Origin of the sequence: Mesorhizobium japonicum MAFF 303099 (genome assembly GCF_000009625.1) — a bacterium.
GTDB lineage: Bacteria > Pseudomonadota > Alphaproteobacteria > Rhizobiales > Rhizobiaceae > Mesorhizobium > Mesorhizobium japonicum.
In genome coordinates, this window is record NC_002678.2 from 6607191 (window position 1) to 6829557 (window position 222367).

Here is a 222367-nt window from a genome sequence, read left to right on the forward strand (position 1 = left end):
GGATGGGGCCTTTCCCGGTCGATGCGAGGAATATCCCTCAGCCTGTCATATCAGGCATCCCGCATTCCGATGGAGCGCTGTTTTCCGATGGCGCCGGATACAGCCAGCCAACCGTGATAAGCACGGTTGCGGCCGCTGGCCTCAATGCCGGACAGATCTATATCAGGATCTACGGTGCTTCCCGCAAATTGCGGTGGTCCGACTGGTTCTCGATCTATCACCCGACCAAGGGCTGGCGCGCCTATCGCTACTTTGACCCGAGCGATCCCACGGACGCCTTCGAAATCATCGACGGGGTATTCCGCTCCGGCAAGCAGTATCTGGTGTCGCTCGATCGGCCGCTGCGTGAAGCGGTGGTTAACGGCACCAGGGTTAAGTTCGATCGACCGCTTTGCGTGATGAAGTTCCCAGCCAGTTTCTCGCTGGCATGGGAAGCTGAAGGCTGGTGGCAGTCGTCGCCGACATTGCAATTCGTCGAGGGTTTCTGAGCCATGGGATGGCAGGACCTTGTCGGCTCCTACAGCCGGCAATATGTGCCGCAATCTGTTCTCGACCGCATGGCGTCGAGCCATATGCTCGGCATCTTCTTTCGGCTCGATACGGATCCCGGCCTGCACATCTGGGCCGGCGTCAACGACATACCGGCTGGCTTCGACAGTCTTGACGAGGATGGCACGGTCTATCTCGGCGGCGGCCGGCTGCTCAACATCCCGACGCTCGAGGTGCTGGTCAACGGGCAGAGTTCCAGTGTCGAATTCGGCATCTCCGGCATAGATCCGAATACTGCGGCCAATCTGCTCGACACCATGCCGGATGTGCGCGGCAAGGACCTGAAGATCGGCATTACCACGCTCGACGATTACTACCAGCCGACGAGCCCGATCATCGCGCTCTGGACGGGAACGGCGTCGCATCCGACGGAATCGAGCCCGGCTGTGTCCGGCACTGAAAATCCCACGACGACGATCACCCTGGCCACGGTATCGGGCAACAACACCAGGTCGCGAGCCTCGCTCTCTATCTGGTCGGGCCCGCACCAGAAGGCGATGTATCCGACCGACAAATTCTGCGACGGCACGGCGCGTCTGGCGCGCGGCGTCGCACCGGCCTGGCCGAATTACTGAGGTATTAGATGACGCTGGAAGAATATATCCGGCTGCCGCATCGCTGGCAGTGGGGCTACACCGACTGCACGCTGTTCGCGGCCGACTGGGTTGTCGCCGCGACGGGCAAGGATCCTGGCGCCGATTTGCGCGGCACCTATTTCGATGCGGATGCCGCTGTGGCCATCCTGCGCGCCTGTGGCGGCGCCGAGCGGCTGGTCGGCGCGAAACTCTCCGCTCTGGGCTTCCAGCGCGTCCAGACGCCGCGCGACGGCGATATCGGGATGGTTCGCGCGCTGACCGGCTTCGACGCCGGTGTTGAGGTCAAGGAAATCCCCGGCATCCGCTTCGGCCCGCTCTGGGCTGTCATGTCGGCGCGCGGCGCCATCGTCAAGCATCTCGAATGGACTGGCGTGGCATGGCGCATAGCGTGAACCCGTTCGACGATGCCCTGCGCCAGGCGCTGGTGACAGCGTCGCGCAAGGGCACTTACAATCCCGGCATCGGCGCGTTCGAGACGGCGACGACACAGGAGATCGTCGCCCAAGGCTGGAGCGGCGAATATCGCTGGCCGGTCCATCGCGACCCGATCTTCACGCCGATCTTCACCGCCATTCTCGGCAGCGGCGGTTTCTCGCTCTTCGGTGCGACCATCTCCTACGCGGCGATCGCGTCGGCGATCGTCACCACGGCGATTGTCGCCGGCGTGCAATATCTCCTGACGCCGAAGCCGCCGAAACCGGAGGACGGCCGTGCGCCGCTCACGCAACCGATCCCCTATCGCTTCTGGGGTGTCGGCGAGGCCAGGCTGGCCGGCGCGATGATGCTATGGGAGGCGCTCGACAACCGCATGTTCTCGGTACAGGCCATCGTCGGCCACCGCATCAATGCCTACACCGGCTACTACATGAACGACGACAAGGTCGCAGTCGTCGGCGGCCACGTTCAATCCCCCGGCGCAGGTCGCTACGTCGATGATGACAGAGATCTTGTCTTTATCTTCCCTCGCCTTGGCGTGGTGCCTGAAACGCCGATCGCCGATTTCGTTACCCTCCTAAGCGGCCAAGGCATCTGGACGAACGATCATCGCGGCGATGGACAGGCCTCCGTCGGAATGATCTGCATCGGCCCCGGGGCCGACAATTTCCTGAAGAGCTTCCCCTATGGCAAGCCGGCGCTGTCGGTTGTTGCCGAGCTTGCCCTGGTCTGGGATTTCCGCAACCCGTCGCAAAGTCCTGAAGACCCCTCGACCTGGGCGTTCACCCGCAATCCTATCCTTCACCTCGCCTGGCACGAATGTTTCAACCCGTTCGGCACCAAGCGAGATTTCCGCAAGGCGCTGCTGCCTGTTCTCGACATGTGGCAGGAGGAAGCCGATGTCTGCGACGAGGATGTGCCAAGGGCTTCCGGCGGCACGGAAAAGCGCTACGAATGCGGCGGCTTCGACACGACCGAGCACGATCCGAAAAGCGGCACCAATGCCATCCTAGCGACGTGCGACGGCTGGATGTGCGAACGCGGCGATGGCGCCTTGCTTGTCGTCGCCGGCAAGTTCCGCGAAAAATATGTCGCCACGCTGACCGATGCCGACATCGTCGGCCACACCGTGCAGCATGACGTGTTGCCGGAGGAAGAAGTCAATCAGTTCATCCCGAAATTCACCTATCCGGCGACGGACTATACGACGACGGATACCGACTACTTCGAGGATACTGCAGCGCAAATCGCGGCTGGTCGCGTGTTGCCGCAGGACGGCAACTATATCTGGTGCCAGCAATGGCGCCAGGCTCGCCGGCTGGGCAAACGCGAATTTGCCCGTGCGCGCGCCAAGAAGCGCGGCACGCTCGACGTCAGGTTCACGGGCATCAATGCCATCTACGCGCCGTGGGTTCGGCTGAACACCCCGCGTCGGTTGCCGTCGCTCAACGGCAAGTTGATCAACAACCGCCGGTCTGTCCTGACGGTGTCGCGCGGCGGTTTCCAGATGACCTTTGTGATGATGCCCAACGATATCGATGCCTGGGACCCGGCGGTCGATGAAGGATCGGCGCCGCCAGTGCCGCCAAAGCCGGTATCGGACGGCATTCCGATCCCGATCATCGATACAGCGGTGGCAGTCTCCGGCGGCGGCACCGTGTACATCCGCGTCGTGCTGATCGATCCGAACCGGATCGATGTCACGCCGGTTGTTCACTACCGGATATCGGATGTCGGCGGCGGCGTTCCCGGCGCCTGGGTGGAGCAGAAGTTCCCGGGCGCGACACCGTCAGGCGGCCTTATCCCCCTCAACACAAATCCAGTGCCTGCCAACAACTCGATCGACATTCAGGCCGCCTATATCGGCTCCAACAACAGCTATGGCACGTGGACAAGCACGGTGACCCTGGTCTCGACGGTTGACACGACGCCGCCGGCCGCCGTCTCCAGCGTTGTCGCGACGGGCAGTGTCGGCCAGGTCGCGCTCACCTGGAACACGCCGAATTCCGGCAACTATGTCGCCACCAACATCAGACGCAACACCGTGAACAATGAGGGCACCGCGACCCTCGTTCGCACGGAATACGGCGCGCCGTCGTCGGCCGATGCCTGGACGGACGCCGGGCGCGCGGCCGGCACCTATTACTATTGGCTGCGCTCGGCGAACGGATCCGGTGTCGAAAGCACCACAAGCGTCGCCACCGGGCCGAAAGTCGTCACCTAAAGCCCACTCGATCATTCTCATTCGCTCGTCTGTTCGCGAAAAGGAAAACCATCCATGGCAGTCGTACCCTTCAACACGCTTTTCGCTGACGGCCCTGCCGGCAACCCGTATCAGCCGCCGAAGCAAGACCTTCGCGACACGCTCAATGATCTGAAAGATCAGGTTAGCGCAGCGGGCGATGCCGCAAGCGCCTATACCGATGCGCAGATACTTGGCGACCGGGCGATGCTACGCAAACTTGCTGTGGACATGTACAACGGTATCGCTGTTGGCATCGAGTGCTTCGGCGACAGTACCGAGAACGGCCACAATGGGGAGCCGCCTTACGGGCAAGTGGCGGAAATCCCGTCCGCGCGCATGCAGCTCCTCCTGCGCGACTATACGAATAACAATCTGATCACGGTGACAAACCGGGCTATCGACGGAACGCGCTTGACGCAGATGATCGACGGCACGGACGGCTCGGGTTCGACCTTCGCCGCGAAGATGGCGGTCAGCCCGTCGCTGATCATTACCATCAATCACGGGCTCAATGACACGCAGAACGCAATCCCTACGCCGCCCAAGACCTATCGTGATTACCTCATTCAGGCGGTGAAGATTTGCCGTTCCGCGCCCATCCCGAAGGTGCCGATCTTCAAGACGCCAAACCCGATCTACGCGGTGCCTGTCCTTGGTACCACCGACAAAGCAAGCCGCCTAAACGATTACGTCCAGATCATGCGGGACGTTGCCGAAGCAATGGGCGTTGTTCTTGTCGATGTGAACGAAATGGTGGACGCCCTTGTCGCCTCTGGCAACTACCGGGTGCAGGACATCGTTCCTGACGGCGTGCATCCTTCGCAGTACGCCTACCAGATGATCGGTCAGCTAACCGCTCGTCCGATTTTGCATCCCCAGCGCGGCTACGCCGCTCATCAGACTATTACGGCTGGTGGCGGGGTGGCCAACCAAGCTCCCGCGAACTCGGCAAGCACTGCAGAAGGCACGCGCGGCGGTATGCAAATGGTCAGCGTCGCAACGGCGGTGGCGAAGAGTATCAAGCAATTGGTCATGGTGGAGGACAAAGGCGGCGTTGACGTTTACCTGTCCTATCCGCTGTGGACCAATGGCATAGCCTCGGCGGGTTGCACGTTCGACAACGCGAGTGTTGGCCCGATCAACCAGAACTTCGTCAACCTCGGGTCCGAAATCATTCAGGACCATGAGGTCTGCGTGGCCCGAAATGTTCCATATGGCCTGCACTGGATCAACGTCAACGCGAACGTCATCAACTCCATCGCGGTCAATGGCGTGCGGTTGAGGCCGTCACGTACCAAGAGGCAGTATACGCTTAGTACTGGCTCCATGGACGTTTACCGGGACGCGCCTTGCCGAAACTTCACGTTCTTCTCAACCAATGCCGACGACACAATCCTCTTGGATGAGTTGGTGGTGTCGAAGCTGTTGGCAACGGACAAGAACGACATCAACTTTGATGCGGTCATGAACAAGGGCACGAGGTTCGTGATCCTTGGGGTGAGGAGTGGGCTTCTGACAGGCGTGTCTACCCTGAAAGGTCGAATGGGCCTCGGGGTCGGAACCGACAACACAACTGGGTTTGTGACCGTGTACCAGCTAACCGGGGGCGGTACCTATGGTGCGACTGCGGTAAACGCAGCAGATTTCAGCGCGCCCAAACGGGCGTGGCGGTTCATTATTCCTGCCGGGACCAACAATCTGCAAGTGTGGGCGGATGGGTCACTGCTTGGAACAGTTGCCATCACCGTCCCATTCGTCGGCGGCAATATGGGGGCCAGCGCAGTCGCTGGCTCCAAATCGCTCACGATCGAAAACCTGCGCACGATCAATACTAACTAAGGCGACGGCTACCAAACCTGAAGCTCACCGTCTTCCTTTTCTTCGGATTCGGTCAAAGCCCGGTATTGCCAGCTGCCCTTGACCCATCGCCTCATTAGATCGCCGCTGGCGATTGAACCGTCGACCAACTTTCTCGACCGCCAGGAATGAAATGACTGCCAGTTGCCATCCTTGCGGACCATGTATCCATGGGCAAGAAACACGACGGTCAGGCCGAGCACGAGGGCGATAAAGACAGCTTCTAGGGGTTCCATGAACTGTCCTGTATCATGCGTTGACAATCGAACTCAATTGCACGGCAATTCCAATCCATGTAGGGCATGCCTTTGGCGGAGGGACCGAGCCAAGGTGGATACATTGACGACGCAGATCAAACGTCCGGATCGCTTCCCCTATCTCAGCGCGCTACGCGGGCTGGCGGCCCTCTGGGTCGTGATGGTCCATGTTGCCCATATGCCTAATCCGCATTTGATGCTTCCATGGTGGGCAGAGGCGTTGGTCGGAAACGGCGTGATGGGCGTCAATCTGTTTTTCCTCGTCAGCGCGTTCTCGCTTTGCCTGACAATGCCGAAGCATGACAAGGAAGAAAGGCCCTATCTAGGGTTCATGCTGCGGCGGTTCTTCCGGATCGCCCCGCTCTTCTATCTTTTGATCATCGTGACATGCCTTTTGCGCATCTTCCCCTTCAGCTGGAGTGCGATAGCCGCGAACATATCGTTCGTCTTCAACTTCATTCCGGGCATGGGATATCAAACAGGGATGGTCCTGGCGGGCTGGACGATTGGTGTGGAAATGGCGTTCTACTTGGTGTTTCCCTTCATCTATGCCAGAACCAAAAGTGTGACGTTGGCCATTCGGGCGCTCATCGTTGCTTTCTTCGTTGCTGCGGCCTTTCGAGCGGTCATCGGGAACTTGGTGGCGGACCCCGCCTCCTACATAAACCAGTCCATATTTGGTTTGGTGCCGATGTTCGTGTTCGGGATCGTTGCGTTTTACGTGGTGCAGACTGCAGGCGAATGGAAATATAAACGAGAGATCGGCGCTGTCCTGCTGGCGTCGGTGCCGCTGCAGTTCTACGTGATTATCTATGGCTTGGCGCCATTCGGCCCAGCCATCTATTGGCAGGGGCCGATGTTTGGGTGTCTGTTGGTCGGCCTATATCTTCTCCCGATCAGGCTGTTGGTCAACGCGGCAACCGTGTGGCTCGGCAATATCAGCTATTCCATCTATCTCGTGCACAGCCCGGTAATCGTTGCGCTAGCCTACAAATCTTCGGTGTTCCAGCGCCTTCAAGGGTTGGGACTAGGCCCGGTTGAAACCTATGCACTGGCGCTGGGACTGACGCTGGCTTGCGTGATCCCGACTGCTGCCTTGACCTTCTACGGCTGGGAAAACTGGCTCAACGAATGGGGCAAGGGCTTTGCCTCGCGGATGGCGGGGAGGAAAGGACAACACCGTATAGTCGTTCAGGAAGCGGCCTAAGAGGGAAAGGCGCGCGCGATGGTAGTTGGCGCCAATGCTCTATAAAAACATCCAGGGTCTACGCGCCGTCGCGGCATTGATGGTGATGTTCGCCCATATCTACCCAGCATTGCCGATGCAGGCTCATTGGACGCTTCCTTATGTGAGCACCATGGGACCTGGCGGCGTTGATCTGTTCTTTGTGATTTCAGGGTTCGTCGTCTATTTGTCCGCCGACAGATTGGGCAAAAAGGCCGAGATCGTTGGCCGGTGGCTCTCCTTTCGAGAATTCACCGTCAAGCGAGTGTTTCGAATCTATCCCGTCTATTGGGTCGCGTTTTTCGTCGCTTCGGTTCTGCTTCTGACAACCACCTTAGTCGTGGCCCCACCGGAGATATCAGAGAGACCCCTGTGGGGGTTGCTTCTTCTGATTGACCAGCCGAACAACAGAATTGGGGCGGCATGGACGCTGCAGTATGAGGTCACCTTTTACGCAATCTGCGCGCTGGCAATCCTGCTGTTTCCGCGCCGCATCCTGCTCATGCTGGGTCCTGTAGCGGTGGCCGTTTTCTTGGGGTGGGTCGCCGGCATCGTCAAGCCAACGGCATATCTTTTCTTGGAGTTCGTCTTTGGCATCGTCGTTGCCTTGTTGGTGCAGCGGAAGATCTCCGGGCACGCAGCGTCATCGCTGGCCGTAGGGGTCGGCGGCATACTTATTGGCGCGGTCTATTTCTATTCTCAAGGCGGCTGGTGGGTTCTTGGTCACATGTGGCGTGTCTTGTGTTTTGGCCTCCCCAGCGCCTTCATCGTTTACGGCCTGGTGGCCATGGAGATTAGGGCTGGATGGGTATTCTCGAGGCTGTGGGTTGGTGTTGGGGATTCCTCCTACTCTCTGTATCTCTGGCATTATCCCCTGTTTGCGGTGCTGGCCGCCTGCTACGCGGACCTGGGGATCATGAGCAGGGTGCCGGTGGAGGTTTTGGCGCTGACTTCCTGTTCGATCGCCGTTCTCTTTGGGTTTGTCAGCTATTATGGAATCGAGCGACCCATCAACAAGTCTGGATGGGTGGCCCGGCTGGCTGGTACTACGGGAAACAAGCCTGCGCCAATGGCCGCTGATCTCAAGGCCGAGATGGCCTAGCTGTCGGAGGGCGCTCCGTTAAGATCGTAGAGGTGGTCCGTCTCGGGTCGGCTCATCTTTCGGTACCTTCGTATGCACCACGGCTGATCCAGCCGAAGGGACCAATATTGCCAAGTCGCCATCAATCCCCGCAGGTATTCACCCTGCCTTGTGTAGCTTGAACAAGGTCTTCGTCATTGTGAGCTATCCGGGCGGCGCTTCAAAATTGCGCAGAATTCAAACGTGTTGTGCGGCGTGGAGTAGACGCGTTCTACCTCCAATCCAATGAGGCCAAGATTGGAAAGCGTCTCAATTCCCGAGCGGAAACTTTGGGGCGTGAATTGCCATGCGTGGACATCGATATAGGCCCCGCCAGAATTTTCGTATTGGCTCATGGCCGCGGAAACACTAGACAGATTGTGACGAAATCTTGGTACCCCGTGATCTCCGGTCCAATGGCGAACCGGGTCATTGTGCGTAGCAAGCGCCAAGTGCTCGATGACGCTTTTTTCGCTATGCACTTTGCGGCCTCGGGCGCCAATGAAATCGGCAATTGAACTCTCCGCAATGAAATGGTCGAAGCAATAGCGCTTGTCCGGGATAATCAGCAGGTATCTGCCTGTCGCGGTGAGAATCCTCGCGACCTGGTTCAAGTGGTAAATCAGGTCTGGTTGATGCTCGACGCAGTGACTGCTGAGGCAAAAATCAAACTTTTTGTCCACGATGCTCAAGTCGCCGGTGCTGGAGACATAGTCGATATCCACAGGGATGGTGTAGACATAGCCGATGGCATCCGCCCTGTTGATCAAACCTTGTTTGTCCAAGACGTCGAAATATTTCACGTTTCGGCCGCGCAAAGTTGGATTCGTGAAAGGCCCCACCTCAAGCGTTGATTTGTCGCCAACAAGAGAAGCAAGAGTATTTCGGTTGAACTCTGGCGGTGCCGCGTCCATCTCAAATTCCTTGGGTAGGTGTTTCTCATTCGCGGCAGGCGTGATGCTCAAACGATCAATCGGCCCGCTTGAGACTGTCTATAGCTGAAGCCTTTTGGTGATGAAACTTGGCACTTGGGCCACCCAGCCGAACCGTCACGTTAATTCGGCTTCTGCAGCGCCTCGCGCACCACCTCAGCATCGTTCTGATCCCCGCTCTTCAGCACAACCCAGGCGCCATTGATCCGCGCAAGCCGACCTTCATCGAAGGTGTTGATCTCGGATGTCTGCAAGGCCTTGGCCTGCATGCTGGCGCTGGCTTTTGCCCATGGCATGCTGAGATAGGTTAAGTCCCCCGTTGGCCCATCGTTGTCGGCGGCCGGGCCGCTGAGGTCCATCGGGATTTCATCCGGCAGATTGTCATTGTCCGGCTTCCTCGCCATCGCATCGGCCTCCTCCGGGGCCGGCAACCATACCATCATCACCCGAAAGGAAAACTCATGGCTGTTTCCCGTGAAAAGGAATCGCTTGCCCGCGTGCTTGCGCATGAGGGCGGCTATTCGAACCATCCCAATGATCCCGGTGGCCCGACGATGAAGGGCGTCACTCAGCGCGTTTATGACGGCTACAGGAAAGGCAAGGGCCTCGCCACCCGTTCGGTGAAGGGCATCACCACCGACGAGCTCAACGCCATTTATGACCGGCAGTATTGGGACGCGGTTCGCGGTGACGACCTGCCGGCAGGCGTCGACTATGTCGTGTTCGACGGCGCCGTCAATTCTGGCCCTAGCCGCTCGATCATGTGGCTTCAGCAGGCGTTGCGGCCTGCCTATACCGGCCGCATTGACGGCGTCCTCGGCATGGGCACGCTTGCAGCGCTGAAGGCGGACAAGAACAACGACGCGCTGATCGACCGCATCTGCAACGCCCGCATGGCCTTCCTGAAGCACCTCAGCACGTTCGGAAACTTCGGCCGGGGCTGGACGGCTCGCGTTGCTGAAGTCCGAGCAATCGGCCAGGCATGGGCAACCGGTCAGGTGCCACAGGCGGCTAACTTCGTCGACGGCGGCCAAGCGAAAGCCTTTGTCGATGATGCCAACGCCGCGCCGTCGACCGCGCCCGCGGACTTGGCAACTGGCGCCGGCACCGGTGGCCTCGGTCTGTCCGGTTACCTCTATGATCTGCAGAACCAGCTATCGCCGCTGTCCTACACCAGCGAGTGGATCGGCAAGGTGGTCGTGGTCGTGGCACTCGCAAGCGCGGTGCTGGCGATCGGCGGGCTCGGCTATCGCTGGTACGCCAACCGCAAGGCGAAGCATCTCGCGGCCGCCTTGGGAACGGCTCCGGCATGAGCTTCCTCATCGCCCTTCTTGTCGGGCGGCTCGGCGTCCCGCGCCTAGCCGCCGGCGTCATCGTGTGGGCGGCCATCGCCTTGGTAGCCTCGGGCGCGGCGCTCGGGGTCTACGAGTTCATCAAGCACAAGGGCGCCGACGAGGTCCGCGCCAAAATTGAGAAGGGAAACCAGGATGCTATACGCAAGGGTATCGACGCTCGTATGTCTCTCGATGAGTGTATTGACGCTGGCGGCGTGTACGACTTCGGACGTCAGCGCTGTACCGCCGCTACGCTCGGCCCTCGGTAGCAGCCTTCCCGGCGCACAGGGCAAGACGGTTGCCGATCAGAACAAGATCGACCGCACCGTAGCGCCAGGCTGCGCGGTCGAGCTCTACACCCGGGCGGAATGCGATTTGCACACGAAGGCCAGCGCAGCGCGCCGGGCTGAACTGAAATCATAGCAGGGCAGGGACGATGCCGACGTCAGGAACGAAGAGTCTGGAAATGATGATCGGCGGCCTGCTGCAAGCCACGCAGGATATGCAGCGGGACATCACCGAGATCCGCCGCGACATCAAGGAAAGTGATGCGCGAGCGGCGCTGAGCTACGAGCAATCGGAACAGCGGGCCGCCGCCAGTCGTGCGAAAATGTATCAGAAGACCGACGAACTGGTAGAGCGTGTGACCGCCACCGAAAGTGCTGTCAGCAAGCTGAATGCGGACATGACCAGCGTCAAGGAAGTGACCGCCGAGGTGACACGCTGGAAGCTCATGGGTCTGGGTGCCCTGGGAGTGACCGGAATGGCGGCGGCTGCTTTGGCATCGCTCGTAACCGCCTATTGGGGCGATATCTGGCGGGTGCTGCGAGGTGGATGAACGAAGTTGGAGCATTTCTTGTTGGCTGCACTTGCCGCCACTGGCAGGGAGGGCGTAACTGTACAAGATATCTAGGGGTTTTAGGGGCGGTGGGGATGCATAAGCCTACTTTGGCGAGGGTGATAGCTGCGCCTTTTTTGTTTTTCATAGTGCTCTTAATTGCCGCCTGGACCTCGGGGTATCAGGAAATAATATGTGAGGAGACAAAGAGGGGCGAGGAACTGTGCTCTGCCTATAACCTTGCTTTTTTCTTCCTCATTAAGCTCAGAGAATTTGTCGATAAATACGACGGACTTATCACCGCGCTGGCCACATTGGCGATCGGGGCTTTCACCTACACTCTCTGGAAATCCACTGACAAGCTGTGGAGGGCCGGACGCGATGAATTTATCGCAGGCAGGCGACCCTGGACGGGAATAGTCAGCGTAAAAATGGGCAGTTCGCTCAGCATCAGTGAGACGAGCGTTACTGGGACCCTTTCCTTCGAGTTGAGAAACTTCGGAAATTCTCCGGCAGAGTATGTTTTGGGCCAAGCAAAGTTCTTTGCGTTTGAGCAAGTCGGCGATGCTGTGCAGTTTTCCGGTCGAGCGGAGCGCACACTCGGGAGCGTAGGCACGACAATTTTTCCTGGCCAGATCCTGCCAGATCAGAATATTGGTTTCTTCACACTGCCCGAGGAAGGGTTCATCTCGCCTACACAATCTGGGTTCCTTGCCGGAAATATCCGCTACTTTTTCTCCGTTGACGATAGTTTCCACACGACGCCATTCGTCTATCTTTTGAGCAGAAATGATGGCAGCGCGTTGTTCGATGGTAATCCCACAATCATCAAGGCGGATGATCTGACAATTCTACCAACTCCCATGGGCAAAAGCCCGACTTAACTGCGTGGCCATCAATATGACCCCGAAGAAAACCGCGCCAATCATGCCAGCCATCCGACGGCGTCGCACTCACTGGTCGCTTTTGGCGGTGGTCGTATGCCTTTCTCTTGGGGCCAGCGTTGCTTGGTCACAGCATGCCCAGCCAGGCCAGCAGAGCGATCTCCCTCAGCAAGTAACTCCAAAAGATCAACAGCCATCCAATGAGAATATTGGCCCCCAATTCGGTCCGCCCGCGCCGCGACAGGTTGTTGTCAATCAACAAGCCGGCCGTAGCGATGAGAGCGGCGCCCAAAAAAGTTCGAGCGAAAGCCTTATTGAACGCGCGCCTGACTGGTCCGTCGCTCTCTTCACCCTTGCTCTTGTTTTCGTCACTCGTGGGCTGTGGAAATCCACTGAAAAACTCTGGAAGGCCAGCGACGATCAGATGAAGTTGAACGAAGCGAACGCCAAGCGTGAACTTCGCGCCTATCTCACCGTCATTCCGGATGGCATCAACCAGTTGATCGGTCGGCCAGACGTCATTGGTCATGTCTTGCTTAGAAATGTCGGCAAGTTGCCGGCCCGCAATGTGAGTCTGCTGGTCACAATGGAGCGGTCGAAGCACCCTGAACCTGAACCAAGTTTCCGCACGCAGAAGTTTGATTTACCCAGAGTCGTGACGAATGCTGATCGGGTCATTCAGCCTGGGGGCGAGATGCGTCAGGGAAGCGAGAAACCCTACATACCGATTTCGGCCCTCACTTTTCCGGACTACAATGTCTACGTCTACGGAATCGTCAGATATGACGACGGGTATGGGCGACAATGTTTTACGAAGTTCTGCCACAGATATGCCACGGCCAGCCGCAACCGCTCCGTTAAGGGGGACAGCAGGCCGACCAAAAGCCGCACCTTCATCAGTGCCGACAAGGCTCGCTATCACAACTATGGCAATAGCGCCGAGCCTCCATTTGAGCAGCTCGATCATTCCGGTTAACCGGCATGAAGCGGCTTTTGTCTTTTCAGCCGATGCCTTGACGTCGGGTGAGGGAGGTCTTGCCGGCTTTCCGCTATTTTGGGACGCCCGGGAACATAATGATTGTCGCGCCGTCTTCGGGATCCAGCGGTTTATGCCCAGGTTCTTCATGGTAGAGGACCTGGCGTAGATCGCGCTGATCGACCAACTGTCCGCAGTTCGGGCAGGGGTAGAAATGGTCCTCCTCTCGTGCCGGCTCGGTGCCGTGACGCTTGCCCGGGATGGGCGGACCAAGATCGGATAACTTCGTCACTGGGCTACGCCTTAATGCTGGGTGCTGGCGGCTTCTTAGGGGTCATCGTCCGGGCAGACCTCGATGTGGCGCGCCATCGCTGCCATGCTGTTATCGGTGTTTCAGGTATGCCGCAAAGATCGACAGCTTCTTTTCATAGCCTATGCGCACCACAGCTCTGCAGCTGTCGCATCTGAAGCTTCCGATCGTGCGGACCCACGAACCAAATTTCACTATAGGATGAGAACATGCCGGACAGTGAAACTCCATCGGCACGTCGCTCAGTTCGTCGCACAAGGCCATTTTCCGTCGTTCTCCCAACCAGCGTCCCATTGAGAAAAACAAGAAGGGCGGAAAATGTTCCAGGCTGGGCCTTTTGGCTGATCGGGAAGGGACTTCAGTCCTATCCTAAGGGAGCTAACTGGTGCTCGCCGGTTCGGCCTAACCAAACTCGTGCACCGCGGCTTCACGCTCATCGACGACCCGGAATCAGTGTTTTGCAAGGCCCTTGGCGAAACCGCAGCGCTCACAACCCGTTCTGCAGCCATCATCGGGTCGTCAGCTTCCACGGTTTCAGATGCGACAAGCTCCTCACCATAGTACTCTTCGACCTGGTACGTTGGCATCTCCTTACCGACCTTTGAGGGCTTTGGCCTCGCGTTCCAACGTGTCGCGGTCATTGCCGTGCTTTGCAATCAGCTCTCGGACCTGCGGGATAGACAGGCCGAATTTGCTCGCAAAATAGCCGACTTCGTATTCCTCATCGCCGCTCACGCGGCCGCGATCCTGATAGCCAAGCTTGTTTTTGTCGTCGGTCATCGTGCTCATCCCAAGCTACTACGTTCGACCGCAACGTGCGTCGCGCCGAATTGTTTCGCTTTGCACCGTGAGACAAACAGGATCTTACCGCCTTGCCTTTCGCCAACCGGCCGCACGCGCCTCGTCTTCGGTGCAAAACCACCGCTCGCCATATTGAGGGCTGATCTTCGTCTCCCAGTAATGTTCTTGGCCGGGCACATGGTAAATGCGCTCCCCGGTATTGATCGAGATGTTGCCCTTGATGTTGCAACCAATGGAAAGGAGCGAGGCGCTAGGAGCCGTGTCGACAATGCCTTCGGGTTGCATGACGCTTGGTGCTGCGCCGATGATATTGGGGTTATGCGAGAGGATAACGGCGAGGGGCACCAGGATCAGAGCGAACAAATACTCAAGCCGCCAAAAACCGCGTCTCCGCCGCTTCTTGGCATTCTTGCGCCACCGACCAGCCTGATCGGCGCCGATATTGTGCTGTTGCTGGACTTTGCCCACAGTCCCACTCTCCCCACCGGAAGAATGCTTCCATTGGCGAAGAAAGTCCAGAGAGCTTTAGTCTGGGCTAATGTGAGATCAGGCGACGATCGCATCCTAATTCCAACGCCAAGCCGAAAGCGAGGCCTAGGGGAGCTTGGCGGCAAGGTCGAGGGCGATGGCGCGGAATGGCCTCCATGCGTCCGTGCGGGGCGCTCTGAGGGCCAGGGAGATTTTGTCAGAGATAGTGTCCATGGCCCGATTCTGGATCGCAACCCGGAATCTGAATCCCCTCGTTCCGACAAAGTCTCACGACTGGAAATACGCAATGGAAAGCACGTTGGGTAACGGTTGATTCAACCATTGCTGGTATTATCTTGAAGTAGGGTGGCGGCCCCGACAGTGTGGCAGGGGTGCTGGCTTGTCGGAGCCGCCCGCGCAGTCAGGCATGGGTTTGACCGCGCTGTTCCAAAGTAGGACAGCGCGGTCAATTAACCGTTAAAATCTTCCGGAACTAATTAAGCGTATGCTAATTGACTCGCGGTTTGCGAGTCCTGTGCATGCGTTTGAAGTTCGTCCCGCCGATGGAGCCCGAATTGTTCGATCGCCCTCCCGAGGGTGGCGACTGGATCCATGAGATTAAGTTCGACGGCTACCGCACTCAGGTCATCAAGGACGAAGACGGCATCCGATTTTACACCAAGAACGGATTCGACTGGACGGGCCGATATCGTTATCTCGCGGAAGAGGCCACCGCGATCGAGGCGGAGAACTTCATCTTCGAAGGTGAGGCGATCATGGTCAATGAGGCCGCAGACTTCCACGCAATGCAGGCCGTGGTCGGGTTGCGCCGGCCGTCACCTGATATCTACCTGGTAGCGTTCGATCTGCTGCACCTGAACGGACACGATCTTCGTAATATGCCTTTGGAAGATCGCCGCGAAATCCTGCAGCGGATAATTCCTCCTGGCGGGCGTATCCAATTCAGCGAGGCGCTGCCGGGCACGGGCGACGCTGTCTACCATCTCGTCGACCAGTCGGGACTGGAAGGCATGGTCTCGAAGCGCAAGGGCAGTGCCTATCGCAGCGGACCGACTAACATCTGGCGCAAGATCAAATGCTTTGAAGAGAAGCGGATGGAGATCATCGGCGCGCAGCGCGAGCGCGGTAAGGCGGCCAAGGTGCTGATGGCGGAGAACGGCCGCTACATGGGCACCGCCGACGTTGTCTTCAAACGCGACAAGCGCCAGGCGCTGTGGGATCGTGTCCAGGGGAAGATCGGAGCTCCGCCCCCAAAAGGCCTGAAGAAGGACAAGGCCGAATGGTTGAAGCCCGGGCTTGGCGGGTTAGTCAAAACCCTCAAAGGTGAACAGCATCTGCGCCACGCGACGCTAAGGGATTTCTGGGAGGAAGATCGTGCCAATCCGACGAAAGGCGACTGACGCTGGCATATTCGACGCGACAGAATTGGCGCTCCTCGGCAGGGTTTTCGACAAGCTGAAACATGAGCACCCGCCCCCGAGCACTCTAGATATGATCGCATCGCGGGTTATCGCAAACTACATGGCCGGCATCAAAGACGAGGCGGAACTCGTCTCGCTTTCGCGATGGCCGCTCGGTCGCTAGGGCTGGATCGCGCCATCGCTCATAGCGGATTGATCGGCCCGACAAGGGCAGGGTCCTCATTAGGCTCGCGTGGCGCAGCTGCTGCGCCACGCGACGCTGAGGGACTTCTGGGAAGATTAGATATGGCCAGGCGCGCAAGAACGCGCCGGGCCGGCGCCTAAGGGGATGAAGCGGCTGGCGACGCAATAGATGAAGCCCGACATCATCGGCCGTGTGAAGCACTTGCGCGGCGAAGAGGATTTGCGGCACGCTTCGCTGCAGGATTTTCGGGAGGAATGAGAGATATGGGCAGCGATGATCCACCTATTGAGCGACGTGCTCATCCTCGAACGGCTGTTCTGAAGGATGGGGTCATCATTGCCGAGGGTGTAACCATCAATTGCTCCGTCAGGAACCAGCACACACATGGTGCGGAGTTACGGGTCGATCCCGGCGTTGATATTCCTGACAGGTTCGTCCTGCATATCCATGCCGACGACACTAGATATCGGGCCGTGGTGCGGTGGCGAAAGAACGAGCGCCTTGGCGTTCAGATCTATTGAAAGAGAAGGCTGACGATGGCCGTGGCTAAGAAGGACCAGGAGCGTGTGAACTACGCCTGGATGTATGGCGCACAGGCGCGCAAGGACGGCAAGGAACGCGCCGTGCCGGATTACTGGCAGGAGTTGGCCGACGCCTGGCTGCAGGGTTTTGATGGAGTCTCTGCACCGGGCGGAGCCAAAAACAGGCCCGTCGGCGATCAGCTGGAAGCCGAACTCGACGAGTCTGCGGTGATCGAACCGACCGGGCCTAGCGGGCGATAATCCATTCCAGAAAGGCGGAACATTTTCAGCGGGTCGGCATTCATCGGTCAGTTAGCCTAGGGAGGCTTTCTTTGACCCAACGACGGATCGATAGGGAACGAATCGAGCGTGCAGATCGCGAGGCGAAGCTGGCGATCGAGGCCGAGCGAGCAGCCAGAATTGCCAAGACGGAGCGGCTGCGAGCACAGCGCCTTCTGGCGGAACAACCCGTCGACAACCCGGCTCCGGCCAAGCGTCGTCGAGCAGCCTGGAAGAAGCCAGCCCGAAAGATTATCGAGGTTGAGTAAGGCGGAACTTAACCTTGCGGGCGAGCTTATCGCGACATGAGCACGCGCGGAATCAATTTTCTCGAGCAGTGGCTGGCCAACAACGTCCCTGAGACGACGAAGGCGGACGTCATCTCGGTCGACGAACTCACGAACAAGCTGATCGCAGACGCGAAGGCGATTGGCGTCAAGCGGAGCGAGATCGACGAAGAGGTCGACAGCCTCTATCGAACGATCCTGGACGCGATTGTGCATTACGACCCCGGCCTGCCCGAATAGGCCGAGTGCTCTCAGAGATGATTGGTCTGCCAACCATTAGATGCGACGGACACGTGAAGGCGGCTGTCTGCGGCGACCAACCGGCCAGCGTTGGCGCGATTAATAAACGCCAATTCGTAAGGGCGAAGCCGGGAACCGGTCCGGGCAAATGGACGTTTCTTTTGTAGGTCACGTTTTGTTGAATGGCCTGACAGGAGGATACTCAGATGAACTTCAAGATGCTCACAATGGGCGCGATGGCGCTTGCGATGATGACCGGTTCGGCTCTTGCCGCTGGCAACACATCTGCACTCGACGATCCGGCAAAGATGTCGCCGTTCTTCACCGATGCCGGCATGAAAACTTTGAAGACGGAAAAGGATTTCAAGGCCGCATGGACGGCTATGAAACCTGATGAACAGAAAGCGGTGTTGAAAGATTGCGGCGATACCACGCTCAACAAGTCGCACGCAGATTTCTGCGCCATGGCAAAGAAGATGGGCGGCTGAACCTAGGCCGGACGTCGAAGGCGGGCCCCAGGTCCGCCTTCGAGTAACTGCGGCTGGTGCCGTGCCCACAATCCCTCAGCTATAAAGGCTTCCCGGCGCGCATCATGGCGCGCGCAATGGCAAGCTGTGCTTCCGTCCTGGCGTTCTCTGTCTGGGTCATGTTGTCGGCCGCGATCAGCCGCTTCAGTGACCGCAGCGTTTCGCCGCGCGACCAGCCAGCCTCCAGCATGCAATCAAAGATGGCCTGGAAGCCGGGCTCCATTGCCTCCTGGCAGTCGATTACTCGGTCTGGATAATCGTTCGCTTCTCTTGGTCGACTGATCATCTCACCCCCGCCAAATAGCTGTCGCCGTGTTCGCGATGCTCGAAACAGAACCAGTGCGATGGCTGTCTCGGCTTGGCAAATCCGAACTGCGCGCGTTTTCCGCATCCTTCGAACTCGCAAACATGATTTTCGATCCGTGGACGATCGCTAAAAGATTCCATAGGCCAGAGAAACAATGCGCGGCTCTCGCTCGCGCTGCGCGAGGACAGACCTGGTTTTGTTGCATGCGTCCTCGTGTCCTTGGATTTGGGGTGAGAACGACTGCTTACTCTTGATGCCGACCGAAAGGGATGTTCTGCTCCCGGCCCCAAATGAGATGTTGGGCATTGAGGGGACGAGCGCAGTTCGTGGCGCGTCATTGCAAGTTTCTGGTTGCGACAGCGAGCTCGCTACGAGTCGAAGCTGATGGTCGCAGGGCAATCTTCAGGTGGCCACACCATTGCCTAAACAGCCCGCCAGATATTAGCGGAGGCTAAATGATAGCAAAAGGGGAGCGGACCTTCGGGGGAGCCAATACCCATAACTCGTCCGTGCCCTAGAAAGGGCCAGCGATCGGCGCGGCCTCGATGATCGAAACCGGTGATGCCGTGGGAATGACCTGACGCAACGAGAAACCGGATTGATCGAACAGACCGCGAAATTCGGCCTCGCTGCGTGCGCGGGCGTCCCCGAACATGGTCATCATCTGAACGTCGATGAGATAGCCGGTCGCCCGGCCGCGTGCGGGGTCCGGTTCCAGGATCTGTTCGCCTAGGAGCAACCGCGCCTGCGGGCCCATCGCCGCGCGGCAGGCCCGAAGGATGCGCAGGCAATCCTCGTCGGGCCAGTCATGCAGAACCCGAATCAGCATGTAGATGTCGGCCCCGCACGGTACCTGGTCGAAGAAGCTGCCGCCCTGGACGGTGATGCGGCCTTGCATCAGATCGTTGGAAGTGACGGCTGTGATGACGTCCTCGCGGTCGAAGACAAGGCCGCGGGGCGTGGAGAAGCGCGCGAGGATCTGGCGAAGCGCCGCGCCATTGCCGCCGCCAATATCGGCGATGAGACTTGCGCCCGAGAAATCATAGGCAGCGGCCACGGCGGCGTGCCGATTGTCCGGGAAATTCGCCATCATGGCGTCGAACAGGCGGGCTTCGTCCGGATGCTGTTTGAGATAGGCGAAGCGGCCCGTGCTCCAGGCTGCCTCATGCGGCGTGCCGCCAGTCATCGCAACGTCCAGCTTGTTCCAGGCGCCCCATGAACCAGGCCCTGTCCAGAAACGGGCCGCGTGGTGCAGGCTGTTCAGCGTGTCCGTCCGCAGCAGGCGCGAGCGCGGCGTGTGCGCGACAGATCCGTCGGCTGTAACCTCGAAGATCCGGAAGGCGGCTAACGCGCGCAGAACGCGCAGCATGGGCTCGGGCAGAACGGCGCAAGCGGCGGCAATATCCTTCACCGTGACCTGCCCATCCGTAGGGATCTTGTCCGCTACCCCGAGATCGGCGATCAGCCTGAGCATGCGCGACACCTGAAATCCGCGCAGAAGCAGATCCAGTTCCTCGCGGTCGTCGTCAGTTGCGAGCGTCTCGGTCATCGCTCCCTCACTCGTGGCGGCACGACAATATCACTGCAGAGCTGTGCGCACCACGACGGGTCTTAAGTGCCCCACTGCTCGGCTCGATGGAGGTCTGGTTTGGGTCGTCTCCAGTCATCCAGGCCGAAATCATTCCGTCTGCGGTGGAATTCTTCGATTGCCGGGCAAGTTCGCCATCGCTACCCATAGGTAGGCGGCCGCACCGATCCCGTGGTGTTCCAATGGATGAACTCGAGTTTCCTTCCCGGTGACAGCTTTCGACGAAGGCGCGAAGCCGGTGCGGCGGTGCCCTCGGCACTTTGGACTTAAGTCTGATCGCAAAACGCATTGGTCTTATCCAAGCCGTGGTGCGGAACAGCCTACAGGTACGGTTGTTGTTATCTCAGGAAAGTTCGGAGAAATCAGATGGATAGAAGCGCCGCTCGTCAGCGCGTTGGAACGACAGAACGGCGGATGGTAATAAAGGAGGGCTATGCAAACAACGATAGCCCGAAAGTTATAGCCTCACTACTTAACTGTAGTGTGGGTTCCGTTAAGGCTACGGCCAGCCAGTTGGGCATCACCCGCACACAGAAAGACGCGGCAGACTTTAGGCGTGGCTTCGCCATCCCCGCAGACATGCTGGTGCATTACAAGAAATTGTTGGCCAAGCAATTCAGCGCGAAGGAAAGTGGAAAGCTACTGGGGTTGGTTTTGGCACAGGGCGAAATGTGCGAACGCACATTGCAAGAAGAGAGTGAGTTCTTGGATTACCGCCACGAAGCCGATCTCTGTCTGCTAGCTGTTTCGTGGATGCGATGAACGTGCCCCTGCAATTTGCTCGCTATGGACGCGCCAGAAAGACGCCCTTCCATCAGTGCTTTGGGCAACTGGCAAAAAGCACCCTGCGTCAGCAGCGTTTTTGCCCACTCCCGCGCAATCGCCGTCGCTGAGTTGCACATCTAAAACGGCTACGTCTGGGAGATAGTCCGCAAGCAGCTTCTCAGCTTCTAAGATGCGAGGGCGACCCCCAAAGCCGCATCCCTCAAAGCAAGCTCCAGACTGAGACACTACCTGCGGTCGCGCCGCCCGGCGAATATATACGCTTTTGCTAATATAGAAGCATTTTATCAATATGTACGTGAGCCCAAAAAGAACCAACGCTAAAGCAATGGGGGTTCAGCGACAGAGGAGGAGCGCAAGTGGCCGCCTATCTTATCGCGGATGTAGACTCCCGCGTTTGAGGAATACCGGCGGGATGTTCCAGCCACAGAGGAGCGCTATGGTGGGCGATATCTGGGTCGTGGCGGTGCGACCAAGGTTCTCGAAGGTGATTGGGAGCCACACCGCTTGGTTATCGTCGAATTCCCCGACATGGTTTCATTGATGGGTTGGTTCAATTCGCCGGAGTACGCCCGCCTGATCGAAATTCGAAAACATTGCGCCTTGCGCTGGAAGGGATCACACCACCCACTGCGTTGACGATTCTGCGAAGCGGGCCCCCGGGCCGGCAAAACAAGGATTTCAGTCTCAAAATTCTGGCCGGAGATATGCCTATGGAATCCAATCATGGCAATAGGGATGGAGATATGGTCTCTTATGGCGCTTTCGTCGCCAAGGCAGGCTACGATGACGTTCGATCAATGACGCTGTGCCGGGCGGATTGACCTTTCGATCTGACTCTATCCTGTAAAGTGTCGATACCGGGGACCTAGTCATGAGCGACAATAAGCCGACCGTTGACGTTACCAAGGACTGGCAAGCATCGCAGGGCCAGAAGTCCGGCGCCACGCGCCTTCGCCTTTTCGCAGTGCTGTCGTGGGTCGTTGCCATTGGCGGCGAGATCGCCGGCGTTGTTTTGCTCTACCGGCGCAAATTCGACCATGGAAACCTGCCGCTGCTGATCGGCATCTTAGTCGGGATCGCGATTTTCGCCATCGCCGGAAACTTGTTTTGGAAGGCGGCCAACAGGCAGGACCCGGCCCGCACATCCGAGACATTCCGGTTCTTCGTCCAGAATCAGCTCGGCGCGATTATCACGCTGATTGCCTTCCTGCCGCTGGTTATCCTGATCTTCACCGACAAGAACTTGGATCCGCAGAGCAAGAAGGTTGCCGGCGCCGTCGGCGCTGTGCTAGCGGTGCTGGCGACAGTGATCGGGATCAGCTTCCAACCCCCATCGGTCGAGCAGTACACGCAGGACATGAACCAGTGTGCGGCACAGATCAAGGCGGGCGAGCCGACCACAGCCTGTTCGCCCGAGGTCGCTGCCCAGGCTCAGGCGATCGCCACCGACTCCACCACGGTGGCTGCTGCGACGAAGGACTCGGCACACCCCAATGGCCAGGATATCGTCTATTGGATCGCGCCGGAAAACGGCGCCGCTAAGTCCGAGACAGAGCATGTCTTCCACCTCTGCGCAGCCGTCAGTCCGCTGAAGGACAAGACCGTGAACAGCGGTACCGTGACGGAGGCCTACGCACAGAACGCCATCCGCATCACCAAGCAGATCGGGATGGAACAGAAGCAGTGCGGGTTCACGACCACGACGCCATAAATCGACGATGAACTGGCCGTGCGAGGCGAGACGCTGCTCGAAGCCCTCAACCGCCATCGCGGCAAGGGCCAGCAGAAAGTCACGGTCGAGCATGTCCACGTCCATGCTGGCGGGCCAGGCCGTAGTTGGGACTGTCAATGCTGCCTCGCAGGTGGGGGGAGGGGCTACCAACCAAATTGAGGATCAACCCCATGCAAAGATTGCAAATGCACTCCAGCCCGCAGTGCGGGGCCAAGACGAGGTCGGGTTTTGTATATTCCCGGCAATCCAGCCCAAAGCGCCCCAAGCTAAGCTTGTAGCTCTCGGCGGCCGCAACATCCTGAGGCCGTAGAGCTTAGGAAAGGGCATGCGCCGTGGTTCTTAGCCGACGCGAATTGATGCTCTGTGGTGCCGGAGGGCTAGTCTCCGCGGCTTTCTCGGCCAGCGCCGAGGCCAAGGTCCAGGTGCCTCTGACCGATGGCCCTCCGTTGACGAGCAAGGTTGACTACATTCAATGGATGCAGAAGAACCGAGGTGAGACGGCCACTTTCCTGGGTCAGCGCTGGGACCGTTTCGAACAGCTGATTGCCCACAAAGACGTGTGGGACGATCGTAACAAGCGCGCCTATTTGCTGACCCCGCGCGAACGATTCGTCACCAAGGCAAACGTCGCACGCGCCTATGCCAACATATCTCGACCCATACGGGTGACGGCTATTACGGCCTGAAGGAAGAGGCGCCGTTCGACAGGATCATCGTCACCTGTGGCATCGATCACATCCCGCCACCCCTTCTACAGCAGCTGCGACCCAACGGCCTCATGGTCATTCCTGTGGGACCGCCCGGCGCCCAGCACATGCTGAAGGTCACCAAGAAACAGGCAGCGGACGGCAGCTTCACTGTCGCGCGTTCGGATATCTATCAAGGCGGGACTTTGTCCTTCGTGCCACTGACCAAGCTCGGCGAGTCAGGCATCGTCGGCACCCACAATGGCGGCTAACCAACGTGCCCTGCCGGCACTTGCCTAAGGGGATAGGGCGAGCAGTTTGCACATAGCGCCGTCGATCATCCCTGCGGACGATCCCTGTCCAGTTCTTCCGCCAAGGCAGCCAATTTGTGAAGTCTAACAAGGCGGTATTCGTGCCAGATCAACACCATAACGAACAGGTCGAAGACGGTGAGAATGATCAACCCCATAGACCCCGTATAGCTGAGCCGATACATCTGATAGGCAATAAACAACCCCAGGACGATCAAGGAGGCCGGGTATGCCCATAGCTGGTTTTTCAGCAAAGCGACGACGAGGGCGAGTTTTACGATCCCGTGACTGAGAAGATAGAATGCATAAAAATGCTGAGTGGTGACGGAGAAGTTGCTGGCCAGCATCATCAGATGGCTGGCGATGAAGTCATGGGGATCCTCAACCAGCTCGTCCTGTGTCAGGCTGTTGGCCAGGGAAACGATCGTGTCGGTGCTGACGAACGCCAGAACGATACCGCCTACGCATTCAATGAGCGCGTGTGCACCCTTGAGCAGCAGGCTAACCTCGAAAATCTGATGGACGCGATGCTCGTTCATGGGTCTCCTGATTGATAGCAGACAACGATAAGGCAATTTCATGGACGTGGCGATTACGCAATGGATCAACGCGGCAGCGGGAACCAACACTGCGCTGGACAAGATGATGGTCGGAGTGACGACGTTTGGTGTTCCGCTTCTCATCGCCTGCGTAGCCCTTCAATGGTGGAGCAAGACGGATCGGGTGCATGTTCGCCATGCGACGATCGTAGCGGGACTGTCATTCTTGATCGGGCTTGGCGCCAACCAGATCATCCTGCTTTTTGTACACCGCATGCGCCCGTATGAGGCGGGCATCACCCATCTCATCATCCCTACAAGTGCCGACTGGTCGTTTCCTTCGGATCACGCGACGGCCGCCTTCGCGATCGTTGCCGCTTTCGCGTTACAAGCCTTGCCCGGACGTGCCCTCGTCTTCGGCTCGATTGCGGTGTTGGTGGCATGGTCACGGGTTTACGTCGGAACCCATTATATGACGGACGTCCTTGGCGGAGCGCTCATGGGCATCTGCGCCGCTGGGCTGGTGTCCATACTCTACCGGGAGGGCAGCCGGCTTGACCGGATTGCAACAGGGATACTGTAAGCGCTTACGGTCGAATTGACGTCGCGCCCGACGCGGTTGAACTGCAACTGGCCGCTTTCCCCTTTTATGCAGAGGTTAGCCCGCGCCCACGCCAACTGCATAGAAGGGCTTCCAATTTTCGGAGGTCTGCTCGGAGTCGCGATCATTATTTCAAAGACAGATGTCACGGATCCGCTGGCCTCCGCGGGAGCCGAAAAAAGGGGCGCCCGAAGTAGGGGCGGATTGGCGGAATGCCGATAACCAGACGCTCTACCCATTCAACTCGGTACAAAACTATGCCGGGTTCTCAGCCTGGGTTTTTCCAACTGTTGCCCGACTATCCGCACTTGCGCTTTCGGACAACCGGTTGATCAGCATATTCGGAACAAAGCAGCACAGGCTGCGTTTTTTCAGAGACGAGGTCCATCCGTTCAACCGACCGCGTTTGAAGTGGGCAAGAGAGTGCTCTTTAGACGCCGAAATCCTGATGGTCTCTTCGAGCGATTGCGCATTTATATGTGGCCGCGCCGCTCCTTCTCGCGATCGTTTCAGTATGTTTCAAAGCGTATCCTCCGGCTGAACGCCACTCCAACGGCCGTCGCGGCGGGGGTGGCGGCTGGGGTTTTCGCGTCTTTCTTTCCACTAGGGTCCCATTTCGCCATTGCCGCCATCGTGTGCTGGCTGATTTCAGGAAACATGGTGGCGGCAGGGCTAGGAACATTTGTCTTTGGCAATCCGCTGACCCTCCCGTTTGTTGTGGGAGCGACTTGGGAGACCGGCAAGATTATGTTGCATGGCCACATGCAAAGTGACGAACGGCCGGCCCATCTGAGTGAGATGTTGCAGACCCTTTCAATTTCGCAACTGTGGGCACCGGTCTTAAAGCCCATGCTGTGCGGTGCGGTGCCACTCGGGCTGGTTTTTGGCCTGTTGTTCTATGGCATCACCCGCTGTGGCATGACAGCCTTCCGCGAACAGAGGCGCAAGCGACTGGCCGAAAAGGGGAGCCTGCTCCAGCAGCAGGAAGACATCGTGTTATCACCCCCTCTGCCCACTCGACATCGCCGTGCTGGAGGGTGAATCGCGGCAGGGCCGCTGTAGAAATGCGTCCGCTCGTCGGAAATATCGCCGCTATAAGCGCTTCCCTACAATTGGCGGCCCGGATATCTGGAGCCTCCGTCATGGGTTCCTCGCCGCACTTTATTGATGAACGCCCCGTCTGCCGAATGGCAGCTATACGCCGTGCTCGCCCCGATAGCGGACTGGCCGTTTCCCCCCATTCGGACAAAGCAGCAAAGAAAAACCCGCCGACCGAAGCCGACGGGCTTTTTTCCTCGTACTACGCGGCTTCCCGGGATGGCCCCCGCCAACAATCCAGAAAACTCAAGCGCTGCAGTCACTCGTATCTCAGACCCTCGATCGGCGCTGTAACCCGGTGGCAACAGGCGGCCTGATTTCGCAACGTGAGGCGTGTGGCACCTCCGCCATGCGGCAGGTGCTGCCGATCGCTGCTCTGCTGCTCGCGACCAACGTCGCCTCTTCGGCCGAGGGGTCACCCGGCATTACCGTTCCGACGGTTCTACAGCCATTCGTTCCAACGGCGCCGCGCTGCTCCAAGCCGGCCGACCTCAAGCCGATCCTGGCCTTCGCCAAGGACAACAAGCGTGAGTTCATCGAGGGTGTCGATCATGGCCTGGCTCAGGCGGCCAAGGACAACCATCTGGAATATCGTGTCGCCCCTCGCCGCCAATGACAGCGCCAAGATGATCTCGGACGTCGAGGCGCTGCGCGCCGAGCGGGTGGGCGGGATCGTTGTGTCTCCGGTCGACCCGGCGGCGCTGGCCCCCAGCCTGCAAAAGGCCATGTGGTCGGGAACCTATGTCAGCACCGTCGTCGCTCCGCCGGCAACGTCGCTGCTCAATGCGCCGCAATATCTCACTGGGAAGGAACTGGGCGACGCGGCGGTTGCGCGAGGTAGCTGAACGCAAGAAGTGCGCGTGAAGGCTCGTGCGTTCGCCTAACACGTGATCGCGGTCTCGACCGCCAGGGAACGAGCTGGCTTGGCTCGATCTTTCACTTGGAGTCGGTATTGGCTTGTGGGACCGACGGGGTTCCAGAGCGAACCGGGTCCGGGATCAACTTCTGGAAGATCGCATCGTTCTTCGCTCGCCACGCTTCATCCGCAAGCCACAGATATTTCTGGTCGGGCATCAACGGCACGGCTTTGACATCGGCGCTGGAGATGCGGAGGTAGAAGCTTGTCCGCTCCTCGTTCACTTGAAGATAACGTAGCGGGACGACGATGCTGTCCTTCCCGGCGATAAAGAACCCACCGGAGGCAACGACTGCGTAGTCCCATCGGTCCTTCGTGCCAATCACGACATTTCGAACTTCGCCAACGATCTTGTCATCCGAGCTGCGGACCTCGGAGCCGACGATCTCGTCGACGCGAAGGCCAGGTCCAAGGTCGTCGAGATTGATGAGCGGGCGGGCGTCTGGGGCGTCACGATTGCCCTGGATATCCCCACCTTCATGCTGCTTAGGTTCGCCTGCTGCCAATTGCTCATCGGCAAGATCCTCATCATTACCCGCGAGCTTGGCCATTGACGGCGCGGCGATCAGTTGGCGGATATTGGCGAGCACGCGCTCGCAATCGTCGTGCAAACCGTATGTCCATAGAACGAACGCCGCATCCCTCAAGGTGCGCAGGTCATGGACCAGGTATCGGTTTTCTGGCTTGCGCAACTCAGGGCTCTTGAGCACGGCCTCCTCGAGTTTCGCATCGGAGATATTGCATACAGCGAACGCCGGGCTGACACCAAGCGCGCAAAACAATGCCAACGGCGCTGCAACCTTAACGAATTTCATATTGTTTCCCACAGGCGGCTTCTCGCTTTGACTTCGTGTGTCGAGCACGCCAATCGGGTGGAAATGTACCGCGGAACATTTGTACCAGCACAGCTCAACAGCCCGTGTGGATATTGGTTCCAGGGGTGGGGGTCGTATTTTTCCGAGTCGGCTTGAACACAACAAGCTCGCGTGGCGGTTTCGATCGCACTTGCCTAGCAGGCGATAGCGGTCTCGACCTCCAATACGGGCAACGACCCGTAGGAACAGAACACCCGGGCGTCCTCATATTCGCCACTGGCCGGATCGCCGCAGCGGCTGAAGGCGATCACCCCAGCGGCGGTCTTAGAGCAGGACGGCTATGAAACTTGATGAACACAGAAAGCGGTGTTGAAAGATTGCGGCGATACCACGCTCAACAAGTCGTACGCAGATTTCTGCGCCATGGCAAAGAAGATGGGCGGCTGAACCTAGGCCGGACGTCGAAGGCGGGCCCCAGGTCCGCCTTCGAGTGACTGCGGCTGGTGCCGTACCTACAATCCCCAGCTATAAAGGCTTCCCGGCGCGCATCATGGCGCGCGCAATGACAAGCTGTGTTTCCGTCCTGGCGTTCTCTCTCTGGGTCATGTTGTCCGCCGCGATCAGCCGCTTCAGTGACACCATCATGCCTTCGGCAAGCTTGATTGGTTCGTCGCTCATAGCGGATTTATCGGTCGGACCAGGGCAGGGTGGTCATTCGGTTGCTTGTTGACGACGGTCGAATTGACGTCGCGGCCAACTCGGTTGAACTGCAACTGGCCGTCGCGTGGCTGAGGATGTCTTTCAGGTATTCCTTCGGCGTCGCCCGGTCGAGCCAGGCGTCGTAATAGGCCTGGGCGAGAATGACCTCGTGCAGGTTTTTCATCGGCTCGCAGGCCGGCTCGGTGATGATGGTGCAACTCGTGATGTCGAGATTTGAGTTGTGGGCCCAAAGCCCGGCAAACGAAAAAGGAGCGTGGCCGGGGAGGTAGATGTGCCAGGGATCTTTCTTGCCGTCGGCCGGCGAGATCGTCCACTCAAAGAAGCCGTCAGCCGGGATCAAGCATCGTTTCGACTTGAAGGCATCCCGGAAGGCCGGCGCGGTGTCGATGCCTTCAATCCTGGCGTTGAACATGGCCGCCTTGGGCATTTCCTTTGCCCAGAACGGAACGAGCCACCAGCGGCCCTCGCGCAAGCGATGGCTGCCGTTTTCGACGGCGGTGACCTCGACTCAAACGATTGGAACATTAGCGATCCTTAAGGGTTGTCTCGGAGAACCCTTTTGGTGGAACCCATGGCCGAGCTGACATTCGCTTTCGTTTATTATTTAGGGCTGACGGGCAGCGATATGGTCGGCGCTGCCGTGTCATTAGCGGCGGGCCTTCTTCTCTATAACGCCATGCGCGAAGATCAGCCAAATCGATAGTGCACCCGGCGCACGAGTAGGCTTCGACTATTCTATCTGCCCAAACGTACATTGGCGTGGCTCCTTGTCCGGGCGCCAGCGCAAGAGCTTCGTTCCATGCCGGAAGCGGTTGCCGGTGACCTGGTCGAAGCGAACCTCCACGACCAGCTCCGGTCTGACCGGCTCCCATTCGCCACTACGCTCGCTGCTCCAGCGGCTCGGGCCGCCCGGCGCCTTGCCGGTAAAGCCGGATCCGCCAAGCAGATGTCCCAGCCTTTGCGTCAGCACCGCACGCTCGTCATTGGCGATGGTTGATGTGAAGCCGACATGGTCGAGCAGACCATCGCCATTGTATAGCCCGAGCAGCAGCGATCCAACCTGTCGTTTGCCCTTTTGATAGCGGAACCCACCCACTACGCAGTCGGCCGTGCGCAGGGGCTTTACCTTCACCATCGCGCGTTCGCCCGGCTTGTAGGGATCGTTGAGCAACTTGGCCACGACGCCGTCCGTGGCACCGCCGGTACCAGCACCCTTCAACCACTTGTCCGCCGTCGCCAGGCTCGTGGTGGCCGGCGAAAGCCGCAAGGTCTTGGTCTTTGCCTTGGCAACCAAGTCTTCAGCTTCTGCGCGCCGATCGTGCAATGGCAGTTCGACCAGCAGCCGACCTCCCGGGGCCACAAGCATGTCGAAGACGACCAGCTGGGCGGGAGTTTCTCGACTGAGCTTGCGGATGCGGCTCTCTGCGGGATGAAGCCGCATCTGCAGCGCGTCGAAAGAGGCACGGTCCTCGATCTCCACTATGATTTCACCGTCGATGACGAATTCGGTTGCCGCAAGCGCGCTCAAGGCCGCCATCAGTTCGGGAAAATAGCGACCAAGCGGTTTGCCGGATTTTGCCCTGAGGTCGACAGCCTTGCCGCTCTTGAAGCCGAGGCAGCGGAAGCCATCCCATTTCGGTTCGTACTGCCAGAGACCGTCTTCTCGCGGCAACGCCTCCGCCGTGCGCGCCTCCATAGGCTGCGTGTTCAAGGGTAAGGGAAACTCGACGTCAGATGCCGTTACCATTGCTCTTCCGTATTGCGATGGGGCAGGTTGCCGACGCCCGCTTTTCGTTCCATTGACTGGCTGTCGAGCGATTTCGGCGGGCCTCTCCTCGATCGAGGTGGAGTGACAAGCGCAAAAGACTAGCAGCTATTTCGTTGTGGTGTTGAATGCACGATTTGCAGCGTAGTCGATCATGAAGGTGCCTGGAGGGGCACGAACGCCTTCCCTCACATTCGAGAGAGTGACTGTCGTACTCTGTCCTCTTTCGTCAGTGATGCTCCATCTGCGCAGATCGAGTGATTTCCTATCGAAGACCATAGTGATGTTCGAGTTTCCGAAGGCCGACTTGTCGGCCAGCTTGATGGTAACCTGGGCGCCATCGTCTTTGATGCCTTTGAGGCGATTGCCAGAGAATTCGACCTTGTCGTCCAGTAGAAGCTTGAGCGGCGTCTTCGAAAGAGCATAGAGGCGCGATGTCTTCAGCTTTTTGTTATAGATTACGACGGATTGTCCATCTGCGATTAAGCTGATCCCTGATTGGCCCGTATAATTGAACCGAATTTTTCCCGGGCGTTGGAGAAAAAATCTACCGCTGGTCTTTTCTCCTCTTGGGTCAGACTGGACGAAGTTCCCGGACATGGACTTTACGGATGAGAAGTGGTCGGCAATCGCAACCGCATCTACAGGCGCGGCCGAGACCGCAGGGGTAAGTTCGAAATTTATCGCGCTAGCGCTGAAGACCACAAAGCAGAAAGCCAGCAATCTCCTGATCTTTTCCATTCACGTATCCAACTTCAAGCGGCTGCTTGATCGAAACAGATGGGGCCTTCTAGTCAGAAGCGGTCTTGGCAACTCCAGCGCAAATCTGGTCTTGCCGATTGCGATACAATGCCCGGCTTCGCTGGCGTGCCGAAGACAGCTGGATGGCTCTCGGACCGTTCCGCGAGCAACCGCCGCCTATATGAACCGCCACCCTGTTGCGCACCCAAGCTCCCGGCGAAGAACATGGTGACCAGCGCCATGGAGTCGGATTCGTGCTGCTTTCGCGGCCGCTCCACTCACTAAATCGTAGTGCGTGATGCCCGGCTCTAATTTGAGAGCCGGGCCAAAAGGCTTCGGTCAATATCCGTTGTTGTCGTCCTGCTGAATGACAACGTGGCGGTGACGATGGTGCGATCTATCCATCGGCCCTCGGATAATGACGGCGTCGGAGCGGTGATGACGGCGGCCGTGGTCGTAGAATGCAATATCCCCATGGCGGCGGTGATGGAGACGATGTCCTTCACGGTAGACAACCACGCGGTCATTGTTCCAGTGATGGTGTCGGTGATGTCGATGAGTCTGGACTACGATCGCGTCGGCCGAGGCCACGGACGGTACGAGAAGGCACAGTGCCAAAGTACCAAGCATGACGGCTTTCATTTAAGATCCTCAAGTAATTAAGACGGCCCTTCGCCAGCTTAACATTGTGCGATCGCTTTGGTTCCGACATGAAAAGCGTGCGCAGGCTGTTCTTGCCGAACTTTGGATGCTCATGATGGAGAGCCAAAACGCGGAGGCCTCTGAAGGAGGCCTCTGAACAAGCTGACTTATGAACAGCAGCGTCGAAAGTCCGTCTGCGGTAACTGTGCCGAGACAAAGTCTCCTGTCGATTCCCTCACCGAAGTGCGGGCAATCAGTTTGGATCACCGTTTCAGCAGAAACCGTTGGAGAGCCGCCACGTACCCTTTTATATCCGAGTCACACACGCAATTCCCGCCACTCAAATATTGCAACATTAGGCAGGAACGCCTTCGCGGCACCCCCGACGCCGAGTGCCAGATCACTGGTTGATGGAAACGAGGACCGCCTGGCAGAGATCTTGAAGGGCCCGTGGCAAGACATCAAAGCTGTTGTGCAAACATTCCAGAAGCTGGCTCAGCTTCCAGGTTTCCTCGGTCACGATCCGACACTGTTCGGGCAATGGGAGATCGCCGGCGGCGATGGAAGCGCCGAGCGCGTCAAGCTTCGAGATCTGCTCGGCTGGTGAGCACTATGAAGGATCGTCGAGAATCGTCCTCACCTTTTCGGCAAGGTCTTCAAGGCTGAAAGGCTTAGGCAAAAGCTGCGTTACAGGATCGAGGATTCCGTTGTGAACGATGGCGTTGCGCGTGTAGCCCGTGGTGTAGAGAACCTTGAGCTTGGGGTTGCCCCTGCGCAAGATATCCACCAACTGACGTCCGGACATCTCCGGCATAACAACGTCGGTGAAGAGCAGGGACAATTGCTGTCCAGCTTCAATCATCTTGATCGCTTCGTTAGGACCACTGGCTTCGACGACCGAATAGCCAAGTTCGCGCAATGCTTCGGCCGATACTGCGCGGACGCGATCCTCGTCTTCAACCACCATGACGATTTCGCTTGGCACGCCGCCATCTATCGACCTTGATTTGAGCTCGGGAGAATTCTGCTCGGTGCCGCCATAATGCCGTGGCAGATAGATCTTGATCGTCGTGCCAACGCCTGGCTCGGAGTATATTCTCACGTTGCCGCCCGATTGCCGGACAAAACCGTAAACCTGGCTCAGGCCAAGCCCGGTGCCCTTGCCAACGCCCTTGGTCGTGTAGAAGGGATCGAAGGCCTTGGCGAGGACGTCCGGGGTCATACCCGTGCCGGTATCGGTTACTGCAACCAGCACGAATTGTCCGGCCGCAATGGCGGACTCACGAGCGTATCGCTCATCGACATAGGCGTTCGACGTCTCGATGGTCAGCTTACCGCCGTTGGGCATGGCGTCGCGTGCGTTGACCGACAGGTTGAGCAGGGCACTTTCAAGCTGACTGGGATCGGCCTTGACCTGCCAGAGGCCGGCTCCGAACGCCGTCTCGACCTTGATCGTTTCCCCAAGTGTGCGCATCAACAGCTCGGTCATTCCGCCGACCAGGCGGTTGGCGTTGATAGGCTCCGGCTTGAGCGGTTGTTGTCGTGAGAAGGCCAGCAGCCGCTGGGTGAGGGCGGCGGCGCGGTGGGCCCCATCCATGGCGCCTTCGACAAACCGACCGACGTCTGTCTCACCTTTGGACAATTTGCGCTGAAGCAGATTGAGCCCACCGATGATGACGGCAAGCATGTTGTTGAAGTCGTGCGCGATGCCACCTGTTAACTGACCGACCGCATCCATCTTTTGAACCTGCCGCAGCTGTTCCTCTGCCTTCGAGCGTTCCGCCACTTCGTCGATGACGCGTTGTTCCAGCGTGGAGTTAAGCGTCTGCAGTGCGGCCTCGGCACGCCGCCTTTCAGACAGCTCGCGTTCGGCTGACTGGAAGAGGCGGGCATTGTCGATCGCGGTTGCGGCATGGCCGGCGATGCCCAGAAGGGCACTTTCGTGTTCAGGACCAAACTTGCCGGTCTCCGCGTGTCCGAAGAACAAACCGCCTAGAACTTCGCCGGAGTTCGACACGACTGGCACGGCCAGATAGGAGCGAACCGGGACATGGCCTTCCGGCATGCCCTTGTGCGGCGCATTCTTGCCGTACCGCCGATCCTTGAGGATATCGTCCGACCGAACGACGCCTTTCCCAAGGAAAGTCGGTTCGAACACCGCGGTCGCACGTGGCATGGGGTAATTCTGGAAGGCCGAGCGCGGAGCGCCTGCCAGGGCATAGAGCATGTAGCTGCCGCCCTGAGCGTCGAGCACGTTGTAGAAGAAAGCCCCAAACTGGGCTCCGGAAAGCTGGACGCCGGCATCGGTGGTGATTTGCACGATCTTGTCGAGATCGAGTTCCGCCGCGACCGCCGCGCCGGTATCGTTCATGATCTTGAGATGGCGCTCTGCTTTTTTGCGATCCGAAATGTCGATAACCGTGCCGATAAATCGAACGGCCTTGCTGGCTTCGAAAATGGCATGGCCGCTCGCCGCCACCCAACGCTCTATCCTGTCCTCCAGGCCAATTGTTCGGTACTCGATGTTAAATCCTTCAAGACTGTCTGGAGCGATTGCTCGCCGGACCGCCTCATCTGCCCGGATACGGTCATCTGGATGGAGGCCGGCGATGAAGGAGCCCTCATAGGTAACCTCATCGTCCGACGTAATGCCGAACAACGCCCGGCATTGTGCGTCCCACCGCAAATGGTCAGCGACCGGGTCGTAATCCCAGATGCCGATTGCGGCCGCCTGGGTAGCCAGGCTCAAGCGTTCCGCGGTCTCGGCAGCGCTCTGATCCGACCTCACCCTTTCTATATGCGCCCACGACCGCTCCGTTACCTCTGTGAGAAGTGCAAGCTCATTCTGAGTCCAGACCCGCGGAGCGCTGTCGTGGATCGCCATCAGCGCGGTCAGGCGTCCCTCCTTGACAAGGGGCATGCAGATGGTTGCAGCGATGCCGATGTCCTGGAATGTCGCGGCTTCTTCGAGCGGCAACTCGACGTGATTGTCGTTGATGATCAGAGGCAGGCCCTCATGGAGCTTGCCCACGGCGAGCTGGCCAAAATCCCGAAGACTGTAGTAGCCGACGATGCTCGAAGACCCTTGCCGGTGCCAGTCTCCCCGGATCGTGAAGTGGTCCTGGTCAGGCTCCATATCGGCATAGGCACAGATTGCGACGCCGAGATACTCGCCAAGCATCCTAGTCGTAATCTCGAGCACCGCGTCCGCGTCCGAACTTTTCGAAGTTTCTTTCCCCAGTGCGTCGAGAAAGCGCAAGCGAGCTTCATTCTGTCGCAACTCCGCCTGCGCGCGCCGTCGTTCGACTGCGGTACGCGTTCGCTCCGCCATCTCGCGAACGAATTCGATCTCTTCTGTCGACCAGGATCTGGGCCTGTTGTGATTGAGGTAGAGCAGGGCCACAAAGCCAGCCCGTTCGGTGACCGGCATGTTGATCAGGGATTGAGCGCTGATCGCTTTCAGTGCCTCTGGGTTCTGGCTTGTCCGCGGATCTGTGTCAGCGTCCTCAAGGACAACAGTGATGCCGCGCTTCAGGTCATCGATATACGTGCCGTAGTCGCGGAAATGCAGCACCCCGGCCAAACTCTTGATTCCGGGGGCGTTCCAGTCGCGTTCGATGGAGATGGTCTCGTTCGCGAGATCGATCGTTCCATATCCGGCCCGGCTTACATCCAGTTCCCGCCCAATGATTTCGGCTGCGGCGTAGGCCAGGTCGTCAGGGTCTTCGACCAGCCGCACGAGGTCCCCAAGCTCAGCGAGCGCAGCACTCCGCTTTCTCGCACGAAATGTCTCGGTGACGTCAAACCCTTCGCAGAATATCCCTGTGATGAGGTTCCCGCCGTCGTAGAGGGGAGCGTAGATAAACGTCAGGTGGCGCGTCTCCTCGGGACTATCCGCCGAGCGGCGAAATCGGACCGGAAGGCCCTGCGCTTCAAACGTCGTACCACTTCTGAAGACCTCATCGAGGCGTTCAAAAAAACCTTGTCCCTCCAGGCTGGGAACGGCATCCCGAATACGCTTAGACAGCCAATCACCGCTGTTGAAAACCTGGCGATGGGCGTCATTCACGAATTCAACGACATGGTCGCGACCGCGCATGATAATGATGAACCCTGGCGCCTGTTCGAATAGGTGGATCTGACGTTCAGCGGCGAGGCGTTCGCGCTTTTCGGCCAGAAATCGATCCGTGGTTTCCGTGCAGACGCCAAACAGACCGCCGGTCGTCCCAGTCTCCGGCTGCGTGATGGGGTTGTAGGAGAAGGCGAAATGGGTCTCTTCCGGCGCACCGTGCTTGTCGATTCGGATCTCAATGTCGTCCATATGTACAGATTGGCCCTGGTAAACCAGATCAAACATCGGGCCGATCGTCTCCCATGCCTCTGCCCAGACCTGTTGGCTGGGCAGGCCGAGAGCGGTCGGGTGCTTGCGGCCAAGGATAGGGATGAAGGCATCGTTGTAGAGCCAGATGCGGTCCTGGCCCCAGACGACGAACATAGGTTGTGCAGAGCCTAGAATGAGATCGACGAGTGTCTTCAGCTCTGTGGGCCATGAAGAGACCGGCCCGATAGATGTAGCGCTCCAACCAAACGAGCCGATACGCTCAGCCATTTCTCCGGCGCTGCGAAACGCGGCGCTCGCCCTGTCCTTGCTGGATGGTCCCAAGATATCCCCCGAAATATCGAACCGGACAAAACGGCGCAACTCGGTTTTGGTTGCACGGCAAGGGGTAGGGCAGCGGGCGCCGCATGAAAGCAGACGCGGTATCGACATCGCTGTTCAATTTTTCCTTGAACGCACGTTGTCTCAGGTGACCCCAGCAGACCAGGCGCGCTGACAGGACCCGAACACGCATTCTCGCTGACAGTGCGTGTTCGTTAGATAGTCAGTCTGCGGTTTTGCCCAAAGTGTCCGCTACCACGGCACCCCGCTTGCCCATGGGCAGTGGAGGGCCGGTGGTCGAGTCCACCGCTGTCTGGTGCTCCATCTCGGCATTGATGGCTGCGCCAGCAATGAGGATGATGACGGAAATCCACGTCCACATCATCAAACCGACAACAGCGCCGAGCGACCCGTAGGTGGCGTTGTAGTTGGCAAAATGCTGCAGATAGAACGAGAACAGCCACGACGCTGCGATCCATGCTGCGGTCGCTATCAAGGCGCCCGAACTCAGCCAACGCCACTTGGCGCGCTCGCGGCTCGGTCCGAAGCGATAAAGCAGGGATATTCCGGTAAGCATCGCGGCGACCAGGATCGGCCACCGGGATACTGCGACAAGCGTCTCCGTCCACGCATCAAGATAGAAATAGCGCAAAAGTGCGGGAACGACGCCCACGGTCAGGAGCAGCACGATGCCGATAAGCAACGCTCCGACGGTGAACAGGATCGACATCAGGTTGAGCGTGATGAAGCTGCGTTTCTCCCGTTCCTCATAGGCGATGTTCATCGCATCAAAGAGGGCCTTCATGCCGCTGTTGGAACTCCACAGTGCGATACCAAGGCCGATGAAGAAGCCTATGCCAAGAGCACCGGGCTTCTGCATGGCCAAGGCTTGCAGCTGACCTCGAATGAGGTCCAGCCCCCCTGACGGAAGCAATCCGCCGAGATATGCGACATGGTCCGCAACCGTAACCGGGTCCGCGACAAAGCCATAAATTGAAATAAACGCAGCCAAAGCCGGGAAGAGCGCCAGCAGCAAGTAGAACGTGGCACCGGCCGCGACGAGCAGAACCCGGTCCTTGTTGAATTCCTCCAATAGGCGCCAGAAAATATCTTTCCAGCCAAGCGCGGGTATCTGGGACGGCCATGCCGCGTCGCGGCCGCGATCGCCATCTTCCGATCTCAGAGCTGCCTTGCTGTCTTCCGTTGTTGATGCAGCGCGACTTGCGGCTTCTCCGTCGATCAACGACGCATTCACGCCGGGTGCTGTCCTCACTTTGCGCCACATTCGGCCAGAACTCTATTGCGAGCGACCAGTGCGCTGCCACGACCCGGGCCTGGGTTGCGTTCCACCAATTCGCCTCCTCATGCCCTGACTCACGTCCTCAACGTGGTGAGCGGCAAAGCTGTTCCCGCTACGCCTCAAAGAGCGACCACGTCGTCGGGCTGCAGAATGATTTTCGGCAGGCGCGCATCAATCGACGTTCGAACAAGAGCCCATCAGAGGATAAAAAGTTGAAAGCGTTGAGTGAAGCCGATCTCACATCGAGGCGGTGCTCAAGGAAGCTACCGATCAGATCGTCAACCGAACGGCTCACTTTTTCGGCGCGTGAAACATCTGCGGTCAGTTGGCTGACTTCTTCTTTGCCGCCGCTGGATTTTGACCGGTCGCCGCCGACGTCTTGGCGTCCTTGGAATGAGCCGCGATAGCTGGGCCGGCGCCGGTTGCCTTGCGCATGTCTCCACTCGATTTGTCGGCTGGCGCCTTGCGACCCAGGCCGGAGAAGAATCTGCTGAAAAAGCCCATGTCATACTCCTGTTCGCGCCCTGAGACGCCGATGCGTTGATTGTTCGGATGAGCCTGGCGAACAATTGACAGAGGCTTCTACAACGCGATGAACCCGTTAAGCCGCATCTGCTGAACGTTGACCGCCGACTCCGCGAGCTTGGTAAGCGCGACGTGCGTCCTCTTCTCCTGGTTTGTTGCCTTCTCAATCAAGGCACAGGAGGAACTTCACGCTTGCCGACTGGTTCCGGCATGAAAGCCAAAAAGCGACGTCAGGATGTTGAAGCGGCCCATCCAACCGACGCGCCTTTCGGACAGCTAGGTTGACGGGAAGTCAAAGGCAGGCAGGAATGACTGTGAGTTATGAACATACGAGCGGTGCGTGAGTTGCTCTACAGGGGAGCGGTCCATAGGAGGGAGGAGCTATGAGGCAACCGGACCTGGTTTCGGCATCCTGAAGCGCAAATTTGTTTGGTGAACTGCGAGGGTCATGTCGGCTCATGCTGCGACTGGGCGCAATCCCAATTTGCCCGTGCGTCGACCGAGCTTCGCCATCGTCGCGTGGGACCCACAATGCAACACTGGCGGACCAGCGGGCGAATGTTCTGGTGAAACACTTGCGTGGCGAAAAGGTTTTGCGGCACGCTTCCTTGCAGGGTTATTGGGAGGAGAATGATGCCAATTCGGAGAAAGGCGACTGAGGCTGGAATTTTTGATCCGGCCGAAATGGCTCTGCTGGGCCGGGTGTTCGAGCAGCTGAAGCTCGAAAATCAATCACCCGACGAGCGTGACGCAATCGCCTCCAGAATTATAGGCAACTACATGGCAGGCGTCGTCGATGAGGATGAGCTGGTTTCGCCATCCAGGCGACCGTTGGGCCGTTAGAGGAAACGCGGAACTTAAACCTTGCGGTCGAGCTTATCGCTCCATGAGTGCACGCGGAATCGACTTTCTAGATCAATGGATCGCTAACAATGTCCCCAGGACGATGAAGGCAGATGTCCTCCTGGTCGATGAACTCACGCACAAGCTAATAGCGGACGCCAAGGCGCTCGGGATCAAGCGGCCGAAATCGATGAAGAGGTCGACAGTCTTTACCGCACGATCCTCAATGCTATCGAGCATCCCTTGCCTGATTTTCCCAAGTGACCCGGCACGGTTCGCAGCGGTCGATGCGTGCGACTTTCGATCCGCTGGTCTGGAACATATGTGACTTCCGAGGGTTGGTGACTGCGGCAGGCAACGCTCCCTCGCGCCACTGCTGAAGATCGGGCCAGAAACCTTGATCGGCCCGCATTCTTCGCTAAGGCGCGGGCTTCCTTTTTTTGGAAGAGATCGCGCATGTCCCAGACCATTCAACCACCGATATTGCCGGAAGGAAGTCCGGATCGGGCGGTCAACTGTGAGGTGGCCCTGGAAGCGGCGTTCGCGGCCTTGGTGGCTGAATCAGAGGCCCAGGGATGGACAGCGCAAGAGACTGCGGAAACCCTGCTGAAAATTGCGACCGAACATATCAATCTGCTCGGAGCGGCCGTCGATCCTAAGGCCTAAGGAGAGGTCGCGCCAAGGAGGTGTTTGCTATGCCCGGCCTTGACCGCCTTGCGCTATTCAGATCCATTGTTTGTGAATGGTGAAGCGCTGGGGACGCACTGCAGGGTCCAGCCCGTCGACGTTGGCTGCTTCTGGTATTCGGCAATGGCGGCCGTGCATTGTTCCCGCTTGTCGAAAGTGCTCGGCAACACCGCCATGCCGCCCTGCGGGCCGGCAATTACCAGATACCAGATCAGCGCTGCTGTCGAAGTCATGGCGTTTCCTTGTTCCAACCCGACGCCATGGGCGCTGGCGGCCGGATCACCTTAAGCCAATGGCCAGGAATGGGCTAATCGTCATTAAGAAAAAGGCGGCGATCAGGTCGGCGCCGTCAATCAGACCTTGATGGTCCGCCATCACCGATGCGACCTTTCGAAACACCTTCATGTCGCCGCCAGTAATGTTCACGTCCGTGAACTTTGTTCTCAGCTTTGCAGCAGGCGTTTCCAAAGATGAGATCTTGCATCTTATGACCGTCAGTTGAAACCCGTCGCCGGGAGAGGCGACGGGCTTCGGCCGGCAAGGCCGGTCAGTCGTAGATTTTGATGATCTTGTGGGTGCTCGGATCGACCAGAACGGTACGATTGTCGATCACGACGTAGCGGTATTTGACGTTGGGAACTTCGCGAAGTTCGACCGTGTCAGGCAGCGCCGTGCCGATGTTGAGTTCCACTCCGGGAACCTTCACCGAAGCAAGCGGCTGCTTCTTCACATATTCACGGATAACCGTTTCCTGCTCCGGCTGAATGATGATGTCCTCGGCCGCCGCGACGCCGACGCCTGCGAGCAGAAGAAATGCCGGGGCTGCGGCAGACAGATGCAATTTCATAATCTTACTCCTCGTGAGATTGGCTCCGATCGGTGGTGTCGAAGCTCAGCTGCCAACTTGGCGTGGATGCAATCGTTCCCCTGGGAGGACTTCAGTCGGAGGAGGCGGTTGGACCAAAGTCCGGCCGAATTCCGCAATGGTCTTGCCGTCTGTGCAGCTTGGAACGGTCATCTGTCGCGGAAGTTGTCAGCCACGGAACTGAAGGAAAGAATTCATGGACGGAAGTGTTGGTCAAGCGCGTTGGTTGCTGGCGCCAGTTTTCGTCTTGGCCATATCCCTGCTCGTCATCGGAATATCCCTTGGCTGAACCTGGACAGTCCACATTTCAAAATCCGCGCAGCTATGTCCCTTCCTGCGCTGATAACGGTTTGCTCGCTGCTTTAGCGGCGAGCGAACCCGTCAACTTCAATTTAGCCAGCGACGGGTGGTTGGATGTTCAATGACAAAAAGACTCGCTTCATAGAGGCCGGTTTCCTCCTGGCTGTTCCCATTTGCGTGGCTCTGACCGCGCTGATAGCCGTATTCGCTCTGGCCAAGATATGATGGTGTGGTTGTATCCACATCGGCGTTTGGCGCAGGAACGAGCCACGGCTTCACAATCATGGAGCCGCTAGGATGAACCGGATCCTGTTTATGACGGCCGACTTCCTTTCCCGACCGCCAGGCTTCTACGTCATGATGGTCGCAATGGTATTGTGCACCGCGCTGGTGCCATTCGGACTAACCAACGCGGTCACTTATGTCCTTTCGGTGGCCGCCATCGTGATCACTGGTGTTGTCCTGATACAGGGCTATCGCGATACCGCGGCCATTCACGCCAAGCTCGATGAGATCGTCGTTTCGCTTAGGGAGACCAGAAACGACGTGGTCGGCCTGGAGCATGCCGAGCCGGAGGAGATCCGCGAAAAGCTTGCCATGCTCGAACAAGAAGCAGCGCAACGAAATGGGCGAGCCACCTGAATATTAAACGCAAGCTTTCGTCGACTATCAGCAGGCTCAAGGCCCTCGTGCAACCAGATCGGCGCTCGCGGGTTCTTGACCTAATGAAACGGCGCCTCGATCTCCTCCGAAACCGGTCAATTCATGGACGTCTCGATTACGCAAACATCGGCCGATAAAATCAAAGCAGGTAAGAGCGGCCTGCTGCTGATTTCTGACAATTACGATGCGTTCGCCGCGCGTGTTTTAGCGGCAAGGGGCGCGGCTCGCACTCTCGATCTCATGTACTATCTCTGGCATGACGACCACACGGGGCGCTTGCTTTTGCAGGAAGTTGTCCGGGCGGCCCAGCGAGGCGTACGGGTCAGAATGCTGCTCGACGACGTCAATCCGCGCAAGAGCGATGCCGCCTATTTGGCGCTGAGCAACCATCCAAACATCGAACTCAAATTGTTCAACCCGAGCGGCATCAGAGCGCGCGGCCTCATGCGCGGCGCGGAAGTCCTCTTGCGGCTTTTTGCATTGACAAGGCGGATGCACAACAAGGCGTGGATTGCCGACGACAACATCGCAATTGTCGGTGGGCGCAATGTCGGCGATGCATATTTTGACGCGGCGGAGACGAATTTCCGTGACCTCGACATGCTGCTTCTCGGTCCCGCCGTCCAGCAAACCGCACAGATCTTCCAAACTTTCTGGGTATGCCAGGACGCGAAGCCAATAGCCGAACTCGGTGCAGCCGCTCCAGGCTCGCATGCCCCTTATTTCGAGGGAAGAGAGGAGAAAACCGAGTCGACGCTTCTGAGCGGGATCAGGGACAAGGGCTCCATCGCCGAGTTCATATCGGCGAGCAGCAACGTACATTGGGTCGAGCGCGTGCGCGTGATCTCCGACCCTCCGGAAAAGGTCCGAGGCTGGAGACCGCGCAGTTGGCTGATGAAGGAGTTGCTCCCAATCATTCAATCGGCGCGCAAGCGTGTTGAAATCGTGTCCCCGTATTTTATCCCCGGCAAGAAGGGATCAAAAATCCTCGGCGACCTCGTCGACGACGGGGTGCAGGTCGCTGTGTTGACCAACTCCTTGGCCGCGACCGATGTCGCCGCGGTCCACGGGGCATACGCCAACTATCGCAAGCGCTTGCTGAGAATGGGCGTGCAGCTTTTCGAGCTCCAACCCTTTAGCCGGCAGCCCAAGATTTCCGTATTTGGATCCAAGGGTGCCAGCCTGCACACCAAAGCGTTCAGCGTCGACAACAGGATCGGTTTCGTCGGATCTTTTAACTTCGATCCGCGGTCCGTATCCCTGAATTCGGAAATGGGAGTGCTTTTTGAAGACGAGAATCTGGTCGCGGAACTGCGGCATAGGTTCAAATCGGAGATAGCGCCGGAAGCGAGCTACCGGCTCGAATTGAAGAACGAGGTTCTTCGCTGGCATGGCAGCGATGAAGGCAGGCTGCAAACCTATACTCGCGAACCCGAGGCAGCATGGTTCCGCCGCATCCTGGCCGCCCTGGTCAGGCACCTCCCCATCGAATCTCAGCTTTAGCCGTACGTCGGCAGATTCTGGAAATGTAGACGCTCTCTCCCAACGCAATTCAAGCGGGTTCCCATCCGCCTGAACCTTGCCGAAAGGAATAACTGGCTGAGGTTTCGAACCCGGACTGCAACGACTGCCATGCCCGACATTCGATAGAGATCCTCGGGTGCTCGATGCGAATGATGTTAAACGAATTTGCAGCTTGTCGTACCCGCGAAGAAACCGCCGTCCCTGCTTGAACAAGCAGCGCCGCATAGCCGTCGATAAGGTAGCGCCTTGCGCTCGAACCGGCGCGATGAAGATGCTGGTGGCCAGACAATATGATGTCGACGCCGCTGCGCGAGAAGGCATCCATTGCCAGATCCGCGCGGGCAACGATGCCGTCGTCGCTTTCCAGATCCAGCCCTTCGAAAGGATGATGCGTGACCACTATCCGGGTAATGTCATCGGACATATATGCGAATTTTTCCGTCGCCGCCTTGAGCTGGCGGACGTTGATCCTGCCGTTCTTGATTGTCAGGGATCGTGCCGTGTTGATCCCGACAACAGCGACTTCGCTATCGGCGTAGAACGGGTCCGTGTCCGCCTCGATGTAGCGCCTGTAACGCGACAGAGGCGTCATGGCACGCGCGAAGACATTCCAGAGCGGCACGTCGTGATTGCCGGGCACCACGATACGGGGGCCAGGAAGGGAATCAAGAAAGGCCCGCGCCTGCAGGAATTCGTCTTTCCGGGCGCGCTGCGTCAGATCCCCCGACACGACGAGTAAATCAGAGTCGACGGCACGAACCTCAGCCGCGATCGCGTCCACAAGGTGGCTCTCTGTCTTTCCGAAGTGCAAATCCGAAAGGTGGACGAGGGTCTTCACTGAATTTCTCCGCTTTCAGCTGCGGCCACCTATCTTGGTCGTATTGATAGGTGCGAAGACCTGCAGGGTCGCTGGCCGAATCTGAAAATTCAGGGGCGTGTTTATACTGACGGCTTCGCCGTCCAGAGAGATCAGCATGGCGCGTCGATGCGATGTGATTTGGAGCGAATTGGTGCGATAGATTTCCAGATCTCGTGTGGCGTCGACCATGCCGAACGCGATCTTGAACGGAAGCAATGCCAGTCCAAACCAGGACTGCTGCTTGACGACATAAACGCACAGCTCTTTCGACGGCAGGCTGCGGCGGCGGCCAAGATCGGCGATGTCGTAGAAATTGTTGCCAACAAACACGCAGGGCGTCCGCAGTCTTTCGCGGGCGCCCTGGGCAGAGACGTGGACAGCCTGCCAGGAGGCGAATCTCAATGTTCTCATGAGGGCCGGTCCGATGGCGGCAAGCTTGCCGAACCCGCGGCGCCGCTGCTCGGCTGAACGCTTTGCAACAAAGAAGGGATAGATGCCGATCGATGAGTTGTTGAGAAAGACTCGGCCGTTGACCTCGGCGACATCGACCGCGACAGGCTTGCCCGTCGCGATTGTATCGATCGCCGCCGTCAGGTCGAGCGGCACACCCAAATCCTTGGCAAAGTGGTTTAACGTGCCGAGCGGAAGAACACCGAGCACCACATCCGTCCCCGCCAGCGCGGAGGCGGCGCTGCCGAGAGTGCCGTCGCCGCCGCCCACCACTAAGATCGATCCATGACCGGAACTCGACTTGTTTTCGGAAACAAGGCGCTGAGCGAGCTCTCCCACTTCTCGCCCTTCTACCAATCGCACATCGGCCTCGACGCCACATTCGGCGAACCCATCCCGCACGGCTCTCTCGATGTCGCCCTCGCGCGCCGCAGCGCCGGCCCTTTTGTTGATGAGCGCCATAACCTTCAAGTCTTCGGCCCCCGCTTTGGCCTTTCCTGAAACCATAAAGAGACTATCCAGCACAGGATCGCCCAGCCTGAGCCAACGCACCATCCTGCCAACACGTCCGTGGGATAGTGGACTGCGAGATAGACCCGGCTTATGCCGACGGCCACCGTCAGAAACACGGCGAGCGCCATGAAATACACTTTGAGGCGCAGATCCTGACTTGCATGTGAAAGGAGAGCGCCCACGGTCAGGAACGTGATCGCCGAAAGCATTGCATGTCCACTCGGGAAGCTTGCCGTGAATACTCGCGTGACATGAGGGATCTCCGGCCTGGGCCGGTCGAAGCTCAGCTTGAGGATCGTGCCAAGCAGTTCGCCGCCGGCCACCGCCACCGCCATCCAAATGGCCAGAGCCCGCTTGTGGACCAGAAGCAGGTAAACAACCGCTGCCAGTAGCACGAAGCAAAGAAACACCATGCTGCCGACCGAGGTCACATCCCTGGCCGCTTCTTGAAGCCATGGTGGACCGATCGGGTAGGCCGGATCGGCTGCGCGAAGGGCCGACATAATGGTCAGGTCAAATTTGGTTGTGTCGCCTTCCAGGACTTCCTCGGCGAGCACCCCGAAGCCGAGAACGAGGCATGCTACAAGCATCACCGCGATAAGGCTGTATTTACCTTGTGCGGAAGCACCACTGATCCGGGATGGCAAGGGAGGGCAGTCGCCGCCGAGACGCCTGCGCTCAATATCTGGGAATGGTTCTTTCAAGCGCCGGACCTCACGGTAGAGGCATAACGGGCTCGCGAGAACGAGGTTCCCCCAGCCATCACCGCCCTGAGAACGTTGGATATCTGCAACGACACAGTGCGACAGCCCCGACGACCTGACGCCGTCACTCCCTCTCTTCCGAATGGCCCTCATTGCCTCTCTTGCTGAAGAGGGAACCATTGAAAATGCTAGCCGTTAACGTGGTCACGAAAAGCGAGCGGGCAACGTGGATCAAGACGACGCTTCACCAATATCATCTGGAGTGGAAGGCCTCGACTATGTCCTGCGAGGCGGATACGCAAAATACCGTTCACATCTTGTAGAGGGCAGGCCAGGTTCAGGTAAGACCACACTTGGTCTGCAGTTTCTGATCAAGGGCGCGGCGGCTGGCGAGAAATGCCTTTATATAACGCTGTCCGAAAGCAGGCGTGAGCTGCAATCGGTCGCGGTACGGCATGGATTTTCTCTTGACGGTATCGAAATCCTCGAGCTCGTCCCGCCGGAGCTAAGCCTCGATCCGTCGCAGTTACAAACTCTGGTTCATTCATCCGATCTCGAGCTTGGTGAAACCGTCCAGGCCGCGCTCGCCGAAATCGAGCGCATGAAGCCAGATCGCGTGGTCTTCGATTCCCTGTCGGAAATTCGCCTCTTGTCGCAGGGCTCGTTACGCTATCGGCGGCAGGTTCTGGCTTTGAAAAGCTTTTTCCTGCTCAACAATGCGACGGTGCTTCTGCTTGACGATCTCACCGCTGAACATGACGATCTAAACCTGCATTCCATCAGTCATGGCGTCATCCGGATGGAACAGCTTTCGCCGATCTATGGCGGAGAGCGGAGGCGGCTGCGCATCATCAAAATGCGCGGCGTTCAAATTCGGGGCGGCTTCCACGACTTCGTCATTCGACCGGGCGGCGTGATGGTGTTTCCGCGCTTGGTTGCCTCCGAACACGAGATGGCCGAGCATGGAACGCCGGCAACCGGTAATGGATCTGTCGACACGCTCGTGGGTGGCGGGCTGGACCGCGGCACCAGCACTCTCCTGATGGGACCTTCTGGTGTCGGTAAATCGACCATCGCGTGCAGCTATTGCCATTCGGCTCTCAAGCGCGGCGAACATGTGCTGGTGCTTTTGTTCGATGAAACCAAGCGGATTTTCCTGGCGCGCGCGTCAGGCCTCGGCATGGACCTGGGGCCATTCGCCGACAACGGCAATTTGCTGCTGGAACAGATCGACCCGGCGGAATTGTCGCCTGGTGAATTGTCGTCGCGCATCCAGTCGGCTGTGGAGCGCTCAAGTGCAAGGATCGTCGTCATCGACAGCCTGACCGGGTATCTCAATGCCATGTCGGAGGAGCAGCATCTTGTGCTGCAGATGCACGAGATCCTGACATACCTTAATCAAAAGGGCGTTGTGACGATCCTGCTGTTGGCCAATCATGGGCTGATCGGGCAAATGTCAGCCCCCGTCGACATGACCTATCTCTGCGATTCCGTAATGCTACTGCGTTTCTTCGAAAGCGGCGGCCGTCTGAGACGAGCTATTTCCGTGGTCAAAAAACGCGTCGGGCCGCATGAGGACACCATTCGCGAATTCAAGATAAGCGCGACCGGCCTGGCCGTCGGCGAACCACTAGAGGAGTTCCGAGGGATACTGACTGGCGTGCCCACCTACGAGGGTAAGCAAGGCAACCTGCTGCAAGACAAGGCATCGTGATGCCTTCAGACCGCAGTGTGCTCGTGCTGGCGCCGGTCGGGCGCGACGCGAAGGTCGCGTCTGCAATCCTCGCGGAGAACGACATCAAGTCCCACATCTGCGCCACGCTCGACGAAGCAGTTCCGCTGTTGGACCAAGCTCAGTGCTTTTTGGTTACCGAAGAAGCTTTGATCAGTTCCAATCGAAATCAGTTTGCATCGTGGCTCAATCATCAACCGACGTGGTCGGACTTTCCGATCGTGTTACTGACGATGCGGGAAACGGAGATCGACAAGCGCCTGGCCTTTCTGGATCGCTATCTGATCGTTCTCGAGAGGCCTTTCCTGGCGTCGAGTCTGGCGAATTCGGTGCGCTCGGCTCTGCGAGCCCGCGCCCGTCAACTCGAGGTCAAGTCATATATCGAACAGAAGCAAGAGGTCGCCGACCGGCAAAAGCTGCTGATCAGGGAACTCCATCACCGCGTCAAAAACACGCTCGCAAATGTCCGGGCGATGATGGGGGCAACCGCCAAATCGAGTGGTAGCGTGGATGATTTCGTGCGCGATTTCTCCGCCAGGATCGTCTCTCTCGCCGACACGCACTCGATGCTCACCGATGACTATTGGCAGATGGCCTCCCTGCACAAGCTGCTGGAGTCGGAACTGCGCCACTACGATACGAGCGACAGGCCACGTGTTGTGCTCGAAGGGCCAAACGTAGCACTGGTCGCCGATATCGCGATTCCGATCGGGATGGCCTTTCATGAACTTGCGTCCAACTCATCGAAATATGGCGCGTTGTCCCGCCCTCACGGCCGCCTCGAAGTCAGGTGGTCGGTGACCAATTCGGAAGGAGAGCGAATGCTCAATCTGGATTGGCTTGAAAAGGGCGGGCCGAAGGTCGAGCAACCAAGACGGCGCGGCTTCGGTACGACGTTGCTGGAGAAAGTCGTCGCCGTGCAGTGCCAAGCCAAGGTTGAGTTGAACTATCATCCTGACGGCCTGCGGTTCGCAATGGCCTTGCCGCTACGCGACACGAGGCTTGTCCCCGCCTACTGACCTCAGCAAGGTGGCGCTCCGCTTCGGTGGTGGCCTATATGCTCCATCGCTGATACTGATGACCTTTCCTTACAGCGTAGGCGTAAAATGATATCGGATACAGGGAAGCCCGAGGCGGTCGAGCAACTGCTCGATACGCCCGAACTCGCGACCGCGCTGGAGAGCGAACAGTTCAAGAAATTCCTCGATCAGGTGCCTATTGCGATCGCCGTTTCAGACCTGATCGAAACGGAGCGCGTCGTTTATGCCAATCCGGAATTCGAAAAACTCTCCGGCCTGAAGGCCGCCAGTCTGGCGCGAAAAAACTGGGCAGCGCTGTCCGGGACTGGGATCCGTGAGCAGAAGGACAAGGCGCTGGCCGAGAGCGTTATCAATGAAACGGATTTCGTCGGCACTTTCCGGCTGGAGCGCGGTGTCGACGGACCAGCAGTCGTTGACGCCTACTCAAATTTGATAGTGGACGACGACGGCAAGACTTGTTTCCGGCTGGTTGCCTTGGTGGACGTATCCATTCACGGTGAAGAGGCGCCCTCGGTTGAGGAGCGTGTTCGGGAAAAGGATACATTGCTGCGGGAACTGCAGCATCGGGTAAAAAACAATCTCCAGATGATCACCGCACTCATCCGGCTGGAGACCCGCAATGCGGCGGAGCCCGATCAGAAACGGTTCGAGAGGTTGGCCGGGCGCGTCGACGCTCTTGCGATACTCTACCAGGCGCTGTCGAATGACGAGCAGAACGATGAGGTCGATCTCGGCATCTACCTCAGCCAGATAGCATCTGCGGTAATGGCTTCGCATGCCGTCGAAGGCATACGCCTGGACATGAAAGTGGATACCTATCCCGTCTCGATCAACGTTGCGATGCCGACGGGGCTCGTTGTGAACGAATTGCTGACGAATGCGCTCAAACACGGCTTCAAGGGACGAGAAGGCGGCACGATAACGCTTCACAGCGTGGTCGATGGCGACGGATGCCGCATCACTATCGCCGATGACGGAGTTGGCTTGCCGCAGGGCGAGACTTGGCCGAAGCCCGGCAAGCTTGGCGCACTGATCGCGCGCTCCTTGACCGAGAACGCCAAAGCGCACTTCGAAGTCAAATCCAGCGCCACTGAAGGGACCAGGGTCACCATTGTTTTCAAGCGATCGGCGGCGACGAGCTGACGATGTTCTATGCTGCGGTTTGAGTGGCTCGTCCATGCGACTGTCATGCATGGACCTGACGTCAATATCGTGGCTCCGGCTGCAGGCCGCGGCTGACTAGGTGGCGGCACTACATTTCTATCTCTTGTGCTGAACGCCTCGTAAGATCCTTTGGGATCTCGCCTACCAGCACGGCCGAAAGTTTCTGGTGGTAATGCTTGCGAAGTTCACCAAGCGTGCGTGGGGCAGCGATGACGATCAGATTGGCAATTTGACCGCCGAGGACCTGACGATTGAGCAGATCGGCGGTACCGGCCGCAAAAGCCGCGTCTTCTCGTCCACCGGCTTGAACACGGGCGGAAGGAACTGATGCCGCAGCCCGCTCGTATCCATGACGTCACCAACTACGGCGACGAAGAGTTCGTTCTCGAACAGCCGGTACATTTCGGTGTCGTCGTCATAGAGGCGCTTCGATGCGGTCATGAGGCCTGACTCCAGCCGGTGATGGACTGTGTGTTGTGGTGTCCTACCGTTCATTCCGACGGCAGCCCGATCTTGTTTTGTTCTACAGTCCGTTCCCTGGCAGCGAGGAAAATGCCGCACGATAGATCGACCTTTGCCCTTGCCTCAGTGTCAAATGACATCAGGCTCGGCCTTTCTCCGTAAACGTCCATGCATGGCGACGTGGGTGATGGAGTTGTGGGGTGGGGCAGGGCGCTCCTGAAGCCGAATGCCCTTTGCCCAGAGCCGCAGCGCCTCCCAATGGATGCCGGCGGTCACCTTGAGTGTCAGCAGAGGATACGAGATGAATGCGCGCAGCAGACTGGCATCGCTCAGCGCCCGCCGCTTGCCGGCGAAGCTTGCCACCATCAGCGGCCCTTGGTCGTCGCTGGCAGTGATGTGTATCGCGACGTTTTCGCCGGGGAGGCCGATGCGGAAGCGATAGTTCAATCCCATGGCCATGAAAGGCGAAACGTAGAAGCGCTTGTCGCAATGTTGCCTGACAGTCTCGTCGTGCCGCTCGCCGACAGGGATCAGGTAGCTGTGGCGCTGCCCAAAGGTGTTGTTGACTTCGTAGAGGATCGCGACGAGGTCGCCCTGCCGGCTATGGCAGAAATAGATGCTGATCGGATTGAAAGCGTAGCCGAGCATGCGCGGCATCGAGAGCAGTCGGATTGGCCCCGCATCCGTCTCGATCCCTGCCGTCTTAAGCATATCTTCGACATAGGCTTTCAGCGATCCGCCCGAGCCATCACCGTGATCCGCGTCAGCGAAGCCAAACAGATTAAACCGGTTGTGTGACAACAGGCGAAGCCGCTTGCTCATCGCATCGATCTCGTCGAGGTCGAGCAGAAGGAAGAAAATGCGGTAGGAAAGGCGGTGCCGCCGCGGCTTCAGCCGCTGGTGCATTACTTTGCCAGCGTAGAGGGCTGATTTCAGCTCCGGCATCACGCCGCCTCGAGGTTGCGCCCCGCCACGGCGTCGATGATGTGAATGCGCGCCGACTCATTCGCGACGCTCCACGGCCGGCGTACACCGCCAAGCGCCTCAGCCGCCGCAAGCCCGGCCTGCAGGCCGTCCTCGTGGAAGCCGGCACCGAAATAGGCGCCGCAGAACCAGGTGTTTCGATTGCCCTGGAGCGACCACAGCCTTTGCTGCGCGCGCATCGCTGCGGCGTCGAAAGCCGGATGTTCATAGGTGTCGCGATGCAGAACGGTATTGGCCGCCGGTTCCACGACAGGATTGAGGGTGACGAAGAGCTGCCGGTCATCAGGCAACGATTGAAGCCTGTTCATCCAGTACGAAACAGACAGTTTTCGGGTTTCACCCTGGCCCTGTGTCAAATAGTTCCAACTCGACCAGGCGCGCTTACGCCGCGGCATCAGGCGCGCATCTGCATGCAGCACCGCCTCATTGCGGCTGTAACCAAAACTGCGAAGCAGCCGCGTCTCGTCGTGGCTCGGATCGTCAAGAATGCGCAGCGCCTGGTCGGCATGGGTGGCGATAACGACGTGGTCGAAGCGGTGCTCCACGCCTTCGCAGTCGGTAAGCCAAGCCGCGCCCCGGCGCCTGGAGATTAAGCGTACGCCGCGCCCGGCATATGTACGGCCGGCGACGCTCCTCGCCAGTTGCTCGACATATTTGCGGCTGCCGCCATCGACTGTGCGCCAGGTTGGCCGGCCTGCCAGCTTTAGCAGGCCATGGTTCTGGCAGAACCGGATGAAGGCGGTCGCTGGATAGTTGCCGACATCAAGCGCCGGAGTCGACCATATGGCTGCCGCCATAGGATAGAGATGATCCTCGCGGAATGCGGCACCATAGCCCCTGGCATCGAGATATTCGGCCAAGCTGATCTCGCCGATACGCGCGATGTCGTGGGGGGCCTCTCGATAGAAGCGCAGCAATTCCTTCAGCATTTGCCAAAAACGCAGCCTGCCGACATTGGACGGTTGTGCGAGCAGCCCGCCCAATCCGGTTCCCGAATATTCAAATCGTCCGCCGTCGAGCGAGACGGCAAATGACATGTCCGACGCCTTGGTGCGCACGCCGAGATACGAAAACAGCGCCGTCAGGTTGGGATAGGTTACTTCGTTATAGACGATGAAGCCGGTGTCGACCTGTGTGCCGCCCGCATCGACGGTATTGCTGTGGCCACCGAGCCGCCGGTCCGCCTCGAATAACGAAACCTTGTGGCGCGTTGAAAGCAGCCATGCTGCGGACAGGCCGGAGATGCCGCTGCCGACGATGGCGATGTCCATCGGCTTGTCCGCTTCGAAATAGCCGCCGATCGTCATTCGTGCCCTCCGATTTGCTATGGAAGGGACTAACGTCCTCCCCTAGGTTTAATTTCTACGCAGCGGTGTGGGCTGTGGATCACCGTGTGCAGCAATCGCTGCGCGGCCAGTGATCCGAAAGGGATTGCCGCGCGTAACAGGGCTTATGAATGCAGGACATCATTTCATTGCCGACAAAGCGCTTCTTGCTTTCGATCTCGCGGAGAGCGGATTGGCGGTGACCATACGCAACGACGAGGGGAGCCTGTCGGCGCCGGAAGCGACCCGTTTGATGGCGGCAGTCGCGGCGAACCGCGATCGAGTGGCATTCGCGGCACTGTTCGGCTTCTACGCGCCGCGGCTGAAGGCTTTCCTGAAGCGTTCGGGGATGACGCCGTCCGCCGCGGAGGACGTCGTGCAAGAAACCATGCTGCTTGTCTGGAAAAAGGCGTCGTATTTCGATCCAGGGCGTGCAGGGGTGTCGACCTGGATCTTTACCATCGCCCGCAACGCGCGCATCGACCGGCTGCGCCGCGAAAGCCGACCGGCAGCCATCGCCGAAGCATTTGACCCATCGGACCAGCAGGATGCGCCGGTTTCGGGCGAGCAAGTCATTATCGCCGCGGAGCGGGAGGAGCGGCTGCGGGAGGCGCTCGATCTTCTGCCGCGAGATCAGGCCGATATCCTGAAAATGTCCTTCTATGGCGAGGTAACGCAATCCGAGATCGCCAACGCGGTCGGCATCCCGCTCGGCACCGTTAAATCACGCGTGCGGCTGGCCCTTGGCCGGCTGCGCCAAATCCTGGACGACCTCAAATGATCAAGCATCATCCGAGTGATGAGACGCTCTTCCGTTATGCCAACGGCTCTCTCGAATCTGGGCCGCGCATCGTCGTGGCCGTCCATGTCGGCGCCTGCACGGCTTGCGCCGAGCGCATTGCCGGATTCGAAGCGCTTGGTGGCTCCCTTCTGCACGATATCGAGCCGGAGGACATGGAACCTGGAGCCCTCGATCATGTGATGGCGATGATCGACACCGGTGAGGCCAGTCGCGCCAAGGCCGCGCCCGCCAACAGGCTTCCCCGCGCCGATGTGGGCATCCGCTTGCCTGAGGTGCTTGACGACTGTGGCATCGGGCCATGGCGCTGGATCGGGCCGGGCGTGCGCTGGAGCCGCGTGACGCTGCCTGATGACGACAGCGCCAACGTCATGCTGCTGAAGGTCGTGGCCGGCCGCAAGCTGCCGGAGCACACGCATGCGGGCTATGAATACACCCATATACTGAAAGGGGCCTTCTCGGACGCGCGCGGCCGCTATGGCCCGGGGGATCTCGACGAGGCCGATGACGACGTTCAGCATCAGCCGATCGTGGACAAGGAAGGCGAATGTATCTGCATTGCCGCGCTCGAAGGGCAGATGAAGCTGAGCGGCTTCTTCGGCAGGCTGATCCAGCCTCTGTTCGGCGGCTGAGCTCCGGTAATGAGCGTCGTCTCGGCTATCGTTCTAGCGGCGGCCGCTCTTTGTGCCACCATGGCGGTGGCGTGGCTGGTCGCGATACGGACTGGCAGCTCCGGGTGGGTCGATGCGATCTGGTCTTTTGCCGTCGGCATCATCGGTGCCTTCTTGGCGCTCGTCCCATTTGTTGAAGGCGACAACGATCATAGGCGATGGCTGGTCGCCCTTTTGGCGCTGGTCTGGTCGCTGCGGCTCGGCGTTCACATCGCTGGGAGGACGATCGGCGACAGCCGCGACGATCCGCGCTATCGCCAGCTGAAGCAACAATGGGGCGCAAGTTCCTCAAGCCGGCTGTTCTGGTTCCTTCAGGTACAGGCGGCCGCGGCTTTCCTGCTTGCAATGTCGATCATGGCTGCCGCCCACAAGCCGGCTCCGGAGCTGGGGCCCGGCGACTGGATCGGAGTTGCGATCTGGGTGGTGGCGATTGGCGGCGAGGCGCTGGCGGACAGGCAACTGAATGCTTTTCGAGGCGATCCTCGCAACAAGGGCAAGGTCTGCGATGTCGGCCTGTGGCGCCTATCCAGGCATCCCAATTACTTCTTCGAATGGCTGGGCTGGCTGGCATACATGGCCATCGCGATAGGCTCCCCCTGGGCCTATCCATGGGGCTTCGCCGCACTTGCGGGCCCCATATTGATGTATTGGCTGCTGGTCCATGTCTCCGGCATCCCGCCATTGGAGGCACACATGCTGCGCTCGCGTGGGGTACAGTTCCGCCGTTATCAGGAGCGCGTAAACGCGTTCTGGCCGGGCGTGCCGATCGCGGCAACAACCCGGGAAGGGACATGACAGTGAGCCTGATCTCATCCGCAATCCGTGCCATCGAGAGCACGCCGATTCCCGATACCGCGACACGCTTTGGTATCGGCGTCCTGGTAGGAAAAACGCGCCGGACGCTAGCCAAGGCGGGGTCAGTCGATGAGAAGCAGTTTGCCTGTGCCATGGCGGACTATTCGATCGCCGAGCACGCGCAGGCCGCAAATGAGCAGCATTATGAGCTTCCGCCCGAATTCTTCGGGCTGACGCTCGGTCCCAACCGGAAATATTCCTGCTGTCTCTATCCCAAGGGCAACGAGAGCTTGGCCGAAGCCGAGATCGCGGCGCTGGAGCAGACTGTCGAGCATGCCGGCCTTGGCGACGGCCAATCCATTCTCGAGCTTGGTTGCGGCTGGGGTTCGCTGACGCTGTACATGGCTAAGCGTTTTCCGGCCGCCCGCATCGTGGCGATGTCGAATTCGACGCCGCAGCGCCTGCATATCGAAGCGGAAGCGGCGGCGCGCGGGCTGCGCAATGTCGAGGTCATTACAGCCGACATGAACGGCTTCGAGCCGCGAGAGCGCTTCGACCGCATCGTGTCGGTCGAGATGTTCGAGCATATGTCCAACTGGCGCGACCTGCTTGCCCGCATCCGAAGCTGGCTGGAGCCCGAAGGCAGGCTATTCGTCCATGTCTTCAGCCACCGCCACAGTCCCTACCGTTTCGATCATCGCGACGACGCCGACTGGATCGCACGGCATTTCTTCACCGGCGGCATCATGCCGAGTCACGGGCTGATCGGTCACTTTGCGGACTGTTTCGCCATCGAACGCGACTGGCGTTGGAACGGCATGCACTATGCGCGCACCGCGCAGCAATGGCTTTCGCGCTTCGATGACAATTACAAGCGCATCGGCGAGATCCTTGCCGAAGTCTACGGGCGGGATGCGGCGCTTTGGCGCCGGCGCTGGCGGCTGTTCCATATGGCCACCGAAGGTCTGTTCGGTCACGATCAGGGCAGGGAATGGGGCGTCAGCCACTATCTGCTGCGGCCGGCCTGGTAACATGGAAGGACTTGCACGGCTATGGCGCCGGGTCGCCGGTTACGCGGCGCATCCCGACCCCTTGACCAGCGCGGCCAACTGGATTGCACTGGTCGTTGCCTGGAACCAGCCGTTCTACCCGCTGTACCTTTGGGCGGCGGTTGGCGCCGACAAGATAGCTCCTTCGTTTCTCACGTTCCTGTCAACGCCGATCTTTCTGGCTGTTCCGGCTGTTGCCAAACGGCATGCGCTGGCCGCCCGCGTCCTGCTGCCGCTGACTGGCATCGCCAACGGGATCGTGAGCACCAAGGCGTTCGGCGTTGGATCGGGCGTGGAGATTTTCCTGGTTCCCTGCGCACTGATCGGCGCCGCGCTGTTCAGGCCGTCGGAGCGGGCGATCGGGCTCTTTGTGGTGGGGCTTAGTGCGATGGCCTATTTCATCCCGCATCGCTTTTTCGGCGAACCGCTGGCCGGTTACACCGCCGCCGATAACAGCGCTATGGCCGGCTTGAATGCCTTGAGCGCCGCGACGCTGATCGTCTTCATCGGCTGGCTGTTGTCGGGTGCTGTGCCGGCCCCGCAACAGCCTGGCGATCAGGCGCCGCGCAGATAGTAGCGGGTCACCAGGAAGCCCACAGTGGCCGCAACCGCGCTGAGCAGCGAACCCCAGCAGATATCCGCCACAGTGATGACCGTCGGCCAGCCGCGGATCGTGGCTTGGTTGGTCAGATCGTAGGTCGCGTAGGTGAAAAAACCATAGAGCGCGCCATTCAGCGCGGCCGTTGTCCATTTCCCGCTCGAAAAAGCCGGCGACGTTGCGAAGATTATGAGACCCACAACATAGATCAGGTAGAATGCCGCAGCAGGAACAGGGTTGAATACGTCAACCAGTATGTCCCCGACATAGCGGCGGTAAAGGCGCTGCGACATCGTCGTGAGCCATAGCGCGTCAATGGCCAGGAAAGCGATCAGAGTGGTCGTGTAGGCGACGGCATAGCGCATCATGGAACCTGCCCGTTGTTGTTTGATCCTCCGGCTCAATCCTTTAAGGACTGATAGACGATCAATGCCCTTTCTCGTGCCGCACCGTGGTCTACGATCGGATTGGGGTAGGTCTTGCCGAGCACGATGCCTTTGTCCTTCAGCACGGCAGCGGGAGCTTCCCATGGCCGATGAATATAGCGGTCGGGCAATGCAGAGATTTCCGGGACGTGCTGACGAACGTAGTCGCCGTGAGGGTCGAACTTTTCGCCCTGCAGCACCGGGTTGAAGATGCGAAAATAGGGCGCTGGATCAGCTCCGGATCCGGCCACCCACTGCCAGCTGGCCGGATTGTTTGCGGCGTCCGCGTCGACCAGAGTGTCCCAAAACCACTTTTCGCCGTGGCGCCAGTCGATCATGAGGTCCTTGATGAGGAAGGACGCCACGATCATGCGCACGCGGTTGTGCATCCAGCCCGTTCGCCACAATTCGCGCATCCCGGCATCCACGATTGGATACCCTGTCAGGCCGCGCTGCCATGTCCGAAGCGCCCGTATGTCGTCCCGCCACGACATTGCGTCAAACTCCGGCCGGAAGTTGCGCCCTGAAAGATCGGGATTATGAAACAGCAGATGATATGAAAATTCCCGCCAGCCGATCTCCGCACGAAACTTCGAAGTTCCCGAGCTTTTCGATCTGCGCAACGCGGCGAATATCTGGAATGGCGTGATCTCGCCGAAGGTCAGATGCGGGGAAAGTCGCGATGTTGACGGCTGGCCAGGATAGTCACGTTGGCGTTCATAATTGGCCAGGCCGTGCTCAATGAATTGACCAAGCCTGGCCTGAGCGCCTTTTTCGCCTGGTGTCCAAGTCTCGCGCAAGCCATACGCCCAGTCGGGTTTGCTAGGCAGCAAGTCAAGCTCGTCCAGGCGCAAGCCGCCAAGCTCACCCCTCCAACCATCAATCTGTCCCGGGGTATCGATCGGATCGCGAACATCGACCTTGTCCGCCATCGCCTTCCAAAATGGCGTAAAGACTTTGTAGAAGCCGCCGGAACCGGTCTTGAGGAGCGAAGGTTCGTGCAGGAGCGCGCCATCGAAGCTGAGTGCCGTGAGCCCCTTCTCGCGCAGGGCGGCTTTCAGCCTGGCATCGACCGCCACCTCCGAGGGGTCGTAACGCCTGTTCCAGAAGACGCAATTCGCGCCGCTGGCGTCAATCGCCTTGGCGACGGCGTCTTCGGTGCGTCCATGCGCCAGAAATAGATTCGCTCCAGCCTTCCGAAGCAGATCGCCAAGGGCCGCGAGCGAGTGATGGAGCCACCAGCGGCTGGCCGCTCCCATGGCCCTTAGACCTTTGGTTGTCTCGTCCAGGATATAGAGCGCCACGACGGGAACGCCGCGCTCAGCTGCCGCCGCGAGCGCGGCGTTGTCACCCATGCGCAGGTCGCGCCGGAACAGCACAATTGTGGGCGCTTGGGCTTGTCGGCTCATTCCGTCTCGCAGTTCATTTTGCCGGGGTCCAGCGCACGCTCTTGCAAATCAAGCCTGCGCCTATGCAGCCCCGCGTGGTGAGGCCCCCCTTCTTCACCGTCAACGTCATTGAATAGGTACGGTTTCGCTTGGGGTCGTAAGCCTTTCCGGCCAGCATGCCTTGTGACGCCGGTCTCAGCGTCATGATCAACATGTCGCCGACCTGCTCACCCTTGCTTGTGTCGCCGATCCACAGATTGGTCGCGCATAATTGCTGTCCACAAGGCGCGATCGATACCTTGGCGTTGCCGTCGTCGCGCATCCAGGTGCCGCGGCTGTCCGACAATGCGTCGGCTTGTGCCGCCGACCCGAGAGACACGGCACAAAGGAATGCGATTGTCCCTTGCATCGTCCCAATCTCCACTAACTGGCTAGGTCTGTTGATTCTACGCTGCTCCGGGACGTTTGGATCACCGGTCCCGATTGGCGCGCGGCGTCATCAAGGCAGCTTAGGCGGCGTACGACGACAACCAACCCTGCCGCCGTTCGTCGATCCCGCTGGTTGATCCCAGTGTACTCCAGACCTTGGCCCGCTTTCCCCAAAAAAGGACCGGCGGGCTCTTTTTGCGTATAAGCGGAACCTCATATCTGCCGGCTTGTTCCTGTGATGGCAGCACTCCGCTGCTGACCAAGACCCGCATCCTTGGCCGGGCCCACTTCTTTCTCCATTGAGGCGGGCCCACTTCAGACTACTCCGTGTGAATATTGCCCCTCACTGCTTCGTCAGTGGCGGGCTTTTTCGTTTCAGCGATGCCTTTTGTCTGGCGCTTGCTGCGCGGCTGGGGAAGAGTAATCCTTCGGTTCTAATCTGCGCTATATTCCGAGGGTCAATGCAACAAACAGAGCCGGCGCGAAGGCAAGACCGATTGCCATGATAACGACGACGACGATGCCAAGTCTCTCCGTTCGTCTGACACGGTCCTCAATGTTGTCGTCCTCCGCTGAAAGGATGAGGTCGAGCGCGGACGAGATATCGGGAGCAGGTGTATTGTTATCATTGGCTGCTTGATTTGCGCCGTCGTGGACTGTCGGGCTCTCGACCACGGTCACCGTCTGCCTCGCTCCTAAGAATCTCAAGACGTCACCTCTAACTCTGATCCAGCGCCCTCCACGAGCGAGGTGCTCGGGGTGCGGTCGTAACGTAATTGTCATGCTTCGGTTGCGGGGCGGGGACTTCAGTCGGGTGGCTCGCCGGACTTTAGCCTCACAGCGGAACGCAAATGCGTTCGCGCCACTGCTCGTCGCCTTCATGGTTCTGGTTGTTGGTTGCCGTCGGTTTGGGGCTTGTGGCCGGTCTGTTGATTTCCAGCCCCCACCGGGTCGCTATCTTCGGACGCCCGGGAACATAATGATTGTCGCGCCGTCTTCGGGATCCAGCGGTTTATGCCCAGGTTCTTCATGGTAGAGCACCTGGCGTAGATCGCGCTGATTGACCAACTGTCCGCAGTAGGGACAGGAATAGAAATTGTCTTCTTCTCGTGCTGGCTCGCCGCCGTGGCGCTTTCCAGGGATCGGTGGTTGATGGCTTCGTCATGTCTGGAAGTCCTTGCTCACGTCATCCAGCAAGCGAAGCGCAGCACTCTTGCCTATGGATTTCACCAGGCCTTGGTCGATCCCGGCGGCTTTAAACGCCGCAAACGCAATGGCTGGATTGCATGCGCCGTCCTTTGCCGAAGCGATAAGCCGACACGCATCCTTGTAAGATGCCGCTTCCTTGTTTCGCCATTGACCTTTGAGAGCTATCTCCGCTTCGCAGATCGACGAAGCCGTGATGATCTTGCCGTCCACCAGCTTGATGGAGAGCGGTAAGAAGTTGCCCATTGCACGCCCCTCCTGATCCTTGAGAGCGCGACAACGTATTAAGCGAATTTTGGTTTCCTAAAGCGGTGAATTATTTTAGCATAAGCTTATATGGCTGAACGCAACTTGGGGCGGGCGGTGCGGGAATATCGGATTGAAGTCATGCAAGGCCGGATGCCCAGTCATCCGCGCTGATCACCGCAATCTTGCCATTCAAAGCGGCCGAAGCCCACTTGGGCGGACCGGTGACACTCAAGCGAAATGAAGAGCGATGGATCCGCGTCACTGAGACAGGGGGGTTCAAGCGGACGTTCTCATATGTGCCCAGAGCTACTACTTAGACGGCACTATGCGTTTCGCACGAGCGCGGCTTACCGGGGCCGATTGCCGGTTTCGGAACTATTTTAGCTTAAGCTTATTGAATGGTGGCTTGTGTGAGTTCCGTGCATGCGTTTGAAGTTCGTCGCGCCGTTGATGCCGACCTTGGTGGAGAAGCTTCCGGAAGGAGACGGTTGGATTCACGAAGTCAAGTTCGACGGCTATCGCTCGCAGCTGATCATCGACTGATCAGACTGTGCTGCATTGACAGAAAACTCGCCGGGCGAGGAACCCCAATACCTCAAGCCCGGCGAAAGTTTACTTCCTGATCCCCGATCAGGACCGGTGGGAGGAGCACCGGCAATCTCTGCAATGCAAAACGGGTGCCAACATTTTTCGTCCCGGAACGAGACAGTCTAAAGCTAGCCATTGGTGGGCGGCCAGGCTGCTCTAGGCCGTAGACTCATAAGCACGCAGCCACAGGCGCATTGAGGCGAGCTGGACCATAGCCAGGAAGTTGGCGGCGAGCTTGTCGTAGCGGGTGGCGATGCGGCGGAAGTGCTTCAGCTTGGAGAAGAAGCGCTCAATCAGATTGCGCTCGCGGTAGAGCCGTTTGCTGAAGCAAGGCTTCCAGCGCCGATTGCTTTTAGGCGGGATGTTGGGTGTTGCACCTTGCCCCTCGATCAAGGAGCGGATGCGATCCGCATCGTAGGCCTTGTCGGCCAGCACGATGGTGCGCGGGCTGAGGTGGTTGAGCAGTTGATCTGCGATCTGACTGTCATGCGCCTGTCCGGCGGTCAGGCCGAGCCGGATTGGAAGCCCTTGCGCATCGACAACGACGTGGATTTTCGTCGTGAGCCCGCCGCGCGTGACCGAGACAGTGATCTGGCCCCCCTTTTTTGCCGTCGCGGCCTGTTGGTGGGCGCGAACGGAGGTACTGTCGATCATCTGGATGTCACCGTCGTGCACGGCGGTGATGGCATCCATCAGCCGGTCCCACACACTCGCCTTCCGCCATCGCACGAAGCGGTTGTAGCAGGTGGTTCGTGGGCCGTAGCGCTCGGGCAGGTCGCGCCACGGCGCACCGGAGCGCAGAACCCAGAAGATGCCATTCATTACACGTCGGTCGTCTACACGCGGCACACCACGCGGTTTGTTGGGGAGAAGCGGCTTGATAACGTGCCATTCGAAGTCGCTAAGGTCATATCGGCTCATGGTGATTCTGAATCAGAACTGGCGCGATATGAAAGCGTCAATTGAAAGAATGACCCATTGCCGAGGAAGGCATAGCTATAAGGCCGGTAGATGAATTCCGTTAGAGCCGACGAGTGGGACGCCGTTCACACAGTTCATCACCTCTATGATCGACCCTTGAAGGGGATCGCCGACTATCAAGGGTTCCCGCATGCCTATATGCGCGAATGGGATATAGATCAGGATGACTGGGCGGATACGCTCTTATTAACAGGCACGGCATCAGGGAATCGACTTATGGCCATTGAAAATTCATCCGCGCTGTTTGCGCCGCGCCAGCGCCAGTAGAATGGCGGGATACACAATCCCAAATAAGAACGTGATTGCCAAGACAAGCGCCGCGCGCCAGTACCAAGCATAGGGCGCGTTCCACGCAATGAAGACAGCTATAGCGACAACAATGGTGGTGCGGACTTTACCATCTGAACCTGGGTTGTCGTCCATGACCATTTCCCCTTCTGAGCCGGCCACACATAGCATGGGAGACGACGCTGCCTAGCTAAAAACCTACTACGCGCCCTTGCGTGAGCTAACAGCGCATTCGTGCCGCGAGGCGGGGCCATGGCTTGCGTCTCGGGACCGTATTCCTCGCTGAGCGCTTGGAGGTCCAGCGTCTTCGTGTGATGACAGTAGAGGCAGTCAACTGTCACCCGCATCCCGGCCTTGACTAGAGTGTAAGGTTGAGGGAGAACGACCACCTCTCAGCCATGAATTCAAGCGTCTCGTCGCGAAAATAATAGAGAAAATGTCGAGAGTTAGCGGTGTCGGCCCGGATTGTCTCCCAAGGCACGGCATCGCGGATCGGGTCGGGGCCAGTTAACTCATAGAATTTACCCCAGTCGGGAGCGATGCCACTGTAACGACCGTGGCCATCCGCTTTATACCATTCATGGTCGTTGGTGCCGTCCCAGCGCCATCGGCTGCAACCAACGAAGCTTAGCGTGCCCCATGTCTCCTCGAGCTTTGGAGCGGCCTTCGAAAATGGGGGCCGCCACCCGAGAATGTTCGACGGCTTCTTCTCTTGCATGAGCCTCCAGGTGCGGAAACGGACGTTAACCGCGGAGTCTGCAACCAAGACCTGAGGCTCTGGCGCATTTGGCTCGTCTATCCAGCCTCCACCGAGGTCTTGTTCTACAAATTTGAGCATTCAACAAGAATAGTCGAATTGCATGACAATTCCTACCTAACGCAATCATCAAGTTTTTATGGGTTCACGGCCTAGTTGCCACTACGCCTTTCTCTGCCGGCCGCGCCACATTCTATTGTCGGTGACAAGACCGCTGTCACCTTCAGGGCGGGCTAGCGATGAAGAGCCTTCCGAGGTGAAGACAATTCCGGCGTCCTCAAATGCTTTGCGAATGGCCGTGATGTTGTGGGGACGGGGTTTCCTAATGCCATTCTCAAGAACGGCGATCGTCATCTCGCTAAGATTGGCTTTTGCGGCAAGGCGCACTCGCGACCAGTTCAGTAGGGCTCGCGCTGCCCTTGCTTGATCTGCTGAGAGGAGGTGTCGGCTGTCCATAGGCACGGAACATTCAACACGGCTAAAATGTTCCCCTGACTCGCCCTTATGTCGCCGAGCAATGTCGTGCCGCTGGCAGAACCGGCGCCGGCCGACACTCGAGCAATTCCCCGTGGCCACCTATTCGTTGACCAGAAGCTCGCTGTCGGCCGCTGGCTGCTCAAGGTCAAGGCACGGTTGCCGCATGGCCATTTCGGGCCATGGATTGAGACGCAGAAGGGCTTATGCCGCAGCCTGGCCTTGCAATGCATGCGGCTGGCCACAGGCGGGCGCCAGGACGCGCGGCAAGAGTTGGCGGCGTAGGACAGCGGCCGGCCGGAAAGGCGCGCTGGCGTGGCGCGGCTAGCCGGTCTAAGTTCGGTCTTTTGGGGGAGCCGGGCAATGAAACGGGCCATTGCTTTCTGCCTGTTGATCGTCACCTGCTTCGCGGGAACAGCCAAGGCTACCGTCATTCTCGAGAACTGGACACCTGAGCTTGAAGGGCTTGTCAGGGGCATCACGGGCCAGATCGAGGAAATGCCGTTCATCAGAGCATGGGCTTACGCGGAAGCGATTGACCGATATTGCTTCCCTGCAAAGTCGTACGCCAATGTTGTCGGCGTCACCTTGAAGGAGACCGCTCGCCATCAGGATAGTTTTAGCCCAGGAATCCTAGCAAGCGCTGAACGTGATGCGGCAGATCATCTGCGAGGCGAGTATCTGGCTTGCGCCCCCGCGATGAAGTTCGTTGAGGAAACGGTCGCTCGAATGCCCGAGCTTGTTGAGAAGCTCAACGTACTGCAGATGCAAATCAACGACGTCAAGGCCAAGATCGCTACGGCTTGCGCAATAAGAGCTCGGGAAGGATCCCCACCCCTTAAGTTATGCATCGGCGGCTACTTGCCCGATTGATGCGGCCCGCAGCAAGCCGCGCTTACGCTTAGAGCGGCGGCCAGCCGAAACGCGCGCTGGTGGGCTTCTTGGCCTGCTATTTGATGCTGGGGGCAGGCGGTTTCATCATCACGCGCAACTGCATCTTTTCGATAGTAGCGACGATGGCAGCCGCCAGCGCTTCCGCCTCATGAATTAACTCCGGCCCATAGAGGCCGTTCACCGCTTCCTCGCTCGGCAGCACGCCGGGCGGGCAGTGTTCCTCGATCGTGCGCCGGATAAGCGTCAGGGCTGCCCGGCATTCGTCGGCTTCGATCTTCATCACGTTCAAACATGCAATTCGTCTAAAATGTTCCGGAACTATTTTAGCGCAGGCTAATTGAATAGCGGTTTGTGAGTCCTGTGCATGCGTTTGAAGTTCGTCCCGCCCTTGATGCCGACCCTTGTCGAGCAGCCTCCAGAAGGCGGCGGCTGGATTCACGAAGTCAAGTTCGACGGCTACCGCTCGCAACTGATCATCGACGAAGACGGAACGCGCATCTACACGCGCAACGGTCACGACTGGACAGCCAAATATTCCGACCTGGTGAAAGAGGCTGCTAGCCTAGGTGCCGAGAATGCCATCATCGACGGCGAAATCATCGTTCTGAACGGGGCCGGCCTGTCCGACTTCGGCGAGCTGCGAAAGGCGATCACCAGGCGGCAACACGACCTGTATTTCGTGGCCTTCGACCTTCTGCACCTCAACGGCCACGACCTGCGCGAAATGGCGCTGGAGGAGCGCCGCGAGATCCTGGCCAGCATGATCGAGCCCGGCGGGCGTATTCAGTTCAGCGAGCCATTGCCGGGCGAAGCGAAGGCCATCTTCCATCTGCTCGACCAGGCTGGGCTTGAGGGTATGGTTTCGAAGCGCAAGGATAGCAAATACCGCAGCGGTCCGTCGACGAACTGGTTGAAGGCGAAATGCTACTCGGTCGACGAATATGAACTGCTCGGCGTGGAGCGCGAGGCTGGCAAGCCCGCCTTCGCCCTGATGGCCGAGCGTGGCACCGGGCGGTATGTCGGGAGCGCCTTCATCACCTTGAATCGCGAGATGCGCGAACGCCTTTGGAAACGCGTTCAGCAGCATGAAGGAGCGCCGCCGAAGGGGATGAAGCGGCCGGCGACGCAATGGGTCAAGCCAGGGCTGATCGGCCGTGTGAAGCATCTGCGGGGCGAGGAAGACCTCCGCCACGCTTCGTTGCAGGATTTCCGTGAGGAATGAGCACGCGAGGCAGCGATTTTGTCTACCATTGGATATCGGACCACTTATCCGACGATCCGATCAGTGACCACGTACTGCTGATCATTGAAATGGCTGTGGATGCGAAACGCGCGGCTGAAGCCCAAGGCATTCCCGGTCACGAGATCGACGAGGAAATTAGCACTATCTACGAATTCATCGTGCATGCGCTGCGCTGACCGCCGCTCGCCGGAGCCTAAGCGGCAGGGCGAACCTATCGCCACATGAGCAGCGCGGAATCAACTTCCTGCATCAGTGGATAGCCGACAACGTGCCCGAGCCCAAATAGGATCGGAGCGGCCACCTACGGTTGGTTGGCGTAAGCTCGAGTTTAACTCGTGCCCTTAGGAACGAAGAAACACGTCCATCTGAATCTATAGTAGGCTTGGAACTTCGTATGGGGAATGATCGCTCGATAGAACGTCATCAAACGCTCACAGAGATGGTAGTGGTCATCAAGGGAGGCTTGGGCGCGTCCCCTGGGGATAAACCACTCCGGCTCTTGTGGCTCATTGAGATAGGCAGGGCGGGGCAGGCGGACGTAATAGCCGTCTTTGGTCTCCCTCACGGCGCGAGAGTCTATCGGATGGCAATCTTTGTTGCCGCAGCAATCATACTGCAACACCGGGTCTTTTTTGCCGGTATACCAATCGTGGGCATCTGCGTCGCCGGCCAAGAGAAGCCCTGCCAGCGCGATCCATCCCCGTGGCTGTTTCATGTTACCCCTCGCTTTTAAGGGGTAGAGTATATTAGCTATATCTAATTGTCAGCCTTCAGCTCGGACACCGTCACCGAAGGTTACCCGACACGGTTCACTACGTAGGCAGGCCGCCCAGCACAGCAGGCGATGGGCGTCCCTGGTACGCGAAGCGCGGCTGTTGAAGGAGCTATAGGCCGTATCGATCAATATTATTATTGACTAAAGTAATGGAACGTTCAATGGACAAGACAGGAACCAAAACAGTCGCGCCCGACCTTAGTCTGCCAGGCGCAGGACTTTAGTCCTGCCATTTTATATTTAAGCACGGAAGTTAATGGGCTCGACATAGGGCCGCACCGCGTGGGATCAATAGCAGAATGAATTTGAGCATCTATGGTGTGAACGCGGAAGGATCGCGCTAGGCTTCCTCATCCTCTTCCCCCCAATATCGCCAGTGAGTAGGACCCACATCCACAAAATGGCCGGTTGTCGCGTCTCTCCAGCCGTCAACGGCGCGTCTGCAAGGGAACACGAGCGCGTGCACACCGTCTTCGTCCAGAACGGCCAGTTCCAGGCTATGAATGAAGGGGGCATTGAGTATGGTCTGCCACATTGCAAAACGATGTGTTCTGTCGCCTCCGTCGGCTTTGATTTTACGCAAATCCTTAAAAGCCCAACAGCGGCCGACGCGGACAATGTTACATTATCGCTGCGGGAACATTAGCTGTCTCTAATAGTTGATGCGAGCGGCAGGGTGGTGCCCTCCATCTCCTGCCGAAGATCGGTATCCGATCGGCCCGCGCTCTCTCCGCCAGAGGAGTGCGGGCTTTCGACGCTAAGCGGGCAGCGATGGTCGACAAGCCTGCAACGACATATGCGGTCAGCGCGCTGTTAGTGGGAAGACTAATGAACTCGGGCAATATGCGTGAACCTGTCGTGACGCTTTGATGAACCCTTGAGCCCGCCGCCGGGGTTCGACGGCGGGCAGGCAAACGGCTGTAAATCCCTTGCGAAGATCTCGGCCGCCCACCTACATTACAACTTGCTGATGTATGCGGTTGCGTCAAGGGCATTTCCCTCATGCCATGTGAGGACAGGGGACTTCAGTCTTAGTTGAGCGGACGCTAATATGCCTGTAACTTAGGCATTGCGGGCCCATAACCCCGAGACCATACCCACCCGCAATGGCCAGACGTGCGCTTAGGTCCGCCGACCTTCATGGCGCGCGTCGGGCTGTTTCTATTGGAGCCAAAAATAGCAGATTAAGACAGGTACGGTTCGGCCTCCTGGGTAGGGGGCGAGATTTCCAAACCTTCAAATCCCTGACTTCTGCATCAGGTTGGCAACGCGCATGCCAAGCCTAGCGGTGATTTCGCCATTGTTGGCGGCGAAATCCCAAAAGAAGAAGGCCCCCACGCAAAAAAGCAGAATGGAGAATCGCATTAGCGCAGTCTAATATATATGAATTGAACAAGCGTTAAGGCAGATGCGCCGTCTTGAGGCCCTGGGAAAAGATGACTGAGGAGCCGGCCACGATGCTTCAGGATGGCGTCAAGGCGCGGATCGAGCAGATGAGGCCGAACCCGAAGGAGCGCTAAGGGGCTCGGCGTATTCGGCGACATATCCTGTGATAGGTGGGCGAGCTTTGAAGGTCTCTTGCTGCGTGCGTGAACAGCAACACGACAAAGAGAAGCACTACTGCTGACGCGAACCCGGTAACGAGAGCCATCCCTAAAGACGTCGCTGACGACGGGATGTTCCCTTGAAAATGGCCGGCGCCCGTGGGGGCAGGGGTTGGGTAAAGGGCGCCGCGCGGCCACCAACTTTCAAGGTCGTTCTCGACGCGATGAGCCATGCTCGGCAAGGTTCGCCCCCGCAAGGGCGTGCCTGACGATTTCAGGCAACTTTTTCGACGTAGGATTCGTAGAGCAATTTAGTCGCCCTGTTATGTCCCTCATGCCGGGGCGGCTGGCTCGCTGAGATTTCGTTGGGGTTATTCTCGGCGAGCCTACATCTCGCAATTTTCGATGATGCCTGCTTCACCGTCGGGAAGCTTGTGGCCCGGCTCCTTCCTAGGTCGTGAACCCATAAAGCGCCTCGGTGCGGGAACAGCCTACTTCGTGAAGAACAGCACGGTGACATCGCCGTTCTGGAGATCGACGCTCACGCGATAACAGCTCCACGTATTGGCGGTGAGCGTTTCGCCGTCCCAGTTCATGCCCGTGAAGCAGTCCTGCGTCGCGGGTGGTAAGGCCTTCCAGAGGATGTTGCCGTCTGCATCAACCCGCATGAGGTTGCGGCCATCCTTCATGTCTTCCGCCATATAGTCATAGAGCATGATGCTCCCCGCCTCGTCGGCAAGATCTACACGGTCGATTACCTGCCCTGACATACGCACCTCTGGACTCGGCTTTGTTCCGACAGGATGGCAGGCTTTCGCTACTGCGCCAAATCTCGCCGGCGCCGTCAGGCGGTAGAGACGGTGGATCTCCGACCATGTCAGATATCGGGTGTGGCGGCCGCACGTGGCATTTCCTCGATCGACAGGCTTCCTGATCCTTCGGTGTGGCTATCCTGCCGACGGTGAACGAAATGAGAACAAAAGTGTCAAGCGCCCCTTGACCGGACAGGAATATGTTCCTTATTCCTGATCTATCTGAGCAGGAAAAGGGCCATGGGAAAGCGCCAAAATGCGCCGATCGGCGAAGCTATGTCCGAATTGGAGTTGGCGGCGCAGCAAGCCATTGCTGCAGCCGGTGGCGACGCTGTGGTCGCTTTGCTGACCGCTCTAGCCAGGAACGCCGAACTTGAACGGGAACTCGCTTTGTCACGCGCGGCGGTCTCGAATGGCTTTTCTCGCGGCTGGCACAAGGCGCGCCCCTAGATGGTGGACACTGCCGAAGACAATTTCCGGATCGAGGTTTGGGATCGGGAGGAAAAGACGCATCTCGAAACCATCTGTCGAACGCCGGACGCGGTGGTGAGCCAAGCTGCCTGGCACGCCGCCATCCGGCGCCGGCCAGGCATGCTGCTGATCCACTACAACAGCCGCCACGTTATGGAGAAGATCGTTACCCCGGGCGAGGTGAAGGTTCCGCCGCAGACGATCATCGACGGCAGTATTCACGCCGGACTAGATGTCGCGCTGGGCGACTTGCGCAGCTGGCACACGTTGCGTGCGTGGTGCACGACTTGCTCGCACCATGCCGAGGTGAAGCCCGAAGGTCTGATCCGGCGCTACGGCAAGGAAGCTCTGTTCAGCTCGGTGGAGCGCGCTCTTTTCTGCACGAGTTGCAAAAAGGGAGGACCGGTTCGGATGGAGATACACAGCATGCCGCGAAACTAAGGGTGATGACCGACCGCTCACGACCCGGCCTGCGGCGGGTGTTCCTTGTATCGAGCCTCGCGGAAGTCGAGCAAGTTCTGAAACACCTCCAGTTGCCTCGCGAAATTGCGCGCTAGATATCGAACCAGCTTGGGGTTGTTCAGCAGTCGGTCGAAATAGCTCGTAGCGGCGATCAGGTTTAGCATTTCTGAGCCGTGGGTGCTGGCAGCGCTCAGATAGTCATGGCTGACCTCGGCAATGTCGGCTTCCATGGCGGCCATTTGCGCCGGGGAAATACCCTCGTATCTTTTTCTGCGAGCCAAGGGATTGGTGAGTTGTGATCGTGGGGTGAGCTCGATCAAGAGCCTCGCTACTCGAAATTCCACGCGGTTCATCGCGAGCATCAGCCGGACAATTTCAACCTGCCGGCCCGGCACGACCTCTCGCAACAAGCCGAAAATCTTCAAGGGGGCGCCGAAATCGTTCAGCATATCGAGAGCTTCGAGGCAGATGCCTTCGACAAGCGGCTCGTCGACGCGCGGCAAGGAAATCTGCCGGTCTTCGCCGATACCTGCTTTCACCCGGGCCTCTGGCGAATTTTGCATCAAGATCGAAGGAGGCGTTGCGAAGCCATTCGATTGAAGCAATCCTCGAAATGCAGCGATGCGCAGGACATGACGAAAGGCATCGACGACGCTTTCCATCTGGTGTTTCACCGCGTCGGCTTCCCTGATGAATTCCTGCATATTGTCGACTTGGCGCCTGTAGGTCTTCAACAAACCGGAGACACGCAGCGGGTTCATCGGCGCCCGCGAATCTACCGTCAGCCGAATGGCATGCCGATTGTTTGTGACGAAGTCGCGAAGCCCGGCTTTCGTAGTTCTCATATATTTGCCGGCATTGGTTCTCGTCTCGCCATCTCAACCACAGGATCAAGCGAAGCGAAGAGGAAGGCATCAAGGCGCACGCCATTGTCGGCCTTGAGCATGTGAAGGGCAGACTGCGCTTCATGAGCGGGTGCGATCAGGAAGTCACGAACGGTCTGATTATCGGACTCCATCCTGATCAAAATCGTTACCTCTGGCCCGATGAGACCCCGCTTCCAGAACGGCCAGCGTGGAAAACCGGTGACGTTCATCCGATATTGCGCAGTCCAAATGGCCACGGAGAATTCATCATTGACACGCATAATCTTTGTTTGGGGATCGTACAGCGCTGAGCCACCGACCCCTTCGATGTCCGACATCAAGTTCTCGATTGTTTGCTGCCGAATCTGAATGAGCCGCCTTCTGATGTCGAGTTTCCGATAGTTCGCCGACCCGTCGTATCCGATCAACTGGTAGGCGGCGTTCATGCTTCCAAAGCGATGCGCGTAAATGCTGGCTGAATGACAGCCTGGAGCGGCATCAATGATTGGGCTCGACAGCCTTCCCCGTTCTTTCAAAAGCTTGGTCAGATCGGCCAGCAACTCTTCATCGGGTCTGAGGTAAGTGCGCGCCCGCCTGATAGCTTGCGCACGATCGAACAGCGCCCGGGTTACGAGCGGTTCGATGACGTTGTCGGCGCGAACAAATGCGCTTGGCGGATTTCTCAGCCGGTTTTGCAGAAGCCTGTGGGATATTCGGTTCCATACAATGTTGCCGACATATTTCTCGCTGGCCAGTATCGTGCCTACGCACGCTCCGGTCCAAGGCCGGCCAAACTCGGTGACCAGGCCGCGCGCGTTTAGAGCAGACGCAATTTCGACTGCCGTTTTTCCTTTTTTCACGAACTGGTTGAATATCCATCGGACGGTTGACACCTCATTTTCAGGCCCGGGGACGAGAACGACGCGGTCGCTGGCCAGGCCTTTTCGCTGATCACGATGGAGGATTGCCTTGGGATTTCCAGAGCCGTCGACGAGAAGGCGCCTCAACCCATAGCCTGCAGGGCCGCCTCCGCTGAAACCCAGTTTGACTATTCGGCTTTGACCGGCAAAGACCCTATTCGACAGCATTCGGCTGTACTCCGCAGCCATGCTGCGCTTGATGGCCTTCAGAACATCGGACCCAATGCTCCCATCGTTGACGAATAGCTCAGCGCAGAATTCGATCCGCACTCCGGCTCTTTGGCATCGGTATTCATAAGAGGCGCTTTCATCAGTATTCTGAAAGCGTCCCCATCGGCTGACGTCATAGACCACGACAGTTTCGAAATCGGCCCGCCGGCTTTCGATATCTTCGATCAGCCGCTTCAAGCCCGGGCGCCCCAAGATGCTGAGCCCGCTTCGGCCTGGATCTTCATACGTGGCAACGATGTCGTAACCCATGACCTCTGCATAGTTACGGATCGCGTCCCTTTGATTGTCGATGGAGTAGATCTGCCTCTCCGTCGACATGCGCAGGTATTGAGCAGCGCGAGCCCTTCGCCTTTCAAACTCGGGGGGTGTGGTTGCTTTGTCCATCGCGCGGGCCATGGTACTCAGACCTGATAATAGGGGCCTGTACCGCCTGCGATTTGGTTAGGAAAACAGGTCGAGTTTGCTTCGAATGCGAGCCGTCGGCCGCATCCAGATATATATATATATCCGTGCGCAACTATATCGGCCGTTGAGATCAGCGGGTATGCCCGTTTCCTTTGCGCTTTGGAAACCATGGCTTTCAACTCATGGGAAACCCTGACTCACTTCGTGAGAGTGTGCGCCCCCGTTCCGCCGCAATGCGGCCTCACGGGACGATCGATAGGGATTTCAGACGTTTAAGGGAGACTTCACATGACCTTTCACAAAGCCATAGCCGCATTGGCGCTGACCGCCGCACTTGCCGGCTGCCAGTCGCAGACCGAAGGCCAGCAGCGGGCTACCACCGGCGCGCTCATCGGCGGCGCCGGTGGCGCACTCGTCGGCCAGGCGATCGGTGGCAACACCAAGAGCACGGTCATCGGCGCGGCCAGCGGCGCGCTGCTTGGCGCCGTCGTCGGTTCCGCCACTACTCCGCAGCGCCGCGGCGAAGAAATGTGCCGATACCAGGACCGCTACGGCCGCATCTACACCGCGCCCTGCGACGACCGCTACTACAACGGCAATTATTGAGAGGCCGCTGGCTCCTTCTTTGCGAAGGCCCAGACCATTAGCGGGTATTCCTCGTCGTTGCTGAGGTCTCGCCACAAGCCGTAGGCGCGTACCGGGCCACCGATGTGAGCCCGGGCGCACGCCTTGTTGCCCCAGCCATGGACCTTCACGTTGGCTTCGGGGAAGCCGCCCTCGACCATCAGCTGCTTGAGGCCGGCGGGCGTCCACCTGTTGTAATCGTGCGGCCGGGCATGGACCCGGAACAGGAAGGGTGTCGCCACCATCGCCCAGCCGCCAGGCCGGGTCATGGCATGGATGTTCTGGGCCGCGGCTAGCGGCCGCCGCACGTGTTCCAGCACCTGGTCGGCGATGACGATCGAATATTGTTCCTCGGTGCGGTCCTTGCAGATGTCAAAGGCCGGGAAATCGACCGAGCGATAGTTGGGGCACATCGCCCGCCAATAGCGGTTCCAGCCCGGCGAGATCTCGATGACGTCAGAGGCCTTGCGGTTGCCGGCTTCCAGAAAGACGGTGAACGCCTCGATCTGGCGGATACGCAGCCAGTTTCGGGAATCATAGCCAAGCAGGCGTTTGGCCATCTGTTTGCCGCGGTTTTTCAGGGTGCCGGCAAGGCTTGTCGTCATCAGATCGACCTCCTCCAAAGCCCGCCGTGAAAACAGCCTAGCCTAGGCAAATGGGCAAAAGATGACAGGACAGCCTATCTCTCTACGCGCGCCAGGGGGTGATCGACCGCACGCACAATCGGCGCGAACAGCTTATTGAACCGTCATCTGTTTGCGCCATTCCCATGGCCGGTCGAACGATCCAGCCCATAGGCCGCGCTTGGCTGTTCTGGCGTCAGTCTCAGCCTTGGCATAGAAGCCAGCGCTGTATTTCGGCCAGTCGACCGCATAACCCTTCCGGACCATCCATTCGCCGATATCGATTCCGCCTGCTGTGCAGACGGCCACCATGCGCCTGAACTGGTCACGGTCGACCTCGATGCACGATATCGGGCGATGCGCCTCGAGGAAGTCGGCCAGGGTGAGAGACGCCCTTTGCCCGCAACGATATTTCTTGCCAGCGGCGTCAAGGCAGAGCTGCGCACTTTCAGGTGCGTCGATGCCGTTGAGGCGAATTCGCTGCCCGTGAATTTCGATTGTGTCGCCGTCGATGACGGATGGAATGCCTACCAGGGGAGTGGCGGCCGCTGATGACGAAATCAAAGCTGCAGTGGCGAGGAGGAGGGCGGCGCGAGTGATCATGACCGTTTACAGTAGGCCGGGATTTCTTAATGTTTCGACGGGTCCGGTTTACAGCCGGAGAGGCCAGAAACCGCAGAACTGCGCGGTTGGCTTTGGGCCTTCTAAGCCGATGGTCACAGGTTCGAATCCTGTCGGGATCGCCAATAAATCGATGATTTTACGAGGTTATTTCCTTCCTGTTGAAGGCGTGTCGGTTTGCTTTCTGCCGCGCCGGCACGGTGCAGGCTCGCCGTAAGACATGACCGGCGGGAACTTGACGCTTGCCGGCGCGTTGCATCGCATGCTCAAGAAGATCGCCCTCGCCGCCGTGCTGTTCCAGGTTGCCGTTTTCTCGGCTCTGATAACGCAGACGGTTCTTTTCGCATCCACGGCGACCCAAGCCGCCGATGTGCAGCCCAGCGAACCCGTTGCCGTCACCGACAAGGAATGCGCTGCCGCGACGTGGCCGAACATTCCGGGTCGGTGTCTGGAGCGGGTTGAGGCGCGCAACTCCACTGTGACGATGGTGTTGTCGGTCGGGCAATAGGGCAAAACTGCGTAGGGCGACCCGGAATTACTTCGTGATCCGCCGGGGTTGGAACCTTAGCCCACATCAGGCGTTCGGGCCTTGTATTCGCGGGGCCTCATAAAAAGGCAATGTGCGGGCCGGCGAACGGGCGGGGCAAAACAAGCTCGGGCTGGGGAGGAGAAAACGAGGCCATGTCGAAACGTGAAATTGGAACGTCCCTTGCTTTGGGACGGCGTATCGCTCAACTCAGAGCCAGAATGCAGGATGCCGAAATTTCCGATCATGAGATGAAGACCTTCCACAAGGTCGCCGCCATCATGGGGGCGGGCGACGGGTCCCTACAACTGAATGCCGACGACCTGATCGCGGCATCCTTCCTTGTCGAAGCAAGTGGCCCGGCACCGAATCGTTGACGTTCTGAATTCCCAGCATCGCGCGAAATTTAGTCAGCGGGCTTGCGTTCGCCGCCGGAGCACGGCTGTCCATCGGGCGAGCATGCTCCGGCTCCCTGATCTCGAATTGAAGGGAAAGTCTTATCATTTTGTTTGCGTTGGCACGTCATAGTAGGGGCGGCTAACGGAGTGGAATGGATGAAGCTTGACCTGTCGCCGACCAGCTGGGGCAGGGCGATCGCTGTCACCGCCGCCGGCACGGCATTCTTCATTGCCGTGGCGTTTTTCGTCGATTCCTTCAATTTCCCCTATCTCTCGCCCGAGGCCGTCTGGCGCGCGCAAATGACGGACCTCATGCTTCCCCTGGTGCTGGGCGGGTCGTTTCTGTTTTTCCTGATGTGGAAGATCCGCCAGCTGGCCACAGCCCAACGCGACCTCAGCGTCATCGCCGCGACCGATAGTCTGACGGCGGTGCTGAACCGCGGCGCCTTCTCCATGCTGGTCGAGGCCTATCTCGAGCAGACCCACAAGCAGGCGCAGACCCGTTCCGGCGCGCTGCTGATTATCGACGCCGACCATTTCAAGTCGATCAACGACCGCCTTGGTCATGACTGTGGCGACCAGGCGCTCAAGCTGATCGCGCAGGCGATCAAGGGACAGCTGCGCGGCAGCGATATTGTCGGCCGCATTGGCGGCGAGGAGTTTGGCGTGTTTCTCCCTGGTGTCGACCCCTCGCAATCCTGGCTGGTCGCCGAAGGCATCCGCCGGCGGATTCGCGAAATGGATTTTTCGCCCGGCGGCCGCGCCTGTCCGCTTTCCGTCAGCATCGGAGGCACCAGTTTCAGCGGGCCGACAACTTACGAGGCGATATTCTCCGCCGCCGACAGACGGCTCTATGCCGCCAAGTCGAATGGACGCGATCAGGTCAGTTTCGACCCAGAGGAAGCCGCCCTGGTGTCTCAGCCCAGTGCCACGACGGTGCATTGACCTCAGCCTTGCATGCGCGCGCGAAGGCTGCCGCTTCCTTGACGCCTTCTTGTCGGTGTGCTTCCTCCGGCTAAGGTGATGTATTGGCATCGCCAGAGATATTTCTGCTTTCTTGATCTCCTCGGTCTTCCGGGTCGCCGGCGCAGTCACAACCTGTTTCGGTGCCGGCGAACGAGTGGCGGGACGGCCCGGGCCAGGCAAGCGCGGCGATCATGATCCATTTGTTCAACGGCTTTCAGAACCCGTTTGGCGGCAGCGAGCGCGAAACCCTGGACCTGTACCGGCTGCTGGGCGCCGACCAGCAGGTGCGTCTTTGGGCAACCTCTTCGCGCGTGTCCGGCGAACTGATGCGGCAATTTCCGATTCGCCGCATCTCACCGGCCACACGCGAGGTGCCTGACGGCGGCACCTATGTCTTCCTAGGCGCGCATTGGCGCAACAAGATCTGGCCTTACCTGATCCGGCGGCCACGCCGGCTGATCTATGTCTTCAACACCTTTCACCCGAAGATCATCGCGCTGACGACCGGCATGCCACGCCTGCTGGGCTGGCCCGACGCCGAACTGGTGCTGATCTCAGAATTCCAGAAGCGCATGCTGCAGGTCGAAGGTGTCGTGCATCCGTCGCCGATCGATATCGGGCGTTTCTCACCACGGCCGGCAAGGCCGGATCGACCGTTCACCGTGGGGCGGCTGAGCCGCGACACGGCCGACAAGCATCATGCCGACGATGTGGCGCTCTACGAGGCATTGCTGGCCGATGGCGTTGCGGTGCGGATCCAGGGCGGCATGCCGCTCAAGGACAGGCTCGCGCCGCATCCGCAACTCGAACTCCTGCCGCAGGGCCAGTTTGCCGCCGAGCAGTTTTTGCCGACGCTCGACGTGTTCTACTATCGCACCGGCTCGCATGTGGAGACATTCGGCCGCGTGGTGTTCGAGGCGATGGCCTGCGGTTTGCCCGTGGTCTGCCATTCGCATGGCGGTTATGCCGACCATATCAGCCATGGCGAAAACGGTTTTCTCTTCGAGACGACGCAGCAGGCGGTGCAAATCCTGGCCGAGCTCAAGGCCGATCCGGCGCTGCGCACTGACGTGGGTCACAAAGCGCGGCAGACCGTCGAGCGATTGTTTTCGCCGCAGGCATTGCAACAGCGGCTGGATTTCTATCGGCGTTAGCGATACCGGCCTGCGGAACCACGGTTTGCCCTACCCATTTTGTGATCAACCTCGACATCGCCAAAGCTGACATGCAAAACAACGACCGGGCAGACTGCATCGGCGCCACAAGATCGAGCGAGACTTTCTACCGATGACATTGATGGGCGCCGCGGCACTGCTGATCCTGGTCCTGACGTATGGCGGCGTCGCCATCGGCCGCATCCCTGGTCTGCGTCTCGACCGGGCAGGCATCGCGCTGCTTGGTGGCGCCGCGATGATCGCCATTGGCGCGATCAGCATGGAGGACGCCTACCGCGCCATCAATCTCGACACGATCACGCTTCTGCTCGGCATGATGATCGTGGTGGCGCATCTGAAGGTCTCCGGCGCATTTCGCGGTCTGGGCGCCATCGCCATCGAACACGCGCACGCGCCGTTCATGCTCCTGGTGATGGTGACGCTGCTGACCGGCGTGCTGTCGGCCTTCCTGGTCAACGATGCCATCTGCCTGGTCATGGCGCCGATCGTCGTCCACGTCACCCGCGTCATCAACCGCAACCCGATCCCCTATCTGATCGCCACCGCCACCGCATCGAACTGCGGCAGCGTCGCCACCATCACCGGCAACCCGCAGAACATGGTCATCGGCGCGCTGTCGGGCATTTCCTATCCCGCTTTTTCGGCGGCGCTGGCGCCGGTCGCCTTGTTCGGCCTCGTCGCGGTCATCGTCATCGTGCGCATCGTCTATCGCGCCGAATTCAGCCGCACCGCTGAATTGACGCCGCATGTCTCGCGCGGCCGCATGCATCGCGGCCAGGTGCTGAAGGCCGTGATCGTCTGCATCGGGCTGGCCATCGCCTTCTTTGCCGGCGTCTCCGTTGCCAAGGCTGCATTGATCGGCGGCGCCATCCTCCTGCTCACCCGCGCCATCAAGCCGGACCGCATCTACCGTGAGATCGATGGCCCGCTGCTGTTCATGTTCGCCGGTCTGTTCGTGGTGGTCGCCGGGGCCGAAAGGACACTGCTGACCCCAGACATCATCGCCTCGGCCAAGAATCTCGGCCTGAACGATGTCTGGCGCCTGTCCGGTTTCACCACGGTGCTCTCCAACATCATGAGCAATGTGCCGGCGGTGCTTGCGCTGCGACCGTTCATACCTGGGCTGGAGAACCCCGAACGGGCCTGGCTGGTGGTGGCGATGAGTTCCACGCTTGCCGGCAATTTCACGCTGCTCGGCTCTGTCGCCAACCTGATCGTCGCCGAACAGTCCAAGACTGCCGGCACACCCTTGTCCTTCGGTGCCTTCTTCAAGGTCGGCCTGCCGCTGACGCTGATCACGCTCGTCGCCGGTACGGCATGGCTGGCCTTCGGGTTCTAGCGGGAGTGGCAAAGCGGTGACGAATACGAATCAAGTCGATAGCGGCGATCTGATCCGCCGTGCGGTGGCCGCTTTCAATTCCGGCAATCACGGCCTGGCAATGCAGCTGTGCGAGTTAGGCCTGAAGCAACACCCCGACGATCCGGCGCTTTGCCATCTGCTGGCGGCCGTCCTGTTCGCCAGGGCGGATTTGTCGGGGGCTCGCACGCACATCGAGACGAGTCTGGCTGCTCGTGCGGATAATGTCCCCGCCTTGATTCTCGCATGCAAGATTGCCCGGGCCGACGGCCGGTTCGAAGCAGCGTTGCAACAGCTGGATCGCGCGGCAAAGCTGTCATCACAGGCGGAAATACCGATCGAGCGGGCACGTACCTTTGATCAGGCAGGCAATGCTTTGGCCGCGCGTGAATGGTGGACACTTGTCTTGCAACGGGATCCGAAATCCGAGGAGGCCGCGGCGCGCCTCGGACGCCTTGCCTGGCAACGCGGTGCCTCTGTTGAGGCAGAAGGCTTCCTCGAACGCGCCGTCGCCAGCGGCGGGCATCCTTCTGCCTGGTTTGATCTTGGGTTGGTGCGTCAGGACATGCGCAAGTTCGGCGCCGCCGCCCAGGCCTATCGACGCGTGCTGGAGATGAGCCCGGATGCCCCGGAGGCTGCCGTCAATCTGGGCGTTGTCTTGCAGGAAACTGGTGATCTCGATGGGGCGATGCTGGCGTATTCAACGGCCTATCGTCTGCGCCCATCCACGTTCGGCGTCATCGCCATGGCGCTTACATCGGCACCGAGTGGTCGGCTGTGGCTTGATGAGGAAGCACTGCGTCGCTCACTCGCCAGTGGAGCGCCCCCGCCGGGCGCGAAACCGCTTGCGGTAGACACCGGGCGTTGACAGGACATCGGCGACCGTGCGCGCATAAGACGCCTGCCGTTCTTCGTCGAACACCTCGTATTCCAGCTGCGGCGCTGCTCGCGGAACCGCAAAGCACTGTGCGACCGGGGTTCCTTTCGCGAGCACGCCGGAGAACCCAGCTTCCGTCCAGACCGCCGGGAAATTGATGCCGCCATCGCTGAACCGGTCGGAATCCACCAGGCCGGTCACCAGCCTGAAAGGAAGATCCTCGCGATTGACCGGATGCGTCGCGAACAGCGACCAGCCGTCCTCGACCTCGATGGTCCAGAAGCTGTTGAATTTGAGGGCGGCTTGGCCGGTCGTTGCAAACGGGCTGCCGGCGAGCTGCCCCGGCGTGTGGAAGCTCAACGGCGCTCTGGGGTGGTTCTGCGTAACCGGTTCTGGAATTTGCCAGTCCCACGAAAAGGTGCCCTTGTCGACGACGACGTCGCACGGCAGCAGGACCATGAAGCCATAGGTCATCGCATCGACAACGGGTGGGCATTGCTTGAGCGTGCGAATGTCGCGGCCGTGGATCGCCGAATAGGCGGTGGCGGGCATGGCGCGCAACCATTCCGGCAGAGCGCCGCGCGCAGGGATCGGGCGCGGCAAGTGCTCGATCAACATTGGATCACATCGAAAGATGATACGCATCACCGCCTCCTGGCATTGCGATACCATGCTTGCCGGCCGCGTTCCAAGCCACGGTTGGTCAGCCCTTGTTCTGCGATCTCGCCCGGACAAGCGTCGCCGCTGCTCGTCCTGCCGCCTCGATGTAATCGGGATTGCGGTGGACCAGCATGATCGAAAACGAGCCATCGATCAAAAGCACGATCTCGCGCGCCACCGCCTGCGGTTCCTCGACGCCGTGATCGGACAACGCCCCGGCCAGCCATGCCTCGAAATTCGACTTGTGGCGCGATCCCACCTTCACCGCCGGATGGCCGGGCATCGAGGCAAGTTCCGCGGCCGTGCGCAAGAAGCCGCATCCCTTCCATTTCGGATGGCGCGCAACCCGCGCCAGATTGCTGAAGATCGCCTCGACCTTGCGGTCAGCGCCGCCTTCCGCGGCATCGAACCAGCCGGCCATCTGCCGCAGATTGGGCTGGTCGCGCCCGTCGAGATAGGCGGCGATCAAATCGTCCTTGCTCTTGAAATGGTAGTAGAGCGTCCGCTTGGTGAGGCCCGCCTTTTCGGCGACGGCGTCGACGCTGACGCGACCGATTCCTTCGGCATAGAACAGTTTTGTGGCGGCATCGACGATGCGTTTGCGGGTCGGGATGACAGCTTCAGGCATCGGGCATGTATACCGACTAGTGAATATACACGCAATCGAAAGCATGATCCCTTTCCGTCGTATCTGGAAAGGAAGAACAATGACCGATCTTGTCCTGAACGAGACCCGTGACGGGGTGAGTGTCCTCACCCTCAACCGCCCGGAAAAGCTCAACGCGCTGAACTACGCCCTGATCGATCGCCTGCTCGCGGTTCTCGACGACATAGAAGTCGATGGCAGCGTCCGGGCTGTCATCCTCACCGGAGCAGGGGAGCGGGCGTTTTCGGCGGGTGGCGATATCCATGAATTCTCGGCTAGCGTGGCCCACGGTACGGATGTGGCGCTGCGCGACTTCGTCATGCGCGGCCAACGGCTGACGGCAAGGCTCGAAGCCTTCCGCAAGCCCATCATCGCCGCCGTCAACGGAATTGCCTTCGGCGGCGGCTGCGAGATCACAGAGGCCGTGCCGCTGGCCGTCGCCAGCGACCGTGCCCTGTTCGCCAAGCCGGAGATCAACCTCGCAATGCCGCCGACCTTCGGCGGCACGCAGCGCCTGCCGCGGCTCGCCGGGCGCAAACGCGCGCTGGAACTGCTTTTGACGGGCGCAACCTTTTCGGCTGAACGAGCGGCTGAACTCGGCCTCGTCAACAAGATTGTGCCGCATGCCGAGCTGATGCCGGCTGCACACGATCTTGCCCGCCGCATCGTCACGCATTCGCCGGCAGCGCTCGCTGGCATTCTCACCGCGGTGGCGCGCGGCATCAACCTCGGCATCGCCGAAGGGCTGTTGGTCGAGGCTGAGCAGTTCGCCCGCATGGCCCCGACCGCCGATCTCAGGGAAGGGCTTGGCGCCTGGATCGAGCGGCGCAGGCCCAGCTATGACGGCTCCTGGACGCACATCGCGAGGCCGGACGAGACAAGGCGCGCCTCGCTGCGGCTCGATCAGCCTGTGGGGCAGGCCAAAGCGTCGAGATGAGGCGTCACGTCGGGCGCAGCGTGCTGCCTGGCGGCCGTCACTTCGCCCTGACCTGGCCAGGTCGACAATGCCGAAGATGATAACCATCGGCAGCAGCCTCAACCTGCTGCCGCGAAAAGGCTGCGGCTTGCCAACATCCCGAGCTGCGGCATCGGCCTGCCCTTGGAGTCGGTTGAGGGCGATATGAATGGCCTGCGCCTGGGCACGCCCGTTCCACAAGCCTTATGGCGAAACGTCGAGATGACCCCTCATGTTGGGGTGGAAGCGGCAGAAATAGTCGACGGCTCCCGCCGCCTTCAATGTCAGGCTCGCCGATTTCTTCGGCGGGATCATCACGTCCCAGCCGCCCTTCACGGTGGCCGTATGGGCGACCACGTCGTTGTTCACCCACTCGATCGTGTCGCCGACCTTCGCCTCGACGGTTGCCGGTGAAAAGACGAGCTTGTCGATGGTGACCTCTATGGTTGCGGCCGCCGCCGGCGCCGCCATAAGCGCCAGCGCGGCCAGCCATGACAGACGGATCAAGGCGCCCGCTTTCATTTCAGCATGCCGGCGACATGTTCGGCGTGCTGCTCATGCCCCTGGAAGATCTTGAGGCCGGTCTCGAGCAAGCTCTTCAGCTCGGCATTGCTGGCCGAAGGGATGAGCAGCGTTTCGAGCGCGCCGTTGACCTGCTTGTGATAGGCGACCTCATTCTCGATATAGGCCTTGTCGAAGGCCGCGCCCTTCAGCTTGGCGAGCTTGGCGCGTTCTTCTTCCGCCGCCTTGCTCAGCGCCTGGCTGGTGGCGTTGTCCTCGGGCTTCACCTTGAGCTTCTTGACCAGGTCGAGCGCCTGCTTGTTCACCGCCTCATGGTCGCGCTCCATGTCCTTCGCGAAGGCGACGACCTCCTTGTTCTTCGATGTCTTGATCGCCTGCTTGGCCGCCTCGATGTCGAGGACACCGGCTGTGTAGGCGATATGGGCGATCTGCGGGTCGGTCGGCTTGTCCGCGGCCTGCGCGAACGGAGCAGCGCTGACGAAAAGCACGGCTGCAAGGGCGGCGGTATATCGGGTGAGCATGGCATCCTCCTTCGCCCGGCCGCGAGGAAGCGCCGGGCCTACATTTCCAGTTGACGCCGATTGGATGCGCGGCCGGGAGAAACGTTCCCGGAAAATCGCGACGGGATCATTCCAAGCCCAGTCGTCCCATCACGGCCCTGGTCAACCGCCCGCAGCGGCGGCCGGCGAAGGGGAAGGCGTCGAGCAGGACCGGGCCGATCTCGTCGTCCAGCGCCTTGCGCAGCAAGGCACGCGCCCGGTGCAGCCTCGTCTTGACGGTCTCCGGCCGTACGCCGAGCAGATCGGCGGTTTCCTCCATGCTCAGGCCTTCGATGACGCGGGCCACGAAGACCATGCGGTAGATGTCGGGCAGGCTGTCGGTCGCTCGTTCGACGAGTGCGAGAATCTGCCGCTGCGCCATCGTCCGCTCCGGGTCGTCGCTGGGGTTGAGGGGAAAGCGGATGACCTGCGCTTCCGGGCTTTCGGGCATCGCCACGGTGCGGCGCCTCTTGCGCAGGCGGCCGAGCGCTTCGTTGATGACGATGCGTGACAGCCAGGTGGCGAGCGAGGCATCGCCGCGAAATGCCGCCAGATTGGCGAAAGCGCGGACATAGGCCTCCTGGACGACGTCCTCGGCTTCGGCGTCGTTGCGCAGTATGCCGCGCGCGAGGCGGTAGAGCCGCTGGTTGTGTGTCTTGATGATCGTGCGGAAGGCGCCCGCGTCGCGTGCGAGCGCCCGGCGGACCAGCCGCATGTCGTAATCCGCAGGATCCGCCGGCGAAACCTTGGTCGCTTGCATTGCAGGCTTCCTCATGGCGTCCCGATCTCCCAGACAAAGTGTTTCATCCGCCAATTGGATGTTCGTGCCGACAAAAGGTTCCCGGTCCGTCCGGCTTGGCCGGCATGATACATTTTCAGCAGTGGCTTGCCCGCAATTACCGAAATCCTTGCGGGTGCTTGGAGGGGGATGGGTTGTTGTCCTGCCTTGCCGTCAGAACGCCAGGTTGCTCCCGCCTAGCTCCTATCGGGGGCCGCGGGCACTTCCGATCTGCCGACAAGCGCGTCGGCCGATTTCGCATTAGACGAAGCGAAGGTCGAAGCGGCAAACATGCATAGCGCAAGAAATGTTCTCATGATGACCAGCCGGAGTGTCCTTGTGAATGCACCCATCCCTAATGATGAGTGTTGTTGTCCGGTTCGGACCGCGATGTGGAGATGCAACCTCCTGGCCGTAAGAGGCAAGTCGAGACAAATTTGACCGCTCGAAGCAAGTTCAGCCGATCATTGCCGCTGACGAACTATTTCTTTGATGCCAGAGCTTTAAAGGAGCGTCAATCGCGGCATCGCGGCAAGATACAGGGCGCTTCGGTTCATGGCGGCTTCGGTCCAGTGCAATCCGATCAAGGGATTCTCTAATCGATTTTTAGAAAATTGCCGCTCATCAAGTTAAATATTGTTTTGCACAAGGTCGATCTAGTGACATGCTTGGGTGAGACTGAGGACAGGTGCTGCCGCGCCATCGAGTGCGCGCCAAAGTTGGGGTTAAGGCGCGCGTCATAGACGGAGGCCTTCATGATCTGGAAAATGCGCTTGCTGGCCAACTTTAGCATCGCCACCGTCCTCTCCGCAGGCGTGGTGCTGACCCCCGCCGACGCTTGCACACGGGCCGTCTATCTCGGCGCCAAGGGTGAGGTGATCACGGCGCGGTCGATGGACTGGAAAGTCGATACCGGAACCAATCTCTGGGTGTTTCCACGTGGGATGAAACGGTCCGGCGAAGCCGGCCTGAACTCGATCCGGTGGACCTCGAAATACGGCAGCGTCATCGCATCCGGATATGACATCTCGACCACGGATGGGATGAACGAGGCCGGGCTCGTGGCCAATGTCTTGTGGTTGGTCGAATCGTCCTATCCGAAATACGACGGCAAGACTCCGGGCCTCTCGCTCGCGGCATGGGCGCAGTTCGTCCTCGACAACTACGCCACCGTCAAGGAAGCGGTCGACGCGCTGGCAAAACAGCCTTTCACGGTCGTAACCGCCAACGTGCCCGGGGAAGACCGCCTCGCGACATTGCATCTCTCGCTCTCCGATGCCAGCGGCGACAGTGCGATCATCGAGTACATAGATGGTAAGCAGGTCATTCATCACAGCCGCGACTATCAGGTGATGACCAATTCCCCGATTTTCGAGAAGCAACTTGCGCTCAACGAGTACTGGAAGCAGATCGGCGGCACCATCATGTTGCCCGGCACCAATCGCGCATCCGACCGCTTTGCCCGGGCTTCTTTCTACATCAACGCCATCCCGAAGAGCGAGAAGCCCGACGAGGCTGTCGCAAGCGTCTTCAGCGTGATCCGCAATACGTCGGTGCCATACGGCATCGCCACGCCGGATCAGCCCAACATCTCATCGACGCGCTGGCGCACCGTCTCGGATCACAAGCGCAAGCTCTATTTCTTTGAATCCGCGCTGACGCCCAACACTTTCTGGATGGATCTCAACAAGTTCGATTTTTCGGAAAAGACCGGGAAGGTGTTGATGCTCGATCTCGGCCCGGAACAGACCCACACCTATTCGGGCCTGGCGAACGACAAGTTCAAGGAAACCAAGCCCTTCAAGTTCCTGGGGCTCTGAAGTCCGGGCCGTTCAGGATGGCCAGGTAACTGGCTGAGGTGGTGCCTCGCGAAGCCGATTCGCCGTAGTGGTGGCTGGCCTATTCCGCGGCTTTGGCGAAAGTCGTATCCGTCGCCTGGACGCGCGCGGCCGCCGCCAGCAGGTCGGTCTGGGTGATCAGGCCGAGAATGTGCCGTTCGCCATCGACGATGACCACGGCGTGGCTGCGGCCGTCGGTCAGTACCGGAAGCAGGCTCATCGCCGGGGTCTCGGGCGAAGCGGTGCCGGCCTTCGACATCACGCCCTTCACCGTATCGGGCGCCTTCGTCAGCTCGCGCAGGCCGACGGCGCCAACCAGCCTTGCTTCGGCGTCGACCACCGGCAAGGTGCGGATGTTGTGATCGAGCAGTTGCTGGCGCGCCTCGTCGGCGGTGGCCTGCTCGCGCACCGAAACCACGTCGCGGGACATGATGTCCCGGCAAAGCAGCGTCCGCTGCGAGCGCACCATGGCCTGCAGCTCGACTTGCCTCAGCAGCCGTTCGAGGTCGTTGCGGTCGATGTCGAAGGTTTCGTCGAGCGTGGTCAGCGCCGCGTCGATATCCTCGGGCCGGAAGCCGACGCGCTGCTGCGACGGCGGATCGGCGGTCCCATGGCTGTTGGCTGGGGGTGCGGCGACATGCGGATAGTTGCGCCGCGCCAGCCTGTGGAAAAGGAAGCCGAGCGTGACCAGGATGATCGAATTCAGGGCCACCGGCACGAACGGAAACAGGAAGCCGGCGCTGACCACGGCCGGTCCGCCGAGCACCGCCGTCAGCGCTGCCGCGCCGCCCGGCGGATGCAGGCAGCGCGTGAACGACATGGCCGCGATGGCGAGCGCCACAGCGAGGCCCGAGGCCATGACCGGATCATGGACGAAATGCCCCACCGTCACGCCCACCAGCGCCGATATGGAGTTGCCGCCGATGATCGACCAGGGCTGCGCCAACGGGCTCGCGGGCACAGCGAACAGAAGTACGGCCGAGGCGCCCATCGGCGCTACCAGCAGGGCCACATGCGGACCGCCGCCCATCGCCAGCCCGCTGATCACGCCGGTCAGCGCGATGCCGATCGTGGCGCCGATGCAGGCAAACAGCCGTTCTCGCAGCGTCGCACCGGCGAGGATGGGGACAAAAAGACGAAAGGCCATGGCAAGCTTTGTGACAAATGGATTGGTTGGGATCCGGTACAGCGGGCAATGCAGCCGAACCCGTGGATTTGAAAGTCAAACAAATCCGCAAAGTCGCGGCCTGGCAGAATAATATTGCGCGACGCCCAGCAATGGGATGCCGCGAGCGGCTCGCGCTTTGTCATCAGCGCCAAGGCCTGGCGGACGTTTGCCGATTCTGCCCGGCAGTCAGTTCGTGCGCACTGGTTAGGCCGTCGCCGCCGCCAGACCACCCAAAATGTCGGCTTTCAGGTCGTCGACATCCTCGAGGCCGATCTGCAGGCGGATCAACGGGCCTTCATAGGGGCCTTTTGCAACGACGCGGTCGCCGAGCCAGACCGGCACCGCAAGGCTCTCATAGCCGCCCCAGGAATAGCCGAGGCCGAATATCCTGAGCGCGTCGAGGAAAGCGTGCTGCTCTTTCTGGCCGCCGCCGGCAAGCACGATGGAAAAGATGCCGCTCGAACCGCAAAAGTCGCGCTTCCACAGATCGTGGTCAGGGTGGCTGGGAAGGGCAGGGTGGAGCACCCGCGCCACGCCCTTCTGGCCTTCGAGCCACGACGCGATGGCCAGCGCGCTACGCTGGTGATGCTCCAGGCGCACGCCCATGGTGCGCAGGCCGCGCAGCACCTGGTAGACATCGTCGGGACCCGCGCAGCAGCCGAGCGTGCAGAAGCTCTCATAGAGCTGCTCCCAGTGGCTCTCATTGGCCGAGACCGTGCCAAGCAGCACGTCGGAATGGCCTGCCGGGTATTTCGTCGCCGCGTGGATGGAGATGTCGACGCCGTGGTCGAGCGGCCGGAAATAGAGCGGCGTCGCCCAGGTGTTGTCCATCATCACGATAGCGCCGGCCGTATGCGCCACCTTGGCGATCGCCGGGATGTCTTGCACCTCGAACGTATTGGAGGCCGGCGATTCCGTGAACACGACCTTGGTGTTGGGCTTGATCAAGGCGGCGATGCCAGCGCCGATATGCGGATCATAGTACTCAACCTCGACGCCGAGCCGCTTCAGGATCGTGTCGGCGAAATTACGGGTCGGATGGTAGACACTGTCGACGATCAGCAGGTGATCGCCGGCCGATACGAAGGCGAGCAGCGGAATGGTCACCGCCGCAAGACCCGACGGCACCGCGATCGTGCCGGCGGATCCCTCCAGCGCGTCGATGGCCTGGGCAAGGGCGTCCGTGGTCGGCGTGCCGCGCGTGCCGTAGGTGTATTTCTGGCTGCGGCCCGCCATTGCGGCGGCATTGCGGTACAGCACGGTCGAGGCGTGCACGACAGGTGGATTGACGAAGCCGAAATAGTCGTGCGGGTTGTTGCCCGAATGGGCCAACCGCGTGTTGATACCCATTTTGCCGGAACCCTTCTCGTTGCCGTCCTTAGCCATTCTTCGTCTTTGCCTTGTTTGAGAAGGCGCTAGCCATAGTGCGGCGTCATGGACCGCGCAACAGCCCACCATCCGCCAGGGATAGACTTCGAATATGCCAATTCTCCGGCTGAACAGCATAGCGGCAGGGTCCTGAATCGGGCCGACCAAGGTGTGCGGCGGTGATTGTCGGCGAAGCCGATCGTCCCCCGGCCAACCTATTGTAGGCGGCTGGGAAAGATATATAATCAACTTCTAAAATATTAATCGCCGGATTGCCTCGATCAGATGCTGCCGGACGGTTTTTGACCGGTTACCTCCTGATCCCCCCGGTCCGGGTATCGCGCTCACAGAGCGCGGCAAGGGGAGGAACGCCATGGCCAACGTCAAATGGACAATGAAGGCGCGCGAATTCGTCAACTGCAATTGCGCCTACGGCTGCCCATGCCAGTTCAACGCCATGCCCACACACGGCTTCTGTCAGGCGGTTACCGGCATCGAAATCGAGAGCGGCCATCACGGCGCCACCAAACTCGATGGATTGCGGCTCGTCGGGATTTTCCGCTGGCCCGGCGCCATCCATCAGGGCGGCGGCGAAGCAGCGGTGGTTGTCGACGAGAGGGCGAGCGAGGCCCAGCGTGAAGCGCTGCTTCGCATCCTGGGCGGACAGGACACCAAGCCAGGCGCGACAATATTCGAGGTCTTCTCGACCACGCTGGAGAAATTCCATGACCCGATCTTTGCCCCGATCGAGTTCGAGGTCGACGTCGACGCGCGAACCGGACGGCTGCACGTCGAGGGCGTAGCCGACGGTCATGGCGAGCCGATCAAGAATCCGGTCACCGGCGCGGAGCATCGGGCACGCATCGACCTGCCGCACGGCTTCGAATACGCAATGGCCGAGATCGGGCGCGGCTGGACCAAGGCGACAGGCCCGATCAAGTTCGAGGTGGCCGATACACACAGTCATTTTGCCAATCTGCATCTCACGCAGAGCGGCGTCGTCCATTGAGCTGATCCAATGGGCGACACGGCGCTAGAGGCGGTGCTGCGGCGCGACCGCGCGGTCGTGATGGCCGCGCTCGTCGTGATTGCGGTGCTCGCCTGGGCCTATACGCTGTGGCTCGCCATCGACATGGCCATGCCCGCGTCCCCGATGCCGGCTGGAGCGAGCGGCGATATCGCCGCAATGGACATGTCGAACATGGACATGGGTGGCATGGATATGGCTGGCATGGATGTCGGCGCCGCGGTGGCGCCCGGCTTCCGGGCCTGGGCACCCGCCGATTTCGCTTTCATCTTCACCATGTGGGCGGTGATGATGGTCGGCATGATGACGCCTTCGGTCGCGCCGCTGCTGCTGCTCTACGCCGGCATCGGCCGCAGGGCGCAGGCGGATGGCCGCCCCATCGCTTCGACCGGATGGTTTTTTACCGGCTGTCTCACGGTCTGGATCGTCTTCAGTATCGCCGCGACCGGCGCGCAATGGCTGCTCGGGCGCCTGGCCCTGCTCAACCCCTCGATGGCGACCGACAGCACGATCCTCGGTGGCCTCGTCCTGATCGCCGCCGGCCTCTATCAATGGACGCCGGTCAAGGGCGTCTGCTTGCGCCAATGTCAGGGGCCGATCGGGTTCTTGATGAGCCATGGCGGGTTCCGTTCCGCGCCGCTCGGCGCGATTCGGCTAGGCGTCGATCACGGCCTCTATTGTCTGGGCTGCTGCTGGGCGCTGATGGCTTTGCTGTTCGTCGGCGGCGTCATGAACATCCTGTGGATCGCCGGTATCGCCATCCTCGTTCTCCTGGAAAAGACGGCCACGAGCGGGCCGTTGATCTCGCGCATTTCCGGCGCGCTGATGGTGGCGGCCGGCGCGTGGTTGATGTCTCGTGCGCTTTGACAGGGCAGGTCCGATGACAGTCTTCAGACGTGTCAATTCATCCGGTATCCAGATCAGGGACGCCAAGCTTGTGCCAGGGATGGATTTCGTCGCCGGCCCGCATTTGCCTCGAATGCGCTTTGCCGACTTTATTCGCGCCGTGACTAAATTGCAGGCGCGTTTGTCTGCAATTCGGGCATTTCAGGCAATCGATTTTCAAAGACGTTCGGATTCGGTCATTTCCCTTGACCTCACAGGAATTATCGCCTTCGATGCTGTTCGTGAATGGGAGGCGGCGCGTCGGTTACGATGCGGGATTCCGGGAATGGGCTGGAATGGGAGCTGCGTTCACACGGGAAAAAGATCAGGTTTTGCCTGAAGAACAGAAAAGGGTCTGTGGGTCATGAAACATATTGCTATCGGCATCCTTGGCGCCGCTACGCTCGGGTTTATGGCGTCGGCCGCGTCGGCGACGACGCTCGACACCGTCAAGGCGAAGGGCTTCATCCAGTGCGGTGTCTCGACGGGTCTGGCCGGCTTCTCGGCGCCGGACGACAAGGGCGACTGGCAGGGCATCGACGCGGATTTCTGCCGCGCTGTCGCGGCCGCCGTCTTCGGTGACGGCACCAAGGTCAAGTTCACGCCGCTCAGCGCCAAGGAGCGTTTCACCGCGCTGCAGTCCGGCGAGGTCGACATCCTGTCGCGCAACACCACCTGGACGATCAATCGCGACACGGCACTTGGCCTGAATTTCGTCGGCACGACCTACTATGACGGCCAGGGCTTCATGATCAACGCTAAGAAGCTGCCGGGCGTCAATTCGGCGCTCCAGCTCTCGGGCGCGGCCGTCTGCGTGCAGAGCGGCACCACCACCGAGCTCAACCTCGCCGACTACTTCAAGGCGAACAAGATGGAGTACAATCCGGTCGTCTTCGAGAAGCTCGAAGAGGTCAACGCCGCCTATGACGCCGGCCGCTGCGACGTTTACACCACCGACCAGTCGGGCCTCTACGGCATCCGCCTGACGCTGGGCTCGCCGGCCGATCACGTCGTGCTGCCGGAAATCATCTCCAAGGAGCCGCTCGGACCGGCGGTGCGCCAGGGCGACGACCAGTGGTACCACATCGTCAAGTGGACCTATTTCGCGCTGCTTGACGCCGAGGAACTCGGCATCACCAAGGCCAATGTCGATGAGATGAAGAACTCGGCCAGCCCGGAGATCAAGCGCGTTCTCGGCCAGGAAGCCGACACCAAGATCGGCGCCGATCTCGGCGTCTCCAATGACTGGGTCGTCAATATCGTCAAGGCCGTCGGCAACTACGGTGAAATGTTCGATCGCAACGTCGGCTCGGGCAGCCCGCTCAAGATCGCGCGCGGCATCAACGCGCTGTGGACCAAGGGCGGCCTGCAATACGCTCCGCCGATCCGCTGACCGAAATGTGATCCGGAAGGCAGATATCTGCCTTCCGGTTTCTCTTTTCAGGGGACGGGCACATGGCATCGCAGGAAGTTCTTCGCGAGGAGTCCGGCAGGGCTTCCTTCATCAATGACCCGAAGATACGCAGTCTCTTCTTCCAGACGCTGGTCGTCATCGTCCTGTTCGGCTCCGTCTGGTGGATCGTGCAGAACGTCATCGACAATCTGCAGCGCCTGCACATCGCCTCTGGCTTCGGTTTCCTGAGGGGCAGAGCCGGGTTCGACATTTCCGATACGCCGATCGCCTACACGTCGGACTCGACCTATGGCCGCGCCATCGTCGTCGGCCTGATCAATACCGTCATCGTCGCCGTGGCCGGCATCATCACCGCCACAATCATCGGCTTCGTCATCGGCATCGGCCGCCTGTCGCAGAACTGGCTGATCCAGAAGATCTGCACGGTCTATGTCGAGGTCTTCCGCAACATCCCGCCGCTGCTGGTCATCTTCTTCTGGTATTCTGGCGTGCTTGCCGTGCTGCCGGCGCCGCGTGACAGCTATCATCTGCCGTTCGGCTCCTTCCTCAACCAGCGCGGCTTCTACTTTCCCCGCCCGGTCTGGGGCGAGGGTTCCTGGCTTATCGTCGTAGCCCTGCTTGTCGGCATTGCCATGGCCTGGTTCGTCGCCCGCACAGCGCGTCAGCGGCAGATGGCGACAGGCCAGCAATTTCCGGTGCTCTGGACCTCGGTGGCGCTGATCGTCGGCCTGCCATTGCTCGCTTACGTGCTGAGCGGCTTTCCGCTGAGCTTTGATCTGCCGAAACAATCGACCTTCAACCTGACCGGCGGCTTTCAGGTCAAGCCGGAGTTCCTGTCGCTCTATCTGGCGCTGTCCTGCTACACGGCGGCCTTCATCGCCGAAATCGTGCGCGCCGGCATCAGGGGCGTCAGCAAGGGCCAGACCGAGGCGGCGGCCGCACTTGGGCTGCGGTCCGGGTCGATCTTGCGGCTGGTTGTCGTGCCGCAGGCCATGCGCATCGTCATCCCGCCGCTGACCAGCCAGTATCTCAACCTGACCAAGAACTCCTCGCTGGCGATCGCGATCGGCTACCCGGACCTGACGGCGACCGCCGGCACGGTGCTGAACCAGACCGGACAGGCGGTCGAAGGCGTGCTGATCATGATGATCGCCTATCTCATACTCAGCCTGGTGACCTCCGCCGTCATGAACGTGGTCAACGCCAGAATGGCGCTGGTGGAAAGGTAGAGCCATGCAGGAACACGACATGTCCTGGGTGCGCACCGAAATGGCCCTGGCGCAGTCTGCGCCGACAAGCGTGCGCGGCCCGATGGCCTGGGTGCGCAAGAACCTGGTCGGCACGGTCGGCGACACCATCCTGACGATCCTCGGCATCGTCATCGTCGCCTGGATCCTGCCTCAGGTCATCGGCTGGGCGTTCATCAATGCCGTGTGGACCGGGCCGGATCGCACGGTCTGCGCGACCGTCGCGCAGGGCGGCATCCAGCCGGATGGCTGGACGGGCGCCTGCTGGGCCTTCGTCAATGCCAAGTTCGGCCAGTTCATGTTCGGCACCTATCCGATCGAGGAGCGCTGGCGGCCGATCCTGGTTGCCATCCTGTTCGTGGCGCTGCTGGTGCCGATGCTGATCCCGCGGGTGCCGCGCAAGGGGTTGAACGCCATCCTGCTCTTCCTGGTGCTGCCGATCGTCTCGTTCTTCCTGCTGATCGGCGGCGTGTTCGGCCTGCCGCATGTCGAGACCTCGCGCTGGGGCGGCCTGCTGGTGACGCTCAGCCTGTCCTTCGTCGGCATTGCCGTGTCGCTGCCGCTGGGCACCGTGCTGGCGCTCGGCCGGCGTTCGAAAATGCCAATCGTCAAGACGCTGTGCGTGGTCTTCATCGAGACGGTGCGCGGCATCCCCCTGATCACCGTCCTGTTCTTCGTCAGCGTCATGCTGCCGCTGTTCCTGCCGGCGGGCGTCACTTTCGACAAGTTCCTGCGGGCGCTGATCGGCGTGTCGCTGTTTGCCGCCGCCTATATGGCTGAAGTCGTGCGTGGCGGCCTGCAGGCTATCCCCAAGGGCCAATATGAAGGCGCCGATTCGCTCGGCCTCGGCTATTGGCAGAAAATGGGGCTGATCGTGCTGCCGCAGGCGCTGAGGCTGGTCATTCCCGGCATCGTCAACACCTTCATCGGCATGTTCAAGGACACCAGCCTGGTCCTCATCATCTCGATGTTCGACCTGCTTGGCGTCGTCAAGCAGAACTTCTCGGACGCCAACTGGGCGACGCCGCAGACGGCCAGGTCCGGCCTGGTGTTCGCCGCCTTCGTCTTCTGGCTGTTCTGCTTCGGCATGTCGCGCTATTCAATGTACACTGAACGCCGGCTCGACACCGGCCACAAACGCTAACAAAAGAAATAAGGGGACCCTGTCATGGCCACCGAAAACGCCGTCAGCGCCGAAGAGATCAAGGTCAACGCCGCCAAGATGCACATCTCGACCACCGATGTCGCCATCGACATCATCGCCATGCACAAATGGTACGGCGAGTTCCATGTGCTGAAGGACATCAATCTGAAAGTGATGCGCGGCGAACGCATCGTCATCTGCGGCCCGTCGGGCTCCGGCAAATCGACGATGATCCGCTGCATCAACCGGCTGGAAGAGCACCAGAAGGGCAAGATCATCGTCGACGGCAAAGAGCTCACAAACGATCTGAAGAAGATCGACGAGGTGCGCCGCGAGGTCGGCATGGTGTTCCAGCACTTCAACCTGTTCCCGCATCTGACCATCCTGGAGAACTGCACGCTGGCGCCGATCTGGGTGCGCAAGACACCGAAGAAGCAGGCCGAGGAAATCGCCATGCATTTCCTCAAGCGCGTGAAAATCCCGGAGCAGGCCAACAAATATCCGGGCCAGCTGTCCGGCGGCCAGCAGCAGCGCGTGGCGATCGCCCGCTCGCTGTGCATGAACCCGCGCATCATGCTGTTCGATGAGCCGACCTCGGCGCTCGACCCGGAAATGATCAAGGAAGTGCTGGAGACCATGGTTGGCCTGGCCGAAGAAGGCATGACCATGCTGTGCGTCACACACGAAATGGGCTTTGCCCGCAAAGTCGCCAACCGGGTGATCTTTATGGATCAGGGCCAGATCGTCGAGCAGAACACGCCGGCCGAGTTCTTCGACCACCCGCGTCACGAGCGCACGAAGCTGTTCCTCAGCCAGATCCTGCACTGAGCGGTTCCACACCGAGCGCAAGAGCCCGGCCGCAATGCGGCCGGGCTCTTTGATTATGGATCGGCCGATGCGATTGGCGGCTGGGGCGTCATCGATGAGAAAAGTCCTGCGTTTCCTCTCCATGGTGCTGGCCGTGATCGCGCTTGCGGCGGCCCTCGGCACGCTGGTGCCGCGCCCGCTCTGGCCGGCGGCGTCGGCGGGCGAGGGCACGCGGCACATACTGGTGCTGAAGAATCCGATCCATACCGATATCGCCATTCCGGTGGACGATGCCGTACGCAAGCGCTTCCATTTCCTGGCAGACGCCGGGCTGCCTTCCGATGCGCCCGAAGTGCGCTACATCGTCTTCGGTTGGGGCGGCCGCGCCTTCTACCTGGAAACACCGACCTGGTCTGAGCTCAAGGCCGTTCCGGTGATCAAGGCGCTGACCCTCGACGCGTCGGTCATGCATGTCGACGTCGCCGGCGCTATCGTCGAACCGCATCCCGATGTCGCCGGCTTCGATATTGGGGATAACCAGTTCGCGGCACTGCTCGATTTCATCGAGGCCAGTTTTCAGCAGGGGCCTGGCGGCCCGGAAGTCATCGACAATGCGGCCTACTCCAGCTTCGACCGCTTCTACGAGGCGAACGGCCATTTCAACGCGCTGGTCGGCTGCAACACCTGGACCGCCGCCGCGTTGCGCACCGCCGGCCTGCGCACCGGCTGGTGGAACCCGCTGCCGGTTTTGCTCGGCCTGTCGATGCGGCTGTATAATTGACGGCTGGCCTCCCAGGATTCCCGGACAAGAAATCATGGCCCTGCAAACTATGCTTCATGATGACAACGTCACGGTTGATGTTGTCATATAGGACTTTTCTAAAATAGGAACGTCATTCATCTACACGCGGTGTTAAATATTATCCTGAACTGTGCAGGACTGCCGCTGTCATAAGAGGGTGTATGTCATTTTTGATTGAGCTAATACGATACCTCTTCAGTGGAGTGGTATTCTATATCAGGCCGCGCACCACTGTTCGCGACACAATGAATCGCGATCTTTCGTGGTCTCAAATTTCCGGCGTCATATTGGTGTTGGCGTTGGCACAGATTTACGTCGGCTATTTTAGCGTATCCGGCCCTGTTCGCATATTTCAGATATCGAAATTTTTTATTTCGTATCAATTGGCTACGACAATTCTGGCTATTTTTGTCGCCTCCTATGTCATCGTTGCTCTGTCCGGCATGACGTCAGAAAAGTCTAATTTCAAAGATGTTCTTCAGGGAATTACTTTGAAATTTCCAATAATATTGGCGATATTCGTTTTTATTTTCATATTGAAGTATGCATTTATCGGATTTATCTATATATTGCCGAGTAAAATGGGAGAGGTGGTCGCATGGACGGTCCTTGGAGCAATGTTTCAGGCGAATGAATTGGTAAGGAATTTAGATAGGGCGCTAAGCCCTTACGGAATTTGGAAAATTTCGTCCGTGGCGGTCCTTGTCCAGCTCGTTATCGTGTCAAAATATGCCTTCAAGAGTAACATTTATATGGCAATCGCTACCGCCGTGGCCGCGGCTATCTCCTGCGCTGCGGTCGCGGCTCTGGTTTTCTTTCTGCTGTATCACAGCCTGTATTTGAAGCCGGTCGTGGGCACTTTGTTTTCATAAAGCCTGCGCAAGTCCCTTGCGACTACGGCTGTCACGTGTCTCCAGGGTGCGTCGCGTGGTCGGCTGGGATGCCTGCAAGCCTACCGTCCTGGCGCGGCATGCCAGCCATAAAGCCAGTCGAGATCCGTCGCGAGCTTTTCGGAGGGGCGTATCTTCAGGAACAGGTTGCGGGCGATCGCCACTGGACCCGAGGCATGCCAGGCGAGCCGGTTGACAGCGCCGCGTCGGGCGACCTGCACGACACGTGGTCGCCGCGATTGCTCCCAAACCGCAAGGGCGGCCAGGGGGTTGGTGGGGGAGGCATAAACGGCCTCGGCAAGCGTCGCCGCATCCTCGATCGCCATCGCCGCACCTTGCGCGGCGAACGGCGTCATCGCATGCGCCGCGTCGCCGATCAGCGCGATGCCGGCCGGCGTTGTCCAGGGCTGCTTCTGTTCAACCGTATGGAGTGGCCAGACTAGCCATGGGCCGGCCATTTCCAGCAGCCTTCCAAGGCCTGGCGCCATGTCGCGCATGGCGGCAGCGAGGATGTCGGGATCGGCATGGCCGGACCAGTCTTCGGCAATGCGCTCGCCCCTGGTGAAGGCGACGAGGTTAAAGGCTTCGCCCTTGCTGACGGGATAGGCGACCATATGGAAGCCAGGATGCAGAAAGGTCGTCACACAGTCGGCCGCTCCGATCGCGGCAAAGGCTTGCCCGGCGGCGCTGTCAACCGCGACGGTGGTGCGCCAGGCCAGCTCTCCCGAAAAACGGCTTCTTGGCGATGCCATCCTTTTTGCATCGACAAGCCCGCGTACCGACGACCAGACGCCATCGGCGCCGACCAGCAAGGAGCCCTGTTCCTCTACCGTCTTGCCGCCGATCTCGACGGTCGCCGTGACACCATGGCTGCCGGTCGCAATTTTTTCGACGCGCGCCCCGAGCGTGAGATGGACATCAGGTATCTCTGCCACACACGCCAGCAGCGCGCTCTGCAGGTCGGCCCGGTGCGCGACGAGATAGGGAGCGCCCCAGCGGCTTTCACCCGACTGCCCGAGCGGCACGCGAGCCAGTTGGCGCAGCGTCCTTGCGTCCTTCAGCACCACGGCCTCCGGCCGCATCGCCGCCGGCAACAGCCGATCGAGCACGCCGAGGTCACGCAGGATGCGTGTCGCGTTGGGAGAAAGTTGGATGCCGGCGCCTACGGCTTCCAGGCGCGGCGCTTGCTCGAACAGCTGCACGGGGTAGCCGCGTTCGGCGAAGGCAATGGCTGCGGTCAGCCCGGCGACGCCCGCTCCGACGATGACGATTTGCCGGGAGCGCTGGTCGTCCATCAGCTCTGTCGCGAAGGAATCAGGCGGCCTGGTCGATGTAGAGGCAGCCCGCCGGCACAGTTTCCGTCGCCTTCAGCTTCGGCGAGTAGCGGTAGAGCGTCGAGCAATAGGGGCAGACTTTCTCATTGTCGTCGCCCATGTCGAGGAACACATGCGGGTGGTCGAAAGGCGGATTGGCGCCCGTGCACATGAATTCCTTGACCCCGATGTCGATCGCCGGATGGCCGGCATCGTTCTGGAAATGGGGAATGGAACCGCCTGCCATCGTCGTCTCCTTAACGCAGTCTCGCATGCATCTGGATCATAACAGGTCTCTTTGCAAGATCGATGAAATGAAACTGTCGCAAAAGCCTGTCAGAGGATAAGTTGAGCCGGTTAAGCGTGTGACCGCGGACGCCAAGCGATTCTGCGACCGATCACGCGTCACAAATACATGTTAGAGCACCGCCATCTGGCGGCGCTGCAAAAGGAACGGTTACGGGCAGGGACAATGAATGAACTGAAGCCGGTGCAGAGCGAATTCGTCAATGTCGAGGTGGCCAGTTCAGAGGGCGGCAACCCGGATCGCTTCGTCAACCGCGAGTTTTCCTGGCTACAGTTCAATCGCCGCGTGCTCGAGGAATCGCTGAACACCCATCATCCGCTGCTGGAGCGCGTTCGCTTCCTGTCGATTTCGGCGGCCAATCTCGACGAGTTCTTCATGGTGCGCGTCGCCGGTCTCGCCGGCCAGGTGCGCGAAGGCATCACGCTGAAAAGTCCCGACGGCCGCACCCCCGAACAGCAGCTCGAGCAGTTGCTGCGTGAGGTCGAGCGGCTGCAGGAAGACCAGCAGAAGAGCCTTTCGGCGCTTACCGTGCTGCTCAACAAGGAAGGCATCGAGAGCATTACGCGCGATGCGCTGACCAAGGACGAGAAAGTCTGGCTGGAGGAGCATTTCCAGGACCAGGTGTTTCCGGTGCTGACCCCGCTGTCGATCGACCCGGCGCATCCGTTCCCGTTCATCCCCAATCTCGGCTTCTCGATGGCGCTGCAACTGCGCCACCGCAAGAATGGCGAGGAGATGAGCGCGCTCCTGCGCCTCCCGGTGGCGCTGAAGCGCTTCATTCGTCTGCCGGACCGCAAGAACCATGTCCGCTTCATCCCGCTGGAGGAGGCGGTCGGTCTCTATATCGGCAAGCTGTTTCCGGGCTATGAGGTCAAGGGTTCCGGCACATTCCGCATCATCCGTGACAGCGATATCGAGGTCGAGGAAGAGTCCGAGGACCTTGTGCGCCTGTTCGAGACGGCGCTGAAGCGCCGCCGCCGCGGCTCGGTGATCCGCATCGAATTCGACAGGCTGATGCCGGCGGAGTTGCGCGACTTCGTCGCCGGCGAGCTCGGCGTCTCGTCGAGCCGCATCAGCGTCTTGACCGGTCCGCTGGCGCTCAGCCAGATCTCCGAGATCGTCTCCATCCCGCGCGACGATCTGAAGTTCACGCCCTACAATCCGCGCTTTCCCGAACGTATCCGCGAGCATGGCGGCGACTGCTTTGCCGCCATCCGCGAGAAGGACATCATCGTCCACCACCCCTACGAATCCTTCGACGTCGTGGTGCAGTTCCTGCGCCAGGCCATGGCTGATCCGGAAGTGGTGGCGATCAAACAGACGCTTTACCGCACCTCCAACGACAGCCCAATCGTGCGCGCCCTGGTCGACGCGGCCGAGGCCGGCAAGTCGGTGACCGCCCTGGTCGAACTCAAGGCGCGTTTCGACGAGGAGGCCAACATCCGCTGGGCGCGCGATCTCGAGCGCGCCGGTGTGCAGGTCGTGTTCGGTTTCCTCGAGTTGAAGACTCACGCGAAAATGTCGCTGGTGGTGCGGCGCGAGGACGGCAAGCTGCGCAACTACGTGCATCTGGGCACCGGCAACTATCATCCGGTCACCGCGCGCATCTACACCGACCTGTCCTTCTTCACCACCGATCCGACGATCGCCCGCGACGTCGCCCAACTGTTCAATTTCATCACCGGCTATGCCGAGCCGACCGCCGAAATGCGGCTGGCAATCTCGCCATTCACGCTGCGCAACCGCATCCTGCAGCACATTTCCGACGAAGTCGCCCATGCGCTGGAAGGGAAGCCGGCGCGCATCTGGATGAAGATGAACGCGCTCGTCGACCCGATCATCATCGACGCGCTCTATGATGCCAGCCGCGCCGGGGTCGAGATCGATCTCGTCGTGCGCGGCATATGCTGCCTGCGGCCCCAGGTGCCGGGCCTGTCAGAAAACATCAGGGTCAAGTCGATCGTCGGCCGCTTCCTCGAACACAGCCGCATCTATTGTTTCGGCAATGGCCATGGCCTGCCGTCGGACGAAGCGATCGTCTACATCTCCTCGGCCGACCTGATGCCGCGCAATCTCGACCGTCGCGTCGAGACTATGGTGCCGATCACCAACCCAACTGTGCATGAACAGGTTTTGGGCCAGATCATGCTGGGCAACATCATGGACAATCAGCAAAGTTTCGACGTATTGGCTGATGGAACCTCCCGGCGCGTTGTGCTTGAGGAGGGCGAGGAACCGTTCAACGCGCAGGAATATTTCATGACCAATCCGAGCCTGTCCGGACGGGGTGACGCGCTGAAGTCGCACGCGCCCAGGCGCATTGCGCAGTTCAAGCGCCGCAAGAAGAACGCTGCAGCGTCCACCTGATGCTGTCTGATTCCCAGGGCCGGCTGCAGGACCGCCGACCGCTATCCATCATCGACATCGGGTCGAATTCGATCCGCCTCGTCGTCTATGAAGGGCTGGCGCGGTCGCCGACCATGCTGTTCAACGAAAAGATGCTCGCCGGTCTTGGCCGGGGCATCGTTTCGACCGGAAAGCTCGACCCCGAGGCGGTGACCCGCTCGATGGAAGAGTTCCGTCGCTTTCGCGCGCTGTCCGATCAGGCCGGCGCCGAGCATATGTATGTCCTTGCCACCGCCGCCGCGCGCGAGGCGATCAACGGTCCCGATTTCATCCATCGCGCCGAAGAGGTCCTCAAGACCGAGATCCGCGTGATCAGCGGGCGCCAGGAAGCCTATTATTCGGCGCTGGGCGTCATTTCCGGCTTCCACCCGGCCAATGGCATTGCCGGCGATCTGGGCGGCGGCAGCCTCGAACTGGTCGACGTCAATGGCGAGGCGATCGGCGACGGCATAACGTTGCCGCTCGGTGGCCTGCGCCTGCAGGACATGGCGAAGAACTCGCTTGCCCAGGCGCAGAAGATCGCACGCGATGAGCTGGCGCGGGCCAAGCTGCTGAAAGGCGGGCAGGGCCGGCCCTTCTACGCCGTCGGCGGCACCTGGCGAAACCTCGCCCGGCTGCACATGGAGATGAACAACTACCCGCTCGGCGTCATGCACCATTACGAGATGTCGGCCGACAGCGCGACGAACTTTCTCAAGCAGGTGGCCAAGGCCGAGATCGAGAAGGTCAAGGGCATCGAGGGCGTCTCGAAGAACCGCCGCTCGCTGCTGCCCTATGGCGCCATCGTGCTGCAGGAGATCATGGCGGCGATGCAGCCGTCGAAGATCATCGTCTCGGCGCTCGGCGTGCGCGAAGGTTTTCTCTATTCGCTGCTCGACGAGGCCGAGCAGAAGGCCGATCCGTTGATTTCGGCGTCCGAGGAACTCGCCCGTTTGCGCTCACGCTCGGTCACCCATGCGCATGAACTGGTCGACTGGACGGCCAAATCCTTCGCCGCCTTCGGCATCGACGAGACCGAGGACGAGGCGCGCTACCGCCACGCCGCAGCATTGCTGGCCGACATCGGCTGGCGCGCGCACCCGGAATATCGCGGCAAGCAATCGCTCAACATCATCGCTCACGCCTCTTTCTTCGGCGTCGACCATCCCGGCCGTGCCTTCCTGGCTTTGGCCAACGCCTATCGTCACGACGGCATCTTCAACGAATCCATCGCACCTGAAATCAAGGCGCTTGCTACGCCGCGCTATCTCGAGCGGGCTCGCGTGCTGGCGGCGATGATGCGGGTGGTCTACCTGCTGACGGCCTCGATGCCCGGCATCATGCCCAGGCTGAAATGGGAGCAGCGCGCCAACGGCGTGCTGGCGCTGGTGTTGCCGGCGTCGCTCTCGGATCTCTATGGCGAGCGGCCGGCCGGCCGGCTGGCGCAGCTGGCGCGGATCACCAACCGCAGGCTGGTGCTGGCCGTGGAGGGCGGGCCGAGCGTGTCGGTGAAATAGCTTGGGCTTCTCAGTTGAACACTGATGGCACGATGTGCGGGGTACCTCGTCGTGCCATCGAAGCATACGCCGATTAAGAAAGTTGTCGACCCGAGCTTCGGGCCTTTCGGGGGCGTAATATGAATAAGGGGCTTCCTAATATCTTTTTTCTTTATGAGCAGAAAGTAAATGTGCATGATCTCGCCGGGAGGGACCCATGCACATTTCCAAGATCACTATTCGGAACTTCCGATCTTTCGCACATCTAGACGTTCGCATCGCTGAAAACACGACGTGCATAATCGGCGAGAATAACACTGGCAAAACGAACCTCTTGCAGGCTTTGAGGCTCTGTCTCGATGTCAATCTTGCTTCGAGTTATCGATCTCTACTGCCGTCTGATATCCACTCGGCCGTTGATTTGTCCCATCCCTCCCAGGTGGTCATTGCGATAGAGATCGACCAATGGGCCGGTAAAGTGAATGAGGAGGCGTTGGTCGGGGGGTGGCAAGTTGCGCCCGACCGAGCACGCCTGATCTACCGTTTCAGGCCGAAACTCAAAGTCCGTGACGACCTTGCCGACGAGACAATCGAGCCGGGCGACCTGACAATTGATGACTATCAGTGGGAGATCACAGGCGGTGGTGATCCAAGACACGATGTCGCGACTGTCGATTGGGATCAAGATATCGGCGTTGGGATACGATTTTCTGACCTCCAGTCCTTCCTTGTGGTGCACCTACCCGCGCTTCGTGATGTTGAGAGTGACCTTAGGCAAACCCGAAGCTCACCACTCACTCGGCTTATCGCCGCCTCTGAGATTGATCACGCGGAGAAGGACGCTCTGGTACAGGCGCTCCGAGACGCGAACCAAACAATCGCGGAGTCGCCGACGATCGAGGCCCTGGCCGAAGCCATTGATGCATCGTTCACAAAGGTCAGCGGCCCAGCCTTCGATATGGGTGTCGGCCTAGGGCTAGCCGAACCATCATTTCAGGCGATCGTCAAAGCGCTTCGCATTCTGCTGACCAATGCTGCCGTCACTGATTTTGATCCCGCGCAAAACGGGCTGGGCCTCAATAATATTCTCTATGTCTCAATCTGGATTGAGTACTTCAACAAGCGCCTCGCTCAGGAGAAGTCCGCTGGCCAGATAATTTTGTTCGAAGAACCCGAGGCACATTTGCACCCGCAACTGCAACTGGCGTTGTTCGGAGCACTCAAAGCGCTTCCATTCCAGTCGATATTGACCACGCACAGCACGCACATAACGTCCCAAGCTGACCTCAGCTCTTTTGTTGTGCTGACCAACGTCGGCGTAGCCGGAACTGCGTCTGGAGTGCCGGCAGAGAACAAAGACCTTGAGCAGAATGATATCGCAGACCTTGAGCGGTTCTTGGATGCCACAAAGTCGAACATGCTATTTGCTCGTAAGGTCATCCTGGTTGAGGGACCGGCCGAGCTCTTTCTCATTCCACCCCTCGTCAAGGAGGTGATGGAGATAGACCTTGATCGTGAAGGGATCGCGGTGATCCCAATCTATGGCGTTCACTTCGACGTCTACGCCAAGCTGTTCACAGAGGGCAGCTTGCCGAAGCGATGTGCCATAGTTGCCGACGGTGATTTGAAGCCAAGCGATGCCATTGAGGAGGATGGGGATGACGAACTTCCAGACCCCCCTGACCTCGATGCCCTTGAAAACGACTACGTGAAGGTCTTCAGGTGCCCAACAACGTTCGAGCGTGCGATTACGATATCCGGTACCCTCGAAATGTTCGCAAAGGCGGCGGACGAGATTGGTGCACCGAGAGTAGCCACGCGGCTCCGCCGCGGAGTCCGAGCGCTGGAGCAAGAAGGCCTTACAGCGGATCAGCGCCGCGAATTATTGGACCCGCTGCGTGCCGCCGTGTTGAGTACTGCAAAAAGGTTCGGGAAAGCGCGCTTTGCGCAACTAGCGTCCAGCTATGTGTCAGACGCTACAGCTTTGCCTCCCTACATAAAGAATGCCGTGAAATGGCTACGCGACGATGAAGCTGACGAGTGAGCAGAAACTGGCAGTGGACTGCCCAGATGATTTGATGCTGACCGCGTGTCCCGGCAGCGGAAAAACCCGAGTCATCATCTCGAAGCTGAGCCGAGCTGTGGATGCGATCCGTGGTACACCTCGCGTCGCTGGGTGTATTACCTACACAAACACAGCCGTGCATGAAATTGAGACGCGCCTGCGGCAGCACTCCCAGGTTGGTGATGAAGAAAACTATGACGTTTGCACCATTCATTCTTTCTGCCTAAACCACATTTTTCGGCCGTTTTGTCACCGGATCGAAGGATATGAAAATGGGTTTGAGGTAATCACGCCCGATAGCGAGCAATTCAACGAATACGCTTCCGCAGCTAGCGCGGACTTCAATCGCTATAATCTCACCTTCCGAGAATTTGAGGAGTTTTCGCTGCTTCAAATCAGCGAAGCAGGCGAACCTTTCGGCTCGGTTCTCGACACAGGAACGATCCGAAGGGAGGAAGCGTTGCGCTTTTGGCAGCGGCTTAGGAACGACGGCCGCGCCGACTTCTCACTCATTCTTTATCACTCGCTTTCACTGATGCGCGATCATCCAGAGATTGTCGAATTCGTAGCGTCCCGTTTTTCACACATTCTTATAGATGAATTCCAAGACACCACCGAATTGCAGATCGCGATTCTTGGGTTGATTGCTGAACGGGGAAGAACAAACTTCTTTATGGTCGGCGATCCAAACCAGTCCATCTTCGGGTTTGCGGGTGCGCGGCCTGACCTCGCCGATATTTTCGCAGACGAAGTCGGAGCCCGAACTGATTTGGTGCTGACGGGCAATTTTCGTTCAAGCGAGCCAATTATCGAACACGCCGAGAGGATAATCGCCCGCAATCCACCGATGACTGCCGTCGGGCCAGCGCGATTGTTTACAGAGGTTCCGGAGTACGAGAACGGCGCCACAGCATTCGCTGTCATTACCGAAACCTTCTTGCCACGACTTCAGGGACTCGGAATTCCTATCGGAAACGCAGCCATCCTCGCCCCAAGCTGGTTTACGCTTTTTCCTCTTGGACGTCGGCTCCGAGAATTTGGGGTTAGCATTGTCGGTCCCGGAGCGCGACCGTATCGGCGAAACCGGCTCTTTGCACCTCTCGCCGAGCAAATATGTGGGCATTTGATGAATCCGACTGCCGAGAGCATCATCGGGATCGAACGTAGCCTGTTCAATCTCTTTCTCGATGCCACAGGCAAGCGCCGCTACGACGTCTTCACCTACGAAGGGCGTGTCCTTGTATTCCGCCTCGTGGCGGAAGCGAGCAGGCTGCAGGAAATTCACATGGGGGCGATGGACTGGCTTACACAAGCCGCCACCGTATTTAGTGGAATTCTCATTGAGCTGAGCTTCTTCGGTACGGCTCACCGAGACTTGCTTAGCGATTCCGTCACCGAGATGGAGGCCGATATGCGAAATACTCGGGTAGACGTTGCTAACCTCACTGTTGACGAGTTGGGCGTCTATTCAAACGGTGACGCAGCCCTCAAACTCTCGTCGTTGCATAACTCTAAAGGGCGTGAATACGACGCTGTTGCAATGATTGATCTTCATCAGGGCAAGATTCCCAATTACCGCGCTAACACCCCTGAAGCGATCGCGGAGGCTCGAAGACTTTTCTATGTCGGCATCACGCGTGCGCGCCATTATCTACTTTACTCGACTGACCGTGCCGACCGGCGGAACATCCCCACGCAGTTTCTAAGAGCGGATGGCGTGCGAATGGTCTGATGACCGCCATTTGCGGCTTTGTGTCCGCGAGCGGAGCGCGCGTCGCCGCGCGAGACGCATCAGACGGAGAGCAGAATTTTCCGCTCCAGGCTCGATCAGATCATCACCAGATCGCAAGCCAAGAAAGGCTGGAGGCGATCTTCAAACGGTCGCTTTAGCAAGCATCGACGCTTCTGGAATACAGCCCCCACAGCGTGGACGAAAGATAAAGTAGGCGGCGGCCTCAGGCCGCGCCACGTCCGTCGGCCGACCAGGCTCCCGCGCCAGCCATGGCCAGCGCAAGGAAACCGCCTGATATGGCGATGTCCTTCATCAGCATCTGCTGGTGCAGGAAGGCGAGCATCGCATCGTCGCCGCCCTGGCCGTGATGGCCGATGAAGCCGGCAACGACGCAGAAGGCCGCCAGCTGCAGCGCCACGATCCGGGTCTGAAAGCCGATGAGGATCAGCAAGCCGGCGATCAGCTCGAACAGGCCCGTGCCCCAGGCTGCGAGCGTCGGCAGCGGCAGGCCGAGGCCGGCGAAATAATCTGATGTACCGGCGATGTTGGCGAGCGCCTGGAAGCCGGATGGTACGAACATCAAGGCAAAGAGCAGTCGCGAAACCAGAAGCAATGCGTCGCGGGTCATGGCCACCTCCCTTGCCGGCGCCCTTTGGGCTCGAGCCGGCTGCCCGGAAGTCTACGCCTGCGAGGCCTCGGCCGAAACCGGACCGGCTATCCCAGACAACGAAAAAGCGGCGCGGAAAATTCCGCGCCGCTTCTATCGAGGCTTGGGAGGGAGGTTTCAGCCGCGCTTGGCGTCGATCGAATAGGCGCCGGCGCCCGATGAAGCCAAGAGCAGGAAGCCGCCGGTGATGGCGAGGTTCTTGAGGAACTGGATCATCTGCATCTGGTCGGCCCAGCCGGTATGGGCGACCAGTCCGGTGGCGACGGTGAAGATCGCGAGCACCCAGGCGGCGATACGGGTCTGGAAACCGACGAGGATGGCGAGGCCGCCGAGCAGTTCAATCAGGCCGACGACCACAGCCGTTACGGTCGGAACGGGCAGGCCGAGCCCGCCGAAATAGGCAGCGGTGCCGGAAATGGCGGTGAGCTTGCCGAAACCGGAAAGCAGGAAAATGACCGCGAGCAGGATGCGGCCAAGCAGGATGGTGACAGAGCTGTTGGACGCGGTGCCGGCGCCTGCGGCGGAAGTATTGATGGACATGGTGTCTCTCCGAATAGGTTGAATGACCCTGAGATAGACGATGTCGACTGTTCACCAAAGCCGCCTATCCGGCGACACATTGTTCACAGGATGTACATTGCCGTGATCGGGCAAGAAGCGCGAAATTCGTGTCGGGTGATGCGGAGGCGGGAGTAAATTCTCCCGCCGAAAAGCACCTTACCCCGGATGCGTCATGTCCTCAGGCCGCACCAGCCGGTCATAATCGACCTCGCTGACCAGCCCGGTGGCCAGCGCTTCCTCGCGCAGCGTGGTGCCGTTCTTGTGCGCCGTCTTGGCGATCTTGGCGGCGTTGTCGTAGCCGATGGTGGGCGCCAGCGCCGTCACCAGCATCAGCGAGCGGTCGAGTGCGGCCTTGATGTTGTCTTCGCGGGCCTCGATGCCGACGACGCAATTGTCGGTGAAGGAGACCGAGGCGTCGGAGAGCAGCTGCACCGACTGCAGGAAATTGTAGGCCATCAAAGGGTTGTAGACGTTGAGCTCGAAATGGCCCTGGCTGCCGGCGAAGGTCAGGGCCGCATTGTTGCCGAACACCTGCACGCAGACCTGCGTCATCGCTTCGCACTGCGTCGGGTTGACCTTGCCCGGCATGATCGACGAGCCGGGTTCGTTTTCCGGCAGCGACAATTCGCCGAGGCCCGAGCGCGGGCCCGAACCGAGGAAGCGGATGTCGTTGGCGATCTTGAAGAGTGCTGCCGCCGCGGCGTTGATGGCGCCGTGCGAGAACACCATGGAATCGTGGGCCGCGAGCGCCTCGAACTTGTTCGGCGCGGTGACGAAGGCGATGCCGGTGATGGCGGCGATGCGGTCGGCCACCTTTTCAGCAAAACCAACTGGCGCGTTGAGGCCGGTGCCGACGGCGGTGCCGCCTTGCGCCAGCTCCTGCAGCCCGGGCAGCGTCATTTCGATGCGCTTGATCGAGGAGGCGACCTGCGCCGCATAGCCGGAAAATTCCTGGCCCAGCGTCAGCGGCGTGGCATCCTGCGTGTGGGTGCGGCCGATCTTGATGATGTGGTTGAAGGCCCTGGCCTTGGCGTCCAACGCCTTGTGCAGATGGTGCAGCGCCGGGATGAGATGATGGACAACCTGTTCGGCACAGGCGATATGCATGGCCGTCGGATAGGTGTCGTTCGAAGACTGGCTCATATTGACGTGGTCGTTGGGATGCACCGGCTTCTTCGAGCCCATGACGCCGCCCAGCATCTCGATCGCCCGGTTGGAGATCACTTCATTGGCGTTCATGTTGGACTGCGTGCCCGAGCCGGTCTGCCAGACCACCAGCGGGAAATGGTCGTTGAGCTTGCCGTCGATCACTTCCTGGGCGGCGTCGACGATCGCCTTGCCGACGACCGGATCGAGCCGCTTCATCTCCATGTTCACTTCCGCCGCCGCCCGTTTGACGACCCCCAGCGCCCGCACGATCGACGCCGGCTGTTTTTCCCAGCCGATCTTGAAATTGCCCAGGGAACGCTGCGCCTGCGCGCCCCAATAACGGTCGGCGGCAACCTCGATGGGGCCGAACGTATCGGTTTCGGTTCTGGTCTTTGCAACGGTCACGGCAAGTCTCCGGTCTGTCGATTTGGGCAAGGGCGTATCGCGTTGCACAAATGGCTTCAAGCGGAGATTGCGGACGGCGAGGATGCAAATCGGTTGAAGCAAGGCTGCTCAGCAATGCGCTTCCCATGCAGCTGGCGGGTTTCCTGCCTCGGTGCGCTCAAGTCCCTTTTCCGGAGGTCAGAGGCCGCGGCGGCCAAATCCGGTTGTGCTTGTTGGGCGCGTCGTTTGCTGCGCTGGGGATGCTTTATCCATCCTGACGGATAGCGGTTGCTGCTGGACAGGGCGCTCGGCCTTCATGCGTGCAATATGAGCATCGACGTCGCTCATAAAAGTTGCACGATCACTTGTGCCGGGTGGCGGGCCGTAGTCGTTGTCGCCCGACGTGCCAGCGAAAAACCCGCATTCGACGGTCACCCAGATCGGGCCGATAAAGGGGACAAAGGTCAACAGAAACCAGACCCCCGGTTTGTTAAGATCATGGTAGCGCTTGATAATCGCCGCGACCTTGATCCAGCAGGAAAGTACGATGCCCACAAGTAATGCGATGCCAACACTCAGGCCGCCTTGGGATAGCTCTCCAGGTTTGTGCTCGCCGGACGGCTCAACTACCGCCATGATGGCTACGAAGCCCACAACGACCAACACCCACACCAAGACGATCACGAATGACGCCAGCCACCATTGCGCGCGCCCGATGCGTCCAGAAAATCCAAACAAGAAATTCATTTGACGCCTCGCCGCAAATCAGATCATCTTCAGCAATCAAAGTAAAAAGTCCGTTAAATCGATTTATAGAAGGCGTAGAAGGGCGGGTCTCTTGGGTGGATGGTTAATTGCTATGAAAAATATGGCGCAATACCATCGAGCAACGGACGGCCTATGGGAACGGAACAAGCGTGTACGCCTCTCATCCGGCCGTGTAGCCACCATCCACGGCAAAGATCCCACCGCTCGTCCAGGCCGCCTCGTCGCTGGCTAGATAAACCGCCATGCCGGCGAGGTCGTCCGGACGGCCGATGCGGCCCAGCGGATAGCTGCGTTCGACATAGGCCTTCAGTTCGGCCTTGGCCTCGGCCGGCAGGTTGTCGACGGTCTTGCGCCGCATGGCGGTGTCGACCGTGCCGGGCGCGATGGCGTTGACGCGGATGCCGCGCGGGCCGAGCTCGAAGGCCAGCGATCTGGTCAACGAGTTCAACGCGCCCTTGGACAGGGAGTAGACGCTGGATGGCCGCTTCGGGATCATCTTGCGGGCGAAATAGGAAGAGATGTTGATGATCGATGCACCGGCGCCGAAATGCGGCAGCAGCCCCTGGGTGAGGAAGAACGCCGCCGCCACATTGAGCGCGAAGGAGTGCTGGAACTGCGCCTCGCTGACGCTCTCGAACGGCACGAGGTCGGCGACACCGGCATTGTTGATAGGAATGTCGAGCGGCCGGCCGGTCTCTTTCACCTGCTCGACGACGGTTGCGACACCGAGGCTGGTGGCAAGATCGGCGGACGACGTCTCCACCGCGCCGGCCTGGCCAAGAGCCGCCAGCTTCTGGCGCGCGGCTTCGAGCTTGGCGGCGTCACGGCCGACGATCAGGACATCGGCGCCCTCGCTCAGGAACGCCTCGGCGATTGCCAGGCCGATACCGTCCGAGCCGCCGGTCACCAGCGTGCGCTTGTGCAGAAGTCTCATCGGGCACTCCGAGGTCGCCTTGGCCAATGCCAGAGCACTGCATCGTCGCGGCCCTGGTCAAGCAGCCGGCCTATCCCACGGTATGAACTTCGCCGGTTGCCGATGCTCGGATGGGACAAGTACGGCCAGCTGGCAGGCCAGGGCAGGTCTAAGCGCCGACGGTCGCAGGCTGGTGCATGGCCAGGCGCACGGCGACAAAATCCTTGACCTGCGGTTTCTCGCCGGCCTGGCGAAAGACGCATCGGCCATGCCCGCGGCGCGCTGGCGCGCCATCCTGGACGAGATCCGCCGCGCCGGCCTGACAACTGCGGCACAGGGAGTGCGAACCCAAACACTGATCATCGCCGGCGCGTGCGACCCGCTCTTCGGCGATGAGCACCAGCAGGCGCTGTCGCGTTGCCTGGCGGAGGCAAGCATCGTGCGAGCCGAAGCGTGCGGCCACAACCCGCATTGGGAGGACCCGGCCTTTGTCGCGCGCACCATCACCGGGGCATTCGAAACCTAGCGCCAACCAGGGATCGCGACGTAGGCGACAGCCGCAAGGTCTCGGTTGGTTTGGTCAGATCAAGCTGAACTGCCCGCAAAAAGCTCTGCCATGCCGGCGCGGCGGCGAGGGCGGCTTCCTGGCTTGCATGCGCCTCGGCGCTGTCGAACCGGGCGATGGAAAGGAAGACGTTTTCGCTGGCCCGCACCGGCAGCCGCGGAAAACTGTTTTGGGCATGTTCCGAGGCAAAGGCAGCGAGCAGGCGCACGCCGTGCGCCTTCATGATGAGCGCCGCCTCGGCCGCGAAGCGGCTGGCGAATTCGGTCTCTGCTCCCGATCGCAAATGATGAATCCGGATGACAACAATGCCGCCCAAATGGTTCTCATTGCTGGAGTTTTCCTGCTCGGCAGACACCGGCCGCTGAAGTCCTGACAGGTCGAAGCCGGCGCTCGGCCAGGCCGGCTTCAGCAGCAGCACATCGTCCGAATCGGTCATCGTCGCATTGGCCGCGTCGCGGTGCGCCGCCCAGACCGGGCCGTCGTAGAAGGCGGCCAGCGCCTCCTTGCGTGTGTCCATGCCGTCGAAGCCGCGCAGCCAGACGAACATATCCGGGCGGTCCAGATCGCGGAACTGGCCGATGATGGTCATTCCCGTCGCCTCCTGGCTCTCGATGAACTCCCGGTCAAAGAGGGCAATCAGCGTTTCGCGCTGCCCGGGGTTCAATGTGTACTGCCGCAATTCGACAATAGGCGAGGCGGGCGCAGCAGCTACCGGCGCGACGTTCAGGGGGAGGTTCATCCGCTCGTCTCCAAAACAGGGTAATCGTCCTGTTTATAAACAAACCGGTTGTCCTGTTTTGTCAACATGCTATCTTTTTTGCCTTCTCCCCTTGTGGGAGAAGGTGGATCGGCGCGCAGCGTCGAGACGGTTGAGGGGTGCGTGACGGAGTGCCGTCGTTGCCAAGCTGGAGCACCCCGCCTTCACTTCGTTCAGGCACTTTCTCCCACGAGGGGAGAAGGGGGAGTTCTCGCATGGCACGGCATGCCCAGAAACGCATCAACGACCCCGAAGGCATGCGCCGGAAAGTGCTCGATGTCGCCGAGGCCGCGTTTCAGGCGCGCGGCTATCACGCGACCAGCTTCGGCGATCTCATGACAGCGGCAGGGGTCAGTGGCGGCGCGCTGCATCATCACTTCCCGACCAAGAAGGCGCTGGCCATGGCGGTGATCGAAGAGCGCGTGGCGGCAGCGGTCGAGGCGACATGGATCGCGCCGGTTGTGGCAGCGGCTTCGGCGCGCGAAGGGGTGCGCGCCGTGTTCGAAGCTGTCGCGGCGGAACTGGAACAGCAGGGTTTCGTGCGCGGCTGCCCGCTCAACAATCTGGCGCATGAACTGTCGCTCGCCGATCCCGATTTCCGAACTGCCCTTGCCGGCATCTTTGCGGCTTGGCGCCAGGCGATCGCCGACAAGGTTACGGCCGACCAGCAGGAGGGCAAGGAGCAAGGCGCCGATCCCCGGCATTTCGCGACCCTTGCCGTCGCCACCTATTCCGGCGCCATGTCGATGGCCAAGACGGCGCAGGACGCCCGCCCGTTGCGCGATTGCCTTGCGGCTTTGGAGCGCAGCGCCTCCCAGGCTGCATCGTCGCAGGGCGAGCCGGGGGCGAGGCGTCGCCGTAGCAGGGTGCTGCGGCGGCACGGTACCCTTTGAGGCGGATGGATCGCTACGGCCCGGCTTTGCGGCCGATGTCGCGGTGAAAGCCGGGAGCCCGCCCCGATATTGCCGAACTGGACGGGCGGACGTCGCTCGTGCTGAAATTCCGCCGATGATGAATCACCGGTGGCCAAAATTGCTTTCACGACGCGGCTTTCTTATGCAGGCCGCGGGTCTTGCCGCGGCCGGCGCGTTTTCACGCCCGGCGCTCGGCCAGACCGGGCAGCGCATCCAGCCCATCGACGCCACCTTCCTGTTCATCGCCGATGTCCATGCCTGCCGCATGGCAAGCGGCCTCGGCCCCAACTGCCAGCAGGAGGGCAAGACCGACGCTGCGCTGCTGCGCAACGTCGCGGCGCTGAACGCCATCAATGACAAGCACTGGCCGGCCGAGATCAACGGTGTCGCCACCGGCTTGCGTTCGGCCGGCACCCGGATCGGCATGCCGCTCGGTCTTGTCGTCGGCGGCGACATCACCGACGATGGCGGCGGCCAGATCACCCAGCCGAGCGAGGGCACGCAGCTGCTGCAGTTCAGCCAGCGCTATAGCCAGGGCGTTGGCGCGGATCGCGTCCACATGCCGGTCTATGTCGGACTCGGCAATCATGATCTCGACCAGAACGGTCCGCCACACCATGTCGACTGGTATCGGCGTGAACTGCGCGACTACGTCGAGGTCAACCACCGCCCCGGCGTGTTCTTCAAGCCGCCCGTGCCGGCCACCAGCTACGATGTCGACACCGACTGCTATTCATGGGACTGGGGCGGCCTGCACCTCGTCCAGACGCATCGGTTCACCGGCGACACCGGTCACGGCGCCGACTCGAGCCTGCCTTGGCTCAAGCAGGACCTGGCGACCTACGCGGCGGATGGCCGCCCCGTCATCCTGTTCCAGCACTATGGCTGGGACACGTTTTCGACGGAGCGGTGGGATCCCGCCAAGCGCACCTATGACGATGACGGCGCCGGTGCGCCGCACTGGTGGGGCGAGGCCGACAGACAGGCGCTGCTGGCGGCGCTGAAGGGCTACAATGTCGTCGGCATCTTCCACGGCCATCAACATGACACCCCGCTGATCTACCGCCGTGACGGGCTCGACCTGTTCAAGCCGAAGGCCGCCTATATGGGAGGGTTCGCCGTGGCCAGGGTGACCAGCGATGGCATGGACGTGGCGCTGGGCGAGGCAACCGACGACCAAGGCGAGGTCATCTTCACCAACGCCTTCAGCAAGGGCTGGAGCACATGAAAAAGGCGGCCCTTGGCGGCCACCTTTCCGATAGGCCACGACATGTCTCGATGCGGGATCAGAACGCCTTCTTGACCTTGTCCTTCACGTCGCCATAGGCCTTCTGCACCTTGCCGGCGACCTTGTCGGCCATGCCCTCGGCCTGGGTCCGTCTGTTGCCGGTCGCCTTGCCGGCAGCCTGTTTGACCGAACCCTTGAGCTGCTTGGCCAGACCGGCGACCTGATCCTTGTTCACCATGTTGCGCATCTCCTGAGAGTTTGAATTCGGGGCAATTCCTCGGCCGGGAAAAAACGGGCCAGTGTCGGTTAAGTTCCAGGCGCCGTCGCGGAATAAGATGACTGCGCCGGCCCGCTTCCGGTAGCAAGGCTGGCGGGATAGGTTGCGCGGACGCACCGCGCGCATGGGGAGAAAAATGGCGGAATTCACGCTCTACATCGGCAACAAATGCTTCTCATCGTGGTCGCTGCGGCCATGGGTGGCGATGAGGCATCTGGAAATCCCTTTTGAGGAAGGTTTTGTGCGGCTGCGCACGCCCGAGACCTTTGCCAACCTGGCGAAAGTGTCACCGACCGGTCAGGTGCCCGTCCTGAATCACAAGCCGTTGCAGGGAGGGGGCAGGATTGTCTGGGAAACCCTTGCCATCCTCGAATATCTCGCGGACCTGTTTCCTGAGAAAAAGCTCTGGCCGGCCGATATAGGCGCCCGCGCGCTGGCGCGCGCGGCGGCGACCGAGATGCATTCGGGCTTCCGCGAGGTGCGCTACGGCTGGCCGATGAATTTGCGGCGGCCGAAGGGGCACAAGCCGCTCGACGCCGAAGGGGAAGTGCAGCGAGCGCGCATCGAGGCGCTGTGGCGCGAGTGCCGCGAGAAATACGGCAAGGGCGGACCTTTCCTGTTTGGCCACTTCACCGCGGCCGATGCCATGTACGCGCCGGTCGTCACCCGCTTCGACACCTATGGCGGCGAGCTTGCGCCCGACACCAGGGCCTATGTCGACGCCGTGCTGGCAATGCCGGCGATGCGGCACTGGTATGCGGAGGCGGCGAAAGAGCCCTGGCCGGAGCCGGGGCCGGACGAATGAGCCGAACCTGGCGTGCGGCCTCGGGTCTCGCGATAAGGCCACCGAGACATGGTCCGGCGAATCCAGCCTCGGCGCGTTGAAGGGCCATCTCAAGGCGATCCTGGACCAGTTCGATCGGCAAGGCGGTTTTGGCATGGATTGAGCGTGCCGCGGGAGAATTGACGGGCAGGGCGATTTCGGCATAATATGTAACCAGATGGATACGCTTTATGTCGCAAGCTGATCCCGACCGCTCCGTTTTCCGCGCCATCGCCGACCCGACGCGGCGCGCCATCCTTGACCGCTTGCGGCAGGGGCCTGCGCCGGTCAACGAACTGGCCTCGGCCTTTTCGCAGAGCCGGCCAGCGATCTCCAAGCATCTCAGGGTCCTGCGCGAGCTGCGCGTCGTCTCCGAACAGAAGCATGGCCGCGAGCGGCTCTACCGGCTGGAGCCGGCGGAACTAAAGGACGTAGCCGACTGGATCCTGCCCTACCGCGACTTCTGGCAGGCAAGTCTCGGCAATCTGAAAACCTATCTGGAGAGTGAATGATGGCCAGCAACGACAAACCGCGCGCCATCGCCGATGTCTCGGCCGGTGCCATTCTCGCCACGGTGACAATCGCAGTGCCGCCCGAGCGGGTGTTTCGCGCGTTGACGGCGGATGACCAGATACCGCTCTGGTGGGGAGCGGACGAGCTTTACCGGACGACGAGGCATACCGCCGACGTGCGACCGGGCGGCGCCTGGCGATCGGAAGGCAAGGGCGCCGACGGCCATGATTTTCACGTCCAGGGCGAGTATCTCAAGGTCGAGCCGCCGCACCTTCTGGTGCTGACATGGATAGCGCCGTGGGACGGCCACAACGTCACCACCGTGACCTATATGCTCGAGGCTGTCGATGCCGGAACGCGGCTGATTGTGCGTCACGAGGGGTTCGGCGCTCGCGAAGGCTCCTGCCGCGATCACGGCTCCGGCTGGGAACGCGTGCTCGGCTGGCTGGCCGCCTTCCTCACCGACGAGGCCGGCGGCAAGCCGCGGAGCGTGTTTCATTGCCGGCTGATCCCGCCGCGGCCCGACTTTGCTTTCACCTTGACCGACGCAGAGAGGGGGCTGATGAAACAGCATTCGGACTATCTGCGCGACAGGCTGGGCGATGGGGGTGTCATCCTGTTCGGGCCGGTCGCCGATCCTGCCGGCCCCTGGGGGCTCGGCATCGTGGGGGCCGACGATGAGGCTGGCGTCAGGGCGCTGACCGAGGGCGATCCGACGATCCGTTCAGGGTTGGGCTTTCGCTACGAGATCCTGCCGATGATCAGCACGATCATGTAGGGCTACACCGCAAGCTAACGGCCCGGCTCCGGCCACAGCGCCTCCAGCATGTCAGGCAAAAGCTCGTCGAGCAGATGCTGGGATCTCGCTTATCCGGGAAAGGGTCTGGCCTTTGGCACAAACAAGAACGCCCCTCGCACCTTTTATCGTGCGGGAGGCGTCCTTTCGTCAGCATCCCTGAGATTGCTCTTTGAAATTGCCGACACCAGAAAAATGCGCTGGCGATGGATTGGTTCCGGGGGTTGTGTGGTTTTTTACGGGAGCCTGGTCTTTTCAGCCGGTTCATCAGTTGAGGCCCTATTCGCATGCAGCCTGAAATTGAATTCTGGCTTTTGGAAAACCAGAAATTGACTCGGCGGCAAAAGCAGTCTAAAAGAAACATGTCGATATTTGTTTGACCGACTTTTGTTATCCGCGCACGCATGCGCGCCTTTGACGAACTTCCCCATCAAAAATCGAGACAAAAATCGCTGTGCAGTCGCACCGCGATTAACGAATATTTGCCATGGAAAGGGTTCGTTTATGAGCACCGGCACAGTTAAATGGTTCAACGCCACCAAAGGTTTTGGTTTTATTCAGCCTGACGACGGCTCGGCCGACGTTTTCGTTCACATCTCGGCCGTAGAGCGCGCCGGCATGCGCGACATCGTCGAGGGCCAGAAGCTCGGCTACGAGATGGTCCGCGACAACAAGTCGGGCAAGATGTCCGCCGACCAGTTGAAGGCGGCCTGAAGAACGAATTCCGCCCTCCCGGTGACCACGGATGTACTGGCACTGGTGAAGGGCGAATTCTGGCGCGTGGCCTTGGAAACCTGAGTTTCCAAGGCACATCATGCGCATGATGGGTTTGCCTTGTGCATCCAAAATGGGTGCGCGGCGCTCCAGGGGAGGTCAGTAGGTGCCTGGCCTTTTTCATTTTACGCTTGTTGCCACCGAAAATGCGCTGCGCATCAGGCCGAACGTGCTAAGGGACGCCTTAGCAATTTTAAACCCGATGCCGTGTTGCTTTGTGCGTGGTCCTGACCGAAGACCCGGTCTCGCCCTATCGGCACCAGGCTCCTGACAGGAGAAAGATTTTGGCCGCCCATTCGAAGACCGCCGCCGACCCGGCGGTGTCGCTGTTCAGCAAGACGCAAACCCAGTCGATGTCGCTCAACCGCATCCTATCCGAGCGCGATGCCGTCAGCGAGGCGCGGGAAGCCAAGACCGCCCGCTTGCGCGAGCTGCGTCTGGAAAAGGAAGCAGAAGAGATGGCGGCGGCCGCCGCACTCGCGGCGCAGCCGAAACGAGCCGGAAAACGCTGATGGCCACCAAGCGCGTACCACCAACGCCGATCGCGGCCGATGCGACCATCGCCGACATGGTCGAAACCCTGGACAAGCCGGTCGAATATGTTCGCCGCGTGCTGGAGAAACTCGAACGCTGCAAGCGCGCCCATGGCGATGCCCAGGTGCGCGTCGGCGTGCGCGGCCGTGCCGAAGCCCCGAACTACCTGATCGAATACGTTCGCGAGGACAAAAAAACCCTGGAGCGGGTGACCTACCAGGATGCCGCCTATAGCGGCAGTACGCATCGCGAACTGGCGCCGCATCACATCGCGGAAGCCAGGAACTGGTCGCCAGAGGAAATGAACATCACTGCGGTTTCGGCGCTGATCGGCCGCTTGCGCAATCCGCGCGCCCCATCATCACGTTTCGCCGACGAGGACTAACATGGCCATCAAATTCTCCGCCAAGGACCAGCCGGCAGCGCCGGCTCCCGCAGCGAAACCCGCCAAGCCGGCCGCCGCGAAGGCCAGCGAAGCCGCCGACCCCGCGGCCGATCTGTTCAAGTCACCGGTCGAAGCGCCGGCGCGCAAGACAGGCAAGAAGAAATAGCGCCTTGCCGCGGGACGCCGATCGCAATCCTGCCGCGCCGGGGCTGCTCGCCCTGGCCGCTGCCGCAAGCCTTTCCTCACAACGCGACGCCGCTCCGCTCTTCGACTGCCAGAGCTGCGGCGCGTGCTGCTCCTATTCGGCCGAGTGGCCACGCTTCTCCACCGAGGATGACGCGCAGCTCGACCGCATCCCCGAAAAATATGTCGCCCTCGACCTGTCCGGCATGCGCTGCGAGGGCGTGCGCTGTTCGGCCCTGACCGGCGAAGTCGGCAAGTCGACTGCTTGCGGCGTCTATGAAACGCGCCCGGATGTCTGCCGTGCCTGCATGCCTGGCGACGAGGAGTGCCTGATGGCAAGGGCCGCGCACGGGCTGGCGGTGGGGTAGTTCCATCCCCCCGCTTTGCGGCGCAAGGAAAACGCCAATCACCGCCGCTTGCCTCACCCTGCGCCACCCGATAGCTTCCATGTCGGGCAGGGCATGGAGGAAACCATCGTGAGCATCGAGTTTCTGTTGACGTCGCTGATCGTCGTGGCCTCGCCCGGGACCGGCGTTCTCTACACGCTGAGCGCCGGACTCTCACGCGGTGCGCGGGCTTCGATCATTGCCGCCTTCGGCTGCACGCTCGGCATCATCCCGCACATGGCCGCTGCCATCACCGGCCTTGCGGCGCTGCTGCACACCAGCGCGGTCGCCTTCGAGACGCTTAAATATCTTGGCGTCGCCTATTTGCTCTACATGGCCTGGAACACGCTGAAGGAGAAGGGCGGCCTCAGCGTCGAGGACAATGTCGCGCCGCGCTCGGCCCGCAAGGTGATTGCCACCGGCATCCTCGTCAACGTACTCAACCCGAAACTGTCGATCTTCTTCTTCGCCTTCCTGCCGCAATTCGTCAGCACCACCGAGCCCAATGCGCTGTCGAAGATGCTGGAACTGAGCTCCGTCTTCATGCTTTTGACCTTCGTGGTTTTCGTCGGCTACGGCATTTTCGCCGCTTCGATCCGCAGCCATGTCGCCTCGCGGCCAATGGTGCTGACCTGGATGCGCCGAACCTTCGCCGGTGCGTTTGTCATGCTCGGCGCCAAGCTGGCATTGGCTGATCGGTAGCGGCGACCGGCCAACTACCCCTTCACATAACCCATCGCCTCGACGATGCGTCCGTCCTGGACACGCATCAGATTGACGCCACGGACCGAGTTGCCGTCGGCCATCCAGTAGCGCCAGCGGATGGTCGCCCGGTCGCCGGCGACAAAGGTCTCCTCGAGGTCGAAGCGCGTGCCTGGCTGAGTGGCGATCGCCGACCACAGCTGGACGCATGCTTGCCGCCCCGCATGACGGGCGCCATCAGGCGCCGGCACGGTGTTTTCGATGACGCACTCTTCGGCAATCAGTTCGGGGAGTGCGGCCGGGTCGTGCAGCTGAAACACGTCGTTGAAGCGCCGCATGATCTCGGCCGTCTGTTCGGAGCGGTCGTCTGGATGGAGGGTTATGATGCTGTCCTGTTTCATCTCGTCTTCCTGATGTCACTGTGCCGTGGTCGCGATGAGCTCGGCCTTGAGCGTGATGGAGGCCACGCCGGCCAGGGCGCGCGAAACAAGGCATGTCGTTTTCGCCCTCTCTGCGAGGTTCTGGAATTCATCCGGAGCAAGACCGGGAATCTCGGCTCGCGTCTCAAGTTCGATGCGGGTGATCGTCGGTCCCGCGACGGTTGCGCCGAGATCCACCTTGGCGACGGTGCTGATGCTTGCCGGTATATGGTGGGCTGTGCCCAGTATGGCGCTCAGGGCCATCGAGAAGCAGCCGGCATGCGCCGCGGCGATCAGCTCCTCCGGGTTGGTACCCGGACCGTTTTCGAAACGCGACGGGAAGGAATAGGCGCCTTCGAAGACGCCGCTGCCGAGCTTCATCCTGCCCGAACCCTCTTTCAGCGTCCCTTGCCACTTGGCCGAGGCCTCGCGAATTGTCATTGTCGTCCTCCTTTGGTTTGAGGCATCGATGGGTCAGGCGCCGTCGACGACCACCTTCCCGAAGACGTCGCCCTGCTGGAAGTAGCGATAGGCATCGCGGGCCTGGGTGAAGGCAAAGACCTTGTCGATGACGGGCCGCAGGCGGTGCTGCGAAACAGCGCGCAGCATGGCTTCGAGGTTGCTCCGGCTGCCGACGAAGAGGCGGCTGATGGTGGCGAGGCTGCGCTGGTACAGTGCCGCCGGGATCTGGATCGATCCGCCTTTCGCATCCTGCAGCGTGAGCAGCACGATGTGTCCGTAAAGCGTGCTGGCGATCAGCGACTGCGCGAAGGTCGCCGGGCCGCCGGTCTCCACGACGAGATCGACACCGCCGGTCTGGTCGCGGACGGCCGCACCCCATTCGGGCATATCCGACGTCGAGATCACAAGGTCGGCGCCCAGCGTCCGTAGCCTGTCGGCCTTCTCTCCGCGCGAGGTGACGGCGGCGACGCGGCAGCCGAGCAGCTTGGCGAACTGCAGTGCAAAGAGCGAGACGCCGCCTGAACCGATGACCAGAACCCATTGGCCGGGCTTTGGAATTCCGGCACCCGTCACCGCGTTCCAGGCGGTCACGCCGGCGCAGCTCAGCGTCGCCGCCTCATGCCAGTCGAGATGATCGGGCAGGCGAGCCGCCCATTGTTCGTCGAGAACCGCATATTCCGCCAGCATGCCGTCCAGCGTGCAGCCGAGCTGGTCGATGAGCCCGGCGTTGATGCGGCCGTCGATCCAGCGGGCGAAATAGCTGCCGGTGACACGGTCACCGACGGCGAAGCGGGTGACGGCATCGCCGATGGCGACAACGTCACCAGCTCCGTCGCTCAATGGAACGACGCTCTGGCGCGGCTGCAGCGGATAGGTGCCGTTGAGGATCATCGTGTCGCGGCGGTTGAGCGAGGCGGCGCGGATGCGAACCACGATTTCATGCGGCTTCGGCTGTGGTTCTGGCTCGTCGCGCATCACCAGGCATTCGGTCCCGCTCGACCCGTCAAGACGATAGCTGCGCATGTTCTGCCTCCAATATGTAGACTGATCTACATATTATGTAGACCGATTGTCATATTCGATGCAAGGCCTATAATGCGCGCTGCTGACAGAGGTTGACATGGCGAACGACACCCGCACCCGCATACTCGACACGACCGCGCTGCTGCTCCGGCAGCGCGGCTATCACGGCACCTCGCTCAACGACATATTGCGCGCCAGCGGCGCGCCGCGCGGTTCGCTCTACTTCCATTTTCCGGGCGGCAAGGACCAACTGGTGATCGAGGTGACGCGCGACAGTGTTGCCGGGGTGACGGCGAGGCTGGGCGAAGCGCTGGCCGCCGAAAAGGATCCGGCGGTGGCCGTCCATCATATCTACCAGGCGGTAGGGCGCATGCTGGAAGACAACCAGTTTTCGCTCGGCTGTCCGATTGCGCCCGTCGTGCTGGACTCACCGACCGACGTGCCGGAGCTGGCGGATTTGTGCCGTGCGGCCTTCGAGCAGTGGATAGGCCTGTTGCGTGAGGCCTTCGTCAGGGCCGGAGTGCCCGAACGCCGCGCCCACGCTCTGGCGCTGCTGGTCGAATCATCGCTGGAAGGGCTGATGGTGATCGCCCGCGCCACTCGGGACCGCGCCCCGCTACAGGCGGTGGCGGACGAGGTCGCGGCGCTGATCGAAACCGCGGTGCTTGCCGGCGAGGTTCGGCAACGCGCGGAGGCGGGTGTCTGAAGTCAAGCCCCCTGGTTCGGGAAGCAGGCACTGGCGCTGAGGTTCGGGCCGTTCGCCAGCGACGCCAGGAAGGCCGGCAGCACGGTCGTGAAGGTGTAGGAAACCTGGACGCTCGAAAAGCCGGACAGGCCCGAGCAGGTGGTGTTGTTGCTGACGGTGATGTTGGCATTGCTCAGCACGATGCCGTCGGTTGCCGCCCTGCTGCTGATGTAGCTGATGGCGCTGGCGGCGTTGTAGACGCCGTTCTGCGTGCATCCGCTCTGCAGTACGCCGACGCAGCGCGCCCCTGCAAGCTGCGATTTCATTCAGCACATGCTGAGCCCAGTACATGCGGCCGAACTCGAACGTGCCCATCAGCACGATCAGCAACGGCACTGACAGCAAGGCGAACTCGACGGCGTTGGCACCGGATCTGTCGCGCAGGAAGGATCGGCGACGGCTCATTGCGGTTGTACCACTGCCTTGACGGTGATGTTGCCGTTGCTGACGATGCCGAAGCCGCCGAAAAGCGGCGTATAGGGCTTGCTGGCCGTGATCGTCACGAATTTCCCCGCAATGCCGCCGCCACTGCAGATGCTGCCGCATGCCATCGGGGTGCTCCAGGCCACGGCTCCTGAACTTCCTGGGCAGTAGCAGAGATCGGCATTGGCGGCCGTGCCGCTTTGGGTGGCCGTGGACGTGGTGGCGTTGTGGGCAAGCGCCGCACCGCCGAGCTCAGTTCGAATTTGGCCTTCAACGAGCCACCTATGTCGACGGTTCCGGCCAGGATGACCAGCAGCACGGGGCTGATCAAGGCGAACTCGACCGCCGACACGCCGGCTTTCTGGCGCCGCAGAAAGTCTGTGAAGGTGAAACGCCAGCCGGCCGACAAGCCGTGGCCGGGGCGTGACAGCTTTCTCATTGCACGAGGCTCACCTTGCTGCTGCCACCGGCACTCGAGGCGGCGATGCATTCCGATGCGGCTGTGGTGCCGCCCGATAGCGTGATGCGTGAGCCGATCATCTGCAGGCACTTGCTCGGGTCGGTGTTCGATCCCAGCACGCTCGAGCCGCCATTCATGATGATCGGGCCATAGGGAAAATAGAATGCGCCTGATATCTGGGCGTTGGAGCCGCCTTCGGCGAAGGTCGCGCCGCCGGTGTTGGAACTGCCGGTGGGGCCGATCACCGCCAGCTTCGCCGTCGCTCCCGACCGGGGTGCGGTGAGCACGATGTTGCTGTAGCCGGCGGCCACGCAGAAGACATAGCCATTGCAACTTCCCGAATTGGATTTGGCCTTGCCTGACAGGACAAGCGTCACATTGGCGCCGCTGACGCTGATCGCGCTGCCGTTGCAGTTGGCGCTGCCGCCGCCATTGCCGCCCAGCGCGAAATAGCCGTCCACGGTGTAGACGCCGGCGCCGAGCAGGATGGCCTTGCGTGGGGCCTGGGTTCCAGCCAAAGTCGATGTTGTTGCCGTTGGGAGTGGTCGGCGCTGTTGGCGCGGCTGTCGTCGAAAGCGCGGCAACCGTTGCAATACGGGCCACGGCGGCGGTGACCGCGGCATTGCCGGCCAGCGGGTCGGGGGTGGATTTCTTGGTGATCACCGGTCGCTATCGTTGCAGGAAGCAATGAAAAAGGGCGGCATCGCTGCCGCCCTTTCGTGTGCATAAGCCGGGTAGGCAGGATTAGAAGTCCATGCCACCCATGCCGCCCATGCCGCCGCCGCCCATGCCGCCAGGCATGCCGCCGCCAGCCGACTCCTTCTTCGGAGCCTCCGCGATCATGGCTTCGGTGGTGACGAGCAGGCCGGCGACCGAGGCCGCATCCTGGAGAGCCGTGCGCACAACCTTGACCGGATCGACGATACCCATGGCGATCATGTCGCCATATTCGCCGGTCTGGGCGTTGTAGCCGAAGGTCGCGCCCTTGTTCTCAAGGATCTTGCCGGCAACGATCGATGCTTCCGCACCGGCGTTCGAGGCGATCTGGCGGGCCGGAGCCTGCAGAGCGCGACGCACGATGTTGATGCCAGCGGCCTGGTCGGCATTGGCGCCGGCAGCCTTGATGTTGGCCGAAGCGCGCAGCAGGGCCACGCCACCGCCGGCAACGATGCCTTCTTCCACGGCCGCGCGGGTCGCGTTCAGCGCATCGTCAACGCGATCCTTCTTTTCCTTGACTTCGACTTCCGTCGCACCGCCGACGCGGATCACCGCAACGCCGCCCGCGAGCTTGGCGAGACGTTCCTGCAGCTTCTCCTTGTCGTAGTCCGAAGTGGTCTCTTCGATCTGCTGCTTGATCTGGGCAACGCGCCCCTGGATCTCTGCCTTCTTGCCGGCGCCGTCGACGATGGTGGTGTTCTCCTTGGAGATCGACACCTTCTTGGCGCGGCCAAGCATGTTGAGGCCGACATTCTCGAGCTTGATGCCGAGGTCTTCCGAGATGACCTGGCCACCGGTGAGGATGGCGATGTCTTCCAGCATGGCCTTGCGGCGATCACCGAAGCCCGGAGCCTTGACGGCGGCGATCTTCAGGCCGCCACGCAGCTTGTTGACGACCAGCGTGGCCAGAGCCTCGCCTTCGACGTCTTCCGAGATGATGAGCAGCGGCTTCGAGGTCTGCACGACGGCTTCGAGAACCGGCAGCATGGCCTGCAGGTTGGAGAGCTTCTTCTCGTGGAGCAGGATGTAGGCGTCCTCGAGATCGGCAACCATCTTGTCGGCGTTGGTGACGAAGTAGGGCGAGAGATAGCCGCGGTCGAACTGCATGCCTTCGACAACTTCGAGTTCGGTTTCGGCGGTCTTGGCTTCCTCGACTGTGATGACGCCTTCGTTGCCGACCTTCTGCATCGCTTCCGCGATCATCTTGCCGACCGACTCGTCGCCATTGGCCGAGATCGTGCCGACCTGGGCAACTTCCTCGGAGGTCTTGATCTTCTTGGCAGCCTTGCCAAGCGCCGCGACGACTTCGCTGACGGCGAGGTCGATGCCGCGCTTCAGGTCCATCGGGTTCATGCCGGCGGCAACCGCCTTGTGGCCTTCCTGGACGATCGACTGCGCCAGAACGGTCGCGGTCGTGGTGCCGTCGCCGGCGATGTCGTTGGTCTTCGAAGCAACTTCGCGGACCATCTGCGCGCCCATGTTCTCGAACTTGTCCTCAAGCTCGATTTCCTTGGCGACGGTGACGCCGTCCTTGGTGATGCGCGGGGCGCCGAACGACTTGTCGATGACGACGTTGCGGCCCTTGGGGCCGAGCGTAACCTTCACCGCGTCGGCGAGGATGTTGACGCCGCGCAGCATGCGCTCACGGGCATCACGAGAGAATTTTACGTCTTTAGCAGCCATTTTTAGCTCCTGGCAGGGGCTTGGGATAAAGCCCGGAATTCAGTTGACGGTGAGGCCGATGATCAGCCGATGATGCCCATGATGTCGGATTCCTTCATGATCAGAAGGTCTTCGCCATTGAGCTTGACTTCGGTGCCCGACCACTTGCCGAACAGGATGCGGTCGCCAGCCTTGACGTCCAGGGGGACCAGCTTGCCGCTTTCGTCGCGCGCGCCGGAGCCGACGGCGATGATCTCGCCTTCCTGCGGCTTTTCCTTCGCCGTATCCGGGATGATGATCCCGCCGGCGGTCTTGGATTCGGATTCGACCCGGCGAACGACCACGCGGTCATGAAGCGGGCGGAACTTCGACTTTGCCATTTTTTCTTCCTCGAATGAGAACGGTGAGAAACAGTTCCTCCGTCCGGCGAAGCCGGACATACAGTTAGCACTCACCAAGGGCGAGTGCTAACGTGGCGCTGAAATAGGCCGCCGACCTGTGAGAGTCAAGGCGCGGGGCAGCCCAAAAAGGCGGTAATTTTTTCCACGGATCGGGGCCTACAGAAACAACCGCAGCTGTGTGTGGATGATCGAGCGGTAATCCTCGATCGTCCGGCGGCTTTCCGCTTCGCCCTCCGCGAGCGCCAGGCGCACCACACCGCCGGCGAGCTGGAAGATCAAGAGAACCATGCGTTCGAACTGCTCATGCTTGCCTGGCTCGATCAAGGCGGTGACATGGTCGCAGAACATCCTGGCCTGATGCCGGGTTTCGGCGATGTCGAGATTCTTCAGCGCCTTGTCGGCCTGGATGGCGTTCTGCAGGTCCTGGATGGCCGGATCGCCGGCGACGCGGCCGAGATAGTCGTCAAGCAATCGGTCGGCAGCGGCGATGACGTCCTTGGCTTCGCGGACATCGGCGAGGATATCGGTCAATCGCGCGCGGCTCACCTCCGAAAATCGCTCATAGAGCATCGCCAGGATCGCCGATTTGTTGGGGAAGTAGTGATAGACGGTGGCGATCGGCCCGCCTGCCAACGCGCCGACTTCCTTCATGGTGACGGCGTCGATGCCCTTCTCGCCGATCAGCCGCATCGTCGTCGACAGGATGGCGTCGATGCGCTCGCGGCTACGCTCCTGCTTGGGCTTGCGCCTCGGTTCGGTCGCTGTTCGCCTTGCTTCCATCATGCACCGGTCTTTCGCACGAATTGCCAAATTCTGGTTGACAAAAAATATGATCAAGTATCAGTTTCTGAAATGCTGACAGATTGTCAGCTTTTTTGCCGTGCGGCAAGGACGTTGGGAGGCGCCTTTGACTTCGACAAGTGTCGGCCATGCTGGCGACGGCGACTGGCTCGTCGGCAACCCGACTGGCGGGCAGCTTGCCTCGGCTCTGTGGATCGGGTCGGTCGGCCTGCTCATTCTCGGTTTGCAGCCCGTGCTGCTCGGTGCCCTCTACACAGAGGGCCATGTCAGCGGCGATGAACTGGCGCTGGTCGCCACCGCCGAGATGATCGCCATCGCCATCGGTTCGGCGATCGTCGCGATGTTGCTGTCGGCCCGCAACATGCGCTGGAAAAGTGCGGTGCTGCTGCTCCTGTTGGCGCTGGCGAATGTCTGGACGGCCTATGCCGGCGGCGCCAATACGCTGACGGCGGCACGCGCTTTGGCCGGCCTCGCCGAAGGCGGGCTGGTCGCGGTCGCCACCGAATTGATCGCCCGTTCGCGGCGCGCCGAACGCATCGGCGGCTTTTTCGTCACCATGCAGACGCTGGCGCAATGCGCGCTCGCCCTGCTGCTGGCGCTCTATGCCATCCCGGCTGCCGGATCGGCTGGCGGCTTCCTCATTCTCGCGGTCGTCTGCGTCCTGTCGCTCACCGTCGCCTTCGCCGTCCCCACCGATTACGCCGATCTGCCGAAGGAAGAGAACCTGGCCAATGTGCTGACGGTTCCCGCGATCACCGCGCTGTTGTGCGTCTTCTGCTACTTCATGTTCTTCGGCTCGGTCTGGGCGTTCCTGGAGCCGGTTGGCGCCCAGTTCGGCATTGACGGCCGCACCGTCGGCCTGATCGTCTCGGCCAGCCTCGCGGTGCAGGTCCTGGGCGCGATGACGGCGACCGTGTTCGAAGCGCGCATCGATTACCGCATTGCCATCGCAGTCATTGGCACCGTCGCGCTTGTCGCCTCGCTCGTGCTGGCCAGCGGACCTGGCCTCACCACCTTCTGGGTCGCTGCCCTGGTCATGGGTTTCATCCTCCTGTTCATCGTGCCCTACCAGATCCGGCTGGCGATCACGGCCGATGACACCCGCACCGCCGTGCTCTTGGTGCCGGCCGCGCAGCTCTTCGGTCTGGCGATTGGGCCGGTTGCAGCGTCGCTGCTCATCGACGGCAAGGATTTCCGCCCGGTTCCGGAATTCGCCGCCGGCAGTGCCTTGGCCAGTGTGCTGTTGCTCGGCCTGTTCCTCCTCGTGGCGCGGCGTCGCCAGGTTGTTGCGTGAGCGCCATGTCGAACATCTGGAGCAACTGGTCGGGCTTTGTCACCGCTGAACCCCGGCTGATCGCAAGCCCCGCCGATGCTGGCGAACTCGGCGATCTCGTTCGCACCGCACCCGGCCCGGTCCGTGTCGTCGGCGCCGGCCATTCCTTCACGCCGCTGGTGAAGTCGCAAGGCACCATCCTGTCTCTGGAAAAGCTGGAAGGGCTGGTCTCGCATGATCCGCAAAAGCATCAGGCACGCGTGAAGGCAGGGACGCGGCTTGGTCCGCTCATGCACATCCTGCAAGGCATCGGCCAGGGCCTGCCCAATATGGGCGACATCGACCGCCAGGCGATCGGCGGCGCGCTGGGGACCGCCACCCATGGGTCGGGGCCGACGCTCGGCGCCTATCATACGCAATTGGAGACGGTGCAGATCGTCGACGGGCTTGGCAAGGTCCGCGACTTCACCAGGGCAGGGGATCAGGACATGATCCACGCCATCGGCGTCGCGCTCGGTGCGTTCGGCGTCTTGAGCGAAGTGACGCTGAACAACATCGCGACCTACCGGCTGCGCCGCCGCAAATGGGTGCTGCCGATCGGCGACATGCTGCGCGATTTCGAAAAGATGATGACCGCGCACCGGTCGGCCGAATTCTACTACATTCCATTTTCCGGCTATGCGCAGTTCATCGCCAGCGATTTCAGCACCGAGGCGACCACCACGCGCCCGACCGACGATGACGAAGGCTCTTTGCGCACGCTGCGCCGGCTACGCACCGGGCTCGCCTGGCTGCCGTCTCTGCGCCGCCGGCTGATCCTCGGCGCGGTCGCGAAAGTGCCTTCCGAGGATTATGTGCAGGACTGGCTCAACGTCTATGCCAGTGACCGCCAGACCAAGTTCAACGAGATGGAATATCACCTCCCGTTCGAGGAGGGGCCGAAGGCGCTGGCCGAGATCATCGAGCTGACCGAGAAGCGCTTTCCCGAGGTCTATTTCCCGATGGAGGTGCGCAGCGTCGCGCCCGACAAGTTCTGGCTATCGCCCTTCTACAACAGGCCGACCTGTTCGATCGCCATCCACCATGACGCCGCGAGCGATCCGCTGCCCTTCATGCAGGCGGCCGAGCCGATCTTCCGCAGATATGGTGGCAGGCCGCATTGGGGCAAGATGCACAGCCTGAAAGCGGCGGACTTCAAGAAGCTCTATCCGCGCTGGGACGATGCCATGGCGGTGCGCCGCGACATCGATCCGCAAAACCGCTTCGTCTCGCCCTACATGGCCGGCCTGTTCGGTATTGAACCCAGTCCTTTTGGCATTGACCCATGAGCGCCTATTTTGCCGCGCTCTCTGAAGCACTGAAAACCGCCGGCATCTTCCAGCCTTGTCTGCTGCTCGACCGCGACCGGGTGGACGGCAACATTGCGCTGGTCAAAGCGCGGCTTGATCCCAGCCTTGCCGTGCGGCTGGTCGACAAGTCGCTCGCTTGCCTGCCGCTGCTTTCGCATATCGGCAAGAAGGTCGGAACCGACCGCTTCATGACTTTCCATCCGCCGATCAGCGCGGCAGTGCTGAAAGCGTTTCGGGACGCGGATCTCCTGTATGGCAAGCCGATGCCAGTGGGGGCGGCAAGGGCGGCACTTGTGAAGGGTGACGCCGACTGGTCACGTGTCTGCTGGCTGATCGATACGCAGGAGAGGCTGGCTGAATATGGCGCTTTGGCCGACGAAATCGGCACTGAGCTGCGCATCGCCTTCGAGATCGATGTCGGGCTGCATCGCGGCGGCTTCGCCAGCCCGGAGACCTTGTCGAAAGCGTTAAGCGCGCTGCCGGCCCACAAAAGGCTGCGCTGCGAAGGCGTCATGGCCTATGAGGCGCATGCGCCGCACATTCCTGGCCTGTTCGGCGGCCCGGCCAAGGCGTTGGCGCAGGGCTCCGACCGGGCTGCCGCTTTCGTCGCGTGCTTGGGTGCTGACCAGCGCCGCATCCTGAACATTGGCGGCAGCAAGACCGCGCTGCTTCATCATGGCGGTATTGCCAATGAAGTGTCGATGGGGTCGGCCTTCGTGCTGCCCAGCGATTTCGACACAGCGGGCCTCGTTGGTTTCCAGCCGGCCGCCTTCATCGCGGCGCCGATCCTGAAAGTGGTCGCGCCGATGCTGCCGGGTCCGCCGGCCGTTACCCGCCTGCTGCAGGCGCTCGGCCGGTTTCCACGCAAGGGCTGCTATCTCTATGGCGGCAAATGGATGGCCGAACCGGTCTTTCCCGAGGGCATGAGGACGAACGGCCTGCTCGGTCTCTCATCCAATCAGCAATTCATGGGCCTGCCGGTCGACAGCGTCGCCAGGCCAGGCGACTACGCGTTCCTGCGGCCAACGCAGAGCGAGGCTGTGCTGCAGCAATTCGGGCCGATCGCGGTGTTTTCCGGTGGCAGGATCATCGATCGCTGGCCGGTGTTGCCGATGATGTGATCGGGGCCGGCAAATCCATATAGTTGACTCCGTCAAGTAAATGGTTGATCCTGCGAGACAGGAGATGACCATGACGATTCACCATCAGCCCAACAACGAAGCGCCCAATAAGCAGCTGATCGATGCGGTGCGAGCCTTCAACCGCTTCTACACCCGTCAGATCGGCCTGCTTGACGAAGGGCTGCTCAAAAGCGCCTTCTCGCTGACCGAGGCGCGTGTGCTCTACGAGCTGGCGCATCGCGACGGCCTGACCGCAACTGACCTCGGGCGCGATCTCGGTCTCGATGCCGGCTATGTCAGCCGCCTGCTGAAGAAATTCGAACGCCTTGACCTCATCTCCAGGTCGACGCTGGTTTCGGACGCCAGGCAATCCACGATTGCGCTGACGCCGGCGGGCAGGAATGCCTTCGCGCCGCTGAACAAGGATTCGCATGACCAGGTGGCCGCCTTGCTCGATCGACTGCCTGCTTCGGAGCAGGACCGGCTGGTGAAGTCCATGCGCACGGTCCAGGCACTGCTGGACGAAAGCGCCGAGCCGAAAATCCCCTATCTGCTGCGGCCGCTGCAGATCGGTGACATCGGCTGGGTCACCCGCCGGCAAGGCATGCTCTACGCGCAGGATTATGGCTGGGACGAAACCTATGAGGCGCTGGTCGCCGAAATCCTCGCGGCGTTCGTGAAATCCTTCGACCCGAAATGGGAGCGCAGCTGGATCGCCGAGCGCGACGGCGAGGTCGTCGGCTCGGTCTTTGTCGTGCGCAAATCGCCCGAGGTGGCGAAGCTGCGCCTGCTCTATGTCGAACCCTCGGCGCGTGGTCTCGGCATCGGCAAGCGGCTGGTCGAGGAATGCATCGGCTTTGCCCGCGCCAAGGGTTACAAGACGCTGACCTTGTGGACCAACGACATCCTGACCGCCGCCCGACACATCTACCAGGCCGCCGGCTTCAAACTGATCGATGAAGAGCGCCACCATTCCTTCGGCAAGGATCTGGTCGGTCAGACCTGGGATCTCGACCTCTAGCGAACGCCGTCCGGCACGACGCGCGGTTGTTGGCGCCTTGCGTCGATGATATGAAACGCGGGTCGAAAAGGACCCTTGAGCGGCACATGGTAAGCCCGCTCCCTTCCACAAGCTGGAAGCTCCGTTCCCATCCAATATGGGAACCCACGGCAAGCCCACGGCGTGCTTTACGCCCGGCTTGGCGTTCGGGGTCTTCGCTGATCGGCGTTCCTTCGTTTGCCAAGCGCCAACGAAGGAGAAGCAAAATGCCCATCATTCGCGCCGACACCGGCGTCATCACCCAGATCAATGTCTTCACCGTGCCCGAAGGCGGACAGCAGGCGCTGATCGACTTGCTGCGGGAGGCGGCAATGAGTTGCCGCGGCATTCCCGGCTGGATGTCCGCCAGCCTGCACCGAAGTCTCGACGGCACGCGGGTCGTCAACTACGCCCAGGCGCAGGATCAGGCGGCCATGCAGCGGGTCTTCGAGCATCTGCGCGGCAACGGTTTTCTCGACCGCAACCGGGCCTTGGGTCAGGCTCATCCCGGTCTCTATGAGGTCGCTCTCACCGTGGAGTAGGCGAAGCGGCGGACCGTACCTTGGCCCATGTCAAGGTACGGTCTGCTCGATACCTAGGACTTGACCGGTATCCAGATCTCCAGCCCGCCATTGCCGCTGCGCGGATCGAACTCCGGCCCATAGCGTTCGAATTCCGGCGCGTCCGCTATTTCGTGCCCGGAGGCCGGCAGCCATTTGTTCCAGATCGTGTTGACGGTGCGGCGGATGGTCGAAATGTGCTCGCGATGCGAAAACACCGCATATTTCTGCGCCGGTATGCGCACGCGGCTGAATTCCCTGGAAAGGTCGGAAAAGTCCGAGACCTCGACGCCGGCGATGTAGTCGAAATTGCCGGCATCGTCGCCGTTGACGCAGACGCCATAGGCGACGTCGCCGGTCTCGCCCGGAATGTTGCCGATATAGGGGCCGAAGCGTTGCCATTGCATGGGAATGGCGGCGCTGGTCTCGCAGCTGTAGCGTTCGCCCAGCCCCGCGAGGCTGGTCTCGAAGCGCGGTGGCTCGAGGTTGGCAAGAAAGGACTGGTCCATCAGGATCGGCTCCACGAGGTCGAGGGTCTTGGTCGAGCCTTGCGCGCGCACCAGCTCCGGCGTCGTGCCGAACTGGTCGCGGAAGGCCCGGGTGAAGGCCTCATGCGAGTTGTAGCCGGCATCGAGCGCCACCGAGAGGATGTCGGGCGCCCCGTCGGCCAGCCTGCGCGCCGCCTCGGTCAAGCGCCGTGCGCGCGCATAACCCATGACGGAGCGGCCGGTGGCGGCGCCGAAGGCGCGCGTCACATGAAAGCGCGACACGCCGCTGCTTGCCGCGACATCGTCGAGCGAGATCGCCTCCGGCAGATGGCTCTCGACAAACCACAGCGCTTTCTCGGTCGGGTTCATGGCTTCTCGCATTTGGCCGGACCATCTTGCCGCTTTCTTGCGTGGCAATTTGATCGAAATTGCGCCACGCACGAATTTGGTCGAACAAAGCCATCGAATCGATTGCGCAAACGTTTCGATGACATTATGGTCCATCGAAATCCGCCAAAGCCAATGAGAGCGGACTGGAACGCATCATCAGGGAGGAGCGCTTGCCAGCACTCCATTTGAGTCGCCATGCCGACAATGGCTGAGGTCGCGCGCCGCGCTGGCGTATCGGTTTCGACCGTCTCGCATGTCATCAACCGCACCCGCTTCGTCTCGCCGGAGAAGGCCCGGCTCATCAACGACGCAATCGCCGCGATGGGCTACCAGCCCAACGAGCTGGCGCGGTCGCTGAAAGTGGCCTCGACCAACAGCGTCGGCCTGGCGATCTCGGCGATTTCCAACCCTTATTTCACCGATATCATCTGTGCGGTGGAGGCCGAATGCGCGCGCCTCGGCCTCATGGTCTTCCTCTCCGACACGCAGGAGGACCCCGACCGCGAGCTTTCGGTGGTGCGCGCCTTCCACCAGCGTCGCGTCGACGGCGTAATCCTGGCGCCGTCGGGCGCGCCGCAGCGCGCCATCGATTACCTGGCCGAGAAGAAGCTGCCCTGCGTGCTCATCGACCGTTTCGCCGACGAGCGTTTCGACCAGATCGGCGTCGAGAACCAGTCATCGATGCGCGCGCTGATCGATCATGTCGCCGCCTTCGGCCACAAGCGCATCGGCTACATCGCCGGCCAGCCGGGTTTGGCGACGACCCGCGAACGCGTTGAGGCCTTTCGCGCCTCGCTGGCCGCCAATGGACTTGAATGCGTGCCGCACTATGTCTCGCCGGAGAATGTCGACACGGCGAGCGCGACCGCATCGACCCATGCGATCCTGTCTCTGCCGTCGCCGCCCACCGCATTGGTCACGGGCAACAACATGACGACCATCGGGGCAGTTCGCGCCATCCGCGAGAGGGGGCTCTCTATCCCCGGCGACCTCTCGCTCGCCGGCTTCGACGACTTCGAATGGGCCGATTGCTTCGAGCCGCGGCTGACACTGGTCGCGCAACCCTGCACCGAGATCGGACGGCAGGCGGCGGCCCTGCTGTGCGCTCGCATTGCATCGACCGACCTGGAGCCGCAGGCGGTGCGGCTGCGGGCGGCGCTGCAGGTGCGGGAGTCCTGCGCGAGGCCGGCCCCCCATGAGGTCAGCCCCATGAGGTCAGCCCCATGAGGTCAGCATGAGCGCGCCGCTGCTTTCCGTCATCGGCGCGGTCAAGCGCTTCGGCGGCGTCCAGGCGCTGCGCGGCGTCGACTTCGACCTCAAGGCGGGCGAGATCCATGCCTTGCTTGGCGAAAACGGCGCCGGTAAATCGACGCTGATGAACCTGTTGTCGGGCGTCTACACGCCGGACGAGGGCACCATCCACATCGACGGCAAGCAGGTAGCCTTCAACAACCCGCGCGAGGCGCAGGCGGCCGGCATCGCCACCATCTTTCAGGAACTCGACCTGGTGCCGACACTCGACGTCGCCGCCAACCTTTTCCTTGGCCGCGAGTTGATGCGGCCGGGCGGCTTCCTCGATGTGCCGGCGATGCGCAGCGAGGCCCGCAAACGGCTCGAAGCCATCGAACTGGCCATCGATCCGGCCAGCATGGTGGCGAACCTTTCGATTGGCCAGCGCCAGGTCGTAGCGATCGTCAAGGCACTGTCCTACGCCTCGCGTGTGCTGATCATGGACGAGCCGACGGCGGCACTCACGGTCGGCGAGGTCGACAGGCTGTTCGACATCATGCGCAAGCTTGCCGCCAGCGGCGTCGGCATCGTCTACATCTCGCATCGCCTCGAGGAGGTGCCGCAGATCGCCGACCGGGTGACGGTGATGCGCGACGGTCGCGTCGCGGGCGTCACCGAGCCGCACGCGCCGCAGGCCGAACTGGTCCGGCTTCTGGTCGGCCGGCCGCTGGATGAGCTTTATCCCGAACGGTCGACGAAGGCCGGCAGGACACTGCTCAGTCTGCGCGATGCCAGCTTCAGGCTCGCCCATGAAAGCGCCGGCTGGCAGCCGCCGAGCGGCGTCTCGCTCGACGTCAAGGCGGGCGAGATCGTCGGGCTGGCCGGCATCATGGGGGCAGGGCGCACCGAACTGCTCAGCGCGCTCTATGGCACCGGCCTGTCCGGCCGTTGGGAAGGTGAGGTCGCCATCGATGGCCGGCCGGTAAGCCTGGATTCGATCAGCGCGGCCCGCTCGGCCGGCATCGCCTTCGTCACGGACGACCGGCGCGGCAGCGGGCTGATGCTCAGAATGGCTGTGGGCCTCAATTTGGTCATGTCGGTGATCCGCCGCATCTCGCCCTTCGGCCTGATGTCGCAGCGCCGCCAGGCGGACGCGGTGAAGCAGTCCTTCGGCCAGTTCGATATCAGGCCGAAAAATCCCGACATCGCCGTCGGTGCGCTGTCCGGCGGCAACCAGCAGAAGGTGGTGCTGGCCAAGGAGATTCTCGGCAATCCCCGGCTGCTGCTGCTCGACGAGCCGACCCGCGGCGTCGATGTCGGTGCCAAAGGCGAGATCTACGCGCGCCTGAGGCAGTTGGCGGCGCAGGGGCTCGGCATATTGGTTGCGTCCAGTGAGATGCCGGAGCTCATCGGCCTGTGCGACCGGATCGTGGTGCTGCGCGAAGGGCGCAACGTGGCGGAATTCATCGGCGGCGTCGACGAGCACACGGTGCTTGACGCGGCAAATGGCAGGGAGGCCTGATGTCTGAGCAGAAGATTTCGGTGACAGCGAGCCCGGCGGTGCCGGCGGCAGCGCCAAGGCATCGCGATCCGCTCGCTTTGGTGGTGCGCTTCCAGAGCCTGATCGGCCTGGTCGTGGTGGCGATCGGCGGCATCATCTTCTCGCCGCGCCGGCACGGCCAGATCCTGTTCCTCGATCCCGACAACATCGCCAACATCGTGCGCGCCGTGTCGGAGACCGGCATCATCGCCATCGGCATGACCTTCGTCATCATCACCGCCGGCATCGACCTGTCGGTCGGCGCGGTGCTCGGCCTGTCCAGCGTCGTCACCGCGTCGATGATGATCTCGGGCGGCTTCGGGCTCATTCCCACCATCCTCGCCGTGCTTATCATGGGCGTCGTCTTCGGCGCCATCCAGGGCACCATCTCCACCCGCTTTCGGCTGGAGCCGTTCATCGTCACGCTCGCCGGCTTGCAGGCGGCGCGCGGCCTGGCGCTGGTCGTCTCGGGCAACCAGTACATCAATATTTCCTATGGCGACGGGCCGGGCCTGGCACCGCCGGTGTTTGCGATCCTCGGCGAGCGGCTGTTCAACAACACCGTGCCGGTCGCCACCATCGTCTTCATCGTCTTTGCCGCGATCGCAACCATCGTGCTCAACACCACGCGCTTCGGCCGCTATGTCTTCGCCGTCGGCGGCAATGAGCGCGCCGCGCGCATTTCCGGCGTGCCCGTCTCGATGGTGAAGATCTCGGTCTATGCCATCACCGGTTTTGCTTCGGCTCTGGCCGGCATCGTCCATGCCGGCCAGTTCAATTTCGGCAGCGCCAATGACGGCATGGGCTACGAGCTCACCGCGATCGCCGCCGTGGTCATCGGTGGCACAAGCCTGTTTGGCGGCGCCGGCTCGATGGTTGGCACCGTGGCCGGCACCATCATGCTGGGCGCGCTCGCCAACATCCTGCAGCTCAACAACATCACGCCGGCCATGCAGTTGCTCGCGACCGCCGCGATCATCGTGCTGGCGGCAGTGCTTCAATCCCTCGTTCGCCGCCGCGAGGGTTTGGGTCGTTAGGAGGAAGGCGGCAACAAAGTCGAAGTCAACCAAGGTCTGGCCCCCCGGCCCGACAAGGAGGAGAGTGAGTATGAAGACCACAAGACAAGGAACGAGGCGCACGCTTCATGCCCTGCTTCTGGCAGGCGCGGGCCTGTGCATTGCGGGATCCGCCCAGGCTGCCGACCCGATGGTCAAGGCCTGCGCCAAGGACGGCCAGTTCGTCATCGGCTTTTCGCAGGCCAACAACGCCGAACCCTATCGCCAGCACGTCAATGACGAGCTGACCGCGGCGGCCAAGGCCGTGCCGGGCTTCGCGCTGCAGATCGCCGACGGCGCCGGCAACGTCAACACGCAGACCTCGCAGGTCGACAATTTCATTACCCAGAAGGTCGATCTGCTGCTGATCTCGCCCTTCGAGGCGGCACCGCTGACGCCGGCGGTGAAGCGCGCCATGGATGCCGGCATCCCCGTCATCGAGCTCGACCGCAAGACGGTCGGCGATCCCGGCAAGGACTACACCGCCTTCATCGGCGGCGACAATTACAAGATCGCGCTCGAGGCCGGCAAATACACAGCCAAGACCTTGCTGCCGGACGGCGGCGAGGCGGCGGTGCTGGAAGGCCTGCCGAGCTCGACGCCGGCGGTGGAGCGGCTCAACGGCTTCAAGGACGGCGTCAAGGAGAACGCCAAGATCCAGGTCGTCGCCGAGCAGGCCGCCGACTGGGTGCCGGACAAAGCCCAGACCGCCTTTGCCGCCATGCTGCAGGCTCATCCCGACATCAAGGTGCTCTATGCCTCCAACGACATGATGGCGGCCGGCGCGCTGCTCGCCGCCAAGGGCGCTGGCAAGCAGGTCAAGATCATCGGCACCGACGGCCTGCCCGGGCCGGCCGGCGGCATCGAGGCCGTTGCCAAGGGCGACTGGGCCGCCACCTTCACCTATCCGACAGGTGCGAAGGAAGCGATCGAGATGTCGAAGAAGATCCTGCTCGACTGCGCGACCTCGGTGGAACCGACGGTGACGGTGGAAACGACCGCGATCACGGCGGAGAACGCCAAGCAACTGATGGGGAAGTGAGGGGGCGAAGAGCCCGGCACTGAACTTGATGCGCAAGGCCCCGGGAGGGGCCTTGTTCGTTTTGGAAGGGCCCGCCGAAGAATGACAACTCGTGCCGCATTTCGGTCGTTCGCGAGGCTATCGCCGTCCATCGAAAGCCGACATGGGTCGTCCAAGCGCTAACGGCTCGGCCGTCACTCGCAAGATTTCTACGCCACGCGTGGTTCAGCTGACCTGGGTTTGATCACGGTGGCGAGTATGATGCCGGCAACAATGAAGGCCGCACCGATCAGATCGTAATCGTGCAAATCCTCGCCGAGCAGCAGATAGGCAAGCATGGCGACGAACACCGTCTGCAGGTAGAGCAGCATGCTCGCCCGACTCGCGCCGAGTGTTTCCACGCTTTTGTTGTAGAGATAGTACATCAAGGCGCCGCCGGGACCTGCCAGATAGGCGAGCGCGAGAATGCTGTGGACGTTCATGACGGAGCGTTCGTCGTTGAACAATTCCCACAAATGGAAAGGCAAGGCGACCAGCGCGCCGGCGCCGAGCAGCAGCACGACCATCGGCAGGAGTTCGATGCCGAATTTGGCACGGCGCAAAAGCACGGTGTACAGGCCCCAGCAGAACGCGCTGCCGACGATCCACAACTCGCCGGCGTTGAACTCGAGTTGCAGCAGCGCCGTCAGGTTCCCGTGGGCAACGATGAAAATCATTCCGGCGAGCGCAACCAGCGCGCCAAGCGACTTCCACAGCCCGAGCGGTTCGCCAAGCACGAAACGGGCGAGCACCATCGTCATGACAGGCGACAGCGCCATGATGATGCCGGCCGTGGTGGCGTTGGTGTCGTTGAGGCCATGGTAGATCATGCCCTGGCATAGCGTAAGGCCGATCGCCCCCACGGCGACGACCTCCACGGCGCGAGTTCGCAAAAGCCCGATCATCGCGCCGTGATGACGGTGCACAATCGGCAGCAGGATGGCGCAAGCAAGCGTCAGCCGCCAGAAGCAGAGGCCCCAGGGCGGCATTTCAGGCGCCACCCATTTGGCCGCGATATAGACGCCAGCCGAAAGCAGCCAGCACAGGATGGCGGCCGGATAGCCGGTCAAGGAGGATATGGGCCCGACCACGGGCTGCGCGGCTTGATGCGCTATCGGTATTGCCTGCATGTCATGTCCTCCCCTTCGATGACGTCGGCCCGATGGGGGCAGCATAGCCTGCGTCGTCGGGTCGTGCATCCGTTTTGAAAGGGTCGAAAGGCGTTCGGCCGATGGCGGCTGGCGCACTGCTCACCGCCAGGGGCGCCGGCAAGGACGTCAAGATCATCGGCACCGTTGGCTTGCCCGAACCGGTGGGCGGCATCGAGGCCGTTGCCAAAGGGCGACTGGGCCGCGCGACCTTCACTTACCCGACGGGTGCGCGATCGAGATGTCGAAGAAGATCCTGCTCGACTGCGGGACTTCGGTGGAACCAACGGTGAAGGTGGAGACGACCGCGATCACGGCAGAGAATGCCAGGCAGCTGATGGAAGTGAGGGCCGGAGAGCCCGGCACTGAATTTGATGCGCAAGGCCCCGGAAGGGGCCTTGTTCGTTTTGGTTGGGCCTGCCGAAGAATGGCAGTTTCGCGCCGCATTTCGGTCAGGTAGGCATGTCGCGTGTGTTTGGAGCTGTTGATTCAGCAGCGTTGACAAAGCAATAATAATCTTGGGGAAGAAGAGGCGCTTCAGGTCTAAGATCTTGGTATAGTCGCCACTCAAGTCGACTCAGCCTTAACTACGACTCAGGATATTTGCCGATTGCCCACTCATAACAGTTGCGAACATAGTTACTTTTCGGTGTAATGCCATCAGATCCGTGCGCGTGGATTTGCCGGATCGGGGGCGCAAAATGCAAACAACGATGAGCCAAAAGCTCGCGACCTATGGGCAGTGGACCTATAGGGGGGCATGGGCGCTTGAGCTGGCAGCGGCGACTATCGGTCTTACGACTGGCGTAGCTCTTGGCTATCAAGCTTTCGCGGCCAGCGAGTCCGTCACTGCCATGGATCTGACACTCGCAAGTGCACCATTTTTGATGGTCGCCATCGCCGAACTTACCAAAATCCCAATTGCCACTCTGCTTTTCAGCGTATCTTGGGTGTGGAAGCCCATAGTACTCATCTTCCTGTTGATCCTCGCGGGTATTACGTTCGAGACCGTTTTTATGGGAATGGAGCGGGCAGGCGCCCTTCGTCAGCTTCGCTACGAAGATTTGGTGAACAAGATTGACGCGCTGGAACAGGAGGCGTCGAAGCTTGCCTTGGTAGATGAACTCGGCAGGAAAGCTGATCAGGTTGACCAGGCTCGCGCCGAATTTGAGGAGATGACCGCCCTTGCCGAAAAGTCCCGTGCCGGCTTCCAGAAACAAATTGCGGAGGTTGACGCTGAATTGCAGGGGACAACAGCTCTTACTCCGGAGGCATCCCGTGTTCGAGACCAGATCGAAGAGAAGAACACGGTTCGATCGTCGCTGATTGAGCAGCGCGATGCTGAGATCAAAGACGCCGTCGACCAGTTCGAACGTCAGCGCGACAGCTTCGTCCAGCGCATCAAGATGGCCCGAGACTCAGGCGACAGCGATTCAGCTCGGAAGTTGGAGGATGAGGTCGCCAAGCTAGCAAATCCGAGGTCCAAAATCGGCGCCAAGTTCGACGCTCAAATAGATCCACTGGATCAGGAAATAGCGTCACTTCGATCTGATTTTGATCGGCTACGTGCGAGCAGTCCGCCGATGACGGCCGACCAGCGCCAAAAGCTTACAGGTCGGCGATCGAATCTCGAGCAGACACGAGATGCAGACGCCGCGAGTTGGCAGAGGCGACTTGACGAGGCGGGCAAGAGGCTAGCCGACGCCCAGGGCGCTGAAGCCAACAAAGCGACCGTGGCCGCGCAAAATCAGGTTAGGCAGGATCAAATAGCCAAGGAACTCGCGGCCCTGGAGAAGGAGCGGATTCCAATGGCGCGCACCGACCAGGTCCGACGGATCGCGGCAAGATGGTACGGTGCAAAGCCAGAGCAGGTGACACCGGAACAGGCAGGTGTGATCTCAGTCATTTGGTTCAGTTCGCTAGCCGTGATCGCAGCGCTGGCTGGGCCGATCACAGCGATGGTGGCGCTCGCGCTTCAACGAATAGCCGCTCGCGGCGAAGTTCAGTCCCAAAGCCGACTATCGTCGCTCATTCGCCGCATGCTCTTAAGATGGCGGTGGCGCCGTATTCGGACAATCGAGGTGCCGGTCGAGAAGGTCGTCGAAAAGGAAGTCGAGAAGCGCGTCGAGGTCCCTGTCGAAATTGAAAAGGTCGTCAAGGAGATCCTCTACGTTCCGCTGTTTACCGATGATCCAGAGGTGCTTCGAACGGCTCTGAATCAGGAGCTGCCGCCAGATGTTGCCGATCTGGTGAAGTTGTCGATGAAAGGGCAGGGCAATGCTCGTCCGGCATAACACCGCTCTTCTCGAGCAGGCGGTCGGCCTCATTGTAAAGCGCTCTGCCATACCGACACTACAGGCTGAGGCCGCAGCTCAGGAGAAAATCTCCAAAGCGGCTGCACTACGTCGAATTGCGACCGGAGGTGCAATCGCCGTAGCAGCAATTGGGATCGGCTTGGGCTTGAAGCTTGGACTGTGGCAGAACGGACCTGCAATCTCAGAACTGAATACTCCGCGCGTAGAAGTACCCGCGAAGCCTGCCGAAACTAAAGCAGATAAGCCTTCCATCCCACTGCCTACTCCCCGGCCCACGCAACTGCCGACGCCGCCAATGCCTCCGAAGGAACCGGATGTCGTCACCGTGGACTTCACGAAGTTCGCCACGAAGACGATCGACTTCCAGGGAGACAAATGGGAGTTGATTTCAGGCCATCACTTCAAGGACGAAAAAGACAGCTCGTGGGACACTGCGTGGTGCTATTCGCGTCGGATGGTCCAGGGCGTCGACGTAAACGTTCAACTGGCTAACAGGCTGGGTCCAGAAACACAGCCTGTCTCACCCATATCTGCGCCCGAGACTTTGGCACAGGTCGGCTTAACAGATGCTACGGCAATTCAGCTGGCAACGAATTGTGCGTGGCTCGATGGTCGTACTTTTGCAGCCGCGGATTTTGCCGCCGATCCTCGTCGACAAATGGGTGGCGTATCCCCGCAACCCCCGATAATGACTGCACCGACCGATCCTGACACCGGCTTTGTAGTCGTATCTGGATGGGACGCGATTGGAAACGATCTGCCCAACATGCCTATTCGAGGCGTCACTGCCGAGCAGTGCCAGAACGCTTGCGACCACGATTTTACGTGCTTGGCGGTTACATACAACACCAAATACCAAGCCTGCTTCATGAAAGGCGATGCTTCCGTTCTTGTGAAGAGCGAAGAATCTGTGATGGCGGCCAAGAAGGTTGTCGAAAGCAATCTGCACTACTCGAACCTAGTATTCGCAAAGAACACCGAGGTTTCCGGCGTACCTTATTGGACGGGACAACTCAGGTATCCAGACTGCATCTTACAATGCGCGAATGAAAAATCGTGTATGGGTTTCAATTTCCGCAGCAAAGAAATGTCGTGCACGCTGTTCAACAGCGTCGCTCAATCATCCGACAACGTAGCTGTGGCCTCAGGAATCAAGAGCGTCGGGAACTAGGCCGTATACCCATAAGCGATCGACGTCTGAGAATGGTAAGAGGCGTCCGTCCAACGGCCTCACCACAGGAGGTCATCAAAACGCTTTGCCGCTCCCGCTGCGATGCGATGTGGTGCCATCGATCAAGCATGAGAAGTCCGGCTGCAACTCAACCATGATGTTGGATACGGCAGGGGCGGCGCTGCTGGGTTCCTTCTCCGCATAGGTGGCCATAATATAGACGCCGCGAGGATGCTCAGCGTTTAGCCTTGCGGTGAGATGCCAGTGTGGCCTGAGCGCGTAAAGCTTCCTGAGCAACGAAAGGAGCATGGCATCAGAGTAGGAGCCGGCCAGGATTTCGGTGGCCATCAATCTCAATTCTCCCGGATTGTCGTTCTCTTTCTCGATGACCCAACCTCGTCCACCGTGGGGCTGGCCAATGATCGCTTCGAGTGCAGGGATGTGAACACGGCGGAGCTTCTGCCTGTTGTTGCAGCGTATGTAGATGCTCCATAAGATTTCGTAGTCACCTGTCCAAGGCTCCGTGCGCTCCGGCATGCCTGGGTAGAACAACTGGGGCATATCTTCGCTCATCATCGACCTTTCATGTCCGCCTTCCACGGTGCGGTCAAGCCTGCGCCAGTTTGTGATTCAGACTGCCCACGAACCAATACGACCTAACCGACTTCGAATGGCGCGCGATCCAGCCGCATCTGCCCAACAAGCCGCGAGGCGTGCCGCGCGTGGATGATCGGCGGGTTCTCAATGGCATCTTCTGGGGATTGCGCTCCGGTGCGCGCCGACAAGGGCTGTCATGCCAACGCCTTGCGCAATGCCGCCACCGAGCGAAGGGCTTGGGCCAACATCCCTCCCAAGGCCAACCGCAAGGACCCGATCTGCTTCAGCGCCTTCCTCTACAAGGCACGCAACCTCGTCGAGCGCTTCTTCAACAAGGCCAAGCAGTTCCGCCGGATCGCAACCCGATACGACAAACTGGCGGAAAACTACCTCGCTGCCCTCAAACTCGTCTCAGTCCGCATCTGGCTACGCGATAATGAGTCTACGTCCTAGCCGGGGGCGTGTGCGCAACACCAAGCTTGACATCGTCGCGAAACATCACTTCAAACGTAATGTTATTACATATTGTGTGGAGTGCAGCGACATCGCAAAAACTCGTTGCGATGCGATCGATGGAAATCTACGGTGGGTGCGTGATGGTCCCCGCGCCGAAAGGCAAGGGGTGAAAAGGGAACACGGTGAGACCTCAAAAGGTCGAGACCGTGGCTGCCCCCGCAACTGTAAGCGGAGAGCAAGATCCGACATGCCACTGGCCGGCAAGGCTGGGAAGGCAGGATTGCGCTGAGACCCGCGAGCCAGGAGACCTGCCATCACTGAGTTGACCGGACGGGGTGTGCCGGGAGGAGACGTGGACGTCGGTCTTGTCGGCCGGCTCGCCAGCATCCTTCCGTCGCCAGTTTTGGAAAGTGACGGAAAGTTGGACGGCGCCATCGATCATCGCATCATCGTATGCACGCTTTGCCGCGACGTCCCGACCGGCATCAGGTCGGGTGAGAGCCTGTGTGCGGATTTGCGTTCCCGGCTCTCGGCCTGCCATGAACCCGCCGTGGCGCATGGCTTCACGGTCGAAGGCGTCGAATGCATGGCGGGCTGTGCGCGGCCGCTGACCGTGGCCTTCCAGGCGCCAGGCAAGGCTTCCTATCTCTTCGGTTCCATCGACGCCGAGGCCGACGCCGGCGATCTCGTGCGATTTGCCGGGCTTTACGCCTCGCTCGCCGACGGCTGGTGCAATTCCGGACAGCGTCCGCCGCGACTGGCCGGCAAGACGCTGGCCCGCATTCCCGGGCCGGGCAAGCTTGCGGGCGACAGCCGATGACAACGCCACTCCTCGAAGCTCGCGACCTCCGCGCCATGGCGAATGGCCGGGATCTGGTCCACGCCGTCAGCCTGTCGGTGGCCACAGGCGATCGTCTTGCCATCATCGGCCCCAATGGCGCCGGCAAGACCACGCTGCTGCGCATGCTGTCGGGCATGCTCAGGCCAAGTGCGGGCGAGGTGAAGCTTGGTGGGCGCCGCCTGGACAGGATCTCGACCGCCGAGCGCGCCTTGCACATCGCCGTCGTCGGCCAGACCGACCAGCCGGACCCACGGCTGGCGGTGATCGACTATGTCGAGCTCGGCCGCGTCCCACATGCTGGACTGAGGCGCAGGAGCGAGGAGCGCGACATCGTCGTCGACGCGTTGCGCCGGACCGGCCTGTTGGCGCTGCTTGGCCGCAGCATCGGCTCGCTGTCGGGCGGTGAACGCCAGCGCGCCCAGCTGGCGCGCGCCATCGCGCAGCAACCGAAAGTCCTGTTCCTCGACGAGCCGACCAACCATCTCGATCCGCGCGCCCGTGGCGAGCTGCTCGAACTCGTGGCCGGCTTCGGCATGACGGTGATCGCGGTGCTGCACGATCTGGCTCTGGTGGCGCCCTTCGCCACCAGGGTCGCGGTGATGAGCGAAGCGCGGCTGCATGCGCTGGCCGCGCCGCGCGAAGCGCTGACGCAACAGCTGATCCGCGAGATTTTCGGCGTCGACGTGTTTCGCCTTCGCCATCCGACCGAAGACCGGGAACTCACGGTTTTCGATGTGCCGAACCGCGCCGCGCCGCCATCCTGATCGAACCCATCCCCCGTCCGACACCGTTCAGCCAAGGAGCAAAATCCGTGAAACGTCTCGCCCTGTCGCTCGTCTTCTCGCTGCTGGCCTCGACAGCCTTCGCCTTCCCGGTCACGGTCGACAGCTGCGGCAAGCCGCTGACTTTCGATGCACCGCCCAAGCGCGCCGTCATCCATGATCTCAACATGGCCGAGATGGCCTTCGCGCTGAAGCTGCAGCCGTCGATCGTCGGCCTGACCGGCATCACCGGATGGTACAAGGTCGGCCCCGAATTCAAGGCCGAGCAGGGTTCCATCCCGGAACTGGCGCCCAAATACCCGACGCTCGAGAACCTCGTCGCCGTCGAGCCCGATTTCTTCTTCGCCGGCTGGTACTATGGCATGAAGCCCGGCGGCGACGTGACGCCCGACACGCTCGCCCCGCACGGCATCAAGACACTGGTGCTGACCGAAAGCTGCGTCCATCTCGACAAGAACCGCCCGGCCGCTTCCATGGACCTGCTCTATGGCGACGTCGAAAAGCTGGGCAAGATCTTCGGCAAGGAGGCGGACGCGGAGAAGCTCGTCTCCGGCTGGAAGGCGCAATTGGCAGACATCACGACGAAAGTCGGCGACCGCAAGGGGACGCGGGTGTTCCTTTATGACTCAGGCGAGGACAAGCCGTTCACAGCCGGAAAATTCGCCATTCCGAACGCCATGATCACCGCGGCCGGCGGCGACAACATCATGGCAGACATGGACACCAGCTGGGGCAACACGGACTGGGAAACCGTGGCGTCGCGCAATCCGCAATTCCTCATCCTGCTCGATTACCAGGATGGCGGCGGCTACAAGAAACTGCTCGATTTCTTGAAGGCCCACCCGGCCATGAAGGAGACGGACGCGGTCAAGAATGAGCGCTTCGTGGCCCTACGCTATGCCGAACTGACGCCCGGGCCGGCAAACATCGAGGCGATCGCCAAGATCGCCAGGGCGATGCATCCGGAAGCGTTCTGATGCTCCTTGCCCCCGGGCATAAATCCGGTGCGCTTTCCCGGCACAAGGCATTCGCGCTGGCGATGGTGGCGGGCACGGTGGCGGTCGTCGCCCTCGTGCTGCTGTCGATCGCCTATGGTTCGACGCTGATCCCGCTGACCGAGGTCATCGCCTCGCTTGGCCATGCCGTCGGGTTGAACGAGCACCAGGTGTCGGGTCCGGTCGGCAAGATCGTCGTCGATCTGCGGCTGCCGCGCACGATCCTGGCGGTCTGTGTCGGTGGCGGCCTCGGCATCACCGGCGCCTTGCTGCAGACGGTGACCCGCAACGATCTTGCCGATCCCTTCCTGTTCGGTCTGTCGTCGGGGGCGGCCGCCGGAGCTGTTTCCGTCATCACTGTCTTCGGTGACAGTTTTGGCATCTGGACCTTGCCGGTCGCCGCCTTCACCGGCGGCATTCTGGCCGCCTGCATCGTCCTGCTGCTGGTCGCACGGGTGAGGGGGCAGGGGCCGGAACGGCTGATCCTCGCCGGCCTTGCCGTCTCCTTCCTGTTCACGGCTCTGACCAACTATCTGGTCTTTGCCGGCGACCAGCGCGCCGCCCATTCGGTGCTGTTCTGGACGATGGGCGGGCTCGGGCTGGCGCGCTGGGACAATGTCTGGCTGGGCGCCTTGGGCGCCGGCACGATTGCAGCCTACGGGCTGTGGAACCATCGCAGGCTGGACGCCTTCCTGTCCGGTGAGAGTGCCGCCGAGAGCCTCGGCGTGCCGGTGGCGCGGATGCGCAGGACGACGTTTCTCGTCGCCGCCTTTTCGACGGCAATTCTCGTCTCGGTCGCCGGCGTCATCGGCTTTGTCGGGCTGATGATCCCGCATCTGTCACGGCCGCTGGCCGGTCCCTTGCATATGCGCCTGATCGCCAGCTGTGCGCTGTTCGGGGCGGTGCTGTTGCTGGCAAGCGATGTTCTGGCGCGAACGCTGCTGCCGCCGCAGGAGCTGCCGATAGGCATCATCACCAGCTCGCTTGGCGCCTTCTTCGTCGTCACGCTCGTCGTGAGAAACCGGCTGTGAACATGGCGGCTGTCTTCGAGGAGACGAGGGCGTTCACCAATCACTAACCAAGATCGCGTTGCGCGACCGTCATGCACATTTGCCGGCATTTGTTGCAATGAGGCATCTTGAATAGTAAGCACGCTTATTATATATAGCGCTCATGGTTTCTGATGGCATAGACAGACTGGGATTTCTGATCCACGACGTGCAGCGTCTGATGCGCAAGCGTTTCGAGACGCGCGCCAGCGGGCTCGGCCTGTCGTCTGCGCAATGGCGCCTGATGGTGCGTGTCGCCAAGGAAGAGGGCGTCACCCAGGCCCGGCTCGCGGAACTGCTCGAAATCGAGCCGATCAGTGTCTCGCGCCTCGTCGACCGGATGGAAGAGGGCGGCTGGATCGAACGCCGCGCCGACGCCGCCGACCGCCGCGTGCGCATGATCTTCCCGACCGCCAAGGCGAGTGCCGCCTATGCCGAGGTCAAGAGCCTGGCCGGCGAAGTCTATGAGGAATCGCTCGTCGGCGTTTCGCCGGAGGATCGCCGCGTCCTGATCAGGGCGCTCGATGCGATGGCGCAGAATCTCGCCGACGGCGATACGTCGGAAAAAGTCGAGCCTACGAAAGGCGCAGTAGCATGAACGCGGTAGCCAAAGTCAACGAAAACGCCGCCAAGGTGGAGATGGAAGCGCCGGCCCAGCCGGCTGCCGCTCCAGTCGCGGTTGCTCCCCCTGTGGAGCCGGTCCCGGCGCCGAAGAAGAAGCGCCGCACGGGCCGCTTCTTCTTGATGCTTGCCTTGCCGGCGGCGCTGGTCATCGGTGGCGGCTATATCTGGGTGACCGGCGGACGCTACCAGGAGACGGAGAACGCCAATCTGCAGCAGGCCAAGGTGTCGATCGCCTCGGACACGGCCGGCCGCATCGTCCAGGTCGCCATAACAGATCATCAGATGGTCAAGCAGGGCGACCTTCTGTTCACCATCGATCCCGAGCCTTATCGCATCGCGCTTGCCCAGGCCGACGCCGCGGTTGCCGCCGCGCGCCTCAATGTCGAGCAGCTGCGCGCCGCCTACAGCCAGTCGATGGCGCAGGAGAAGTCCGCCAGCAGCGAAGTCGACTACGCCCAGTCGCAGTACGACCGCGCCGCCGATCTCGCGCAGAAGGGCATCAACGCCAAATCGTCGCTGGATCAGGCCCGCAACGACCTCGACAAGGCAAAGCAGCAGGTCGCCGTCGCCCAGCAGGGCATCATCAGCGCCAAGGCCGCGCTTGGCGGCAACCCCGACATCGAAACCGACAAGCATCCGACTGTGATGGCCGCGCTCGCCGCGCGCGACAAGGCCGCCTACGACCTGGCGCGGACCACGGTGAAGGCGCCCGCCGATGGCGTCATCTCCCAGGCCTCGTCCTTCAAGGTCGGCCAGTTCGTCGGCTCCGGCACGCCGCTGTTTTCGCTGGTCGAGAGCGATGACACCTGGATCGATGCCAATTTCAAGGAAACCCAGCTCACCAACATGAAGCCGGGCCAGAAGGCCGAGATCGTCGTCGACACCTATCCAGGCAAGACGTTCGAGGCGACGGTCAAGGCGATCGGTGCGGGAACGGGTGCTGAATTCTCGCTGCTGCCCGCGCAGAACGCCACCGGCAACTGGGTCAAGGTCACGCAACGCATCCCGGTGCGCCTGGAGCTGACCGATCCCGACGCCAAGATGGCGCTGCGGACCGGCATGAGCGCCTCGGTCACCGTCGATACCGGCACTGCCCGCGGCTTTCCCGCCATATTCGGCCACGCCACGGCTGGCGAGGTCGCGCAGTAAGTCGGCGGAAGTCCGCGGCACCAGGCGGGTGGAAGCGGACAGCCAAGATTGGTCGGAGGGGAGAGGTGAGAAGGATCAGCATTTGGTTCAAGCCGTGTCGCGGCCTGGCTGAAATCTGAAATCTTCGACACGGACCCTTCGGTCCTCATGTTTCCGGGCGGCAGGCATCCGCTCATCAGAGACTTTCGGTCGATGTAAACCCCACATCGATAATCGCGTCCCACCGCGATGAAGGTCTCTCAACGGAAGGCTTTGCCGCCCGGAAACCCCTGTGTACACGTTTTTGTTACCTGCTGGAAGTTCCGCATCATGAGCATGCAAGAACCATTTCGAGAAGTGCCGCATCGCGGCCTGATCACTGTTGCGCTCATGCTGGCGACTGTCATGCAGGCGCTCGACACCACCATCGCCAATGTCGCGCTGCCAACCATGACCGGCGACCTCGGCGCTTCCCCGGACAACATCAACTGGGTGCTGACCTCCTATATCGTCGCCGCCGCCATCATGACGCCGGTCACTGGCTGGCTCGCCGACCGTTTCGGCCGCAAGGAATTGTTCCTGACGGCGGTGGTCGGCTTCACCATCTTCTCCATGCTGTGCGGCCTGGCATGGAGCCTTGAAACCATTGTGCTGTTCCGGCTGATGCAAGGCGTGTTCGGCGCCGCCATCGTGCCGCTGTCGCAGACCTTCCTGCTCGACATCAATCCCAAGGAGCGCCACGGCCAGGCAATGGCCATCTGGGGCGCCGGCATCATGCTGGGACCGATCCTGGGTCCGACGCTGGGCGGCTGGCTGACCGAGAATTTCAACTGGCGCTGGGTGTTCTTCATCAACCTGCCGGTTGGCATCGTCGCCTTTCTTGGCATGGCGGCCTATCTGCCGGCCGTTGCGCGGCGGGTGCGCAGCTTCGATTTCTTCGGCTTTGCCATGATATCGCTCGGCGTCGGGGCGCTGCAGCTGATGCTGGACCGCGGCGGCGAGGTCGACTGGTTTTCCTCGGTCGAGATATGGATCGAACTCGGCTTGGCCATCACCGGCTTCTGGGTGTTCATCATTCACACGATGACCGCGGACCATCCCTTCATTGATCCGAAGATTTTCCTCGACCAGAATTTCGTGACCGGGCTGGCGTTCATCTTCGTCATGGGTGTGCTCATCCTGGCCTCAATGTCGCTGCTGCCGCCAATGCTGTCGACCATCTTCGGCTATCCGACCATCACCATCGGCATGGTCATCGGTCCGCGCGGTATCGGCACGATGATCTCGATGCTCGTCGTCGGGCGCATCATGGGAAAGATCGACGCCAGGATTCTCGTCGTCATCGGTTTTCTGCTGACCGCGCATTCGCTCTACACCATGGCGAGCTTCACCCCGCAGATGGATAACTGGCTGATTATCAGCTCCGGCGTGATCCAGGGCCTGGGCATGGGAATGGTGTTCGTGCCGCTGTCGACGGTTGCCTTCGCCACGCTCGACGCACGCTACCGCACCGACGCAACCGCGCTCTTCAGCCTGGTACGCAATCTTGGCTCATCGATCGGCGTCTCGGTCGTGACGGTGCTTTTGGTGCGCAACACCCAGATCAACCACGCCGAGCTTTCGGCCTTCATCAACCCGTTCAATCCCAATCTCTGGGCGGTCTCGCCGGCGGCAGCGGGCGGCGATCCGATGGCGCTGTCCATGGTCGATCGCATGGTCAATCTTCAGGCCATGATGATCTCCTACGTCAACGACTTCAAAATACTGATGGTAATGACACTGGCCGCCATCCCGTTCGTCTTCCTGCTGCGCAAGCCGAAGGCTGCGCCGGCCGGCGGCGGCGCGCCTGCAGCGCATATGGACTGAGCCGGCGGCGGGCGGTGCGCCGGCCGTATAGGTGGAGTGGGATTGGCGCGCCGGTTGGTACCGGCCCATAGCCGAAACGGCTTTAGGGAGACGCTATCTGCCGAGCACCAGCGACCAGTAGCGCAGGTCGGGGTCACGTCCGTCGCGGACATAGGCGAGCCCGAAGCGGCTGAAATCCGGGTCGAGTATGTTGCGCCGGTGGCCTTGCGAATGCATCCAGATGTCGAACAGTTTTTGCTGGTCGAAGCGCCCTTCGGCGATGTTCTCGGCCGCGGCGCCCCGCACGCCATTGTCCTTCATGCGCGATGCGAAATCCTTGCCCCAGCCCGTGGTGTGGCTCATGCGCTCCCGCGACGCCATGTAGCCGGCCTGCTGCAGCGCCGCCTGTTCGAGCTGGGCGTCCGGCGCCAGCGGGCCAAGCCCGGCTGTGGCGCGCAAGCCCGCCAGAGTGGCCGTGGCGGAAGAAGAGGCGCCTGCGCCTTCGCCCGTCGGCACAGAGACGGTGCTGCAGGCGGAAAGCGCGGCAATGGCTGCAAGGCCGGCGACCTTGAGCAACGTGCGCCTGTTCGGATTCGGGATTGGGGAGTTTGCAGTTTTCGCGATTGTCATGCCACCCGACATAGTGGCGATCATGGCTTTTGCCGGGCAGGGCGGTAAAAATCTGAGATGGAAATGCGGGTTAACCGCTCATTTCACAAGCGTGATGAGGCGGCTGGCATACATCTCGCGATTTCCAAATACGGCCGCGCAGTCAGTTTTGATGGATGAGTTTCCGGTCATCTGCACGGTCAAGCCAACAAGCCTCAGACAGTCGCCCTGACCGCTCATATCTGAGTTGCCGGCAAAGGATATCGCCGCGTCCGGCGCATAGACGAACCCGCTGATCACGGAATTTGCACCGCCATTCAGTGTCAGGGCCGATGTGTTGCCGCGGTTCTCGAAAATGGTGATGCCAGCGTAGGGACCGCTGGTGGGTGGCGATAGGTTCACCTGTTCATTGGCATTTATGGTGATATGTGAGCCCTCCATGAGGAATAAGGTCACGCCCTGACCGGTCAGGCTGCCGTTGCCGCCGGGTTTCAGGGTGACGCCACGGAAGATGTAGACGCCCGGATTGAGCGTGATGTTTCCCGACAACGTCTTGTCGCAATAGGTTCCGGGCGACAGCGTATAGTTTTTGCCGTTCGGGACCGGCAGGCACAATGTGTAAGCGGGAGGGACGACATCCGCCAGAGGATCGAAAGATGCATATTGATGTTCGAGCGGGGCTCCGCAGGCGAGATTGGCGCTGGGCGGCGAAAGCCCGTACGTGCCGCCGACGGTCGAGACGCAGCCCGCCGAAATCTGCGCGGAACCGCCCCTCCTGACAGCATCGGACGCATCCGAGTTTGCCGCGATGACGCAACTGCTCATGGCGACATCGGTCGAGCCCTGCAGGCTTACTGCGGCCGACGCATGTGGATCGAGCGCCAGAACGCAGGCCTGCGCACCGGGATTCATCTTGACCGTGGCCGAGCGGTGAGCTGGCCATGGGGCCGCGCCATTGATGAAGCTCGGACGGTTGATGCTGGATGAAAGCGAGATGTAATAGGCGCTCGGGTCGCCGCTGGCGGTTGCCGAAAAAGCCGAGACGCTGTCTGCGTTTTCCTGCTGGTCGGCGAGGCTCAAATTGGCCGCAAAGAATGTCAACCCAAGTGCCGCGACATCACTCGCGGCCATGCTGGGTAGGTACTTCGTGCCGATGGCAAGTCCAGCCGCGTCCAGCGAGTTCTGCAATTGCGCGGCGTCGTCACTGGTGCCGGTCAGATCGATCGCGCCGGCCACCACAACCATTATTGGCAGCATCGCTATGGCTGTCGCCATGGCAAAGTTGCCGCGCTTCGAAAGCCAGAAGCCTCTCAATGTGAACATCGTCCGCCGCCAAGGTGTCTGGTCGGCGATCATGTTCCGTGAATTGAGCACTGGCTGCCGGCACAAAAGAAGCGGTCGACAGCAGCCAAGGACAAGGATTTTCCAGGACATGCTGCACCACGTCTCCTTCGGCGTCTCCAACATCGAGCGCTCGGCGGCTGTGCTGGCGCCGCTCGGCTATGTCAGGGTCTGGGATGATTTGAGGCCCGGCGAGCCCGACCAGGCGGTGGGCTAGGGGATTCCTGGCGGCGGCGAAAAGCTGGCGACAAAAGCGTCGCCCGAAAGGGCAGCGCATGCCTGGTCCGAGTTTTCATCTGGCCTTCGCCGGATCGTAAAAGCATCGCGCAATTTCATGCGGCGGCACTTGCTCATGGCGGCCGTGACAACGGCGCCCCCGGGGCCTGCGGCCCGACTATGGGTCCGCATTATTATGCCGCCTTCGTCATCGATCCGGACGGCCATCATATCGAGGCGGTCTTCAACGCGCGGCAGTAGATTCCGCACGGCCGGCTTTTGCCGGCAGGCGATGACAATCCCGTGAGGACCCGACCAAGATCATCGATTCGGCGACAACCCCTGGCAAATCGGCTATGCTGCCACATCTACTAGTGGCAGCTGCGGGCGGCCATCACGGCGGTGACTGCCCCCGACACACGGGAGGATGGTTATGGCCGGCTTTCATGTCATGGCGGACGCCTATGGGATGCATGTGCAGCCCGCGGTGCGCCGCATCACCACGGCGGATCTCTGGGACGCGCTCAGACTCGGTGCCGAGGATTTCTGGGCAAAACCGTCCCATTACGTGTTCCTGTGTTTGATCTACCCGATCGTCGGCCTGATCCTTACCCAGTGGAGCTCGGGTTCCAACGCCATTCAGCTCGTCTATCCCTTGATGTCGGGCTTTGCCCTGGTCGGGCCTTTTGCCGCGATCGGGCTCTACGAAATCAGCCGCCGGCGCGAACTCGGCATGAACACGAATTGGCGCCATGCGCTGGATGTGCGCCGTTCCCCGGCATTGCCGTCGATCGCGGTCATCGGCGTCATGCTGTTTGCGCTGTTCCTGTTGTGGCTGTACACCGCGCAATCGATCTACACCGGCCTGTTCGGCGACCAGCCGCCGGCCTCGATCGGCGCCTTTGTCCGCGACGTGCTGACGACGGGCAAGGGCTGGACCCTGATCCTGCTTGGCAATGCGGCCGGTCTTGTCTTTGCCGTGGTGGTGCTGGCCACAACGGTGATCGCCTTTCCTTTGCTGCTCGACCGCGATGTCGGTGCCGTCTCGGCAATCGAAACCTCGGCCCGGGCGGTGATGGCAAACCCGTTGCAGATGGCGCTGTGGGGCCTGCTGGTTGCCGTGCTTCTGGTGATCGGCTCGATCCCGCTGTTTGCCGGGCTGGCCGTGGTCATGCCGATCCTCGGCCATGCCACCTGGCACCTCTACCGCAAGGTGATCGAGCCGGCACAGATCCGGCCGATCCGCCGGCCGATGTAGCTGGGGCATGATCCCCAAAAGTCGGAACCGGTTTTGCAAGGGGCTCAGCGCTGCGCGTCGGTCGCCATCTTCAGCGCCAGCGCCGTCAGCACGCCTCCCATCATCCAGCGCTGGATGACCAGCCACAATGGCCGTCCGGCAAGGAAGGTGGCGATCGAACCGGCCGTCACCGCGATGATGGCATTGACGGTCAGGCTGATTGAGATCTGCGTCGCACCCAGAACCAACAGCTGCGACAGTACATGGCCTTTGCCGATGCTGATGAATTGCGGCAGCAGCGACAGATAGAGAACGGCCACCTTGGGGTTGAGCAGATTGGTCATCAGCCCCATGGCGAACAGCTTGCGCGGCCTGTCCTTCGGCAGGTCTCGCACCTGGAACGGCGAACGTCCGCCCGGCTTGACTGCTTGCCAGGCAAGCCACAGCAGATAAACCACGCCGGCAAAGCGCAGCGCGTCGTAGGCATAGGGCACGGCGAGCAGCAGCGCCGTGATGCCGAACGCCGCCGACAGCACATAGAACAGGAAGCCGACCGCGACCCCACCAAGCGAGATCAGTCCGGCCTTCGGCCCTTGCGACAGCGAGCGCGAGATCAGGTAGATCATGTTCGGGCCTGGCGTCAGCACCATGCCGAGGCAGACCAGCGCGAAGGCGATATGGTTGGCGGTATCGGGCATTGTTCGTCCCCAAGCACGCCCGCGATGCGATCCCGCGAGCCGCCAATATCTGCCTGTCACGGCAGGCGCCCGCAAGGGCTTGCCGGCACCAGGCGTTGCGCCAGAGGAGCGGTTACGGCATGTCGCTCCAAAGTGCCTCCGGTTTCGGCACAACGACATGCATAAAGAAGGAGCCAAAGCGCCGTTTCGACGCGGCGCGCCTTAGCCGACCACCCGCAGGTTCGACAGTTCGTTGCCGATTTCCTTGAAGTCGTTCGACAGGCTGGCGCCGGTCGCATTCCAGAACAGCTTCGCCGGTTTGCTCGGATCCGTCGGGTCCTTGCGGAAGCGCGAGTCCGACGAGCAGGATTTCAGCGCATCGATCGCCAGCTTGTCGCTGGCCTTGGTCGTCGACAGGTCGAGCGCCACCGTCATCACCATGATGTTGGCCGCCTTGGCGTTGTTGCAAAGCGTTGCCATCTGCTCGTTGAGCGCATTGGTGTAGTTGCCGTTCGAATAGTCGAGCTGACCGATGGCGCTCGACGTGCCCATGAACATGCGGCCGACCGAGGTGCCGTTGTAGCCGGGGTTGAGATAGCCGTAGGACGCATAGGTCGACTTCGAGTTGGCGGGGTCCGAATAGCCAAGCGAGGACGGCGTGTAGTAGGTGTTGGCGCCGTCGGTCAGCACGATCACCACCTTGTCATTGCCTTTTTCCGTTTCCCGGCGCCCTTGCGTGAACGGTTCGCCGCTTGAGACCACCCGCCAGCCCCACGCCATGCCCTCGGGAACATTGGTGCCGCCATTCGGCTGCATCAGGTCGATCGCCGCCTTGATCGAGGTGGCCCCATCGGCGACGCTGACATCGGTCAGTGGTGTGATCGGATTGGTGGTGCAGCTGTAGTTCGGGCCGTTGCCGGCGGGCAGCGCCGGCGCATCGATCGGCCGCGGCTGGAAATATTTGGCCATGTTGCGCAGCCGCGATTGGCCCGTGCCGCTCGTAGGATCGTCGTTCCACCAGCTGTTCACCGCGCCGTAGGTCACCGGGGCGGCCTCGTCGGGATCCTGCGTGAGCTTCCAGTGATTGCCGGGTTCGTCCGGAGCGAACATCGGCACGAACATCGTTGCCGGGTCACCGACGCCTATGCCTGTGTTGGCCGAGCCGCCGGACGGCGAAGCGTCGTTGACATTGTAGGGATAGGGTCGGGCCTCCACGCAGCCTTGCCAGCTGGCGAACGGACCGTAGGAATCGATGTAGTCATATTCGTCGTGGCTGCGTTTGCAGGTGTTGTTCGAATTGTACTCGTCGCAAACCACCCGCTTGCTGTTGATGACACGCTCGTGGTTGGTGACGACCTTCATGTCCCGGTAGAGTGAAAACCGGGTCAGCATCTGCCCTTCCTCGCTGCCCCAGCCGGTGCCGCGTTTGTACCAGATGCCGTTGGTCTGCTGGGCGTATTTGTTGGCCGCATTGAGCGTCGACCAGTCGAAATTCTCGTTCGACACAGGCGACAGGCCCTCCGTGTCCATCCACGAGGCGTTGCCATTGGCGGGGCCGACATTGACCGAAGCGGCAAAGGGCACGAGGCCGAACTGCACCGGCTTGTCGACCTGCTTGATCATGACCGCCTGTTGGGCCAGCGTGTCGACCAGCTGTTTGGACGCTGTCTTGAGAAGATCGATGCGCTTTTGGCCCGAGCCCGTGCCGAGCGTGGTCATCGATCCGGAATTGTCGAGCACCAGGGCAACTTCCAGCGTGTTCTTGAGCCTGACCTGAGAGGTGACACTGAAGTTGATCTTCTGGTTCGCATCGGTTGCCGATTTGCCGACGAGCTGGGCGAAGGCAGGATAGAAATAGGGCTTGTAGGCAAGCTGCGCCGTCATCGTGAGCAGGCCGCCGCCGCTGGTGTTGCTGGGCAAGGTGACGTTGAGCGTCGCGCTGGCTGGATCGATATCGTTCAGGTTGGCATTGAAGAAGTCGAGCGCATAGGCTTTCAACTGGTCGTCGGTCGCGCCTTCCGTCAGCCGGCGCGCCGTGGCGAAGTTGGCGGCGTCGAGCGCATTCGTCACCATCTGCTTTTCGCGGTTCATTTCGGTGAAGTCGACCGCGATCGCCAGGCCGCCCATCAGCGGCACCATCGCCACAACAGTCATAAGAGCATAGTTGCCGCGCCTGTCGCGGCGGAACTGACGCCAAAGTTCATGCATGACTTGCAGCGGCCCCCGCCGGCGAATTCTCGATTGACGCCAGCCTTCCACAAAACGCTGAAGGCCGGGTTTGGGAAACCGCTCTATTGCTTGGTCGACGCTTCACCAAGCGCTAACCAATGCAAGCCTGCGGCCCCGATCCGGTCTAAGGCGAACGCCCTGTCGGGGCAGGGCGTTCGCGGTTTGGCGATCAGCTTCCGAATTTCCGGATCATTTTTCCAAAATCGATAATCGGTGAGGGTCGTGTCATAAATCGTTAAATTTCATGTTGCCGTAATATGTCCAAGGTTGAGCCGCCCTTTCAACGCGCGTTACCCAAACGCTGTCCAGTGGTGCTTTGGGCGCCAACGGATAGCGCCGTTTGAGCGCACAGGGGCGCCTTCGCGTCGATCCCCCGGCGAAACCTGGTGACAGCATGGATCGGTTCGGATAATTCGAACCCGCTGTGGCGAACCGTCGGCCGCGGCGCTCGCAACGCTCATATTGAAGGAAACGGCATGGCGGATTCGCCTGACATCGTCGGCTCGCTCGAAGACGTCTCAAAAGCCTATTCGGCAATTCTTTGCGATGTCTGGGGCGTGGTGCACAATGGCGAATGGCATTTTCCGGCGGCTGCAGGGGCGCTGGCCAGGGCAAGGGCAGCCGGTATTCCCGTTGTTCTCATCACCAATTCGCCCCGCCGCAGCGCCGATGTCGTGGCCCAGATGAGTGTGATCGGCGTTCCGCCGTCAGCCTACGACCGAGTGGTGACCTCGGGCGACGTGACCCGCGACCTGATCGCCGAAGGCCCGCGCAAGATCTTCCACATCGGCGCCGACCGCGATCTGACCCTCTATGACGGCCTCGATGTCGACCTCGTCGAGGAATTCGAGGCCGCCGGCGTCGTATGCACCGGGCTGTTCGATGACGAGGTCGAGAAGCCTGAGGATTATGCCGACCTTTTGCACCGGTTGCGTGCCAGGAACCTGCCATTCATCTGCGCCAATCCCGATATCATGGTGGAGCGCGGCGAGCGCATCATCTGGTGCGCCGGCGCCCTGGCGCGCGACTATGCCCAGCTCGGCGGCCGCACGCTGATCGCCGGAAAGCCCTACGCGCCGATCTACGACCTCGCGATGAAGGAGGTGGCGGAGGTGCTTGGCCGGCCGGTCGAGCGTTCCCGGGTATTGGCCATCGGCGATGGGATGATGACCGATGTGAAGGGCGCCGCCGACAATGGTTTCGACGTTCTCTATGTCTCCGGCGGCATCCATGCCCGCGACTATGGCGATGCATCCCGGCCGGATCCGGCCAAGCTCCGGCTCTTCCTGGAGCGGCACGGCTATCGTCCCGTGGCCGTCATGGTCAGACTGCAGTAGGTGGCAATGGTAGGCTTCCAGCATCTTTCGGCGACCGCGCCGCTGCCTGCCGATCTACGTGGCGGCGTTGTCGCGATCGGCAATTTCGATGGCGTCCACCGTGGCCATCAGGCGGTGCTCGAACGGGCGTTGGCCGAGGCAGTGCAGCGTGATGTTCCGGCCCTGGTGCTGAGCTTCGAGCCGCATCCGAGAAAGGTCTTCCGGCCTGACATCCCGCTCTTCGTGCTGACGCCGCCGCCGATGAAGGCGCGGCTCTTGTCCTTGCTGGGCTTTGCCGCGCTCGTCGAGCAGCCGTTCACGCGCGACTTCGCCGCGCTGTCGGCGGAAGCCTTCGTCACCGACGTGCTGGAGAGGACGCTCGGCATCACCCACGCCGTGACCGGCTTCGATTTCCATTTCGGAAAGGACCGCCAAGGCGGACCGGCCTATCTGATGGCAGCCGGCGAACGCCATGGCTTTGGCGTCACGCTCGTCGACGCTTTTCGCGACGAGGGCGCAGAGGTGGTTTCGTCGAGCCGGATCAGGGCCTTGCTCTGCGATGGCGAGGTGGCGGAGGCCGCCGGTCTGCTCGGCTATCGCTTCACGGTGGAAAGCGAGGTCGTCGGTGGCCAGCAGCTCGGACGCACGCTCGGCTTTCCCACAGCGAATATGAGGCTTCCCGCGGAAGCCACCCTCAAGGAAGGGATCTATGCCGTCCGCTTCCGGCGCGCCGACGGTACTTTGCATGACGGCGTCGCCAGCTTCGGCCGCCGCCCGACCGTCGACGACAATGGCGCGCCGCTTCTGGAAACCTTTGTCTTCGATTTTTCCGGCGATCTCTATGGCGAGACCAGCGAGGTCTCGTTCTTCGGTTTCCTGCGCAGCGAGATCAAATTCGACGGCCTCGATGCATTGGTGGTGCAGATGAAGCGCGATGAAGCCGAAGCCCGCGCGCTGCTGGCCGGCGTCAAGCCGCTTTCGCAGCTCGACGCGGCCATTGCCTTCTGATTTACTTTTTCAGCGCCAGTCCGATGGCGATGAAGCTCCAGCCCTGGAAGATCAGGTCGATGGCCAGGAACATGCCGAGCACCCACAGGCTGTTGACCGGCCACCCCATGGCGATGATCAGGCCGGCAAGCACGCTGATAAGGCCGGCCACGACGATCCAGCCCCAGCCCTGTTCCGGACGGTGACTGAAACCGACCCAGGCCCGCAGCGCGCCGGAAGCGACGAGCGCAACGGCCAGCAGGAAGGTCAGCACCGCCGAAGCCAGCAGCGGATTGTCGAAAGCGAAAAATCCGGCGATCGCATAAAGCAGCCCGCTGAGCAGCCAGTAGAAGAAGCGGCCCCAGGTCTTGACCCCGAAAGCATGCATGATCTCGATGATGCCGGCCACCAGCATCAGCCAGCCGACAACATAGACGGAAGCCACCGTGGCGATGAACAGATTGCCGAAAGCAATGCCGCCGAGGATCAGCAGCACCACGCCCAGGCCGACAAACCACCCCCACCTTTCCCGCGTCTGGCCGATCGCGTTCTTCAGGGCATCGCCTTGCAAGGTCATGATCCATCTCCCTCCACATCTGGCCGCGCATCCTGCGGTCGAAGGAGGGTAATCCCAATGGCATTACCCGTCTAGCGCGGTGGCTATTGCAAAGGCGCGGCGAAGCTGGTGTCATCCCGCTTTGCATCAGGGAGGTATGACAATGAAGCGATCCCGTGAGCTCGCCCTGTTTTCCTCAACTCTCGCCCTGTTCGCTGCCACTGCGGCTTCCGCATTCGCAGCGCAGCCCGGCGATCCGCCGAATGGCATCACCAAGATAGAAACGGTGGTCGTCATCTTCGCCGAGAACCGCGCCTTCGACAATCTCTATGGCCATTTTCCCGGTGCCGAAGGCATCGACAAAGCCAGCCAGGAAAGCCTACAGCAGCGCGACCGCGACGGCTCGGTGCTGTCCGAACTGCCGCCGGTGTGGGACGGGCTGACCGCCAAGGGCGTCACGCCGCCGGTGACGCAGGCGATGACCGAGCACCTTCCAAACGCGCCGTTCACCGTGAACGACGCGAAGGGTTTCAACGTGCCGCTCAGCGTCACAACGCACGATCTCTGGCATCGCTACTACCAGAACCAGATGCAGATCAACGGCGGCAAGAACGACATGTTCGTTGCCTGGGCCGATTCAGGCGCCATGCCAATGAGCAACTGGGACGCTTCCAAGACCGACATGTGGGCGGTCGCGCAGAAATACGTGCTGGCCGATCATTTCTTCATGGGTGGGTTCGGCGGCTCGTTTTTCAACCACCAATGGCTGATCTGCGCTTGCGCGCCTTACTACGCCGATGCCGACAAGAGCCCGGCCAAACCGTCGATTTCGGTGACGGATGATAGCGGCACAGCGCTGAAGATCGCCGACAATTCGCCGAAATCGGCGCGCGACGGCATTCCGAAATTTGTCTCCGATGGCAATCTGACGCCGGATTTCCACGCGGTGAACACGATGCAGCCGCCGTACCAACCGAGCGGCACCGATCCGGCGCCTGGCGGCGACCCGCTCCTTGCGGATCCGGCCAAGCCCACCACGCTGCCGCCCCAGACGGAGCCGACCATCGGCGACATGCTTAGCCTCAAGCACATCAGCTGGGCATGGTATTCGGGCGCCTGGCAGTACACGCTCGACCACGGCAACAAGTCGCCGATTCCGAATTTCCAGTACCACCACCAACCGTTCAACTATTATGCCAATTACGCGCCGGGCACCGAAGCCAGGCGCGAACATTTGCGCGACGGTGGGCTGGGCGGCGTTAGCTTCATCCAGGCGATCGACGACGGCGCCCTGCCACAGGTCTCCTTCTACAAGCCGCAGGGCAATGTCAACGAGCATTCCGGCTATGCCGACATCGAGGCCGGAGATCGCCATATCGCCGACGTCGTCGCCCATCTGGAGAAAAGCCCGCAATGGCAGCATATGCTGGTCGTCGTCACCTATGACGAGAATGGCGGCATCTGGGATCACGTCGCTCCGCCCAAGGGCGACCGCTGGGGGCCGGGCACCCGCGTCCCCGCCATCATCGTTTCGCCCTTCGCCAAGCACGGCTATATCGATCAGACGCCCTATGACACGACTTCGATCCTGCGCTTCATCACCGAACGCTTCGAACTGCCGGTGCTGCACGGCATCGTGGTTCGCGACAGGGCCGTCGCCGCGCATGGCGAACCGCCGCTCGGCGATCTTACCGCCGGGCTCGACCTCAATTGAAGGCCGGTGTCCGTAGGAAAACGATGAACGCTGACGGGATCGTCGCCCTTGTGACCGCTGCCGGCATCGAGCTTACCGACCGCCGCCGTAACGCCAAGGGCGACGGCTGGTCGCTAAGCTTTGCCAACGGTGCAACGGTGGAGGTGGGTGACGACGGATCGGCACGCATTGCCGGCAAGGGCAGCAAGACCGTGAGAGGGCTGCTGGACCTGCCGAGTGCGTCGCGCCGCACCTGATCCGGCGCGGCCGGACACAAGGTTGGCAGACGCAACTGTTACGGATGTTAAGTCAAATTTTACCGAACTGGCGCCATGGCTTGAGCGATGCCGGGTGTTTGTTCCGGCGTGTTTCGCGTATGGGGTATCGATGCGTATTGTCCGGGCGATTCCGCTGCTTCTGACCGCCTCCTTGCTGGGCGCTTCCGCGGCCGAGGCCGGCGACGGCCCCTTCGGCTGGCTGTCCGGCGACTGGTACCTGACCGTTGGCGCCACGGGCATGGTCGCGCCCAATTTCGAAGGCGGCAAGAAATACATGCTCAGCGCCCAGCCCATCATCTCCCTGGGCAAGGCCGGTCCCCAGGCTCGCTTCACCTCGCGCAACGACAATATTTCGCTGGCGCTGGTCGATGATGGCGGTGTCCGCGCCGGTCTGACCGGCAAGTTCCTGTTTTCGCGCAGCAGCGACGACGAACTCGAGGGACTCGATCCGGTGCGCTGGGGCGGCGAAGTGGGCGGCTTCTTCGAATTCTATCCGACGGACTGGATGCGCGCGCGTGCCGAATTGCGGCATGGCATCCGTGCCCATAACGGCTTTGTCGCCGATATCGCCGCCGACGCCTTCTACGATGTGACGCCAACCGTCAGGATTTCGGGCGGCCCGCGCGTGTCCTTCGCCTCGGCCAACTATTTCGACGCCTATTATGGCGTCAATGCGCAGGAAGCCGTGGCCTCGGGCCTGAGCCAGTACAATCCCGGTGGCGGCCTGAAATCCGTCGGCCTCGGCGGTGCGGTGACCTGGAAGGTGACCGATCCGATGACCGCCAGCCTGTTCGGCGAATATTCGCGCCTGGAGGGGCCGGCAGCCGATTCCAGCCTGGTCAGGGAGCGCGGCGACCGCAACCAGTTCATGGTCGGTGTGTCGACCACCTATCGCTTCGACTTCAAGATGTAGGCGAATCGAACGAGACGCTTTATTCCTGCGTCCATCTCCGCTAAAAGCCACGCGATGATGAGCTTTTCGCGCCTTTTCGCGATCGCGATACGAATTACTGGCCCGGTGTTCCGGGTGGCCTGAGCGCCGCCGGAACCGCCGGGAGTTTCGCGCGCGCCCTCGCGCTTTTTTTCAGAACATCGACGCATATCGCCCCAAAGTGGGTCCGGTTTTGGGAAACGATATGCGTCAATCAAAGACCTCAACGCCCGGGCTTTGTGCCGACGGGCTACGCAGATGGCAGATCAATGACCGACACTGTTGAAACGATCGACTATTCCAAGACGCTTTATTTGCCGCAGACGGATTTCCCGATGCGCGCCGGCTTGCCTGAGAAGGAGCCGGTGCTGGTCAAGCGCTGGCAGGACATGGACCTCTACGCCAAGCTGCGTGAGAGTGCGGCCGGCCGCACGAAATATGTGCTGCATGACGGCCCGCCCTACGCTAACGGCAACATCCATATCGGCCATGCGCTGAACAAGATCCTCAAGGATGTCATCACCCGCTCGTTCCAGATGCGCGGCTATGATTCGACCTACGTGCCAGGCTGGGACTGCCACGGCCTGCCGATCGAGTGGAAGATCGAGGAGCAGTACCGCGCCAAGGGCAAGAACAAGGACGAGGTGCCGGTCAACGAGTTCCGCAAGGAATGCCGTGAGTTCGCCGCGCACTGGATCACGGTGCAGGGCGGCGAATTCCAGCGGCTTGGTGTCATCGGCGACTTCAAGAACCCCTATACGACGATGGCTTTCCACGCCGAATCGCGCATCGCCGGCGAACTGTTGAAATTCGCCCTGTCGGGCCAGCTCTATCGCGGATCGAAGCCGGTGATGTGGAGCGTCGTCGAGCGCACCGCATTGGCCGAGGCCGAGATCGAGTACCAGGACTATGAGTCCGACACGATCTGGGCGAAGTTCCCGGTGGCCAATCTTGTCGTCGCCAATGTCGTGGACGGGCAGCCGGCGGAGCTCAATCCGGACCTGAGCGACCGGTCGCTGGATCTGCTGGACGCCCATGTCGTCATCTGGACGACGACGCCGTGGACCATCCCGGGCAACCGCGCCGTCAGCTATTCGCCGCGCGTCGCCTATGGGCTCTACGAGGTGACGGCGGCCGAGAATGCCTTTGGCCCGGAGCCGGGTGAGAAGCTGATCTTCGCCGACGCGCTGGCCGCGGAAAGCCAGGCCAAGGCAAAGATCACCTTGAAGCGCCTTCACCACGTCAGCGCCGAACAGCTTGGAAATCTTGTGCTTTCACACCCGTTCAAGGGTCTCGGCGGCGGTTACGAGTTCCCGGTGCCGATGGTTGCGGGCGATCATGTGACCGACGATGCCGGCACCGGCTTCGTCCACACCGCGCCCGGCCACGGCCGCGAGGATTTTGACGCCTGGATGGACGCCGCACCCCAGCTGCGCGCACGTGGCATCGACACGGTGATCCCCTTTACTGTCGACGATGCCGGCTTCTTCACCAGGGATGCGCCAGGCTTCGGCCCGGATCGCGAGGGCGGGGCGGCGCGTGTCATCGACGACAATGGCAAGAAGGGCAACGCCAACCAGGCCGTCATCGACGAGTTGATCAAGCGCAACGCGCTCTTCGCGCGCGGCCGCCTGAAGCACAGCTACCCGCATTCCTGGCGGTCGAAGAAGCCTGTGATCTTCCGCAACACGCCGCAATGGTTCGTCTACATGGACAAGGACCTCGGCGACGGCACGACGCTGCGCAGCCGCGCGCTGAAGGCCATCGACGACACGCGCTTCGTCCCAGCTGCCGGCCAGAACCGCATCCGCGCCATGATCGAGGAGCGCCCCGACTGGGTGCTGTCGCGCCAGCGCGCCTGGGGCGTGCCGATCGCCGTCTTCGCCGACGAGGACGGCAACGTGCTGAAGGACGAGGCGGTCAACCAGCGCATCATGGACGCCTTCGAGGAAGAGGGCGCCGACGCCTGGTTCGCGGCCGGCGCCAAGGAACGTTTCCTCGGCAACCACGATGCGTCCAAATGGAAGCAGGTGATGGACATCCTCGACGTCTGGTTCGATTCGGGCTCGACGCATGTCTTCACGCTGGAGGATCGCCCTGACCTGAAATGGCCGGCCGACGTCTATCTGGAAGGCTCCGACCAGCACCGCGGCTGGTTCCACTCCTCGCTGCTCGAAAGCTGCGGCACCAGGGGCAGGGCGCCTTACGACACCGTCGTCACCCATGGCTTCACCATGGACGAGGACGGACGCAAGATGTCGAAGTCGCTCGGCAACACGGTGGTGCCGCAGGACGTCATCAAGCAATCCGGCGCCGACATACTGCGCCTGTGGGTGGTGACGACGGACTATTGGGAAGACCAGCGGCTCGGCAAGAACGTGCTGCAGACCAATATCGACGCCTACCGCAAACTGCGCAACACCATTCGCTGGATGCTGGGCACGCTCGCCCATGACGATGGCGAGACCGTGCCGCTGGAAGCGATGCCGGAGCTGGAGCGGCTGATGCTGCATCGGTTGGCCGAACTCGACGAGGTGGTGCGCCAGGGTTACGACGCCTTCGAGTTCAAGCGCATCACCCGCGCGCTCGTCGATTTCATGGTGGTCGAGCTGTCGGCCTTCTATTTCGACATCCGCAAGGACGCGCTCTACTGCGACGCGCCGTCGAGCGTGAAGCGCAAGGCGTCGGTGCAGGTGGTGCGCCATCTCTTTGACTGCCTGGTGAAATGGCTGGCGCCGATGCTGCCCTTCACCATGGAAGAGGCCTGGCTCGACCGGCATCCAGACGCCGTATCGGTGCATCTCGACCAGTTCCCGGAAATTCCGGCGGATTGGAAGAATGAGGCGCTGGCGGAAAAATGGCGCAAGGTGCGGCAGGTGCGCCGCGTCGTCACCGGCGCGCTCGAGATCGCGCGTGCCCAGAAGGTGATCGGCTCCTCGCTGGAGGCGGTGCCGGTGGTCACCATCAACGACGCGGCGCTCGAGGCGGCGATAGCGGACGTCGACATGGCTGAGATGGCGATCACCAGCGATCTGGTCATTGCTCATGGCCAGGCGCCGGAAGGCGCCTTCACCCTCGATGATGTCAGGGGCGTCGCCGTGGTGGTCGAGAAGGCCGAGGATCGCGGCCTCGTCAAATGCGCGCGTTCCTGGCGCTACACGGCCGATGTCGGGCAGGATCCTGCGTTTCCCGATGTCTCAGCACGCGATGCCGCCGTGCTACACGAGCTGAAGGCGCTCGGCCGGCTTTAGGTGCATGTCGCCCAAAACTTTGCCGCGCGATCAATAGTGCACAAATGCCACGCCGGACGGTGCAAATCCGCCCGTGCGTTGCCCTTAACGAGCGGTTGAGGTAAACACGCGAAACTCCGGAAGACAAATTGTCGCCGGATTTCCGTCGCAAGTGCTTGGACGATGGGGACCGGTCATAAGACCGGTGGCGATCGAGAGGCTGTCTAGAGTGGGACTTTTTGGCATGACCGAGAGATATAAGGTGCGCCTTGCGCTGCTGGCGCCGCTTGTCGCATCGGGCCTCGCTTTATCCGGCTGCATGGGCTCTCCGACCTATGGCACCGACAAGACCGCCGCCGAACAGCTGGCAGGCGATCTCACCGGCGCCGTTTCCTTCGCGCCCAAGCACAAGGATCCGATCGACTACAAGCCCCGCCCCACCTTGGTGAAGCCCGCTCCCGGACAGAAGGAAGCGCTGCCTGCACCACAGGAAAGCATCCAGACGGCAAGCGCTCAATGGCCCGAATCGCCAGAGCAGCGCCGCGCGCGCCTGCGCGCCGACGCCACCGCCCACCAGAACGATCCGGGCTATCAGGCTGAGATCGTCGACGATGTGCAGACCGATCCGGCGTCGGTCAAGAAGGCGATGGCGGATTCAGGCTCCAGCCACCCGCCGGCCTGGACACCCGCTGACTCCGACAAGGGTCGCGCCGCCGAGATCCAGCGTCGTCTTGCGGCGAGCAAACAGGGCGACCCCAACACCCGCAGATATCTGAGCGAGCCGCCATTGGCCTATCGCGTTGCGGCCGACTCAGCGCCGCAGAACGAACTCGGCGAGGACGAATACAAGAAGGAACGCCGCCTGAAGAGAGAGGCGGAAGGCAAGAAGTCCGGCTGGTTCGACTGGTTGCCGTCCCTCTAGAGCAAAGTGTGAACGGTTTCCCGGGAAAAGCGCGTAGCGCTTTCCCTAGGGAATTGCGTCAAGACAAAGAGCCTAAGAACGGCCGCGCTGCCCTTTCGGGCGGCACGGCGCGGTTCAGTCGCGACGTTCCTTGAAAAAATCCTTCAGCAGCAGAGCGGCCTCGGTCTCGCCCATGCCCGGATAGATGTCGGGCGTATGGTGGCAGGTCGGCGAGGCGAAGAAGCGCACGCCATTGACCACCGCACCGCCCTTTTCGTCGGGGGCGCCGAAGTAGAGACGGCGTAGCCTGGCGAAGGAGATGGCGCCGGCGCACATGGCGCAAGGTTCCAACGTCACATAGAGATCGTGGCCGGTCAGCCGCTCGCTTGAGAGTTTGCCGCAGGCTTCGCGTATGACCAGCATCTCGGCATGCGCCGTCGGGTCGGCAAGCTCGCGGGTGCGGTTGCCGGCTTTTGCAACGACCGTGCTGCCGTTGGCGATGACAGCGCCGACCGGCACTTCGCCGCGCAAGGCCGCCGCTTCGGCCTCCTTAAGGGCCAGCGCCATGAAATCCGGCCGCTTCACGCGGTTTCCATTCCGATTATCTCCTCGCCACTCAGGCGTGATCCTGTTATGGAGCGCATCAACCCGAAAATCGGACTCGATTTTCGGAAAAGATCATGCGCCAAATCAAAGTGCTACAGCGTTCGTTGCGCGCCCGAAAGGATGCGCCACGCTGTAGCAGCGCAAACGGACAAAGGCCACATGGACGACAACGACAAGAAATCTCCGCGCCAAAAAGGCCCGGGCAAGAAACCTGCGGCTCCGCGAGGCGACAGGAAGCCATCCTTCGGCGCCAAGAAACCCTATGCGCCGCGCGGCGATCGGCCGATGGCCGCCGAGGGCGAACGCCCGAAGCGCGACTTCAAGGGCGGCGATAAGCCATTCAGCAAAGGCCCACGCAAGCCCTACGCACCGCGCGGCGACCGGCCGATGGCGGCTGATGGCGAACGCAAGCCTTACGAGAAGCGCGAAGGTCCGCGCAAGCCCTATGCACCGCGTGGCGACCGGCCGATGGCGGCCGAAGGCGAGCGCAAGCCCTATGAGAAGCGCGAAGGTCCGCGCAAGCCCTATGCGCCGCGTGGCGACCGTCCGATCGCGGCCGAAGGCGAGCGCAAGCCCTATGAGAAGCGCGAAGGACCGCGCAAGCCCTATGCGCCGCGCGGCGATCGTCCGATGGCGGCCGGAGGCGAGCGCAAGCCGTATGAAAAGCGCGAAGGGCCACGCAAGCCCTACGCACCGCGCGGCGACCGTCCGGTTGCCGCGTCGGTGGAGGGTGGCGAAAAGCGTTTCGAGCGTCCCAAGCGTGATTTCGGCGATCGCCCGAAGCGCGACTTTGCCGACCGTCCCAAGCGTGACTTTGGCGCTGACCGCCCCAAGCGTGATTTCAGTGATCGGCCCCAAGGGGCATCTGGCGGCGGCTTCAAGGCGCGCCCGCGTCCCGCCGAGGCCACGGAAGAGGCTGGTGAGCGCATCGCCAAGCGGCTGGCGCGCGCCGGGCTTGCCTCGCGCCGCGACGCCGAGGAACTGATCGCCGCCGGCCGCGTCAAGGTCAACGGCCGCGCCCTTACTTCGCCGGCCTTCAATGTGATGCCCGGCGATATCATCCATCTCGACGGCATGGAGATCCCGCCGATCGAACGCACGCGCCTGTTCCTGTTCCACAAGCCGGCCGGCGTCGTCACCACCAACCGTGATCCCGAGGGCCGCAAGACCGTTTTCGACGTGCTGCCGGCCGAGTTGCCGCGGCTGATGACCATCGGCCGGCTCGACATCAACACCGAGGGCTTGCTGCTGCTGACCAATGATGGCGGCCTGTCGCGCGTGCTTGAACTGCCCGCCACCGGCTGGCTACGCCGCTACCGCGTGCGCGTCCACGGCAAGGTCGAGGAAAGCGCGCTTGCCGGCCTGCGCGAAGGTATTGCCGTCGACGGCGTCTTCTACGGCGCCATCGAAGCCAGCCTCGACCGCGAGCAGGGCTCCAATGCCTGGCTGACGATCGGCTTGCGCGAAGGCAAGAACCGCGAAGTGAAGAACATCCTCGGCGCGCTCGGCCTCGACGTGACGCGGCTGATCCGCATCTCCTACGGCCCGTTCCAGCTCGAGGATCTCCCCGAGGGCCATGTGCTGGAGATCAAGGGCCGCGTGCTGCGCGACCAGCTTGGCGAGCGCCTGGTGGAGGAATCCGGCGCCAATTTCGATGCCGAGATAGCAAAACCCTTCTCCAACAAGCCGGTGCGGCGCACCGAAGTTCGTGAGCCGGAACCCGAGCGGCCGAAATTCACCCGCGACGGCGAGCGCCGGCCGATCGGCGAGGGCGGGCTGATCAAGAACCGCAAGCGCCGCGAAGGCAGCCGCGACGAAGCGCTCGGCAAGCTGTCGACCAGTCCCGACAGGGGCGAGCGGCCGGAAAAGAGCTTTGGCGAACGCGGTCCCAGACCCGAACGCGGCGGCTTTGGCGACAAACCACGGGGCAGTTTCGGCGACAAACCGCGTGGTGGCTTCGGCGACAAGCCGCGTGGTGGTTTTGGCGGCAAGAAATCCGAGCGCGAGCAGCGGCCGATCGAGCCGCCCGGCCAGCGCAAGGCCAATGTCTGGATGGCGCCAGGGGCCCGGCCGATCGGCAAGGGCAGGGCGGAAGCCGACGCCGCCAAGGCGGCGGAGGCCAAGGAGCGCAAGGCCTCGTTCAAGCCGTCCTACGGCAAACCCGGTGGCAAACCGGGCGGCGCAAAGCCGTTCGGCAAGCCACGTGGCGAGCGTCCGGCCGGTGGCGGTGAACGGCCGCGCGGCGGCCCCAAGGGTCCCCGCACAAGATGAGGATCGTCGGCGGTGAGTTTCGTGGGCGTCCGCTGGCGACGCCCCGCGGCAGCGCCATCCGTCCGACGACCGACCGCACCCGCGAGGCCGTCTTCAATGTGCTGGCGCATCGCTTTGCCGAACAGCTGGACGGCGCGCGCGTGCTGGATCTGTTCGCCGGCACCGGCGCGCTCGGTCTAGAAGCCCTGTCGCGCGGCGCATCCTATGGCGTCTTCATCGAGGAATCGGCCGAAGGACGCGGCCTGATCCGCGACAATGTCGAGGCCTTCGGCCTGACCGGCCGCACCAAGATCTTTCGCCGTGACGCCACCGGCCTTGGCGAGGCGGGCACGCTGGCGCCGTTCGGCCTGGTCTTCGCCGACCCGCCCTATGGCAAGGGGCTGGGCGAACGCGCTTTGCAATCGGCGAAGGCCGGCGGCTGGCTGCGCCGCGGCGCACTCTGCGTGGTCGAGGAGACGGCGGCGGCTCCCTTTGAGCCAGGCCCCGGCTTTTCGGTGCTGGACGAGCGCAACTATGGCGAAACCATCATCCGCTTCATCGAGGCCGCCTGATACACGGTCGCGAGCAGCGGCCTCTTTGCCGCCGCCTTTTGCCGGCAACAACAATTCACTTTGCTTGTCGCCAGCACCTTGCCTATCGTCTTGAAGAGAAAACCGGAGCCATTGATGATATCCAGGGCTGAATGGCTGCGGACAACACTGCTGGCAACCTCGCTGGCCTTCACGTTCACCGGCCCCGTGCTGGCCGACAGTACCGCGTTGCCCGACAAGACGCCGGCCGAGTTCAAGGTGACGGATTTTCTGCTCGACAACGGCATGGAAGTTGTCGTCATTCCCGACCATCGCGCGCCGATCGTCACCCATATGGTCTGGTACAAGATAGGCAGCGCCGACGAGCCGCCCGGCAAATCCGGCATCGCCCATTTCTTCGAGCATCTGATGTTCAAGGCAACGACCAATCACGCCGCCGGCGAGTTCGACCGCGCCGTCTCCGACATTGGCGGCTCCAACAACGCTTTCACCTCCTACGACTACACCGCTTTCCACGAGACGGTGGCGCCGTCGGCGCTCGAGCAGATGATGGGTTTCGAGGCCGACCGCATGCGTAACCTCATCCTTACCGACGACGTCATCAAGACCGAGCGCGATGTCATCCTGGAAGAGCGCCGCTCGCGCATTGACAACAATCCGCAGGCGGTGCTCGACGAGGAAGTCGATGCCACGCTGTGGCAGAACCAGCCCTACCGCATTCCGGTCATCGGCTGGATGCAGGAAATGGAGCAGCTCAACCGCACCGACGCCGTCGCCTTCTATGACAAATACTACCGGCCCAACAACGCCGTGCTGATCGTGGCCGGTGATGTCGAGCCGGAGACGGTCAAGGCGCTGGCCGAAAAGACCTATGGCAAGGTGGCGCGCGGACCGGACCTGCCGCCGCGCATCCGCCCGGTCGAGCCGGAGCAGAACACCAAGCGCACCGTCACGCTCGCCGACGCCCGCGTCAGCGTGCCGAGCTTCTCGACGCAATGGGTGGTGCCGTCCTATCACACCGCCAAGCCGGGCGAGGCCGAGGCGCTCGACCTCTTGGCCGAGATCCTCGGCGGCGGCAACCGCAGCCGGCTCTACCAGGCGCTGGTGGTCAAGCAAGGCATCGCTTCGAACGCCGGCGCGTATTTCCAGGGCACCATGCTCGACGACACCAATTTCACCGTCTATGGCGCGCCGCGCGGCGACGCCAAGCTCGCCGACGTCGAGGCCGCCGTCGATGCCGAGGTGGCGCGCATCGCCAGCGGCGGCGTCACACCGGATGAGCTCGAAAAGGCCAAGGACCGCTATATCAGGTCGATGGTTTTTGCCCGCGATAAGCAGGATTCCATGGCCGAAATCTATGGCTCGACGCTGGCCACCGGCGGCAACGTGCAGGATGTCCAGCAATGGCCGGACCGCATCCGCAAGGTCACGGCGGACGAGGTCAAGGCCGTCGCCGCGCGCTATCTGGTGCTGGCCCGCTCGACATCAGGCTATCTCTTGCCGCAGCAACAGGCGGGGAATTGATGATGACGAACCAGCACCGCGCCTCTTTCCCTTCTCCCACAAGGGGAGAAGGAAGAACGCGCACCGCCCTCGCAACCCTCTTCCTCTCCATCCTGTTCCTGATCCTGCCGGCACTTGCCGCCCGCGCGATGGACATCCAGCAGGTCACCTCGCCAAAAGGCATCACCGCCTGGCTGGTCGAGGACTATTCCGTACCGATCGTCGCCGTCCGTTTCGTCTTCGGCGGCGGCTCGACGCAGGATCCGGTGGGCAAGGAAGGACTGACCAATCTGATGACCGGCCTGTTCGACGAGGGCGCCGGGCCTCTTGATTCGGAAGCCTTCCAGGTCAGGCTCGACGATGCCGGCGCAGAGATGAGCTTCGAAGAGACCCGCGACGGCGTCTATGGCTCCATGCGCATGCTGGCCGAGCAGCGCGACGAGGCCTTCGACCTGTTGCGGCTGGCGGTCAACGAGCCACGCTTCGACCAGGCGCCGATCGACCGCATCCGCGCCCAGATCCTGTCCGGCATCATCGCCAACGAGAACGATCCCGACACGGTGGCGCAGCACAGATGGGCGCGCGCCGTCTATGGCGACCATCCCTATTCGCGCTCCGACCAGGGCACCAGGCAGAGCATCGCCGCCATCACCAAGGACGATCTGAAGGCCCTGCACAAGGCGGTGTTCGCTCGCGGCGGCCTGCACGTCGCCGTGGTCGGCGCCATCGACGCCGAGACGCTGAAGAAGAAGCTGGACATGGTGTTCGGTGACCTGCCGCAGAACCAGGCGCTCACCCCGGTCGCCGATGTCGAGCCGAAGCTGGCGCAGCGCGTCGAGGTCAATTACGACCTGCCGCAGACCTCGCTGCAGCTCGCCTGGCCGGGCGTGAAGCGCAAGTCGGCGGATTTCTTTCCCGCCGTGCTGATGAACGAGATCCTTGGCGGCGGTACCTTCACCTCGCGCCTGTTCGCGGAGGTGCGCGAAAAGCGCGGGCTGGCCTACAGCGTCAATTCCTCGCTGGTCAACCAGGACCATGCCGACGCGCTGATCGTCACCACGGGCACGCGTTCGGACCGCGCGGCCGAGACGCTCGGCATCGTGCGCGATGTCGCCAGGCAGTTGGCTGAGGAAGGCCCGACCGAGGCTGAACTGGCGGCAACCAAGAAATACCTCATCGGCGCCTATGCCATCACCAATCTGGACTCTTCGAGTTCCATCGCCGCGACGCTGGTCGAATTGCAGCTCGACGATCTCGGCATCGACTACATGCAGCGCCGCGCCGGCTACATCAACGCGGTGACGCTCGACCAGGTCAAGGCGGCTGCGAAAAAGCTGCTGACAGCCGAGCCGACCATCATGGTGGTCGGGCCGCCGCTGGCCGGAGCCGGCAAGGGATGAGCCCGACCTTCGGCATAGCCTTCGGCGGCGGCGGCGCGCGCGGGCTGGCGCATATCCATGTCATCGAGGCGCTGGACGAACTCGGCATCAAGCCGGTGGCGATCGCCGGCTCGTCGATCGGTGCCATCATGGGCGCCGGCATGGCCGCGGGCATGACCGGCAAGGACATCCACGGCTACGCCCGCTCGATCCTCGGCCGCCGCGCCGAAGTGGCCAGCCGCATGTGGCGCGCGCGGCCCGGCACGATCGCCGAGGCCATGCAGAACGGCATCCGGGTCAGCCAGTTCAATGTCGAGCGCATCCTGAAGGCGTTCCTGCCCGAGGCCATTCCCGAAACCTTCGCCGAGCTGAAGATCCCGCTGAAGGTGACGGCGACCGACTATTTCGGCCACAAGCTCGCCGTGTTCGACGAAGGCGACCTGCATTCCGCGCTTGCCGCCTCGGCCGCCATCCCCGCCGTGTTCCGCCCGGTGACGCGCGACGGCCGGCTGCTGATCGACGGCGGCATCTACAACCCCGTGCCCTTCGATCTCATCGAGAACGACGCCGACATCATCATCGGCGTCGACGTCGTCGGCGCGCCGGAAGAGGCCGACCGCAAGCACCCCACCTCCGTCGACCTGATGTTCGGCGCCACACAGCTGATGATGCAGTCGATCATCGCCAACAAGCTGAAGCAATGCCGCCCCGACATACTGGTCCGCCCCGCCGTATCGAAATACCGCGTGCTCGATTTCCTGAAGATCGACGCGCTGATGAACGAGACGGCGGACATCAAGGATCAGCTGAAGCGCGAGGTGGAGCGAGTGGTAGAGGCGCGCAATGGCGCCGCCATCAAGGGGAGGCGAGGGAAGAAGGCCGGGTGACGACGGAACGCCGCACTTGGTCGTCCTGTGTCGAGCTCTGTTGTCATCCAGCCTGGGAAGCCTGCTACGACTTCGCCGCCACCGGCGCATACTCCAACGCAACAACGCCGTTGCTGAACGGCGTGGCCGAAATCAGCTCGAGCGCCACCTGTTCGCCCTGTGGGAACAGCGGCTTGCCCTGGCCGACGGCGCCGGGATAGCTGAGCAGCCTGACGCGGTCGACCAGCCCGTGGCGCAACAATTCCTGCGCGAGGCTGAGGCTGCCATGTACATAGATGTTGCCGCCGCTGCCTTGCTTCAGCGTCCTCACCGCTTCCGGCAGCGAGCCTGTGAGCAATTCGGCCGGTTTCCAGTCGAGCGCCTTTAAACTCGTCGAGGCGACGTATTTCGGCAGCGCGTTGAACCGGTCGGCAAAATCCCCGGTTTCCTCAGGCCATGAGCCGGCAAAGATTTCATAGGTCGTTCGGCCCAAAAGCATGGCGCCGCTGTCGGCGAGCTCATCCTCCTTGAACCTGTTCATTTCGTCGTTCCAGGTCACGCCAGGCAATTTCTCGACCTCGGCAATGCCGTCGACGCTGATGAATTCGGTGACGATGAGTTTTCTCATGGTGTTCTCCTCTTCGCTCTAAGGACGAACCACATGGGGCTTTTGCTACAGGCTCCGGCGAGAAATAACGCTGTGCTTTGCTGTTTAGCCAAGGTCAGAGGCATGCGCCGACCTCAGCTGACCTGATGCTCGGCGCCGATCGATGATGCAGCCGGTCGTCGTCAACAGGTCGAAACAGGGGCTGCCGAGAGTTCGTGGCGCCAAAGGGCCTCCTCAGTCCTTCGCCCGCTCCACATAGGACCCGTCCGCCGTCATCACCACCACGCGGGTGCCGGGCGCGATGTGCGGGGGCACTGCGGTGCGCACGCCATTCGAGAGCACGGCGGGCTTGTAGGAGGACGACGCCGTCTGGCCCTTGGTCGTCGGCTCGGTCTCGACCACTTCGAAAGTGGCGCGCTGTGGCAGCACCAGGGAAATCGCGATGCCGTTGAACTGCGAGACCTGCACCGGCATGCCTTCCTGCAGATAGGGTGCTGCGTCGCCGACCACGGCTTCGCTCACCGCCACCTGGTCGTAGGTTTCCGGGTTCATGAAGTGGAAGCCTTCGCCGTCGGCGTAGAGGAAGGTGTGCTCGCGCTCCTCGACATAGGCGCGCTCCACCTGCTCGGTGGTGCGGTAGCGCTCCGAAACCTTCACCCCGTCGCCGATGCGGCGCATGTCGAGCTGCGTCACGGGCGTGCCCTTGCCTGGGTGGATGTTTTCGGCAAAGAGGATCACATAAAGCTTGCCGTCCTTGTCGACGACATTGCCTTTGCGGAGCGAACTGGCGATGACTTTCACCACGGTTTTAAATCCTGCGAGAGTTAGTGGGCGTTTGCCGGCTTGTGCGGCGCTGGTAGCGCATCTTGGCGCGAACCGCCAGCCCCCAAGGCGCGCCAGCATGCCTTCAAATCGCTCATGACCGCCGCTTCGCCTTGGTGGACGCCACATGTCCACGCCGACCGCCGCCCACGGCTGATGCTGCGCAACGGGCTGACCGCGGCCTTTCGCGAATGGTTCGCCGCTCAGGATTTCATCGAGGTGGAAACGGCGGCGCTGCAGGTCTCGCCCGGCAATGAGGCGCATCTGGCGGCTTTCGCCACCGAAGCGGTCGGGCCGGATGGCGCGCGCGCGCCGCTCTATCTCCACACCTCGCCGGAATTCGCCTGCAAGAAGCTGCTCGCCGCCGGCGAAGTCAGGATTTTCAGCTTGGGCGCCGTCTGGCGCAACCGCGAGCGCGGCCCCTTGCACCATCCCGAATTCACCATGCTCGAATGGTACCGGGTGGGCGAGACCTATGGGAGCCTGATGCGCGATTGCGCCGATCTGCTGGCGCTGGTCGCGAGGAGGGCAGGGGCGACGCGCTTTTCCTTCCGGGGCCGCGAGTGCGATCCGTTTGTCGAGCCGGAACGTCTGACGGTGGCGGACGCATTCACCCGCCATGCCGGCATCGATCTCCTGGCCACGGTCGCCGCCGATGGCGGCACCGACCGGGACACGCTCTACGCCGCGCTGGTTCGGGCCGGCCTGCGCACGGCGCCCGACGACAGCTGGGCCGACCTGTTCAGCCGGGTGATGGTGGAAAAGATCGAGCCCAATCTGGGCATCGGCCGCGCCACCATCCTGTGCGAATACCCGGTCGCCGAGGCGGCGCTTGCCCGGCCAAGTCCGCACGATGCGCGCGTCGCCGAGCGCTTCGAGCTCTATTGCTGCGGCGTCGAACTCGCCAACGGTTTTGGCGAACTGACCGATGCCGAGGAGCAGCGCCGGCGCTTCATCCTCGAAATGGACGAGAAAGAGCGCATCTATGGCGAGCGTTATCCGCTGGATGAGGATTTTCTCGCCGCCCTTGCCATCATGCCGCAGGCCAGCGGCATCGCGCTCGGCTTCGACCGCCTGGTGATGCTGGCGACCGGTGCGCAGAAAATAGAGGATGTGATCTGGACGCCGGTCGCTGGCTCTTGAACCACCGGCCGAGTGGTGCCGGTCTCAATGCGCGAAAACCTGCTCCAGCGAGCGAAAACCCTTGAATTCCAGGGCGTTGCCGGAGGGATCGCGGATGAACAGCGTCGCCTGTTCGCCGGGCTCGCCCTTGAAGCGAACCATTGGCCGTTCCAGCCAGTCTATGTCGTCGCGCGCTTCCAGCCGGGTCGCCAGGCGCTGCCAGTCATCCATCAGCAGCACGGCGCCGAAATGCGGGATCGGCACCAGAATGCCGTCGACCTTGCCGTCGCTGGCGGCTTGCGCGGCCTGCGGCCGCAAATGCGCCGACATCTGGTGGCCGTAAAGATCGAAGTCCACCCAGGTCGTCGACGAGCGGCCGATCGCGCAGCCCAGCACTTCGCCATAGAAAGTTCGGGTTTCATCGAGATCACGGACCGGAAAGGCGAGATGGAAAGGCGTCATGAAGGATGCTCCGTGCGGGCTGCGGGCCGATTTTGCGTCACTGGGTTCGCGATGGGAACCATGCAGCGACGCATTTTGATTGAAGCCTGTGCCATTGCACAAGCCGGATCGGAACAATAGATGGGTGGGCGCGGCCGCAAGCTGGCCGCGACAAGCAGGATCACAGGCATGGCCGACACATCAGACGCTAAAAAACTGACCGACCGCGTTGCCGCGCTGGTCGAGGCCGCCAAGAAGGCCGGCGCCGATGCTGCCGACGCGGTTGCCGTGCGCGGCCGCTCCACCGGCGTGTCGGTGCGGCTTGGCAAGGTCGAGGCCACCGAATCGTCGGAGGCCGAGGATGTTTCGCTGCGCGTCTTCGTCGGCCGGAAAGTGGCGAGCGTCTCGGCCACGGCCGCGTCCGACCCGCGCTCACTCGCCGAGCGCGCCGTCGCCATGGCGAAAGTCTCGCCCGAGGATCCCTATCAGGGTCTGGCCGATCCGGCGCTGCTGGCCAAACAGACGCGCGATCTCGACCTGTTCGACGCCACCGAAGTGTCGGCCGACCAGCTGAAGGAAGCAGCCCTTGCGGCCGAAGCAGCAGCGCTTGCCGTCAAGGGCGTGACCAATTCGGCCGGCAGTGGCGCTAGTGCCGGGCTGGGCGGTATCGTGCTGGCCACCTCGCACGGCTTCATCGGCCACTATGTCGGCTCGCGCTTCTCGCGTTCGGCCAGCGTCATCGCCGGCGAGGGCACCGGCATGGAACGCGACTATGAATTCTCCTCGCGCCAGCACTTTGCCGATCTCGATGCGCCGGAGGATATCGGCCGCAAGGCCGGCGAACGCGCCGTGCGCCGCATCGGCGCGCGCAAGGCGGCGACCGGGCCGGTCGACGTGGTGTTCGACCCGCGGGTGGCGCGCGGCATCGCCGGCCATCTTGCCGGCGCCATCAACGGCGCGTCCGTCGCGCGCAAGACCTCGTTCCTGCGCGACATGATGGGCAAGCAGGTGGCCGCGTCTGCCATCACCGTCACCGACGAGCCGCTCAGGCCGCGTGGCCAGGCCTCGCGCCCGTTCGACGGCGAGGGCGTTGAGGGCGAAAAGCTTCTCATGGTCGAAAAGGGCGTGCTCAACCACTGGTTCCTGTCGACCTCGGCCGCGCGCGAACTGGGATTGATCACCAACGGCCGCGGCTCGCGCAGCGGCTCCTCCGTCTCGCCGTCCTCCACCAATCTCGCCATCGAGCCGGGCGAACGCTCGCCGGAGGATTTGATCAAGTCGCTCAAGAGCGGCTTCTATGTCACCGAAGTGTTCGGCCAGGGCGTCGACATGGTGACCGGCGAATACAGCCGCGGCGCTTCCGGTTTCTGGATCGAGAACGGCGAGTTGGCCTATCCGGTCGCTGAAGTCACGATTGCCTCGAACCTGAAGACGATGTTCCTCAACATGGTGCCGGCTGATGACCTCGACCGCAATTTCGGCACCGCCGCGCCGACGCTCCTGATCGAAGGCATGACCCTTGCCGGAGCCTGAACTGACCGCTGCCCTTTCCGGCACCATTGGGGATCTGCCGCTGCTGCGCGACGCCGCCCGCGAGGCGGGTGTCATCGCCATGCGCTACTTCGGCAACAGCCCGCAGGTCTGGATGAAGGGCGGCACCTCCCCGGTTAGCGAAGCCGACCATGCGGCGGACGCCTATCTGCGCCGCACGTTGCTGGCGGCGCGGCCGGACTATGGCTGGCTGTCGGAAGAGACGGTCGACGATCCGGTGCGGCTTTCGGCGCGCCGCACCTTCGTCGTCGATCCGATCGACGGCACGCGCGGCTTCCTCGAGGGACAGCGCACCTGGTGCGTCAGCGTTGCCGTGGTCGAAGAGGGCCGCACGCTTGCCGGCGTGCTCGAATGCCCGGCAATGGACGAGACCTACTGGGCGCTGCCCGGCCAGGGCGCTTTCCGCAACGGCAAGCGCATTGGCGTGCGCACGCTTGGCGACAAGGCCGAGATTTCAGGGTTGAAGCAACTGATCGACCTGGTGCCGGCCGGCTGGCAGAAGCGGCTGGTACGGGCGCCTTACAGTCCCTCGCTTGCCTACCGCCTGGCAATGATCGCCAACGGCACGCTCGACGCCACCTTCGTCAAGCCGAATGCGCATGACTGGGACATCGCCGCCGCAGATCTCATCCTGCGCGAGGCCGGCGGCCAGTTGCTCGACCCGCATGGCCGCGCGCCGCTGTATGCCGGCGAGGTGACCCGCCACGGCGCGCTCGCAGCCGGCAGCGGTGAATTGTTGGAGGTGCTCGTCGATGTCATCGCCGGGCTGGATGCGTGAAAGCACATTCGCAGGTTCCAAAGTCGGCGGCTTTGGTCTAGACCTGTCACAAACTCACGATATGTGAAGGACCGACATGACCGCGGAAGACGGGAAGAAACAGCTTTTGCATCTGGTGTTCGGCGGCGAACTGAAGAAGCTTGGGGGCACCGAGTTCCGCGATCTCGACGGGCTCGACATTGTCGGTATCTATCCCGATTATCAATCCGCGCACACGGCGTGGAAGGCCAAGGCGCAAGCCAGCGTGGACAATGCCCATATGCGTTATTTCGTCGTTCATCTGCACCGTCTGCTGGACCCCGACAACAAGGCTGCCGGTTGACTTCGATGGAGCATGACCTGGCGAAAGGGCCAGCCAGCGACGCCGCGCCGACTGACAGGGGCGGCCGTCGCGCGACCAAGACGTTCTGGCGCAAGGTGCGCGAACCGCTCGCACAGTCGCGATTCGTCAAGAACGCCATTGCCAGCCTGCTCGCGCAGTTCGTGCGCCTGGTTCGTCTGACCAGCCCCCTGGTCGCCGGATCGGCGCGCTTTTCGGGCGGCGCCTATGCCGAATTCGAACCCGGCATCATCGCCCTGTGGCACGGCCAGCATCTTTTGACGCCCGCCTATTACCCCAAGCGCAAGCCGCTGGTCGCCATGGTGTCGCGCAGCGCCGATGCCGAGCTCAATGCGCTGATGCTGGAGAAATTCGGCATCGAGGCGGTGCGCGGTTCCGGTGGGCGCGACAATGCCCGGCATCTCGACAAAGGTGGGGCCAAGGCACTGATTGCCCTCAAAAAGTCGCTCACCGCCGGCAAGAACGTCGCCATGATCGCAGACATTCCGCATGGCACGCCGCGCGACGCAGGGCTCGGCATCGTTCTCCTGGCGCGCCTCTCGGGCCGGCCGCTGCTGCCTGTTGCCATCGCCACCAGCCGCCGCAAGGTGCTGGAAAAGAGCTGGGACAAGACGACCATCAACCTGCCGTTCGGCCGTTCCGCCGTGACCATCGGCGCGCCGATCTTTGTCGCGGCCGACGCCGATGACGCCGAAATGGAGCGCAAGCGCCAGGAAATCACCACCGCTCTCAATGCCGCGACGGCCGAGGCCTACCGTCTCGTGGATGGCCGGCGATGAGCGGTCGCTGGGCGCGCGCCATGCTGACGGCATACCGTTTCGCCGGTGCCGCGGCCTATCCGCTGGTTGGGCCTTATGTCGCCTGGCGCACTTCGCGCGGCAAGGAAGACCGCCACCGTCGCCGCGAGCGCTACGGCGTCGCCGGTCGCCCGCGCCCCGAAGGGCCTGTGATCTGGATCCATGCCGCCAGTGTTGGCGAGACCATAGCCGTCGTGCCGCTGGTCGAGAGCATTCTCGATTATGGCGTCAACATCGTGCTGACCACCGGTACGGTGACATCGGCCCAGGTCGCCGACGAGCGGCTCGGCGACCGCATCATCCACCAATATGTGCCACTCGACCTGAAACCGGCGGTCAGCCGGTTCCTCGATCACTGGCAGCCGGACCTGGCGATCATCGCCGAATCCGAAATCTGGCCGATGACCATCCTCGAGCTTGGCGCGCGCCACGTGCCGCAGGTGCTGGTCAATGGCAGGCTGTCCGACCGCTCTTTCACCTCATGGAAGAAGCGCGCCAACATCGCCGAGGCGCTGTTCGAGAACCTCGCCCATGTCGTTGCCCAGTCCGATGTCGACGGCGAGCGTTTTCGCACGCTGGGCGCCCGGCCGGTCACCGTCTCGGGCAACCTCAAGGTCGACACCAATCCGCCGCCGGTCGACGAACGGGTATTGGCTAGTTTGCAGCGGCAGATCGGCGGCCGCCCGACCTGGGCGGCGATCTCGACTCATGACGGCGAGGAAGTGGTCGCGGCTGAGGTCCACGCGACGCTGCACAAGCGTCACCACGGCCTGCTGACGATCGTCGTGCCGCGCCATCCCGATCGCGCCGAGGCTCTTGCCGCGCAGATTTCCGGCATGGGCCTGAAGGTCGCGCGGCGCAGCAAGGGCGACCGTATCGGGCCTGACACCGATATCCTGCTCGGCGATACGATCGGCGAGATGGGGCTCTATCTCCGGTTGACCGAGATCGCCTTCGTCGGCCGCTCGCTGACGTCCGAGGGCGGCCAGAATCCGCTCGAACCGGCCATGCTCGACACGGCGGTTCTGGCCGGCCGCAATGTGCAGAATTTCCGCGAGGCCTATCAGCGCCTGATCGACAGCGGCGGCGCCAAGCTGGTGCGTGATCGCGACATGCTGGCTGGTGCGGTCAACTTCCTTTTGACCAACGAAGTGGCGCGCCACGAGATGATGGCGGCGGGGGTGGCGACCGTCGACGAGATGCGCGGCGCGCTGGCGCGCACGCTGAAATCGCTCGAACCCTATATCCAGCCGCTGGTCGTCAAGTCGCGCCTGAAGGGCGCCAACGGGCGCTAGCGTGGCCTCCGAAGCACCACCATTCTGGTGGGAAGAGCCGGACTGGAAAGTCCTGGCACTGTCGCCGCTGTCGGCCGTCTATGCGCTCGTCGCCGGGCGCGTCATGCGGCGGGCCAGGCGCGAGAAGATCGAGGCGCCGGTCCTGTGCGTCGGCAATTTCACCGTCGGCGGCACCGGCAAGACGCCGGTCGCCATCGCGCTTGCGCAACAGGCCAAGCGCATGCAGCTGAAGCCCGGTTTCCTGTCGCGCGGCCATGGCGGCTCCTTCGCCGAGCCGCATGTCGTCGATGCCCATCACGATGCCGCCAAGCATGTCGGCGACGAGCCGCTGCTTCTGGCCGAACACGCGCCGGTCGCGGTGACGCCGAACCGCGCCGCCGGTGCCAGGCTGCTCATGGCAAAGCATGGCTGCGATTTCCTGATCATGGATGATGGCTTTCAGAGCGCGCGCATCCATATCGATTACGCGCTGATCGTGGTCGACGCCCGCTACGGCATCGGCAATGGCCGCGTCATTCCGGGCGGCCCGCTCAGGGCCAAGATCGTTGACCAGCTGGTCTTCACCAGCGGGCTGTTGAAGATGGGCGAGGGCACCGCCGCCGATGCCGTGGTGCGCCAGGCGGCACGCGCCGGCCGGCCGATCTTCGAGGCCCGTGCCGAGCCCATCAGCAAGGCGGGGCTTGCCGGCAAGCGGTTCCTCGCCTTCGCCGGCATCGGCCATCCCGACAAATTCTTCGATACGGTGCGTGAGGCCGGCGGCGAGGTGGTTCTCTCCAAGCCCTTTCCGGATCATCATTTCTACGCCGAAGACGAACTCGCCGAGCTGGCGGCGGTGGCGCGCGCCGAAGGGCTGGGGCTCATCACCACGGCCAAGGACGCCGCCCGGTTGCGCCACGGCGCCTCGCAGGACTTTCTGAACAGACTCGAGGTGCTGGAAATCGACACGGTTTTCGAGCTCGACCATGCGCCCGAACGCATCATCGAGGAAACGCTCGATGCCTGGCGGCAGCGCAAGCTGAGAAGCTAGCTACGCTTGCGCAATTCCGGATGCACCTCGATTTCGCGGCGCAGCGAAGCGGTGGCGTTCACGTAAGGCTCCTGCCTGGCGACGCTCCAATATTTCAGCTCGTCCAGGGGGATGTTTTCCCCGGTCACCGCGCAGCGCACGAACGAGCCTGGGCTGGTGACCTGGAAATCGCCATCGAGATAGCGGATGCGGGCTTCCTTGCCGCCCGGGCCTTCGAAACGGTTCATCATGCGGTGGTGCCAAGTGTCATACAGATTTCATCGCCACAAATCTGCGGCCGGGTCAAGCTTGCGACAAGCCTCGGACAATGCTGAGGCGCTACGACACGCAGAAAAGCGCTTTTATCGGGGGCATGATGGATATTTCTTCCGCCCGCCTGGCTTCCTTGCTCAAGGAGGCGATGACGCCGCAACCTGTGCCGTCGGCGAAGGCCGATCCGGTCAGGACGGCGCTGGTCAGGGAACTGGTCCAGCCCGCCGCGCCCTCTTTGTTCGCCCAACGCACGGCGCCCGCTTTGTTGTCTATGCCTGCCGCGCCGTTGGCCGTCAAATCGCAGCAGATTGCTTCTTCCGGCATCGTCGAGGCCTATCAGGCCCAACTCGACACGCGCGACGAGGCGGTGCTGGCAACGGTCGCGGCAAGGAAAGCAGCGCCCGAAGCCGACGCACAGCGCGGCGCCGTGCCGCCTTCGGCAACGGCCAATGACAACGCGCCCGCCAGGGCCGCGGGTGTGTCGTTGCTGTCGTTTGTCCCGCCGCAGGCGCCGCTGCAGCAAAACGCCGCCACGCTGGGTGCGCCGGCAGGGCGGCGAATAGCGGCCAATCAATCCCACACCGCGGCGCCCAACTCGGAGGGCCTGCTGGTGAAGATCGGCTTTGTTTCGATCATGACCGGTTTGTTGGCAACAATGATGTTCGGCTTCGTCCTGCTTTTGCTCCGCTGAACGTCGAATCGGCCGGCAGACCTATCGCTCGGCTTCGATGAATGCCTCGATCTTGTCCGGCGCCAATCCGGCCTGCTGCGCGATGCGGCGGACAAGGTCGGCGGCGGCGGTGCGCGGCCGCCCTAGCGGCCGGTCGAGCCAGTAGGACACCGGATTGAGCGCGGTGCGCTCGTCGACCGCGACGATTCGGCCCGACTGCAACTGATGCCCGGTCAGTGGTGGACGCGCCAGCGCAATGCCGAGCCCGTAGGCGGCAGCATCGAGCACCAGATTGTAATCCTCGAATCGCCTGTCCTGTGGACGTGGCCGGTAGTCCATGCCTTGCGCGGCGAACCAGGCACGCCAGGCGGAGGCGTCGGAATCGTTGATCAGCGGAAATTTGAGCAGCCGGGCGGGGTCGCCGCGGCCGATCTCGCGTGCCAGTTCCGGTGAGGCGACAGGGAAGACATGCTCCTCGAACAGCTGCACCGAGACGCGGCCGGGAATACCGCCGCGGCCGCAGCGGATCGACAGGTCGATGCCTTCATCGGCAAGGTCGGCCTGGCGGATGTCGACATCGAGCACGATGCGCAGCTTGGTGGGATTGTTTTCCAGTGCCGCCATGCGCGGCATCAGCCACAGCCCACTCACCGAGGGGATCGAGGTCAGCCGCACCACCGCCGTGCCGCGCGGCTCGACCCAGCGGTCGGAATGGCTCGAAATCAGTGCGAAAGCCTCCGACGTGCGCAGATGCAGCCGGTTGCCTTCGATCGTCAGCGTCACGCCGCGCGCGCCGCGATCGAACACTTTCAGGCCCAGCCAGTCCTCGAGCTTGGCGATCTGCCGGCTGATGGCGCCATGGGTGATGTTGAGTTTTTCAGCGGCCGCCGAAAAGCTGCCGGTTCGCGCCGCCGCGTCGAAGGCACGCAGGGTTTCGAGCGGCACCATTGTGTCTGAGCTGTGATCCATAGTCACAGGTGATCCTCGATTTGGTCGTTTGTCAACAAGCGGGAAAAGGCGTTTTGTGGCTCCCAGGACGGGAACAGCACGAGGACGGTGAGATGAGCGCGATGACGGGCACGTTGAATCAGACACAGCGGATGGACACCACGGCCGCCATCGCCGTGGCGCTGACTGTGGTCGGCTGGGCCTCCGCCTTTCCGGCCATCCGCGCCGGCCTTGCCGCCTTTGGGCCGCTGGAACTTGGCGCCTTGCGTTTCGCCATCGCCGCGGTGCCGGCGGCGATCTTCCTTGCCGTCAAGCGTCCGGCGCTGCCCAGGCTCGACGAGGTGTGGCGCCTCGTCTTTGGCGGGGCAATTTTCGTCGCGCTCTACACCGCCATGCTCAACTTCGGCGAACTGACCGTCTCGGCCGGTGCCGCCGGCTTCATCATCAATGTCAGCCCGATCTTCACGGCCATCATGGCGATGGCGCTACTGGGCGAGCGTTTTTCAAGGTGGGCCTGGGCTGGCACGGCGATATCCTTCGCCGGCATCGGCGTCATAGCAATGGCAGACGGACAAGGCTTGCATTTCAATGCTGGCGCATTGCTCGTGCTTGGCTCCGCGCTCTGTTCGGCCGTCAACACCATCGTCCAGAAGCCCCTGTTTGCACGCCATCATCCGCTGACCATCTCGGCCTCCAACATGGTGCTCGGAGCCCTTTGTCTGTCCCCCTTTCTGCCGAGCGGTTTTGCGCAGGCAGCCGTCGCCAACACCGCCGGTCTCGGCGCCGTCATCTTTCTTGGCATCGTGCCCAGCCTGATCGCCTATGCCGCCTGGGCAACCGCGTTATCGCGTCTGCCGGCCGCACGTGCCTCGAACTTCCTCTATTTGGTCTCGCCCATGTCCGCCCTGATCGGCTTCTTCTGGCTGGGCGAAGTGCCGACCCTGCTCGGCATCCTCGGCGGCGCGCTGGCGCTCGGCGGCGTCATCGTGGTGAATTTGAAGCGTTAGATCAAAGGGTTGCCTGCCTTTCCCGAATCAAGACGAGAGCCGCCGGAATTTTTGACCCCCACGGGCCGCGTTATCGTCCGCGAAGGTGTATCGCGATGGAAGCGGAAATCGAATCGCCTGCCGTTAGATTGCACTTGCGCCGGACGTCGTCCTTCAGGGGCAAAAGATAGCTTCCGTCCTTGGGAAACAGGGATGTGCCGAACATGAAGCCGTCAATGGTCGCCTCGACAGGGACCACCCCCCAGCCATAGGTCGCGAACTTCGCGACTTTTTTGATCTCTTCGCTATGGGGCTCGGGTATCGGCGCGAAGAAATATGGCGAAGGGCCCCTCCAGTGGATCACCTCGGCTTCGAACTGGAACAGGACCGTCGACTCGCCGCTCACAGGCTCACCGCCGCCCGAACAGCCGCTCGATATCGGCGAGCTTGAGCTCGATATAGGTCGGGCGGCCATGGTTGCAGGTGCCGGATCCCGGTGTCGCCTCCATCTGGCGCAGCAGCGCGTTCATCTCCTCGGCCTTGAGCAGCCGGCCGGAACGCACCGAGCCGTGGCAGGCCATGGTGGCGGCGATCTTGTCCAGCCGCTCTTTGAGCGTCTCGACCGTGTCGTTGTCGGCGATTTCGTCGGCGAGGTCGCGCACCAATTGCTGGACATTGGTTTCGCCCAGCATCGACGGCGTCTCGCGCACGGCAACGGCGCCCGGGCCGAAACGCTCTATGCCGAGGCCGAAGCGGGCGAGCGTTTCGGAATGCATGGCCAGCCGCTCGGCATCCTCTTCCGGCAGGTCGATGATCTCAGGCAGAAGCAGCATCTGCGAGGGCACGGGGCGCGAATGCAGCGCGTTCTTCAGCGCCTCATAGACCAGCCGTTCATGCGCCGCGTGCTGGTCGACGATGACGAGCGAATCCCTGGTTTGCGCAACGATATAGTTCTCATGCACCTGCGCGCGTGCCGCACCGAGCACCGTGCCGAGCAGCGTCTCCGTCGTCTCGTTCTGCCCGACGCGCGCATCGGCGCTGACAAGCGGGCCGGTGTCGAAAGCCGCCTGACCGGGTTCGCTAAACCCGCCATGCCTTGCGCCGGCGCGTTCGAAGTCTCCGAATTGCATGTCGAGCGGCCGCTGCGGCGAGCGCGCGGGGTCGAAGCCGGCGGAGCCGGACGCGCGATAAGCTGCTTCGTAGCTGCGATGGCCATTGGCCGGGCCGCCGTGGTTATAGGATGCCGCTCCCGGCCGGAATGCCGCCATCATGCCGGCGGCTCCCGTGGTGGCCGAGCGGATGCCGGCATCGGCCAATGCTTGGCGGATGGCGCCGACGATCAGCCCGCGCACCAGGCCCGGATCGCGGAAGCGCACATCGGCCTTGGCGGGATGGACGTTGACGTCGACGATGGCCGGATCGAGCGTCAGGAACAGCACCGTCACTGCGTGGCGGTCGCGCGGCAGCACGTCGGCGAAGGCGCCGCGGATGGCGCCGGCGATCAGCTTGTCTCGCACCGGCCTGCCATTGACATAGGCGTATTGCTGCAGCGCGTTGGCGCGGCTGAAGGACGGGATCGAGACATGGCCGGTCAGATGCACGCCTTCGCGCATCGCGTCGATGGCGATGGAATTGTCGGGAAACTCGGCCCCCATCACCTGGGCGACGCGGCGCAGGCTGCCTTCCGGACTGTCGTCGGTCGCCGGCAATTCCAGCGTCGAGCGGTCCGAACCGGCCAGAGTGAACCGCACGGCCGGGAAGGCAATGGCGATGCGCTTGACCACATCGCTGGTGGCCGAGCTTTCGGCGCGCTCGCCCTTCATGAATTTCAGCCGCGCCGGCGTGGCGAAGAACAGGTCGCGCACCTCGACCGTGGTGCCGCGATTGGCCGCCGCGGGCCTGACGGGGAGTACGCGGCCGCCCTCGATGCCGATCTCGGCGGCGCTGTCGCCCAAAGCGGTGCGCGAGCGGATCGACAGCCGCGACACCGAGCCGATCGACGGCAGCGCCTCGCCGCGAAAGCCGAGCGAGCGGATGTCGTTGATATCCTCGGCGAGCTTGGAGGTGCAGTGGCGCGCAATCGCCAGCGCCAGCTCCGGTTCGGGGATGCCGGAACCGTCATCGGTGACGCGGATCAGGTTCAGCCCACCGCCTGCCGTGACAACCTCGACCCGGGACGCACCGGCATCGAGAGCATTCTCGACCAGCTCCTTGACCACGCTCGCCGGACGCTCGATGACTTCGCCGGCGGCGATCTGGTTGATCATCGTTTCGGAAAGCTGGCGAATGGGCATGGCGACAGTATAGGCGGATTCGTGTCGCGCGGGCGAGGGCGAACCTGCCGTGAAACGACTTACGCCTGCGCCGCCAGCCAATCCCTGACCTTGCGGGCATTGTCGCTGAGTTCCCGGTTCTTCGGCCAGACGATATAGAAGGCCTTGCCGGTCTTGAGCACGTGGTCCGTCACCTGCACCAGCAGTCCCGTCGCCAGCAGCCGTTCGGCAAGGTGCCGCCAGCCAAGCGCGATGCCTTGCCCCTCCATCACGCCCTGGATCACCAGGCCGTAATCGTTGATGCGCAGGCCGCGCGCGGTGTCACCGAGGCTGCCGCCGGCTGACTGGAACCATTCGTCCCAGCTGGCCGCCTCGCGGTACGGCTCCTCGAGATGAATAAGCCGGTGTGTGGCCAGTTCCCCGACAGCCCTCGGCATGCCGAATTTGGCCAGGTAACTGGTGCCGGCGACGGGGAAGATCTCCTCGTCGGCGAGCGGCAGCGAATGGTAGTCCGGCCAGTCCCGGGGCTCGCCGCCGCGCACCGCGAGCGGGATGCCTTCGGCAATGATGTCGAGGTCGCGGTCGGCGGTCTGGATGCGCAGGTCGATGCCCGGCAATTCGTCGCGGAACTGCTGCAGGCGCGGCATCATCCAGAACGAGCCGAAGGCGGTCGAGGCGGCGAGCGTTACATGGCCGCCGGTTGCCTGCAGGCGCAGATCCTCGGCCGACTTGCGGATATGCGATAGCCCCAGCGAGACATCGGCGTGGAAGCGTTCGCCGGCCTCGGTCAGGCTGACCTGCCGGTGGCGGCGCTGGAACAGCTTGGCGCCGAGCTGCTCTTCCAGCCCACGCACCGCGTAGGAGACGGCGGCCTGCGTCATGCCGAGCTCGCGTCCGGCGGCGGTGAAGCTCGACAGCCGGCCGGCCGCCTCGAAGACGATCAGGCTGCCGGCGGAGGGCAGGAGGTGGCGAAGGCTTCGCATAAGCGTAGCTTATACAGAAGATCAGGATTTTCCACCGTCACAGCCATGTTTGGTCTTACTAAATTGACGCAGATGGAAAGACGGAGTTGTCATGAACGCGCCGGCCGCTGAGTTGACCGAAAACACCAGCCGCCGAAGCGGCGGCCGCCTGGGGCGCAAAGCCCTGCGAGGGGCGCCGATAACCTCGTTCCCGACCCTGGTGCGCAAGATTCCCGTCTATCAGATGGTTCCGGACGAGGCGGTGGAACTGATCCACGAGGAATCGCTCAAGATCCTCGAGGAGGTGGGCTGCGAATTCCGCGACGACGGCGCGATCGAGCTTTGGAAGGCCGCCGGCGCCGATGTCAGGGAGACGCGTGTCCGCATCGACCGCGCGCTGCTGATGGAGCTCGTCTCGAAGGTTCCGTCGGAGTTCACGCTCCATGCACGCAACCCCGAGCGCACGGTGCGCGTCGGCGGCAAGAACTCGATTTTCGTGCCGATGTATGGCGCGCCCTACGTCCGCGACCTCGACAACAACAGGCGCTATGGCACGCTCGCCGACCTCAACAATTTCCACAAAATGGCCTATATGGCGCCGGCGCTGCATTCCTCGAGCTCGGTCATCTGCGAGCCGATGGAAATCGCGGTGCCGAAACGGCATCTGCACATCATCCACTCGGCGCTCAAGCATTCCGACAAGCCATTCATGGGCATCGTGACGTCGAAGGAGCGCGCCGAGGACACGATGGCGATGGCTGGCATCGTCTTCGGCGAGGCGTTCGTCCGCGACAACCCTGTGCTGGTGGCGATCACCAATTGCAATTCGCCGCTGGTGTGGGATGCCACCATGATCGACGCCATGCGGGTCTACGCGAGCCACAACCAGCCGCTGATCCTGGCGCCTTTCGCGCTGTGCGGCGCTTCGACCTCGGCTTCCGCCGTCGGCGCGGTGGCGCAGGTCAACGCAGAGGCGCTTGCCGGCGTGGCGCTGACCCAGCTCATTCGCCCAGGCTCGCCGCAGGTCTACGGCCAGTTCATGGTCACGGTCGATATGAAGACCGGCGCGCCGATGGGCGGCACGCCGGAGGCCGCCCAGATGATGTATCTGATGGGCGCACTGGCGCGGAAATACCGGCTGCCGTGGCGCACCTCTGGCTTCCATGTCGGCTCCAAGCTGAACGATGCCCAGGCGGGCTACGAGGCGAATATGCTCATGCATGCCGCCATCCTGTCCGGCGCCAATTACATCTGGCATTCCGCCGGCTGGCTGGAAGCCGGGCTGACCTGCGGCTATTCGAAATTCGCCACCGACTGCGAGCAGCTTGTCGGCTGGTACAAATATGCCGGTGGGCTCTCCTTCGACGATTTCAAGGAAGCCATGGCGGCGATCCGCGAGGTTGGGCCGCAGGGCCATTTCCTCGGCACCCAGCACACGCTGGAACATTTCGAGTCTGCCTTCTTCATGCCCTCGATCATGGATTTCAACTCCTATGAACAATGGAATGCCGAAGGGGCGAAGGACCACGACACGCGCGGCCGTGAGAAAGCACGCAACATGCTCGCCGATTACGAGGAACCGAAGCTCGATGAGGGGGTTGCCGAAGGTCTCAGGGATCTGATCGCGCGGCGCGAGGAGAAGCTGCCTGACACGGTGAGTTAACGGAAAAGGGCGAAGACCCGACGGGAACCATAAGGGAGGAAGAAAATGACGCTTTTCAGAAGCAATGGCGATCGCGTCCCGAGCGCTATCGAGGCCATGGCGCAGGAGGCACGCGCCGGCCGCATGGACCGGCGTGAATTTCTGGCGCTGGCAAGCGCCTTCGGCGCATCGACGGCTCTTGCTTATGGCATGATCGGTCTTGCCGCGCCGCGACAGGCCCTGGCCGAGGAGTCGAAGAAGGGCGGAACGCTGCGCGTCGCGATGTCGGTCAAGGCGCAGAAGGACCCGCGCACATATGACTGGACGGAAATGGCGAACGTCACCCGGACCTGGCTGGAGCCGCTCGTCCGCTATACCAGGCAGTTCACTTTCGAGCCGGTCCTGCTCGAAAGCTGGGACGTTAATGACGACGCCACCGAATATACGCTGCATCTTCGCAAGGGCGTAACCTGGAACAATGGTGATGCTTTCAACGCCGACGACGTGGTCTCCAATCTGAACCGCTGGTGCGAGAAGGGTGCCTCCGGCAATTCCATGGCCGCGCGCGTCGGCGCGCTGATCGATCCGAAGAGCGGCAAGGCCAAGGACGGTGCGATCACCAAGGTCAACGACAACACGGTCAAGCTGAAGCTCTCCGAACCTGACATCGCGATCATACCCGGCTTCACCGACTATCCCGCGCTGGTCGTGCACCGTGACTTCGACAAGGACGGCGCCGATCCGATCAAGAAACCGATCGGGACCGGACCTTTCGAGTTGGTGTCCTATGCAGTCGGTGCGAAGGCGGTCGTCAAGCGCCGCGAGAACGGCAAGTGGTGGGGCGGCGAAGCGCCACTCGACAGCGTCGAATTCACCGACTACGGCACTGACTTCAACGCCACGCTGAATGCCTTCGAGTCCGGCGAGATCGACCTCGATTTCGAAACGCCGGCTGACTTCATCGACCCCCTAGACAAGATGGGTCTGGTGAAATCGGAGGTCGCGACGGCGACCACGCTCGTTGCCCGCACCAACATCACCCATAAGCCCTATGACGACCAGCGGGTGCGCAATGCGCTGCAGATGGCCGTCGACAACAATGCCGTCATGCAGCTGGGCTACGCCGGGCTCGGCACGGTTGGCGAGAACCACCACGTCGCCCCGATCCACCCCGAATACTATCCGCTGCCCAAGAAGACGCGGGATGCCGCCGCCGCCAAGAAGCTGATGGCCGACGCCGGACAGGCCGACTTCGAGCACGAGCTGATCACCGTAGAAGACGAATGGCAGAAGAACACCGGCGATGCGATCGCCGGCCAGTTGCGCGACGCCGGCATCAAGGTGAAGCGTACCGTTCTGCCGGGATCGACCTTCTGGAACGACTGGACGAAATATCCCTATTCGATGACCATCTGGTACATGCGCCCGCTCGGCGTGCAGGTGCTGGCGCTCGGCTATCGCTCGGGTGAGGCGTGGAACGAAACGGCCTATGCCAACCCGGATTTCGACGCCAAGCTGAAGCAGGCGCTGTCACTGGCCGATCCAGCCAAGCGCAAGGAGGTGATGAAGGATGTCGAGCAGATCCTGCAGGACTCCGGCGTCATCATCCAGCCGTTCTGGCAGAAGCTCTACTGCCACATGAACAAGAAGGTGAAGAACTACGGGATGCACCAGACCTACGAAATGGACTTCCAGAACGTCTGGCTCGACGGCTGAAAGGAGGCCGGGCAGGGGCTTCATGAGCAGCAAAAAAGCCGGTATGCAGGATGCGTGGTGTTGATTGTTTCAAGCCACCAAGAGCCGGAGATTCTGCATGAGACGGACAGTGCTCCTTGCCGCCCTATTGACAGCCTTGCCCGCGGCCGCCTTTGCCGGGCCGGCGTCGGACGCCGTGAAGTTCTTCTATGTTCCGGCGGTCAAATTCGAGGCCGATGCACAATACCGGGATCGCTTCACCGCGCCGGTGACGAAGCTGTTCGATCTCAACGACCAGGCGACCAAGAAGAATCCCGACCAGGTCGCCTGCATCGATTTCGATCCCGGTCTTGATGCGCAGGATTTCGATCAGAAGACGGTCTCCAAGACCCTGAAATTGTCCGAGACGGTGGATGGCGACACGGCGCAAGTGGTGGCAAGCTTCAAGCTGTTTTCGGACGGAGACGATTCGCAACGCGAAATGCACTGGTCATTGAAGAAGGTCGACGGCAAGTGGAAGGTATCGGACATTGCTTCGAAGACCAGCGACTGGACGCTGAGCCAGCTCGAATGCATGGCGGGCCAAGATCCGGAGTGATTGCCGTGGCCTCGGCCGTTCCGGCCGGGGCGTCGTATCGGCGGTTTCGCGTCGCTACGCGGCATCCCCGGCGCGTGAAGTTTTCTAAATTTCGTGGAACGCCGAGCGCTTCGAATGTAGTGTGAAGGCGATGTAACAAACGTATAATGGTGGCGCGTAGCTTGGCGAATCGCCGCGCGCACGAGAAATTCAAATCAGCGATCCGGTTTTGACGTCACGTTGCTTTTGACAAGGCGAAGCGCTAGACTTCCTCCGCTTGGTTGTGAACGAATCTCTTGTTCCATTTAGGGGGAATGATCATGAAAATTCTAGGCTACCTATTATCTTCGCTGTTTCTCGCTTTGGCAATGGCGGTGATCACCACGCCGGCTTCCGCGCAGGCGACGCGGACCTGGGTTTCCGGCGTTGGTGACGACGCCAATCCGTGTAGCCGCACGGCGCCTTGCAAGACCTTTGCCGGGGCAATCTCGAAGACGGCTGTCAGCGGGGAGATCAACTGCCTCGATCCGGGTGGTTTCGGCGCCGTGACAATCATCAAGTCGATTACGATCGACTGTGTATATACGGAAGGTGGGGTTCTCTCCGCCGGAACCAATGGTGTCGTTGTCAACGCTCCGGCTGGAAGCGTTGTGCATCTCAGGGGGCTGGATATCGATGGCGTGGGCACAGGCCTGAATGGCGTACGCTTTCTTGGTCAGGGCCAACTGCATATCGAGGATTCGATCATCCAGCGGGTCACCGGCCAGGGCGTGGAAGTCGCGCCGAACGGACCTACCGAAATCTATATCAGCAATACCCGGATATCCGAGGCAGCCACGAATGGCATCCTGATCAAGACGACTGGCGCCGTTGGGATAAACGCTGCGCTCACGCGAACGGAGGTCACAAACAACGGCACCGGCATCACCGTCGACGGGACGGGTAACACCTTGGCCATAAATATGGCGTTGACAGCTAGCCTGGTCAGCGGGAACGGCGGCAACGGCGTGACCGTAAAGACGGTTGCCGCAGCCTCCCCGGTCCGCGCCACGGTAACAAATACGACGGTGTCATCCAATGCCGGCGTGGGCGTGAATGCCAATGGTGCGGCTGCCAGCGGCGCCGGAAGTTCGATCGTCACTCTTGGCGGATCGACCGTGTTCGCCAACTTGACCGGCGTCGGCTCTAGCGGATCGGGTGTGGTGCAGTCGTTCAAGAACAACATGATTTCCGGAAATGTCTCGGATGGCACGCCGCTGACGGCATTCCCTGGACCTGGAGGTGCGCCGCTGCAATAAGCGTTCTTGTTGCATGACAGATCATTCCACCGGGCTGTGCTCGCTGTCCGGTGGAATGCAGTAAGATCTGCAGACCAAGCTTTCCACGGACTTTGGGGGTGCTTCAGCTAGCCACTCGGTTTCGGTGCTGCATGGCGCCGCGCTGGCAGCCTTCAGGCTGCCTAGCCGCAAGGAACATCTTGAAACCCGATCGATCGCGTTTCGCCGGCGACCGGCAATCAACCCTGAAGCGATTGCAGGATAAATGGAACCATACCGGCGCGCGGCTTTCCCTGATAAAAGCAATGATATGAAGGTCTGAGATAGGGACCGCCAAAGATTGCCTCGTATTCGCTGGCAAAAGCCTCCCACCTGTTTTTGCCCGAGGTCGCCACGGAATCATGGACCTGGTGAAACGTCCCCTCGCTGAGCAGGCAGACATTGCGCGCATCAGGGCGCGTCACGTAGCGACGAAATATCTCGAGATTTGCCAAGCCTCCGCCTGGGGACGTGAAACGTTCGTCGAAGCCGCCATGTCGGTCGAACAATGTGCGGCTTATCGAGAAAGAATTGCTTTCCGTGATGTCGCCGAAGAAACCATTGCTTGAGGAGCCGGCTAATACCGAAATCCCGAACAGCCCGTCCGACTCGTCGGGCCAGCGCACGGCACGGATCAATCCATCTTCGATCTCTGCCCCATATCCTTCCGGCACCGACTGCATCTGCACCTTGGGACCAATGTGCCAGGACAGCGAGAACACAAAGGCATCCTCCATCCTGTCATGAGCTTTTACAGTCTCATCGATCAGTCGCTCGGAAAATATGCGGGCGCCATCGATGGCAAACAACAAAATCTCCCCTTTGGCGATTTCGCGGGCAGCCCAATTCAAAGCAAACACCGGCGATTGCCTGGGGTCTGGCGCTCTCACGATTTGCGCATTTGGCGGCAGATTGTCGTATGTGAGCGGCGTGCTCGAACCGTTGTCGACGACGATGACTTCGTATTCATCCTCCTTCAGTCCCTTCTGATAGGGAGCGGTCGCGGACAGGATCGTGCGGGGTGCCTCGCGCGCCATATCGTAGGCACAGATGATGACCGAGAGACGCGGCCTGCGCTGCGGCAATGCTGGCGCCGCGCGCCGGTCCGATTGCTTCGACGCCTTGGCCGTGCGCCGTGCCGCGATGATCCCAAGATCGTTAGCCAACAGATCCGTGGCGCGTGGCTGCATGTGGTCGCGGATGGCTGCAGCGGTTGGGAATGACCACTTCCCAGCCAATATGTCGGCTTCGATGGCGCCATAGTTGCCGGCGAGCACGTCCGACGATGGATCGAGCCGGGTCACCAGGCCGAAACCCTTCATGTCGACATCATAAACCCGAATGTCCAGATCGGGCCGGTAGTGGCGAAGAATAGGTACCAGGCGATAGACATCACCAGTCCAGATAGTTGTATTGCGTTGCCGCGATGCGTAGTCCATGTGCTGTGGCAGCAGGTCATCAATGACAATGACGCTGTCTGGACTGGCATGCTTCTCCAGATTCATGAAATCGCGCAGAGCGAATTCGACAAGATGCAACCCGTCGATGAACGCCAAATCGATGGGGGCCCCGAGGATTTGCGCTACGTCATCGCGTGCGAAGAAACTGTCGCTGGTGGTGTTGAACAACCGCGTGGGGGCGGTCAACGCGACCTTGATCTCATAGTCGGGATCGATGCCGATGGCCGGAACTCTCGATAGAGCCAGGCTATAGCCCAGTCTGCAGCCGATCTCGCAATAGTTTGCCGGCCGAAGCGTTTCATGGGTCAGCCCCAAGGCGTCTAGATAGTTCAAAAGACAGTCTTCCTTGTTGACGGAATCTGGCAGGGTACTGGCACACTATACGCAAAAAACCCGCCAGCCAGACATGGCTGCAAGTTTCTTGGTGCTGGCAGAATGCTTCGCGCGAGCGAAGTGCTTGTTGGCTTCCTCGAATTCTGCATCTTGGTGACCAGGTTTCGACGACCAAAGGCTGGACATTCCGCCCGCCTGAACGCATGACCGTTCGAAGCCTGGAGTGATGCAATGGCCCGTTTTATGGCCCTGGTGACCGCGTGCGTTTTGGCAGGGTCCTGCGCCGCCGCACAGGGGCTGTTTGGCGCCCCGCCGGCAAACGCCCCGGCGCAGACCGCGCCGGGCGACGGTGGGTCGCCGCCCGCGAATGCACCAGGCGGCGCGGTGGAACCGGCAACGCCACCCCTGGCATGGCCGCCGTCCGAGCCGGCCGCGCCCGTGTTGCCGGGATCGCCGACGGCAGTGGTCAGGCCGTTCTACGAACATATTGGGCTGGAACTCGATCCAGCCCAGCGCAAGAATTTTGTCGATCCGGCCAAGACGGTGCTCGACAAGAGCGATGCGCTGCGGGCGTCGGGGCAGGGCGAATGCCTCGACGCCAATATGGCGCTCGACAATGCCGACTACGATAAGCTCGCAATCGAGAAGAGCCTGAAAAGCATCGAGGCCGTGAACGGCGATCAAGCCAAGGTGGTCGTCGCCTTCGTCGTCGAAGGTCACCAGCACCGTCTCGAATGGAAGCTCAAGAAGGTTGGCGGTGACTGGAAGATTTCCGACCTTCTGTCGGTGACCGGCGAATGGGCGCTCAGCCAGTATCAGTGCGAGTGAACCGGCGGCTCAGCCGCGCCCGCGATAAGGGGCGACGCCCGTGTCCGGCAGCCAGGCGCCTTCAGGTGGAGCGCCGGTCTGCCAGAAAACGTCGATCGGAATGCCGCCGCGCGGATACCAATAGCCGCCTATGCGCAACCATAGCGGCTTGGTTGCTGCAACGATGCGGCGGCCGATCATGACGGTACAATCCTCATGGAAGGCGCCGTGGTTGCGAAACGAGGTCATGAACAGCTTCAGCGACTTCGATTCCACCAAAGCCGCATCGGGTGCGTAGTCGATGACGATATGGGCGAAATCCGGCTGGCCGGTCACCGGGCAAAGCGAGGTGAATTCCGGGCAGGTGAAGCGCACGATCGCCGGTGGGCCGTCGCCGCGCGAAAACGGCACGGTTTCCAGGACCGCTGCTTCGGGGCTCTGTGGCGTCTCGACGTGCGCGCCGAGCTGGGTAAGGGTTTTGGTATCGATCATGGGCGGGGTTCCTTCGAATTTGCCGCTCATTAGCATCGGACTGAAAAGTGCGCAGCGGTTTTCGGACGAATCCGATGCTTAAATAGGAAATGCGGCAGCACCTGCTGCTCCAATTTGAAACCGCAGGAAGACGATGACCAGCAACGACCCGCTTCTCCAGCCCTACCAGCTCAAGCATTTGACGCTGAAGAACCGGGTGATGTCGACCAGCCACGAGCCGGCCTATTCCGAGGACGGCATGCCGAAACAGCGCTACCGGCTCTACCATGCCGAGAAGGCCAAAGGCGGCATGGCGCTGACCATGACCGCCGGCTCGGCGATCGTTTCGCGCGACAGTCCCGCGGCCTTCGGCAATCTGCATGTCTATGACGACCGCATCGTGCCTTGGCTGGCCGAACTCGCCGAGGCCTGCCACGAGCATGACTGCAAGGTGATGATCCAGATCACCCATCTTGGCCGCCGAACCGGCTGGAACAAGGCCGACTGGCTGCCGGTGCTCTCGGCCTCGCCGGTGCGCGAGCCGGCGCACCGCGCTTTCCCAAAAACCATCGAGGACTGGGACATCGAACGCATCGTTGCCGACTATGCGTCGGCCGCCCAGCGCTGTCAGGCCGCTGGCCTCGATGGCATCGAGTTCGAGGCTTACGGCCATTTGATGGACGGCTTCTGGTCGCCGGCCACCAATCATCGCGACGACGAGTATGGCGGCTCGCTCGACAATCGCCTGCGCTTTACCAACATGGTGCTGGATGCGGTGCGCGCAGCGGTTGGCGAGAAGTTCGTCGTCGGCATCCGTATGGTCGCCGACGAGGATTTTTCGCAAGGCCTGTCGAAGGAGGAAGGTATCGAGATCGCCAGGCGGCTGGCCGGCTCCGGCAAGGTCGATTTCCTCAACATCATCCGCGGTTCGATCGAGAGCGATGCGGCATTGACCAAGGTCATTCCGGTGACCGGCATGCGGTCTTCGCCGCATCTCGATTTCGCCGGCGAGGTGAGGGCGGCAACGAAGTTCCCGACCTTTCATGCGGCGCGCATCTCGGATGTCGCCACCGCGCGCCATGCGATCGCCACCGGCAAGCTCGATATGGTCGGCATGACCCGTGCGCACATTGCCGATCCGCACATCATCAGGAAGGTGATGGAAGGCCGCGAGCACGAGATCCGCCCTTGTGTCGGCGCCACCTATTGTCTCGATCGCATCTATGAAGGCGGCGAGGCGCTCTGCGTCCACAACGCGGCGACTGGCCGCGAGGCCGAGATTCCGCATATCATCGTCAAGACCGAAGGCCCCAAGCGGAAAGTCGTCGTCGTCGGTGCCGGCGCCGGCGGACTGGAGGCGGCGCGTGTCGCAGCCGAGCGCGGCCATCAGGTCACGATCCTGGAGGCGTCCTCGCAAGCGGGTGGTCAGGTACGTCTGGCAACGCAGAATCCGCGCCGCAAGGAACTGATCGGCATCATCGACTGGCGGCTTGCCGAACTCGACCGGCTAGGCGTCGAGATCCGCTACGACACCTGGGCGGAAAAGGACGATATTTTGGCACTAGCACCCGATGTGGTGATCGTCGCCACCGGCGGCCTGCCGCAGAATCCGCCGCTGTCGGCCGGCGACAATCTCGTCACGTCGAGCTGGGACATCATGGCCGGCAGCGTCAAGCCTGCCGAGAACGTGCTGCTCTTTGACGACAATGGCGGCCATCAGGGCATGGGCGCGGCCGAGCTGATCGCAAATGCGGGCTCGAAGCTGGAACTGGTTTCGCCGGAGCGTTTCTTTGCCCCCGAAATGGGCGGCATGAACCACGTGCCCTATATGCGCGCTTTCCAGGAAAGAGGCGTCACCATCACCATCAACACGCGCCTGCGCTCGGTGCGGCGCGAAGGCAATCAACTGGTCGCCGAACTCGCTTCGGACTTTGCCGACGGCTGGCGCGGGGAGCGCAGGGTCGACCAGGTGGTGGTCGAGCACGGCACGGCGCCGCTCGATGATCTCTACCTCAGCCTGAAGCCGCTTTCGAAGAATGGCGGCGCGATCGACTACGAACGTCTGGTCGGCGGCGGCGACATTTTCCCGGTCCGCAATCCCGAAGCAGGTTTCGTGCTGCTGCGTATCGGCGATGCGGTCGCCTCGCGCAACATTCACGCCGCCATCTATGACGGCATCAGGTTCGGCCTGCGGATCTGACGCGCAATCCGCCCAAGCCGTCGGAATTGCCAATGTTGGTGGCGCGCGGTCGGACCTGCATACGAGAGCCCATGTATGCCGGCCTGGCCGCGCGCCCGCACGTCATTGGCTCATCGCCGGATAACGTGCGATTAGTGAACTGGGGGGCTGCTCAGACCATCCTGGCGATCGCCATGCACAGCACCGTGACCACCAGCAGCCACGCAGCGATGCGTTCGCCCATGGCCATTCTGGCGCGCAGTCGCGTTTCAATTTCCGCATTGGCGCCGGCAAGCTGCCGGCTCGGCGCCCTGACCATGGCGCCGAGCACGCCGGCGGCGGCGAAAGCCGCGAGGATGCCGAGTGCAAGCACCATTTCCATCGAGCCGAAATAGGCGCCATGGAAGAAATACCACAGCAGCGCGCCCGTCAGAAAAACCATGCCGGCAGCGCCCAGCTGCGGCCGGATGAAGCGTTCCGCCTTGATCTCGGGATCGCGGGCTAGCGTGACGGTGGTGCCGGCCCAGAACACCCCTGCCATGACGTGTAGACCGATGACGACGATGTAGACATATTGCATGACGGCTCTCCTCTCTCATCTGCAGGACATCTAACAATTAGATATCTAACAGTTAGATGTCAATGTATAAATGCAGAGTCAGTTCCATCTGGGAAAAACACCGTCTAGTGTCCGGCAATGACGCCTTTTGAACGCCCGCCAATCGGCATGAATCTCGGCCGCACCGCCAAACTTGTCGCCCAGGCCTTTGACGCCGCTTTGGTCGAAGCGGGCGGCACTTTGCCGGTTTGGCTCACGCTGCTGTCGGTCAAGTCGAGCGAGCTCGCCAATCAACGCGAACTCGCCGGCATGATCGGCATCCAGGGCGCGACTCTGACCCACCACCTCAACGCGATGGAAGCACAGGGTCTGCTGACGCGCCGCCGCGATCCCGTCAACCGCCGGGTTCATCTGGTTGAGTTGACGCAAGCGGGAGAAGCGCTGTTCGAGACGTTGCGGCAGGCCGCGCTTGCCTTCGACAAGCGGCTTCGCACAGGACTGCCGGACGAGCGCCTGGCGGAGTTTGCGCAGGTACTGGCTGCGCTGCGCTACAATGTCGAAAGCTAGGAATACCGGACCATTGGCTCAGTGGTCATAGTTCGGGATCGTTCCAAAGGCGTAGTGGCGCAGCTTCAGCGCGGTGATCAGGTCGGTAAGCTTCGTCTTGCCGTCAAAACCGTCCTGGAACATCTCGTCATGCATCAAGAGGATCAGCTTGCCCGGTTTGGCGAAGTGGCCATAGCCGAACAGATGATCGATCTCGCTGACCAGATGATCGACGCTCTGTACCGGCTCGCCGCTGTCCTTGTGCACCCATTCGTGATCCCAGCCATAGAGATAGAAGCCGGAAGCAGCGACGAACTCGTAGTCGGGGTCTTCGCGGCCGGCTTGCGCGGGGCCGAGCGAGTTGTCGTCCTTTGACATTGACGGCAGCCGGAACACATCGCGCCCGGGCAGTCGCGCATGCACCGCGGGCTTCAGGCCCAGCACGACATTCGCCATGAGCATGTCGGCAACCACTCCTTCCGTATCACCATAGAAGTGCCGGTAGTGATTATAGGCATGGGTGTAGCTATGGTTGCCGATCGTCACCAGCGGCATCGCCTTGGCGCGCCGCACCAGTGCCTTGTTTGACGCACCGGCCTCGGCATGCATGCCGACCATGAACAGTGTTGCCGGAACCTGCTCCGCCTCCAGCACGTCGAGGATGTTGCTGGTGCCGTTCAGCGGGCCGTCGTCGAAGGTGAGATAGATGATGCGATCTGCCCCATGGGCCGGCAGCGCGGACATCAGAACGGCCGCCAGGACAAACTGAAAGAATGTCATAAGCTCCAGCGATCCGATTGCACTTGCGACAGGCCGCCATTTCGGCGGCTGGTTGTCAAGCCAGGCCGCTACGCCAGGCTGCCCTGCAGGACCCGCAGTTTGGCCTTCTTCGGCATGCGGGCGGTCAGCCATTCCAGCGCCTTGTCCTGCGGCATCGGGAAGGCGATGGAGTAGCCCTGGACCTGGTCGCAGCCGATCGCCATCAGTGAGTCGAGTTCGGCCTCTGTTTCAGCACCCTCGGCAACGATGGAGATGCCTAGGCCGCGGGCAAGCTCGGTAATAGCGCGCACGATCTTCGAGTTGTCGCCGTTCTCATGGATGTTCTGGACGAAGCGGCGGTCGATCTTGAGCCGGTCGATCTCATTGGGATTGACGTGGCTGAGCGACGCATAGCCGGTGCCGAAATCGTCGAGTTCCAGATGGATGCCGGCGGCCCTGATGTGACGCAGCTTCGCCGCGATGCCTGTCTTCTCGTCGTCGAGAATGACGGATTCGACGATTTCCAGCGACAGTTTCTGCGGCGGCAGTCCGGCCTTTTCCAGCGTCTCGAACAGGAACGCATCGAAATCGTGCTCGCGCAGCTCGGTGCCCGAGACATTGACGGCAAGCCGCCCGAAGGCAATCCCGGCGCGGTTCCATTCGGCGGCTTCGTTGATCGCCTTGCCGATTACGATGCGGCCGATCTCCGGCATGAAGCCGCATTTCTCGGCGACCGGAATGAATTCGCCCGGCGAGATCATGCCGCGCTCGTGATGGTTCCATCGCACCAGGGCTTCGATGCCGCTGATCGTGCCATCGGTCAAGGAGACCTGCGGCTGGAAATAGACCTGGAATGCCCGCTCGGAGATGGCGACCTTGATGTCGTGTTCGAGCTGCTTGCGGTAGTCGAGCTCGCGGCGCAACTCCTCCGAGAAGAACGAGAAATTGCCGCCGCCCAGTTTCTTGGCGGAGTAAAGCGCCAGATCGGCATGGACGAGCAGGTCCTGCGCGTTGTCGGCGTCGATCGGATAGACGGCGATGCCGCCGCTGGCGCCCGGAAGAATGGTGGTGCCCTGGAAGACGATCGGCTCGTTGATATGCGCCAGGATGCGTCGCGCGAGCATGTTGATGTCTTCGGTGCTGCCCGCTCCGTTGAGGATCATCACGAATTCGTCACCACCGAGGCGCGCGCACAGATCCGACGCCCGGCAGGAATCGCGCATGCGCTGGGCCGTGACGACCAGGACATAGTCGCCGGCGGCGTGGCCGAGCGTATCGTTGATCTGCTTGAAGCGGTCGAGGTCGAGCTGGACCACCGCCAGCCGTTCGCGCCGGCGATGCGCGCCCTTGATCAGCGTGTCGAAATGATCGGTCAGGAAGGTCCGGTTGTGCAGGCCGGTCAGGCCGTCATGAACCGCGATGAAGGCCATCGAATTGCGCGCCTCGACCAGTTCACGTGTCTTGCGCAGGATCGCGTTGGACATCGGCCTGAAGATGAACAGCGCCACCAGCAGGATGACGCCAAGGGTGGCGTAGAACAGCGTGCGGTGGAGTGCGAGCAGCTTTTCGGAGCGCTCGTCGGCATCGGCGCTGATGCGCTGTCCGAGTGCGGCATAGCCCGACAAGGTGGCGTTGGCGACCGAGGCATCGAGGTTGACGCGTTCGGCGCCGCCCTTGTAGCCGTCATTGTCGAGGTTGAGTTGCGATTCAAGGGCCGAGATCAGACGGTCGCCATTGGCGATCAGCCCGACCGAGAAATAATCGAGATGGAAGGGCTTGGCGAAAAGCACGCTCTCGATCGACTTCGGATCGAGCTTGGCCGGCGATTGCGGATCCGCGCCGGTCTGCTCGAGCAACAGATCGTAGTTGGTCTCGAACTCGGCGGTGGCCTGCTTCAGTGCGCTGACCAATGCCGGTCGCTTGTCACGCGCGGCGGCACCCGTTGCACTGGCCAGGAAGACGATGCGCTGCGACAGGGTCTTCTGCGTGCCGACAATATCGAGCAGGGTGTTGTTGTGCTGCTGCGTGGCCATCGTCTGCTGCAGCAGGACGAAGGAGGCCGCGACCATGGCGGCGATGATCAGCAGCGCCAGCCAATAGCCGGCCTTGATCAGCAGTATGAGCTTGCCTGAAACGGTTTGCACCGGCTGCTGCGACATGTTCGGGGGCGGCCCTCTCGCCAACGGATTCCTGTATGACCACCATTGAACCGCAAACGTTAACAGGACCGGAAACCGAGAACCGGATGGCAAGGGGAAGACACGGAAAGATCGCGGAATGGTTATCGGCTCCTTTCACCGCCGGCCTGCATTTGAACATTGGTTGGCGCGAGTGTACTGGTGGCCCGGGCCATGCCCGTGCGTCACATCCGATACTGCCCGCCCACCCCATCCGGTCGCTTTTGCGATGGATTTTTTGCGCGGGCAGGACGACAGTCTGCCCACGTCAAACGGGACCTGATCATGACCGCAGCTTTTCTCTCCCATATCGACAGCGAACTTGCCGGGCTCAAATCGGCCGGCCTCTACAAGTCCGAGCGGGTGATTTCCTCGATGCAGTCGGCACAGATCGAGGTCGGCGGCGAGAAGGTGCTGAACTTCTGCGCCAACAACTATCTCGGCCTCGCCGATAACGCCGACCTGCGAAAGGCGGCCTCGCAGGCTCTGGACCGCTATGGCTACGGCATGGCCTCGGTACGCTTCATCTGCGGCACGCAGGAGGAACACAAGGAGCTCGAGGCGACGATCTCGTCCTTCCTTGGCCTGGAAGACACCATCCTCTATGGCTCCTGCTTCGACGCCAATGGCGGCTTGTTCGAGACGCTGCTTGGCGAGGAAGACGCGATCATCTCGGATGCGCTGAACCATGCCTCGATCATCGATGGTGTCAGACTGTCGAAGGCCAAGCGCTTCCGCTACGCCAACAACGACATGGCCGATCTCGAGGCGCGGCTGAAGGAAGCCAGGGATTGCCGCTTCCGGCTGATCGCCACCGACGGCGTGTTTTCGATGGACGGCATCATCGCCAACCTGAAGGGCGTCTGCGACCTTGCCGACAAATACGATGCCATGGTCATGGTCGACGACAGCCATGCGGTCGGCTTCGTCGGCAGGCAAGGCCGTGGCTCGGCCGAGCATTGCGGCGTCGAGGGCAGGGTCGACATCGTCACCGGCACGCTCGGCAAGGCGCTCGGCGGCGCTTCCGGCGGCTACACATCGGGCAAGAGGCAAGTGGTCGACTGGCTGCGCCAGCGCTCGCGACCCTATCTGTTCTCCAACACGCTTATGCCGGCGATCGCCGGCGCCTCGATCAAGGTGTTCGAGCTGATCCGCAATGGCGACGCCTTGCGCGAACGCCTCTATGCCAATGCGGCGCGATTCAGGTCTGAGATGGGCAAGCTCGGCTTCACGCTGGCCGGCGCGGACCACCCGATCATCCCTGTGATGCTGGGCGAGGCGACGCTGGCGCAGGAGATGGCGGCGCGCATGCTGAAGCGCGGCATCTATGTCATCGGCTTTTCCTTCCCGGTGGTGCCGAAAGGCCAGGCGCGCATCCGCACGCAAATGTCGGCGGCGCATACCAGCGCCGATATCGACAGGGCGGTCGAGGCCTTCGGCGCGGTCGGCAGGGAACTGGGCGTGATTGCCTGAGCGGCCGGCGCCGAAAAGCGATTCCGGATCAAGAGATTCAAGGGACAAAAGAATGTCGAACATGATGAAGGCGCTGGTGAAGGCCAAGGCCGAACCGGGCATCTGGATGGAAGAGGTGCCGGTGCCGGAGATCGGCCCCAACGACGTGCTGATCAAGATCAGGAAGACGGCGATCTGCGGCACCGACGTGCACATCTACAATTGGGACCAGTGGGCGCAGAAGACCGTGCCGGTGCCGATGGTGACCGGCCATGAATTTGTCGGCACGGTGGCCGATTTTGGCGCCGCGGTCACCGAATACAAGGTCGGCCAGCGCGTCTCGGGCGAGGGCCACATCGTCTGCGGCCACTGCCGCAACTGCCGCGCCGGGCGAGGGCATCTCTGCCGCAACACGCTCGGCGTCGGCGTCAACCGCCCCGGCGCCTTCGGCGAGTATCTGGCGATCCCGCAACACAATGTCGTGCCGATCCCCGACGATGTGCCGGACGAGATCGCCGCGATCTTCGATCCCCTGGGCAATGCGGTGCATACGGCATTATCCTTCGATCTTGTCGGCGAGGACGTGCTGGTCACCGGCGCCGGGCCGATCGGCATCATGGGCGCGCTCGTTGCCCAATGCGTGGGCGCGCGAAAAGTCGTCATCACCGATATCAACCCGGTGCGGCTGGCGCTGGCGAAGAAACTCGGTGTCCAGCATGTCGTCGACGCCTCGAAGGAAAAGCTGCGCGATGTCATGCCAGTGCTCGGCATGACCGAGGGTTTTGACGTCGGCCTCGAAATGTCGGGCGCCGCCCCCGCCTTCCGCGACATGATCGACACCATGAACAATGGCGGCAAGATCGCCATTCTGGGCATCGCGCCCACCGGCTTCGAGATCGACTGGAACAAGGTCATCTTCAAGATGCTGCATCTCAAAGGCATCTACGGCCGCGAAATGTTCGAGACCTGGTACAAGATGATCGCGCTGGTCCAGGGTCCTCTGGATGTTTCGGGCCTGATCACGCACCGCATCGGCATCGACGATTTCCAGGAGGGGTTCGATGCGATGCGGAGCGGCAGTTCCGGCAAGGTGGTGATGGATTGGTAGGGTCGAGCCCATTGGTTTCACATAGGGACCCGAGATGGCAGAAAACGAACACGGACGTATCATTGCTTCGCAGGCAAAGATCGTATTGCAGCCAGTCGGATTTCGGCGAAAGGGGCAATCACGTGTCTGGATCGCTGATCGCGGCTTCTGGCTAAGTGTAGTCGAATTTCAGCCCAGCTCTTGGTCCAAAGGCTCTTACCTCAACCTTGCGGTTCACTGGCTTTGGGGGGCGCTCCCGGAAACCGTTACCTTCGATCGTGCTGAGCGCATTGGACAGTTCGTACCGTTCGAGAGCCCGGAACAGTTTCTGCTGGCGGTTGATAAAATGGCCAAGAAGGCAATCGAAATCGATCAAGTTCACCGATCGATGTTCCCTTCCGTGCAGGCGACAGCGACGATACTCGTGAATGAATTGCAGCCGGGAGCACACGGCGAGTGGGCAGCATTCCATGCCGGGGTGGCGGCTGGTTTGGCTGGTGATTTTGAAACAGCAAGGCGGCTGTTTGAAAGCGCTCAAAGACACGCGGCTTCGCAAGCGCAGGCGCTCCTGGCCTACATCGATGATCCGGCGGCATTTCGAAGCCGTGTCAGAGGCTTCATTGAAGCCGAACGCGCCTACTACGGTCTAGGGGCGTTACCTGCCGCATTTGAGATCTGATTTCAGCGACGGCCGAACCCGTGGGAAGATCTCAACCCATGAGTTTTGCCTCCAGCGCCGCCACCCCATTCACAATCGCCGCTCGCTCTTCCGCACTCAGCCTCGCCAGCAGTTCCCTTTCAAACGCCTTCGCCAGCGGCAACATCTCGCGATAGGCGGCAAGCCCCGCTTTGGTCAGCGCCAGGTGCTCGACTCGTCGGTCGTTTTCATCGGGCGTGCGCGTCAGCCAGCGCCGCCGCTCGAGTTCGGCCACCGCGCGCGAGACCTTGGTCTTGTGCATGGCCGACTGCTCGCCGAGCTCGGTCGCCGTCATCGTGCCGCGCTGGCCGAGGCCTGAAAGCGTGCGCCACTCCGGTCGCGTCAGGCCGTGGCGATCCCGATAGATCCTGGAGAATTCGCGGCTGACGGCATCGGCAAGCCGGTAGAGGCGATAGGGCAGGAAGCTTTCCAGCTCCAGAATGTCGGGTTCCATGACGCGCGCCGTGGCCGTTGATAGTTACATTTTAGATGGTTACAAATGAAACCAGTTTGGTCAATACCGGCAGACTTGGCTTTGTGAAGCTTGGAGCCGGGATCAAGGAGGATCGGATGGCCTTTTCCTACATGCCGGGTTTCGGCAACGATTTTGAGACCGAGACACTGCCCGGCTCACTGCCGCAGGGCCGGAACTCGCCGCAGCGGCCGGCCTACGGCCTCTATGCCGAGCAGCTTTCCGGCTCGCCCTTCACCGCACCGCGCGGCACCAATGAGCGCTCATGGCTCTATCGCATCCGGCCAAGCGTCAAGCACACCGGCCGGTTCAAGGCAGCGAGCTATCCCCTGTGGAAGACCGCGCCCAATGTCGGCGACCACGAACTGGCGCTTGGCCAGTATCGCTGGAATCCGGTGCCGATGCCGAAGGAGCCGACCGATTTCATCCAGGGCATGCGCAGCATAACCACGGCCGGCGACGTGCTCGGGCAGACCGGCATGGCAGCCCATGTCTATGTTGCCAACCGCTCCATGGTCGACGATCATTTCTTCAATGCGGACGGCGAGTTGCTGGTCGTCCCGCAGGTCGGCGCCTTGCGCTTCGTCACCGAAATGGGTGTCATCGAGCTTCGGCCTGGCGAGATCGCCGTGCTGCCGCGCGGCCTTGTCTTCAAGGCCGAGCTGGTCGACAAGGACGTGCGCGGCTATGTCTGCGAAAACTACGGCGCCAAGCTGACCTTGCCCGATCGCGGCCCGATCGGCGCCAATTGCCTGGCCAATCCGCGCGACTTCAAGACGCCTTGCGCCTGGTTCGAGGAGAAGGAGACGCCGTGCCGGCTGATCGTGAAATGGTGCGGCAATTTCCACGTCACCGAGATCGGCCATTCGCCGCTCGACGTCGTCGCCTGGCATGGCAACTACGCGCCCTACAAATATGATCTGGCGACCTTTTCGCCGGTCGGCGCCATCCTGTTCGATCACCCCGATCCATCGATCTTCACCGTGCTGACGGCGCCGAGCGGCGAGGAAGGCACGGCCAACATCGACTTCGTCATCTTCCCGCCGCGCTGGCTGGTTGCGGAAGATACGTTCCGACCGCCCTGGTATCACCGCAACATCATGAGCGAGTTCATGGGGCTGATCCACGGCCAGTACGATGCCAAGGAAGAAGGCTTCGTTCCCGGCGGCATCAGCCTGCACAATCTGATGCTGGCCCATGGCCCGGATGCGCCCGGCTTCGAAAAGGCCTCGCGCGCGGACCTGAAACCGGTCAAGCTCGACAACACCATGGCCTTCATGTTCGAGACCCGTTTCCCGCAGATGCTGACCCGCTACGGCGCCGAGCTGGAAACCCGGCAGGACAATTACATCGACTGCTGGGCCGACCTGAAGAAGCGTTTTAACGGCACGCCCGAGGGCGACTGGTCTTGAGCGGCAAGCCAATGCCGGACCGGCTGGTGCTGCTGGGCTCGAAGGGCGGCCCGGCGCTGCGGCCAGACGGGCCGTGGCCGAGCTCGTCCCTCCTTGAGATCGGAGGGCGGACCATCGTCGTCGATTGCGGGCTCGGCGTGACGCGCGGCCTGGTCGATGCCGGGATCAGCCTGAAGGCGCTCGACCTGATCTTCATCACCCATCTGCATTCCGACCATGTGCTGGAACTCGGGCCGCTGGTCCACACCGCCTGGACGGCGGGGCTGGCGACGCCTGTCACCGTGTTCGGCCCGCCCGGCACCGGCCATTACTGGCGGCGCTTCTGCCAGGCGGTGGAGTTCGACATCGAAATCCGCATCGTCGATGAGGGCCGGCCTGATATTCGCGAACTGGTTTTGGTCAGCGAAATTCGCCGAGGGCCATGTGCTCGATCAACACGGCCTGAAGGTGACGGCGCTTCGCGTCCATCATCCGCCGGTGACCGACTGTTTTGCCCTGCGCTTCGACCAAGGCGGCAAAAGCGTGGTGTTCTCCGCCGATACGGCTTTCTTTCCGCCGCTCGCCGATTTCGCCAAGGATGCCGACATTCTCGTCCACGAAGCCATGCTGGAGGAGGGCATCGAGCGGCTGGTTGCCAGAACTGGCAATGGTGCTCGGCTCAAGGAACATCTGCTCGCCAGCCACAGCTTTGCTGAAGAAGCCGGGCGTATCGCCAGCGAAGCCGGCGTGAAGAGGCTGGTGCTCAACCACCTCATTCCCGCCGACGATCCCGACATCGGCGAGGCGGACTGGCTTGCCGCTGTCAGGAAAACATGGGCCGGCGACTTGACGATCGCCCGCGACGGCCTTGTTGTGGAATTAAGCGGCGCCAAAGCCGCACAAGGAGAGGAAACCGCATGAAGCTTGCCACACTGAAGGACGGGACGCGCGACGGGAAACTCGTCGTCGTCTCGCGCGACCTGACACAGTACACCGATGCCTCGTTCCTGGCGCGCACGCTGCAGGCGGCGCTCGACGATTGGCGCAGGGTCTCGCCGCATCTCGGCACAATAGCGGAATCGCTGGAGAACAATGCCGTGCCGTCCGCCCGCTTTCACGAGCACGACGCGCATTCGCCGCTGCCGCGCGCCTATCAATGGGCTGACGGGTCCGCCTATGTGAACCATGTCGAACTGGTGCGCAAAGCGCGCGGCGTCGAGATGCCGGCGAGTTTCTGGACCGATCCGCTGATCTACCAGGGCGGCTCGGACTCCTTCATTGCGCCGCGCGACCCGATCCGCATGGCCGACGAAGCCTTCGGCATCGACATGGAGGCGGAAGTCGCCGTCATCGTCGACGACGTGCCGATGGGCGCTAGCCTCGAAGAGGCGCGCGCCGCGATCCGGCTGGTCATGCTGGTCAACGATGTCACGTTGCGCGCGCTCACCGGGCCGGAACTGGCCAAGGGATTTGGCTTTTTCCAGTCAAAACCCTCCTCGGCTTTTTCGCCGGTCGCGGTGACGCCGGACGAACTGGGCGATGCCTGGGACGGCGGCAAGGTCAGCCTGCCGTTGCTTGCCGATCTCAACGGCAAGCCCTTCGGCCGCGCCAATACCGGTGTCGACATGACCTTCGATTTTCCGGCGCTGATTGTGCATGCCGCCCGCACAAGGCCGCTGGCGGCAGGCACCATCATCGGCTCGGGCACCGTCTCCAACAAACTCGACGGCGGTCCGGGCAAGCCTGTCTCGGCCGGCGGGGCCGGTTATTCCTGCATCGCCGAACTGCGCATGATCGAAACCATTGCGTCAGGCGAGCCCAAGACTCCGTTCCTGCGCTTTGGCGACACGGTACGCATCGAGATGAAGGACAGTACGGGCCATTCGATCTTCGGCGCCATCGAGCAGAAGGTCGAGAAATACCAGGGATAGGGGATACGGAGGTTTCAGCGGTGAATCTTCTGGATCATCTACGCCGCATGGCCGGCAACAATCTCTGGTCGAACGACCGACTTTATCGTGCCGTGCTCGCGCTCAAGCCGGGTGAGTTCGAGGCCGAGCGCACCAGCTTTTTCCCGTCGATCAAGGCAACACTCAACCATGTTCTGGCGGTCGATTATCTCTATCTCGATTTTCTCGAAGAGGGCGGCGTCGGTGCTGCGGCCCATGATGATTTCGTGCCCTTCGACGAACCGCAGCCGCTGTTTGCCGCTCAGATGGCCGCGGACCGCCGGCTGATAGCCTTCTGCGATGGCCTGTCGGAAGCCGATCTCGATCGCCGCGTCATCACCGACCGGCGCGCGGACGGCATGATTCCCGAGCGCATCGGCGACATCCTTGCCCACGTCTTCCTGCACGATATCCACCACCGCGGCCAGGTGCATGCGATGCTGTCCGGCACATCGGTTGTACCACCGCAGCTGGACGAGTTTTTGCTCGACTATGATGCGAAGCTGAGGAAGGCAGAGGTCGAGCGGCTGGGGTTGTGATCGACCAACTCCCAATGTTGGCGCCGCCCCTCATTGCCCTGTCGGGCATTTCTCCCCGTGAACGGGGAGAAGGAGGCTGGGCGCAACGCTGGCGCCATTTTCTGCAACGCTGGTAATTTGAGCGTTATGCCGCCTTGCCATCCACCTTGATCACGCCGCGCTTGATCTGGTCCTGCTCGATCGATTCGAACAGCGCGCGGAAATTGCCTTCGCCGAAGCCTTCGTCGCCCTTCCTCTGGATGAACTCGAAGAAGATCGGGCCGATCACGGTTTTCGAGAAGATCTGCAAAAGGATCTTCGTCATGCCGCCGTCGACCACGCCTTCGCCGTCGATCAGGATGCCGTGCTTCTTCATCCGCTCGATCGGCTCGTCATGGCCGTTCACCCGGTCGTACGACATGTCGTAATAGGTCTCAGGCGGGCCGGGCATGAATTTCAGCCCGTTGGCGGCCAGCTTGTCGGTGGCGGCATAGATCTCGTCGGTGCCGACCGCGATGTGCTGGATGCCCTCGCCATTGTACTTCTTCAAATACTCGGCGATCTGGCTGGTCTCGTCCTTGGATTCGTTGAGCGGGATGCGGATCTTGCCGCAGGGCGAGGTGATGGCGCGGCTGACCAGGCCGGTGATCTTGCCGTCAATATCGAAGAAATGGATCTGCTTGAAGCCGAACAGTTCGCGGTAGAAATCCCACCACTTGTCCATCTGGCCGCGATAGACATTGTGGGTGAGGTGGTCGAGATAATAGAAACCGACGCCTTGCGGCCGCGGGTCGCGCGCACCAAGCCATTCGAATTCGGCGTCGTAGGCCGAGCCCTTTTTGCCGTAAGCATCGATGAAATAGAGCAGCGAACCGCCGATACCAACAATGGTCGGCACGTCAAGCGCCTTGTCTTCGCCTTCGTAAGGCGTGGCGCCCTTCGAGACGGCATGGTCGAACGCATGCTTGGCATCGACCACGCGCCAGGCCATCGAGGCGGCACACGGGCCGTGCTTGTCGGCGAATTTCATGGCATGCGAGCCCGGCTCGGCATTGACGACATAGTTGATGTCGCCCTGGCGCCAGACGGTGATGTCCTTGGTACGGTGCTTGGCGACCGCTGCATAGCCCATGCGGGTGAACAACTCGGCGAGCTTCTGCGGCTCCGGATGCGCGAATTCGACGAACTCGAAACCATCGGTGCCGGCCGGGTTGTCCTTGCTGATTTTGGCGGGCGGGGCGTCGTGCGGGAAGGGACCCATGGCATTCCTCCAAAGCTGGCTCGGCCTGAAGAGGCCATCGGATGACATCATAGCGCGGAGCCGGCGCATGGTGCTTGCATTCAAACGCTTGAAATGATGATGTCATGCGCGAAGCATGCATGTTGAGAGACAGAACCATGGATGAGACGCGTATTGATCAATTTGACCGCAAGATAATGGCGCTCCTGCAGGGCGATGCGCGGTTGACCAACAACGATCTCTCGGAGCGGGTAAATCTCTCCGCATCGCAATGTTCGCGCCGCCGCCAGCGGCTGGAGGAGGACGGCTACATCAAGGGCTATCGGGCGGTGCTCGACCGCGACAAGCTCGGCTTCTCGCTGGTCAACGTCATCTCGGTGACCCTGGCCACCCACAACCGCGACAATGCGCGACGCTTCGGCGAACTGGTGGCGCGGCTGCCGGAAGTGCAGGAGGCGCACGCGCTGACCGGCGAGATGGACTATATCCTGAAAGTGGTGACGCCCGACCTGAAGTCGCTGTCGGAGTTCGTCAACGGCGTGCTTCTGCCGCACGAATCCGTGCAGCATGTGAAGACGGCGATCGTGCTTGAAACTTTGAAGGAAACCGGCGCGTTGCCGATTTAGCCCTTCGACTGCTGGATCAGCCCGTACAGATTCGTGCAGCGCGCGCCCGAGCGGCAATAGGCGAACACCGGTCCTTCCAATTCGTCCAGCGCCTCGGCCTGGTCCTCGACATTCTCTGCAGTGATCTGGCCGCTGATGACGGGGATATAGCGGAAGGCGAGGCCGGCGGCTTCGACCGCCGATCCGATGCTTTGGGCCGAAGGCTGGCCGGGCTGCTCGTCGTCGGGCCGGTTGCAGATGACGCTCTTGAAGCCGGCTTCCTTGATGGCGGCGACGTCTTCGGGCTGGATCTGGCCAGAGACCGAATAGTCGGCGCTGATTTCGCGGTATTCCATCGCAGCATCCTCGCAATCTGATTTGCAGGGAGTCTTGCCACTCCCCGACGTGGCCGGCAATCCGCCAGCGGAAATCGTTCTGCAGAGATAGACGTTTCCGGCGAGGATTCCAACGGGCAGACCGCGCCACAGGTCGGGCCGGAAGGCCTCGGCCCGAAAAGGCGGAGACCGGCTTCGCCTTTCCGAGAGCGGCGCTCCTCAGCTGCCGAGGATCGCGCCTTTGATCTGGCGGATGTTGTTGTGCATCATGTCGATATAGGTCGATCCCGGACCATCGGGCTGCGACAGCGCATCCGAATAGAGCGTGCCGCCCACCTTGATGCCGGTTTCGCTGGCGATCTGTTCGATCAGGCGCGGGTTGGTGATGTTTTCGACGAAGATCGCCGCCGCCTTGTCCTGCTTCACCTGCTCGACCAGCTTGGCGACATCGGCGGCCGACGGTTCGGAATCGGTTGAGATGCCTTGCGGGGCGAGGAAGGTCAGGCCGTATTCGTGCTCGAAATAGCCGAAGGCGTCATGCGAGGTGATGACGACGCGTTTAGCCTCGGGGATCGACTGGATCGCGGCCTTTACTTCGCCTTCCAGCGCGTCGAGCTTCTTGGTGTAGGTGGCGGCATTGGTCTGGTAGCTGACGCAGCCATCGCTGTCGGCCGCGCAGAAAGCCTCGGCGATGTTCTTCACATAGATCTTGGCGTTGGCGATCGACTGGAAGGCGTGCGGGTCGGTCACCGTCTTGCCGCCGCCGGTACCGGCGCCTTCGGCCGCGTCGGCGTCTGCGAATTCAGGCTTGAAGTCGATCGGGGTCACGCCCTTGGTCAAGGTGACGATCGAGGCCTTGGTGGCGCTGGCATCGACCAGCCGCTGCAAAAAGCCTTCGAAATGCAGGCCGTTGACCAGAACGATATCGGCCTTGGCCATGGCCACCGCGTCGGCCGGGCTCGGCTCATAGACATGGGCGTCGCCATCCGGGCCGACGATGGTGGTGATGTCGACACGGTCGCCGCCAACATTCCTGGCGAAATCGGCAATAACCGTGAAGCTGGCGACGACTTTCAGGGGCGCCGCGAGGGCCGACGAAGCGCCAAGCGCAGATAATGTTATAACGCTCATCGCCAGGGCGGCGCGGATGGATTTCAGCATAAGCAGTCTCCTTCAGGGGCGGTGGATCAGGCCGTTCTGTGACGGTGATGGATGATGCGGGCGCGCAGAATGCCGCGCGTGCCAAACAGGATCGAGGCGAAGTAGACGACACCGGCCGACAGGATGATGGCCGGGCCGGACGGCAGCGAGGCGTGATAGGACAAAAGCAGTCCGGCGATGCAAGAGGCAAAGCCGATCAGCACAGCCAACACGCACATCGGCTCGACGCGCACCGTCCAGAAGCGGGCGGCTGCCGCCGGCAGCATCATCAATCCGACCGACAGAAGCGTGCCGAGCGCCTGGAAGCCGCCGACAAGGTTGAGCACGACCAGGCCGAGGAAAATGAAATGCACCGGGCTGCCCATGCGGCTGACCGACCGCAGGAACAGCGGATCGAGGCACTCGGCGACCAGCGCCCGCCAGAAGATGGCGAGGCTGACCAGCGTCACCGCGACGATGCCGCCGATCAGCGTCAGCGCCTCATTGTTGAGCGCCAGCACCGTGCCGAACAGCACATGCATGAGATCGACGCTGGAGCCGCGGATCGACACCATCAGAACGCCGATGGCCAGCGAAATCAGATAGAAGGCCGCCATCGAGGCGTCCTCGCGCTGGATGGTGAAGCGCGAGACCGCACCGGCGCCGAGCGCCACGATGATACCGGCGATCAGCCCGCCAACGGTCATCGGCAGGATTTCCAGCCCATAGAACAGGAAGCCGGCGGCCGCACCCGGCAGGATGGCATGCGCCATGGCATCACCCGACAGGCTCATGCGCCGCAGCATCAGGAAGACGCCGATCGGGCAGGCGCCGAGCGACAGCATCAGCGAGCCGAACAGCGCCCGCTGCATGAAGCCGAAATCGGCGAAGGGTGCGATGAAGAGGCCGTAGAGCGCGTCCATCAGGCAGCCCTCGGCCCGGCGCCATGGTGATGGTCGTGATCGTGTCCATGATGATCGTGGCCATGGGCATGATCATGACCGTGCGCGTCCGGTTCGCACCAGGGCGCGTTCTCCTCCCAGGCTTCATGGAAACGGCGGGCGCGCAGCAGGTTTTCCGGCTTCAGCGTTTCGCGCGTTTCGCCCCAGGCGATCGGCTGGCGAGCTAGAAGCAGGGTTTCGGGGAAATTCTGCCGCACCAGATCGAGATCATGGACGACGACCATGATGGTGCGTTCCTCGCCATGCCAGCGCTTGATCAGGGCGATCAGATCGCCGACCGTCTTGGCATCGACGGCATTGAACGGTTCATCGAGCAGGATGAGGTCGGCATCCTGCAGCAGCACGCGGGCAAACAGCGTGCGCTGCAGCTGGCCGCCCGACAGCGTATCGATCGGCCGCTTCTCGAAGCCGCCAAGGCCGACCGCCATCAGTGCCTGGCTGACCGCCGCGCGATCTTCTGACGTGTAGCGGCCGAGCATGCCGCGCTTCGGCCAGAGACCGAGCGAGACCAGATCGACGACGCGCGCCGGAAACGAACGATCAAGCTCCGATTGCTGCGGCAGGTAGGCGGCGCGCACGCCCGGGGCGCGAACAACCTCGCCGGCCATCGGCTTCAGCACGCCGACAATGCCCTTCATCAGCGTCGATTTGCCGGAGCCGTTGGCGCCGACAACGGCGGTCAGCGAGCCCTTGCGGATCGTGCCGTCGAGATGGTGGATCGCCGGGTGGCTGTTATAGCCCAGCGTCAGGTCACGGAATGTCAGGCAGGTCTGGGTCATGTCGTTCCGTGGAGCAGCGAAATCCGGCCGCGGGGAGGGCCGATTGGATATGTGATGTTATTACATTAGTCAACAAGCCAATCGGGCGGAATTGCGACCGGCGGCTCAACTTGCCGTGAATCTCGCTTGTCGCTGGTCCAAGGGGATTCGGCCCCGGCGGCCTTGCCGGAAGGGAACCGCAACTCTAAACAGTCGCCACCCATAACAGGAAGGAACCTCCCATGAGTATTCGTCGCATCGATGTTGGCCCGCGCATGAGCCAGATCGTCATCCACGGCAACACCGTCTATCTGGCAGGCCAGGTCGGCGAGCCCGGCGGCAATGTCGCCTCGCAGACCCGCGACATCCTGGCGACCATCGACGAATTGCTGGCCAAGGCCGGAACCGACAAGAGCAAGATCGTCCAGGCGATCATCTGGCTGGCCGACATGGGCACCTTCGCCGAGATGAATTCGGAATGGGACAAGTGGGTGCCGCAGGGCCACACCCCCGCCCGCGCCACCGGCGAAGCCAAGTTGGCTGGTCCGGAGTATCTGGTCGAGATTATTGTCACGGCGGCGATTTAAGGCACGGCCTTCCACCTCCCCCTTGTGGGGAGGTCGGACCGCAGGTCCGGGTGGGGGGCTGGCGCCGACCCCCACCCCGCTGCTTCGCAAGCGACCCTCCCCACAGGGGGAGGGTAAGAGGCGCTACCCCTGCGACGGCGTGAATCTTGCCACCAGCGTGTGGCTTTCCGCCGGATAGATAAACCGCACATGGGTAACCGGGTGTTCAGCGCTCCAGGTGCGGCGCTCGACCACAAGGCAGGGCGCGCCCGGATCGATGTCGAGCGCGTCGGCGATGGCCTCATCGGCGGCCATGGCGCGGATGCGATGCTCGGCCTCGCTCCATGGAACGCGGCCGATCAGCCAGGGGCCGGCGGCGATCTCCAGAAACTCTTCGTCCCCGGCTTCCGGAACCGCGGAAAGATTGATCAGGCGCTGCTCGAGTGCGAATGGCCGTTCGCCGGCGAAATGCAGGCCTTCGATCCATAGCACAGAGCCTGCGGCGGACAGCCCGAGCAACGCTCTGTCCTCCGCATTGCTGCGGCGCTTCAGCTGTTCCAGCCGCTCGTAGCGATAGGCCAGGCCTAGCGCTTCGACCTCGATCCTGATGTCATGAAGTTCCAGCACCGCCGCCTGCGACTGCGGCCGGCGGACGAAGCTGCCCGAGCGGCGGCGGCGTTCGATCAGCCCGGCCTTGGCCAACTGCGACAGCGCCTTGTTTACTGTCATGCGCGAGCAATTGTACTCGGTCGTCAGTTCGTGCTCGAAAGGAATGCGATACCCGGGCGCCCAGGCGCCCGACAGGATTTTTTCGCTGATGTCGGACAGGATGCGTTGATGCAGCGAGCCGCCGCTGTCCGCATCCGCCGTCTCGACCGTGCTCATGCGGAAAGCTCCATCATCACGGCGCGAAAACGCTTGGCGATGGCTTCGCGCCTGGCATGCCTGCCGCCGCTGACCTGCTTCTTGCCATGCACCCAAACGCAATCGACCTTGCTGCCATTGGCGAAGATCCAGGCGTCGAGGATGGCGTCGCCAGTCTTGCCGGCCAGCGAAGGATGGCCGGCGTCGAGCGAGACGAGATCTGCGGCAGCGCCGGCGGCGATCTGCGAGGCCCCGGCGCCGAGCGCCTGGATGCCACCGTCGAGTGCTGCGGCGAACAGTGCCCGCCCGGTCGAGCCGCCGGCCACCGCCAGCACGTTGCGGGCGCGGTGGGCGAGGCGCTGCGAATATTCGAGTTGGCGCAATTCGTCGGGCAGGCCGATCAGCACGTTGGAATCGGAGCCGATACCGAAGCGGCCGCCATGCTCGGTGAATAACGGCGCGGCAAACGTCCCGTCGCCGAGATTGGCCTCGGTGATCGGGCAAAGGCCGGCGATGGCGCCCCTCCTGGCCATGCCGATGGTTTCGGCATCGGTCATATGCGTGGCGTGGATCAGGCACCAGCGCTGGTCGATTTTGGTGTTGGCCAGCAGGAACTCGACCGGGCGCGCCCCGGACCAGGCGAGGCAGTCCTCGACCTCCTTCACCTGTTCGGCGACGTGGATGTGGATCGGCCCATTCGGCGCCAAAGCGGCAACTTGGGTCAATTCCTCCGGTGTGGCGGCGCGCAGACTGTGCGGTGCGACGCCGACGACTGCCTGATTCAACGCGCGAACCGAATCGCTGGACTTCTCAACAAGCCGGGAGAACCGATTCACATCGTTGATGAATCGCCTTTGGCCTTCGTTCGGAGCCGCTCCGCCGAAGGAGGAGTGCGCGTAAAACACCGGCAGCAGCGTCAGGCCGATGCCGGTTTCGCCGGCGGCGGCGGCGATGCGCTCGGCCATCTCGGCAAGGTTGGCATAGGGGTTTCCGTCGCGGTCGTGGTGCAGATAGTGGAATTCGCCGACGCGGGAAAAACCGGCTTCCAGCATCTCGACATAGAGCTGTGCGGCAACCGCCTCGACCTGGTCGGGCGTCATCGCTAGCGCAAAGCGGTACATCACCTCGCGCCAGCTCCAGAAACTGTCGGCCGACGGGCCGCGAAGCTCGGCAAGGCCGGCCATGCCGCGCTGGAAGGCATGGCTGTGCAGGTTCGGCATGCCGGGCACGAGAATTGCGTGGCGCTCGTCGCCGGCCTGCGGAGCCGCGTCTGCTTCGACTGAGGCAATGCGGCCTTCATCAAGCGTGATCCTGACATTGCCTTGCCAGCCCTCGGGCAGCAGCGCCTGTTCCGCAAAGATCGCCGTCACGTCCGTCTCCAAATCTGCATGCCTGGGCGACGATACCACTTGCGTCGCGTTTCAATATGTATATACATAATCGCCATCCTTTCAAATGGAAAAGATGATGGGTGGAGCAAACGGGAAGAGCGGCCTTCGTGTCTGGCGCAATGCGCGCCTGGCGACCATGGCCGACGGTGTGGCCGGCCTCGGCATTGTCGAGAAAGGCGCGATCGCCACGCGCGACGGTCTCATTATTTATGCCGGCGCGGAGGCCTCGATGCCGGCTTTGGCGGGGCCGGGCGCCGAGACCGTCGATTGCGAGGGCCGCTGGATCACGCCGGGCCTGATCGACTGCCACACGCATCTTGTCTATGCGGGCAACCGCGCCAACGAATTCGAGATGCGGCTGGCCGGCGCCACCTATGAGGAAGTCGCCCGCGCCGGCGGCGGCATTGTGTCCTCGGTCAAGTCGCTGCGCGCGGCAAACGAGGATGAGCTTGTTGCCCAGACGCTGCCGCGCCTCGATGCGCTGATGGCCGAAGGTGTCACGACGGTCGAGGTCAAATCGGGCTATGGCCTCGATCTCGATAATGAGAAGAAGTCGTTGCGTGCCGCCCGCCGGCTGGCCAATGAGCGCCCCGTCACAATCCGCACGACTTGTCTCGCCGCGCACGCGCTGCCGCCCGAAGCCAAGGGTGACAAGGAGGCCTTCGTCGATCTCGTCGCTGGCACGATCCTGCCCGGTGTTGCCGCTGAGAAACTTGCCGACGCCGTCGACGGTTTTTGCGAAGGCATCGCCTTTTCGCCGGAGCAGATCGCACGCGTCTTCGACAAGGCGAGAGCGCTCGGGCTGCCCGTGAAACTCCATGCCGACCAGCTTTCGAATCTGCACGGCGCCGCGCTTGCCGCCAGCTATGGCGCGTTGTCGGCGGATCATCTCGAATACACCGATGAGGCAGGCGCTGCCGCGATGGCGAAGGCCGGCACGGTGGCGACCATCCTGCCCGGCGCCTATTACTTCATCCGCGAAACGAAGAAGCCGCCTGTCGACCTGTTCCGCCGCCATGGCGTGAAGATGGCAGTGGCGACGGACAGCAATCCCGGTACCTCGCCGCTGACCTCGCTGTTGCTCACTATGAATATGGCCGCGACGCTCTTTGGCTTGACCGTCGATGAATGCCTTGCCGGCGTCACCCGCGAGGCCGCGCGTGCGCTTGGCCTTCTCGACAAGACCGGCACGCTGGAAGCCGGCAAATCCGCCGACCTGGCGATCTGGGATATCGAGCGCCCCGCCGAACTCGTCTACCGCATGGGCTTCAACCCGCTCCATGCCCGCATCTGGAGAGGACAATGACCGAACTGACCCTGAAGCCCGGCAACGCGACGCTAGCCGACTGGCGCGCCATCTACCGTGGCGCCGTGCCGAAGCTGGATGAGGCTTGCCGTCCAAAAATCAAGGCGAGCGCCGAGGCTGTCGCCAGGATCGTCGCCAAGGGCGAGCCGGTCTATGGCATCAACACCGGCTTCGGCAAACTGGCCAGCGTGCGCATCCCGGCCGGCGATCTCGAGACCTTGCAGCGCAACATCGTGCTGTCGCACGCCGCCGGCGTCGGCGAGCCGATGCCGGTCGCAATTGCCCGCCTGATGATGGCGCTGAAGCTTGCCAGCCTGGCGCAGGGCGCCTCGGGCGTGCGCCCCGAAACCATCGATTTGCTGCAAGCGATGCTCGCCAACGACGTCATCCCGGTGGTGCCGGCGCAAGGCTCGGTCGGCGCGTCCGGCGATCTCGCACCGCTGTCGCACATGACGGCGGTGATGATCGGCGTCGGCGAATGCTTTACCCCGCATGGCCGGTTCCCGGCCAAGGTCGCTTTCGTCTCGCACGGCCTCGAGCCGGTGACGCTTGGCGCCAAGGAAGGCCTGGCGTTGCTCAACGGCACGCAGTTCTCGACCGCCTATGCGCTCGCCGCTTTGTTCGAAGCCGAAGTGCTCTACCAATCGGCGCTGGTAGCCGGTGCGCTGTCGACCGATGCCGCCAAGGGGTCCGACGCGCCTTTCGACCCGCGCATTCATCTCTTGAGAAAGCACCGTGGCCAGATCGAGACGGCGGAGGCGCTGCGCAATCTGATGGCCGGCAGTGCCATCAGGGAATCGCACCGTGTCGGTGACGAGCGCGTGCAGGACCCCTATTGCCTGCGCTGCCAGCCGCAGGTCATGGGCGCCGCGCTCGACGTGTTGCGCAAGGCTGCCGATACGCTCGGCACCGAGGCCAATGGCGTCACCGACAATCCGCTGATCTTCGCCGAGGACGATACGGCGCTCTCCGGCGGTAATTTCCACGCCGAGCCGGTGGCTTTTGCCGCCGACATGATCGCTCTTGCCGTCTGCGAGATCGGCTCGTTGTCGGAACGCCGCATCGCCATGCTGGTCGATCCCGCACTGTCCGGTATGCCGGCCTTCCTGACGCCCAAGCCCGGCCTCAACTCCGGCTTCATGATCCCGCAGGTGACGGCGGCCGCACTCGTTTCGGAAAACAAGCAGAAGGCCTATCCGGCCAGCGTCGATTCCATTCCGACCTCGGCTAACCAGGAAGATCACGTCTCGATGGCCGCGCATGGCGCGCGCCGGCTGATCGGCATGGTCGAGAACGCCACAGCGGTGATCGGCATCGAATTGCTGGCGGCCGCGCAAGGCTGTGATTTCCACCAGCCGCTGGCGTCGAGCGATGCGCTGGAGGCCGTGCGCAAGCTGGTCCGAGCCGAAGTGCCGCATCTCGACAATGACCGCCACTTCCACCCCGACATGGAAAAGGCAATCGCCATGGTGCGCAGCGGCGCGACCGTCAGGGCTGCCGGCGCGGTGGCATTGCCGTCCATCGCGGGAGCGGCATGATGAATGCCACACCCTGGCTTACCGTCAGCCGAGGCACAGCACCGCTGCTGGTGTCGATCCCGCACACCGGCATCGACCTCGCCGGCCTCGAACCCCGGCTGGTGTCGCCCTGGCTCGGCCGCCGCGATTGCGACTGGTGGATCGACAAGCTCTATGATTTCGCCAACGACCTCGGCGCGACCGTCGTGCACACCGCCATTTCGCGAACCGTGATCGACGTCAACCGCGACCCGACAGGCGTTTCGCTTTATCCCGGACAGACCACGACCACGCTTTGCCCGACCGACACATTTGACGGCGATCCGCTTTATCGCATGGGCGAGGAACCGACCCCATCCGAGATCGATCAGCGTCGCGAGACCTATTTCAAGCCCTATCATGCCGCCTTGCAGGCCGAGATCGACCGGTTGCGCGGTATGCATGAAAAGATCGTGCTCTACGACTGCCATTCGATCCGCTCGGTGCTGCCGCGCCTGTTCGAAGGCACGCTGCCGGTCTTTAATCTCGGCACCAATGACGGCAAGAGCACCGATCCTGTTCTTCAGGACAAGGTCGCCGCCATCCTCGCCGCGACCGGCGAGACCTGGGTGGTCAACGGTCGCTTCAAGGGCGGCTCGATCACCCGCGGCTTCGGTCAGCCGCAGAACGGCGTTCATGCGCTGCAGATGGAACTCTCCAACCGTGGCTACATGCGCGAGCCATCGGAGAAGGGATCGCCGGAGAACTGGCCGGTCCCTTACGACCCAACCTATGCAGCGCCGATCCGCGCTACGCTGAAGACCATCCTCGAAACCGCGATCGACTGGGCAAGGCGCTGATGCGTCGCCCGTCCTGCTTGAAAGGGACAATGATGAACAACCCTCGCCATAACATCCGCGAAGTCCGTGCGCCGCGCGGCGACAAGCTCAACGCCCGCTATTGGACGACCGAAGCGCCGCTGCGCATGCTGATGAACAATCTCGACCCGGACGTTGCCGAAAACCCCAACGAACTGGTCGTCTATGGCGGCATCGGCCGGGCGGCGCGCACCTGGAACGATTTCGACCGCATCGTCGCTTCGCTGAAGACGCTTGGCGAGGACGAGACTTTGCTGGTGCAGTCGGGCAAGCCTGTCGGCGTGTTCCGCACCCACGCGGATGCGCCGCGCGTGCTGATCGCCAACTCCAACCTCGTGCCGCACTGGGCGACCTGGGAGAAATTCAACGAGCTCGATAAAAAGGGCCTGATGATGTACGGCCAGATGACGGCCGGCTCTTGGATCTATATCGGCACGCAAGGCATCGTGCAGGGCACGTATGAAACTTTTGTAGAAGCGGGCCGCCAGCACTATGGCGGCAATCTCAAGGGCAAGTGGATCCTGACTGGCGGCCTCGGTGGCATGGGCGGCGCCCAGCCGCTGGCCGCCGTCATGGCTGGCGCCTGCTGTCTGGCCATCGAATGCAACCCCGACTCCATCGATTTCCGCCTGCGCACCCGCTACGTCGACGAGAAGGCCGAGACGCTCGACGAAGCGATGGAAATGATCGAGCGCTGGACCAAGGCCGGCGAGGCGAAGTCGGTCGGCCTGCTCGGCAATGCCGCCGAGATCGTGCCGGAAATGTTCAGGCGCGGCATCCGCCCCGATATGGTCACCGACCAGACTTCGGCCCACGACCCGATCAACGGCTATCTGCCGAAGGGCTGGACCATGGCCGAGTGGCGCGAGAAGCGCGTCAGCGACCCGAAGGCGGTCGAGAAGGCCGCCCGCGCTTCCATGCGCGACCATGTCGAGGCGATGGTGGCGTTCTGGAACGCCGGCGTGCCGACGCTCGATTACGGCAACAACATCCGCCAGGTCGCCAAGGACGAAGGTTTCGAGAACGCCTTCGCCTTCCCGGGCTTCGTGCCGGCCTATATCCGTCCGTTGTTCTGCCGCGGCATCGGCCCGTTCCGTTGGGCCGCGCTCTCCGGCGATCCGGAGGATATCTACAAGACCGACGCCAAGGTGCGCGAACTGACGCCAGGCAACACCCATCTGCACAACTGGCTGGATATGGCGCGCGAGCGTATTTCCTTCCAAGGCTTGCCCGCGCGCATCTGCTGGGTCGGCCTCGGCGATCGCCACCGGCTCGGCCTCGCCTTCAACGAGATGGTGGCCAAGGGCGAGCTCAAGGCGCCGGTCGTCATCGGCCGCGACCACCTCGATTCCGGCTCGGTCGCTTCGCCGAACCGTGAGACGGAAGCGATGAAGGACGGCTCGGACGCCGTGTCCGACTGGCCGTTGCTCAATGC

242 protein-coding genes, 6 pseudogenes and 1 riboswitch (2 of these 249 only partly in view) are annotated in these 222367 nt (G+C 61.6%); of the genes and pseudogenes, 148 read left to right on the forward strand and 100 right to left on the reverse strand.

All coding sequences use genetic code 11. The annotated features are described in order from the left end of the window. The 5 genes in view from MAFF_RS32630 to MAFF_RS32650 are tightly spaced (at most 54 nt apart) and all read left to right on the forward strand, a layout consistent with a single transcriptional unit that may run on beyond the window. On the forward strand, positions 1–488 hold the 3' portion of the coding sequence (locus MAFF_RS32630) for a hypothetical protein (protein WP_010915298.1). It extends 268 nt beyond the left edge of the window; only the last 488 of its 756 coding nucleotides appear in the window; the start codon falls outside the window, past its left edge; it ends in the stop codon at positions 486–488. Positions 489–491: 3 nt separating this feature from the next. Further along, positions 492–1124 carry a hypothetical protein gene (locus tag MAFF_RS32635; protein ID WP_010915299.1) on the forward strand — a complete coding sequence of 211 codons (633 nt, stop codon included), beginning with the start codon at positions 492–494 and terminating at the stop codon, positions 1122–1124. 8 nt (positions 1125–1132) lie between these two features. Then, positions 1133–1537: a DUF6950 family protein gene (locus MAFF_RS37060; protein WP_010915300.1), complete on the forward strand. Its 405-nt coding sequence runs from the start codon at positions 1133–1135 to the stop codon at positions 1535–1537. Continuing rightward, positions 1522–3804, forward strand: coding sequence for a hypothetical protein (locus MAFF_RS32645; RefSeq protein ID WP_157866120.1), 2283 nt, complete (start codon positions 1522–1524; stop codon positions 3802–3804). The genes MAFF_RS37060 and MAFF_RS32645 overlap by 16 nt, the downstream gene beginning before the upstream one ends. A 54-nt stretch (positions 3805–3858) precedes the next feature. Then, a complete protein-coding gene (locus MAFF_RS32650; protein ID WP_010915302.1) occupies positions 3859–5664 on the forward strand; it encodes an SGNH/GDSL hydrolase family protein in 1806 nt (601 codons plus the stop codon). An 8-nt stretch (positions 5665–5672) separates the two neighbouring features. Here MAFF_RS32650 and MAFF_RS32655 read toward each other — a convergent pair whose 3' ends face one another. After that, positions 5673–5918: a hypothetical protein gene (locus MAFF_RS32655; RefSeq protein ID WP_010915303.1), complete on the reverse strand. Its 246-nt coding sequence runs from the start codon at positions 5916–5918 to the stop codon at positions 5673–5675. 94 nt (positions 5919–6012) lie between these two features. Between MAFF_RS32655 and MAFF_RS32660 the strand changes: the two genes are divergently transcribed. Next, on the forward strand, positions 6013–7146 hold the full coding sequence (locus tag MAFF_RS32660; RefSeq protein ID WP_244420672.1) for an acyltransferase family protein: 1134 nt from the start codon (positions 6013–6015) through the stop codon (positions 7144–7146). Positions 7147–7180: 34 nt separating this feature from the next. Further along, positions 7181–8266 carry an acyltransferase family protein gene (locus MAFF_RS32665; RefSeq protein WP_010915305.1) on the forward strand — a complete coding sequence of 362 codons (1086 nt, stop codon included), beginning with the start codon at positions 7181–7183 and terminating at the stop codon, positions 8264–8266. A 173-nt stretch (positions 8267–8439) separates the two neighbouring features. Here MAFF_RS32665 and MAFF_RS32670 read toward each other — a convergent pair whose 3' ends face one another. Both MAFF_RS32670 and MAFF_RS32675 read right to left on the reverse strand, forming a co-directional pair. Next, entirely contained in the window at positions 8440–9198 is a 759-nt protein-coding gene (locus MAFF_RS32670) for a hypothetical protein (RefSeq protein WP_010915306.1), read from the reverse strand. A 140-nt stretch (positions 9199–9338) separates the two neighbouring features. Continuing rightward, positions 9339–9620 (reverse strand): hypothetical protein, encoded by a 282-nt coding sequence (locus MAFF_RS32675; RefSeq protein ID WP_157866121.1) that lies wholly within the window; start codon positions 9618–9620, stop codon positions 9339–9341. Positions 9621–9677: 57 nt separating this feature from the next. On the opposite strand from MAFF_RS32675, the gene MAFF_RS32680 reads away from it, so the two are divergent. From MAFF_RS32680 to MAFF_RS39530, 5 genes are all read left to right on the forward strand, one after another. Next, positions 9678–10529, forward strand: a complete 852-nt coding sequence (locus MAFF_RS32680; protein WP_010915308.1) for a glycoside hydrolase family 108 protein — start codon at positions 9678–9680, stop codon at positions 10527–10529. Beyond that, positions 10526–10819: a hypothetical protein gene (locus MAFF_RS36740; protein WP_010915309.1), complete on the forward strand. Its 294-nt coding sequence runs from the start codon at positions 10526–10528 to the stop codon at positions 10817–10819. Before MAFF_RS32680 ends, MAFF_RS36740 begins: the two co-directional genes overlap by 4 nt. 197 nt (positions 10820–11016) lie before the next feature. After that, complete coding sequence (locus tag MAFF_RS32690; RefSeq protein ID WP_244420673.1) at positions 11017–11388, forward strand: DUF1515 family protein; 372 nt, start codon at positions 11017–11019, stop codon at positions 11386–11388. 95 nt (positions 11389–11483) lie between these two features. After that, positions 11484–12272, forward strand: coding sequence for a hypothetical protein (locus MAFF_RS32695; protein WP_044550025.1), 789 nt, complete (start codon positions 11484–11486; stop codon positions 12270–12272). 16 nt (positions 12273–12288) lie between these two features. Then, a complete protein-coding gene (locus MAFF_RS39530; protein WP_157866122.1) occupies positions 12289–13248 on the forward strand; it encodes a hypothetical protein in 960 nt (319 codons plus the stop codon). A 901-nt stretch (positions 13249–14149) separates the two neighbouring features. On the opposite strand, the gene MAFF_RS32710 is transcribed toward MAFF_RS39530, so the two are convergent. Together MAFF_RS32710 and MAFF_RS41355 are read right to left on the reverse strand one after the other, a co-directional pair. Beyond that, positions 14150–14338, reverse strand: a complete 189-nt coding sequence (locus MAFF_RS32710) for a DUF3606 domain-containing protein (protein WP_044551625.1) — start codon at positions 14336–14338, stop codon at positions 14150–14152. Between the two features lie 84 nt (positions 14339–14422). Further along, positions 14423–14827, reverse strand: coding sequence for a sunset domain-containing protein (locus MAFF_RS41355; protein ID WP_010915313.1), 405 nt, complete (start codon positions 14825–14827; stop codon positions 14423–14425). Between the two features lie 539 nt (positions 14828–15366). On the opposite strand from MAFF_RS41355, the gene MAFF_RS32720 reads away from it, so the two are divergent. The 6 genes from MAFF_RS32720 to MAFF_RS32750 all read left to right on the forward strand — a co-directional run bounded on the left by MAFF_RS32720 (position 15367) and on the right by MAFF_RS32750 (position 18268). Next, positions 15367–16248 carry an ATP-dependent DNA ligase gene (locus tag MAFF_RS32720; protein ID WP_010915314.1) on the forward strand — a complete coding sequence of 294 codons (882 nt, stop codon included), beginning with the start codon at positions 15367–15369 and terminating at the stop codon, positions 16246–16248. 468 nt (positions 16249–16716) lie between these two features. Further along, the gene (locus tag MAFF_RS41360) at positions 16717–16974 is read left to right on the forward strand and encodes a PilZ domain-containing protein (RefSeq protein WP_341872714.1); all 258 of its coding nucleotides are present in this window, start codon (positions 16717–16719) and stop codon (positions 16972–16974) included. 15 nt (positions 16975–16989) lie between these two features. Next, on the forward strand, positions 16990–17235 hold the full coding sequence (locus tag MAFF_RS32735) for a hypothetical protein (protein ID WP_010915317.1): 246 nt from the start codon (positions 16990–16992) through the stop codon (positions 17233–17235). 71 nt (positions 17236–17306) lie between these two features. Beyond that, entirely contained in the window at positions 17307–17522 is a 216-nt protein-coding gene (locus MAFF_RS32740; RefSeq protein WP_044550035.1) for a hypothetical protein, read from the forward strand. Positions 17523–17558: 36 nt separating this feature from the next. Continuing rightward, positions 17559–17780, forward strand: a complete 222-nt coding sequence (locus MAFF_RS32745) for a DUF768 domain-containing protein (RefSeq protein WP_044550038.1) — start codon at positions 17559–17561, stop codon at positions 17778–17780. Between the two features lie 206 nt (positions 17781–17986). Continuing rightward, entirely contained in the window at positions 17987–18268 is a 282-nt protein-coding gene (locus MAFF_RS32750; RefSeq protein ID WP_010915319.1) for a hypothetical protein, read from the forward strand. 79 nt (positions 18269–18347) lie between these two features. On the opposite strand, the gene MAFF_RS32755 is transcribed toward MAFF_RS32750, so the two are convergent. Together MAFF_RS32755 and MAFF_RS32760 are read right to left on the reverse strand one after the other, a co-directional pair. Then, the gene (locus MAFF_RS32755) at positions 18348–18593 is read right to left on the reverse strand and encodes a hypothetical protein (protein WP_044550042.1); all 246 of its coding nucleotides are present in this window, start codon (positions 18591–18593) and stop codon (positions 18348–18350) included. Between the two features lie 535 nt (positions 18594–19128). Next, positions 19129–20163, reverse strand: a complete 1035-nt coding sequence (locus tag MAFF_RS32760; protein ID WP_010915321.1) for a methyltransferase — start codon at positions 20161–20163, stop codon at positions 19129–19131. A gap of 405 nt (positions 20164–20568) precedes the next feature. Here MAFF_RS32760 and MAFF_RS32765 point away from each other — a divergent pair, with 405 nt between their 5' ends. The 5 genes from MAFF_RS32765 to MAFF_RS40965 all read left to right on the forward strand — a co-directional run bounded on the left by MAFF_RS32765 (position 20569) and on the right by MAFF_RS40965 (position 23678). Continuing rightward, a complete protein-coding gene (locus MAFF_RS32765; protein WP_010915322.1) occupies positions 20569–20964 on the forward strand; it encodes a hypothetical protein in 396 nt (131 codons plus the stop codon). Positions 20965–21438: 474 nt separating this feature from the next. Then, positions 21439–21624 (forward strand): DUF1330 domain-containing protein, encoded by a 186-nt coding sequence (locus tag MAFF_RS38515; protein ID WP_244420844.1) that lies wholly within the window; start codon positions 21439–21441, stop codon positions 21622–21624. A 328-nt stretch (positions 21625–21952) separates the two neighbouring features. After that, positions 21953–22699, forward strand: coding sequence for a hypothetical protein (locus MAFF_RS32770; protein WP_244420675.1), 747 nt, complete (start codon positions 21953–21955; stop codon positions 22697–22699). A 353-nt stretch (positions 22700–23052) separates the two neighbouring features. After that, on the forward strand, positions 23053–23406 hold the full coding sequence (locus tag MAFF_RS40960) for a hypothetical protein (RefSeq protein WP_010915324.1): 354 nt from the start codon (positions 23053–23055) through the stop codon (positions 23404–23406). Then, a complete protein-coding gene (locus MAFF_RS40965; protein ID WP_244420845.1) occupies positions 23370–23678 on the forward strand; it encodes a protein-L-isoaspartate O-methyltransferase family protein in 309 nt (102 codons plus the stop codon). Before MAFF_RS40960 ends, MAFF_RS40965 begins: the two co-directional genes overlap by 37 nt. Before the next feature lie 65 nt (positions 23679–23743). Here MAFF_RS40965 and MAFF_RS32785 read toward each other — a convergent pair whose 3' ends face one another. After that, complete coding sequence (locus MAFF_RS32785; protein ID WP_010915326.1) at positions 23744–24256, reverse strand: DUF2127 domain-containing protein; 513 nt, start codon at positions 24254–24256, stop codon at positions 23744–23746. 40 nt (positions 24257–24296) lie between these two features. Here MAFF_RS32785 and MAFF_RS32790 point away from each other — a divergent pair, with 40 nt between their 5' ends. The 5 genes from MAFF_RS32790 to MAFF_RS40975 all read left to right on the forward strand — a co-directional run bounded on the left by MAFF_RS32790 (position 24297) and on the right by MAFF_RS40975 (position 26800). Beyond that, positions 24297–24839: a phosphatase PAP2 family protein gene (locus MAFF_RS32790; protein ID WP_010915327.1), complete on the forward strand. Its 543-nt coding sequence runs from the start codon at positions 24297–24299 to the stop codon at positions 24837–24839. Between the two features lie 36 nt (positions 24840–24875). Beyond that, positions 24876–25079, forward strand: a complete 204-nt coding sequence (locus tag MAFF_RS38525; RefSeq protein WP_341872728.1) for an MAPEG family protein — start codon at positions 24876–24878, stop codon at positions 25077–25079. A gap of 201 nt (positions 25080–25280) precedes the next feature. Beyond that, entirely contained in the window at positions 25281–25898 is a 618-nt protein-coding gene (locus tag MAFF_RS32795; protein WP_044551627.1) for a DUF2062 domain-containing protein, read from the forward strand. A 406-nt stretch (positions 25899–26304) separates the two neighbouring features. After that, positions 26305–26571: a hypothetical protein gene (locus MAFF_RS40970; RefSeq protein ID WP_244420676.1), complete on the forward strand. Its 267-nt coding sequence runs from the start codon at positions 26305–26307 to the stop codon at positions 26569–26571. Next, positions 26549–26800, forward strand: a complete 252-nt coding sequence (locus MAFF_RS40975) for a substrate-binding domain-containing protein (RefSeq protein ID WP_244420677.1) — start codon at positions 26549–26551, stop codon at positions 26798–26800. Before MAFF_RS40970 ends, MAFF_RS40975 begins: the two co-directional genes overlap by 23 nt. A gap of 91 nt (positions 26801–26891) precedes the next feature. On the opposite strand, the gene MAFF_RS32805 is transcribed toward MAFF_RS40975, so the two are convergent. The 3 genes from MAFF_RS32805 to MAFF_RS32810 form a co-directional block, all read right to left on the reverse strand. Beyond that, positions 26892–27734 (reverse strand): PRC-barrel domain-containing protein, encoded by an 843-nt coding sequence (locus tag MAFF_RS32805; RefSeq protein ID WP_010915329.1) that lies wholly within the window; start codon positions 27732–27734, stop codon positions 26892–26894. 477 nt (positions 27735–28211) lie between these two features. Next, on the reverse strand, positions 28212–28364 hold the full coding sequence (locus MAFF_RS38530; RefSeq protein ID WP_010915330.1) for a hypothetical protein: 153 nt from the start codon (positions 28362–28364) through the stop codon (positions 28212–28214). A 7-nt stretch (positions 28365–28371) separates the two neighbouring features. Beyond that, positions 28372–28878: an SOS response-associated peptidase gene (locus tag MAFF_RS32810; protein WP_010915331.1), complete on the reverse strand. Its 507-nt coding sequence runs from the start codon at positions 28876–28878 to the stop codon at positions 28372–28374. Between the two features lie 99 nt (positions 28879–28977). Between MAFF_RS32810 and MAFF_RS41215 the strand changes: the two genes are divergently transcribed. After that, positions 28978–29109: a hypothetical protein gene (locus MAFF_RS41215; RefSeq protein ID WP_280112734.1), complete on the forward strand. Its 132-nt coding sequence runs from the start codon at positions 28978–28980 to the stop codon at positions 29107–29109. Positions 29110–29136: 27 nt separating this feature from the next. Here MAFF_RS41215 and MAFF_RS32815 read toward each other — a convergent pair whose 3' ends face one another. Next, a complete protein-coding gene (locus tag MAFF_RS32815; RefSeq protein ID WP_010915332.1) occupies positions 29137–30153 on the reverse strand; it encodes an ATP-dependent DNA ligase in 1017 nt (338 codons plus the stop codon). A gap of 126 nt (positions 30154–30279) precedes the next feature. Beyond that, on the reverse strand, positions 30280–30912 hold the full coding sequence (locus MAFF_RS32820; protein ID WP_010915333.1) for a LolA family protein: 633 nt from the start codon (positions 30910–30912) through the stop codon (positions 30280–30282). 387 nt (positions 30913–31299) lie between these two features. Here MAFF_RS32820 and MAFF_RS39540 point away from each other — a divergent pair, with 387 nt between their 5' ends. Then, positions 31300–31575, forward strand: a complete 276-nt coding sequence (locus MAFF_RS39540) for a hypothetical protein (RefSeq protein ID WP_162034369.1) — start codon at positions 31300–31302, stop codon at positions 31573–31575. Positions 31576–31723: 148 nt separating this feature from the next. Next, positions 31724–32161, forward strand: a complete 438-nt coding sequence (locus MAFF_RS39545; RefSeq protein ID WP_157866123.1) for a hypothetical protein — start codon at positions 31724–31726, stop codon at positions 32159–32161. Positions 32162–32164: 3 nt separating this feature from the next. On the opposite strand, the gene MAFF_RS32830 is transcribed toward MAFF_RS39545, so the two are convergent. From MAFF_RS32830 to MAFF_RS32840, 3 genes are all read right to left on the reverse strand, one after another. Then, on the reverse strand, positions 32165–36325 hold the full coding sequence (locus tag MAFF_RS32830) for a GAF domain-containing protein (protein WP_010915335.1): 4161 nt from the start codon (positions 36323–36325) through the stop codon (positions 32165–32167). A 112-nt stretch (positions 36326–36437) separates the two neighbouring features. After that, the gene (locus MAFF_RS32835; protein ID WP_010915336.1) at positions 36438–37499 is read right to left on the reverse strand and encodes a YihY/virulence factor BrkB family protein; all 1062 of its coding nucleotides are present in this window, start codon (positions 37497–37499) and stop codon (positions 36438–36440) included. Positions 37500–37835: 336 nt separating this feature from the next. Beyond that, entirely contained in the window at positions 37836–38018 is a 183-nt protein-coding gene (locus tag MAFF_RS32840; RefSeq protein WP_010915337.1) for a hypothetical protein, read from the reverse strand. Positions 38019–38669: 651 nt separating this feature from the next. On the opposite strand from MAFF_RS32840, the gene MAFF_RS32845 reads away from it, so the two are divergent. The 3 genes and pseudogenes from MAFF_RS32845 to MAFF_RS32850 all read left to right on the forward strand — a co-directional run bounded on the left by MAFF_RS32845 (position 38670) and on the right by MAFF_RS32850 (position 39548). Then, positions 38670–38882 carry a hypothetical protein gene (locus MAFF_RS32845; protein WP_341872715.1) on the forward strand — a complete coding sequence of 71 codons (213 nt, stop codon included), beginning with the start codon at positions 38670–38672 and terminating at the stop codon, positions 38880–38882. A gap of 43 nt (positions 38883–38925) precedes the next feature. Further along, positions 38926–39146 (forward strand): annotated as a pseudogene (locus tag MAFF_RS38540) (DUF768 domain-containing protein). Between the two features lie 192 nt (positions 39147–39338). Further along, on the forward strand, positions 39339–39548 hold the full coding sequence (locus MAFF_RS32850) for a hypothetical protein (protein ID WP_019859928.1): 210 nt from the start codon (positions 39339–39341) through the stop codon (positions 39546–39548). A 53-nt stretch (positions 39549–39601) separates the two neighbouring features. On the opposite strand, the gene MAFF_RS38545 is transcribed toward MAFF_RS32850, so the two are convergent. The 4 genes from MAFF_RS38545 to MAFF_RS39550 all read right to left on the reverse strand — a co-directional run bounded on the left by MAFF_RS38545 (position 39602) and on the right by MAFF_RS39550 (position 41019). Continuing rightward, the gene (locus tag MAFF_RS38545) at positions 39602–39802 is read right to left on the reverse strand and encodes a hypothetical protein (protein ID WP_080511993.1); all 201 of its coding nucleotides are present in this window, start codon (positions 39800–39802) and stop codon (positions 39602–39604) included. 46 nt (positions 39803–39848) lie between these two features. Further along, on the reverse strand, positions 39849–40037 hold the full coding sequence (locus tag MAFF_RS32855; protein ID WP_044550050.1) for a hypothetical protein: 189 nt from the start codon (positions 40035–40037) through the stop codon (positions 39849–39851). Positions 40038–40116: 79 nt separating this feature from the next. Next, entirely contained in the window at positions 40117–40416 is a 300-nt protein-coding gene (locus tag MAFF_RS32860; RefSeq protein ID WP_010915340.1) for a DUF1236 domain-containing protein, read from the reverse strand. Between the two features lie 405 nt (positions 40417–40821). Then, the gene (locus tag MAFF_RS39550) at positions 40822–41019 is read right to left on the reverse strand and encodes a hypothetical protein (RefSeq protein WP_010915341.1); all 198 of its coding nucleotides are present in this window, start codon (positions 41017–41019) and stop codon (positions 40822–40824) included. Positions 41020–41031: 12 nt separating this feature from the next. On the opposite strand from MAFF_RS39550, the gene MAFF_RS32865 reads away from it, so the two are divergent. Together MAFF_RS32865 and MAFF_RS32870 are read left to right on the forward strand one after the other, a co-directional pair. Then, positions 41032–41376: a low affinity iron permease family protein gene (locus MAFF_RS32865; protein WP_010915342.1), complete on the forward strand. Its 345-nt coding sequence runs from the start codon at positions 41032–41034 to the stop codon at positions 41374–41376. 123 nt (positions 41377–41499) lie between these two features. Next, positions 41500–42900 carry a phospholipase D family protein gene (locus tag MAFF_RS32870; RefSeq protein ID WP_010915343.1) on the forward strand — a complete coding sequence of 467 codons (1401 nt, stop codon included), beginning with the start codon at positions 41500–41502 and terminating at the stop codon, positions 42898–42900. A gap of 49 nt (positions 42901–42949) precedes the next feature. Here the strand turns inward: MAFF_RS32870 and MAFF_RS32875 are convergent, their stop codons facing one another. Genes MAFF_RS32875 through MAFF_RS32885 form a run of 3 tightly spaced genes read right to left on the reverse strand, consistent with a single transcriptional unit; the run spans position 42950 to position 45447 of the window. After that, complete coding sequence (locus MAFF_RS32875; RefSeq protein WP_010915344.1) at positions 42950–43759, reverse strand: metallophosphoesterase family protein; 810 nt, start codon at positions 43757–43759, stop codon at positions 42950–42952. Positions 43760–43774: 15 nt separating this feature from the next. Next, complete coding sequence (locus tag MAFF_RS32880; protein WP_244420678.1) at positions 43775–44737, reverse strand: diacylglycerol/lipid kinase family protein; 963 nt, start codon at positions 44735–44737, stop codon at positions 43775–43777. Then, positions 44698–45447: a phosphatase PAP2 family protein gene (locus MAFF_RS32885; RefSeq protein WP_157866124.1), complete on the reverse strand. Its 750-nt coding sequence runs from the start codon at positions 45445–45447 to the stop codon at positions 44698–44700. The genes MAFF_RS32880 and MAFF_RS32885 overlap by 40 nt, the downstream gene beginning before the upstream one ends. A 226-nt stretch (positions 45448–45673) precedes the next feature. Here MAFF_RS32885 and MAFF_RS32890 point away from each other — a divergent pair, with 226 nt between their 5' ends. The 3 genes from MAFF_RS32890 (at position 45674) to MAFF_RS32900 (ending at position 49362) form a co-directional block, all read left to right on the forward strand. Next, the gene (locus MAFF_RS32890) at positions 45674–47161 is read left to right on the forward strand and encodes an ATPase domain-containing protein (RefSeq protein WP_010915347.1); all 1488 of its coding nucleotides are present in this window, start codon (positions 45674–45676) and stop codon (positions 47159–47161) included. After that, positions 47158–48198: a sensor histidine kinase gene (locus MAFF_RS32895; protein ID WP_010915348.1), complete on the forward strand. Its 1041-nt coding sequence runs from the start codon at positions 47158–47160 to the stop codon at positions 48196–48198. Before MAFF_RS32890 ends, MAFF_RS32895 begins: the two co-directional genes overlap by 4 nt. Before the next feature lie 87 nt (positions 48199–48285). Beyond that, complete coding sequence (locus MAFF_RS32900; RefSeq protein WP_010915349.1) at positions 48286–49362, forward strand: histidine kinase dimerization/phosphoacceptor domain -containing protein; 1077 nt, start codon at positions 48286–48288, stop codon at positions 49360–49362. A gap of 109 nt (positions 49363–49471) precedes the next feature. On the opposite strand, the gene MAFF_RS40985 is transcribed toward MAFF_RS32900, so the two are convergent. The 4 genes from MAFF_RS40985 to MAFF_RS32915 all read right to left on the reverse strand — a co-directional run bounded on the left by MAFF_RS40985 (position 49472) and on the right by MAFF_RS32915 (position 52136). Further along, on the reverse strand, positions 49472–49642 hold the full coding sequence (locus tag MAFF_RS40985) for a host attachment protein (protein ID WP_080512143.1): 171 nt from the start codon (positions 49640–49642) through the stop codon (positions 49472–49474). Continuing rightward, positions 49600–49824, reverse strand: a complete 225-nt coding sequence (locus MAFF_RS40990; protein ID WP_044550059.1) for a hypothetical protein — start codon at positions 49822–49824, stop codon at positions 49600–49602. Before MAFF_RS40990 ends, MAFF_RS40985 begins: the two co-directional genes overlap by 43 nt. 150 nt (positions 49825–49974) lie before the next feature. Further along, positions 49975–50793: a DUF1365 domain-containing protein gene (locus tag MAFF_RS32910; RefSeq protein WP_010915351.1), complete on the reverse strand. Its 819-nt coding sequence runs from the start codon at positions 50791–50793 to the stop codon at positions 49975–49977. Continuing rightward, positions 50790–52136 carry an NAD(P)/FAD-dependent oxidoreductase gene (locus tag MAFF_RS32915; RefSeq protein ID WP_010915352.1) on the reverse strand — a complete coding sequence of 449 codons (1347 nt, stop codon included), beginning with the start codon at positions 52134–52136 and terminating at the stop codon, positions 50790–50792. The genes MAFF_RS32910 and MAFF_RS32915 overlap by 4 nt, the downstream gene beginning before the upstream one ends. A gap of 271 nt (positions 52137–52407) precedes the next feature. Between MAFF_RS32915 and MAFF_RS32920 the strand changes: the two genes are divergently transcribed. From MAFF_RS32920 to MAFF_RS32940, 5 genes are all read left to right on the forward strand, one after another. Then, positions 52408–52935, forward strand: a complete 528-nt coding sequence (locus MAFF_RS32920) for a sigma-70 family RNA polymerase sigma factor (protein WP_044551640.1) — start codon at positions 52408–52410, stop codon at positions 52933–52935. After that, a complete protein-coding gene (locus MAFF_RS32925) occupies positions 52932–53585 on the forward strand; it encodes a ChrR family anti-sigma-E factor (protein WP_010915354.1) in 654 nt (217 codons plus the stop codon). The genes MAFF_RS32920 and MAFF_RS32925 overlap by 4 nt, the downstream gene beginning before the upstream one ends. A 9-nt stretch (positions 53586–53594) precedes the next feature. Further along, on the forward strand, positions 53595–54419 hold the full coding sequence (locus MAFF_RS32930; RefSeq protein ID WP_010915355.1) for a DUF1295 domain-containing protein: 825 nt from the start codon (positions 53595–53597) through the stop codon (positions 54417–54419). A 2-nt stretch (positions 54420–54421) separates the two neighbouring features. Continuing rightward, entirely contained in the window at positions 54422–55450 is a 1029-nt protein-coding gene (locus MAFF_RS32935) for an SAM-dependent methyltransferase (RefSeq protein ID WP_044550080.1), read from the forward strand. 61 nt (positions 55451–55511) lie between these two features. Then, positions 55512–56042 (forward strand): hypothetical protein, encoded by a 531-nt coding sequence (locus MAFF_RS32940; protein ID WP_244420679.1) that lies wholly within the window; start codon positions 55512–55514, stop codon positions 56040–56042. On the opposite strand, the gene MAFF_RS32945 is transcribed toward MAFF_RS32940, so the two are convergent. The 5 genes from MAFF_RS32945 to MAFF_RS32965 form a co-directional block, all read right to left on the reverse strand. Then, a complete protein-coding gene (locus MAFF_RS32945; RefSeq protein ID WP_044550083.1) occupies positions 56024–56434 on the reverse strand; it encodes a DUF2177 family protein in 411 nt (136 codons plus the stop codon). The genes MAFF_RS32940 and MAFF_RS32945 overlap by 19 nt on opposite strands. Positions 56435–56466: 32 nt before the next feature. After that, positions 56467–57900 carry a cryptochrome/photolyase family protein gene (locus MAFF_RS32950; protein ID WP_010915359.1) on the reverse strand — a complete coding sequence of 478 codons (1434 nt, stop codon included), beginning with the start codon at positions 57898–57900 and terminating at the stop codon, positions 56467–56469. Positions 57901–57913: 13 nt separating this feature from the next. After that, entirely contained in the window at positions 57914–58288 is a 375-nt protein-coding gene (locus tag MAFF_RS32955) for a DUF2147 domain-containing protein (RefSeq protein WP_063825849.1), read from the reverse strand. Positions 58289–58752: 464 nt separating this feature from the next. Next, positions 58753–58989, reverse strand: coding sequence for a hypothetical protein (locus tag MAFF_RS32960; RefSeq protein WP_044550086.1), 237 nt, complete (start codon positions 58987–58989; stop codon positions 58753–58755). 480 nt (positions 58990–59469) lie between these two features. Beyond that, on the reverse strand, positions 59470–59760 hold the full coding sequence (locus MAFF_RS32965) for a DUF982 domain-containing protein (RefSeq protein ID WP_044550089.1): 291 nt from the start codon (positions 59758–59760) through the stop codon (positions 59470–59472). 426 nt (positions 59761–60186) lie between these two features. Between MAFF_RS32965 and MAFF_RS41365 the strand changes: the two are divergent. Next, positions 60187–60303: pseudogene (locus MAFF_RS41365) on the forward strand (ATP-dependent DNA ligase); the annotation flags it as partial. 204 nt (positions 60304–60507) lie between these two features. Here the strand turns inward: MAFF_RS41365 and MAFF_RS32970 are convergent. From MAFF_RS32970 to MAFF_RS38565, 4 genes are all read right to left on the reverse strand, one after another. Continuing rightward, entirely contained in the window at positions 60508–61272 is a 765-nt protein-coding gene (locus MAFF_RS32970; protein WP_010915363.1) for an IS5 family transposase, read from the reverse strand. A 291-nt stretch (positions 61273–61563) separates the two neighbouring features. After that, positions 61564–61755 (reverse strand): hypothetical protein, encoded by a 192-nt coding sequence (locus tag MAFF_RS32975; RefSeq protein WP_157866125.1) that lies wholly within the window; start codon positions 61753–61755, stop codon positions 61564–61566. Positions 61756–61978: 223 nt separating this feature from the next. Then, on the reverse strand, positions 61979–62338 hold the full coding sequence (locus tag MAFF_RS32980) for a hypothetical protein (RefSeq protein WP_244420680.1): 360 nt from the start codon (positions 62336–62338) through the stop codon (positions 61979–61981). Positions 62339–62539: 201 nt separating this feature from the next. Further along, positions 62540–62833, reverse strand: coding sequence for a helix-turn-helix domain-containing protein (locus tag MAFF_RS38565; RefSeq protein ID WP_080511998.1), 294 nt, complete (start codon positions 62831–62833; stop codon positions 62540–62542). Positions 62834–63214: 381 nt separating this feature from the next. Between MAFF_RS38565 and MAFF_RS32990 the strand changes: the two genes are divergently transcribed. Continuing rightward, positions 63215–63724: a hypothetical protein gene (locus tag MAFF_RS32990; RefSeq protein ID WP_044550095.1), complete on the forward strand. Its 510-nt coding sequence runs from the start codon at positions 63215–63217 to the stop codon at positions 63722–63724. A 76-nt stretch (positions 63725–63800) separates the two neighbouring features. Here the strand turns inward: MAFF_RS32990 and MAFF_RS32995 are convergent, their stop codons facing one another. After that, positions 63801–64025: a hypothetical protein gene (locus tag MAFF_RS32995; RefSeq protein WP_044550097.1), complete on the reverse strand. Its 225-nt coding sequence runs from the start codon at positions 64023–64025 to the stop codon at positions 63801–63803. 84 nt (positions 64026–64109) lie between these two features. Between MAFF_RS32995 and MAFF_RS33000 the strand changes: the two genes are divergently transcribed. Both MAFF_RS33000 and MAFF_RS33005 read left to right on the forward strand, forming a co-directional pair. Beyond that, positions 64110–64967, forward strand: a complete 858-nt coding sequence (locus MAFF_RS33000) for an ATP-dependent DNA ligase (protein ID WP_010915369.1) — start codon at positions 64110–64112, stop codon at positions 64965–64967. Further along, positions 64964–65164: a DUF768 domain-containing protein gene (locus tag MAFF_RS33005; protein WP_010915370.1), complete on the forward strand. Its 201-nt coding sequence runs from the start codon at positions 64964–64966 to the stop codon at positions 65162–65164. Before MAFF_RS33000 ends, MAFF_RS33005 begins: the two co-directional genes overlap by 4 nt. Positions 65165–65316: 152 nt before the next feature. Here the strand turns inward: MAFF_RS33005 and MAFF_RS39565 are convergent, their stop codons facing one another. After that, a complete protein-coding gene (locus MAFF_RS39565) occupies positions 65317–65703 on the reverse strand; it encodes a hypothetical protein (protein WP_157866126.1) in 387 nt (128 codons plus the stop codon). A 2095-nt stretch (positions 65704–67798) separates the two neighbouring features. Beyond that, positions 67799–68077, reverse strand: coding sequence for a hypothetical protein (locus MAFF_RS33020; RefSeq protein WP_044550101.1), 279 nt, complete (start codon positions 68075–68077; stop codon positions 67799–67801). A gap of 282 nt (positions 68078–68359) precedes the next feature. Here MAFF_RS33020 and MAFF_RS33025 point away from each other — a divergent pair, with 282 nt between their 5' ends. Both MAFF_RS33025 and MAFF_RS33030 read left to right on the forward strand, forming a co-directional pair. After that, positions 68360–68569 (forward strand): hypothetical protein, encoded by a 210-nt coding sequence (locus MAFF_RS33025; protein WP_010915372.1) that lies wholly within the window; start codon positions 68360–68362, stop codon positions 68567–68569. After that, complete coding sequence (locus MAFF_RS33030) at positions 68570–69031, forward strand: hypothetical protein (RefSeq protein WP_010915373.1); 462 nt, start codon at positions 68570–68572, stop codon at positions 69029–69031. A 17-nt stretch (positions 69032–69048) separates the two neighbouring features. On the opposite strand, the gene MAFF_RS33035 is transcribed toward MAFF_RS33030, so the two are convergent. Continuing rightward, positions 69049–69813 carry a plasmid partitioning protein RepB C-terminal domain-containing protein gene (locus MAFF_RS33035; RefSeq protein ID WP_157866127.1) on the reverse strand — a complete coding sequence of 255 codons (765 nt, stop codon included), beginning with the start codon at positions 69811–69813 and terminating at the stop codon, positions 69049–69051. A gap of 80 nt (positions 69814–69893) precedes the next feature. Then, positions 69894–71465: a recombinase family protein gene (locus MAFF_RS33040; RefSeq protein WP_244420681.1), complete on the reverse strand. Its 1572-nt coding sequence runs from the start codon at positions 71463–71465 to the stop codon at positions 69894–69896. Positions 71466–71762: 297 nt separating this feature from the next. Here MAFF_RS33040 and MAFF_RS33045 point away from each other — a divergent pair, with 297 nt between their 5' ends. Next, entirely contained in the window at positions 71763–72080 is a 318-nt protein-coding gene (locus tag MAFF_RS33045; protein ID WP_010915376.1) for a YMGG-like glycine zipper-containing protein, read from the forward strand. On the opposite strand, the gene MAFF_RS33050 is transcribed toward MAFF_RS33045, so the two are convergent. Both MAFF_RS33050 and MAFF_RS33055 read right to left on the reverse strand, forming a co-directional pair. Next, positions 72074–72703, reverse strand: coding sequence for a class I SAM-dependent methyltransferase (locus MAFF_RS33050; RefSeq protein WP_010915377.1), 630 nt, complete (start codon positions 72701–72703; stop codon positions 72074–72076). The genes MAFF_RS33045 and MAFF_RS33050 overlap by 7 nt on opposite strands. A 132-nt stretch (positions 72704–72835) precedes the next feature. After that, the gene (locus MAFF_RS33055; RefSeq protein WP_010915378.1) at positions 72836–73324 is read right to left on the reverse strand and encodes a thermonuclease family protein; all 489 of its coding nucleotides are present in this window, start codon (positions 73322–73324) and stop codon (positions 72836–72838) included. 253 nt (positions 73325–73577) lie between these two features. On the opposite strand from MAFF_RS33055, the gene MAFF_RS33065 reads away from it, so the two are divergent. The 6 genes from MAFF_RS33065 to MAFF_RS33090 all read left to right on the forward strand — a co-directional run bounded on the left by MAFF_RS33065 (position 73578) and on the right by MAFF_RS33090 (position 78632). Further along, a complete protein-coding gene (locus tag MAFF_RS33065) occupies positions 73578–73850 on the forward strand; it encodes a hypothetical protein (RefSeq protein WP_244420682.1) in 273 nt (90 codons plus the stop codon). Between the two features lie 173 nt (positions 73851–74023). Next, positions 74024–74245, forward strand: a complete 222-nt coding sequence (locus MAFF_RS33070) for a hypothetical protein (protein ID WP_032933282.1) — start codon at positions 74024–74026, stop codon at positions 74243–74245. A 177-nt stretch (positions 74246–74422) separates the two neighbouring features. Further along, positions 74423–75211, forward strand: a complete 789-nt coding sequence (locus MAFF_RS33075) for a GGDEF domain-containing protein (RefSeq protein WP_044550102.1) — start codon at positions 74423–74425, stop codon at positions 75209–75211. Positions 75212–75423: 212 nt separating this feature from the next. Beyond that, complete coding sequence (locus MAFF_RS33080) at positions 75424–76386, forward strand: glycosyltransferase family 4 protein (protein ID WP_010915382.1); 963 nt, start codon at positions 75424–75426, stop codon at positions 76384–76386. A gap of 133 nt (positions 76387–76519) precedes the next feature. After that, on the forward strand, positions 76520–77746 hold the full coding sequence (locus tag MAFF_RS33085; RefSeq protein WP_044550103.1) for an anion transporter: 1227 nt from the start codon (positions 76520–76522) through the stop codon (positions 77744–77746). A 16-nt stretch (positions 77747–77762) separates the two neighbouring features. Further along, positions 77763–78632 (forward strand): tetratricopeptide repeat protein, encoded by an 870-nt coding sequence (locus tag MAFF_RS33090; protein ID WP_010915384.1) that lies wholly within the window; start codon positions 77763–77765, stop codon positions 78630–78632. On the opposite strand, the gene MAFF_RS33095 is transcribed toward MAFF_RS33090, so the two are convergent. Both MAFF_RS33095 and MAFF_RS33100 read right to left on the reverse strand, forming a co-directional pair. Continuing rightward, a complete protein-coding gene (locus tag MAFF_RS33095; protein WP_044551648.1) occupies positions 78570–79286 on the reverse strand; it encodes a hypothetical protein in 717 nt (238 codons plus the stop codon). The two genes, MAFF_RS33090 and MAFF_RS33095, sit on opposite strands and share 63 nt — an antisense overlap. A 58-nt stretch (positions 79287–79344) precedes the next feature. After that, a complete protein-coding gene (locus tag MAFF_RS33100) occupies positions 79345–79929 on the reverse strand; it encodes a TetR/AcrR family transcriptional regulator (protein WP_010915386.1) in 585 nt (194 codons plus the stop codon). Between the two features lie 79 nt (positions 79930–80008). Between MAFF_RS33100 and MAFF_RS33105 the strand changes: the two genes are divergently transcribed. Next, positions 80009–80884 carry a crotonase/enoyl-CoA hydratase family protein gene (locus MAFF_RS33105; protein WP_010915387.1) on the forward strand — a complete coding sequence of 292 codons (876 nt, stop codon included), beginning with the start codon at positions 80009–80011 and terminating at the stop codon, positions 80882–80884. A 222-nt stretch (positions 80885–81106) separates the two neighbouring features. On the opposite strand, the gene MAFF_RS33110 is transcribed toward MAFF_RS33105, so the two are convergent. The 3 genes from MAFF_RS33110 to MAFF_RS33120 all read right to left on the reverse strand — a co-directional run bounded on the left by MAFF_RS33110 (position 81107) and on the right by MAFF_RS33120 (position 82723). After that, positions 81107–81424 (reverse strand): cupredoxin domain-containing protein, encoded by a 318-nt coding sequence (locus MAFF_RS33110; RefSeq protein ID WP_010915388.1) that lies wholly within the window; start codon positions 81422–81424, stop codon positions 81107–81109. Continuing rightward, on the reverse strand, positions 81421–81945 hold the full coding sequence (locus MAFF_RS33115; protein ID WP_010915389.1) for a DUF4142 domain-containing protein: 525 nt from the start codon (positions 81943–81945) through the stop codon (positions 81421–81423). Before MAFF_RS33115 ends, MAFF_RS33110 begins: the two co-directional genes overlap by 4 nt. Before the next feature lie 106 nt (positions 81946–82051). Beyond that, on the reverse strand, positions 82052–82723 hold the full coding sequence (locus MAFF_RS33120; protein ID WP_044550106.1) for an RNA polymerase sigma factor: 672 nt from the start codon (positions 82721–82723) through the stop codon (positions 82052–82054). Positions 82724–83508: 785 nt separating this feature from the next. On the opposite strand from MAFF_RS33120, the gene MAFF_RS33125 reads away from it, so the two are divergent. Then, positions 83509–84561 (forward strand): linear amide C-N hydrolase, encoded by a 1053-nt coding sequence (locus tag MAFF_RS33125; RefSeq protein ID WP_010915391.1) that lies wholly within the window; start codon positions 83509–83511, stop codon positions 84559–84561. 79 nt (positions 84562–84640) lie between these two features. Here the strand turns inward: MAFF_RS33125 and MAFF_RS33130 are convergent, their stop codons facing one another. Together MAFF_RS33130 and MAFF_RS33135 are read right to left on the reverse strand one after the other, a co-directional pair. After that, a complete protein-coding gene (locus MAFF_RS33130; protein ID WP_010915392.1) occupies positions 84641–85726 on the reverse strand; it encodes a CBS domain-containing protein in 1086 nt (361 codons plus the stop codon). 225 nt (positions 85727–85951) lie between these two features. Further along, on the reverse strand, positions 85952–87133 hold the full coding sequence (locus MAFF_RS33135) for a cystathionine beta-lyase (RefSeq protein WP_044550107.1): 1182 nt from the start codon (positions 87131–87133) through the stop codon (positions 85952–85954). A 355-nt stretch (positions 87134–87488) separates the two neighbouring features. On the opposite strand from MAFF_RS33135, the gene MAFF_RS33140 reads away from it, so the two are divergent. The 9 genes from MAFF_RS33140 to MAFF_RS33175 all read left to right on the forward strand — a co-directional run bounded on the left by MAFF_RS33140 (position 87489) and on the right by MAFF_RS33175 (position 95313). Next, on the forward strand, positions 87489–88124 hold the full coding sequence (locus MAFF_RS33140) for a DUF1326 domain-containing protein (protein WP_010915394.1): 636 nt from the start codon (positions 87489–87491) through the stop codon (positions 88122–88124). 9 nt (positions 88125–88133) lie between these two features. Then, a complete protein-coding gene (locus MAFF_RS33145) occupies positions 88134–89009 on the forward strand; it encodes a DUF2182 domain-containing protein (protein ID WP_010915395.1) in 876 nt (291 codons plus the stop codon). A 13-nt stretch (positions 89010–89022) separates the two neighbouring features. Continuing rightward, positions 89023–89367, forward strand: a complete 345-nt coding sequence (locus tag MAFF_RS39570) for a hypothetical protein (protein ID WP_129468804.1) — start codon at positions 89023–89025, stop codon at positions 89365–89367. 24 nt (positions 89368–89391) lie between these two features. Beyond that, complete coding sequence (locus MAFF_RS33150) at positions 89392–90420, forward strand: amino acid ABC transporter substrate-binding protein (RefSeq protein WP_010915397.1); 1029 nt, start codon at positions 89392–89394, stop codon at positions 90418–90420. A 62-nt stretch (positions 90421–90482) separates the two neighbouring features. After that, a complete protein-coding gene (locus MAFF_RS33155; RefSeq protein WP_010915398.1) occupies positions 90483–91670 on the forward strand; it encodes an amino acid ABC transporter permease in 1188 nt (395 codons plus the stop codon). A gap of 4 nt (positions 91671–91674) precedes the next feature. After that, entirely contained in the window at positions 91675–92832 is a 1158-nt protein-coding gene (locus MAFF_RS33160) for an amino acid ABC transporter permease (protein ID WP_010915399.1), read from the forward strand. Positions 92833–92910: 78 nt separating this feature from the next. Beyond that, positions 92911–93660, forward strand: coding sequence for an amino acid ABC transporter ATP-binding protein (locus MAFF_RS33165; RefSeq protein WP_031240865.1), 750 nt, complete (start codon positions 92911–92913; stop codon positions 93658–93660). Between the two features lie 94 nt (positions 93661–93754). Continuing rightward, complete coding sequence (locus MAFF_RS33170; protein ID WP_044550114.1) at positions 93755–94420, forward strand: TIGR02117 family protein; 666 nt, start codon at positions 93755–93757, stop codon at positions 94418–94420. A 266-nt stretch (positions 94421–94686) separates the two neighbouring features. After that, positions 94687–95313, forward strand: a complete 627-nt coding sequence (locus tag MAFF_RS33175) for a hypothetical protein (protein WP_044550117.1) — start codon at positions 94687–94689, stop codon at positions 95311–95313. 80 nt (positions 95314–95393) lie between these two features. Here the strand turns inward: MAFF_RS33175 and MAFF_RS33180 are convergent, their stop codons facing one another. Next, positions 95394–96626 carry an FAD-dependent monooxygenase gene (locus tag MAFF_RS33180; RefSeq protein ID WP_010915402.1) on the reverse strand — a complete coding sequence of 411 codons (1233 nt, stop codon included), beginning with the start codon at positions 96624–96626 and terminating at the stop codon, positions 95394–95396. A 19-nt stretch (positions 96627–96645) separates the two neighbouring features. Continuing rightward, positions 96646–96891 (reverse strand): zinc-finger domain-containing protein, encoded by a 246-nt coding sequence (locus tag MAFF_RS33185; RefSeq protein WP_032929729.1) that lies wholly within the window; start codon positions 96889–96891, stop codon positions 96646–96648. A gap of 225 nt (positions 96892–97116) precedes the next feature. Here MAFF_RS33185 and MAFF_RS33190 point away from each other — a divergent pair, with 225 nt between their 5' ends. From MAFF_RS33190 to MAFF_RS33205, 4 genes are all read left to right on the forward strand, one after another. Further along, positions 97117–99318: an RNA degradosome polyphosphate kinase gene (locus MAFF_RS33190; RefSeq protein WP_044550119.1), complete on the forward strand. Its 2202-nt coding sequence runs from the start codon at positions 97117–97119 to the stop codon at positions 99316–99318. Then, on the forward strand, positions 99318–100853 hold the full coding sequence (gene ppx, locus MAFF_RS33195; protein ID WP_010915404.1) for an exopolyphosphatase: 1536 nt from the start codon (positions 99318–99320) through the stop codon (positions 100851–100853). Before MAFF_RS33190 ends, ppx begins: the two co-directional genes overlap by 1 nt. A 196-nt stretch (positions 100854–101049) precedes the next feature. Then, positions 101050–102876, forward strand: a complete 1827-nt coding sequence (locus MAFF_RS33200; protein ID WP_010915405.1) for an ATP-dependent nuclease — start codon at positions 101050–101052, stop codon at positions 102874–102876. Then, a complete protein-coding gene (locus MAFF_RS33205) occupies positions 102860–104629 on the forward strand; it encodes a UvrD-helicase domain-containing protein (protein WP_010915406.1) in 1770 nt (589 codons plus the stop codon). Before MAFF_RS33200 ends, MAFF_RS33205 begins: the two co-directional genes overlap by 17 nt. A 223-nt stretch (positions 104630–104852) precedes the next feature. Here the strand turns inward: MAFF_RS33205 and MAFF_RS33210 are convergent, their stop codons facing one another. The 5 genes from MAFF_RS33210 to MAFF_RS33230 form a co-directional block, all read right to left on the reverse strand. Beyond that, on the reverse strand, positions 104853–105257 hold the full coding sequence (locus MAFF_RS33210) for a DoxX family protein (RefSeq protein ID WP_044550123.1): 405 nt from the start codon (positions 105255–105257) through the stop codon (positions 104853–104855). A gap of 156 nt (positions 105258–105413) precedes the next feature. After that, positions 105414–105836 carry a DoxX family protein gene (locus MAFF_RS33215; RefSeq protein ID WP_010915410.1) on the reverse strand — a complete coding sequence of 141 codons (423 nt, stop codon included), beginning with the start codon at positions 105834–105836 and terminating at the stop codon, positions 105414–105416. Between the two features lie 177 nt (positions 105837–106013). After that, complete coding sequence (gene fumC / locus MAFF_RS33220; protein WP_010915411.1) at positions 106014–107411, reverse strand: class II fumarate hydratase; 1398 nt, start codon at positions 107409–107411, stop codon at positions 106014–106016. A gap of 177 nt (positions 107412–107588) precedes the next feature. Further along, entirely contained in the window at positions 107589–108137 is a 549-nt protein-coding gene (locus tag MAFF_RS36755; protein ID WP_048894822.1) for a DUF805 domain-containing protein, read from the reverse strand. Positions 108138–108318: 181 nt separating this feature from the next. Then, positions 108319–109092, reverse strand: a complete 774-nt coding sequence (locus MAFF_RS33230; protein ID WP_010915412.1) for an SDR family NAD(P)-dependent oxidoreductase — start codon at positions 109090–109092, stop codon at positions 108319–108321. A 172-nt stretch (positions 109093–109264) separates the two neighbouring features. On the opposite strand from MAFF_RS33230, the gene MAFF_RS33235 reads away from it, so the two are divergent. After that, positions 109265–109597: an alpha/beta fold hydrolase gene (locus MAFF_RS33235; RefSeq protein ID WP_244420683.1), complete on the forward strand. Its 333-nt coding sequence runs from the start codon at positions 109265–109267 to the stop codon at positions 109595–109597. On the opposite strand, the gene MAFF_RS33240 is transcribed toward MAFF_RS33235, so the two are convergent. Continuing rightward, positions 109575–110375, reverse strand: coding sequence for an NIPSNAP family protein (locus MAFF_RS33240; RefSeq protein ID WP_010915414.1), 801 nt, complete (start codon positions 110373–110375; stop codon positions 109575–109577). The two genes, MAFF_RS33235 and MAFF_RS33240, sit on opposite strands and share 23 nt — an antisense overlap. 233 nt (positions 110376–110608) lie before the next feature. Here MAFF_RS33240 and MAFF_RS33245 point away from each other — a divergent pair, with 233 nt between their 5' ends. Both MAFF_RS33245 and MAFF_RS33250 read left to right on the forward strand, forming a co-directional pair. Further along, a complete protein-coding gene (locus tag MAFF_RS33245; protein ID WP_010915415.1) occupies positions 110609–111286 on the forward strand; it encodes a TetR/AcrR family transcriptional regulator in 678 nt (225 codons plus the stop codon). Positions 111287–111401: 115 nt separating this feature from the next. Next, entirely contained in the window at positions 111402–112535 is a 1134-nt protein-coding gene (locus tag MAFF_RS33250; protein WP_044550127.1) for a metallophosphoesterase, read from the forward strand. Positions 112536–112593: 58 nt separating this feature from the next. On the opposite strand, the gene MAFF_RS33255 is transcribed toward MAFF_RS33250, so the two are convergent. Then, positions 112594–112782 (reverse strand): CsbD family protein, encoded by a 189-nt coding sequence (locus MAFF_RS33255; RefSeq protein ID WP_010915417.1) that lies wholly within the window; start codon positions 112780–112782, stop codon positions 112594–112596. A 166-nt stretch (positions 112783–112948) separates the two neighbouring features. Here MAFF_RS33255 and MAFF_RS33260 point away from each other — a divergent pair, with 166 nt between their 5' ends. The 9 genes from MAFF_RS33260 (at position 112949) to MAFF_RS33300 (ending at position 117908) form a co-directional block, all read left to right on the forward strand. Beyond that, positions 112949–113617, forward strand: a complete 669-nt coding sequence (locus tag MAFF_RS33260) for a glutathione S-transferase family protein (protein WP_044550130.1) — start codon at positions 112949–112951, stop codon at positions 113615–113617. A 209-nt stretch (positions 113618–113826) separates the two neighbouring features. Continuing rightward, complete coding sequence (locus tag MAFF_RS33265) at positions 113827–114147, forward strand: ArsR/SmtB family transcription factor (protein ID WP_010915419.1); 321 nt, start codon at positions 113827–113829, stop codon at positions 114145–114147. Next, positions 114144–114926, forward strand: coding sequence for an SRPBCC domain-containing protein (locus MAFF_RS38575; RefSeq protein WP_244420684.1), 783 nt, complete (start codon positions 114144–114146; stop codon positions 114924–114926). The genes MAFF_RS33265 and MAFF_RS38575 overlap by 4 nt, the downstream gene beginning before the upstream one ends. Positions 114927–115448: 522 nt before the next feature. After that, positions 115449–115658, forward strand: coding sequence for a cold-shock protein (locus MAFF_RS33280; RefSeq protein ID WP_010915421.1), 210 nt, complete (start codon positions 115449–115451; stop codon positions 115656–115658). A 344-nt stretch (positions 115659–116002) separates the two neighbouring features. Continuing rightward, positions 116003–116230, forward strand: coding sequence for a hypothetical protein (locus MAFF_RS33285; RefSeq protein ID WP_044551658.1), 228 nt, complete (start codon positions 116003–116005; stop codon positions 116228–116230). Continuing rightward, the gene (locus MAFF_RS33290) at positions 116230–116637 is read left to right on the forward strand and encodes a hypothetical protein (RefSeq protein WP_010915422.1); all 408 of its coding nucleotides are present in this window, start codon (positions 116230–116232) and stop codon (positions 116635–116637) included. The genes MAFF_RS33285 and MAFF_RS33290 overlap by 1 nt, the downstream gene beginning before the upstream one ends. Position 116638: 1 nt before the next feature. After that, positions 116639–116803, forward strand: coding sequence for a hypothetical protein (locus MAFF_RS40175; protein ID WP_010915423.1), 165 nt, complete (start codon positions 116639–116641; stop codon positions 116801–116803). Between the two features lie 4 nt (positions 116804–116807). Further along, entirely contained in the window at positions 116808–117188 is a 381-nt protein-coding gene (locus tag MAFF_RS33295; protein ID WP_032929743.1) for a YkgJ family cysteine cluster protein, read from the forward strand. A 108-nt stretch (positions 117189–117296) separates the two neighbouring features. Then, on the forward strand, positions 117297–117908 hold the full coding sequence (locus MAFF_RS33300; protein WP_032933303.1) for a LysE family translocator: 612 nt from the start codon (positions 117297–117299) through the stop codon (positions 117906–117908). A 14-nt stretch (positions 117909–117922) separates the two neighbouring features. Here the strand turns inward: MAFF_RS33300 and MAFF_RS33305 are convergent, their stop codons facing one another. From MAFF_RS33305 to MAFF_RS33315, 3 genes are read right to left on the reverse strand one after another with little or no spacing between them, the layout of a single operon-like run. Beyond that, a complete protein-coding gene (locus MAFF_RS33305) occupies positions 117923–118309 on the reverse strand; it encodes a nuclear transport factor 2 family protein (RefSeq protein ID WP_010915426.1) in 387 nt (128 codons plus the stop codon). 15 nt (positions 118310–118324) lie between these two features. After that, positions 118325–118768 (reverse strand): OsmC family protein, encoded by a 444-nt coding sequence (locus MAFF_RS33310; RefSeq protein ID WP_010915427.1) that lies wholly within the window; start codon positions 118766–118768, stop codon positions 118325–118327. Positions 118769–118801: 33 nt separating this feature from the next. Further along, complete coding sequence (locus MAFF_RS33315) at positions 118802–119812, reverse strand: zinc-dependent alcohol dehydrogenase family protein (protein ID WP_010915428.1); 1011 nt, start codon at positions 119810–119812, stop codon at positions 118802–118804. Between the two features lie 97 nt (positions 119813–119909). On the opposite strand from MAFF_RS33315, the gene MAFF_RS33320 reads away from it, so the two are divergent. After that, complete coding sequence (locus MAFF_RS33320; RefSeq protein ID WP_010915429.1) at positions 119910–120518, forward strand: TetR/AcrR family transcriptional regulator; 609 nt, start codon at positions 119910–119912, stop codon at positions 120516–120518. Positions 120519–120520: 2 nt separating this feature from the next. Here the strand turns inward: MAFF_RS33320 and MAFF_RS41000 are convergent, their stop codons facing one another. From MAFF_RS41000 to MAFF_RS33350, 8 genes and pseudogenes are all read right to left on the reverse strand, one after another. Next, entirely contained in the window at positions 120521–120823 is a 303-nt protein-coding gene (locus MAFF_RS41000) for a hypothetical protein (RefSeq protein WP_010915430.1), read from the reverse strand. 43 nt (positions 120824–120866) lie between these two features. Next, positions 120867–120962: pseudogene (locus tag MAFF_RS41550) on the reverse strand (TadE/TadG family type IV pilus assembly protein); the annotation flags it as partial. Next, on the reverse strand, positions 120959–121126 hold the full coding sequence (locus MAFF_RS41005) for a hypothetical protein (RefSeq protein WP_244420685.1): 168 nt from the start codon (positions 121124–121126) through the stop codon (positions 120959–120961). The gene MAFF_RS41005 and the pseudogene MAFF_RS41550, both read right to left, overlap by 4 nt. After that, positions 121057–121470: a TadE/TadG family type IV pilus assembly protein gene (locus MAFF_RS41555; protein ID WP_425280326.1), complete on the reverse strand. Its 414-nt coding sequence runs from the start codon at positions 121468–121470 to the stop codon at positions 121057–121059. The genes MAFF_RS41005 and MAFF_RS41555 overlap by 70 nt, the downstream gene beginning before the upstream one ends. Next, positions 121416–121958, reverse strand: coding sequence for a hypothetical protein (locus MAFF_RS33335; protein ID WP_044550133.1), 543 nt, complete (start codon positions 121956–121958; stop codon positions 121416–121418). The genes MAFF_RS41555 and MAFF_RS33335 overlap by 55 nt, the downstream gene beginning before the upstream one ends. A 226-nt stretch (positions 121959–122184) precedes the next feature. Continuing rightward, positions 122185–123840, reverse strand: coding sequence for a chaperonin GroEL (gene groL / locus MAFF_RS33340; protein ID WP_010915432.1), 1656 nt, complete (start codon positions 123838–123840; stop codon positions 122185–122187). Between the two features lie 62 nt (positions 123841–123902). Further along, positions 123903–124199, reverse strand: coding sequence for a co-chaperone GroES (gene groES / locus MAFF_RS33345; RefSeq protein ID WP_010915433.1), 297 nt, complete (start codon positions 124197–124199; stop codon positions 123903–123905). 177 nt (positions 124200–124376) lie between these two features. Continuing rightward, complete coding sequence (locus MAFF_RS33350; protein WP_010915434.1) at positions 124377–125003, reverse strand: TetR/AcrR family transcriptional regulator; 627 nt, start codon at positions 125001–125003, stop codon at positions 124377–124379. A gap of 124 nt (positions 125004–125127) precedes the next feature. On the opposite strand from MAFF_RS33350, the gene MAFF_RS33355 reads away from it, so the two are divergent. From MAFF_RS33355 to MAFF_RS33375, 5 genes are all read left to right on the forward strand, one after another. Beyond that, complete coding sequence (locus MAFF_RS33355) at positions 125128–126315, forward strand: MFS transporter (RefSeq protein ID WP_044550136.1); 1188 nt, start codon at positions 125128–125130, stop codon at positions 126313–126315. Positions 126316–126320: 5 nt separating this feature from the next. After that, entirely contained in the window at positions 126321–127622 is a 1302-nt protein-coding gene (locus tag MAFF_RS33360; protein ID WP_044550138.1) for a D-arabinono-1,4-lactone oxidase, read from the forward strand. Then, entirely contained in the window at positions 127619–128764 is a 1146-nt protein-coding gene (locus MAFF_RS33365) for a DSD1 family PLP-dependent enzyme (RefSeq protein ID WP_010915437.1), read from the forward strand. Before MAFF_RS33360 ends, MAFF_RS33365 begins: the two co-directional genes overlap by 4 nt. Positions 128765–128834: 70 nt before the next feature. Further along, a complete protein-coding gene (locus MAFF_RS33370; protein WP_010915438.1) occupies positions 128835–129785 on the forward strand; it encodes a bifunctional helix-turn-helix transcriptional regulator/GNAT family N-acetyltransferase in 951 nt (316 codons plus the stop codon). 245 nt (positions 129786–130030) lie between these two features. Beyond that, complete coding sequence (locus MAFF_RS33375; protein ID WP_010915439.1) at positions 130031–130345, forward strand: antibiotic biosynthesis monooxygenase; 315 nt, start codon at positions 130031–130033, stop codon at positions 130343–130345. 53 nt (positions 130346–130398) lie between these two features. On the opposite strand, the gene MAFF_RS33380 is transcribed toward MAFF_RS33375, so the two are convergent. Next, the gene (locus tag MAFF_RS33380) at positions 130399–131220 is read right to left on the reverse strand and encodes an AraC family transcriptional regulator (protein WP_044551663.1); all 822 of its coding nucleotides are present in this window, start codon (positions 131218–131220) and stop codon (positions 130399–130401) included. Between the two features lie 216 nt (positions 131221–131436). Between MAFF_RS33380 and MAFF_RS33385 the strand changes: the two genes are divergently transcribed. The 4 genes from MAFF_RS33385 to MAFF_RS33400 all read left to right on the forward strand — a co-directional run bounded on the left by MAFF_RS33385 (position 131437) and on the right by MAFF_RS33400 (position 136108). Beyond that, entirely contained in the window at positions 131437–132468 is a 1032-nt protein-coding gene (locus MAFF_RS33385) for a LacI family DNA-binding transcriptional regulator (RefSeq protein WP_010915441.1), read from the forward strand. A gap of 7 nt (positions 132469–132475) precedes the next feature. After that, positions 132476–133993, forward strand: a complete 1518-nt coding sequence (locus MAFF_RS33390; protein WP_010915442.1) for a sugar ABC transporter ATP-binding protein — start codon at positions 132476–132478, stop codon at positions 133991–133993. Beyond that, positions 133993–135048, forward strand: coding sequence for an ABC transporter permease (locus tag MAFF_RS33395; protein WP_032929760.1), 1056 nt, complete (start codon positions 133993–133995; stop codon positions 135046–135048). Before MAFF_RS33390 ends, MAFF_RS33395 begins: the two co-directional genes overlap by 1 nt. Positions 135049–135118: 70 nt before the next feature. Further along, entirely contained in the window at positions 135119–136108 is a 990-nt protein-coding gene (locus tag MAFF_RS33400; RefSeq protein ID WP_010915444.1) for a substrate-binding domain-containing protein, read from the forward strand. 188 nt (positions 136109–136296) lie between these two features. On the opposite strand, the gene MAFF_RS33405 is transcribed toward MAFF_RS33400, so the two are convergent. Next, positions 136297–137256 (reverse strand): DMT family transporter, encoded by a 960-nt coding sequence (locus MAFF_RS33405; RefSeq protein ID WP_010915445.1) that lies wholly within the window; start codon positions 137254–137256, stop codon positions 136297–136299. A 259-nt stretch (positions 137257–137515) separates the two neighbouring features. On the opposite strand from MAFF_RS33405, the gene MAFF_RS41010 reads away from it, so the two are divergent. From MAFF_RS41010 to MAFF_RS33420, 3 genes are all read left to right on the forward strand, one after another. Further along, entirely contained in the window at positions 137516–137734 is a 219-nt protein-coding gene (locus tag MAFF_RS41010) for a hypothetical protein (protein ID WP_010915447.1), read from the forward strand. A gap of 253 nt (positions 137735–137987) precedes the next feature. Continuing rightward, entirely contained in the window at positions 137988–139568 is a 1581-nt protein-coding gene (locus MAFF_RS40405) for a hypothetical protein (protein ID WP_197535291.1), read from the forward strand. Next, entirely contained in the window at positions 139552–140760 is a 1209-nt protein-coding gene (locus tag MAFF_RS33420; RefSeq protein ID WP_010915449.1) for a PAN domain-containing protein, read from the forward strand. The genes MAFF_RS40405 and MAFF_RS33420 overlap by 17 nt, the downstream gene beginning before the upstream one ends. 75 nt (positions 140761–140835) lie before the next feature. Here the strand turns inward: MAFF_RS33420 and MAFF_RS33425 are convergent, their stop codons facing one another. Next, positions 140836–141336 (reverse strand): hypothetical protein, encoded by a 501-nt coding sequence (locus tag MAFF_RS33425; protein WP_044550146.1) that lies wholly within the window; start codon positions 141334–141336, stop codon positions 140836–140838. A gap of 59 nt (positions 141337–141395) precedes the next feature. Between MAFF_RS33425 and MAFF_RS33430 the strand changes: the two are divergent. From MAFF_RS33430 to MAFF_RS33465, 8 genes and pseudogenes are all read left to right on the forward strand, one after another. After that, a pseudogene (locus MAFF_RS33430) lies at positions 141396–141810 on the forward strand (transposase). Between the two features lie 127 nt (positions 141811–141937). Continuing rightward, positions 141938–142143, forward strand: a riboswitch (cobalamin riboswitch). Between the two features lie 22 nt (positions 142144–142165). Continuing rightward, positions 142166–142633, forward strand: coding sequence for a DUF1636 family protein (locus tag MAFF_RS33435; RefSeq protein ID WP_244420687.1), 468 nt, complete (start codon positions 142166–142168; stop codon positions 142631–142633). Further along, positions 142630–143418 (forward strand): ABC transporter ATP-binding protein, encoded by a 789-nt coding sequence (locus MAFF_RS33440; protein WP_010915453.1) that lies wholly within the window; start codon positions 142630–142632, stop codon positions 143416–143418. The genes MAFF_RS33435 and MAFF_RS33440 overlap by 4 nt, the downstream gene beginning before the upstream one ends. A gap of 47 nt (positions 143419–143465) precedes the next feature. Continuing rightward, positions 143466–144413 (forward strand): ABC transporter substrate-binding protein, encoded by a 948-nt coding sequence (locus tag MAFF_RS33445; protein ID WP_010915454.1) that lies wholly within the window; start codon positions 143466–143468, stop codon positions 144411–144413. Then, a complete protein-coding gene (locus tag MAFF_RS33450) occupies positions 144413–145462 on the forward strand; it encodes a FecCD family ABC transporter permease (protein ID WP_010915455.1) in 1050 nt (349 codons plus the stop codon). Before MAFF_RS33445 ends, MAFF_RS33450 begins: the two co-directional genes overlap by 1 nt. Positions 145463–145604: 142 nt before the next feature. After that, positions 145605–146078, forward strand: coding sequence for a MarR family winged helix-turn-helix transcriptional regulator (locus MAFF_RS33455; RefSeq protein WP_010915456.1), 474 nt, complete (start codon positions 145605–145607; stop codon positions 146076–146078). Further along, a complete protein-coding gene (locus MAFF_RS33460; RefSeq protein WP_032929768.1) occupies positions 146075–147253 on the forward strand; it encodes an HlyD family secretion protein in 1179 nt (392 codons plus the stop codon). The genes MAFF_RS33455 and MAFF_RS33460 overlap by 4 nt, the downstream gene beginning before the upstream one ends. 309 nt (positions 147254–147562) lie before the next feature. Then, complete coding sequence (locus MAFF_RS33465) at positions 147563–149098, forward strand: DHA2 family efflux MFS transporter permease subunit (protein ID WP_010915458.1); 1536 nt, start codon at positions 147563–147565, stop codon at positions 149096–149098. Positions 149099–149191: 93 nt separating this feature from the next. On the opposite strand, the gene MAFF_RS33470 is transcribed toward MAFF_RS33465, so the two are convergent. Both MAFF_RS33470 and MAFF_RS33475 read right to left on the reverse strand, forming a co-directional pair. Then, a complete protein-coding gene (locus tag MAFF_RS33470; protein ID WP_010915459.1) occupies positions 149192–149707 on the reverse strand; it encodes a CAP domain-containing protein in 516 nt (171 codons plus the stop codon). Between the two features lie 78 nt (positions 149708–149785). After that, complete coding sequence (locus MAFF_RS33475; RefSeq protein WP_044551673.1) at positions 149786–151009, reverse strand: pilus assembly protein TadG-related protein; 1224 nt, start codon at positions 151007–151009, stop codon at positions 149786–149788. Positions 151010–151118: 109 nt separating this feature from the next. Here MAFF_RS33475 and MAFF_RS33480 point away from each other — a divergent pair. Both MAFF_RS33480 and MAFF_RS33485 read left to right on the forward strand, forming a co-directional pair. Continuing rightward, positions 151119–151504: pseudogene (locus MAFF_RS33480) on the forward strand (VOC family protein). Between the two features lie 172 nt (positions 151505–151676). After that, a complete protein-coding gene (locus MAFF_RS33485; protein WP_044551676.1) occupies positions 151677–152501 on the forward strand; it encodes a DUF2189 domain-containing protein in 825 nt (274 codons plus the stop codon). Positions 152502–152545: 44 nt separating this feature from the next. On the opposite strand, the gene MAFF_RS33490 is transcribed toward MAFF_RS33485, so the two are convergent. Both MAFF_RS33490 and MAFF_RS33495 read right to left on the reverse strand, forming a co-directional pair. Next, on the reverse strand, positions 152546–153178 hold the full coding sequence (locus MAFF_RS33490; protein WP_010915463.1) for a LysE family translocator: 633 nt from the start codon (positions 153176–153178) through the stop codon (positions 152546–152548). Positions 153179–153379: 201 nt separating this feature from the next. Continuing rightward, positions 153380–155365: a TadE/TadG family type IV pilus assembly protein gene (locus MAFF_RS33495; RefSeq protein ID WP_193364001.1), complete on the reverse strand. Its 1986-nt coding sequence runs from the start codon at positions 155363–155365 to the stop codon at positions 153380–153382. A gap of 497 nt (positions 155366–155862) precedes the next feature. Here MAFF_RS33495 and MAFF_RS33500 point away from each other — a divergent pair, with 497 nt between their 5' ends. Together MAFF_RS33500 and MAFF_RS33505 are read left to right on the forward strand one after the other, a co-directional pair. Next, on the forward strand, positions 155863–156723 hold the full coding sequence (locus MAFF_RS33500; protein ID WP_010915465.1) for a TIGR01459 family HAD-type hydrolase: 861 nt from the start codon (positions 155863–155865) through the stop codon (positions 156721–156723). 6 nt (positions 156724–156729) lie between these two features. Beyond that, positions 156730–157710 (forward strand): bifunctional riboflavin kinase/FAD synthetase, encoded by a 981-nt coding sequence (locus MAFF_RS33505; RefSeq protein WP_010915466.1) that lies wholly within the window; start codon positions 156730–156732, stop codon positions 157708–157710. Position 157711: 1 nt separating this feature from the next. Here MAFF_RS33505 and MAFF_RS33510 read toward each other — a convergent pair whose 3' ends face one another. Further along, entirely contained in the window at positions 157712–158266 is a 555-nt protein-coding gene (locus MAFF_RS33510) for an HdeD family acid-resistance protein (protein ID WP_010915467.1), read from the reverse strand. A gap of 136 nt (positions 158267–158402) precedes the next feature. On the opposite strand from MAFF_RS33510, the gene MAFF_RS33515 reads away from it, so the two are divergent. The 5 genes from MAFF_RS33515 to MAFF_RS33535 all read left to right on the forward strand — a co-directional run bounded on the left by MAFF_RS33515 (position 158403) and on the right by MAFF_RS33535 (position 165299). After that, a complete protein-coding gene (locus MAFF_RS33515) occupies positions 158403–159959 on the forward strand; it encodes an acid phosphatase (RefSeq protein ID WP_044550152.1) in 1557 nt (518 codons plus the stop codon). Positions 159960–159982: 23 nt separating this feature from the next. Beyond that, positions 159983–160195 carry a hypothetical protein gene (locus tag MAFF_RS33520; protein WP_010915469.1) on the forward strand — a complete coding sequence of 71 codons (213 nt, stop codon included), beginning with the start codon at positions 159983–159985 and terminating at the stop codon, positions 160193–160195. Between the two features lie 130 nt (positions 160196–160325). Next, complete coding sequence (locus MAFF_RS33525; protein WP_032929781.1) at positions 160326–161129, forward strand: MipA/OmpV family protein; 804 nt, start codon at positions 160326–160328, stop codon at positions 161127–161129. A 287-nt stretch (positions 161130–161416) separates the two neighbouring features. Continuing rightward, positions 161417–164398 carry an isoleucine--tRNA ligase gene (gene ileS / locus MAFF_RS33530; RefSeq protein ID WP_080512000.1) on the forward strand — a complete coding sequence of 994 codons (2982 nt, stop codon included), beginning with the start codon at positions 161417–161419 and terminating at the stop codon, positions 164396–164398. A gap of 223 nt (positions 164399–164621) precedes the next feature. Then, positions 164622–165299 (forward strand): hypothetical protein, encoded by a 678-nt coding sequence (locus tag MAFF_RS33535; protein ID WP_080512001.1) that lies wholly within the window; start codon positions 164622–164624, stop codon positions 165297–165299. 114 nt (positions 165300–165413) lie between these two features. Here the strand turns inward: MAFF_RS33535 and MAFF_RS33540 are convergent, their stop codons facing one another. Continuing rightward, positions 165414–165863: a nucleoside deaminase gene (locus MAFF_RS33540; RefSeq protein WP_010915474.1), complete on the reverse strand. Its 450-nt coding sequence runs from the start codon at positions 165861–165863 to the stop codon at positions 165414–165416. A gap of 180 nt (positions 165864–166043) precedes the next feature. Here MAFF_RS33540 and MAFF_RS33545 point away from each other — a divergent pair, with 180 nt between their 5' ends. The 5 genes from MAFF_RS33545 to MAFF_RS33565 all read left to right on the forward strand — a co-directional run bounded on the left by MAFF_RS33545 (position 166044) and on the right by MAFF_RS33565 (position 172454). Beyond that, the gene (locus tag MAFF_RS33545; protein WP_044551679.1) at positions 166044–168155 is read left to right on the forward strand and encodes a pseudouridine synthase; all 2112 of its coding nucleotides are present in this window, start codon (positions 166044–166046) and stop codon (positions 168153–168155) included. Then, positions 168152–168706 (forward strand): 16S rRNA (guanine(966)-N(2))-methyltransferase RsmD, encoded by a 555-nt coding sequence (rsmD, locus tag MAFF_RS33550; protein WP_010915476.1) that lies wholly within the window; start codon positions 168152–168154, stop codon positions 168704–168706. Before MAFF_RS33545 ends, rsmD begins: the two co-directional genes overlap by 4 nt. 114 nt (positions 168707–168820) lie before the next feature. After that, on the forward strand, positions 168821–170209 hold the full coding sequence (locus MAFF_RS33555) for a M16 family metallopeptidase (protein ID WP_010915477.1): 1389 nt from the start codon (positions 168821–168823) through the stop codon (positions 170207–170209). Positions 170210–170211: 2 nt separating this feature from the next. Next, positions 170212–171588, forward strand: coding sequence for a M16 family metallopeptidase (locus MAFF_RS33560; RefSeq protein WP_010915478.1), 1377 nt, complete (start codon positions 170212–170214; stop codon positions 171586–171588). Further along, on the forward strand, positions 171585–172454 hold the full coding sequence (locus MAFF_RS33565; RefSeq protein ID WP_010915479.1) for a patatin-like phospholipase family protein: 870 nt from the start codon (positions 171585–171587) through the stop codon (positions 172452–172454). Before MAFF_RS33560 ends, MAFF_RS33565 begins: the two co-directional genes overlap by 4 nt. A gap of 64 nt (positions 172455–172518) precedes the next feature. On the opposite strand, the gene MAFF_RS33570 is transcribed toward MAFF_RS33565, so the two are convergent. Both MAFF_RS33570 and efp read right to left on the reverse strand, forming a co-directional pair. Next, complete coding sequence (locus MAFF_RS33570) at positions 172519–173061, reverse strand: dihydrofolate reductase family protein (protein ID WP_010915480.1); 543 nt, start codon at positions 173059–173061, stop codon at positions 172519–172521. Positions 173062–173274: 213 nt separating this feature from the next. Next, positions 173275–173844: an elongation factor P gene (efp, locus tag MAFF_RS33575; RefSeq protein ID WP_010915481.1), complete on the reverse strand. Its 570-nt coding sequence runs from the start codon at positions 173842–173844 to the stop codon at positions 173275–173277. Between the two features lie 114 nt (positions 173845–173958). Between efp and epmA the strand changes: the two genes are divergently transcribed. Further along, positions 173959–175005, forward strand: a complete 1047-nt coding sequence (gene epmA, locus MAFF_RS33580; RefSeq protein ID WP_010915482.1) for an EF-P lysine aminoacylase EpmA — start codon at positions 173959–173961, stop codon at positions 175003–175005. 24 nt (positions 175006–175029) lie between these two features. Here epmA and MAFF_RS33585 read toward each other — a convergent pair whose 3' ends face one another. Beyond that, complete coding sequence (locus tag MAFF_RS33585; RefSeq protein ID WP_010915483.1) at positions 175030–175446, reverse strand: VOC family protein; 417 nt, start codon at positions 175444–175446, stop codon at positions 175030–175032. A gap of 168 nt (positions 175447–175614) precedes the next feature. Between MAFF_RS33585 and MAFF_RS33590 the strand changes: the two genes are divergently transcribed. From MAFF_RS33590 to lpxK, 6 genes are all read left to right on the forward strand, one after another. Further along, on the forward strand, positions 175615–176958 hold the full coding sequence (locus tag MAFF_RS33590) for a TldD/PmbA family protein (protein ID WP_044551682.1): 1344 nt from the start codon (positions 175615–175617) through the stop codon (positions 176956–176958). After that, positions 176945–177754 (forward strand): 3'(2'),5'-bisphosphate nucleotidase CysQ, encoded by an 810-nt coding sequence (locus MAFF_RS33595; RefSeq protein ID WP_044550159.1) that lies wholly within the window; start codon positions 176945–176947, stop codon positions 177752–177754. Before MAFF_RS33590 ends, MAFF_RS33595 begins: the two co-directional genes overlap by 14 nt. A gap of 76 nt (positions 177755–177830) precedes the next feature. Next, a complete protein-coding gene (locus MAFF_RS33600; RefSeq protein ID WP_032929795.1) occupies positions 177831–178076 on the forward strand; it encodes a DUF4170 domain-containing protein in 246 nt (81 codons plus the stop codon). 5 nt (positions 178077–178081) lie between these two features. After that, positions 178082–178873, forward strand: coding sequence for a lysophospholipid acyltransferase family protein (locus MAFF_RS33605; RefSeq protein ID WP_044550162.1), 792 nt, complete (start codon positions 178082–178084; stop codon positions 178871–178873). Beyond that, positions 178870–180186, forward strand: a complete 1317-nt coding sequence (gene waaA, locus MAFF_RS33610; RefSeq protein WP_010915488.1) for a lipid IV(A) 3-deoxy-D-manno-octulosonic acid transferase — start codon at positions 178870–178872, stop codon at positions 180184–180186. The genes MAFF_RS33605 and waaA overlap by 4 nt, the downstream gene beginning before the upstream one ends. 1 nt (position 180187) lies before the next feature. Continuing rightward, complete coding sequence (gene lpxK / locus MAFF_RS33615) at positions 180188–181213, forward strand: tetraacyldisaccharide 4'-kinase (RefSeq protein ID WP_010915489.1); 1026 nt, start codon at positions 180188–180190, stop codon at positions 181211–181213. Here lpxK and MAFF_RS33620 read toward each other — a convergent pair. Further along, positions 181210–181443 (reverse strand): DUF2093 domain-containing protein, encoded by a 234-nt coding sequence (locus MAFF_RS33620; protein WP_010915490.1) that lies wholly within the window; start codon positions 181441–181443, stop codon positions 181210–181212. The two genes, lpxK and MAFF_RS33620, sit on opposite strands and share 4 nt — an antisense overlap. A 155-nt stretch (positions 181444–181598) precedes the next feature. Here MAFF_RS33620 and MAFF_RS33625 point away from each other — a divergent pair, with 155 nt between their 5' ends. Next, complete coding sequence (locus tag MAFF_RS33625) at positions 181599–182156, forward strand: hypothetical protein (RefSeq protein WP_244420690.1); 558 nt, start codon at positions 181599–181601, stop codon at positions 182154–182156. A gap of 21 nt (positions 182157–182177) precedes the next feature. On the opposite strand, the gene MAFF_RS33630 is transcribed toward MAFF_RS33625, so the two are convergent. After that, positions 182178–183104 carry a LysR substrate-binding domain-containing protein gene (locus MAFF_RS33630; protein ID WP_080512002.1) on the reverse strand — a complete coding sequence of 309 codons (927 nt, stop codon included), beginning with the start codon at positions 183102–183104 and terminating at the stop codon, positions 182178–182180. Between the two features lie 92 nt (positions 183105–183196). On the opposite strand from MAFF_RS33630, the gene MAFF_RS33635 reads away from it, so the two are divergent. Continuing rightward, positions 183197–184090, forward strand: a complete 894-nt coding sequence (locus MAFF_RS33635; RefSeq protein WP_010915493.1) for a DMT family transporter — start codon at positions 183197–183199, stop codon at positions 184088–184090. Positions 184091–184160: 70 nt separating this feature from the next. Here the strand turns inward: MAFF_RS33635 and MAFF_RS33640 are convergent, their stop codons facing one another. From MAFF_RS33640 to MAFF_RS33650, 3 genes are read right to left on the reverse strand one after another with little or no spacing between them, the layout of a single operon-like run. Beyond that, positions 184161–184475: a DUF1905 domain-containing protein gene (locus MAFF_RS33640; RefSeq protein ID WP_010915494.1), complete on the reverse strand. Its 315-nt coding sequence runs from the start codon at positions 184473–184475 to the stop codon at positions 184161–184163. 4 nt (positions 184476–184479) lie between these two features. Next, positions 184480–186363, reverse strand: coding sequence for a DNA mismatch repair endonuclease MutL (gene mutL, locus MAFF_RS33645; RefSeq protein ID WP_010915495.1), 1884 nt, complete (start codon positions 186361–186363; stop codon positions 184480–184482). A gap of 59 nt (positions 186364–186422) precedes the next feature. Next, entirely contained in the window at positions 186423–187325 is a 903-nt protein-coding gene (locus MAFF_RS33650; RefSeq protein WP_010915496.1) for a LysR substrate-binding domain-containing protein, read from the reverse strand. Positions 187326–187416: 91 nt separating this feature from the next. On the opposite strand from MAFF_RS33650, the gene MAFF_RS33655 reads away from it, so the two are divergent. The 4 genes from MAFF_RS33655 to MAFF_RS33670 all read left to right on the forward strand — a co-directional run bounded on the left by MAFF_RS33655 (position 187417) and on the right by MAFF_RS33670 (position 192516). Next, entirely contained in the window at positions 187417–188967 is a 1551-nt protein-coding gene (locus MAFF_RS33655; RefSeq protein WP_010915497.1) for a trimethylamine methyltransferase family protein, read from the forward strand. 45 nt (positions 188968–189012) lie between these two features. Next, entirely contained in the window at positions 189013–190662 is a 1650-nt protein-coding gene (locus tag MAFF_RS33660) for an ABC transporter substrate-binding protein (protein WP_010915498.1), read from the forward strand. 97 nt (positions 190663–190759) lie between these two features. Then, positions 190760–191239: a DUF3828 domain-containing protein gene (locus MAFF_RS33665; protein ID WP_010915499.1), complete on the forward strand. Its 480-nt coding sequence runs from the start codon at positions 190760–190762 to the stop codon at positions 191237–191239. A gap of 299 nt (positions 191240–191538) precedes the next feature. Continuing rightward, on the forward strand, positions 191539–192516 hold the full coding sequence (locus MAFF_RS33670; RefSeq protein WP_032933323.1) for a right-handed parallel beta-helix repeat-containing protein: 978 nt from the start codon (positions 191539–191541) through the stop codon (positions 192514–192516). Positions 192517–192734: 218 nt separating this feature from the next. On the opposite strand, the gene MAFF_RS38585 is transcribed toward MAFF_RS33670, so the two are convergent. Beyond that, entirely contained in the window at positions 192735–194327 is a 1593-nt protein-coding gene (locus MAFF_RS38585; protein WP_157866130.1) for a class I SAM-dependent methyltransferase, read from the reverse strand. A gap of 231 nt (positions 194328–194558) precedes the next feature. Between MAFF_RS38585 and MAFF_RS33685 the strand changes: the two genes are divergently transcribed. Further along, on the forward strand, positions 194559–195155 hold the full coding sequence (locus tag MAFF_RS33685) for a hypothetical protein (protein ID WP_010915502.1): 597 nt from the start codon (positions 194559–194561) through the stop codon (positions 195153–195155). A gap of 9 nt (positions 195156–195164) precedes the next feature. Here MAFF_RS33685 and queF read toward each other — a convergent pair whose 3' ends face one another. Next, positions 195165–195626 carry a preQ(1) synthase gene (gene queF / locus MAFF_RS33690; protein WP_010915503.1) on the reverse strand — a complete coding sequence of 154 codons (462 nt, stop codon included), beginning with the start codon at positions 195624–195626 and terminating at the stop codon, positions 195165–195167. A gap of 133 nt (positions 195627–195759) precedes the next feature. Between queF and MAFF_RS33695 the strand changes: the two genes are divergently transcribed. Beyond that, on the forward strand, positions 195760–197805 hold the full coding sequence (locus tag MAFF_RS33695; protein WP_010915504.1) for an FAD-dependent oxidoreductase: 2046 nt from the start codon (positions 195760–195762) through the stop codon (positions 197803–197805). A gap of 151 nt (positions 197806–197956) precedes the next feature. On the opposite strand, the gene MAFF_RS33700 is transcribed toward MAFF_RS33695, so the two are convergent. Then, positions 197957–198364: a hypothetical protein gene (locus tag MAFF_RS33700; RefSeq protein WP_010915505.1), complete on the reverse strand. Its 408-nt coding sequence runs from the start codon at positions 198362–198364 to the stop codon at positions 197957–197959. A gap of 147 nt (positions 198365–198511) precedes the next feature. On the opposite strand from MAFF_RS33700, the gene MAFF_RS33705 reads away from it, so the two are divergent. Beyond that, a complete protein-coding gene (locus tag MAFF_RS33705; protein WP_244420691.1) occupies positions 198512–198910 on the forward strand; it encodes a MarR family winged helix-turn-helix transcriptional regulator in 399 nt (132 codons plus the stop codon). Between the two features lie 18 nt (positions 198911–198928). Here the strand turns inward: MAFF_RS33705 and MAFF_RS33710 are convergent, their stop codons facing one another. Together MAFF_RS33710 and MAFF_RS33715 are read right to left on the reverse strand one after the other, a co-directional pair. Further along, the gene (locus MAFF_RS33710) at positions 198929–199669 is read right to left on the reverse strand and encodes a polysaccharide deacetylase family protein (RefSeq protein WP_044550169.1); all 741 of its coding nucleotides are present in this window, start codon (positions 199667–199669) and stop codon (positions 198929–198931) included. A gap of 68 nt (positions 199670–199737) precedes the next feature. Continuing rightward, positions 199738–201807: an EAL domain-containing protein gene (locus MAFF_RS33715; protein WP_044550172.1), complete on the reverse strand. Its 2070-nt coding sequence runs from the start codon at positions 201805–201807 to the stop codon at positions 199738–199740. 303 nt (positions 201808–202110) lie between these two features. On the opposite strand from MAFF_RS33715, the gene MAFF_RS33720 reads away from it, so the two are divergent. The 3 genes from MAFF_RS33720 to MAFF_RS33730 are packed head-to-tail and all read left to right on the forward strand — an operon-like array spanning position 202111 to position 205043. Next, entirely contained in the window at positions 202111–203298 is a 1188-nt protein-coding gene (locus MAFF_RS33720; RefSeq protein ID WP_010915509.1) for a glycine C-acetyltransferase, read from the forward strand. 52 nt (positions 203299–203350) lie between these two features. Then, positions 203351–204385, forward strand: coding sequence for an L-threonine 3-dehydrogenase (gene tdh / locus MAFF_RS33725; protein ID WP_010915510.1), 1035 nt, complete (start codon positions 203351–203353; stop codon positions 204383–204385). A gap of 34 nt (positions 204386–204419) precedes the next feature. Beyond that, positions 204420–205043, forward strand: coding sequence for a DUF4304 domain-containing protein (locus tag MAFF_RS33730; RefSeq protein WP_010915511.1), 624 nt, complete (start codon positions 204420–204422; stop codon positions 205041–205043). Positions 205044–205074: 31 nt separating this feature from the next. Here MAFF_RS33730 and MAFF_RS33735 read toward each other — a convergent pair whose 3' ends face one another. Then, complete coding sequence (locus MAFF_RS33735) at positions 205075–205515, reverse strand: MarR family winged helix-turn-helix transcriptional regulator (RefSeq protein ID WP_010915512.1); 441 nt, start codon at positions 205513–205515, stop codon at positions 205075–205077. A 116-nt stretch (positions 205516–205631) separates the two neighbouring features. On the opposite strand from MAFF_RS33735, the gene hmgA reads away from it, so the two are divergent. The 4 genes and pseudogenes from hmgA to MAFF_RS33755 all read left to right on the forward strand — a co-directional run bounded on the left by hmgA (position 205632) and on the right by MAFF_RS33755 (position 209412). After that, entirely contained in the window at positions 205632–206945 is a 1314-nt protein-coding gene (gene hmgA, locus MAFF_RS33740; protein WP_044551694.1) for a homogentisate 1,2-dioxygenase, read from the forward strand. An 11-nt stretch (positions 206946–206956) separates the two neighbouring features. Continuing rightward, a pseudogene (locus MAFF_RS33745) lies at positions 206957–207845 on the forward strand (MBL fold metallo-hydrolase). After that, positions 207842–208855, forward strand: a complete 1014-nt coding sequence (locus MAFF_RS33750) for a fumarylacetoacetate hydrolase family protein (RefSeq protein WP_010915515.1) — start codon at positions 207842–207844, stop codon at positions 208853–208855. The pseudogene MAFF_RS33745 and the gene MAFF_RS33750 overlap by 4 nt, the downstream one beginning before the upstream one ends. Before the next feature lie 20 nt (positions 208856–208875). After that, positions 208876–209412 (forward strand): DinB family protein, encoded by a 537-nt coding sequence (locus MAFF_RS33755; protein ID WP_010915516.1) that lies wholly within the window; start codon positions 208876–208878, stop codon positions 209410–209412. 124 nt (positions 209413–209536) lie between these two features. On the opposite strand, the gene hppD is transcribed toward MAFF_RS33755, so the two are convergent. Then, entirely contained in the window at positions 209537–210652 is a 1116-nt protein-coding gene (hppD, locus tag MAFF_RS33760; RefSeq protein ID WP_010915517.1) for a 4-hydroxyphenylpyruvate dioxygenase, read from the reverse strand. A 137-nt stretch (positions 210653–210789) separates the two neighbouring features. Between hppD and MAFF_RS33765 the strand changes: the two genes are divergently transcribed. Further along, a complete protein-coding gene (locus tag MAFF_RS33765; RefSeq protein ID WP_032933331.1) occupies positions 210790–211257 on the forward strand; it encodes an Lrp/AsnC family transcriptional regulator in 468 nt (155 codons plus the stop codon). Here MAFF_RS33765 and MAFF_RS33770 read toward each other — a convergent pair. The 4 genes from MAFF_RS33770 to aztA form a co-directional block, all read right to left on the reverse strand. Then, on the reverse strand, positions 211254–211592 hold the full coding sequence (locus MAFF_RS33770) for a TIGR01244 family sulfur transferase (protein WP_010915519.1): 339 nt from the start codon (positions 211590–211592) through the stop codon (positions 211254–211256). The genes MAFF_RS33765 and MAFF_RS33770 overlap by 4 nt on opposite strands. Positions 211593–211790: 198 nt before the next feature. After that, positions 211791–212732, reverse strand: a complete 942-nt coding sequence (aztC, locus tag MAFF_RS33775) for a zinc ABC transporter substrate-binding protein AztC (protein ID WP_010915520.1) — start codon at positions 212730–212732, stop codon at positions 211791–211793. 26 nt (positions 212733–212758) lie between these two features. Further along, complete coding sequence (gene aztB / locus MAFF_RS33780) at positions 212759–213634, reverse strand: zinc ABC transporter permease AztB (RefSeq protein WP_010915521.1); 876 nt, start codon at positions 213632–213634, stop codon at positions 212759–212761. Next, positions 213634–214452, reverse strand: a complete 819-nt coding sequence (gene aztA / locus MAFF_RS33785; RefSeq protein ID WP_010915522.1) for a zinc ABC transporter ATP-binding protein AztA — start codon at positions 214450–214452, stop codon at positions 213634–213636. Before aztA ends, aztB begins: the two co-directional genes overlap by 1 nt. Positions 214453–214673: 221 nt before the next feature. On the opposite strand from aztA, the gene MAFF_RS33790 reads away from it, so the two are divergent. Further along, the gene (locus tag MAFF_RS33790) at positions 214674–215018 is read left to right on the forward strand and encodes a RidA family protein (RefSeq protein WP_010915523.1); all 345 of its coding nucleotides are present in this window, start codon (positions 214674–214676) and stop codon (positions 215016–215018) included. Between the two features lie 123 nt (positions 215019–215141). On the opposite strand, the gene hutC is transcribed toward MAFF_RS33790, so the two are convergent. Together hutC and MAFF_RS33800 are read right to left on the reverse strand one after the other, a co-directional pair. Then, positions 215142–215882 carry a histidine utilization repressor gene (gene hutC, locus MAFF_RS33795; protein ID WP_010915524.1) on the reverse strand — a complete coding sequence of 247 codons (741 nt, stop codon included), beginning with the start codon at positions 215880–215882 and terminating at the stop codon, positions 215142–215144. Then, positions 215879–217231, reverse strand: coding sequence for a formimidoylglutamate deiminase (locus MAFF_RS33800; RefSeq protein ID WP_010915525.1), 1353 nt, complete (start codon positions 217229–217231; stop codon positions 215879–215881). Before MAFF_RS33800 ends, hutC begins: the two co-directional genes overlap by 4 nt. Positions 217232–217328: 97 nt before the next feature. On the opposite strand from MAFF_RS33800, the gene hutI reads away from it, so the two are divergent. The 4 genes in view from hutI to hutU are tightly spaced (at most 29 nt apart) and all read left to right on the forward strand, a layout consistent with a single transcriptional unit that may run on beyond the window. Next, positions 217329–218558 carry an imidazolonepropionase gene (gene hutI, locus MAFF_RS33805; protein WP_010915526.1) on the forward strand — a complete coding sequence of 410 codons (1230 nt, stop codon included), beginning with the start codon at positions 217329–217331 and terminating at the stop codon, positions 218556–218558. Next, positions 218555–220096, forward strand: a complete 1542-nt coding sequence (hutH, locus tag MAFF_RS33810) for a histidine ammonia-lyase (protein WP_010915527.1) — start codon at positions 218555–218557, stop codon at positions 220094–220096. Before hutI ends, hutH begins: the two co-directional genes overlap by 4 nt. Continuing rightward, positions 220096–220914: an N-formylglutamate deformylase gene (gene hutG, locus MAFF_RS33815; RefSeq protein WP_044550179.1), complete on the forward strand. Its 819-nt coding sequence runs from the start codon at positions 220096–220098 to the stop codon at positions 220912–220914. The genes hutH and hutG overlap by 1 nt, the downstream gene beginning before the upstream one ends. Before the next feature lie 29 nt (positions 220915–220943). Continuing rightward, positions 220944–222367: the 5' portion of a urocanate hydratase gene (hutU, locus tag MAFF_RS33820; RefSeq protein ID WP_010915529.1), read on the forward strand. It continues 250 nt past the right edge of the window; 1424 of the gene's 1674 nt are visible here — the first part of the coding sequence; its start codon is at positions 220944–220946; its stop codon lies off the right edge, out of view.

Coding starts and splice junctions, on each gene's coding strand:
- MAFF_RS32635 (WP_010915299.1), top strand. CDS start 492: ATGGGATGGCAGGACCTTGTCGGCTCCTACAGCCGGCAATATGTGCCG.
- MAFF_RS37060 (WP_010915300.1), top strand. CDS start 1,133: ATGACGCTGGAAGAATATATCCGGCTGCCGCATCGCTGGCAGTGGGGC.
- MAFF_RS32645 (WP_157866120.1), top strand. CDS start 1,522: ATGGCGCATAGCGTGAACCCGTTCGACGATGCCCTGCGCCAGGCGCTG.
- MAFF_RS32650 (WP_010915302.1), top strand. CDS start 3,859: ATGGCAGTCGTACCCTTCAACACGCTTTTCGCTGACGGCCCTGCCGGC.
- MAFF_RS32655 (WP_010915303.1), bottom strand. CDS start 5,918: ATGGAACCCCTAGAAGCTGTCTTTATCGCCCTCGTGCTCGGCCTGACC.
- MAFF_RS32665 (WP_010915305.1), top strand. CDS start 7,181: ATGCTCTATAAAAACATCCAGGGTCTACGCGCCGTCGCGGCATTGATG.
- MAFF_RS32670 (WP_010915306.1), bottom strand. CDS start 9,198: ATGGACGCGGCACCGCCAGAGTTCAACCGAAATACTCTTGCTTCTCTT.
- MAFF_RS32675 (WP_157866121.1), bottom strand. CDS start 9,620: ATGGCGAGGAAGCCGGACAATGACAATCTGCCGGATGAAATCCCGATG.
- MAFF_RS32680 (WP_010915308.1), top strand. CDS start 9,678: ATGGCTGTTTCCCGTGAAAAGGAATCGCTTGCCCGCGTGCTTGCGCAT.
- MAFF_RS36740 (WP_010915309.1), top strand. CDS start 10,526: ATGAGCTTCCTCATCGCCCTTCTTGTCGGGCGGCTCGGCGTCCCGCGC.
- MAFF_RS32690 (WP_244420673.1), top strand. CDS start 11,017: ATGATGATCGGCGGCCTGCTGCAAGCCACGCAGGATATGCAGCGGGAC.
- MAFF_RS32695 (WP_044550025.1), top strand. CDS start 11,484: ATGCATAAGCCTACTTTGGCGAGGGTGATAGCTGCGCCTTTTTTGTTT.
- MAFF_RS39530 (WP_157866122.1), top strand. CDS start 12,289: ATGACCCCGAAGAAAACCGCGCCAATCATGCCAGCCATCCGACGGCGT.
- MAFF_RS32710 (WP_044551625.1), bottom strand. CDS start 14,338: ATGACCGACGACAAAAACAAGCTTGGCTATCAGGATCGCGGCCGCGTG.
- MAFF_RS32720 (WP_010915314.1), top strand. CDS start 15,367: ATGCGTTTGAAGTTCGTCCCGCCGATGGAGCCCGAATTGTTCGATCGC.
- MAFF_RS41360 (WP_341872714.1), top strand. CDS start 16,717: ATGGGCAGCGATGATCCACCTATTGAGCGACGTGCTCATCCTCGAACG.
- MAFF_RS32735 (WP_010915317.1), top strand. CDS start 16,990: ATGGCCGTGGCTAAGAAGGACCAGGAGCGTGTGAACTACGCCTGGATG.
- MAFF_RS32745 (WP_044550038.1), top strand. CDS start 17,559: ATGAGCACGCGCGGAATCAATTTTCTCGAGCAGTGGCTGGCCAACAAC.
- MAFF_RS32750 (WP_010915319.1), top strand. CDS start 17,987: ATGAACTTCAAGATGCTCACAATGGGCGCGATGGCGCTTGCGATGATG.
- MAFF_RS32755 (WP_044550042.1), bottom strand. CDS start 18,593: ATGATCAGTCGACCAAGAGAAGCGAACGATTATCCAGACCGAGTAATC.
- MAFF_RS32760 (WP_010915321.1), bottom strand. CDS start 20,163: ATGACCGAGACGCTCGCAACTGACGACGACCGCGAGGAACTGGATCTG.
- MAFF_RS32765 (WP_010915322.1), top strand. CDS start 20,569: ATGGATAGAAGCGCCGCTCGTCAGCGCGTTGGAACGACAGAACGGCGG.
- MAFF_RS32785 (WP_010915326.1), bottom strand. CDS start 24,256: ATGAACGAGCATCGCGTCCATCAGATTTTCGAGGTTAGCCTGCTGCTC.
- MAFF_RS32790 (WP_010915327.1), top strand. CDS start 24,297: ATGGACGTGGCGATTACGCAATGGATCAACGCGGCAGCGGGAACCAAC.
- MAFF_RS40970 (WP_244420676.1), top strand. CDS start 26,305: ATGCGGCAGGTGCTGCCGATCGCTGCTCTGCTGCTCGCGACCAACGTC.
- MAFF_RS38530 (WP_010915330.1), bottom strand. CDS start 28,364: ATGAGCGACGAACCAATCAAGCTTGCCGAAGGCATGATGGTGTCACTG.
- MAFF_RS41215 (WP_280112734.1), top strand. CDS start 28,978: ATGGCCGAGCTGACATTCGCTTTCGTTTATTATTTAGGGCTGACGGGC.
- MAFF_RS32815 (WP_010915332.1), bottom strand. CDS start 30,153: ATGGTAACGGCATCTGACGTCGAGTTTCCCTTACCCTTGAACACGCAG.
- MAFF_RS32820 (WP_010915333.1), bottom strand. CDS start 30,912: ATGGAAAAGATCAGGAGATTGCTGGCTTTCTGCTTTGTGGTCTTCAGC.
- MAFF_RS39540 (WP_162034369.1), top strand. CDS start 31,300: ATGGTGCGATCTATCCATCGGCCCTCGGATAATGACGGCGTCGGAGCG.
- MAFF_RS39545 (WP_157866123.1), top strand. CDS start 31,724: ATGAACAGCAGCGTCGAAAGTCCGTCTGCGGTAACTGTGCCGAGACAA.
- MAFF_RS32830 (WP_010915335.1), bottom strand. CDS start 36,325: ATGTCGATACCGCGTCTGCTTTCATGCGGCGCCCGCTGCCCTACCCCT.
- MAFF_RS32835 (WP_010915336.1), bottom strand. CDS start 37,499: ATGTGGCGCAAAGTGAGGACAGCACCCGGCGTGAATGCGTCGTTGATC.
- MAFF_RS32840 (WP_010915337.1), bottom strand. CDS start 38,018: ATGGGCTTTTTCAGCAGATTCTTCTCCGGCCTGGGTCGCAAGGCGCCA.
- MAFF_RS32845 (WP_341872715.1), top strand. CDS start 38,670: ATGATGCCAATTCGGAGAAAGGCGACTGAGGCTGGAATTTTTGATCCG.
- MAFF_RS32850 (WP_019859928.1), top strand. CDS start 39,339: ATGTCCCAGACCATTCAACCACCGATATTGCCGGAAGGAAGTCCGGAT.
- MAFF_RS38545 (WP_080511993.1), bottom strand. CDS start 39,802: ATGACTTCGACAGCAGCGCTGATCTGGTATCTGGTAATTGCCGGCCCG.
- MAFF_RS32860 (WP_010915340.1), bottom strand. CDS start 40,416: ATGAAATTGCATCTGTCTGCCGCAGCCCCGGCATTTCTTCTGCTCGCA.
- MAFF_RS39550 (WP_010915341.1), bottom strand. CDS start 41,019: ATGATTGTGAAGCCGTGGCTCGTTCCTGCGCCAAACGCCGATGTGGAT.
- MAFF_RS32865 (WP_010915342.1), top strand. CDS start 41,032: ATGAACCGGATCCTGTTTATGACGGCCGACTTCCTTTCCCGACCGCCA.
- MAFF_RS32870 (WP_010915343.1), top strand. CDS start 41,500: ATGGACGTCTCGATTACGCAAACATCGGCCGATAAAATCAAAGCAGGT.
- MAFF_RS32880 (WP_244420678.1), bottom strand. CDS start 44,737: ATGGTTTCAGGAAAGGCCAAAGCGGGGGCCGAAGACTTGAAGGTTATG.
- MAFF_RS32900 (WP_010915349.1), top strand. CDS start 48,286: ATGATATCGGATACAGGGAAGCCCGAGGCGGTCGAGCAACTGCTCGAT.
- MAFF_RS40990 (WP_044550059.1), bottom strand. CDS start 49,824: ATGACCGCATCGAAGCGCCTCTATGACGACGACACCGAAATGTACCGG.
- MAFF_RS32915 (WP_010915352.1), bottom strand. CDS start 52,136: ATGACGATCGGCGGCTATTTCGAAGCGGACAAGCCGATGGACATCGCC.
- MAFF_RS32920 (WP_044551640.1), top strand. CDS start 52,408: ATGGCGGCAGTCGCGGCGAACCGCGATCGAGTGGCATTCGCGGCACTG.
- MAFF_RS32925 (WP_010915354.1), top strand. CDS start 52,932: ATGATCAAGCATCATCCGAGTGATGAGACGCTCTTCCGTTATGCCAAC.
- MAFF_RS32930 (WP_010915355.1), top strand. CDS start 53,595: ATGAGCGTCGTCTCGGCTATCGTTCTAGCGGCGGCCGCTCTTTGTGCC.
- MAFF_RS32945 (WP_044550083.1), bottom strand. CDS start 56,434: ATGATGCGCTATGCCGTCGCCTACACGACCACTCTGATCGCTTTCCTG.
- MAFF_RS32950 (WP_010915359.1), bottom strand. CDS start 57,900: ATGAGCCGACAAGCCCAAGCGCCCACAATTGTGCTGTTCCGGCGCGAC.
- MAFF_RS32955 (WP_063825849.1), bottom strand. CDS start 58,288: ATGCAAGGGACAATCGCATTCCTTTGTGCCGTGTCTCTCGGGTCGGCG.
- MAFF_RS32965 (WP_044550089.1), bottom strand. CDS start 59,760: ATGGGCAACTTCTTACCGCTCTCCATCAAGCTGGTGGACGGCAAGATC.
- MAFF_RS32970 (WP_010915363.1), bottom strand. CDS start 61,272: ATGAGCCGATATGACCTTAGCGACTTCGAATGGCACGTTATCAAGCCG.
- MAFF_RS32975 (WP_157866125.1), bottom strand. CDS start 61,755: ATGGACGACAACCCAGGTTCAGATGGTAAAGTCCGCACCACCATTGTT.
- MAFF_RS32980 (WP_244420680.1), bottom strand. CDS start 62,338: ATGCAAGAGAAGAAGCCGTCGAACATTCTCGGGTGGCGGCCCCCATTT.
- MAFF_RS38565 (WP_080511998.1), bottom strand. CDS start 62,833: ATGGACAGCCGACACCTCCTCTCAGCAGATCAAGCAAGGGCAGCGCGA.
- MAFF_RS32990 (WP_044550095.1), top strand. CDS start 63,215: ATGAAACGGGCCATTGCTTTCTGCCTGTTGATCGTCACCTGCTTCGCG.
- MAFF_RS32995 (WP_044550097.1), bottom strand. CDS start 64,025: ATGAAGATCGAAGCCGACGAATGCCGGGCAGCCCTGACGCTTATCCGG.
- MAFF_RS33000 (WP_010915369.1), top strand. CDS start 64,110: ATGCGTTTGAAGTTCGTCCCGCCCTTGATGCCGACCCTTGTCGAGCAG.
- MAFF_RS33005 (WP_010915370.1), top strand. CDS start 64,964: ATGAGCACGCGAGGCAGCGATTTTGTCTACCATTGGATATCGGACCAC.
- MAFF_RS39565 (WP_157866126.1), bottom strand. CDS start 65,703: ATGAAACAGCCACGGGGATGGATCGCGCTGGCAGGGCTTCTCTTGGCC.
- MAFF_RS33020 (WP_044550101.1), bottom strand. CDS start 68,077: ATGTCAGGGCAGGTAATCGACCGTGTAGATCTTGCCGACGAGGCGGGG.
- MAFF_RS33025 (WP_010915372.1), top strand. CDS start 68,360: ATGGGAAAGCGCCAAAATGCGCCGATCGGCGAAGCTATGTCCGAATTG.
- MAFF_RS33030 (WP_010915373.1), top strand. CDS start 68,570: ATGGTGGACACTGCCGAAGACAATTTCCGGATCGAGGTTTGGGATCGG.
- MAFF_RS33035 (WP_157866127.1), bottom strand. CDS start 69,813: ATGAACCCGCTGCGTGTCTCCGGTTTGTTGAAGACCTACAGGCGCCAA.
- MAFF_RS33040 (WP_244420681.1), bottom strand. CDS start 71,465: ATGGCCCGCGCGATGGACAAAGCAACCACACCCCCCGAGTTTGAAAGG.
- MAFF_RS33045 (WP_010915376.1), top strand. CDS start 71,763: ATGACCTTTCACAAAGCCATAGCCGCATTGGCGCTGACCGCCGCACTT.
- MAFF_RS33050 (WP_010915377.1), bottom strand. CDS start 72,703: ATGACGACAAGCCTTGCCGGCACCCTGAAAAACCGCGGCAAACAGATG.
- MAFF_RS33055 (WP_010915378.1), bottom strand. CDS start 73,324: ATGATCACTCGCGCCGCCCTCCTCCTCGCCACTGCAGCTTTGATTTCG.
- MAFF_RS33070 (WP_032933282.1), top strand. CDS start 74,024: ATGTCGAAACGTGAAATTGGAACGTCCCTTGCTTTGGGACGGCGTATC.
- MAFF_RS33075 (WP_044550102.1), top strand. CDS start 74,423: ATGAAGCTTGACCTGTCGCCGACCAGCTGGGGCAGGGCGATCGCTGTC.
- MAFF_RS33080 (WP_010915382.1), top strand. CDS start 75,424: ATGATCCATTTGTTCAACGGCTTTCAGAACCCGTTTGGCGGCAGCGAG.
- MAFF_RS33085 (WP_044550103.1), top strand. CDS start 76,520: ATGACATTGATGGGCGCCGCGGCACTGCTGATCCTGGTCCTGACGTAT.
- MAFF_RS33095 (WP_044551648.1), bottom strand. CDS start 79,286: ATGCGTATCATCTTTCGATGTGATCCAATGTTGATCGAGCACTTGCCG.
- MAFF_RS33100 (WP_010915386.1), bottom strand. CDS start 79,929: ATGCCTGAAGCTGTCATCCCGACCCGCAAACGCATCGTCGATGCCGCC.
- MAFF_RS33105 (WP_010915387.1), top strand. CDS start 80,009: ATGACCGATCTTGTCCTGAACGAGACCCGTGACGGGGTGAGTGTCCTC.
- MAFF_RS33110 (WP_010915388.1), bottom strand. CDS start 81,424: ATGAAAGCGGGCGCCTTGATCCGTCTGTCATGGCTGGCCGCGCTGGCG.
- MAFF_RS33115 (WP_010915389.1), bottom strand. CDS start 81,945: ATGCTCACCCGATATACCGCCGCCCTTGCAGCCGTGCTTTTCGTCAGC.
- MAFF_RS33120 (WP_044550106.1), bottom strand. CDS start 82,723: ATGCAAGCGACCAAGGTTTCGCCGGCGGATCCTGCGGATTACGACATG.
- MAFF_RS33125 (WP_010915391.1), top strand. CDS start 83,509: ATGCGCTTGCTGGCCAACTTTAGCATCGCCACCGTCCTCTCCGCAGGC.
- MAFF_RS33130 (WP_010915392.1), bottom strand. CDS start 85,726: ATGGCCTTTCGTCTTTTTGTCCCCATCCTCGCCGGTGCGACGCTGCGA.
- MAFF_RS33135 (WP_044550107.1), bottom strand. CDS start 87,133: ATGGCTAAGGACGGCAACGAGAAGGGTTCCGGCAAAATGGGTATCAAC.
- MAFF_RS33140 (WP_010915394.1), top strand. CDS start 87,489: ATGGCCAACGTCAAATGGACAATGAAGGCGCGCGAATTCGTCAACTGC.
- MAFF_RS33145 (WP_010915395.1), top strand. CDS start 88,134: ATGGGCGACACGGCGCTAGAGGCGGTGCTGCGGCGCGACCGCGCGGTC.
- MAFF_RS39570 (WP_129468804.1), top strand. CDS start 89,023: ATGACAGTCTTCAGACGTGTCAATTCATCCGGTATCCAGATCAGGGAC.
- MAFF_RS33150 (WP_010915397.1), top strand. CDS start 89,392: ATGAAACATATTGCTATCGGCATCCTTGGCGCCGCTACGCTCGGGTTT.
- MAFF_RS33155 (WP_010915398.1), top strand. CDS start 90,483: ATGGCATCGCAGGAAGTTCTTCGCGAGGAGTCCGGCAGGGCTTCCTTC.
- MAFF_RS33160 (WP_010915399.1), top strand. CDS start 91,675: ATGCAGGAACACGACATGTCCTGGGTGCGCACCGAAATGGCCCTGGCG.
- MAFF_RS33165 (WP_031240865.1), top strand. CDS start 92,911: ATGCACATCTCGACCACCGATGTCGCCATCGACATCATCGCCATGCAC.
- MAFF_RS33170 (WP_044550114.1), top strand. CDS start 93,755: ATGAGAAAAGTCCTGCGTTTCCTCTCCATGGTGCTGGCCGTGATCGCG.
- MAFF_RS33175 (WP_044550117.1), top strand. CDS start 94,687: ATGAATCGCGATCTTTCGTGGTCTCAAATTTCCGGCGTCATATTGGTG.
- MAFF_RS33180 (WP_010915402.1), bottom strand. CDS start 96,626: ATGGACGACCAGCGCTCCCGGCAAATCGTCATCGTCGGAGCGGGCGTC.
- MAFF_RS33185 (WP_032929729.1), bottom strand. CDS start 96,891: ATGGCAGGCGGTTCCATTCCCCATTTCCAGAACGATGCCGGCCATCCG.
- MAFF_RS33190 (WP_044550119.1), top strand. CDS start 97,117: ATGAATGAACTGAAGCCGGTGCAGAGCGAATTCGTCAATGTCGAGGTG.
- ppx (WP_010915404.1), top strand. CDS start 99,318: ATGCTGTCTGATTCCCAGGGCCGGCTGCAGGACCGCCGACCGCTATCC.
- MAFF_RS33200 (WP_010915405.1), top strand. CDS start 101,050: ATGCACATTTCCAAGATCACTATTCGGAACTTCCGATCTTTCGCACAT.
- MAFF_RS33205 (WP_010915406.1), top strand. CDS start 102,860: ATGAAGCTGACGAGTGAGCAGAAACTGGCAGTGGACTGCCCAGATGAT.
- MAFF_RS33210 (WP_044550123.1), bottom strand. CDS start 105,257: ATGACCCGCGACGCATTGCTTCTGGTTTCGCGACTGCTCTTTGCCTTG.
- MAFF_RS33215 (WP_010915410.1), bottom strand. CDS start 105,836: ATGTCCATCAATACTTCCGCCGCAGGCGCCGGCACCGCGTCCAACAGC.
- MAFF_RS36755 (WP_048894822.1), bottom strand. CDS start 108,137: ATGAATTTCTTGTTTGGATTTTCTGGACGCATCGGGCGCGCGCAATGG.
- MAFF_RS33230 (WP_010915412.1), bottom strand. CDS start 109,092: ATGAGACTTCTGCACAAGCGCACGCTGGTGACCGGCGGCTCGGACGGT.
- MAFF_RS33240 (WP_010915414.1), bottom strand. CDS start 110,375: ATGAACCTCCCCCTGAACGTCGCGCCGGTAGCTGCTGCGCCCGCCTCG.
- MAFF_RS33245 (WP_010915415.1), top strand. CDS start 110,609: ATGGCACGGCATGCCCAGAAACGCATCAACGACCCCGAAGGCATGCGC.
- MAFF_RS33250 (WP_044550127.1), top strand. CDS start 111,402: ATGATGAATCACCGGTGGCCAAAATTGCTTTCACGACGCGGCTTTCTT.
- MAFF_RS33255 (WP_010915417.1), bottom strand. CDS start 112,782: ATGCGCAACATGGTGAACAAGGATCAGGTCGCCGGTCTGGCCAAGCAG.
- MAFF_RS33260 (WP_044550130.1), top strand. CDS start 112,949: ATGGCGGAATTCACGCTCTACATCGGCAACAAATGCTTCTCATCGTGG.
- MAFF_RS33265 (WP_010915419.1), top strand. CDS start 113,827: ATGTCGCAAGCTGATCCCGACCGCTCCGTTTTCCGCGCCATCGCCGAC.
- MAFF_RS38575 (WP_244420684.1), top strand. CDS start 114,144: ATGATGGCCAGCAACGACAAACCGCGCGCCATCGCCGATGTCTCGGCC.
- MAFF_RS33280 (WP_010915421.1), top strand. CDS start 115,449: ATGAGCACCGGCACAGTTAAATGGTTCAACGCCACCAAAGGTTTTGGT.
- MAFF_RS33290 (WP_010915422.1), top strand. CDS start 116,230: ATGGCCACCAAGCGCGTACCACCAACGCCGATCGCGGCCGATGCGACC.
- MAFF_RS40175 (WP_010915423.1), top strand. CDS start 116,639: ATGGCCATCAAATTCTCCGCCAAGGACCAGCCGGCAGCGCCGGCTCCC.
- MAFF_RS33305 (WP_010915426.1), bottom strand. CDS start 118,309: ATGAAACAGGACAGCATCATAACCCTCCATCCAGACGACCGCTCCGAA.
- MAFF_RS33310 (WP_010915427.1), bottom strand. CDS start 118,768: ATGACAATTCGCGAGGCCTCGGCCAAGTGGCAAGGGACGCTGAAAGAG.
- MAFF_RS33315 (WP_010915428.1), bottom strand. CDS start 119,812: ATGCGCAGCTATCGTCTTGACGGGTCGAGCGGGACCGAATGCCTGGTG.
- MAFF_RS33320 (WP_010915429.1), top strand. CDS start 119,910: ATGGCGAACGACACCCGCACCCGCATACTCGACACGACCGCGCTGCTG.
- MAFF_RS41000 (WP_010915430.1), bottom strand. CDS start 120,823: ATGAAATCGCAGCTTGCAGGGGCGCGCTGCGTCGGCGTACTGCAGAGC.
- MAFF_RS41555 (WP_425280326.1), bottom strand. CDS start 121,470: ATGCATCGCCGCCTCGAGTGCCGGTGGCAGCAGCAAGGTGAGCCTCGT.
- groL (WP_010915432.1), bottom strand. CDS start 123,840: ATGGCTGCTAAAGACGTAAAATTCTCTCGTGATGCCCGTGAGCGCATG.
- groES (WP_010915433.1), bottom strand. CDS start 124,199: ATGGCAAAGTCGAAGTTCCGCCCGCTTCATGACCGCGTGGTCGTTCGC.
- MAFF_RS33350 (WP_010915434.1), bottom strand. CDS start 125,003: ATGATGGAAGCAAGGCGAACAGCGACCGAACCGAGGCGCAAGCCCAAG.
- MAFF_RS33360 (WP_044550138.1), top strand. CDS start 126,321: ATGTCGAACATCTGGAGCAACTGGTCGGGCTTTGTCACCGCTGAACCC.
- MAFF_RS33365 (WP_010915437.1), top strand. CDS start 127,619: ATGAGCGCCTATTTTGCCGCGCTCTCTGAAGCACTGAAAACCGCCGGC.
- MAFF_RS33370 (WP_010915438.1), top strand. CDS start 128,835: ATGACGATTCACCATCAGCCCAACAACGAAGCGCCCAATAAGCAGCTG.
- MAFF_RS33375 (WP_010915439.1), top strand. CDS start 130,031: ATGCCCATCATTCGCGCCGACACCGGCGTCATCACCCAGATCAATGTC.
- MAFF_RS33380 (WP_044551663.1), bottom strand. CDS start 131,220: ATGAACCCGACCGAGAAAGCGCTGTGGTTTGTCGAGAGCCATCTGCCG.
- MAFF_RS33385 (WP_010915441.1), top strand. CDS start 131,437: ATGCCGACAATGGCTGAGGTCGCGCGCCGCGCTGGCGTATCGGTTTCG.
- MAFF_RS33390 (WP_010915442.1), top strand. CDS start 132,476: ATGAGCGCGCCGCTGCTTTCCGTCATCGGCGCGGTCAAGCGCTTCGGC.
- MAFF_RS33395 (WP_032929760.1), top strand. CDS start 133,993: ATGTCTGAGCAGAAGATTTCGGTGACAGCGAGCCCGGCGGTGCCGGCG.
- MAFF_RS33400 (WP_010915444.1), top strand. CDS start 135,119: ATGAAGACCACAAGACAAGGAACGAGGCGCACGCTTCATGCCCTGCTT.
- MAFF_RS33405 (WP_010915445.1), bottom strand. CDS start 137,256: ATGCAGGCAATACCGATAGCGCATCAAGCCGCGCAGCCCGTGGTCGGG.
- MAFF_RS41010 (WP_010915447.1), top strand. CDS start 137,516: ATGTCGAAGAAGATCCTGCTCGACTGCGGGACTTCGGTGGAACCAACG.
- MAFF_RS40405 (WP_197535291.1), top strand. CDS start 137,988: ATGAGCCAAAAGCTCGCGACCTATGGGCAGTGGACCTATAGGGGGGCA.
- MAFF_RS33420 (WP_010915449.1), top strand. CDS start 139,552: ATGCTCGTCCGGCATAACACCGCTCTTCTCGAGCAGGCGGTCGGCCTC.
- MAFF_RS33425 (WP_044550146.1), bottom strand. CDS start 141,336: ATGATGAGCGAAGATATGCCCCAGTTGTTCTACCCAGGCATGCCGGAG.
- MAFF_RS33440 (WP_010915453.1), top strand. CDS start 142,630: ATGACAACGCCACTCCTCGAAGCTCGCGACCTCCGCGCCATGGCGAAT.
- MAFF_RS33450 (WP_010915455.1), top strand. CDS start 144,413: ATGCTCCTTGCCCCCGGGCATAAATCCGGTGCGCTTTCCCGGCACAAG.
- MAFF_RS33455 (WP_010915456.1), top strand. CDS start 145,605: ATGGTTTCTGATGGCATAGACAGACTGGGATTTCTGATCCACGACGTG.
- MAFF_RS33460 (WP_032929768.1), top strand. CDS start 146,075: ATGAACGCGGTAGCCAAAGTCAACGAAAACGCCGCCAAGGTGGAGATG.
- MAFF_RS33465 (WP_010915458.1), top strand. CDS start 147,563: ATGAGCATGCAAGAACCATTTCGAGAAGTGCCGCATCGCGGCCTGATC.
- MAFF_RS33470 (WP_010915459.1), bottom strand. CDS start 149,707: ATGACAATCGCGAAAACTGCAAACTCCCCAATCCCGAATCCGAACAGG.
- MAFF_RS33475 (WP_044551673.1), bottom strand. CDS start 151,009: ATGTTCACATTGAGAGGCTTCTGGCTTTCGAAGCGCGGCAACTTTGCC.
- MAFF_RS33485 (WP_044551676.1), top strand. CDS start 151,677: ATGGCCGGCTTTCATGTCATGGCGGACGCCTATGGGATGCATGTGCAG.
- MAFF_RS33490 (WP_010915463.1), bottom strand. CDS start 153,178: ATGCCCGATACCGCCAACCATATCGCCTTCGCGCTGGTCTGCCTCGGC.
- MAFF_RS33495 (WP_193364001.1), bottom strand. CDS start 155,365: ATGCATGAACTTTGGCGTCAGTTCCGCCGCGACAGGCGCGGCAACTAT.
- MAFF_RS33500 (WP_010915465.1), top strand. CDS start 155,863: ATGGCGGATTCGCCTGACATCGTCGGCTCGCTCGAAGACGTCTCAAAA.
- MAFF_RS33505 (WP_010915466.1), top strand. CDS start 156,730: ATGGTAGGCTTCCAGCATCTTTCGGCGACCGCGCCGCTGCCTGCCGAT.
- MAFF_RS33510 (WP_010915467.1), bottom strand. CDS start 158,266: ATGACCTTGCAAGGCGATGCCCTGAAGAACGCGATCGGCCAGACGCGG.
- MAFF_RS33515 (WP_044550152.1), top strand. CDS start 158,403: ATGACAATGAAGCGATCCCGTGAGCTCGCCCTGTTTTCCTCAACTCTC.
- MAFF_RS33520 (WP_010915469.1), top strand. CDS start 159,983: ATGAACGCTGACGGGATCGTCGCCCTTGTGACCGCTGCCGGCATCGAG.
- MAFF_RS33525 (WP_032929781.1), top strand. CDS start 160,326: ATGCGTATTGTCCGGGCGATTCCGCTGCTTCTGACCGCCTCCTTGCTG.
- ileS (WP_080512000.1), top strand. CDS start 161,417: ATGACCGACACTGTTGAAACGATCGACTATTCCAAGACGCTTTATTTG.
- MAFF_RS33535 (WP_080512001.1), top strand. CDS start 164,622: ATGACCGAGAGATATAAGGTGCGCCTTGCGCTGCTGGCGCCGCTTGTC.
- MAFF_RS33545 (WP_044551679.1), top strand. CDS start 166,044: ATGGACGACAACGACAAGAAATCTCCGCGCCAAAAAGGCCCGGGCAAG.
- rsmD (WP_010915476.1), top strand. CDS start 168,152: ATGAGGATCGTCGGCGGTGAGTTTCGTGGGCGTCCGCTGGCGACGCCC.
- MAFF_RS33555 (WP_010915477.1), top strand. CDS start 168,821: ATGATATCCAGGGCTGAATGGCTGCGGACAACACTGCTGGCAACCTCG.
- MAFF_RS33560 (WP_010915478.1), top strand. CDS start 170,212: ATGACGAACCAGCACCGCGCCTCTTTCCCTTCTCCCACAAGGGGAGAA.
- MAFF_RS33565 (WP_010915479.1), top strand. CDS start 171,585: ATGAGCCCGACCTTCGGCATAGCCTTCGGCGGCGGCGGCGCGCGCGGG.
- MAFF_RS33570 (WP_010915480.1), bottom strand. CDS start 173,061: ATGAGAAAACTCATCGTCACCGAATTCATCAGCGTCGACGGCATTGCC.
- epmA (WP_010915482.1), top strand. CDS start 173,959: ATGACCGCCGCTTCGCCTTGGTGGACGCCACATGTCCACGCCGACCGC.
- MAFF_RS33585 (WP_010915483.1), bottom strand. CDS start 175,446: ATGACGCCTTTCCATCTCGCCTTTCCGGTCCGTGATCTCGATGAAACC.
- MAFF_RS33590 (WP_044551682.1), top strand. CDS start 175,615: ATGGCCGACACATCAGACGCTAAAAAACTGACCGACCGCGTTGCCGCG.
- MAFF_RS33600 (WP_032929795.1), top strand. CDS start 177,831: ATGACCGCGGAAGACGGGAAGAAACAGCTTTTGCATCTGGTGTTCGGC.
- MAFF_RS33605 (WP_044550162.1), top strand. CDS start 178,082: ATGGAGCATGACCTGGCGAAAGGGCCAGCCAGCGACGCCGCGCCGACT.
- waaA (WP_010915488.1), top strand. CDS start 178,870: ATGAGCGGTCGCTGGGCGCGCGCCATGCTGACGGCATACCGTTTCGCC.
- MAFF_RS33620 (WP_010915490.1), bottom strand. CDS start 181,443: ATGATGAACCGTTTCGAAGGCCCGGGCGGCAAGGAAGCCCGCATCCGC.
- MAFF_RS33630 (WP_080512002.1), bottom strand. CDS start 183,104: ATGGATCACAGCTCAGACACAATGGTGCCGCTCGAAACCCTGCGTGCC.
- MAFF_RS33635 (WP_010915493.1), top strand. CDS start 183,197: ATGAGCGCGATGACGGGCACGTTGAATCAGACACAGCGGATGGACACC.
- mutL (WP_010915495.1), bottom strand. CDS start 186,363: ATGCCCATTCGCCAGCTTTCCGAAACGATGATCAACCAGATCGCCGCC.
- MAFF_RS33650 (WP_010915496.1), bottom strand. CDS start 187,325: ATGCGAAGCCTTCGCCACCTCCTGCCCTCCGCCGGCAGCCTGATCGTC.
- MAFF_RS33655 (WP_010915497.1), top strand. CDS start 187,417: ATGAACGCGCCGGCCGCTGAGTTGACCGAAAACACCAGCCGCCGAAGC.
- MAFF_RS33660 (WP_010915498.1), top strand. CDS start 189,013: ATGACGCTTTTCAGAAGCAATGGCGATCGCGTCCCGAGCGCTATCGAG.
- MAFF_RS33665 (WP_010915499.1), top strand. CDS start 190,760: ATGAGACGGACAGTGCTCCTTGCCGCCCTATTGACAGCCTTGCCCGCG.
- MAFF_RS33670 (WP_032933323.1), top strand. CDS start 191,539: ATGAAAATTCTAGGCTACCTATTATCTTCGCTGTTTCTCGCTTTGGCA.
- MAFF_RS33685 (WP_010915502.1), top strand. CDS start 194,559: ATGGCCCGTTTTATGGCCCTGGTGACCGCGTGCGTTTTGGCAGGGTCC.
- queF (WP_010915503.1), bottom strand. CDS start 195,626: ATGATCGATACCAAAACCCTTACCCAGCTCGGCGCGCACGTCGAGACG.
- MAFF_RS33695 (WP_010915504.1), top strand. CDS start 195,760: ATGACCAGCAACGACCCGCTTCTCCAGCCCTACCAGCTCAAGCATTTG.
- MAFF_RS33700 (WP_010915505.1), bottom strand. CDS start 198,364: ATGCAATATGTCTACATCGTCGTCATCGGTCTACACGTCATGGCAGGG.
- MAFF_RS33705 (WP_244420691.1), top strand. CDS start 198,512: ATGAATCTCGGCCGCACCGCCAAACTTGTCGCCCAGGCCTTTGACGCC.
- MAFF_RS33710 (WP_044550169.1), bottom strand. CDS start 199,669: ATGACATTCTTTCAGTTTGTCCTGGCGGCCGTTCTGATGTCCGCGCTG.
- MAFF_RS33715 (WP_044550172.1), bottom strand. CDS start 201,807: ATGTCGCAGCAGCCGGTGCAAACCGTTTCAGGCAAGCTCATACTGCTG.
- MAFF_RS33720 (WP_010915509.1), top strand. CDS start 202,111: ATGACCGCAGCTTTTCTCTCCCATATCGACAGCGAACTTGCCGGGCTC.
- tdh (WP_010915510.1), top strand. CDS start 203,351: ATGTCGAACATGATGAAGGCGCTGGTGAAGGCCAAGGCCGAACCGGGC.
- MAFF_RS33730 (WP_010915511.1), top strand. CDS start 204,420: ATGGCAGAAAACGAACACGGACGTATCATTGCTTCGCAGGCAAAGATC.
- MAFF_RS33735 (WP_010915512.1), bottom strand. CDS start 205,515: ATGGAACCCGACATTCTGGAGCTGGAAAGCTTCCTGCCCTATCGCCTC.
- hmgA (WP_044551694.1), top strand. CDS start 205,632: ATGGCCTTTTCCTACATGCCGGGTTTCGGCAACGATTTTGAGACCGAG.
- MAFF_RS33750 (WP_010915515.1), top strand. CDS start 207,842: ATGAAGCTTGCCACACTGAAGGACGGGACGCGCGACGGGAAACTCGTC.
- hppD (WP_010915517.1), bottom strand. CDS start 210,652: ATGGGTCCCTTCCCGCACGACGCCCCGCCCGCCAAAATCAGCAAGGAC.
- MAFF_RS33765 (WP_032933331.1), top strand. CDS start 210,790: ATGGATGAGACGCGTATTGATCAATTTGACCGCAAGATAATGGCGCTC.
- MAFF_RS33770 (WP_010915519.1), bottom strand. CDS start 211,592: ATGGAATACCGCGAAATCAGCGCCGACTATTCGGTCTCTGGCCAGATC.
- aztC (WP_010915520.1), bottom strand. CDS start 212,732: ATGCTGAAATCCATCCGCGCCGCCCTGGCGATGAGCGTTATAACATTA.
- aztB (WP_010915521.1), bottom strand. CDS start 213,634: ATGGACGCGCTCTACGGCCTCTTCATCGCACCCTTCGCCGATTTCGGC.
- aztA (WP_010915522.1), bottom strand. CDS start 214,452: ATGACCCAGACCTGCCTGACATTCCGTGACCTGACGCTGGGCTATAAC.
- MAFF_RS33790 (WP_010915523.1), top strand. CDS start 214,674: ATGAGTATTCGTCGCATCGATGTTGGCCCGCGCATGAGCCAGATCGTC.
- hutC (WP_010915524.1), bottom strand. CDS start 215,882: ATGAGCACGGTCGAGACGGCGGATGCGGACAGCGGCGGCTCGCTGCAT.
- hutI (WP_010915526.1), top strand. CDS start 217,329: ATGGGTGGAGCAAACGGGAAGAGCGGCCTTCGTGTCTGGCGCAATGCG.
- hutH (WP_010915527.1), top strand. CDS start 218,555: ATGACCGAACTGACCCTGAAGCCCGGCAACGCGACGCTAGCCGACTGG.
- hutG (WP_044550179.1), top strand. CDS start 220,096: ATGAATGCCACACCCTGGCTTACCGTCAGCCGAGGCACAGCACCGCTG.